This is a genomic window from Oceanicaulis sp., assembly GCF_965284345.1.
Lineage (GTDB): Bacteria > Pseudomonadota > Alphaproteobacteria > Caulobacterales > Maricaulaceae > Oceanicaulis > Oceanicaulis alexandrii_A.
Genome location: NZ_OZ260073.1, coordinates 2295841 through 2518297, shown reverse-complemented (window position 1 = coordinate 2518297; position 222457 = coordinate 2295841). Strand labels below are relative to the sequence as shown.

228 protein-coding genes, 3 tRNA genes and 1 riboswitch (2 of these 232 running past the window's edge) are annotated in these 222457 nt (G+C 63.4%); of the genes, 82 read left to right on the top strand and 149 right to left on the bottom strand.

Features of this window, described 5'->3' with window-relative positions; genetic code table 11:
• The 5 genes from cysE to ACQ66J_RS12190 all read right to left on the bottom strand — a co-directional run.
• Positions 1-321 carry the 5' portion of a serine O-acetyltransferase gene (gene cysE, locus ACQ66J_RS12210; protein WP_375549501.1) on the bottom strand. It extends 507 nt beyond the left edge of the window, so the window shows 321 of its 828 coding nt (coding positions 1-321); it begins with the start codon at positions 319-321; the stop codon falls past the left edge of the window.
• A gap of 34 nt (positions 322-355) precedes the next feature.
• Entirely contained in the window at positions 356-964 is a 609-nt protein-coding gene (locus ACQ66J_RS12205; protein ID WP_430431844.1) for an NUDIX domain-containing protein, read from the bottom strand.
• A complete protein-coding gene (locus ACQ66J_RS12200; RefSeq protein WP_430431843.1) occupies positions 961-4065 on the bottom strand; it encodes an efflux RND transporter permease subunit in 3105 nt (1034 codons plus the stop codon). The genes ACQ66J_RS12205 and ACQ66J_RS12200 overlap by 4 nt, the downstream gene beginning before the upstream one ends.
• Positions 4066-4069: 4 nt before the next feature.
• On the bottom strand, positions 4070-5206 hold the full coding sequence (locus ACQ66J_RS12195) for an efflux RND transporter periplasmic adaptor subunit (protein WP_430431842.1): 1137 nt from the start codon (positions 5204-5206) through the stop codon (positions 4070-4072).
• Positions 5207-5307: 101 nt separating this feature from the next.
• The gene (locus ACQ66J_RS12190; protein ID WP_430431841.1) at positions 5308-6027 is read right to left on the bottom strand and encodes a TetR/AcrR family transcriptional regulator; all 720 of its coding nucleotides are present in this window, start codon (positions 6025-6027) and stop codon (positions 5308-5310) included.
• Between the two features lie 140 nt (positions 6028-6167).
• Here ACQ66J_RS12190 and ACQ66J_RS12185 point away from each other — a divergent pair, with 140 nt between their 5' ends.
• Positions 6168-6794: a nitroreductase family protein gene (locus tag ACQ66J_RS12185; RefSeq protein ID WP_430431840.1), complete on the top strand. Its 627-nt coding sequence runs from the start codon at positions 6168-6170 to the stop codon at positions 6792-6794.
• 4 nt (positions 6795-6798) lie between these two features.
• On the opposite strand, the gene rpiA is transcribed toward ACQ66J_RS12185, so the two are convergent.
• The 3 genes from rpiA to glmU are packed head-to-tail and all read right to left on the bottom strand — an operon-like array spanning position 6799 to position 10339.
• Positions 6799-7506, bottom strand: coding sequence for a ribose-5-phosphate isomerase RpiA (rpiA, locus tag ACQ66J_RS12180; RefSeq protein ID WP_375549507.1), 708 nt, complete (start codon positions 7504-7506; stop codon positions 6799-6801).
• On the bottom strand, positions 7503-8978 hold the full coding sequence (locus ACQ66J_RS12175) for an NAD-dependent succinate-semialdehyde dehydrogenase (protein ID WP_430431839.1): 1476 nt from the start codon (positions 8976-8978) through the stop codon (positions 7503-7505). Before ACQ66J_RS12175 ends, rpiA begins: the two co-directional genes overlap by 4 nt.
• A 2-nt stretch (positions 8979-8980) precedes the next feature.
• Positions 8981-10339 (bottom strand): bifunctional UDP-N-acetylglucosamine diphosphorylase/glucosamine-1-phosphate N-acetyltransferase GlmU, encoded by a 1359-nt coding sequence (gene glmU / locus ACQ66J_RS12170; protein ID WP_430431838.1) that lies wholly within the window; start codon positions 10337-10339, stop codon positions 8981-8983.
• A gap of 146 nt (positions 10340-10485) precedes the next feature.
• On the opposite strand from glmU, the gene ACQ66J_RS12165 reads away from it, so the two are divergent.
• The gene (locus tag ACQ66J_RS12165) at positions 10486-11181 is read left to right on the top strand and encodes an HAD hydrolase-like protein (RefSeq protein ID WP_430431837.1); all 696 of its coding nucleotides are present in this window, start codon (positions 10486-10488) and stop codon (positions 11179-11181) included.
• Here ACQ66J_RS12165 and ACQ66J_RS12160 read toward each other — a convergent pair.
• Positions 11178-11396 (bottom strand): phosphoglycolate phosphatase, encoded by a 219-nt coding sequence (locus tag ACQ66J_RS12160; protein ID WP_022701867.1) that lies wholly within the window; start codon positions 11394-11396, stop codon positions 11178-11180. The two genes, ACQ66J_RS12165 and ACQ66J_RS12160, sit on opposite strands and share 4 nt — an antisense overlap.
• Positions 11397-11689: 293 nt before the next feature.
• Between ACQ66J_RS12160 and ACQ66J_RS12155 the strand changes: the two genes are divergently transcribed.
• The 4 genes from ACQ66J_RS12155 (at position 11690) to ACQ66J_RS12140 (ending at position 15670) form a co-directional block, all read left to right on the top strand.
• A tRNA-Val gene (locus tag ACQ66J_RS12155) sits at positions 11690-11764 on the top strand.
• 179 nt (positions 11765-11943) lie between these two features.
• A complete protein-coding gene (locus ACQ66J_RS12150; protein WP_430431836.1) occupies positions 11944-12993 on the top strand; it encodes an extracellular solute-binding protein in 1050 nt (349 codons plus the stop codon).
• Positions 12990-14579, top strand: coding sequence for an ABC transporter permease (locus tag ACQ66J_RS12145; protein ID WP_430431835.1), 1590 nt, complete (start codon positions 12990-12992; stop codon positions 14577-14579). Before ACQ66J_RS12150 ends, ACQ66J_RS12145 begins: the two co-directional genes overlap by 4 nt.
• A complete protein-coding gene (locus ACQ66J_RS12140; protein WP_430431834.1) occupies positions 14576-15670 on the top strand; it encodes an ABC transporter ATP-binding protein in 1095 nt (364 codons plus the stop codon). Before ACQ66J_RS12145 ends, ACQ66J_RS12140 begins: the two co-directional genes overlap by 4 nt.
• Here ACQ66J_RS12140 and ACQ66J_RS12135 read toward each other — a convergent pair.
• The 4 genes from ACQ66J_RS12135 to ACQ66J_RS12120 form a co-directional block, all read right to left on the bottom strand.
• Positions 15645-17234 (bottom strand): ABC-F family ATP-binding cassette domain-containing protein, encoded by a 1590-nt coding sequence (locus tag ACQ66J_RS12135; RefSeq protein WP_430431833.1) that lies wholly within the window; start codon positions 17232-17234, stop codon positions 15645-15647. The two genes, ACQ66J_RS12140 and ACQ66J_RS12135, sit on opposite strands and share 26 nt — an antisense overlap.
• Positions 17235-17373: 139 nt before the next feature.
• Positions 17374-18441 carry a Leu/Phe/Val dehydrogenase gene (locus ACQ66J_RS12130; RefSeq protein ID WP_375549515.1) on the bottom strand — a complete coding sequence of 356 codons (1068 nt, stop codon included), beginning with the start codon at positions 18439-18441 and terminating at the stop codon, positions 17374-17376.
• Between the two features lie 161 nt (positions 18442-18602).
• Positions 18603-19199, bottom strand: coding sequence for a uracil-DNA glycosylase family protein (locus tag ACQ66J_RS12125; protein ID WP_430431832.1), 597 nt, complete (start codon positions 19197-19199; stop codon positions 18603-18605).
• Positions 19192-19464, bottom strand: coding sequence for a DUF3253 domain-containing protein (locus ACQ66J_RS12120; RefSeq protein ID WP_375549517.1), 273 nt, complete (start codon positions 19462-19464; stop codon positions 19192-19194). The genes ACQ66J_RS12125 and ACQ66J_RS12120 overlap by 8 nt, the downstream gene beginning before the upstream one ends.
• Before the next feature lie 23 nt (positions 19465-19487).
• Between ACQ66J_RS12120 and ACQ66J_RS12115 the strand changes: the two genes are divergently transcribed.
• The gene (locus ACQ66J_RS12115) at positions 19488-20210 is read left to right on the top strand and encodes an acyltransferase (protein WP_430431831.1); all 723 of its coding nucleotides are present in this window, start codon (positions 19488-19490) and stop codon (positions 20208-20210) included.
• 75 nt (positions 20211-20285) lie between these two features.
• Here ACQ66J_RS12115 and ACQ66J_RS12110 read toward each other — a convergent pair whose 3' ends face one another.
• A complete protein-coding gene (locus ACQ66J_RS12110; protein ID WP_430431830.1) occupies positions 20286-21566 on the bottom strand; it encodes a NupC/NupG family nucleoside CNT transporter in 1281 nt (426 codons plus the stop codon).
• 130 nt (positions 21567-21696) lie between these two features.
• Here ACQ66J_RS12110 and ACQ66J_RS12105 point away from each other — a divergent pair, with 130 nt between their 5' ends.
• On the top strand, positions 21697-21894 hold the full coding sequence (locus ACQ66J_RS12105; protein WP_430431829.1) for a DUF1289 domain-containing protein: 198 nt from the start codon (positions 21697-21699) through the stop codon (positions 21892-21894).
• 12 nt (positions 21895-21906) lie between these two features.
• Here ACQ66J_RS12105 and ACQ66J_RS12100 read toward each other — a convergent pair whose 3' ends face one another.
• Both ACQ66J_RS12100 and dusA read right to left on the bottom strand, forming a co-directional pair.
• A complete protein-coding gene (locus ACQ66J_RS12100; protein ID WP_430431828.1) occupies positions 21907-22725 on the bottom strand; it encodes a sulfite exporter TauE/SafE family protein in 819 nt (272 codons plus the stop codon).
• A gap of 85 nt (positions 22726-22810) precedes the next feature.
• Positions 22811-23809: a tRNA dihydrouridine(20/20a) synthase DusA gene (dusA, locus tag ACQ66J_RS12095; RefSeq protein WP_430431827.1), complete on the bottom strand. Its 999-nt coding sequence runs from the start codon at positions 23807-23809 to the stop codon at positions 22811-22813.
• A 152-nt stretch (positions 23810-23961) separates the two neighbouring features.
• Here dusA and ACQ66J_RS12090 point away from each other — a divergent pair, with 152 nt between their 5' ends.
• From ACQ66J_RS12090 to ACQ66J_RS12080, 3 genes are all read left to right on the top strand, one after another.
• Positions 23962-25428: an aldehyde dehydrogenase family protein gene (locus tag ACQ66J_RS12090; protein WP_430431826.1), complete on the top strand. Its 1467-nt coding sequence runs from the start codon at positions 23962-23964 to the stop codon at positions 25426-25428.
• Positions 25429-25551: 123 nt separating this feature from the next.
• Positions 25552-26607 carry an NAD(P)-dependent alcohol dehydrogenase gene (locus tag ACQ66J_RS12085; protein WP_430431825.1) on the top strand — a complete coding sequence of 352 codons (1056 nt, stop codon included), beginning with the start codon at positions 25552-25554 and terminating at the stop codon, positions 26605-26607.
• 123 nt (positions 26608-26730) lie between these two features.
• Entirely contained in the window at positions 26731-27282 is a 552-nt protein-coding gene (locus tag ACQ66J_RS12080; protein WP_430431824.1) for a hypothetical protein, read from the top strand.
• Between the two features lie 3 nt (positions 27283-27285).
• Here the strand turns inward: ACQ66J_RS12080 and pyrC are convergent, their stop codons facing one another.
• Together pyrC and ACQ66J_RS12070 are read right to left on the bottom strand one after the other, a co-directional pair.
• On the bottom strand, positions 27286-28329 hold the full coding sequence (gene pyrC / locus ACQ66J_RS12075; RefSeq protein ID WP_430431822.1) for a dihydroorotase: 1044 nt from the start codon (positions 28327-28329) through the stop codon (positions 27286-27288).
• Between the two features lie 37 nt (positions 28330-28366).
• Positions 28367-30976 (bottom strand): cation-translocating P-type ATPase, encoded by a 2610-nt coding sequence (locus tag ACQ66J_RS12070; protein WP_430431821.1) that lies wholly within the window; start codon positions 30974-30976, stop codon positions 28367-28369.
• A gap of 149 nt (positions 30977-31125) precedes the next feature.
• Here ACQ66J_RS12070 and ACQ66J_RS12065 point away from each other — a divergent pair, with 149 nt between their 5' ends.
• The 3 genes from ACQ66J_RS12065 to ACQ66J_RS12055 all read left to right on the top strand — a co-directional run bounded on the left by ACQ66J_RS12065 (position 31126) and on the right by ACQ66J_RS12055 (position 34910).
• The gene (locus tag ACQ66J_RS12065; protein ID WP_375549528.1) at positions 31126-31674 is read left to right on the top strand and encodes a hypothetical protein; all 549 of its coding nucleotides are present in this window, start codon (positions 31126-31128) and stop codon (positions 31672-31674) included.
• A gap of 73 nt (positions 31675-31747) precedes the next feature.
• Complete coding sequence (locus tag ACQ66J_RS12060) at positions 31748-32320, top strand: response regulator (RefSeq protein ID WP_430431820.1); 573 nt, start codon at positions 31748-31750, stop codon at positions 32318-32320.
• Positions 32321-32396: 76 nt separating this feature from the next.
• Positions 32397-34910, top strand: coding sequence for an ATP-binding protein (locus tag ACQ66J_RS12055; RefSeq protein WP_430431819.1), 2514 nt, complete (start codon positions 32397-32399; stop codon positions 34908-34910).
• Between the two features lie 25 nt (positions 34911-34935).
• Here ACQ66J_RS12055 and ACQ66J_RS12050 read toward each other — a convergent pair whose 3' ends face one another.
• From ACQ66J_RS12050 to ACQ66J_RS12030, 5 genes are all read right to left on the bottom strand, one after another.
• Positions 34936-35517 carry a periplasmic heavy metal sensor gene (locus ACQ66J_RS12050; protein ID WP_430431818.1) on the bottom strand — a complete coding sequence of 194 codons (582 nt, stop codon included), beginning with the start codon at positions 35515-35517 and terminating at the stop codon, positions 34936-34938.
• Positions 35514-35933, bottom strand: a complete 420-nt coding sequence (locus ACQ66J_RS12045; RefSeq protein WP_430431817.1) for a hypothetical protein — start codon at positions 35931-35933, stop codon at positions 35514-35516. Before ACQ66J_RS12045 ends, ACQ66J_RS12050 begins: the two co-directional genes overlap by 4 nt.
• Positions 35930-36583 (bottom strand): RNA polymerase sigma factor, encoded by a 654-nt coding sequence (locus ACQ66J_RS12040; protein WP_430431816.1) that lies wholly within the window; start codon positions 36581-36583, stop codon positions 35930-35932. The genes ACQ66J_RS12045 and ACQ66J_RS12040 overlap by 4 nt, the downstream gene beginning before the upstream one ends.
• 23 nt (positions 36584-36606) lie before the next feature.
• On the bottom strand, positions 36607-37182 hold the full coding sequence (locus tag ACQ66J_RS12035) for an EF-hand domain-containing protein (RefSeq protein ID WP_430431815.1): 576 nt from the start codon (positions 37180-37182) through the stop codon (positions 36607-36609).
• 85 nt (positions 37183-37267) lie between these two features.
• Positions 37268-40150 carry a bifunctional [glutamine synthetase] adenylyltransferase/[glutamine synthetase]-adenylyl-L-tyrosine phosphorylase gene (locus tag ACQ66J_RS12030; protein WP_430431814.1) on the bottom strand — a complete coding sequence of 961 codons (2883 nt, stop codon included), beginning with the start codon at positions 40148-40150 and terminating at the stop codon, positions 37268-37270.
• Between the two features lie 90 nt (positions 40151-40240).
• On the opposite strand from ACQ66J_RS12030, the gene ACQ66J_RS12025 reads away from it, so the two are divergent.
• Positions 40241-40795 carry a hypothetical protein gene (locus ACQ66J_RS12025; protein WP_430431813.1) on the top strand — a complete coding sequence of 185 codons (555 nt, stop codon included), beginning with the start codon at positions 40241-40243 and terminating at the stop codon, positions 40793-40795.
• Position 40796: 1 nt separating this feature from the next.
• Here the strand turns inward: ACQ66J_RS12025 and ACQ66J_RS12020 are convergent, their stop codons facing one another.
• From ACQ66J_RS12020 to ACQ66J_RS11915, 22 genes are all read right to left on the bottom strand, one after another.
• Entirely contained in the window at positions 40797-42083 is a 1287-nt protein-coding gene (locus ACQ66J_RS12020; protein ID WP_375549537.1) for a sensor histidine kinase, read from the bottom strand.
• Between the two features lie 167 nt (positions 42084-42250).
• Positions 42251-42922: a response regulator transcription factor gene (locus tag ACQ66J_RS12015; RefSeq protein ID WP_375549538.1), complete on the bottom strand. Its 672-nt coding sequence runs from the start codon at positions 42920-42922 to the stop codon at positions 42251-42253.
• A 61-nt stretch (positions 42923-42983) separates the two neighbouring features.
• Positions 42984-44462 carry a Do family serine endopeptidase gene (locus ACQ66J_RS12010; protein WP_375549539.1) on the bottom strand — a complete coding sequence of 493 codons (1479 nt, stop codon included), beginning with the start codon at positions 44460-44462 and terminating at the stop codon, positions 42984-42986.
• 135 nt (positions 44463-44597) lie between these two features.
• Positions 44598-45803: a bifunctional alpha/beta hydrolase/OsmC family protein gene (locus ACQ66J_RS12005; protein ID WP_430431812.1), complete on the bottom strand. Its 1206-nt coding sequence runs from the start codon at positions 45801-45803 to the stop codon at positions 44598-44600.
• Between the two features lie 71 nt (positions 45804-45874).
• Complete coding sequence (locus ACQ66J_RS12000) at positions 45875-46246, bottom strand: cytochrome c-type biogenesis protein (protein ID WP_375549541.1); 372 nt, start codon at positions 46244-46246, stop codon at positions 45875-45877.
• On the bottom strand, positions 46246-48213 hold the full coding sequence (locus ACQ66J_RS11995; RefSeq protein ID WP_430431811.1) for a heme lyase CcmF/NrfE family subunit: 1968 nt from the start codon (positions 48211-48213) through the stop codon (positions 46246-46248). The genes ACQ66J_RS12000 and ACQ66J_RS11995 overlap by 1 nt, the downstream gene beginning before the upstream one ends.
• Complete coding sequence (ccmE, locus tag ACQ66J_RS11990) at positions 48210-48710, bottom strand: cytochrome c maturation protein CcmE (RefSeq protein WP_430431810.1); 501 nt, start codon at positions 48708-48710, stop codon at positions 48210-48212. The genes ACQ66J_RS11995 and ccmE overlap by 4 nt, the downstream gene beginning before the upstream one ends.
• A complete protein-coding gene (locus ACQ66J_RS11985) occupies positions 48707-49666 on the bottom strand; it encodes a TPR domain-containing protein (protein WP_430431809.1) in 960 nt (319 codons plus the stop codon). Before ACQ66J_RS11985 ends, ccmE begins: the two co-directional genes overlap by 4 nt.
• Complete coding sequence (locus tag ACQ66J_RS11980) at positions 49663-50313, bottom strand: DUF938 domain-containing protein (protein WP_375549545.1); 651 nt, start codon at positions 50311-50313, stop codon at positions 49663-49665. Before ACQ66J_RS11980 ends, ACQ66J_RS11985 begins: the two co-directional genes overlap by 4 nt.
• Before the next feature lie 42 nt (positions 50314-50355).
• Positions 50356-51636 (bottom strand): hypothetical protein, encoded by a 1281-nt coding sequence (locus tag ACQ66J_RS11975; RefSeq protein WP_430431808.1) that lies wholly within the window; start codon positions 51634-51636, stop codon positions 50356-50358.
• A gap of 107 nt (positions 51637-51743) precedes the next feature.
• Entirely contained in the window at positions 51744-53144 is a 1401-nt protein-coding gene (locus tag ACQ66J_RS11970) for a sensor histidine kinase (protein WP_430431807.1), read from the bottom strand.
• Entirely contained in the window at positions 53141-53827 is a 687-nt protein-coding gene (locus tag ACQ66J_RS11965) for a response regulator transcription factor (protein ID WP_430431806.1), read from the bottom strand. Before ACQ66J_RS11965 ends, ACQ66J_RS11970 begins: the two co-directional genes overlap by 4 nt.
• A gap of 15 nt (positions 53828-53842) precedes the next feature.
• On the bottom strand, positions 53843-54130 hold the full coding sequence (locus ACQ66J_RS11960; RefSeq protein WP_430431805.1) for a PepSY domain-containing protein: 288 nt from the start codon (positions 54128-54130) through the stop codon (positions 53843-53845).
• A 68-nt stretch (positions 54131-54198) separates the two neighbouring features.
• Complete coding sequence (locus ACQ66J_RS11955) at positions 54199-55098, bottom strand: DnaJ C-terminal domain-containing protein (protein ID WP_375549549.1); 900 nt, start codon at positions 55096-55098, stop codon at positions 54199-54201.
• A gap of 79 nt (positions 55099-55177) precedes the next feature.
• A complete protein-coding gene (locus tag ACQ66J_RS11950; RefSeq protein WP_430431804.1) occupies positions 55178-58987 on the bottom strand; it encodes a baseplate multidomain protein megatron in 3810 nt (1269 codons plus the stop codon).
• 12 nt (positions 58988-58999) lie between these two features.
• Positions 59000-59437, bottom strand: a complete 438-nt coding sequence (locus ACQ66J_RS11945) for an NlpC/P60 family protein (protein ID WP_430431803.1) — start codon at positions 59435-59437, stop codon at positions 59000-59002.
• On the bottom strand, positions 59437-60300 hold the full coding sequence (locus ACQ66J_RS11940; protein ID WP_430431802.1) for a DUF2163 domain-containing protein: 864 nt from the start codon (positions 60298-60300) through the stop codon (positions 59437-59439). Before ACQ66J_RS11940 ends, ACQ66J_RS11945 begins: the two co-directional genes overlap by 1 nt.
• 68 nt (positions 60301-60368) lie before the next feature.
• On the bottom strand, positions 60369-60920 hold the full coding sequence (locus tag ACQ66J_RS11935; protein WP_430431801.1) for an SRPBCC domain-containing protein: 552 nt from the start codon (positions 60918-60920) through the stop codon (positions 60369-60371).
• Between the two features lie 58 nt (positions 60921-60978).
• On the bottom strand, positions 60979-61596 hold the full coding sequence (locus ACQ66J_RS11930) for a phage distal tail protein, Rcc01695 family (RefSeq protein ID WP_430431800.1): 618 nt from the start codon (positions 61594-61596) through the stop codon (positions 60979-60981).
• Positions 61593-62138: a phage tail tape measure C-terminal domain-containing protein gene (locus ACQ66J_RS11925; protein ID WP_430431799.1), complete on the bottom strand. Its 546-nt coding sequence runs from the start codon at positions 62136-62138 to the stop codon at positions 61593-61595. Before ACQ66J_RS11925 ends, ACQ66J_RS11930 begins: the two co-directional genes overlap by 4 nt.
• Positions 62135-62329 (bottom strand): phage tail assembly chaperone, encoded by a 195-nt coding sequence (locus tag ACQ66J_RS11920; RefSeq protein ID WP_430431798.1) that lies wholly within the window; start codon positions 62327-62329, stop codon positions 62135-62137. Before ACQ66J_RS11920 ends, ACQ66J_RS11925 begins: the two co-directional genes overlap by 4 nt.
• The gene (locus ACQ66J_RS11915) at positions 62326-62613 is read right to left on the bottom strand and encodes a GTA-gp10 family protein (RefSeq protein WP_430431797.1); all 288 of its coding nucleotides are present in this window, start codon (positions 62611-62613) and stop codon (positions 62326-62328) included. Before ACQ66J_RS11915 ends, ACQ66J_RS11920 begins: the two co-directional genes overlap by 4 nt.
• 57 nt (positions 62614-62670) lie before the next feature.
• Here ACQ66J_RS11915 and ACQ66J_RS11910 point away from each other — a divergent pair, with 57 nt between their 5' ends.
• On the top strand, positions 62671-62874 hold the full coding sequence (locus ACQ66J_RS11910; RefSeq protein WP_375549558.1) for a hypothetical protein: 204 nt from the start codon (positions 62671-62673) through the stop codon (positions 62872-62874).
• Here the strand turns inward: ACQ66J_RS11910 and ACQ66J_RS11905 are convergent.
• From ACQ66J_RS11905 to ACQ66J_RS11850, 12 genes are all read right to left on the bottom strand, one after another.
• Positions 62863-63279 carry a phage major tail protein, TP901-1 family gene (locus tag ACQ66J_RS11905; RefSeq protein ID WP_430431796.1) on the bottom strand — a complete coding sequence of 139 codons (417 nt, stop codon included), beginning with the start codon at positions 63277-63279 and terminating at the stop codon, positions 62863-62865. The two genes, ACQ66J_RS11910 and ACQ66J_RS11905, sit on opposite strands and share 12 nt — an antisense overlap.
• Before the next feature lie 100 nt (positions 63280-63379).
• The gene (locus ACQ66J_RS11900) at positions 63380-63814 is read right to left on the bottom strand and encodes a hypothetical protein (protein ID WP_430431795.1); all 435 of its coding nucleotides are present in this window, start codon (positions 63812-63814) and stop codon (positions 63380-63382) included.
• A 108-nt stretch (positions 63815-63922) separates the two neighbouring features.
• The gene (locus ACQ66J_RS11895; protein ID WP_430431794.1) at positions 63923-64189 is read right to left on the bottom strand and encodes a hypothetical protein; all 267 of its coding nucleotides are present in this window, start codon (positions 64187-64189) and stop codon (positions 63923-63925) included.
• Between the two features lie 283 nt (positions 64190-64472).
• Positions 64473-64877, bottom strand: a complete 405-nt coding sequence (locus tag ACQ66J_RS11890) for a DUF3168 domain-containing protein (RefSeq protein WP_430431793.1) — start codon at positions 64875-64877, stop codon at positions 64473-64475.
• Positions 64874-65461, bottom strand: a complete 588-nt coding sequence (locus ACQ66J_RS11885) for a head-tail connector protein (RefSeq protein WP_430431792.1) — start codon at positions 65459-65461, stop codon at positions 64874-64876. Before ACQ66J_RS11885 ends, ACQ66J_RS11890 begins: the two co-directional genes overlap by 4 nt.
• A gap of 76 nt (positions 65462-65537) precedes the next feature.
• Positions 65538-66725 carry a phage major capsid protein gene (locus ACQ66J_RS11880; protein WP_430431791.1) on the bottom strand — a complete coding sequence of 396 codons (1188 nt, stop codon included), beginning with the start codon at positions 66723-66725 and terminating at the stop codon, positions 65538-65540.
• A 55-nt stretch (positions 66726-66780) separates the two neighbouring features.
• Positions 66781-67248 (bottom strand): HK97 family phage prohead protease, encoded by a 468-nt coding sequence (locus ACQ66J_RS11875; RefSeq protein WP_375549564.1) that lies wholly within the window; start codon positions 67246-67248, stop codon positions 66781-66783.
• Positions 67249-67283: 35 nt separating this feature from the next.
• On the bottom strand, positions 67284-67538 hold the full coding sequence (locus ACQ66J_RS11870) for a hypothetical protein (protein WP_375549565.1): 255 nt from the start codon (positions 67536-67538) through the stop codon (positions 67284-67286).
• Positions 67535-68686, bottom strand: coding sequence for a phage portal protein (locus tag ACQ66J_RS11865; protein ID WP_430431790.1), 1152 nt, complete (start codon positions 68684-68686; stop codon positions 67535-67537). Before ACQ66J_RS11865 ends, ACQ66J_RS11870 begins: the two co-directional genes overlap by 4 nt.
• A gap of 17 nt (positions 68687-68703) precedes the next feature.
• Positions 68704-69966 carry a DNA-packaging protein gene (locus ACQ66J_RS11860; protein WP_430432254.1) on the bottom strand — a complete coding sequence of 421 codons (1263 nt, stop codon included), beginning with the start codon at positions 69964-69966 and terminating at the stop codon, positions 68704-68706.
• The gene (locus ACQ66J_RS11855; RefSeq protein WP_430431789.1) at positions 69893-70408 is read right to left on the bottom strand and encodes a hypothetical protein; all 516 of its coding nucleotides are present in this window, start codon (positions 70406-70408) and stop codon (positions 69893-69895) included. The genes ACQ66J_RS11860 and ACQ66J_RS11855 overlap by 74 nt, the downstream gene beginning before the upstream one ends.
• A gap of 119 nt (positions 70409-70527) precedes the next feature.
• Complete coding sequence (locus ACQ66J_RS11850; protein ID WP_375549568.1) at positions 70528-70989, bottom strand: YcgN family cysteine cluster protein; 462 nt, start codon at positions 70987-70989, stop codon at positions 70528-70530.
• A 115-nt stretch (positions 70990-71104) separates the two neighbouring features.
• Here ACQ66J_RS11850 and ACQ66J_RS11845 point away from each other — a divergent pair, with 115 nt between their 5' ends.
• Positions 71105-73030, top strand: a complete 1926-nt coding sequence (locus tag ACQ66J_RS11845) for a transglycosylase domain-containing protein (RefSeq protein ID WP_430431788.1) — start codon at positions 71105-71107, stop codon at positions 73028-73030.
• Here ACQ66J_RS11845 and ACQ66J_RS11840 read toward each other — a convergent pair.
• Positions 72976-73854, bottom strand: a complete 879-nt coding sequence (locus tag ACQ66J_RS11840) for an ion transporter (RefSeq protein WP_375549570.1) — start codon at positions 73852-73854, stop codon at positions 72976-72978. The genes ACQ66J_RS11845 and ACQ66J_RS11840 overlap by 55 nt on opposite strands.
• Before the next feature lie 95 nt (positions 73855-73949).
• Between ACQ66J_RS11840 and ACQ66J_RS11835 the strand changes: the two genes are divergently transcribed.
• Both ACQ66J_RS11835 and ACQ66J_RS11830 read left to right on the top strand, forming a co-directional pair.
• Positions 73950-74357, top strand: coding sequence for a PAN domain-containing protein (locus ACQ66J_RS11835; RefSeq protein ID WP_430431787.1), 408 nt, complete (start codon positions 73950-73952; stop codon positions 74355-74357).
• 91 nt (positions 74358-74448) lie between these two features.
• Positions 74449-75534, top strand: coding sequence for a DUF2336 domain-containing protein (locus tag ACQ66J_RS11830; RefSeq protein WP_375549572.1), 1086 nt, complete (start codon positions 74449-74451; stop codon positions 75532-75534).
• A 20-nt stretch (positions 75535-75554) separates the two neighbouring features.
• Here ACQ66J_RS11830 and ACQ66J_RS11825 read toward each other — a convergent pair whose 3' ends face one another.
• The 5 genes from ACQ66J_RS11825 to ACQ66J_RS11805 form a co-directional block, all read right to left on the bottom strand.
• Positions 75555-77504 carry a calcineurin-like phosphoesterase C-terminal domain-containing protein gene (locus ACQ66J_RS11825; RefSeq protein WP_430431786.1) on the bottom strand — a complete coding sequence of 650 codons (1950 nt, stop codon included), beginning with the start codon at positions 77502-77504 and terminating at the stop codon, positions 75555-75557.
• 117 nt (positions 77505-77621) lie between these two features.
• Positions 77622-78878, bottom strand: a complete 1257-nt coding sequence (locus ACQ66J_RS11820; protein WP_430431785.1) for a mechanosensitive ion channel family protein — start codon at positions 78876-78878, stop codon at positions 77622-77624.
• Positions 78878-80476 (bottom strand): peptide chain release factor 3, encoded by a 1599-nt coding sequence (locus ACQ66J_RS11815; RefSeq protein WP_430431784.1) that lies wholly within the window; start codon positions 80474-80476, stop codon positions 78878-78880. Before ACQ66J_RS11815 ends, ACQ66J_RS11820 begins: the two co-directional genes overlap by 1 nt.
• Positions 80477-80541: 65 nt before the next feature.
• Positions 80542-80946 carry a hypothetical protein gene (locus ACQ66J_RS11810; protein WP_430431783.1) on the bottom strand — a complete coding sequence of 135 codons (405 nt, stop codon included), beginning with the start codon at positions 80944-80946 and terminating at the stop codon, positions 80542-80544.
• Between the two features lie 64 nt (positions 80947-81010).
• Positions 81011-81349, bottom strand: coding sequence for a DUF1491 family protein (locus tag ACQ66J_RS11805; RefSeq protein ID WP_375549577.1), 339 nt, complete (start codon positions 81347-81349; stop codon positions 81011-81013).
• 136 nt (positions 81350-81485) lie between these two features.
• On the opposite strand from ACQ66J_RS11805, the gene ACQ66J_RS11800 reads away from it, so the two are divergent.
• Positions 81486-82985 (top strand): hypothetical protein, encoded by a 1500-nt coding sequence (locus ACQ66J_RS11800; RefSeq protein ID WP_430431782.1) that lies wholly within the window; start codon positions 81486-81488, stop codon positions 82983-82985.
• A 9-nt stretch (positions 82986-82994) separates the two neighbouring features.
• Positions 82995-83909 carry a hypothetical protein gene (locus ACQ66J_RS11795; RefSeq protein WP_430431781.1) on the top strand — a complete coding sequence of 305 codons (915 nt, stop codon included), beginning with the start codon at positions 82995-82997 and terminating at the stop codon, positions 83907-83909.
• A gap of 36 nt (positions 83910-83945) precedes the next feature.
• On the opposite strand, the gene ACQ66J_RS11790 is transcribed toward ACQ66J_RS11795, so the two are convergent.
• The gene (locus tag ACQ66J_RS11790) at positions 83946-85712 is read right to left on the bottom strand and encodes a sensor histidine kinase (RefSeq protein WP_430431780.1); all 1767 of its coding nucleotides are present in this window, start codon (positions 85710-85712) and stop codon (positions 83946-83948) included.
• A gap of 157 nt (positions 85713-85869) precedes the next feature.
• Here ACQ66J_RS11790 and ACQ66J_RS11785 point away from each other — a divergent pair, with 157 nt between their 5' ends.
• The 3 genes from ACQ66J_RS11785 (at position 85870) to ACQ66J_RS11775 (ending at position 87895) form a co-directional block, all read left to right on the top strand.
• Positions 85870-86868, top strand: coding sequence for a hypothetical protein (locus ACQ66J_RS11785; protein WP_430431779.1), 999 nt, complete (start codon positions 85870-85872; stop codon positions 86866-86868).
• A 155-nt stretch (positions 86869-87023) separates the two neighbouring features.
• Positions 87024-87425, top strand: a complete 402-nt coding sequence (locus tag ACQ66J_RS11780; protein ID WP_430431778.1) for a hypothetical protein — start codon at positions 87024-87026, stop codon at positions 87423-87425.
• A gap of 50 nt (positions 87426-87475) precedes the next feature.
• On the top strand, positions 87476-87895 hold the full coding sequence (locus tag ACQ66J_RS11775; protein WP_430431777.1) for a SufE family protein: 420 nt from the start codon (positions 87476-87478) through the stop codon (positions 87893-87895).
• On the opposite strand, the gene ACQ66J_RS11770 is transcribed toward ACQ66J_RS11775, so the two are convergent.
• The 15 genes from ACQ66J_RS11770 to ACQ66J_RS11700 all read right to left on the bottom strand — a co-directional run bounded on the left by ACQ66J_RS11770 (position 87892) and on the right by ACQ66J_RS11700 (position 99360).
• On the bottom strand, positions 87892-88662 hold the full coding sequence (locus ACQ66J_RS11770; RefSeq protein WP_430431776.1) for a DUF6456 domain-containing protein: 771 nt from the start codon (positions 88660-88662) through the stop codon (positions 87892-87894). The genes ACQ66J_RS11775 and ACQ66J_RS11770 overlap by 4 nt on opposite strands.
• The gene (locus ACQ66J_RS11765) at positions 88659-89009 is read right to left on the bottom strand and encodes a helix-turn-helix domain-containing protein (RefSeq protein WP_375549585.1); all 351 of its coding nucleotides are present in this window, start codon (positions 89007-89009) and stop codon (positions 88659-88661) included. Before ACQ66J_RS11765 ends, ACQ66J_RS11770 begins: the two co-directional genes overlap by 4 nt.
• Positions 89010-89138: 129 nt before the next feature.
• Positions 89139-90863, bottom strand: coding sequence for a Na(+)/H(+) antiporter subunit D (locus tag ACQ66J_RS11760; protein ID WP_430431775.1), 1725 nt, complete (start codon positions 90861-90863; stop codon positions 89139-89141).
• Complete coding sequence (locus tag ACQ66J_RS11755; RefSeq protein WP_430431774.1) at positions 90856-91173, bottom strand: hypothetical protein; 318 nt, start codon at positions 91171-91173, stop codon at positions 90856-90858. The genes ACQ66J_RS11760 and ACQ66J_RS11755 overlap by 8 nt, the downstream gene beginning before the upstream one ends.
• Positions 91170-92639, bottom strand: a complete 1470-nt coding sequence (locus ACQ66J_RS11750) for a proton-conducting transporter membrane subunit (RefSeq protein ID WP_430431773.1) — start codon at positions 92637-92639, stop codon at positions 91170-91172. Before ACQ66J_RS11750 ends, ACQ66J_RS11755 begins: the two co-directional genes overlap by 4 nt.
• Positions 92636-94162 (bottom strand): monovalent cation/H+ antiporter subunit D family protein, encoded by a 1527-nt coding sequence (locus ACQ66J_RS11745; RefSeq protein ID WP_430431772.1) that lies wholly within the window; start codon positions 94160-94162, stop codon positions 92636-92638. The genes ACQ66J_RS11750 and ACQ66J_RS11745 overlap by 4 nt, the downstream gene beginning before the upstream one ends.
• A 3-nt stretch (positions 94163-94165) precedes the next feature.
• A complete protein-coding gene (locus ACQ66J_RS11740) occupies positions 94166-94570 on the bottom strand; it encodes a cation:proton antiporter subunit C (RefSeq protein ID WP_430431771.1) in 405 nt (134 codons plus the stop codon).
• Between the two features lie 3 nt (positions 94571-94573).
• Positions 94574-95020: a Na(+)/H(+) antiporter subunit B gene (locus ACQ66J_RS11735; protein WP_430431770.1), complete on the bottom strand. Its 447-nt coding sequence runs from the start codon at positions 95018-95020 to the stop codon at positions 94574-94576.
• Positions 95021-95024: 4 nt separating this feature from the next.
• Positions 95025-95582 carry a DUF4040 domain-containing protein gene (locus tag ACQ66J_RS11730; RefSeq protein WP_430431769.1) on the bottom strand — a complete coding sequence of 186 codons (558 nt, stop codon included), beginning with the start codon at positions 95580-95582 and terminating at the stop codon, positions 95025-95027.
• Entirely contained in the window at positions 95579-95941 is a 363-nt protein-coding gene (gene mnhG, locus ACQ66J_RS11725) for a monovalent cation/H(+) antiporter subunit G (protein ID WP_375549593.1), read from the bottom strand. Before mnhG ends, ACQ66J_RS11730 begins: the two co-directional genes overlap by 4 nt.
• Positions 95941-96264, bottom strand: a complete 324-nt coding sequence (locus tag ACQ66J_RS11720) for a monovalent cation/H+ antiporter complex subunit F (protein WP_375549594.1) — start codon at positions 96262-96264, stop codon at positions 95941-95943. Before ACQ66J_RS11720 ends, mnhG begins: the two co-directional genes overlap by 1 nt.
• A complete protein-coding gene (locus tag ACQ66J_RS11715; RefSeq protein WP_375549595.1) occupies positions 96261-96788 on the bottom strand; it encodes a Na+/H+ antiporter subunit E in 528 nt (175 codons plus the stop codon). The genes ACQ66J_RS11720 and ACQ66J_RS11715 overlap by 4 nt, the downstream gene beginning before the upstream one ends.
• A gap of 109 nt (positions 96789-96897) precedes the next feature.
• Positions 96898-97206 carry a DUF190 domain-containing protein gene (locus ACQ66J_RS11710; protein WP_028284779.1) on the bottom strand — a complete coding sequence of 103 codons (309 nt, stop codon included), beginning with the start codon at positions 97204-97206 and terminating at the stop codon, positions 96898-96900.
• A gap of 3 nt (positions 97207-97209) precedes the next feature.
• On the bottom strand, positions 97210-98190 hold the full coding sequence (locus ACQ66J_RS11705) for a sodium-dependent bicarbonate transport family permease (RefSeq protein ID WP_375549596.1): 981 nt from the start codon (positions 98188-98190) through the stop codon (positions 97210-97212).
• Between the two features lie 75 nt (positions 98191-98265).
• The gene (locus ACQ66J_RS11700; RefSeq protein ID WP_430431768.1) at positions 98266-99360 is read right to left on the bottom strand and encodes a DUF2336 domain-containing protein; all 1095 of its coding nucleotides are present in this window, start codon (positions 99358-99360) and stop codon (positions 98266-98268) included.
• Between the two features lie 270 nt (positions 99361-99630).
• Between ACQ66J_RS11700 and ACQ66J_RS11695 the strand changes: the two genes are divergently transcribed.
• The gene (locus ACQ66J_RS11695) at positions 99631-100824 is read left to right on the top strand and encodes an MFS transporter (protein WP_430431767.1); all 1194 of its coding nucleotides are present in this window, start codon (positions 99631-99633) and stop codon (positions 100822-100824) included.
• Between the two features lie 117 nt (positions 100825-100941).
• Positions 100942-103251, top strand: a complete 2310-nt coding sequence (locus tag ACQ66J_RS11690) for a S9 family peptidase (protein WP_430431766.1) — start codon at positions 100942-100944, stop codon at positions 103249-103251.
• An 85-nt stretch (positions 103252-103336) separates the two neighbouring features.
• On the opposite strand, the gene ACQ66J_RS11685 is transcribed toward ACQ66J_RS11690, so the two are convergent.
• The 9 genes from ACQ66J_RS11685 to ACQ66J_RS11645 all read right to left on the bottom strand — a co-directional run bounded on the left by ACQ66J_RS11685 (position 103337) and on the right by ACQ66J_RS11645 (position 110627).
• Positions 103337-103996 (bottom strand): TonB family protein, encoded by a 660-nt coding sequence (locus ACQ66J_RS11685; RefSeq protein ID WP_430431765.1) that lies wholly within the window; start codon positions 103994-103996, stop codon positions 103337-103339.
• A 209-nt stretch (positions 103997-104205) separates the two neighbouring features.
• Entirely contained in the window at positions 104206-105735 is a 1530-nt protein-coding gene (locus ACQ66J_RS11680; protein ID WP_430431764.1) for a tetratricopeptide repeat protein, read from the bottom strand.
• A 59-nt stretch (positions 105736-105794) separates the two neighbouring features.
• Positions 105795-106412, bottom strand: a complete 618-nt coding sequence (locus ACQ66J_RS11675) for an energy transducer TonB (protein ID WP_430431763.1) — start codon at positions 106410-106412, stop codon at positions 105795-105797.
• Between the two features lie 9 nt (positions 106413-106421).
• A complete protein-coding gene (locus tag ACQ66J_RS11670) occupies positions 106422-106826 on the bottom strand; it encodes an ExbD/TolR family protein (protein WP_375549603.1) in 405 nt (134 codons plus the stop codon).
• Between the two features lie 24 nt (positions 106827-106850).
• Positions 106851-107261 (bottom strand): ExbD/TolR family protein, encoded by a 411-nt coding sequence (locus ACQ66J_RS11665; protein ID WP_375549604.1) that lies wholly within the window; start codon positions 107259-107261, stop codon positions 106851-106853.
• A gap of 3 nt (positions 107262-107264) precedes the next feature.
• Positions 107265-107786 (bottom strand): MotA/TolQ/ExbB proton channel family protein, encoded by a 522-nt coding sequence (locus ACQ66J_RS11660; protein WP_133723682.1) that lies wholly within the window; start codon positions 107784-107786, stop codon positions 107265-107267.
• 12 nt (positions 107787-107798) lie between these two features.
• Positions 107799-109196, bottom strand: coding sequence for a MotA/TolQ/ExbB proton channel family protein (locus ACQ66J_RS11655; protein WP_375549605.1), 1398 nt, complete (start codon positions 109194-109196; stop codon positions 107799-107801).
• A 22-nt stretch (positions 109197-109218) separates the two neighbouring features.
• Positions 109219-109980 (bottom strand): DUF3450 domain-containing protein, encoded by a 762-nt coding sequence (locus ACQ66J_RS11650; RefSeq protein WP_375549606.1) that lies wholly within the window; start codon positions 109978-109980, stop codon positions 109219-109221.
• Between the two features lie 572 nt (positions 109981-110552).
• A tRNA-Gln gene (locus ACQ66J_RS11645) sits at positions 110553-110627 on the bottom strand.
• Positions 110628-110779: 152 nt separating this feature from the next.
• Between ACQ66J_RS11645 and ACQ66J_RS11640 the strand changes: the two genes are divergently transcribed.
• Together ACQ66J_RS11640 and ACQ66J_RS11635 are read left to right on the top strand one after the other, a co-directional pair.
• Positions 110780-110856, top strand: a tRNA-Pro gene (locus ACQ66J_RS11640).
• Positions 110857-111062: 206 nt separating this feature from the next.
• The gene (locus tag ACQ66J_RS11635) at positions 111063-112853 is read left to right on the top strand and encodes a S49 family peptidase (protein ID WP_430431762.1); all 1791 of its coding nucleotides are present in this window, start codon (positions 111063-111065) and stop codon (positions 112851-112853) included.
• On the opposite strand, the gene ACQ66J_RS11630 is transcribed toward ACQ66J_RS11635, so the two are convergent.
• Complete coding sequence (locus ACQ66J_RS11630; RefSeq protein ID WP_430431761.1) at positions 112850-114247, bottom strand: DUF3667 domain-containing protein; 1398 nt, start codon at positions 114245-114247, stop codon at positions 112850-112852. The two genes, ACQ66J_RS11635 and ACQ66J_RS11630, sit on opposite strands and share 4 nt — an antisense overlap.
• A gap of 22 nt (positions 114248-114269) precedes the next feature.
• Positions 114270-115889: a peptide ABC transporter substrate-binding protein gene (locus tag ACQ66J_RS11625; RefSeq protein WP_430431760.1), complete on the bottom strand. Its 1620-nt coding sequence runs from the start codon at positions 115887-115889 to the stop codon at positions 114270-114272.
• A 198-nt stretch (positions 115890-116087) separates the two neighbouring features.
• Between ACQ66J_RS11625 and ACQ66J_RS11620 the strand changes: the two genes are divergently transcribed.
• Together ACQ66J_RS11620 and ACQ66J_RS11615 are read left to right on the top strand one after the other, a co-directional pair.
• Positions 116088-116705, top strand: coding sequence for a hypothetical protein (locus ACQ66J_RS11620; RefSeq protein WP_375549610.1), 618 nt, complete (start codon positions 116088-116090; stop codon positions 116703-116705).
• Between the two features lie 27 nt (positions 116706-116732).
• Positions 116733-117491 carry a hypothetical protein gene (locus ACQ66J_RS11615; protein WP_430431759.1) on the top strand — a complete coding sequence of 253 codons (759 nt, stop codon included), beginning with the start codon at positions 116733-116735 and terminating at the stop codon, positions 117489-117491.
• A gap of 82 nt (positions 117492-117573) precedes the next feature.
• Here the strand turns inward: ACQ66J_RS11615 and ACQ66J_RS11610 are convergent, their stop codons facing one another.
• Complete coding sequence (locus ACQ66J_RS11610) at positions 117574-118479, bottom strand: ABC transporter permease subunit (protein ID WP_375549612.1); 906 nt, start codon at positions 118477-118479, stop codon at positions 117574-117576.
• Positions 118479-119411: an ABC transporter permease gene (locus tag ACQ66J_RS11605; protein WP_375549613.1), complete on the bottom strand. Its 933-nt coding sequence runs from the start codon at positions 119409-119411 to the stop codon at positions 118479-118481. The genes ACQ66J_RS11610 and ACQ66J_RS11605 overlap by 1 nt, the downstream gene beginning before the upstream one ends.
• Positions 119412-119877: 466 nt before the next feature.
• Here ACQ66J_RS11605 and ACQ66J_RS11600 point away from each other — a divergent pair, with 466 nt between their 5' ends.
• Entirely contained in the window at positions 119878-120813 is a 936-nt protein-coding gene (locus ACQ66J_RS11600; RefSeq protein ID WP_430431758.1) for a hypothetical protein, read from the top strand.
• On the top strand, positions 120810-121709 hold the full coding sequence (locus ACQ66J_RS11595; RefSeq protein WP_430431757.1) for an MBL fold metallo-hydrolase: 900 nt from the start codon (positions 120810-120812) through the stop codon (positions 121707-121709). The genes ACQ66J_RS11600 and ACQ66J_RS11595 overlap by 4 nt, the downstream gene beginning before the upstream one ends.
• 12 nt (positions 121710-121721) lie before the next feature.
• On the opposite strand, the gene ACQ66J_RS11590 is transcribed toward ACQ66J_RS11595, so the two are convergent.
• On the bottom strand, positions 121722-122543 hold the full coding sequence (locus ACQ66J_RS11590; RefSeq protein ID WP_430431756.1) for a DUF1499 domain-containing protein: 822 nt from the start codon (positions 122541-122543) through the stop codon (positions 121722-121724).
• A gap of 62 nt (positions 122544-122605) precedes the next feature.
• Positions 122606-123274, bottom strand: coding sequence for a pyridoxamine 5'-phosphate oxidase (gene pdxH / locus ACQ66J_RS11585; protein ID WP_430431755.1), 669 nt, complete (start codon positions 123272-123274; stop codon positions 122606-122608).
• Positions 123275-123377: 103 nt separating this feature from the next.
• Between pdxH and ACQ66J_RS11580 the strand changes: the two genes are divergently transcribed.
• Both ACQ66J_RS11580 and aroC read left to right on the top strand, forming a co-directional pair.
• A complete protein-coding gene (locus ACQ66J_RS11580) occupies positions 123378-123968 on the top strand; it encodes a J domain-containing protein (protein WP_430431754.1) in 591 nt (196 codons plus the stop codon).
• Positions 123969-124029: 61 nt separating this feature from the next.
• Positions 124030-125118 carry a chorismate synthase gene (gene aroC, locus ACQ66J_RS11575; protein ID WP_430431753.1) on the top strand — a complete coding sequence of 363 codons (1089 nt, stop codon included), beginning with the start codon at positions 124030-124032 and terminating at the stop codon, positions 125116-125118.
• Between the two features lie 450 nt (positions 125119-125568).
• Here aroC and ACQ66J_RS11570 read toward each other — a convergent pair whose 3' ends face one another.
• Positions 125569-126840 carry a class I SAM-dependent RNA methyltransferase gene (locus tag ACQ66J_RS11570; RefSeq protein ID WP_430431752.1) on the bottom strand — a complete coding sequence of 424 codons (1272 nt, stop codon included), beginning with the start codon at positions 126838-126840 and terminating at the stop codon, positions 125569-125571.
• A 164-nt stretch (positions 126841-127004) separates the two neighbouring features.
• On the opposite strand from ACQ66J_RS11570, the gene ACQ66J_RS11565 reads away from it, so the two are divergent.
• Together ACQ66J_RS11565 and ACQ66J_RS11560 are read left to right on the top strand one after the other, a co-directional pair.
• Entirely contained in the window at positions 127005-128201 is a 1197-nt protein-coding gene (locus tag ACQ66J_RS11565; RefSeq protein ID WP_430431751.1) for a hypothetical protein, read from the top strand.
• 286 nt (positions 128202-128487) lie between these two features.
• The gene (locus ACQ66J_RS11560) at positions 128488-129300 is read left to right on the top strand and encodes a hypothetical protein (protein WP_430431750.1); all 813 of its coding nucleotides are present in this window, start codon (positions 128488-128490) and stop codon (positions 129298-129300) included.
• On the opposite strand, the gene ACQ66J_RS11555 is transcribed toward ACQ66J_RS11560, so the two are convergent.
• The gene (locus tag ACQ66J_RS11555; protein ID WP_430431749.1) at positions 129294-130031 is read right to left on the bottom strand and encodes a TlyA family RNA methyltransferase; all 738 of its coding nucleotides are present in this window, start codon (positions 130029-130031) and stop codon (positions 129294-129296) included. The genes ACQ66J_RS11560 and ACQ66J_RS11555 overlap by 7 nt on opposite strands.
• Before the next feature lie 101 nt (positions 130032-130132).
• Here ACQ66J_RS11555 and ACQ66J_RS11550 point away from each other — a divergent pair, with 101 nt between their 5' ends.
• Together ACQ66J_RS11550 and ACQ66J_RS11545 are read left to right on the top strand one after the other, a co-directional pair.
• Complete coding sequence (locus ACQ66J_RS11550; protein ID WP_430431748.1) at positions 130133-130720, top strand: TetR/AcrR family transcriptional regulator; 588 nt, start codon at positions 130133-130135, stop codon at positions 130718-130720.
• A gap of 60 nt (positions 130721-130780) precedes the next feature.
• Positions 130781-132169, top strand: a complete 1389-nt coding sequence (locus tag ACQ66J_RS11545; protein ID WP_430431747.1) for a S41 family peptidase — start codon at positions 130781-130783, stop codon at positions 132167-132169.
• Here the strand turns inward: ACQ66J_RS11545 and dxs are convergent.
• The 8 genes from dxs to ACQ66J_RS11505 all read right to left on the bottom strand — a co-directional run bounded on the left by dxs (position 132166) and on the right by ACQ66J_RS11505 (position 138653).
• Positions 132166-134073, bottom strand: a complete 1908-nt coding sequence (dxs, locus tag ACQ66J_RS11540) for a 1-deoxy-D-xylulose-5-phosphate synthase (protein WP_430431746.1) — start codon at positions 134071-134073, stop codon at positions 132166-132168. The genes ACQ66J_RS11545 and dxs overlap by 4 nt on opposite strands.
• A 36-nt stretch (positions 134074-134109) precedes the next feature.
• Positions 134110-135000 carry a polyprenyl synthetase family protein gene (locus ACQ66J_RS11535; protein ID WP_430431745.1) on the bottom strand — a complete coding sequence of 297 codons (891 nt, stop codon included), beginning with the start codon at positions 134998-135000 and terminating at the stop codon, positions 134110-134112.
• Complete coding sequence (locus ACQ66J_RS11530; RefSeq protein WP_430431744.1) at positions 134997-135353, bottom strand: tRNA-binding protein; 357 nt, start codon at positions 135351-135353, stop codon at positions 134997-134999. The genes ACQ66J_RS11535 and ACQ66J_RS11530 overlap by 4 nt, the downstream gene beginning before the upstream one ends.
• Before the next feature lie 4 nt (positions 135354-135357).
• Entirely contained in the window at positions 135358-135606 is a 249-nt protein-coding gene (locus ACQ66J_RS11525; RefSeq protein ID WP_375549628.1) for an exodeoxyribonuclease VII small subunit, read from the bottom strand.
• A gap of 75 nt (positions 135607-135681) precedes the next feature.
• Entirely contained in the window at positions 135682-136269 is a 588-nt protein-coding gene (locus tag ACQ66J_RS11520; protein ID WP_430431743.1) for a histidine phosphatase family protein, read from the bottom strand.
• 313 nt (positions 136270-136582) lie between these two features.
• The gene (locus ACQ66J_RS11515; protein WP_430431742.1) at positions 136583-137455 is read right to left on the bottom strand and encodes an SDR family oxidoreductase; all 873 of its coding nucleotides are present in this window, start codon (positions 137453-137455) and stop codon (positions 136583-136585) included.
• Between the two features lie 92 nt (positions 137456-137547).
• The gene (gene lepB / locus ACQ66J_RS11510; protein ID WP_430431741.1) at positions 137548-138303 is read right to left on the bottom strand and encodes a signal peptidase I; all 756 of its coding nucleotides are present in this window, start codon (positions 138301-138303) and stop codon (positions 137548-137550) included.
• Positions 138300-138653 carry a YbjQ family protein gene (locus ACQ66J_RS11505; RefSeq protein ID WP_022701742.1) on the bottom strand — a complete coding sequence of 118 codons (354 nt, stop codon included), beginning with the start codon at positions 138651-138653 and terminating at the stop codon, positions 138300-138302. The genes lepB and ACQ66J_RS11505 overlap by 4 nt, the downstream gene beginning before the upstream one ends.
• 217 nt (positions 138654-138870) lie before the next feature.
• Here ACQ66J_RS11505 and ACQ66J_RS11500 point away from each other — a divergent pair, with 217 nt between their 5' ends.
• Entirely contained in the window at positions 138871-139248 is a 378-nt protein-coding gene (locus ACQ66J_RS11500) for a DUF4870 family protein (protein WP_430431740.1), read from the top strand.
• A gap of 3 nt (positions 139249-139251) precedes the next feature.
• Here the strand turns inward: ACQ66J_RS11500 and ACQ66J_RS11495 are convergent, their stop codons facing one another.
• On the bottom strand, positions 139252-141036 hold the full coding sequence (locus tag ACQ66J_RS11495; RefSeq protein ID WP_430431739.1) for an acyl-CoA dehydrogenase: 1785 nt from the start codon (positions 141034-141036) through the stop codon (positions 139252-139254).
• A gap of 144 nt (positions 141037-141180) precedes the next feature.
• Here ACQ66J_RS11495 and ACQ66J_RS11490 point away from each other — a divergent pair, with 144 nt between their 5' ends.
• The 9 genes from ACQ66J_RS11490 to ACQ66J_RS11450 all read left to right on the top strand — a co-directional run bounded on the left by ACQ66J_RS11490 (position 141181) and on the right by ACQ66J_RS11450 (position 148725).
• Complete coding sequence (locus ACQ66J_RS11490; protein ID WP_375549634.1) at positions 141181-141795, top strand: YceI family protein; 615 nt, start codon at positions 141181-141183, stop codon at positions 141793-141795.
• A gap of 3 nt (positions 141796-141798) precedes the next feature.
• Entirely contained in the window at positions 141799-142404 is a 606-nt protein-coding gene (locus ACQ66J_RS11485) for a cytochrome b (RefSeq protein WP_375549635.1), read from the top strand.
• A gap of 106 nt (positions 142405-142510) precedes the next feature.
• Complete coding sequence (locus tag ACQ66J_RS11480) at positions 142511-143062, top strand: YceI family protein (protein ID WP_430431738.1); 552 nt, start codon at positions 142511-142513, stop codon at positions 143060-143062.
• Positions 143063-143102: 40 nt separating this feature from the next.
• Positions 143103-144086 carry an L-threonylcarbamoyladenylate synthase gene (locus tag ACQ66J_RS11475; RefSeq protein WP_430431737.1) on the top strand — a complete coding sequence of 328 codons (984 nt, stop codon included), beginning with the start codon at positions 143103-143105 and terminating at the stop codon, positions 144084-144086.
• A gap of 49 nt (positions 144087-144135) precedes the next feature.
• A complete protein-coding gene (locus ACQ66J_RS11470; RefSeq protein WP_107711242.1) occupies positions 144136-144459 on the top strand; it encodes a GrlR family regulatory protein in 324 nt (107 codons plus the stop codon).
• A gap of 59 nt (positions 144460-144518) precedes the next feature.
• Complete coding sequence (locus ACQ66J_RS11465) at positions 144519-145919, top strand: FAD-binding oxidoreductase (RefSeq protein WP_430431736.1); 1401 nt, start codon at positions 144519-144521, stop codon at positions 145917-145919.
• Positions 145920-146001: 82 nt separating this feature from the next.
• On the top strand, positions 146002-146781 hold the full coding sequence (gene yaaA / locus ACQ66J_RS11460; RefSeq protein WP_430431735.1) for a peroxide stress protein YaaA: 780 nt from the start codon (positions 146002-146004) through the stop codon (positions 146779-146781).
• Between the two features lie 106 nt (positions 146782-146887).
• Positions 146888-147688 (top strand): 3-hydroxybutyrate dehydrogenase, encoded by an 801-nt coding sequence (locus ACQ66J_RS11455; RefSeq protein WP_375549640.1) that lies wholly within the window; start codon positions 146888-146890, stop codon positions 147686-147688.
• A gap of 2 nt (positions 147689-147690) precedes the next feature.
• Positions 147691-148725 carry a patatin-like phospholipase family protein gene (locus ACQ66J_RS11450; RefSeq protein ID WP_430431734.1) on the top strand — a complete coding sequence of 345 codons (1035 nt, stop codon included), beginning with the start codon at positions 147691-147693 and terminating at the stop codon, positions 148723-148725.
• Here the strand turns inward: ACQ66J_RS11450 and ACQ66J_RS11445 are convergent.
• Positions 148722-149384, bottom strand: a complete 663-nt coding sequence (locus ACQ66J_RS11445; protein WP_430431733.1) for an SOS response-associated peptidase — start codon at positions 149382-149384, stop codon at positions 148722-148724. The genes ACQ66J_RS11450 and ACQ66J_RS11445 overlap by 4 nt on opposite strands.
• Positions 149385-149420: 36 nt before the next feature.
• Here ACQ66J_RS11445 and ACQ66J_RS11440 point away from each other — a divergent pair, with 36 nt between their 5' ends.
• Both ACQ66J_RS11440 and ACQ66J_RS11435 read left to right on the top strand, forming a co-directional pair.
• Positions 149421-149828 carry an NUDIX hydrolase gene (locus ACQ66J_RS11440; protein WP_430431732.1) on the top strand — a complete coding sequence of 136 codons (408 nt, stop codon included), beginning with the start codon at positions 149421-149423 and terminating at the stop codon, positions 149826-149828.
• Between the two features lie 31 nt (positions 149829-149859).
• Entirely contained in the window at positions 149860-150252 is a 393-nt protein-coding gene (locus tag ACQ66J_RS11435; RefSeq protein ID WP_430431731.1) for a TIGR02301 family protein, read from the top strand.
• Between the two features lie 6 nt (positions 150253-150258).
• On the opposite strand, the gene ACQ66J_RS11430 is transcribed toward ACQ66J_RS11435, so the two are convergent.
• A complete protein-coding gene (locus tag ACQ66J_RS11430; RefSeq protein WP_430431730.1) occupies positions 150259-151221 on the bottom strand; it encodes a glycosyltransferase family 9 protein in 963 nt (320 codons plus the stop codon).
• Positions 151222-151312: 91 nt separating this feature from the next.
• Between ACQ66J_RS11430 and ACQ66J_RS11425 the strand changes: the two genes are divergently transcribed.
• The 4 genes from ACQ66J_RS11425 (at position 151313) to ACQ66J_RS11410 (ending at position 155046) form a co-directional block, all read left to right on the top strand.
• Positions 151313-152143: a YgfZ/GcvT domain-containing protein gene (locus ACQ66J_RS11425; protein WP_430431729.1), complete on the top strand. Its 831-nt coding sequence runs from the start codon at positions 151313-151315 to the stop codon at positions 152141-152143.
• Between the two features lie 35 nt (positions 152144-152178).
• Positions 152179-152745: a DNA-3-methyladenine glycosylase I gene (locus tag ACQ66J_RS11420; RefSeq protein ID WP_430431728.1), complete on the top strand. Its 567-nt coding sequence runs from the start codon at positions 152179-152181 to the stop codon at positions 152743-152745.
• Positions 152746-152837: 92 nt separating this feature from the next.
• Positions 152838-153983, top strand: coding sequence for a beta-ketoacyl-ACP synthase III (locus ACQ66J_RS11415; RefSeq protein ID WP_430431727.1), 1146 nt, complete (start codon positions 152838-152840; stop codon positions 153981-153983).
• 1 nt (position 153984) lies between these two features.
• Positions 153985-155046 (top strand): hypothetical protein, encoded by a 1062-nt coding sequence (locus tag ACQ66J_RS11410; protein ID WP_430431726.1) that lies wholly within the window; start codon positions 153985-153987, stop codon positions 155044-155046.
• Between the two features lie 102 nt (positions 155047-155148).
• Here ACQ66J_RS11410 and ACQ66J_RS11405 read toward each other — a convergent pair whose 3' ends face one another.
• From ACQ66J_RS11405 to ACQ66J_RS11395, 3 genes are all read right to left on the bottom strand, one after another.
• Positions 155149-156360, bottom strand: coding sequence for an ammonium transporter (locus tag ACQ66J_RS11405; RefSeq protein WP_430431725.1), 1212 nt, complete (start codon positions 156358-156360; stop codon positions 155149-155151).
• Between the two features lie 219 nt (positions 156361-156579).
• Complete coding sequence (locus tag ACQ66J_RS11400) at positions 156580-156960, bottom strand: hypothetical protein (RefSeq protein WP_375549651.1); 381 nt, start codon at positions 156958-156960, stop codon at positions 156580-156582.
• A gap of 33 nt (positions 156961-156993) precedes the next feature.
• The gene (locus ACQ66J_RS11395; protein ID WP_430431724.1) at positions 156994-157827 is read right to left on the bottom strand and encodes a universal stress protein; all 834 of its coding nucleotides are present in this window, start codon (positions 157825-157827) and stop codon (positions 156994-156996) included.
• Between the two features lie 177 nt (positions 157828-158004).
• On the opposite strand from ACQ66J_RS11395, the gene ACQ66J_RS11390 reads away from it, so the two are divergent.
• From ACQ66J_RS11390 to nadC, 5 genes are all read left to right on the top strand, one after another.
• Complete coding sequence (locus tag ACQ66J_RS11390) at positions 158005-158580, top strand: YfbR-like 5'-deoxynucleotidase (protein ID WP_430431723.1); 576 nt, start codon at positions 158005-158007, stop codon at positions 158578-158580.
• On the top strand, positions 158577-159560 hold the full coding sequence (locus ACQ66J_RS11385; RefSeq protein ID WP_430431722.1) for an NUDIX hydrolase: 984 nt from the start codon (positions 158577-158579) through the stop codon (positions 159558-159560). The genes ACQ66J_RS11390 and ACQ66J_RS11385 overlap by 4 nt, the downstream gene beginning before the upstream one ends.
• Before the next feature lie 213 nt (positions 159561-159773).
• A complete protein-coding gene (nadA, locus tag ACQ66J_RS11380; RefSeq protein WP_430431721.1) occupies positions 159774-160907 on the top strand; it encodes a quinolinate synthase NadA in 1134 nt (377 codons plus the stop codon).
• A 48-nt stretch (positions 160908-160955) separates the two neighbouring features.
• Positions 160956-162479, top strand: coding sequence for an L-aspartate oxidase (locus tag ACQ66J_RS11375; protein ID WP_430431720.1), 1524 nt, complete (start codon positions 160956-160958; stop codon positions 162477-162479).
• A 3-nt stretch (positions 162480-162482) separates the two neighbouring features.
• Positions 162483-163328, top strand: a complete 846-nt coding sequence (gene nadC / locus ACQ66J_RS11370; protein WP_430431719.1) for a carboxylating nicotinate-nucleotide diphosphorylase — start codon at positions 162483-162485, stop codon at positions 163326-163328.
• Here nadC and ACQ66J_RS11365 read toward each other — a convergent pair.
• The 6 genes from ACQ66J_RS11365 to ACQ66J_RS11340 form a co-directional block, all read right to left on the bottom strand.
• A complete protein-coding gene (locus tag ACQ66J_RS11365) occupies positions 163325-163888 on the bottom strand; it encodes a hypothetical protein (protein WP_430431718.1) in 564 nt (187 codons plus the stop codon). The two genes, nadC and ACQ66J_RS11365, sit on opposite strands and share 4 nt — an antisense overlap.
• A 63-nt stretch (positions 163889-163951) precedes the next feature.
• On the bottom strand, positions 163952-164731 hold the full coding sequence (locus ACQ66J_RS11360) for a cell wall hydrolase (protein ID WP_430431717.1): 780 nt from the start codon (positions 164729-164731) through the stop codon (positions 163952-163954).
• 190 nt (positions 164732-164921) lie between these two features.
• Positions 164922-167588 carry a pyruvate, phosphate dikinase gene (ppdK, locus tag ACQ66J_RS11355; protein ID WP_375549660.1) on the bottom strand — a complete coding sequence of 889 codons (2667 nt, stop codon included), beginning with the start codon at positions 167586-167588 and terminating at the stop codon, positions 164922-164924.
• Between the two features lie 53 nt (positions 167589-167641).
• Complete coding sequence (gene glyS, locus ACQ66J_RS11350) at positions 167642-169915, bottom strand: glycine--tRNA ligase subunit beta (protein WP_430431716.1); 2274 nt, start codon at positions 169913-169915, stop codon at positions 167642-167644.
• Positions 169916-169944: 29 nt separating this feature from the next.
• A complete protein-coding gene (locus ACQ66J_RS11345) occupies positions 169945-170547 on the bottom strand; it encodes a glutathione S-transferase family protein (protein WP_430431715.1) in 603 nt (200 codons plus the stop codon).
• A complete protein-coding gene (locus ACQ66J_RS11340) occupies positions 170544-171434 on the bottom strand; it encodes a glycine--tRNA ligase subunit alpha (RefSeq protein ID WP_430431714.1) in 891 nt (296 codons plus the stop codon). The genes ACQ66J_RS11345 and ACQ66J_RS11340 overlap by 4 nt, the downstream gene beginning before the upstream one ends.
• A 313-nt stretch (positions 171435-171747) precedes the next feature.
• On the opposite strand from ACQ66J_RS11340, the gene ACQ66J_RS11335 reads away from it, so the two are divergent.
• A complete protein-coding gene (locus ACQ66J_RS11335; RefSeq protein ID WP_430431713.1) occupies positions 171748-172125 on the top strand; it encodes an endonuclease domain-containing protein in 378 nt (125 codons plus the stop codon).
• Positions 172126-172248: 123 nt separating this feature from the next.
• Here ACQ66J_RS11335 and ACQ66J_RS11330 read toward each other — a convergent pair whose 3' ends face one another.
• From ACQ66J_RS11330 to ACQ66J_RS11315, 4 genes are read right to left on the bottom strand one after another with little or no spacing between them, the layout of a single operon-like run.
• Positions 172249-172395 carry a hypothetical protein gene (locus ACQ66J_RS11330; RefSeq protein ID WP_430431712.1) on the bottom strand — a complete coding sequence of 49 codons (147 nt, stop codon included), beginning with the start codon at positions 172393-172395 and terminating at the stop codon, positions 172249-172251.
• 2 nt (positions 172396-172397) lie between these two features.
• Positions 172398-173243, bottom strand: coding sequence for a S49 family peptidase (locus tag ACQ66J_RS11325; protein ID WP_430431711.1), 846 nt, complete (start codon positions 173241-173243; stop codon positions 172398-172400).
• A 39-nt stretch (positions 173244-173282) separates the two neighbouring features.
• Positions 173283-174014, bottom strand: coding sequence for a tRNA1(Val) (adenine(37)-N6)-methyltransferase (locus tag ACQ66J_RS11320; RefSeq protein ID WP_430431710.1), 732 nt, complete (start codon positions 174012-174014; stop codon positions 173283-173285).
• Positions 174011-174232 (bottom strand): DUF2007 domain-containing protein, encoded by a 222-nt coding sequence (locus ACQ66J_RS11315; protein ID WP_375549667.1) that lies wholly within the window; start codon positions 174230-174232, stop codon positions 174011-174013. Before ACQ66J_RS11315 ends, ACQ66J_RS11320 begins: the two co-directional genes overlap by 4 nt.
• Positions 174233-174446: 214 nt before the next feature.
• Here ACQ66J_RS11315 and ACQ66J_RS11310 point away from each other — a divergent pair, with 214 nt between their 5' ends.
• Complete coding sequence (locus ACQ66J_RS11310; protein WP_430432253.1) at positions 174447-175382, top strand: polyprenyl synthetase family protein; 936 nt, start codon at positions 174447-174449, stop codon at positions 175380-175382.
• A gap of 57 nt (positions 175383-175439) precedes the next feature.
• Entirely contained in the window at positions 175440-176564 is a 1125-nt protein-coding gene (locus ACQ66J_RS11305; RefSeq protein ID WP_430431709.1) for a M14 family metallopeptidase, read from the top strand.
• A gap of 145 nt (positions 176565-176709) precedes the next feature.
• Here ACQ66J_RS11305 and ACQ66J_RS11300 read toward each other — a convergent pair whose 3' ends face one another.
• Genes ACQ66J_RS11300 through ACQ66J_RS11285 form a run of 4 tightly spaced genes read right to left on the bottom strand, consistent with a single transcriptional unit; the run spans position 176710 to position 181996 of the window.
• Positions 176710-177720 (bottom strand): hypothetical protein, encoded by a 1011-nt coding sequence (locus ACQ66J_RS11300; protein ID WP_430431708.1) that lies wholly within the window; start codon positions 177718-177720, stop codon positions 176710-176712.
• Positions 177717-178595, bottom strand: a complete 879-nt coding sequence (locus ACQ66J_RS11295; protein WP_430431707.1) for a 4-(cytidine 5'-diphospho)-2-C-methyl-D-erythritol kinase — start codon at positions 178593-178595, stop codon at positions 177717-177719. The genes ACQ66J_RS11300 and ACQ66J_RS11295 overlap by 4 nt, the downstream gene beginning before the upstream one ends.
• Positions 178596-178605: 10 nt before the next feature.
• Entirely contained in the window at positions 178606-180309 is a 1704-nt protein-coding gene (locus tag ACQ66J_RS11290; RefSeq protein ID WP_430431706.1) for a tetratricopeptide repeat protein, read from the bottom strand.
• Between the two features lie 13 nt (positions 180310-180322).
• Positions 180323-181996 carry an electron transfer flavoprotein-ubiquinone oxidoreductase gene (locus ACQ66J_RS11285; RefSeq protein ID WP_375549672.1) on the bottom strand — a complete coding sequence of 558 codons (1674 nt, stop codon included), beginning with the start codon at positions 181994-181996 and terminating at the stop codon, positions 180323-180325.
• Positions 181997-182125: 129 nt separating this feature from the next.
• Between ACQ66J_RS11285 and ACQ66J_RS11280 the strand changes: the two genes are divergently transcribed.
• Positions 182126-182923, top strand: a complete 798-nt coding sequence (locus ACQ66J_RS11280; protein ID WP_375549673.1) for a uracil-DNA glycosylase — start codon at positions 182126-182128, stop codon at positions 182921-182923.
• A 6-nt stretch (positions 182924-182929) separates the two neighbouring features.
• On the opposite strand, the gene ACQ66J_RS11275 is transcribed toward ACQ66J_RS11280, so the two are convergent.
• The 4 genes from ACQ66J_RS11275 to ACQ66J_RS11260 form a co-directional block, all read right to left on the bottom strand.
• Complete coding sequence (locus tag ACQ66J_RS11275) at positions 182930-183319, bottom strand: type II toxin-antitoxin system HicB family antitoxin (RefSeq protein WP_430431705.1); 390 nt, start codon at positions 183317-183319, stop codon at positions 182930-182932.
• 9 nt (positions 183320-183328) lie between these two features.
• The gene (locus ACQ66J_RS11270) at positions 183329-183517 is read right to left on the bottom strand and encodes a type II toxin-antitoxin system HicA family toxin (protein WP_375550159.1); all 189 of its coding nucleotides are present in this window, start codon (positions 183515-183517) and stop codon (positions 183329-183331) included.
• A gap of 99 nt (positions 183518-183616) precedes the next feature.
• Positions 183617-184204: a TIGR04282 family arsenosugar biosynthesis glycosyltransferase gene (locus ACQ66J_RS11265; protein ID WP_430431704.1), complete on the bottom strand. Its 588-nt coding sequence runs from the start codon at positions 184202-184204 to the stop codon at positions 183617-183619.
• On the bottom strand, positions 184201-184902 hold the full coding sequence (locus ACQ66J_RS11260; RefSeq protein WP_430431703.1) for a TIGR04283 family arsenosugar biosynthesis glycosyltransferase: 702 nt from the start codon (positions 184900-184902) through the stop codon (positions 184201-184203). Before ACQ66J_RS11260 ends, ACQ66J_RS11265 begins: the two co-directional genes overlap by 4 nt.
• 113 nt (positions 184903-185015) lie before the next feature.
• Here ACQ66J_RS11260 and ACQ66J_RS11255 point away from each other — a divergent pair, with 113 nt between their 5' ends.
• The 3 genes from ACQ66J_RS11255 to ACQ66J_RS11245 all read left to right on the top strand — a co-directional run bounded on the left by ACQ66J_RS11255 (position 185016) and on the right by ACQ66J_RS11245 (position 187890).
• Positions 185016-186095 (top strand): PA0069 family radical SAM protein, encoded by a 1080-nt coding sequence (locus tag ACQ66J_RS11255; RefSeq protein ID WP_430431702.1) that lies wholly within the window; start codon positions 185016-185018, stop codon positions 186093-186095.
• A gap of 14 nt (positions 186096-186109) precedes the next feature.
• Entirely contained in the window at positions 186110-186712 is a 603-nt protein-coding gene (locus ACQ66J_RS11250; protein WP_430431701.1) for a ribonuclease HII, read from the top strand.
• A 149-nt stretch (positions 186713-186861) separates the two neighbouring features.
• Positions 186862-187890, top strand: a complete 1029-nt coding sequence (locus tag ACQ66J_RS11245; RefSeq protein WP_375549679.1) for a site-specific DNA-methyltransferase — start codon at positions 186862-186864, stop codon at positions 187888-187890.
• A gap of 315 nt (positions 187891-188205) precedes the next feature.
• Here ACQ66J_RS11245 and mutY read toward each other — a convergent pair whose 3' ends face one another.
• Entirely contained in the window at positions 188206-189312 is a 1107-nt protein-coding gene (mutY, locus tag ACQ66J_RS11240; protein ID WP_430431700.1) for an A/G-specific adenine glycosylase, read from the bottom strand.
• Between the two features lie 38 nt (positions 189313-189350).
• Here mutY and ACQ66J_RS11235 point away from each other — a divergent pair, with 38 nt between their 5' ends.
• From ACQ66J_RS11235 to ACQ66J_RS11195, 9 genes are all read left to right on the top strand, one after another.
• Complete coding sequence (locus ACQ66J_RS11235) at positions 189351-189923, top strand: DciA family protein (RefSeq protein WP_375549680.1); 573 nt, start codon at positions 189351-189353, stop codon at positions 189921-189923.
• A gap of 18 nt (positions 189924-189941) precedes the next feature.
• Positions 189942-190658 carry a thioredoxin domain-containing protein gene (locus ACQ66J_RS11230; RefSeq protein WP_430431699.1) on the top strand — a complete coding sequence of 239 codons (717 nt, stop codon included), beginning with the start codon at positions 189942-189944 and terminating at the stop codon, positions 190656-190658.
• 74 nt (positions 190659-190732) lie between these two features.
• Positions 190733-191455 (top strand): DsbA family protein, encoded by a 723-nt coding sequence (locus ACQ66J_RS11225; RefSeq protein ID WP_430431698.1) that lies wholly within the window; start codon positions 190733-190735, stop codon positions 191453-191455.
• A gap of 137 nt (positions 191456-191592) precedes the next feature.
• Positions 191593-195030 carry a chromosome segregation protein SMC gene (gene smc, locus ACQ66J_RS11220; protein WP_430431697.1) on the top strand — a complete coding sequence of 1146 codons (3438 nt, stop codon included), beginning with the start codon at positions 191593-191595 and terminating at the stop codon, positions 195028-195030.
• Between the two features lie 120 nt (positions 195031-195150).
• Positions 195151-195468, top strand: coding sequence for an AtpZ/AtpI family protein (locus tag ACQ66J_RS11215; RefSeq protein WP_022701678.1), 318 nt, complete (start codon positions 195151-195153; stop codon positions 195466-195468).
• A 65-nt stretch (positions 195469-195533) separates the two neighbouring features.
• Positions 195534-196310 (top strand): F0F1 ATP synthase subunit A, encoded by a 777-nt coding sequence (locus ACQ66J_RS11210; RefSeq protein WP_375549684.1) that lies wholly within the window; start codon positions 195534-195536, stop codon positions 196308-196310.
• A 58-nt stretch (positions 196311-196368) separates the two neighbouring features.
• On the top strand, positions 196369-196596 hold the full coding sequence (locus tag ACQ66J_RS11205) for a F0F1 ATP synthase subunit C (protein WP_009803216.1): 228 nt from the start codon (positions 196369-196371) through the stop codon (positions 196594-196596).
• Positions 196597-196734: 138 nt separating this feature from the next.
• A complete protein-coding gene (locus ACQ66J_RS11200; RefSeq protein ID WP_375549685.1) occupies positions 196735-197280 on the top strand; it encodes a F0F1 ATP synthase subunit B' in 546 nt (181 codons plus the stop codon).
• A gap of 3 nt (positions 197281-197283) precedes the next feature.
• Positions 197284-197778, top strand: a complete 495-nt coding sequence (locus tag ACQ66J_RS11195; protein ID WP_375549686.1) for a F0F1 ATP synthase subunit B — start codon at positions 197284-197286, stop codon at positions 197776-197778.
• A gap of 82 nt (positions 197779-197860) precedes the next feature.
• Here ACQ66J_RS11195 and ACQ66J_RS11190 read toward each other — a convergent pair whose 3' ends face one another.
• The 9 genes from ACQ66J_RS11190 to ACQ66J_RS11150 all read right to left on the bottom strand — a co-directional run bounded on the left by ACQ66J_RS11190 (position 197861) and on the right by ACQ66J_RS11150 (position 207294).
• A complete protein-coding gene (locus ACQ66J_RS11190; RefSeq protein ID WP_430431696.1) occupies positions 197861-198931 on the bottom strand; it encodes a serine hydrolase domain-containing protein in 1071 nt (356 codons plus the stop codon).
• A 109-nt stretch (positions 198932-199040) separates the two neighbouring features.
• Positions 199041-199520 carry a GNAT family N-acetyltransferase gene (locus ACQ66J_RS11185; RefSeq protein ID WP_430431695.1) on the bottom strand — a complete coding sequence of 160 codons (480 nt, stop codon included), beginning with the start codon at positions 199518-199520 and terminating at the stop codon, positions 199041-199043.
• Between the two features lie 5 nt (positions 199521-199525).
• A complete protein-coding gene (locus tag ACQ66J_RS11180) occupies positions 199526-199849 on the bottom strand; it encodes a hypothetical protein (protein ID WP_375549689.1) in 324 nt (107 codons plus the stop codon).
• 142 nt (positions 199850-199991) lie between these two features.
• Positions 199992-201572, bottom strand: coding sequence for an aminomethyl-transferring glycine dehydrogenase subunit GcvPB (gene gcvPB, locus ACQ66J_RS11175; RefSeq protein ID WP_430431694.1), 1581 nt, complete (start codon positions 201570-201572; stop codon positions 199992-199994).
• Positions 201573-201574: 2 nt separating this feature from the next.
• Positions 201575-202921 (bottom strand): aminomethyl-transferring glycine dehydrogenase subunit GcvPA, encoded by a 1347-nt coding sequence (gene gcvPA / locus ACQ66J_RS11170; protein ID WP_430431693.1) that lies wholly within the window; start codon positions 202919-202921, stop codon positions 201575-201577.
• Between the two features lie 98 nt (positions 202922-203019).
• Positions 203020-203385, bottom strand: coding sequence for a glycine cleavage system protein GcvH (gene gcvH, locus ACQ66J_RS11165; protein WP_375549692.1), 366 nt, complete (start codon positions 203383-203385; stop codon positions 203020-203022).
• A 33-nt stretch (positions 203386-203418) separates the two neighbouring features.
• Positions 203419-204513, bottom strand: a complete 1095-nt coding sequence (gcvT, locus tag ACQ66J_RS11160; protein WP_375549693.1) for a glycine cleavage system aminomethyltransferase GcvT — start codon at positions 204511-204513, stop codon at positions 203419-203421.
• A 173-nt stretch (positions 204514-204686) separates the two neighbouring features.
• Positions 204687-204777, bottom strand: a riboswitch (glycine riboswitch).
• Positions 204778-204891: 114 nt separating this feature from the next.
• Positions 204892-206655 carry an arginine--tRNA ligase gene (gene argS, locus ACQ66J_RS11155; protein ID WP_430431692.1) on the bottom strand — a complete coding sequence of 588 codons (1764 nt, stop codon included), beginning with the start codon at positions 206653-206655 and terminating at the stop codon, positions 204892-204894.
• 15 nt (positions 206656-206670) lie between these two features.
• On the bottom strand, positions 206671-207294 hold the full coding sequence (locus ACQ66J_RS11150; RefSeq protein ID WP_375549695.1) for a hypothetical protein: 624 nt from the start codon (positions 207292-207294) through the stop codon (positions 206671-206673).
• 99 nt (positions 207295-207393) lie between these two features.
• Between ACQ66J_RS11150 and ispH the strand changes: the two genes are divergently transcribed.
• From ispH to rnhA, 3 genes are read left to right on the top strand one after another with little or no spacing between them, the layout of a single operon-like run.
• Positions 207394-208338 (top strand): 4-hydroxy-3-methylbut-2-enyl diphosphate reductase, encoded by a 945-nt coding sequence (gene ispH, locus ACQ66J_RS11145; RefSeq protein WP_430431691.1) that lies wholly within the window; start codon positions 207394-207396, stop codon positions 208336-208338.
• Positions 208339-208359: 21 nt separating this feature from the next.
• Positions 208360-208788 carry a DUF1801 domain-containing protein gene (locus ACQ66J_RS11140; RefSeq protein ID WP_430431690.1) on the top strand — a complete coding sequence of 143 codons (429 nt, stop codon included), beginning with the start codon at positions 208360-208362 and terminating at the stop codon, positions 208786-208788.
• Between the two features lie 16 nt (positions 208789-208804).
• A complete protein-coding gene (gene rnhA, locus ACQ66J_RS11135) occupies positions 208805-209245 on the top strand; it encodes a ribonuclease HI (protein ID WP_375549698.1) in 441 nt (146 codons plus the stop codon).
• A gap of 65 nt (positions 209246-209310) precedes the next feature.
• Here rnhA and ACQ66J_RS11130 read toward each other — a convergent pair whose 3' ends face one another.
• Positions 209311-209793 carry a peroxiredoxin gene (locus ACQ66J_RS11130; protein WP_375549699.1) on the bottom strand — a complete coding sequence of 161 codons (483 nt, stop codon included), beginning with the start codon at positions 209791-209793 and terminating at the stop codon, positions 209311-209313.
• A gap of 120 nt (positions 209794-209913) precedes the next feature.
• Between ACQ66J_RS11130 and ACQ66J_RS11125 the strand changes: the two genes are divergently transcribed.
• Positions 209914-210498 carry a YqgE/AlgH family protein gene (locus tag ACQ66J_RS11125; protein WP_430431689.1) on the top strand — a complete coding sequence of 195 codons (585 nt, stop codon included), beginning with the start codon at positions 209914-209916 and terminating at the stop codon, positions 210496-210498.
• A 273-nt stretch (positions 210499-210771) separates the two neighbouring features.
• Here the strand turns inward: ACQ66J_RS11125 and ACQ66J_RS11120 are convergent, their stop codons facing one another.
• The 10 genes from ACQ66J_RS11120 to coxB all read right to left on the bottom strand — a co-directional run bounded on the left by ACQ66J_RS11120 (position 210772) and on the right by coxB (position 219028).
• Positions 210772-211932: an EAL domain-containing protein gene (locus ACQ66J_RS11120; protein ID WP_430431688.1), complete on the bottom strand. Its 1161-nt coding sequence runs from the start codon at positions 211930-211932 to the stop codon at positions 210772-210774.
• On the bottom strand, positions 211929-212507 hold the full coding sequence (locus ACQ66J_RS11115) for a GNAT family N-acetyltransferase (RefSeq protein ID WP_375549703.1): 579 nt from the start codon (positions 212505-212507) through the stop codon (positions 211929-211931). The genes ACQ66J_RS11120 and ACQ66J_RS11115 overlap by 4 nt, the downstream gene beginning before the upstream one ends.
• 23 nt (positions 212508-212530) lie before the next feature.
• The gene (locus tag ACQ66J_RS11110) at positions 212531-213241 is read right to left on the bottom strand and encodes an SURF1 family protein (protein WP_430431687.1); all 711 of its coding nucleotides are present in this window, start codon (positions 213239-213241) and stop codon (positions 212531-212533) included.
• A 4-nt stretch (positions 213242-213245) separates the two neighbouring features.
• On the bottom strand, positions 213246-213671 hold the full coding sequence (locus tag ACQ66J_RS11105) for a DUF983 domain-containing protein (RefSeq protein ID WP_375549705.1): 426 nt from the start codon (positions 213669-213671) through the stop codon (positions 213246-213248).
• A complete protein-coding gene (locus ACQ66J_RS11100) occupies positions 213671-214576 on the bottom strand; it encodes a cytochrome c oxidase subunit 3 (protein WP_430431686.1) in 906 nt (301 codons plus the stop codon). Before ACQ66J_RS11100 ends, ACQ66J_RS11105 begins: the two co-directional genes overlap by 1 nt.
• A gap of 91 nt (positions 214577-214667) precedes the next feature.
• Positions 214668-215252, bottom strand: coding sequence for a cytochrome c oxidase assembly protein (locus tag ACQ66J_RS11095; protein WP_430431685.1), 585 nt, complete (start codon positions 215250-215252; stop codon positions 214668-214670).
• A 6-nt stretch (positions 215253-215258) separates the two neighbouring features.
• Positions 215259-215471 carry a hypothetical protein gene (locus ACQ66J_RS11090; protein WP_430431684.1) on the bottom strand — a complete coding sequence of 71 codons (213 nt, stop codon included), beginning with the start codon at positions 215469-215471 and terminating at the stop codon, positions 215259-215261.
• The gene (gene cyoE / locus ACQ66J_RS11085; RefSeq protein ID WP_430432252.1) at positions 215471-216493 is read right to left on the bottom strand and encodes a heme o synthase; all 1023 of its coding nucleotides are present in this window, start codon (positions 216491-216493) and stop codon (positions 215471-215473) included. The genes ACQ66J_RS11090 and cyoE overlap by 1 nt, the downstream gene beginning before the upstream one ends.
• A gap of 40 nt (positions 216494-216533) precedes the next feature.
• On the bottom strand, positions 216534-218150 hold the full coding sequence (ctaD, locus tag ACQ66J_RS11080) for a cytochrome c oxidase subunit I (RefSeq protein WP_430431683.1): 1617 nt from the start codon (positions 218148-218150) through the stop codon (positions 216534-216536).
• A gap of 11 nt (positions 218151-218161) precedes the next feature.
• Positions 218162-219028, bottom strand: coding sequence for a cytochrome c oxidase subunit II (gene coxB, locus ACQ66J_RS11075; RefSeq protein WP_375549710.1), 867 nt, complete (start codon positions 219026-219028; stop codon positions 218162-218164).
• 262 nt (positions 219029-219290) lie between these two features.
• Between coxB and ACQ66J_RS11070 the strand changes: the two genes are divergently transcribed.
• The 3 genes from ACQ66J_RS11070 to ACQ66J_RS11060 form a co-directional block, all read left to right on the top strand.
• Positions 219291-219920 (top strand): tetratricopeptide repeat protein, encoded by a 630-nt coding sequence (locus tag ACQ66J_RS11070; protein ID WP_430431682.1) that lies wholly within the window; start codon positions 219291-219293, stop codon positions 219918-219920.
• An 88-nt stretch (positions 219921-220008) separates the two neighbouring features.
• On the top strand, positions 220009-221421 hold the full coding sequence (gene tldD / locus ACQ66J_RS11065; RefSeq protein WP_430431681.1) for a metalloprotease TldD: 1413 nt from the start codon (positions 220009-220011) through the stop codon (positions 221419-221421).
• 133 nt (positions 221422-221554) lie between these two features.
• Positions 221555-222457, top strand: partial view of a TonB-dependent receptor plug domain-containing protein gene (locus ACQ66J_RS11060; RefSeq protein WP_430431680.1) — the start only. Its footprint extends 1194 nt past the window's final position; only the first 903 of its 2097 coding nucleotides appear in the window; the start codon lies at positions 221555-221557; the stop codon falls past the right edge of the window.

The following is a 222457-nucleotide window of genomic DNA, read 5'->3' as shown; positions in this document are numbered from 1 at the left end:
GAGCGAGCGGCACGCCGGATCGCGCTCATCCACGGCCAGCATGTCGGCGGCGGCCTGCTCGACCAGGTCCTGCTCGGCTTCCAGGGCGGCTTTCGCCACATCATGGACCTGCAAGGCGTCGAGCTGGGAATCGCTCATCTTGGCCGCAACCCGGTGCGCCAGCGCTTCGGTCAGCCCGTCATGGCGCAGGATCGCCGCGTTCAGAAAACTCGCCAGCATCGGCTCTTCCGCCGCAGCCGAAGCCGCTTCCAGACGCAGCCGGTTCCAGACAGAGCCCGCAAGCGGCGTCTCCGCGAAAGTCTGGGTTTGCGCGATGGTCATGGGCGGCTCCTGTGAGGGTCGCGAGGCTGGCGTCTCAGGCTTTCTCAAGCCCGGACAGGATGGACCGGGAAAGGTCAGGGTCAAGAGCGCCAAGACGGGCTTTTTCAACGGCAGTCATCAGCATGATCAGGGTGAACCCGTCCCGAATAGAGCCTGAAGTGGCCATGGACAGCGCCTCGCGCAAGGGCAGACGCCGCATCTGCATGTCCGCTTCACTGCCTTCGCGGGCCGGCGCGCCGGCTTCAAGCCCCCAGGCGATATAGCTATGAGCGCGCTCATTGGTGATCGAATTTGACACATCAAACTCAATCAGTTCGCACCAGTGAGAGGCGCTGAGCCCGGTTTCTTCCGCCAGCTCCCGCTTGGCCGCGTCGAGCGAATCAGCGCCCACCGCTCCGCCCCCTTCGGGCAATTCCCACGAATAGGCGTCCAACGCAAAGCGGTATTGGCCCACCAACACCGTGTCGCCATTCTCAAAGACAGGCAGCACGCCGATAGCGGCGTTCTTTGGCTCAACCACGCCATAAAGCCCTGGCGCGCCATCAGGGCGCAGCACGTCAAACTCTCGCACTTGCATCCAGGGATTCTCATAACCCAGACGTTCCTTGAGGATCGTCCAGGGGCCGCGTTTACGCTGCGTCATGACGCGGGCTCTAACCGTATCTCGGTGTTGGGTTCGGCATGGGTTTCAAACCGGGACAGCAGCACGAACGCCGCTGGCGCGAAGATCAACGCCAGCAGCGCGGACCCGGCCACCCCGCCCGCAACAGCCGCCGCGAACGGCAGCCAGAATGCGTCACCCTGGATCAACAAGGGCGCGAAACCGCCGATCGTAGTCAACGTCGTGGCGATGATGTGCCGGGTGGCGTCCACGACGGTTTCCCGTACGGCGTCAGCGTCTCCTTGGCGAGCCTTGGCGTTGGCCTTCAGCGCCGAGAGCACCACGATGGAGCCGTTGATGGCCAGCCCGACCAACCCCAACGACCCGACAATGGCGTTAAAGCCTAGCGGCGTGCCGAACATCCAGACGCCGAACATGGCCAGCCCCACAGACAGGAAACCAACGCAGAAGATCACCCCCGCATAGCGGAAGGAGTTAAACGCCAGCACCACCGCAGCGACCATCAAGATCAGCAAGGGAATGGCGGTGGACATCAGATTGGCCATCGCCTCGCCCTGGTTTTCCGCTTCACCGCCCACAACAAGTCGGTATCCCGGCGGCAAGGGCTGGCCTTGCGCCTCATAGCGCTCCTGGAAGTCCGCAAGCGTGGACGCGGGCAGGACATACGGAGATAGATAGCCGTAGATCTCATTGACGCGCTCGCCATCTGTGCGCGTGATCACAGAGGTCTCAGGCTCAAGAGACACATCGCCAAACGCGCCCACCGGGGTGGCTCGGCCGGACCCGTCTTCGGTCGGCACCGGCACAGCGGAGATGAAAGATGCTGAGGCGCGCCGATCTCGCGGAGCGATGACCCGAACGGGCAATTCTTCCACGCCCTCCAGCACCGATCCTCCAACCACGCCGTCAATATCGGCCCGGACGCGGTCCGCCAGATCCCCCAGCCGAACGCCGAACAGGCTGGCGGCGGCTTCATCGACATTCAGGCGCACAATGGGCTCGCCCAGCGCCAGCTCCGCCTGGGTGTACGTCACGCCTGGCGTCGAGCCCAGGATACGGCGGATGTCATCGCCCAGCTGATCGAGCACCGCCAGGTCCGGACCGACAACGCCAATGACGATCGGCGCCGGCGCAGGAGGGCCTTGCTCAAACGGCAAGGCGAGGAACTGATCATTGGGAAACTGCTCGCGCACCTGAGCCTGAAGCGTTTGCACCACGCGGCGCGAGGTCCGGGCGTCTGTCGCGCGCACGAAACCCTGGGCGAAATTGGGCCGCCCCTCTTCGGATCCGAACATGTTGTAGTAAACACGGGGGCTGGCTTCGCCGAGCACCCAGACCACATCCTCCACCCCGTCATACGACAGGATGAGATCTGTCGCCTCCATCACACGGTCGCGGGTGATGTCCATGGAGCTTGCCGGCGGCAGCGTCAGGCGCACCTGAAACATGTCGCGCTCGGTCGGCGGAAAGAACTGCCCCGGCAACGTGCTGGCGGCGACGTACCCGGCAATGGGAAAGACCAGCCCCAACGCCACGCCAAGCCAAGGCTGTGCGATCACCGCATCCAGAACGCCGCGATACACTTTTGACAATGGGCGGGCGCGCAGACCGTCGCGCCAGAACGGCGCGTTCTCTTCGCCGGCGCGTCCATCATCAAACCAGGCGGCCATGGCCAGAATCACCGTGAAGGCCAGCACGAAGCTGGCGGCGACGGCGAAAATCACCGAAATGCCGATCATGGAGATGAACTCGCCCGCCGTTCCTGGCATCAGCGCGATGGGGCCGAACGCGAAAATCGTCGTGAGCGTTGACGCCAGAAGCGGCCCGAACAGCGTCTTGACCGCCTTGTCCACCGCCTCCAGCCGCTCCAGCCCCCGCGCGCGGAGCAGGCGATAATCATCCACCACCACGATGGCGTTATCGATCAACAGCCCCAGCGCAACGACCAGCCCTGTCACCGACATCTGGTGCAGCGGCTCGCCGTAGAAATTGATCAGCACCATCACCAGAAGCACGGTGAGCGGCAGGGCTGATCCGACAATAAAGGCGCTGCGCCAGCCCATCATGAAGAACAAGACGACGAACACGATCAAAGCCGAGAAGCCCAGATTACGCGCCAGCCCGGACAGCCGGTCCACCACGTATTCGGACTGAGCCATCAAGATCTCGACTTCAACGCCGGGATTGGCGGCGGCGAACTCGGCCACGACCGCCTGCGCACGCGCATCCCAGGCATCGACCTGAAGCTCGGGCTCCAGATAGCCGGCGACGAGGATGGTCCGACGTCCGTTGAAATAGCTTTCACTGGCGTTGGGGGTGCGCAGCGTGCGTTCCACATTGGCGATGTCGGACAGGCGCAAAAAGCCTTGCGCGCCTTGAGCCACAGGCACGTCTCGCACCCGGTCGAGCGTCTCGAACGCGCCCGCCACATCCACATTCACATCCAGCGCCGGTCCCGCCATGCGGCCTGCCGGCGCTTTTGAATCCGATCGCGCCAAAACGCCGGCGATATCAGCGGCGGTGACGCCCAGCGCCGCCGCCGCTTCAGGATCCAGCGTGACGCGCACTTCTTCTTCGGGAGCGCCAAAAATATCGGTTTCATCGGTGCCGGGCACGCTGCGAATGCGGTCCGCCAGATCCTCCGCCAGGCGCGACAAGACACCGAGCCCGGCTTCCGAGCCTTCGGGCCAGCTCAAGGACACCACCAGCGTCGCGGCGCCCATATACTGGCGTTCCACACGAAGGGGCAGGACACCGTCCGGCAGGCTGGCTTCAACGGCGGAGACCTGGTCACGCACTTTCGTCCAGGCCTGCTCCACCATGGCGGGGCTGAGGTCTTCGCGCACATCCACGCCGATCAGGGCGATATTGGAGCGGATGGTGGAATCCACTTCATCGAGTTCCACCAGCTCCATCAGAGCGGCCTCGATGGGTTCGACGATCAGCGCTTCCATGCGCTCAGCGTCTGCGCCTGGAAAGCTTGCGACCACGACGCCGAAGCGTTCGGTCAGCGACGGGTCTTCCTGGCGCCCCATCACCCCCAGCGCAGCGAGACCTGCCGCGAGGATGAGGAAAAGCGCTAGCAGGGTCAGCCGCGGCAAGCGAAAGAACAAGGTGGCCATATGCTCAACCCTCGCTAACCGGCCGAACAGGCTGGCCCGGCGCAACCCGGTGTACGCCCGCGGTCAGCACGTGCTGGCCGTCTTCGACCGCCCCGCGCAGATAGACCCGGTCTCCCTCTGAATGGAGGATTTCCACCGGCAGCGGCTCGAGGACGAAATAGTCGCCCGAAGGCGCGAGCGCATAAATGGACCACATCCCGCGGCGGCCTTCACTCAGCGCCCCTGCGGACGCCCAGAACCCCCGCTCGGACAGCGTATGGTCCAGCACAAGGCGCGCGACGCTTCCGCTTGAGACGGGTGCGCTGGCCGGCACGTCAAAAACCGCGCTGACCGTGCGCTCTCGCGTCTCGATCACCTGGGTGATGGCGCGCAAGGTGACAGACAGGCGCTCACCTGAATTGAGTTCAACGTCATAGACCTCGCCCACGCTCAGTCGGCTCGCATCGTCAGACGGCAAACCGACGCGCAGCTCCAGTGCAGCGCTCTCTACGAGGGTCAGGACTGGAGCGCCTGCGCCAACTGAAGCGCCTTCATCAAAGCTGCGGTCCGTAATGACGCCAGCGAATGGCGCACTCAGAGTCGCCAGCTCAATTTGAACATCCAGGGTATCGCGAACCGCCTGGGCGGACTGGATGCGCGCCACAGCCGCGTCGTATGAGGCTTGCGCTTCATCCAGAGACTGGCCGGACACATGGCCTCGCTCGACCAGGCTTTGCTGGCGATTCAGCGTCACGTCAGCCAGGTCAGATTGCGCCTGAGCCACACGGATGTCTGCACGGGCCGCCTGCAGCTGAGCGTTTAAGGCGCGTGTATCAAGCCGCGCCAGGGGCTGTCCCATCTCGACGCGATCACCCACATCCACTTGAATTTCAGCGATCTGCCCGCCGGCGGGAAAGCCCAGCGCGCTTTGACGTCGCGCGGTGATCAGGCCGGGAAAATACGCCTGGATCCGGGTCTGGTCTTCATACCGAACCGGCGTGGCGGCGACAGGAATTGTTTCAATCTGCCGCCCGTCCCCATCAGAACTGGCGCCGGCGCCGCGCAAAGCGCTGACGCCGATCACGGCGACAACAACAAACACCGCTATGGCGGCGACGGTTAGCGCGAAATGCCTGCCCGAACTCGATTTCACGCGCGTCATCACCGTTCTTCCTGTATTATGCTCCGAGGCATATAGGTCGCCGAACAACGTTTGAAAAGCAAACGATGTTCACCATCACGGTTTTTTCATAAACTTTTTTCCTAAAAGCGCTCCCCGGCGTCGAGACGGTCCACAAGCCGGGTCGTTCCAAGGCCGCGTAAGATCATTTCGCCGTGGAAACGGATCAAACGGTCCAGCTCGGCGCGTACATACTCTTCCGTCAGCTCGTCAGGCGCACGCTCTTCATCACTGAAGACGGGCAATGAGCACGGAAACTGCGGGATCGCCACCGCAAGCTGGGTCAGACCATGGGCTGACGCCCAGACCGATTTCGCCGCCAGCTTCAGGTCCACTGCTCGGAACCAGCCCTGCTCCATGCCCTGCTTGATCATCTGATCGAGAAATTCCGCCGCCGCATAGGCGAATGTTTCTTCGGGGTGATCGTCGATATCGGGGAAGGACGAGAAGGCCAGCTTGTAATGACCAGGCTGTTCGAGCCCCGTCTCCACATAGGCGCGGATGCAGGCGGTCCCCAGCATGGGGCCGTCATCCACCACTTCGCTCACCGCTTTCATCCGGTCATGCAGACGCTCGAAGAAGCTTTCGCGGATCTCGCGAAACAGGGCTTCCTTGGAATCGAAATACTTGTAGAGCGCCGCAGGCGAGTAATCGATGCGCTCCGCTATGCGGCGCATGGACAGCCCCGCCTCTCCCTCTTCGGTAAAGATCGTTTCGGCGGCATGGATGATCGCATCGCGCACTTTGCGACGGCGGCGTTCCGCCGGGCTGAGCGCGTCTTCACTAACGGCGTTGATTGTCAAATCCCCAACTTTCATCGTTCGCCCGACCGGTCCAAGCCTGCATCGGGCAGGCGCCGACTTGATCCGGACGTGCTAGGTAACAACGTATAGCGGCGTTTCACGTATACGGTCAAAAACCCCTTACGATCCGAAGGCAGATCATGGCGTCTTTCCCCTCCCCCGACTTCCCCAATCCTGGCGACAGCCTGTCGGCCCCCGCTCTGAACGCAGAGATGCTCACCCGTCTGGCGCGACGACGCTCGACCCTGGCCAAGGATATGGGCGAGCCCGGCCCCAGCGCAGAGCAGATCGAGACACTGATCCGGATCGGTGCGCGCACGCCGGATCACGGCAAGCTTTTTCCCTGGCGCTTCATCGTATTTGAAGGCGAAGCGCGAACCATATTCAGTCAAAAACTCGAAGCGCGCTTTCGCGAGATCGAACCCGATGCGCCTGCCGAAAGACTGGAGCTGGAGCGCATGCGCTTTGAACGCGCCCCGCTGGTCATCGCCGTGGTGTCAGACACCGACGAGACTCACAAGATTCCTGAATGGGAGCAGATCCTGTCCGCCGGCGCGGTATGTCAGAACCTGCTCATCGCGGCGGGCGCCATGGGCTTCGGCGCGCAATGGCTGAGCGAATGGTACGCCTATGACAAGCCGATGAAGGCCGCGCTCGGCCTGCAACCCGGCGAGCGCGTGGCGGGCTTCATCTATGTGGGCACGCCCCAGGTCGAGGCCGTCGAGCGCCCTCGCAAAGCCCCGCGCGTCACGCATTGGGAGGGGTGACGCCTTAAAGCTCCAGCACCCGTGCGCCGTCATCCTCACCGACGATGACGGCGCGAGCGAGATTGATGAACAAGCCGTGCTCGACCACGCCGGGAATGGCGTTCAGGCGCGCGGCGACCTGTTCGGGGTCCGCCAGCGCCTTGCAGGCGCAATCGAGAATGTAATGGCCGCCATCGGTGACGAACGGGTCATTGCCATCGCCCCGGCACCGCAGCTTCACGTCCGGGCGCACCACGCCCGCCGCCGTCAGCGCGTCATAGACTTTCTTGGCGGTGATGGTGAAGCCGAACGGATCCACCTCCACCGGCAGGGCGTAGGCGCCCAGAGACTCCACCAGCTTGGTTTCATCCACAACGACCACCATCAGGTCCGAAGCGTGGGCGATGATCTTTTCACGCAGCAGGCAGCCGCCGCCGCCCTTGATCAGCCGGAAGCGGCCATCCACCTCGTCGGCGCCGTCCACTGTGACATCAATCTTATCGGCCTGATCCACCTCGATCAAAGGCACGCCGGCTTCGCGAGCGACCCGAGCGGTGTTTTCAGACGTGGGCACGCCTTTGACATTGTTCAGCGAACCGCTTTCCAGCGCCGCGCCCAGAAGGCGCACAAAAATGTCTGCGGTCGAGCCGGAGCCGAGCCCCAGCGTCATGCCGTCTTCGATGAATTCCAGCGCCGCTTCGGCGGCCCGTGTCTTGTCTTCGACCGCGCTCATTGATCCACTCCTGACAGCAGCACGAATTTCAGCTCGGTGAACTCTTCAACGCCCCATTTGCCGCCCTCGCGGCCAATGCCGGATTCCTTGACCCCGCCGAACGGCGTTGCGGGCGAGCCCACCATGGGCGCGTTGACGCCGATCATGCCAAAGTCCAGCGCTTCGGAGATGCGGTGCACCCGGCCCACATCGCGGGTGTAGAGATAAGCGGCCAAGCCAAAGGGCGTTGAGTTGGCCAGCTCGATCATCTCGTCCTCGGTCTCGACGCGATACACCGCGCAGACCGGGCCGAAGATTTCAAAACACGCCAGCTCCAGCTCGAAATCCGTGCCGCCCTCGATCAACGTCGGGGCGTAGAACGATCCGCCCAGCTCCTCCGCCAGCGACTTGCCGCCGGTATGGATGACCGCGCCGCGTTCGCGTGCGTTCTCGACCAGCTTGTCGACGCGGGCCACCGCTTCATCATGGATCAGCGGGCCGACCGTGACGCCTTCGGTCAGGCCATCGCCCACCTTGATGGCTTCAATGCGGGTTTTCAGCGCCGCGATCAGCTTGTCTGCAATGGGGGCGTGAGCAATGATCCGGTTGGCGGACACGCAGGTCTGACCCGACGCGCGGAATTTCGACGCGATCACGCCGTCCGCCGCTTTCTCAATGTCCGCATCATCCATGATCAGGAAGGGCGCGTTCCCCCCCAGCTCCAGCGCCACACGCTTCACGGTGCTGGACGCTTGCTTCATCAGCAGCTTGCCCACCGGGGTGGAGCCGGTGAAGCCGACCATGCGCACCGTGTCGGACTGGGTGAACACATCGCCGATGGCCGGGGCGTCGCCGGTGATCACGTTAAAGACGCCGTCCGGAATCCCTGCGCGTTTGGCGAGCTCCGCCAGCGCCAGCGCAGACAGCGGCGTTTCCGGCGCGGGTTTCACCACCACGGTACAGCCCGCCGCCAGCGCCGGGGCGCATTTGCGGGTGATCATGGCGGAGGGGAAATTCCACGGCGTGATGCAGGCCACGACGCCGATGGGCTGATGGATCGTCCAGCCGCGCGAACCGGGGAACGGGGTCTGGATGGTCTCGCCATGCGACCGCTTGGCCTCTTCAGCCGACCAGTCCACAAAGCCTGCGCCATAGACCACTTCGCCGCGCGCTTCGGGGAAAGGCTTGCCCATTTCCGCCGTGATCAGATGTCCCAGATCGTCAGCGTGCTCGATGATCAGGTCGTGCCATTTCTTCACCAGCGCCGCCCGCTCGAACACCGAAGTGGTCTTCCAGGTCTTGAACGCTTCGGCGGCGGCGTCGATCGCGTCTTCCGCGCCCTTGGCGCCCACATCGCTCATCTGCGCCAGCACGGCCCGGTTTGACGGGCTGGTCACCTCGATCCAGGGCTTGCCCTCGACCCAGGCGCCATTGATGAAGGACTGGGTCTTGAACAGAGCCTTGTCCTTGAGGCGGTCTAGAAGCTCGGTCATGGCTATCCCTTCTTGATCTTGTCTTTTTTGGCCGACATCGCGCGTCTGAAGCGCGCCGCCCAGCCCTCTTTGTTCATCTGCTTGGCGCGCGACACCGCCAGCGCATCATCGGGCACGCTATCGGTGATCACGCTGCCCGAGCCGGTCATCGCGCCCTCGCCGATGGTGACCGGCGCCACCAGAGACGAGTTGGACCCGATAAAGGCGCCCGCCCCGATCACCGTCTGATGCTTGAGGAAGCCGTCATAATTACAAGTGATCGTGCCTGCGCCGATATTGGCCTTCGCACCGACCGTCGCATCCCCGATATAGGAGAGGTGGTTCGCTTTTGCGCCCTCCCCCAGCACCGCTTTTTTCACTTCGACGAAATTGCCGACCTTGGCGCCGGTTTTCAGCACGGCCCCTGGGCGCAGGCGGGCATAGGGACCGACTTCGCAGCCGCCCTGCACTTCAGCGCCTTCCAGATGGGAATAGGCGCGAATGCGGGCGCCGGATTTCACAACGACGCCCGGCCCGAACACCACATGGGGTTCGATCACCACATCGTTCTCGATCATCGTGTCATGGCTGAAGAAGACGGTCTCGGGCGCGATCAGGGTTACGCCCTCCACCATCGCGTTCTGCCGGGCGCGCGTCTGAAACGCGGCTTCAGCGTCGGCGAGATCCACGCGCGAGTTCACGCCCAGCACTTCATCCGCATCCGCCTTTACAGCCTTCGCAGGCAGGCCTCGGCCGCGTGCCAAGCCCACAAGATCGGTGAGGTAATATTCGCCGCTGGCGTTCTCGTTCGTCACCTCGCCCAACAACTCGAACATCAGCTTTGAGGGCATGGCCAGTACGCCGGAATTGCACAGGCGCACCTTCAGCTCGTCCGCGCTGGCGTCCTTAGCCTCGACGATCGCGTCGAGCCCGCCTGCGGCGTTCTCGATCAGACGGCCATAGCCGCCCGGCGCATCGGGCTCGAACCCCAGAACGGACACCGACGCGCCCGCATCGAGCGCCTCAAACACGCGCTCGACGGTTTCAGGCTGGATCAGCGGCGTATCGGCGTACAGCACGATCACATCGCCCTCAAAGCCGGACAGGGCGTCTTGCGCCTGCTGCACGGCATGACCTGTGCCCTGAGGCGGGTCCTGCAAAGCGGTCTCTGCGCCCGCCGCCTCGGCTTGCGCTTTGACGTCAGGCGCGTGCGCGCCCCAGACCACGACCTTGCGATCCGCCTTCACCGCATCCGCCAGCGCCAGCGACCAGTCGAGCATGGAGCGGCCCGCAACGGCGTGGAGCGGCTTGGCCATGGCCGATTTCATACGCTTGCCATGACCGGCGGCGAGGATGATTGCGGCGCGAGGACGAGAAGACATGAGCCGGGCTCCCAAAACAGAGGTCCGTGAGGTGAGGAATCTGCAGCGTTTTTCACGCCTGAGCGCTATAGCCTATCAAGCTGCAAGACGCGACCGCACAGACGCGTCACATTCGCTGATGTATCTGAAACCCAATGTGAGAGCCTATGCACACCTATCTGAACGGCGCCCGGATCGCCTTTGACCTCGACGGCACGCTGGTGGACACGGCGCCCGATCTGGTGCGGGCGCTCAATGAGAGCGTCATTCCGCTAGGCTTTGACCCGGTGCCGGTCGAAGCCGTCCGCGCCATGGTGGGCCGCGGCGCCCGGGCGCTCATCCGTCGCGCCTTCGTACGCGAGGGACGCGCCGAGCCCCATGAAGACCTGGTGGAAGACCGGCTCGACGTGTTCATGGACGCCTATAGAGCCGACATCGCCCGGCACTCACGCCCGTTTGAGGGGGTCGAAGCAGCGCTTGATTCGCTGGCGGCGGCGGGCGCGCGTTTATCAGTCTGCACCAACAAGCCGACTCAGCTGGCGATTCCCCTGCTGGACGCGTTGAACCTGCGGACCCGATTCGAACGGGTGATCGGGCCGGAAGACGCGCCAGCGAAAAAGCCTGACGCCTCGCACCTGATCGTCGCGGTGGGCGGAGCGCCCATCGACCATGCCTGCATTCTGGTGGGGGATTCAGAACCCGATGCGCTGGCGGCGAAGGCGGCGGGCGCGGGGTCCGTGATTTTCGAAGGTGGTTATAGCGAAAAGCCGGCCCGCACGCTGGGTGCGGACCGGCTTTTTGAAACCTATGGCGTGTTGCCCGACCTGTTGGCCGAGCTGATCGTCACACGCAAAGGCGCTTAGGCGCTGCGGCGCTCGGAAGAGCGGTCGTTCGCCGGGCGCGGCATGCCATTGACCATGTTGGAACGCACATCGGTGCGCGCCGAACGCATGGCCGGCATGAAGCCGGCTTCGGTCAGTTCGATATTCACGTCGTAGCCGCGCTCTTTCCAGTATGCTTCGATACGTTCTTTGAGGCGGAGCGCACCTTCACGGGTGCAGAAGTCGTTGGTGGCCATGGGGGAGAAACCTCCTTCAAACACGCGCAGCAGCTCGCGTGCGTAGGGTTCATTATCATTTGGATTTGTTAGCTACAGACCGAAACGGCCTTGCAGCGAGACGCGGGTCTATAAGTGATATTTCTTCTTGACGAAAGTATGACGGGCCATTTTTTCGAAAAAAAATTATGCAACCGAGGAATTTCTGTCACTTAGCAGAAGCCCCGCTGCGTCCGACCTGCATCGAGTCTGCGTTTCCTGCGCCCGCCCGCTTGACCCTATTGAGCCCCCGGCATAAAACCCGCGCCTCTTGAGGGCGATTAGCTCAGCGGTAGAGCACTTCGTTCACACCGAAGGGGTCACAAGTTCGATCCTTGTATCGCCCACCAATATGCCTGAAGAGGCGCGAACCCCGGCTCCACCGAGCCGGGGTTTTTGCTTTTCGGCGTCATAATATGCACTGCGGCTGGCCGCCGCACTTGCGAGACGTTCTCAAAAATGGCAGTGAGAAGCTTCCCCGGACCTGACAGGCGTCTATATCGCCTGCTCGCAGCACCAAGGACACGCCATGAAACTCGCCTCAGCCTGCTCAAGCCTTCTCGTCGGACTGATGGGTCTGGCGGCCCTGGGCGCTTGCAGCCCGTCCGGATCGTCTGACGGCGAAGTGGTCAACGTTTATACAGCGCGCCATTACGCATCTGACGATCACGTGTATGCCGCTTTCACTGAAGAGACCGGAATTACGGTCAATGTCATTGAAGCGCCGGGTGATTTGCTGATCGAGCGCGTGCGCGCCGATGGCGACCGCTCCCAGGCTGATGTCGTGATCACGGTCGATGCTGGCCGCCTTTGGCGTGCGGATGAAGCGGGCTTGTTCCAGCCCGCCCCGGAACTTGCAGAGACCTTGCAGGCGGTGCCCGCCAATCTGCGCCAGCCTGATGGTGATTGGTTCGGTTTCGCCAGCCGGGTGCGGGTCATCGCTTACGCCAAAGACCGTGTAGACCCGTCCCTGATTACAAACTTCAGCGATCTGACGACGCCGGAATGGGCGGGCCGGATCTGCGTGCGCTCCTCCAACAATGTCTATAACCAGTCGCTCCTGGCGGCCCTGGTCGCCCAGCAAGGCGCAGACGCCGCTGAAGGCTGGGCTGAAGGTGTGGTCAGCAATCTGGCGCGCCCGCCCCAGGGCGGCGACACCGACCAGATCCGCGCCGTCGCCGCGCGCGAGTGCGATGTGGCCATCATCAACCATTACTATCTGGCGCGGATCATGCGTTCTGAGGATCCCGGCGATCAGGAGATCGCGGACCAGATCGGCGTTATCTTCGCTGATCTTGGCGATGGCGGCGCCCATGTGAACGTGTCAGGCGCCGGTCTGGCCGCCAATGCGCCGCATCGTGAGAACGCAATCGCGTTTCTCGAGTACCTATTGTCTGAAGACTCCCAACGCGCGTTCGCCGAGCTGACCAACGAGTATCCGGTGATCGCAGGAATCGCCTATGAAAATGACGTTCTGGACGCCTTCGGGTCTTACAATTCAGATGATGTGAACGTGGACGCGCTGGGTGAAAACGCCGGCGAAGCCCAACGCATCTTCGACCGCGTCGGCTGGCCGTGATCGCACGCCGCGCCCAGTTCAATCCGGTCCGGCCGGCTCTTGTCGCCGCTCTGATCTGCGCCGCACCGCTTCTGGCGGTCGCGGCGCTTGGCGTTTTTGGGCCCTGGACGGATTACATGGCGCATATCGCGCGCACCCGTCTGCCCGCCTATCTGGGCCATACGGCGCTGGTGACCAGCGTCGCCGCGATCAGCGCAGGTCTGATCGGCGTACCTTTGGCTTGGTTGGTGGCGCGGTACCGGTTCTTTGCGCGCTCGGTGTTTGAATGGCTTCTGGCCCTGCCGCTGGCCGCCCCGGCCTATGCCTCGGCCTATGCCTGGTATGACCTGACCCAGCCCGGCGGCCCCGCTGACTGGCTGCCCACGGTGCGCGGGCCAGTCGGGGCCGGACTGATCTTCGGCTTCGCGCTCTACCCCTATGTCTACCTTCTGGCGCGCGAGGCCTTCGCCGGTCAGTCCGCCGACGCCTATGAAGCCGCCCGCACGCTGGGCGCCAAACCCCGCGAGGCGTTTGTACGCGCCGCCATTCCCATGGCGCGTCCCGCCATCGCCGCCGGGCTGGCGCTGGTGGTCATGGAAAGCCTCGCGGACTATGGCGCTGTCGTCCATCTGGGCGCACCCACATTGTCAGTGGGCCTGATCCGCGCCTGGGCCGGCGAAGGCGCTATCGCCGACGCGGCGCGCCTGGCGCTGATTCTGGTGACGATCGCCTTCGTGTTATTCGCGCTGGAGCGCAGCCAGCGCCAGCGCGCTCGCCAGACCAGCGCGTCCGGGCGCCGCCGTCCGCCGCGCCGCATGGATCTCGACCCGGCGCGGTCCGCACTGGCCATACTGGCTTGCCTCAGCCCGGTCCTCATTGGTCTCATCATTCCGCTGGCGCGTCTGGGCTATCGCGCCCTGAACGCCCCTGTGGCACGCGACCTGATCCAGGCGGCGACCCATTCTCTGACCCTGGCGATGCTGTCCGGGCTGGTTGCCGCAGTATTGGGGCTGGCGTGCGCCTACGCCCTGCGCAGCCGCAAACCCGCCGCCGTCGCGGCGGCGCGTCTGGCGGGTCTTGGTTACGCCGTGCCCGGATCCGTCGCAGCGCTTGGCGTGCTGGTGCTGTTGGGCGGGTTGCAAACGGGCCTGGATTCGGGCTGGATAGCGATGACTGGTGCGCAATTTCCAATCCTGATATCGGGCGGAGTCATCGCCCTGATCTTCGCCTATCAGTCGCGCTTCGCCGCGGCCGCCATCGGGCCGTCTGAAAGCGCGCTCCAGCGTGTGACCCCAACGCTGGACATGGCCGCGCGCACCCTGGGCGCGGGTCCAGGCGAGACGGCCTGGCGGGTCCATCGCCCGCTGGTGATGTCAGGCTCCTTGCTGGCGGCGCTTCTGGTGTTCGTCGAAGTACTCAAGGAATTGCCGGCCACCATGATCCTGCGCCCGTTCAATTATGACACGCTGGCGGTGATCGCGAACAATTACGCCTCTGACGAACGACTGGGCGAAGCGGCCCTGCCTGCGCTATTGATCACCTTGATCGCCTTGCCGCCCATGATCTGGATCGCCCGCCGCATCACCCGGCAGGAAGCCGCCCGATGACTGTGAGCCCGCCTGACATGACCGCCGTCAAACTTGATGATCGCCTGCTGGAAGTCTCCGGCGCCCTGGTGCGCTTTGCGCCTGGTCGGCCGGCTGTGGACGGGGTGGAGCTGACCTTGACCTGCGGACGGGTGACGGCGCTGTTGGGGCCGTCAGGCTCCGGAAAATCGACCTTGCTGCGCGCCATCGCCGGTTTGGAGCCGCTGGATTCCGGTGAAATCCGGTTTGAGAACCATCTGTGGAGCGCCCCCGGCCTGCACAAACCGCCTGAAGACCGGCGCTGCGGCGTGGTGTTTCAGGATTATGCGCTGTTCCCGCATCTGACCGCGCTCGACAATGTGGCGTTCGGTCTGCGCGAGGGTACGAAAGCCCAGCGTCGCCAGACCGCCCTCACCCGGCTTGAAGCGGTGGAGCTGGGCCATCGCGCCAAAGCCTATCCGCATGAGCTGTCGGGCGGTGAGCAGCAGCGCGTGGCGCTGGCGCGCGCGCTGGCGATCAAGCCCGATGTGATGTTGCTGGATGAGCCGTTCTCCGGGCTCGACCGCCGTCTGCGCTCTGAACTGCGCGGCGCCACCGCCGATGTCCTGCGACAGTCGGAAGCGGCGACCCTGATCGTCACCCATGACGCGGAAGAAGCGCTGGAGCTGGCGGATTCCATCGCTTTGATGAATGAGGGCCGGATCATCCAGACCGGCGCGCCAGACACCCTCTACATGAAACCCAACTCGCTCACCGCCGCGCGCCTCTTGGGCGATGTGGGCGTGTTTGAAGCGGACATTCGTGACGGCGCCGCGCACACCCTTCTGGGCCAGTATCCGGCGCAAGCCTTCACTGACGGCGACACAGCCCTGCTGCTGGTTCGTCCCGAGGGCGTCAAGCTGGGCCGCGCCGATGCGGAGGGCGCCCTGGCGATGATCACCCAGCGCCGGGTCAGTTCAGGCTTTGCGCGCCTGATTTGCCGGCTCGAAACCGGTCAGATGCTTGAGGCCCGCGCCAGCCTGAAGGAAAACCACCGGGTCGGCGACGCCGTCCGGCTCAGCGTCGAGCCCGCTTTCGCCCATCTGGTCAAGGCCGAGCCCGATCAAGGCTGAGCGTCTGATCGAGATTGATCGCGTTCAGAAACGCCGCGTCATGGCTGACCGCCAGCATCGCGCCCTCAAAGCCGTTCAGCGCATCCTCCAGCGCTTCCACCGCCTCGATATCGAGATGGTTGGTGGGCTCATCGAGCAAGATCAGCTCGGGCGGCTCGCCGCCTAGAACGCCCGCCAGCCCGGCGCGCAACCTCTCGCCGCCGCTCAGAACCGATACAGGCTTGTCGGCCTGGACATTGCGCAGATCAAATTGCGCCAAAGCGGCGTAGGCGGCGTTGAGCGACAGGTTCGGATCACGGGCGCGCAGCGCCTCGACCACACTCAGGCCCGGATCGAGATCACTCACGGTCTGGTCAAGCCGGGCGATCCGCCCCGTCGTCCGCCGGGTCTCGCCAGCGTGCGGCGTCAACAGCCCTTGCGCCAGTTTCAACACGGTGGTCTTGCCCGCCCCGTTGGGGCCTGACAGCGCCAGACGCATCCCGCCTGTCATCGCAAAGCTCAAGCGATCAATCAGCGGCGTCTCGTCATAGCTGAAACTGACGGCGTCAAACGCCAGAATCGTACGGCCTTGCGGACTGTCGGCGCCTTGGGCGCGGATATTGAGTTTCGGTCCGCGGTGACGCTGCTCCTGCGCCGTCTCCAGCGCGCTTTCGGCGGCGGCGATCTGTTTGTCGCGCACCCCACCTAGACGCGCCGCTGTGCCTTCGCTCTGGGCGCGTTTGGCGTTCAGCACCATTTTCGGCTGGCTGCCGTCACGCCCGAGGGCCTTGCCTACCCGGGCCCGGCGCATGCGTCGGGCTTCGGCCTCTTCCGCCGCGCGCCGGGTTTGTTTCAGAGCCGCTTGCGCGCGCTCATGTTCGGCGTCGGCGCGCGCCCGCGCAGCGTCGCGCTGGGCGACATAGTCTGACCAGCCGCCGCCAAACACTGACCAGCCCGGTCCTTCAAGGGCGACAATGCGGTCTACCCGCTCCAGCAGGGCGCGATCATGGCTGACGATCACCAGACCGCCCGGCCAGTCCGCCATCATCTGATGCACGGTTTCCCGGCCTTCGGCGTCGAGATTGTTGGTGGGTTCGTCCATCATCAGAATGTCCGGCGCATCCAGCAGCGCCCGCGCCAACGCCAGGCGCGCGCGTTGGCCGCCTGAGAGCGACGAGAGCGGCGCATCCAGCGGCTTGGCGCCAAGCCCCACTGTGTCCAGCGCCGCCGTCACACGCACGTCCAGCGTCCAGTCTGCATGGGCGAAGTCAGCTTCGCCCCCCTCGCCCGCCAGAATGCGGGACAGACAATCCAGGTCTTCGGTGACGCCAAGGCCTGTCGTCAGATCACCGTCGGCGTCCGGACCTGACTGTTCAAGCCAGCCGACCCGGCCCTGAGCAAGCACCTGACCGCCCACAGGGATCAGCGCGCCAGCAAGCGTCTTGAGCAAGGTTGATTTCCCCGCCCCGTTAGGGCCGACCACGCCGGTGACCTCACAGCCGAAGCTGAGGGTGAAGTCCTCTAAAAGGACGTGATGATCAGGGGTGCGTAGCGTAAGCGAGTTTGCAGATAACAAGGCGGACATGACGGACTCCAGACAAGATTGCGCGAGGGGCGGAACGGGTCTGGAGCTTCATGGGCCTTGATCCTTCAATGCAAAAACGGCGGCCTGAGTACAGGCCGCCGCTTTATAATTCAAGTGTCTTTCAGGACAGAAAGCGCGCTTATTCGGCCGCGAGCGCTTTCTGCTCGGCGGCGTCCGCCAGACGCTGGCGCGCCAGTTCGTCGGCGACAATGTTCGCCGGACGCGCTTCCCGCGCCGCGGTGTCCATGATCTCGCCCAGCGTGGCTTTCAGGGTGACCAGCTTGCCTTCAACCCATTTGGCGTCGAAACGCGCGTCCAGCTCACCCATCACATTGATGATGCCGCCGGCGTTGATGACGTAATCGGGGGCGTAGAAGATGCCGCGCTTTTGCAGCTCGGCGCCCATCTCGCGGGTTTCCAGCTGGTTGTTGGCGGCGCCCGCGACCACTTTGACCTTCAGACGGTCAATGGTCTCAGGGTTGATGATCGCGCCCAGCGCACACGGGGTGAAGATGTCCGCATCCACGTCGTAGATGGCGTTGGGGTCTTCAACCACGGTCGCGCCCAACTCCTTGGCGAGGGCATGCAGTTCGGCGGCGCGAATGTCCGCCAGATGCAGCTCGGCGCCGGCTTCGGCCAGGTGGCGGCACAGATATGCGCCCACATGGCCGGTCGCGCCTTGCACGGCGATCTTCACGCCCTTGAGATCTTCAGAGCCCAGACCGCGCGCTGCGGCGGCCTGAATGCCCATGAACACGCCCTTGGCTGTCACAGGCGACGGGTCGCCCGTGCCGTCGGGCAGGCCCACAACATGGCGGGTGGTGCGGCGCGCAGCGACCATGTCGTCAGGCGACACGCCCACATCTTCAGCGGAGATGTACTGGCCATTGAGGCTTTCGAGCGCCCGGCCGAACGCTTCAAACAAAGCCTGACGATCAAAATCGCCTTCAGGGCGCATGATCACAGATTTGCCGCCGCCAATGGGCAGGTCCGCCATGATGTTCTTGTAGCTCATGCCTTGCGACAGGCGCAGCACGTCGGTCACCGCCTCGGCAGAGGACGGATAGGACCACATGCGGCAACCGCCCACGGCCGGGCCGCGTGCGGTGGAGTGCACCGCCAGGATGGCTTTCAGCCCGGTCGCCGGATCCGTGGCGAACAGAACTTTCTCGTGATTATCAAACGCGGTGTGCTCGAACAGGCTCATGAGCGGGGAGTCCTTCCTGTCGCGATACGAATAAAATCCGCTGGCGGGGCGGCGCCGCTTCGTTGGCGGTCGCAATCAGCCTTTGGCCAGCGTGTGCGCCGCCTCGATACTCTTTGAGACAACCCAGTGCAAGTACCCGTTTTACTTAGGTAAATGTACGGTCAATTTATGCTGTTCAGCATTTTGCGGACGCGAGCTTTTAGCTCAGGCAAAACCTCGTTCTCAAACCATGGGTTACGTTTCAACCACCCGGTGTTTCTCCAGCTGGGATGTGGCAGTGCAACATAATCAGGCAAGTGCAGTCGCCACTGCTTTACGGTTTCAGTCAGGGTTTTCGCCGCGCCCGAGCCCAGATGCCAGCGCTGAGCGTGGGCGCCGACCAGCAAGGTCAGCTTCACGTCGCCAAGCGCCGCGCCCGCCCGATCCTGCCAGAGCGGCGGACATTCACGGCGGGGCGGCTTGTCTGAGCCCTTGGCGTCAAGGCCAGGAAAACAAAAACCCATGGGCGTGATGGCGATGGCGCGCGCGTCATAGAACTCGGCCTCGCTCACCCCCATCCAATCGCGCAGACGATCCCCGCTGGGATCTGTGAAGGGCATGCCGCTCAGCTGAACCCGCGTGCCCGGCGCCTGACCGATGATGCGGATGACCGCGCTCGCCTCGCCGCGCACCACAGGGCGTACGGGATGATCAAGATGGGGCTGACAGACCCGGCAGGCGCGGATCTGCGCTTTCAGCTGCTCGAAATCCTCAGCCATCGCTTTCCGGCGCCGGCGCGTCGGGCGCCTTGGCCAGGCGGTAGACGCCTTTGAAGTTTTCAGGGTCCACCGGTTGGCCCTTGCGCAGGATCACCACCTTGCCCTGACGGGCCAGATGGATCGCCGCATTGCGCACATGACGCATGCGCTTTTGGAAGTCTTCAGGAAAGACTTCACGGGCCGCCTCGGACGGGCAGATGCTCTTTTCCGGCCCTCGCGCCTCGACCAGGGACAGAATCGCGGTTTCGATAACGTCTTCGCTCATTCTTTGCTGGATACTCCAAAACCATGCGTCATGACCACCGCCCTTACTGGATGCACGATCTTTGGGAGCAGTATGAGAACTGGTGGGTGAGGCGCTTTCTGAAGCCCCATTTCGAAAGCCTCGGGACCCACGCCAAGGTGGTGCGACCCTGGAATGTGGAAGTGTTCGGTCCCAACGTTCATGCGGGCCGGGCCATCCATATCGTCAGCCGCAGCGACCAGCCCGTCAGCTTCACCGTCTGGTCGCCTGCCGATGCGCCCGGTGAAATCAGGATCGGCGATTGTTGTTTCTTCGCTGGCAATATCCGCATCCTGGCCGCCCAGAAAATCGAGATCGGCGACGGCGCCTTGCTGGCCAATTCCGTCACCATCACCGACAGCGACTGGCATGGGCTTTACGACCGCATCACCCCGCGCCCGCCCAGCGCCCCCGTAATCATCGGCCGAAATGTCTGGATCGGCGATGGCGCGTTTGTGGGCAAGGGCGTCAGTATTGGCGACAACGCCGTCATCGGCGCCCGCTCTGTGGTCACAAAAGACGTGCCCGCCAACACCGTGGTCGCCGGCGCGCCCGCCAAAGCGCTCAAAACCCTCGACCCCGACGGCCCGTTCAAGACCCGCATGGAGATGCTGGGCGATTCAGATGGCCTCGACCGCTTCATGAAAGCCGCCTATCGCGAACAGCTTTCGGGCAATTCCACACTGGGCTGGCTCAGGAGCAAGCTGTTCCCGCGGCGGGGGGATTGAGGGGGGCATGGCAAAGCCTAAACAAAAACGGCCCCGGTTTTCCGGGGCCGTTTTCGCGTCTACGTGTCCCTGAACCTAGCTGAACAGGCTCATCGGCAGGGCGCCGATCACGGCGCCGGTCATCAGCGTGGCGAGCGTGCCGGAGATGAGCGCGCGCGGGGCGAGCTGCAGGATGTCCTCGCGGCGGCTCGGCGCCACGGCGATCAGGCCGCCCACCAGAATGCCCACGGACGAGAAGTTCGCAAAGCCGCACGCCGCATAGGTCATGATCAGGCGCGAGCGCGGGCTGAGCTGATCGGCGTTCGCAGCCAGCGCGTCATAGGCGAAGATCTCGTTGAGGGCTGTCTTGAAGCCCATCACGGTGCCGCCCGCTTGCGCTTCACTCCACGGCAGCCCGGCGATCCAGACCAGCGGCGAGAAGATGAAGCCCAGAACGCGCTGAACGGTGATCGGCTCGCCCATGAAGTCCGGCAGGCCGCCCAACATGAAGTTCACCAGCGCCACGATGGCGGTGAACACCAAGAGCATGGCGATAATGTTCACAAACAGCTTCACGCCGTCTGAGACGCCCGTGGTCAGCGCGTCCATGGTGGAGTGATAAAGCTGAACCGGGATGCGTTCTTTCTCGGCCTGCTCAGCAGTTTCGTCCTGCGGGTGCATCAGGCGCGCCAGCACGGCGGCGGCGGGCACGGAAATCAGCGAGGCGGTCAGGATGTGACCGGCGGCGTCATCGAGCACGGCGTTCAACTGGCTGACATAGATTGCCATCACCGAGCCCGCGACGGTGGAGAAACCCACCGTCATGATCAAAAACAGGTCAGAGCGCGAGATCGCCGGCAGGCGCGGCCGGATCAGCACCGGGCTTTCGGTCATCCCGAGGAAAATGTTCGCCGCCGCGCCCAAAGAGGCGGCGCCGGACAGGTTGAGGATGCGACGGAACAGGCTGGCGAAGCCGCGCACGGCGAATTCGAGAATGCGCCAGCGCCAGAGCACCGCCGAGATCGCTGACAATACGATCACCATGGGCAGAGCCTGGAAGGCGAAGGTGAAGGTCAGCCCCTCCATCCCTTCGCGGATCTCATAGGGGTTCTCACCGCCGCCCAGATAGCCGAAGACGAAGCTGGTGCCTTGGGTGGTGGCCGCTTGCAGCACCTCAACAACGGTCGTCAGCGAGGACAGGAAAGCGCGCGTGGGCGCAAAGCTGAACAGCAAAATGGCGATGGCGAACTGCACCGCCACCCCGCCAATGATCAGCACCACAGGCGGCGTCTTGCGCGGCCCCAACACCCAGGCGATCGCCAGAAAGACGAACACGCCGATGAGGCTGCGCAGCTGCAGACCCAGATCTTCAATCATATCGGATGATATCCCCTAATGACGGCTCACGCCGCGCCGGGCGTTTGTCACAGGTTCGCCAAAATACCGTTTTCTTAAAGAAACACTAGTGCGCTTGCAGCAGAAGCCTTAACGCGCCAGTTTACGCCCCATGACTGAACCGATCTGGAGCCCCTGCAAGCGCGTCTGCGTGGTCGATCCGAACCAGGCGATCTGCGTGGGGTGTTTTCGCACCCTGGATGAGCTGGGCCGCTGGACTTTGATGAGCCAGGCTGAACGGCTCGCCATCAAACCCGAGCTGAAAAGCCGCGAGGCGGCCTATCGCGAGGCGCGCAGTAGCGCGCGATGATCAGGCCCTGATTCAGCCGACAAAGATCGCTTCACGCAGCATGTTCAGCGCCATCACCAGAAGGCCGATGGCGAAGATTTGCTTGAGGCGCTTGGCGTTCAGGCGATGGGCGAGATTGGCCCCTACCGGCGCCAGGAACACCGCCGAGGCCGCCAGCGTCACAAAGGCGGCCATGTTCACATAACCCAGGGAAAACGGCGCCCGGCCCGGCTCATCCAGCCCCGCCACCATGAACCCGATCGCGCCCGGCAGGCCGATCGCGACGCCAAAGCCCGCGGCGGTCGCCACGGCGGTGTGCATGGATTTGCCGAAAATGGTCATCAGGGTCACGCCGAACACGCCGCCGCCGATTCCCATCAGCGAGGACAACACGCCAATGACACCGCCCAAGATCCCCTTCCACGGGTGGCCGGGCAATTGATCGGCCAGCTTCCAGTCGGGTCGCCCAAAGAAGAATTGCGCCGACAGCAAGAGCGCCACGGCGCCGAACAATCCCGTCAGCGCTCGTCCCGGCGCCAGATCCGCTACGGCGGAGCCGAGCAAGGCGCCGATCACAATGAAGGGCGTCCAGCTTTTGAGGACTTGAAAGTCCACCGCATCTTTCTTGGCGTGGGCGGCGACAGAGCGCAGGGAGGTGGTGACGATCACCATCAGCGAGGTGCCCACCGCCGCGTGCATGGCGTGCGCCTCATACCCCAACGCGGTCAGCACATAATACAGCGCCGGGACCATGACGATGCCGCCGCCAATGCCGAACAGGCCCGCAATCAGGCCCGCGAAGGCGCCCACGGCGAGCAAGGTCAGAATGAAGGGAATCAGCGAGGCGTCCATGGGGCGAGCCTTTCAGGCGGATCAGAGACTTGACCCAGCATGGCCCGGTTTCGTGTCGCGCTGCAACAACGCAGCCGAACCCGCTTTATTCCGCCGCCGCAGGTCGCACCGCGTCGAGCGCGTCTTCAAGCACCTCCCACCCGGCGCCGGGCCGGTTGGCGCGTTCAGACAATACCTGACGCCATTTGCGCGCGCCGGGACGGCCTGCGAACAGGCCCAGCATGTGCCGGGTGATGGCGTGCAGCTTCACGCCCCGCTCGAGCTGCGCTTCCACATAGGGGCGATACGCCTCGACCGCGTCAAACGGCGTCGTGCACGGGTTGCTCGCTTCGCCATAAATGGCGGTGTCGACCTCCGAGAGCGTCCAGGGCGTGTGATAGACCGCCCGGCCCAGCATGATCCCGTCCGTGCCATGCCTCTCGGCGAGCCCGTGCTCGAGGCTTTCAAGCCCGCCATTCAGCAGGATTTCCAGATCGGGTTGCTCGGCCTTCAGGCGCCGCACCAGCTCATAATCAAGCGGCGGCACATCGCGGTTTTCCTTGGGGCTGAGGCCCTTCAACCACGCCTTTCGCGCGTGGACGATAAAGGTCTCGACCCCGCTCTCGCGCACGGTCTCGACAAAGCCGAACAGGGTCTGTTCGGGATCCTGGTCATCCACGCCCAAGCGATGCTTAACCGTGACGGGCACTGACACGGCTTCGCGCATGGCGATCAGGCAGTCGCGCACCAGCTCGGGCTCGCGCATCAGGCAGGCGCCGAACTTGCCCGACTGCACCCGGTCGGACGGGCACCCCACATTGAGGTTGATCTCGAGATAGCCATAGCTTTCAGCGATCTTTGACGCTCTCGCCAAAAGCTCCGGATCAGAACCGCCTAGCTGGATCGCCACCGGATGCTCGGACGCGTCAAACCCGATCAGGCGCGGCACATCTCCATGGATCAGCGCCTGATCCACCGCCATCTCGGTATAGAGCACCGCCCGGCGCGTGAGGACGCGATGGAAGGCGCGGCAATGCCGGTCCGTCCAGTCCATCATCGGCGCCACGGTGAAACGGCGATCCAGAAGTGCTGCGCTGTCTGTCATGGGCGGGGGATGTAAGGCGAGACGGGCAAAATCGCAAATCAGCGTCGCACGCAGCGCATCAAAATTCAGCTCGCATGAAACTCTGAGGCGCTTCGGGCGTTTCTTGACCACACGCTGGCAAAGCGCGCCCTCCCCCATAGCAAGGACTTCCCATGACCGACGCTTATACCGATCTGAACCTTCAATTCATCGCAGGTGAGTGGCGCAAAGGCGGCGCGGGCAAGGTGATGGAAAGCAAAGACCCGTTCACGGGAGACGTTCTGACGAGAATCCATGCCGCCGATGAAGACGATCTCGATGCGGCTTACATCGCTGCGCGAGACGCGCAAAAGGACTGGGCGAACACGACGCCTGCCGAGCGGGTCGCCGTCCTGCGCAAGGCCGTGTCCATCTTTGTGGACCGGCACGAGGAAATCGTTGATTGGCTGGTCAAGGAAAGCGGCTCCACCCGCATCAAGGCCGAAGCGGAATGGTCCAACGCCCGCAACATCACCGAAGAGGCGGCGAGCTTTCCCTTACGCGTTGAAGGCCGCATTCTGGCGTCCAACACGCCCGGCAAGGAAAGCCGCGTCTATCGTAAAGCGCTGGGCGTTGTCGGCGTCATTTCACCGTGGAACTTCCCGCTGCACCTGGCGCAACGCTCTGTCGCGCCCGCATTGGCGCTGGGCAACGCGGTTGTTCTGAAACCTGCGTCCGACACCCCGGTCTCGGGCGGACTTTTGCTCGCCAAGATCTTTGAAGAGGCTGGGCTGCCCAAAGGCCTGTTGAATGTGGTGATCGGCAAGGGCTCTGACATTGGCGACGCCTTTGTCGAACATTCCATCCCGAAACTGATTTCCTTCACAGGCTCCACCCCTGTCGGCAAAGGCATCGCCCAAAAGGTCGCCGCCAGCGACGATCTGAAACGCCTGGCGCTGGAGCTTGGCGGCAACAACGCCTTTGTCGTGCTTGATGACGCTGATCTCGACCGCGCCGTGAACTCGGCGGTGGCGGGCAAATTCCTGCACCAGGGCCAGATCTGCATCGCCGTGAACCGCATCATCGTCGACGAGAATCTCTATGACGCATTCGTGGAGAAGTTCGCGGAGCGTGTCCGGGGGCTGAACTATGGCGATCCGTCAAACCCTGACACAGCGGTCGGCCCGATCATCAATGAGAGCCAGATAGACGGTTTAAAAGACAAGATCGCCCAGGCGAAACAGGCGGGCGCCCGTTTGCTGGTCGAAGGCGAGATCAAAGGTCAGATCGTGCCGCCACACGTATTTGCCGACGTCACCATGGAGATGGAGTTGGCCTATAATGAAATCTTCGGCCCCATAGCCGGGATCCTGAAGGCGCGCGATGAAGAGCATGCGCTCGAACTGGCCAACGCGACTGAATATGGTCTATCCGGCGCCGTTCATTCCGCCAGCACCGAACGCGCCGCCGCCTTTGCGCGCCGGATGGACACCGGCATGACCCACATCAACGACCATTCGGTCAATGATGAGGCCAATGCACCGTTTGGCGGCGAAAAGAATTCCGGGCTCGGCCGCTTCAATGGCGAGTGGGCGATCGAGGAATTCACCACCGACCACTGGATTACGGTCCAGCATGCAGAGCGGCCTTTGCCGTTCTAGGACGGACAGACCCTCTTTTAGACTGCATAGACAGGGCCAAGCGTTACTTTATATCGCTTGCGATATAAGTGCTCGGCCCTACATCTACGGCAGACCCAGTGAAGCCAGTCTCAGGAGACATCCGTGAAAACCACCGGATACGCCGCCTATTCCGCCGACAAGCCGCTCGCGCCCTATGATTTCGAACGCCGCGAGCTGCGCGGCAATGATGTCGCCATCGAGATTTTGTACAGTGGCGTCTGCCATTCGGACCTGCACACCGCTCGTGGCGACTGGGGCCCCTACACCGCCCCGCTGGTTCCCGGCCACGAAATTGTCGGCAAGGTCATTGCGGTGGGTCCCGATGTCGAACACTACGCTGTGGGCGACCCTGTCGGCGTCGGATGCATGGTGGACAGCTGCCAGGACTGCGACCAGTGCGATCATGGCGAGGAGCAGTACTGCCGCAACGGCATGACCGCCACCTATGATTCCAAGGACCGCATCACGGGCGAGCCCACCCAGGGCGGCTATTCCAAGCATATCGTCGTGCGTGAAGAGTTCGTACTGGCCATGCCGGACGGGCTCGACCTGTCGCGCGCGGCGCCGCTTCTGTGCGCCGGCATCACCACCTATTCCCCGCTGCGCACCTGGAATGTGGGCCCGGGCAGCCGGGTGGGCGTCATCGGTATGGGCGGACTTGGCCACATGGCGATCAAGCTCGCCATCGCCCTTGGGGCGCATGTGACGGTGCTCAGCCGCTCTCCGAGCAAGGAGAAAGACGCCTTGGAGCTGGGCGCGGACGCAGTTTTGATCTCCACGGACAAGGACGCCATGAAAGCGGCGCGCAATTCGCTCGACCTCATTATCGACACCGTGCCGGTCAAGCACGATGTGACCCCCTACATGCCGCTTCTGGATGTAGACGGGACGCTCGCCATCGTCGGCCAAGTCGGCCCGATGGAAGAGTTCATGACCCCGCCGGCGATCATGGGACGTCGCCGCATCGCCGGCTCCCTGATCGGCGGGATCGCGGAGACCCAGGAAATGCTCGATTTCTGCGGCCGGATGAACATCCTGCCCGAGTGCGAGATGATCAAGATGGACGAGATCAACACTGCGTTTGACCGCATGGAAAAAGCCGATGTGCGCTATCGTTTTGTCATCGATATGAGCAGCGTGGACGCGCCTGCCGCCTAAACCAAAATCCAGACTGCCAAAGACGACGCCGCTCCGACTTCATCGGGGCGGCGTTTTTCTTGCGACGGACTCGCATTTGGCCGCCCGTATCACAGGCTCCCATCCCCCCAATGGAGCCCCCCTATGAGACTCGCAACAACTGTTATTCTGGCCACCGCGCTGGCGGTCGGCGCCTGCGCCAGCCCGCCCCGGGATCGAGGCCAGGGCGGCCGCGACGCCGGCCCCGGCGTCAATCCGGCCCGCGCAGGCGGGATTGTGACCCCGGCGGGCCTCGTCCTGGCGAGTTTTGATATGGATCATGACGCGGTGGTGACGTCGAGCGAGGTGCGAGACGGCGCAGAGCGCGTGTTCGTCGCCTCCGATCAGGATGCGAACGGCGTGCTGTCCGGGATCGAAATCACCGGGTTTTCCCAACGACATCTGGGCATGGCCTATGGCGTCCCAGGGCGCATCGCCTTTGATCCCGATGGCGATTCAGTCAGCACGCTGGACGAGTTCACCGCTGTCTGGATCAGCGAACTGGTTCGCCATGATCAAAACGCTGACAGCCAGGTGACCCGCGAGGAGCTGATCCGTCAGATCTCTATATCTCAGGGCCGTCCGGGCAGACCCAGCGGCGGTCGAGGCGGACGCGGCGGTCCTAGCGGCGGCCGCGGCCCGGGCGGGCCGGGCTAGCGCCTAACCCTCGACAAGGCGCCAGTTCATCACTTCACCTGCGTGGAAGGGGACGACCTTGATGTCGCCCGCGTCAATCGTCGCAGGGATTTCGGTGGGCTGGCGCTCCAGCGTGATCGTCCCCTCATTGAGCGGCAGACGATAGAAAGCCGGGCCAAATTCGCTGGCGAAGCCTTCAAGCTTGTCCAGCGCCCCCTCTTCCTCAAAGGTCTGCGCATAGCTCTCGATCGCCACCGGGGCGCTGAAAATCCCCGCGCAACCGCAGGCGCTTTCCTTGGCGTGGCGCTCATGGGGGGCCGTGTCGGTCCCGAGGAAGAATTTCGGATCGCCGGACACCGCCGCCTTGCGCAGCGCTTCTTTGTGCAGGCGGCGCTTGGCTACGGGCAGGCAATAGGCGTGCGGACGCATGCCGCCCACCAGCATGTCATTGCGGTCAATGCGCAAATGGTGCGCAGTGATAGTGGCGGCGATGTTGTCCCCGCCCGCCTTCACAAAGTCCACGGACTGCTCGGTGGTGATGTGCTCAAGCACCACGCGCAGGCCCGGCATGTCCTTGATCAGCGGCCCCAGAACCGTCTCCAGGAACACCGCCTCGCGGTCGAAAATGTCGATATCGGGGCTGACCACCTCACCGTGCACCAGAAGCGGCATGCCGATGCGTTCCATCCGCTCGAGCACCGGGCGGATATTGGCGATGTCGCTGACGCCATGAGCGGAATTGGTGGTGGCGTTCTGGGGGTAGAGCTTGGCGGCTGTGAAGGCGCCATCCTTGAAGCCGCGCTCGATCTCGTCCGCCTCGATGGTGTCGGTCAGGTACGCCGTCATCAGCGGCGTGAAGCCGCGATCGGCTGGAACCGCCGCATTGATCCGGTCGCGATAGGCGCGCGCCTGATCCACCGTCGTCACCGGCGGGGTCAGGTTCGGCATCACGATCGCCCGGGCGAATTGGCGGGCGGTGAAATCAGCGACCAGGTCGAGCATCGCGCCATCGCGCAAATGCACATGCCAGTCGTCGGGCTTGCGGAGGGTCAGGGTGCTCTGGGTCATGATCCACGGATTTAGGCCGCCCTCGCGAAAAGCGCAATCATCTGCGCCGGCGCGCCTGCAGGAGATATTTGATCGCTTCGGGAATGATAAGCAGCGCAATCGCTGATCCGGCGATAATCTGCCAGGACAGAGCGCTGGGCGGCGCCAAGTCCATCAAGGCCTGCAAGGGCGGCGCGAACACCAGGGCCAGCTGGGTTGCAACCGCCGCCAGCGCCGCTACAGGCAGCCAGGCATTGCTGCGCCATCCCAGCCGCGCCAGCGGAAGGGTTTGAGAGCGAAAGCTGAAGACGATGCAGGCGCTCAAGATCACCACAGCGCTGAAAGCGGCTGCGTTCGCGGCCTCGTCACCCAACGACATTGAGACCTGGAACGCCGCCAGCGCCGCCGCCGCCGAAGCCGCGCCGAACGCCGCGATCACGCCCAGCGCGGTCCTGTCCACCACCGGCGCTCCGGGGCGGCGCGGAGGGCGCGACATCAGATCAGGCGCTGCGCGTTCCGCGCCCAGGACCAACGCGATCGGGCCGTCCGTCAGAAGATTGACCCACAAGATTTGCAAGGGCGTCAGGATCAGCGGCGCACTGGACGCGATGTTCAGCCCCACCGCCAGCACTTCGCCCAGATTGGTGGCCAGCAGGAAACAGGTGAAGTTGCGGATCGCCGCCTCCTGACGTCGCCCTTCGCGCACCGCGTCCACTATGGTGCTGAAATCATCATCGAGCAGCACCAGATCCGCCGCCGCCTTCGCCGCATCCGAGCCACGGATTCCCATGGCGACCCCGATATCGGCCTGTTTGAGCGCGGGCGCATCGTTGACGCCATCGCCGGTCATGGCCACGACCTCACCCGCGGTCTGCAGGTGACGCACCACCCGCAGCTTGTGTTCGGGCGTGGTGCGGCTGAGCACGTTCGCTGTTTTCAGCGCCTGATCCAGACCCGCATCATCAAGACCGTCAATCTCGGCGCCGCTGAGCACCCGGCCAGGAGCAAAGCCCACCGCCTGGGCGATGGCTTCCGCCGTACCCGCCGCGTCGCCTGTGATCATGATCACCTGAAGCCCGGCGCTGCGGGCTGCATCCAGGGCGGCGCGCGCCCGTGGCCGCGGCGGATCCATCAAGCCCACCAGCCCCTGAAAGGTCAGGTCGTGCTCTACCAGATCTGCATCGCTATGGGCTTTGCGCGCAATGGCGAGCACACGTAGACCGCGGCGCCCCATGGCCTCGGCCTGTTCGGTCCAGTCGCGCCGCGCCGCCTCATCCATTTTCACGGCGCCGGTCTGCGTCGCCAGATGCGCACACAAAGGCAGTACAAAATCAGGCGCGCCCTTTAGATGGGTCATGGCGGCGTCGCCATCGCGCACCTGAACGGACATGCGTTTGCGTTCAGCGCTGAACGGCTGCTCCGCCAGGCGGTCCGGCGGAGCACCGCCGTCCAGCGTGGTGTGCTCCAGCGCGGCAAGCATCAAGGCCCGCTCGGTCGGCTCGCCCTGCACCGCGCCGTCCGGACACAGCTCGGCATTGTTGCAAACCCCGGCGGAATAGAGCGTCGCATGCGCCAGCGTATCAGGCTCTCCGCCCCCGGCCTCCCACCGGCCTTGAGCGGTGAGCGTTTCCACCACCGTCATCTCGCCCGTGGTCAGAGTGCCCGTCTTGTCGGTGCAGATGACCGTGGCCGAGCCTAAAGTCTCCGCCGCTCTCAGCCGCCGGACCAGCGCATTGCGCCGCGCCATGGCGCGCACGCCCAGAGCCAGGGTCAGCGCCACCACAGCCGGCAAGCCTTCGGGCACCGCCGCCACCGCCAGCGAAACGCCGGTGAACACCATTTCCAGCAGCGGACGCCCGGTCGCGACCCCGATCAACATGATGCCGAGCGCCGCCAGGATCGCCAGCCCGCCCAGCTTGGCGCTCAACCGGCCAAGTCTGCGCTGCAAGGGAGTGGCCAGACGCTGGACCGAACCCGCAAGCGCTGCGATGCGCCCAAACTCGGTGCGCACGCCGGTCGCGACCACCAGCCCGGTCGCATGCCCATCCAGCACCAAAGCTCCGGCGAACGCCATGGAGGCGCGATCATGAACCGGCGCCCCTTCAGGGTCCGCGCCCGGCGCCTTATGCACGCCCCGGGATTCACCCGTCAGCGGCGACTCGTCCATCAATAGCGCTTCCGCAGTGATCAATTTCAGATCGGCGGGCGTCCGGTCGCCACGCCGGATCTCGACCAGATCCCCCGGCGCCAGCTCCAGCGCACTGATCTGCTGGCGGCGCCCCGACCGGATCACAGTGCTGTGGGGCGTCATCAGTCCGGCGATCGCCGCGAGCGCGCGCTCAGCGCGCCATTCCTGAAAGAAGCTCAATCCCACATTCAGCGCCACCACGATGCTGATCATCACCGCGTCCAGCACCTCACCCAAGAGCGCCGCCAGGCCCGAAGCAACCGCCAGCAGGATCACCAATGGATCAATGAGTTGATGCAGCAATGCTCTCAGCGGCGAAAACCGTTCCTGAACATCGATGACATTGCCGCCGCCTTCAGCCAGGCGTTTGCAGGCTTCCGCCTCCTCCAGCCCGTCTGAGGCATCGCCGCCAAAACGGCGCACGACCTGGTCGGGCGACTCTGAACTGCAGTGCGAAGGGTCCGTCTGAAGCCAGGTCATGGGGCCAGTGTTTCATTTCGCCAGCGCCCCCGCCACTGGCCGGTGTTGCTCCAATTGTCGCAGGCTCAGACGGCGCAAGGGCGATTAACCAAGGAGTTTAACTCGGCTTTGAGACCAGCATGCCATCCTCACCGCATAGGGAGTATGACATGGCGAAGGCTGAGTTTCACAAACACCAGCGGGTTTACGTCAAACCGGTTGGCACATGGGCGGTGATCGAAAAGGTCAAACCCCATTGGGTGAGAGACGTCGAAGAACCTGTAAAAGTGCTTTATGATTGCGGGCTTGGACGTGATTTCACAACTGATGAACTGAGCGCTGAAGCGGTCGAGGATTCCCAGGTCGGCCATTGGCGGCTGATGCGTGCGCGCAATAAATGGCAAACCGCTGAGGAATGCGCCCACCACCCCCAGCCGGGCAGCTATCCTGTGGTGGTCACCGACGCCCAGAACTGGGGCGGCTGGCGTGTGCCGGGCGCTGAATATGATCGTGATCCGGGCCGGATCGAGCATCAGGCGCGCTTGATCGTGCATGCGCCCAGTCTATTTGCATTGGCCGAACGCCTGGTGCGCTCGGCTCAGGATGATCCGGACGCCTCCAGCCAGACCATCACGCTCGCCAAAACGGCGGCGGAGTTAATTCGGGCCGTGAACGCTCGCCCCGACACAAGCCAGCCGGATGATTTGTCAGTGGATTAACCACACGGCAACAGCATACGCCCTAGGCTGAACAGGATTCAGACAGACGCGCTGAACCAATGGAGCTGCGGCCATGACGCCCCGCATGGGCAATGTGAACACCCTGATCATCGACGACAATGCTCACATGATCAGCATTGTCCGCTCGATGCTGCTTGGTTTCGGCATTTCCCGCACCCACGAGTCGCGCGACGCCGTGGAAGCGTTCGAAATTGCACGTCATGAGCCTATCGACCTGATTATCGTGGATTATCAGATGCCGCTTCTGGACGGACTGGAGTTCATTCAGATGGTCCGCCGCGGCGCTGATATGAAAAACCCTTTCGTGCCGATCATCCTTTTGACCGCGCATACCGAGCGCTCGCGCATCATGGCCGCGCGCGACGCTGGCGTCACCGAGATCTGCGCCAAGCCCGTCACCGCGCGGCAGATGTGGGAAAAGATCGTGGCGGTGGTGAACAATCCCCGCCCGTTTGTGAAAACAGCGAACTATCTGGGCCCGGACCGCCGCCGCAAACACGAGGATTATAACGGTCCCGAGCGCCGGTCTGTCGCCTCAGAAAACCCTGATGCCGGCGACGGGGTTGATGTCTCTGAAACCGGTGATGAAAACGATCAGAGCGCCATTGACCAGCTGATGGCCTGACCGGCCCGGCGCCCCCTCTTAACCTGTCATTTACGGCGCTGGACGAACGCCCGCGGAGCACCTTACTTTGTGAAGGATGATTCGTGTCGGCCAACAGTCCGCGCGCGGCGCTGAACGCGACCGCTCCACCGTTTCGGCTGATGCTGAAGCGAAGGGCTCTTTATGGCCTACGACACTGGCCGTCATCGCCTTCTCCTTGGTGTTCGGCTGCGTCATCCTGGTCAAGCTGCATCAGGAATGGACCGCAGCGCGAGCCGAGGCTGAGGCTTCGCAGGCGCGCACCGCCGCCTTCATCGCCGAACGTGTCTCGGGACGCTTGTCTGAAGTGCGCGGCGCGCTGGCCATGGCCGCCTCCCAGCTCGAAGTGATGAGCCCGGCCAGTCTTGACGCCGGCGCCCAGGCCGGGCTCGACAATCTGATCGAGGCGGCCTGGGTGGACGCCGCCGCTCTTCTCACGCCTGACGGACGCCTGATCGCCGCCGGCGCTGCAGACCCGGACATGTTGCGCGAAGCGGCGAACGCCGCCTTGCAGACGAGCACAGGGCTTGCGGCCAGACCGGGGCGGACTCCGCCGCTCGTGCTCACAGCTCCTGCGCCGCTGTCTGACGGATCGGTGGGGGCTCTGGTCGCCAGCCTGACCCCGCAGGAATTGCTGCCGCGCTGGAACAGCGATGATGTGGCGATGCTGACGGACGCCGAAGGACGTTTGCTGGCTCTGAACCCGGCGACTCCGTTCGCCGGCGCCCCCTTCGCCGCCGAGCGGCTGGGTCTCGATCCCGCCACTGTCTCGGCCATGGCGCGCAATGGCGGGGCCATGCGCGGCGCACAATTGGGCGACGAGGACCGCATTCTGGGCGCCGCCGCCATCACCGGCGCCCCGCTGCAAGCCTTGAGCTTGGGTCCGGACGGCATCAATCGCAGCGCCTGGAACAGCACCTTGCTGTTCCACCTTCTCTTGTTTCTGGCGCCTCTGGGCACAGCGATCGCCTTGTCGATCGTTCTACGCAATCAGATGGGCCGGCTGGGCGACACCCAGGCGAAACTGACCGATTCCGAAGGCCGGCTGCACCTCGCCATCGAAGGTGCGCGCTGCGGTGTCTGGGATTGGGATCTCGATACTGATGAAGTCGTGCTGACGGATTCCTTCGCCCAGCTGATCGGCCGCGCACGCGGCGAGTCCATGTCTGGCCCTGAACTTCTATTGCTGCTGGGCAAAGAAGACCGGCCCAAAGTCCGCGCTGCGCTGCGCGGCGCCGCGAATGCACAAGATGTGGACCTAGAAGTGCGCGCCGCGGGTCTGCCCGTCTGGTTGCAATTGCGCGGGCGTCTACTGCCGCAAACCCGGCGGATCATCGGCGTCGCCATCGACATCACCGAGCGCAAAGGCGCCCAGGCGCGCGTGGCGGCCGCAGAATCGCGTCTGCGCGCCGCGCTGGAATCCATGAGCGAGAGCTTCGTGCTGTGGGATGCGCGCGGACGGCTGGTGCTCTGGAACCGCAAATTTCGCGACTTTTTCGGATTTTCTGAATCCGACCTGCGCATCGGCGCCAGTTATGAACAGGTTGAAGCCGCCGCTGCGCCCGCCATCAAAATGGCGCATGCCTCTGACGACGGCCAAAATGACTATGACCTTGAGCTGAAGGACCGGCGCTGGATCCACTATGCCGAACGGCGCACCGCCGATGGCGGCCTGGTCAGCGTCGGCGCCGACATCACGGCGCTCAAGGCACAGCAAAGCGCGCTCAAGGAAAATGACCGGGAAATGCGCCGCACGGTCGAGAATTTGCGTCGCTCCCAGGAGCGCGTGCAGGAGCTGGCCGCCAATTACGAGCAGGAGAAAATCCGCGCCGAGGAAGCCAACCGTTCCAAGTCCGAATTCCTGGCGAATATGAGCCACGAACTCCGCACGCCGCTCAACGCCATTAACGGCTTTTCCGAGATCATGGCCGGGGAGATGTTCGGTCCGCTGGGCCATGAACGCTATCAGGACTATGTCGGCGACATTCTGAGCTCGGGGCAGCATCTGCTGTCTTTGATCAATGACATTCTGGACATGTCCAAGATCGAAGCGGGCAAGATGCAGCTCCAGCCCGAACCCCTCCTGCCGTCAGAAGTCATTGAGCAATGCGTGCGCATTATGCGCGCCCGCGCTGAAGAGAAATCCATTCAGTTGACCGTTGAAGGCGATGAGTTGCCGGAAATCTCCGCTGACCCGCGCGCCCTCAAACAGGTCCTTCTCAACCTGATGTCCAATGCTGTGAAATTCACCCCGGAAGGCGGCAAGGTGAAACTCCGGGGCTTTCAGGCGGCGGACGGCGTGGTGATGCAAGTGTCAGACACCGGCATCGGCATCGCCGAAGACGATCTGCTACGCGTGGGCCGTCCGTTCGAGCAGATCGAGAGCCAGCACTCCAAAAAGCATCAAGGCTCCGGCCTTGGCCTGGCCTTGTCGAAATCCCTGATCGAATTGCATGGCGGCGCCCTGCGCATCGATTCCAAGCTGGGGGAAGGCACCACGGTCTCCTTCACCCTGCCGGCTCATCCGGTAGAGCAAAGCGGGCTGATCGCCGATGCCACGGCGGAAGCCTGATCGTCTGGATGACTGAGGCCGAAGCTTAGTCGCGATCCGGCCCGTCGCCTGGCGGCGGCCCGTCCGGTCCGCGCCGATCGAGATCTCTGCCGTCCCGATCACCCTCATGACGACGATGACGCCGCCTGTCATGATCCCCGTCTCCGCGCCGGGTCAGAGCCCGTTCGAACGCCTCACGGCGAATATCCGCCGGCAGGGTGGCCGCCGCGTCCAGGATCAGGGCTTCTGTGCGTTGCTCAAGCCGGGCGCGCGCCTCTCGCGCTTCGCGCAGCGCTTGCTGGGCGGCGTCCGGATCAAACGGCTCAGCGGTCAGCACGGCGCGCACAGCGCGACGCTTCTCGCCCAGATCCCGCATCAGGGCGAACACCTCCTCGCGGGAGCCCTCCATTTGTTCAAACACAGGTCTGCGATAGTCTTCGGGAAGCGCGCGGAAGAAACTGCGCGGTTCAAAGCCGCGTACGCTCGCCGCGTCTGCGGCGTCAGCCCGGATAGAGGCGCGTCCAGCGCCGTCATCGCTCAGCCATCGATGCGCGCCAGCACCGATCAGGACGCCGTTCAGGAGAACGGAGACCAATAGCAAGGCGATCCAGAGATTGATCCGACTCATGAGGCGTCCTCAAACAGGGGTTGCGTCTCTGACAGCACAGAGAAAGCGTTGGCGTAAATCACATCGTCTGTCGGCTGAGCGTTCATCTGGGAGCCGACCCATCCTGTGCCCGCGCCAAACATCAGTGCGACCGCGGCTGCGATCCCGGCCCAGCGCGGCGGCGCATAGGCGCGGCGCAAGCCCGAAGCGGTGATGGCTTCATATAGCGCCGGCGCAGGCGGCGCGCTGGCGTCCAGATCAAGCAAATGGTCGAGCGCGGACGCCTCTTCCAGACAGGCCTGCGTAAAAGCGGGCTCGGCATCGCAGAATTTGCGGGCCGCAGCTTGCACGTCACTGGGCCAGCGCTCCAGCGTCCCGCCATAGGCGTCAGCCAGTTCAGAAAACCGGTCCGGGGTCATCATGATGTCTTTGCTCATAGCTCTCTTCCCGATCCATGCAATCCAGCAGCGTCCTTGATCAGCTCGTCGCGATCGCGCGCCAATGTCTTTTTCAGGCTCCGGCGGGCGCGCGCCAGAAGCGATTCCATCGCCTCGACGCTGACGTCCATGATCTGGGCGGCCTCGATATTGGTCCGGTCCTGAAAATGGCACAATTCCAGCGCCAGTTTCTGACGCTCCGGCAAGGCGGCGACAGCCGCCCTCACCCGCGTCAGGGCGTCCTCGCCCGTCAGCCGCGCCTCTGCGCTGACCGCATCATCGGCTTGTTCGGGCGCATCGTCACTGATCTGGCCCTCGCGTTTCTTGCGCAAGCGGTCATAGCACGCGTTCATGGCGATTCGGGTCACCCAGGTCTCAAGCCTTGCGCGTTCGGGATCATAAAGCCCGATCTTGCGCCAGACCTTCAAGAAGGTCTCCTGCGCCACGTCCTCCGCTTCTGACCGGTCGCCCAGCAAGCGCGTCGCCACAGCATGCACTCTGGGCAGGCAGCGTTGGGTCAACGCGCGAATGGCGGCGGCGTCGCCGCGAGCGACGCCAGCCGCCAACGCCGCGTCAGCGGCGCGCGTCTCCTCACCTCCGCCCGTCCGGCGGGGGGAACCTTCAATCACTTTCAGGACGGGGCGGGACACGCGCGCAGCTCTCGCAAGTGGGGCTAGTCGCGCCACCAGCGCGCACGGCGTTCGTCTCGCCGTTCCGCCCGGTCTTGCATATGCGCATCAAGTTCTTCAGGCGTGATGGAGCCGTCGGAATCAGCATCCAGGCGATCAAACATCCCTTGAGGCCGCGCCAGGAATTCGGCGCGCGAGATGCGGCCATCCTCATCGGAGTCAAATCCGTCCATCATGCCCTCGCGATCCTGACCGCGTCCGCCCCTGCGTCGCGGGCGCTCCTCTTCACGCGCTTCACGACGCGCTTCCCGCTGCGCCATCATGCGTTGTTGCATCGGGGAGGCGTCCGCCTGATCCAGGAAGCCGTCGCCATTGCGGTCCCGGTAGGCAAACTCCTCAGTCTGAATCTGTTCCAGTTCTGCGCGCGTGACGGTGTTGTCGCCGTTTAGGTCCGCAGCCTGCAGCATCATCAAGCCGCGCATGCCGCGTCCGCCATGCCCGCGACCGTGCGCCCCGCGCTCATGATGTCCGAAACCGCGGGCGCCCGGCCCGTCCGATCCCACGGGTTGAGCCAGGGCCGCGCCAGATCCCAGAACCAGCACAAGGGCTGCGGCGCTCATCAGTCTCTTCATCGTACCAATCTCCTGTGTCTAAGCGGGGCTTGTTCTCTCCCTCGCTGATACCTGTGGTACGCTTGGCATGGCTTTATTCCGTCGCAGCGAAAGTCACGTCCCCGACATAGCGCTCAAACAGGCTGCGCACGCGCCCTGCATTGACGTTCAGCGCGTCGGCGGCGCACCCCAGATCCTCGCAATGCGCCGCCTGACACAAGCGGCGGGCGAAGGGCTCGCTCGCCTTGTCCGGGTCAAAGGCGGCGCCGTGTGCGGCGCGCAGGATCTGGGTCAGGTCTGCATACAGCTCATGCGCCGATTTGAGCGCCTCGCCATCCGCCTTGTCCAGCCATTGCGCCTCCACCAGCCGGTCCAGCGCGCCCTGGGTGTCCGCGCCCAGGCGTTTGTTCAAAACCAGCTGCCCGATCTGGGCGATGAACTCGATGTCGATCAATCCACCCGGACGCAGCTTCATATCCCAGGGCGAGCGCGCCGGCCTATCGCGTTCAAGGCGCGCGCGCATGTTAGCCGCGTCCGATTTCAGCATGTCCGCAGGACCCGCCGTCTCGATCACGGCGGAGATGGCGCGGTCCAGCCGCGCCGCCAGGCCGCCCTCGACCACGATCCGGCTGCGGGTCAGCGCCATGCGCTCCCAGGTCCAGGCTTCAGACGTCTGATAATAGCCTTCAAAACGCGACAGGCTGACCGCCGCCGGTCCCGCCGAGCCGGAAGGCCGCAAGGCCAGATCCACCTCATACAGCTCGCCTTCCTCGGTCGGGGCTGTCAGCGCCGAGACCAGGCGCTGGGTGAAGCGGATGAAGTACGTTTGTGCGCCCAGCGGACGCGGTCCGTCCGATGCTTCAGCGGTCGGATCAAACACCAGCATGATGTCGAGATCAGACGTCGCCGACAGCTCACGCCCGCCCAGCTTGCCTAACCCCAGCACCGCCCAATCGCCGGGCGGCGGCCCATGACGCTGGGTCATTTCCATAAGCGCCGCCTGCGCCATCGCCCCCAATGACGCGTCCGCCAGATCGGCATAGGCTTGGCCGGCGTCCTGGGCCCGCGCGCGACCCAGCAACAACTGACCGCCGATCCGCAGCTTCTCTTCACGCGCCAACCGTCGGGCCGCGTTCAGCGCCTGCTCATAGTCCAGCGCCTCCAGGCCCGAAAACCGCTCGATCCGATACGCGGGCGGGTCTTCGCTCAGAGGCCGAGTGAAAGCGGGGTCGAGCAAGCTGTCCAGAAGCGCCGGACGGCGCGCCAGCACCTCCGCCAGGCGTGGGGCCAGCCCCAGCATGGCGATCAGCTCCCGGGCAAGCTCGGGCTGGTTCACCAGCAGCGACAAGGGCTGCACGCCGCTGGGCAGGCCTTCAAAGAAGGTCGAGAACCGGGTGAAGGCGGCGTCGGGGTCACCCGTGGCCGCCAGCGCCTCGATCAGACGCGGCGCAAACCGCGAGAACAAACGCCGGGCACGCTCGGTGCGCGCCGCGCGGGCCCGGCCCGCCGCCCAGCCCGCCAAACGCTCCCACACTCGGTCAGGTTGGGAAAAGCCCAGCCGGTCCAGAGTGTTTCGGGTGTCAGGCGTCGGTTCGACCCCGGTCAGGACCAGACTGCCCGCCTCTGTCGCCAGGCTGTCGCCGTCATCAAACTGAGCGGAGAAGGCCGCATGCACGGCGCCGAACAGCGCGGTCATGCGCGCGTCAAACTCTGACAAATCATCCGCGCCCGACAACGCCGCCACCGCCCGCCGCGTCTCCGACTGCAGCGGCAGGGTCTGGGTCTGCTCGTCTTCAAGCATCTGGATGCGGTGCTCCACATCCCGCAAGGCGACGTAATAGGCGATCAGGGCGTCCGCCTCGTCTGAGTCCATCAGGTCATGGGCGGCGAGCGCAGACAAAGCATCCACCGTGGCCGGGGCGCGAACGGCGGGCATGCGGCCGCCGAACACCAGCTGCAGGCACTGGGCGTAAAACTCGATCTCTCGAATGCCGCCGCGTCCCAGCTTCACGTCATGGCCCGCCGCGCGCACTTCGGCGCGCTTGCCCACGGCCTGGATCTGCTTTGCGATGGAGCGAATGTCCTCGACCGCGGCGAAATCCATGGTCCGCCGCCAGATGAAGGGGGTGAGGTCTTTCAAGAACCCCTCGCCCGCCGCCCGGTCGCCGGCGCAGACGCGCGCCTTGGCGTAGGCCGCTCGCTCCCAGTTCTGCCCCAGCGCTTCAAAATAATAGCGCGCCATGTCCGCGCTGACCGCCACCGGCGTCGAGCCCGGATCAGGCCGCAGCCGCAGATCCACGCGGAAGACATATCCGTCCGCGGTGACGTCCTGCATGATCGCGCTGAGCTTTTGTGCGATGCGCGAGAACAGTTTCAGGGGGTCCTTACCCTCCGGCGCCTCGATGATCTCGGGCTCATAGGCGATCACAAGATCAATGTCGGATGAGAAATTCAGGCTGCGCGTGCCGTGCTTGCCCAGGGTCAGCACGAAATAACCCGGCAGCGGGTTGAGCGGATCGCTCACCGCGACGCCATAGCTGCGTGCGGCTGAAGCGAGGCTCGCCTGCACGGCGGCGTCGGCGAACTCCGTGAGCGCCGCCATCACCTGTTTGAGGCTGAACGCGCCCGACAGATCCGCCAGCGCCGTGACCAGATGCAGGTCGAGCTTGGCCCGGCGCAGCACCGCCCTCACCTCTGCATCGTCTTCAAGCCGCGCCGCCTCGCGCGCGGTCTCGCACAAGCGCTCGATCAGGGCTTCAGGGCTGGTTGTCGCCAGCATCGCCAACGTTTCAGGCCGCCTTGCCGCTGTCCGCGCCAGATAGGGCGCGGCGGCGAACACGCTGTCGAGAAACGCCGCCCCTTCCTCGCCCCAGACTTCAAACGCGGCGGCGCCGATACGCTCACGCGCGCGCTGCGACCGGTCCGGCGCGATATTGGGCAAGGTCTTGGTGAGGCGGTGAGTCAGGGGCGCGGTCATAAGCGCAGAGTGCAGAGCGTTGCGGGCGGCCGCAAGATTGCGAGGTGGTTCGGCTTCCCTTACCGTTCAATTCTCCTGGGAGGGGAATCCATGATCAAAAATCTCTGTGTGGCGGCGATCCGCCTGCTCGCTTTGTATCTGGGTACATATGCTGGCTTGCTGTTCCTTACCAATCTGGTGCTGACCATCAGCATGTCCTCATCCTCCGATAGCGATCAGTTTTTCGTGCAAGACTTTCTTTTGGAAGGAGTCACGTTCACGATCGCTGTCGGGCTTTGGGTCTACGCAGAATTGATCGCAGAGCGTATGGCGCCTCACTCTGAATCTGGCGAAACAGTCAATATTGATGCTCAAGACTTTGTTCTGATTGGTTTGTGCTTGCTAGGCGCCGCGACTCTTATCGACAGCATTCCCAACATTTTGAGTAGTCTGGTTGTCGAGGCTGTTAGACCACCGCCTCTCATGGATAACCATCACTCGGCCGTCGGGGTTACAGAAGGCTGGAGCGACCCTTCCTCGCCGAACCTGCTGGAGAGCGCATTGCAGACCATTATCGGCTTTGGATTGCTGCTGTGTGGCTTTCGCCTGAGATCCATTCTGCGCAAGTTTCAGACCTTGCGCACCAGCGGCCACGATGAGGACTAGCCTATTTCCGCTTCGGAAAGGTCAGAGCGATCCTGAGGCCGGGGCCGGACCCGTCCACGGCGCCGGGGCCGTCATCCAGGCTCAGCACCCCGCCATGCACTTCCGCGATGGCGTTCACCAATGACAGACCCAAACCGACGCCGGGCTGATTGCGGGAGCGATCGAGACGCACAAAACGCTCCAGCACCCGCTCGCGGTCTTCCGCCGGGATGCCAGGGCCGGTGTCGGTAACGGAGATTTCGACCCGCCCCTCGCCCGTCTTGCGGCCCCTAAGCGCAATGGCGCCGCCATCGGGGGTGTATTTGATGGCGTTATCGATCAGGTTCGCCATGGACTGGGCGATCAACTCACGGTCGCCCATCACGGTCAGACCGGGCTCGCACTCGCATTTGAAATCGGTGCCCGCATCTTCACACACCGGCTCATAAAGCTCGCACATGTCTTCCATGAGCACGCTGAGATCGACCGGGTCAAAGGCGCGGCGGCGCTCACCGGTCTGAAGACGAGAGAGCGAGAGAACGGCGTTGAAGGTCTTCAGAAGCTCGTCCACATCACTGACCGCCTGGATCAGCGCCGCTTCGCGCGCCTCCACATCGCCTTCCTCCACCAGAGCGGATTCAATGCGGCCGCGCATGCGGGTCAGCGGCAGGCGCAGATCGTGAGCAATGGAATCGCCCGCCGTGCGCATGCGATGCATCAGGTTTTCCACCCGGTCGAGCATGTCGTTGAAATTCTGTGACAGCTCATCGAGCTCATCGCCGGAATAGGTTCGTGGCGCGCGGGTCTCGAGGCGCCCTGTCATCACCGCCCGCGCCGCAGCGTTGATGCCGTCCAGGCGCCGGGCGAACCGCCGACTGACCACGGCGCCGGACACGATGCCAAGCGCCAGCGACAATCCTGACGCAATCAGAACCGAGTTGAGGGTGTTGGCGACGAAGCGGTTTTCTTCCTCCACGTCGAGGCCGACGAAGAGCTGATAGCCATCGCCCAGCTCAACGATCTGGCCACGGGCTTCCCGGCCTTCTTCGGCGCGGTCATTCACCCCTTCCACCGGCTGGCGGTCATAGGTGAAGCGCACCCGCCCCTGCGGATCCGTAGGCGCTTCGGGCAGGCCGTAGATATTGCCCACCAGCTGCTGGCCGTTGGGGTCGAGCAGCATGTAGAAAAACTCGCCGCCGCCCACGGACCGCTGCACCAGATAGCGATAGGCGCCTTGATAGCCGCGTTCTTCATAGAGCTGCTGGATTTCGGCGACCTCGGCGGAGATCGACGCATCCGCCCGGCGCATGGCCGCACTGACGGACGCCGCATAGACCAGCGCCAGGATGACGAAGCTCGACAGCGCAAAAAGCGCCGCAGACAGCAGCGTGAGGCGAAAGGCGGTCGTCCGCAGGAATGCGGGCGCCCGCCAGCCTTTATTCAGCTTGGTAATCAGTGTTCGTCCGCCTGTCTGTCTCAGCTCGACAGACGATAGCCTGCTCCGCGCACAGTGTGCAGCATCGAGGTGTCAAAAGGCTTGTCGATTTTCGACCGCAGGCGAGAAATGTGCACGTCGATGACATTGGTCTGGGGGTCGAAATGATAGTCCCAGACCTTTTCGAGCAGCATGGTGCGGGTCACGACCTGATCGGCGTGGCGCATGAGAAATTCGAGCAGGCGAAACTCGCGCGGCTGCAGCTGGATCGCTTCCTCGCCGCGTTTCACGGTGCGCGCCAGAAGATCCATCTCCAGATCACCCACCGCTAGGCGGGTCTTAAGCGCTTCAGGATCGCGCCGGCGCGCCAGAGCGTCCACACGCGCCTTCAGCTCGGAGGGCGCATAAGGTTTGACCAGATAATCATCGCCGCCCGCCGTCAGGCCGGCCACGCGATCATCCACCTCGCCCATCGCGGACAGGACGAGCGCCGGCGTCTTGTCGCCTTCTTCGCGCAGGATGGAGATCATCGACAGACCGTCGCGGCGCGGCATCATCCGGTCCACGATCAACACATCGAACGCGCCGTCACGCGCCATGGCGAGGCCATCCTCGCCATCATGGGCCGCATCGACCACATGCCCGGATTCGCGCAACATTTTGGCGATGTTGCCCGCGACTTCGCGGTCGTCTTCCACGATCAGAATTCGCATCTCTCACTCTCCCGAACCAGATCAGGCGCCGGGCTTCCCGACCCGGCGCCTGTTGTTGTTATTATTCTTCTTCGGTCTCGTCAGACGGCATCTCGAGGGCGGCGTAACGCCGCTGACCGTTCTGGGAGACCACAAACACCAGCAGCGCCCGACGATCACGCGCACGCGCATCTTCGACAGCCGCTTCAAAATCGGACAGACCGACCAGATCACGGCCGCCGGCTTCCAAGATGACGTCACCGGGACGCAGACCTTTTTCCGCCGCTTCAGAGCCCGGGCGCACGCCCTGAACCAGAAGGCCGCGGCCCTCCAGCTCCAGCTGCTCGACTTCGGCTTCGGTCGGCGCGCTCAGCGCCAGGCCGAACTGCGCCGCGGCGCCCGCTTCGCGTTGTGCGCTCTCTTGCGGAGCGTTGGTTTGCGGGCGCTCGGTCAGCTCGACGCGGATGGTGCGCTCGCGCTCATCGCGCAGGATGCGGAACGCCACCCGCTCGCCCGGCGCGAAAGCGCCGACAACGCGGGTCAGCTCTCGCGGGTCATCCACCGCTTCGCCATTGATCTGCAAAATGATGTCGCCATTCTCGAGACCGGCCGCCTGCGCCGGCGTGTCATCGAGCACCTGATTGATCAGAACACCTTCCAGATCGGCGTCGAGCCCCATGGCGTCCTTGAGATCATCGGTCAGAACCGCCGGAGAGATGCCCAGATAACCGCGGCGCACTTCGCCGTTCTCGATCAGCTGATCAATCACTGTCGCGGCGAGGTCTGAGGGAATGGCGAAGCCGATGCCCACATTGCCGCCGGTCGGGCTGATAATGGCGGAGTTCACGCCCACGACCTGACCATCAAGGTCAAAGGCCGGTCCGCCCGAATTGCCGCGATTGATCGGCGCATCGATCTGCAGGAAATCGGTATAGGCTTGGCGAGCGCCCATCTGACGCCCGGTGGCGGAGATGATGCCCGCGGTCGCGGTGCCGCCCAGACCGAACGGATTGCCCACGGCGACGACCCAATCGCCGACTCGGATATCCAGATCGCGGTCCAGTTCGACAAAGGCGAAGGGTTCGTCTTCTTCCTCAACGCGCAGCAGCGCCAGGTCGGTCGCGACATCGGTTCCCACCACCTCTGCGACCAAAGACCGGCCATCGGTCAGAACCACGCGGATGGTGTCAGCCTCTGCGATCACATGGTTGTTGGTGACCACATAGCCGTCCGCGGAGATGAAAAAGCCCGAACCTTGCGCGCGGCGTTCGCGCGGCTGATCCGGCATGCCGCCGAAACGCTCGAAGAATTCGCGAAATTGTGGCGGCAGCTGGGACATGTCAGGTGCTGCGCCAGTATCCACACTGCCCTCGGCCTCAATGGAGACCACGGCCGGGCTGACCTGTTCGATCAGGCTGGCGAAGCTCATGGGCGCGCCATTGGGCGCACCATAAGCATAGGCGGACGGCGCCTCCTGGGCGCTGACGACCGCCGTCGTGGCGACGCCCAGCGACAAAGCGGCGACAGTGGCGGACAGGATCAAACGTTTGGTGAGTTTCATGGCAGACAATCACAGTCCTTTACGCGTGTCAGAACCGGCATGCGCCGATCCATGGGAACTAGAATTTGATGACAGGGTGCGGCTGACCAGACCATTACGGCAACCTTACGGTTCCGTAATTTTCAAAGATCATTTCTAGGCATCTGTATTATAGTGACTTTTCACCTGAGCGCCGTGCTCCAGCGTGCGGTGCACCGGGCATTTATTGGCGATTTCCAGCAATTTCAGCTGCAGGGACTCATCGTCCAGCCCTTCCACGACGATCTGGCGCTCAAAAAGATCGGAAGGCCCGTCCGACTTCACCTTGCTATGGCGCACCCGTGTCCGGATGCGGCCCAGCTCGAGGTTTTTATGGTTGGCGTACATCCGCAATGTCATGGTGGTGCAAGCCGCCAGCGCCGCGGACAGCATGTCATAGGGCGCCGGCCCGCCGTTCAGCCCGCCCAGCTTATCGGGCTCGTCAACGATGAAGGCGTGCGCGCCCGTCACCGCCCAGCTGTGTAAGCCGCCCAGTCCCGTTTCTTCAACAACCGCCGTGTCATCACCGGCCAGTCGTGGCGGCGGGCCGACCTTGGCGGGCGGCGCGTACCGACTGGCCCATCCAGCGATCATGTCTGCGGCGTAATTGGCGTCCGCCTCGCGGCTGAGCAGATGGTCGGCGTCATCCAGGCTGACAAAGCTTTTGGGATGCCGCGCCGCAAGGAACAGACGAGTCGCGTTTTCTATGCCGACAGTCTCGTCGACCGGAGAATGCGCGATCAAAAGCGCGGCCTTCATCGTCCCGACAATATCTTCGAGCTTGTGTTCGCCGATATCCTCCAGGAATTGCTTCTTGATGGTGAAGGAGCGGCCCGCGAGCGCCACTGTTGCAGAGCCATTGGTCTCGATTTCATCCACATCATCAGCGGTGAAATGGTGACGCACATGATCGGCGTCCGCCGGCGCATTGAGCGTCGCCACGGCTTTGGTTTCAGGAATTTGCGGGGCCGCCGCGATCACGGCCGCGCCGCCAAGCGAATGACCAATCAAAAGGCTCGGCGCTTCATACTGCTGACGCAGGAAGTCCGCCGCCTTCACCAGGTCCGCCACATTCGAGCTGAAATTGGTGTTGGAGAACTCACCTTCGGACTGGCCAAGACCGGTGAAGTCAAAGCGCAAGACCGCATAGCCATGTTGGGTCAGGTGTCGCGCGATACGCTGGGCCGCATGGACATCCTTGGAGCAGGAAAAACAGTGTGCGAACAGCGCGAACGCCCGGATAGGGCCGACAGGCCGCTCCAGGCGAGCGGCCAGCGTGTCGCCATAGGCGCCCTCGAAGGTGACTTTCTCTGATTGCGCCATGCCTGCCTCGTTCTGTGATCTAGGTCACAAAGAGGTGGCGTCTTTCCCTGATCTGATCAAGGCGGCGGCGCTCACGTTTTCGAGGGCCGTTTTCGCATGGATGTGACCAGCAAGCCGCCGCCCAGCACCAATAGCAAGACCGGCGTCGCCCATAGGATCGCGGTGCTGGAATCCACAGGCGGCCGCATCAGCACCGCATATCCGAAACGCTGAACCAGCGCTTCGCGCACCTGATCATCATCGGCGCCCAAGGCGACCTGCTCGCGCACGAAACGACGCATATCCTGCGCCTGTCCGGCGTTGGAATCCAGGATCGACTCGCCCGCGCACACCATGCAACGCACTTCGCGCATCAGGGCCTGGGCGCGGGCTTCTTCATCCGCGGGAAGCCCTGTGGCGGCGGTTTGCGCCGCCAGCGCTGCGGCCAGAATCAGCGCCTTCATCACGACGCCTCAATCGCAGATTGAGCTGCGGGATCAGGTTGAACGCGAAGCGCCGCGCGAGCGCGCAGACGTCCGCCCAGCGCCAATGCACCGCCCAGCACGATGAAGATCGCGCCCAGAGAAAGCGCCCAGACCAGCGGGTGAAAGGCGATGCGGGTCTCAAAAGCGGTCGTCCCGTCTTCGCGCATGCGCGCTTCGCCGACAGAGGCGTAAAGATCGCCCGCAATGGAGGATTTGAGCGCGACTTCCCGCGTGGTCTGGTTCGCGCCGGCGTAAAAGCGCCGTTCGGGCTCCATCACGCCGCCCTCGCCCTCGTCAATCACAAGGCGCGCCCGGTCCGCCATATAGTTCGGCCCGTCCGCCCGGCGGACGCCGTCCAGCGTCAGGGTCCGCCCGGCGATCACGACGCTCTCTCCCGGCGCCAACGCCAGGTTCTGGTCAGGCGGACGCGAAGCGTCGGCCGCCGCGCCCAGCGCAATGAACCCGACCCCGGCATGAGCCAGAACTCGGCCCGTCACCATCAGTTTCTGGCCTCGCGCCATCGCGACCGGCAAGGATTGGCCCAGATCCATCACGGCGCCGGAGATCGCCCAGACGCCGATTGCGCCGCCCACAATCGCCAGCGGGCTGGCGCCCGCCATCAAAAACGCCACGATCACCGCCGCCACCGGGATCAGCATCAACGCCGCCCGCATCTGCGACACCGCGTTTTTCAACCCGCCATTGGCCCAAGGCAGAAAAGGCGCGATGGGCATCAGCAAAGCCGCAATCAGCAAAAGCGGCGTCGCCGCGGCGTTGAAATACGGCGCGCCGACCGAGATCGTGGCGCCGCCCATCATCTCCAGCAGCATCGGATAAAGCGTGCCCACAAGCACCACGCCGGACGTGGCGGCGAGCAGAAGATTGTTCGCGCCGATCAGCGCTTCCTTGCTGGTGGGTTCAAACCCATCGCCTTCACCCAGGGATCCGGCCCGCAGGGCGAACAGCAAGAACCCGGCCACGGACGACACGCCGAGCATGCCCAGAATCCAGACCCCGCGCTCCGGATCAAGCGCAAAGGCGTGCACCGAGGTGATCACGCCCGAACGCACCAGGAATGCGCCCAGAATGGAGAGGATATACGCCAGCAGCGCAAGAAACACGGTCCAGCCCGGAAACGCGCCGCGCTTTTCGGTGGCGATGGAGGAATGGATCAACGCCGCGCCCAGAAGCCAGGGCATGAAGCTGGCGTTCTCAACCGGATCCCAGAACCACCAGCCGCCCCAACCGAGCTCGTAATACGCCCAGAAGGCGCCCAAGGCGATGCCCGCGGTCAACGCCGTCCAGGCACCTAGCGCCCAGGGCCGCAGGGCCGTCGCCAGCACCCGCCCCGGGGTTTTCTGCATCAGCCCCGCCGCTGCGATCGCGAACGCTGTCGAAAGGCCCACATAGCCCACATAGAGCATGGGCGGGTGAATCACGAGCAACGGGTCTTGCAGGATCGGGTTCAGTTCCGCGCCCTGAAGCGGGACCGGGAAAACGCGTTCAAACGGATTTGAGGCAAAGGCGAGAAAAGCGTAAAACAAGGTTTGAAGCAGGCCCTGAAAGCTCACCGCGCGGGCGCGCAATCCCGGCTCCTGAGGCCCCAGTCGCGCGAGGCCATAGCCGAAGATCGACAAGATCAGGCACCAGAGCAGCATTGAGCCCTCATGGCCGCCCCAGCTGGCGGCGATCTTGTAGGCCAGCGGTTTGTCGACCGAGGAATTGGCGGCCACATAGGCGATCGAAAAATCAGACCGCAGGAAGCTCGCGATCAGCAAAACCATCGCTGCGCCCGCCGCCAGCATTCCGATTTCAGAAGCAACGCGCCCGGCTTCAGCGAAGGCTCCGCGCCCGCCCTGATCCGCGCCCCGCCAGGCGGCGAGCATCTGCACAAAGCTCGCCAGCAACGCCAACGCGATGAGATAACGACCGAGTTCGGCGATCATGAAGGCTGCTCCGTCTCTGCTTCGCCATAGCCATTTGCGCCAGTATAGCCGGAATGATCACCGGTCTCTTCGTGCCACATGCCCGATTCACGCAAGGCCGCGGCGACTTCAGGCGGCATGTAGGATTCATCATGTTTGGCGAGCACGGTGTCGGCGGTGAACTGACCTTCAGGACTGAACGCGCCCTCGGCGACAATGCCTTGCCCTTCACGGAACAGATCCGGCAGCGAGCCGCCATAAGCGATGCGAATTTCACCAGCGCCGTCGGTAATGGTGAAGTTCGCGCCGCCGCGCGCGGGCCGTTCCACCGACCCATCGAGCACCAGCCCGCCCACCCGGACGCGCTGGCCAGCTTGGGGAGGATTGTCAGCGACCATGGCGGGGGAATAGAAAAACACCATGGCGTCACGCATAGCGGTCATCGCCAGCGCCGCCGCCCCTACCAGAACTACGCCAGCCGCGAGCGTGATCATCAGTCGTCGCTGGGCTTTTCTCATCCGTCGCTCTCCTCGCCGGAAAATGCGCTTTGCATGGCCGAAATCAGGACCAGCGCGCCAGGATTATTCTCAAACCGGGTGCGGGCGCGATCAAGCGCCGCATGCCCCGCCTCAGGCTCGTCCTGCATCCAGCGCGCCCGCGCCAGCGTCAGCCAGCCTGAAAGATCATCAGGATCGTCTTCAAGCCGCATCTCAAGACGGTCCACCATCATGTTCGCCAGATCCTCAGGCGCTGCGCCGGCGGCTATGGCGTCCGCGAAGGGCGCCGCCCCGTCTGAACCCGGCCCGCCCTGGGGTCGAGACAGAAGATCGGCGGCGCGGGCTGCAATGGCGGCGCGGAACGGGTCGCCGGCATCCAGTCGCGCAATGATGTCAGACCAGACGCGGGCGGCTTCATTAAGGTCCCCACGCGCATAATAGGCCGCGCCCAGAAAAAATGCTGGTTCCGGCAATGTCGGGTCCAGCGCATAGGCCGCGTCAAAGGCGCGTTCGGCTTCGGGAGTGACCTGGCCGTCATTGAGCACCACCAGCGCCTGGCCAAGATCAGAGAGTATCCGGGGATCCTCTTCAATCTGCAGCGCCCGCGTGAAAAACGTCACCGCTTCCAGTTCGCGCTCGGTGCGCGCCAGAAACCGGCCCAGTAGGGTCAAAGCCTGCAAATCATCACGATCTTCGCGCAAGATCGCGCGCAAGCGCGCCTCTTGCTCGTCAGGGGAAAGCTCTTCGGGATTTGTCGCATTCAAACGCGCCGCGACTTCACTGTAGGGCGCGCCGGGCGCGTCGGGCTCGCCATTGACAAAATATAGCCCCAGCGCGCCCAGCAGCACGACCGGGACCGCCGCCAGCGCCAAAATCCGATTCGCCGTTCCACTCGCCGACGCCTTGAAAAACGGCATGGCCAGACGCCAGGCGGCAAGCGCGCCAATCACGGCGCTGATCAGAATGAAGCCGATCATGCGACGCCTCGCTGGAAGGTCAGCAGGAGATTGTTGGAGGGCATGTCAACGCGTTCTGCTCGAACAAACCCATGCTCGCCAGCCAATGCGTCCACATCGGCGAGCGGCCGAACGCCCCAGCGCGGGTCTCGCTGTTTCAAACTGGCGTCAAACGCGAGGTTGGACGGCGCCGTCGCCTCGCCTTCCTGGTAAGGCCCATACAGATGCAGCGCGCCGTTCTGAGACAACAGCTGCGCAGCGCCCGCGAACAGCCCCTGAGCGGCTGCCCAGGGCGCAATATGAATCATGTTGGCGCAGTACATCGCGTCCACCGGCTCCACCGTTTTCCACCAGATCTGCGCGCAGACATCCAGGTCCAGCGCAGGCTGCATCCGGCCTTGTGCGTCTTCGGCCCAGGCATCCGCGCTGGCGCGTGATTGCGGGTCGGGATCACTCGGCGTCCAGCTCAGATCGGGACGGTGGGTCACCAGGGCCAGAGCGTGTTCGCCCGTGCCGCTGGCGATCTCGAGAACACGCGCGCCTTCAGGCAAGCGTGCGCTGAGCGCCGTCATGATCGGGCCGCGATTGCGCGCCGCGCTCGGCGAGCTCAGACGCGCGCCATGCCGGTCACGGTCTTCCAAAGCGATGGGAGCAGTTTTATCGGTCATGCAGGGGTAGATAGACTGTCCCCCGCCCGCTTTGAAGGCGCATTAGGCCGCTTGGGCTGCGGCGGCTCGGCGCAGGAGGACCTCTCCGGTCGATCTCATGCCCAGAATATCCAGAATACGCGTGACTTCGCGCAATCGGACCAGATCAGCCTCTTCATCATCAGAGACATTGCGCCGCAGTCTGGCGAGAATATTTTCCCCCAGTTTTTCAGTGGCGTCCTTGAACTCTTCCAACAATAGGGCGTGCGCATTGCCGACCGCGGCGCGGGCGGCGTCATCTTTCACGCTATAAAGGAAGTTGCATACGATCTCGGCTTGGTCGAACGCGGGCTCGCCAGAGTGCGGAATGTCACGCGACCGCCGTCTGGGTCCGGTTTCAGGCAAAGCCAGTTCAAACATACGCCGCGCCTCTTCATGGATACGCTCCATCTGCTGGCTGGCGGCGTTTCGCAGTTCGAACAGTCTCTGCCCCCAGGCGCCGTCCTTTCGAATGCCGATCTCACGCGTCATTCCGACGGTCACAGCCGCGAACTGGGTGACGGCGCGAACGGCGGCCTCCATCTCGGTTTCGGTCCGGGGCGCTGATTGAAACCCTTGGAGATAAAATTCCGCATCACTAAGAAGCGCATCGCCAATGCTCGACATGTCGGTATGGGTCAGCAGGAAGTCATCTTCGCGCCGGGCGATCCGTTCAAAGATGCGTAGCATGCGCCAGGGCTTGTGAACCTTGGCCATGATCATCAAGAGCACCCAGACGCCCGATTCCGGAGTTTCTTCGATCGCCTGCTCGTATCGGTCACGCAATTCCGCGCAGACCTCTTCGCCCATCTCCTCGATCTCGTCCGGCAATCCGTCGAGCGCTTCACGCAGCGCAGGGACGCTGTTGAGCATGCCGGCGATGCTGCGCACGTCATCAAACCGGGTCACGCCCAGTTGCTGGCGCAGGCGTTTGCTCTCCTTGGGCTCGTGTTCGAGCTCATCGAGCGCTTTGACGATGCTCGCCGCGACACGCACACGCGTTTCATCCAGCGGTTCATCCACGGGTTTGTCCGTAAAGGATGACGCGGCGTCCATTGCTTCCTGCGCTGCTTCAGGATCAAGATCACTGATCCAGTTCCATAACGGCACCAGCAGACTTTCTGGAATGAGCGCCTTAGACGGCTCGATACGCGTTGAGTCGCCAATCACGTCCTGAAGGGGAAAAAAGAATAGGCGACTGGCCGCACCGTCCGCGCCATAGCGACAATATTCGAGCATCCGGGCCATGCCCGGATCAAGCTCCAGCGCAAGGTCGACAAGACCGTCCACTCGCTCCGCAGACATGTGAGCAAGCAGAACAGACAGTTTTTCAACTTTTCCCGCGGAGAGCGGCCCCATGTCATCACCAAGGCAAGCACATTGGATTCGAAAATAACTAAACGCAGTTAATGTCAGCTTTCCAGAAGTGCTGGCAACCATAAACAGGCTTTGAGACCGCCAAGTTCGGAGCGTTCAATCTCCAACGCGCCGTCATAGGCGCGCGCCAGATCCACAACGATGGCAAGGCCAAGCCCGGTTCCTGGCGCCTGTTCATCAAGGCGCACGCCCCGCGCCAGCACGGCCTGGCTTTGTTCAGGCGTCAGCCCCGGACCATCATCCTCGACGCAAAGATAGAGCTGACCATCACGAAGGCTGGCGATGATGCTGACCTGGCTGGCCGCCCATTTGCAGGCGTTATCGATCAGATTGCCGAGCAATTCCTCGAGATCCTGCTTCTCTCCGCGAAAGACGATTCGGCCCTCGCAGCGCCAGTCCAGATTGATCCCCTGGCGGCCATAGATTTTCTGCAAGGTGCGGCCCAGATCATCAAGCGTGCGCTCCACCGGCGCCCGGGCGCCGATTGTGCGGGCATGCGCCGCGGCGCGCGCCCGGCGCAAATGGTGCTCGACCTGTTCAGACATAAGACGCGTCTGACGGTCCACCTGGCGGGCCAGCGCCCCGTCCTGATCCCGCGCTTCATTGGACAGGACAGTCAAAGGCGTCTTCAAGGCATGGGCCAGATTGCCCACATGGGTGCGCGCGCGCTCCACCACTTCCTGGGAATGATCGAGCAGTTTGTTCAGCTCGCCGCCCAGAGCGATTAGTTCTGCCGGATACACGCCGCTGACGCGTTCGCTGCGCCCGTCGCGCACATCGGCCACCGCGCGCCCCATGCGCAACACCGGCGCGAGGCCTACACGCACCTGCACGAAAACACCCACGCCCAACGCGACCGTGAACAGCAAAAACAATCCCGCCGAAGCCAGACCAAAGCGCATGATGCGGGCGTTCGCCGGCCTTTGGTCCTCAGCCGCGATCACTAAAAGCGGAGTCTCTACGTCGTTGACCAGAATGGCGCGGATGACCAGACGCAAAGGTTCGCCATCGGGGCCTTTGCTCATGGCGCTGACAGGGCGACCGGGATTGTCGAGCGCTTCAGCGCGGGCCTTGTCCGGCGCCATCAGCAGCGCGTCGGCCAGCGATTGAGAACGCAAGGGTTCAACATCCGCCGCAGCGTCCAGCGACACCTGCCAATAACGGCCTGAAAACGTCTGGGAAAATCGCGGATCGATCAGGTCCTCGTCCAGACGCAGGCTCAGCGAATCGCTCACTTCCACATGGGCGATCAGGGCGTCAGCGACCCCTGACAAGCGGTCCTCAAGATCACTGAGAACCGTCTGGCGGAACAGCGCCGTCAGAGACATCGCCCCCAGAACCAGCAGCACAAGCGCCCAACCCAGCGCCGTCAGAACCAGACGGCGCACCATGGAGCCTTGCGTCACAAGGCGCTGTGCTGAGGCGTCTTCGCTCACTCAGCCGCCGAGCTCTTGGCTTCGCCTGGATCCACCAGCCGGTAACCCAGGCCCCGGACCGTCTCGATGCGGCTGGAGCCGATCTTCTTGCGCAGGCGACCGACGAACACTTCGATTGTGTTGGAGTCGCGGTCAAAATCCTGATCGTAGATATGCTCCACCAGCTCGGTGCGTGAGATCACGCGGTCGCGGTGATGCATGAGATAGCTCAGCATCCGGAACTCATGAGAAGTCAGCTTGATAAGCTGATCGCTCAGGAAGACCCGTGAACCGCGGGTGTCCAGGCTCAGATCGCCGCACATCAGGGTGGAGGTGGCGTGACCCGCCGCCCGGCGGGTCAGGGCGCGCAGACGCGCCAGCAATTCTTCGGGATGGAAGGGCTTGGTGAGATAATCATCCGCCCCGGCGTCAAATCCGGCGACTTTCTCGCTCCATCGGTCGCGCGCCGTCAGGATCAGCACGGGAGACGCCATGCCCGCCTCGCGCCAGCGCTCCAGCACCGTCACGCCGTCAAGCTTTGGCAGGCCCAGATCGAGCACAATGGCGTCATAGGGCTCGGTCTCGCCCAGAAACAGGCCGTCCTCGCCATCCGCTGCGGTGTCCACCGCATAGCCGGAATGGGTCAGCACATCAGCCAGTTGCCGACGCAGATCAGGGTCGTCTTCGACGATAAGCGCTCGCATGTCAGCCTCCTCCCGTTATCGGCGCACTCGGCCTGATCGCGCATCCACGCGCACATCAAGCCGCCTGCCCTCACGGGTCAGTATCCGGATCATGTAATAGGGATTCTCACCATTCACGAGCCGGCCGGACAAGACCTCTGCGCCCGGGTAAGCCTGACGCACGGCGGAGACCGCCACCGACATGGGCACGATGGATTGCGCCGCGTTGTAGCTCTCGCCCTTGTGAGCCAGAGCATGGGCGGGCGCCCCCATCAGGGAGGCGGCGCAAACAGCCGTCAGGAGAAGTGTGAGAATTCGTGTCATGACATGCTTAATGACGGATCCGGGCTGAACGCACGCTGAACGGCATTCAGAAACGTGGCTGAGGGGCATCATGACATGAAACGCTTACGCGGATGATAATCCGTCGGCGGCGTCCAATCTTCGATAAAGGCTTCAAGCTCAGGATCGTTGAGCGGCACGTCGATCACCAGACGGATGATCTGGTCGCCGCGTTCGCCCTCTCCCTTGGGCGCGCCCTTGCCGCGCAACCGCAGCTGGGCGCCTGAATTGGCGCCCGCCGGGACGCGCACCTCGACCATGCCGTCAATTGTGGGCGCGCGCACGGCGCCGCCGAACAGCGCTTCTTTCAGTGAAATCGGCAGGTCGAGCCGGATATTGTCGCCCTCGCGCCGGAACCAGGGATGCTCCTGGATCACGATCTCGATCAACGCATCCCCGGCCGGGCCGCCATCTCGACCGGGATGGCCCTGCCCGCGCAAGCGCAGCACCTTGCCGCTCTCAACGCCCGCCGGAACGCCGACCTCCAGAGATTTGCCGTTGGACAGGCTCACGCGCTTTTTCGCGCCGCGCATCGCGTCTTCAAAACTGACATTCAGGCGCGCTTTGATCTCGGCGCCGCGCATGGGCTGGCCGCGCGACCGGGAGGCGCCAAAGTCGGTGAACAGATCCGAGAACATGTCACCCAGATCCTCAAAGCGTCCGCTGGGACCACGCTCGCCGGGCGCGCCGCCGGGACGAGACCGGAAATGATAGGCCGGACGCTCCTGCCCCGTCGCGTCAATCTCGCCCTGATCGAACCGGGCGCGTTGTTCGGGGTCGGACAACAGCTTGAAGGCTTGGGTGACCTGCTTGAACTTGTCTTCTGACACCTTGTCATTCGGGCGTGCGTCAGGGTGCAAGGCTTTCGCCAGCTTGCGGTAGGCGCGCCGGATCTCGTCGGCGCTGGCAGTGCGGGACACGCCCAGAATCGCATAGGGGTCAGTCATCATGGCCGTTGTGATAGCAGTCTCTTGCAGGTCGGGCGAGCACCGGGCCGCACCCGTACGGGTCACATCTGTGCGTTCCGCCTCAGACCTGCAAGACCGACGCCAGACCCGCGCCATATCGCTCTGACACTTGCCGGACGCTGAAGCTGTGCCCGCTCAGATCAGTCGGCAACTCTGACAGAGGCAGGACAAGCTGCGGCGAAGCCGCCGACCAACGCGCGATGACGGCGCCGTTCGGGTCATGCAACGCCACGTCATAAGCTTCCAGCGCCTCACCCAGCGGCACGTCCAGCCCTTGCCAGCGGTCCCCGCCGATCCGGGTTCGGCGAATCCAGTCCAGAGTCAGACCTTGCGCGGTCCGTGTCACTTTGAGGTGCACCGGTGAGAGCGGGCGCAGATCGCACGCGTGATACACCGCCTGCAGCTGGCGGGCGCGACCATCGCTGCGCCGGGCGCCTTGGGGAACGGCGATGACAGACAGCGCCGCATCGCGTTCCGCATCGGTCACCGGCAGCACGCCCATCGCGCCATCAAGGGTCACCGCGCTCGCGCCTGCGGAGGCACCGGGCGCGGGCGAGCCGCCCAGACCGCGCAAGAGCCCCGTCAGGCGCCAGGCGCCGTCCGGTTCGAGCGCTGCGTGTTCAAACGCCAGCACTTCCCAGCCCTCTGGCGTTTCAACCGCGATCTGGTTGGCGCCCGCCAGGACTGACAGACGCGAGCGGCTTTCAAAGGCGCCGTCATAGAGCCGGATCCGCAAGCGCGCATCCTGACGCCAGCGTCCCTCGGGGCCCGCGGCCAGCTCGTCCAGCAAAACGCCCACTTGCGCCGGTGCGTTCACGCGTGACCGGGCCTGTGCGCTTTGCGCATCCGCGCCGGCGTAAAGCTGCACAGCGCCCGCCCAGGGCTGGCTCCACACGGCCGCCAGCAGCCCGTTGCGGGGCGCCTCTTCCTCTGCGCCGAGCGGCAAGTCCAGCAAGCGCACCAAGGGGCGCCCCGCCGCGCGCGGCTCCGTAGCCGTTTGCGGCTCCGGCCCTGACACGGTCGCCAGACCGCCCAGAACCGGTCCCAGCTGAGCGGTGCGCGAAGCGATCCCGTTCAAAGCGTCCAGCCGCCAGAGCGGGCTGTCGCCTTCATGCATCTGGATGGGGTCGCCCGCTTCCAGTCGCGCCAAGGAGGGCGGCAGCGCCGCGCTCAGACTTTCACCGTCCACGCGGGCGCGCGCCAGAAGATCGCGCGCCCAATTCTGCGCCTGGGCGCGATCGGCCAGGATCGGCGCCTGAACTGAAATCAGTCCGTCGGTCACATGATCCAGCCCGCGCGCACTGACGGCGGCGGGGGCGTAGTCGCCTTCATCGCCAATGATGACGAGCTGCGCATCAGCGGGCGCGTCTTCCAGCGGCGCGCGGGTGTAAACGGCGCCATCCGCGCCTTCAGGCAGCTGATCCGCGTCCAGCATGACCGGCGCGCTGACCGGAGACAGCGGCAGGCATGCGGCGCCGCGGCTTTGGTCCACCAGCGTAAAGCCGAACACCGCGCCCAGGCTGGCGATCGCATCGCGGGCGCGTTGGGGTCGGTTGATCACATAGCCGGCCAGCACGCCGTCCAGCTGACGCGCATCCAGCGCGTCCAACCCGGCGCGGCGAGCGATATCGGTCACCACGGCGCTCAATGAAGACTGCCCCGCTCGCCCCGTCAGCCAATGCCCGCGCCGCCAATTGCCGCCATCGCTCCAGATATCGGTACGGGCGGGAAATTCAGGGAAAGGCCGCGCGTCCCAGCACCAGACATGACTGCGCGCCAGATCTAGCATGGGGCCGCCATAAATGGGTGAGACCGGATTGCGGCCCTGCTCGGGCGCCCAATAGTCAAGCACGGTTTCAATCGCCCGACGCTGGATCAGGTCATCCCGCGCGCCGGTGGAAAAATGCGGCGCCCGGCTTTCCGCGCTTTTGGGATCGAGGAAGACATTGGGCTGGTTTGAGCCCTTGTCCACCGCCGGGCAGCCCAGCTCCACAAAGCGGATCGGCTTGCCGCCCGGCGCCCAGTCCGTTGGCGCCAGAGCGCGTACGCCGCCCACCCGGTCATGGTGCGGGTTGGACCACCAGTCCGCGAGGCGTTTGTACGCCCAGATCCAGTCTTCGCCATGGGCCGTGTCGACAATGAAAGTGCGGGTCTGGCTCAGCCGGTCGGCGTCCGATGCGTAATACCAATCCCCGCCTTCGCCGCCCTCGACATTGGCGCCCAGATAGGCGCGATCATGGATCGAGCCAGCGCCTGCATCGGCATGGCTCTCGCCGTCCCGCCAGTCTGACAAGGGCGCATACCAGTCGAGCCCCACATAATCCACGATGGGATCCGACCAGAGCGGATCGAGATGAAACAGGCGGTCTCCGCTGCCATCGTCTGGCGCATGCCCGGAATATTCAGACCAGTCCGCCGCGTAGGAGAGCTTCACGGACGCCCCCAATAGCGCCCGAGCTTCGCCCGCCAGCGCTTTCAGACGCGTGACGGCGGGATACTCCGTGCGGCTGGAGCGCACCTGATTGAGCGCCACCATTTCAGACCCGATCAGAAAGCTCTCCACACCGCCCGCCGCCTTGGCCAGCGCGGCATGGTGCAGGATGAAGCGGTCAAAGCCCCAATCTCCGGCCGGACCGTCATAACGCACCGTATCGCCGGAAACAGAGAAGTCCGTCGCGCGCGTGTCGCCGAAAAACTCATCCACCTGCACGCGCGCTTGCGCACTTTGATCCGGCGAACCCGGCAGCCCCGGCGCGGGCGCACAGCTGATCCGCCCCCGCCAGGGATAGGCGGCCTGATAGGGGGCGCCATAAGGGTCGTCGCCGCGCGTGTTCTCAGGGATATCCATCAAGATGAAGGGGTAAAGCGTGACCTGATAGCCGCGCTGTTTGAGCGCCCGGATGGCGCTGATCACGGTCTCATCAGACGGCGTGCCGCCATAGACCGGCGCGTCGTCACGCCGGGACACCAGATGCGCGTCCGCTCTGGACTGCCCTGCAACCGACCAGTCCAGCGGTCGTGTGGTTTTCTCGCGCGTTTCCACGCCGGGCCGGATCTGGCAGGCGCCGCAGCGCAGATCATCACCGAACCAGCTGGTGACCAGCGCGACCGATCTCACCTGCGGCAGGCGCGCGGCCAGGTCATCAAGCGCCGCCTCAAGATTGGTGAAAGCGCGGCTTGTGTGCACATTTTCGGCCAGCTCCTCGCCTTCGCGCAGCTGGCGATAAACCGGCTCAGTGGCGTAAACGAACTCGCCCGAGGCCGGGATCAGGCACACGCCCTGAACCAGGCGCTCCAGCTGCGGCTCTTCGCTCTGATCTTCGCCAGCGCCCAGAACCTCAAAGCTCAAATTGGGCAGACGCGCGCCATAGGCGTCGAGCGGAAAGTCCTCAAACACCATATAGGCGAGGCCGCGATAGGCGGGCGCCGCGCCCTCCACCGCTTCGATCAGCGGGTCCGGCGCCTGTTCAGGCGCGCCGGTATGAAGCCGCATCACCGCCGCGTCATGAGCGAGCAAATCGCCATTCGCCCAGATGCGTCCGACGCCGGACACCGGCCCCTCGCACAGAGCGACCGCAAAGCTCGCGGCATACTCATACTCAGTGATTTCAGGCCCGCCCTTGCCGCCGCCCGCGCTGCGCGTGCGGGCGGTTTCGGTGACCGGCCCCAGCCAGACCACCTGCCCGGCGAGGCGCATCCGGCCATAGACGATCGGCACGAAGGCCCCCTCGGTCGAGGTCTGCACGCTGACGGCATCAAGGCGCGGGCCTTGTTGATCTGACGCAAACAGCCCGTCAATGAGAGACCCCGCGCCCGCTTGCAAAACGGATGCGCCGACCTGCTGGGCGGCGGACAGAAGAAGCTGACCCATGAGATCCTCGCTCTAGCAAAGGGGAAAGGCGTAGGCGCCTGCGATCCGCCGGCGCCACCAGGGGCCCAGCGCGGTCTCGCACACGCGCTGACCTCGCCAGGCGTGCAGGATGCGATCCGGCGCGCTCAAGATCGCGCAATGGCGCGCCGGGCCGTTTGGGGAATAGTGAAACAGCACGACGTCGCCGGGCGCCGCCGAGGCGATCTCGACAGGAGATAACCAGCGCGCCGCCGCCTCGCTCAGCAGATCGCGCGCGCTACGCTCGGCCCAGTCGGGTATATAGGGCGGCAGGGGCTCGGGTTCGGGACCGTAAAGCGCACGCCAGACGCCGCGCACCAGGCCCAGGCAATCACACCCCGCCCCTTTCACGCTCATCTGGTGATGATAGGGCGTGCCGGTCCAACCTCGCGCTTCGCGAAGGATGCGCGACCGGTGTTCCAGCTCACGCATCAGCGCGCGCTCACCGGGCGGATCAGGGCGTCATTGCCGGGCATGTGCGGACAGCCGCGAAAGTTCGCGGCGTTGGAAAAGCGCGCCTTGCAGGTCTCAAAGCGCTTGTCGCAACCGACTGTCAGCCTGAGCGCCTCGCCAGCCGCTGCGCGTTCCGGCGCCGCGCTATCAAGTTCAACGATCAGCCCCGCCCCGTCACCGCGCGCCGTGACAATGCGCTGGTCCGGCCAGGACGGCTGCCCCGTCCAAGACAGCACTCCCTCAGAGAAGAGGCTGGCGTCAACCGGCGCCGGGTCAAGCCCGCTGACACGCCATGCGCGCCGTGTGATCTGCCCCGCCAGCACCCCGCTCATCCGCCGCCCCGTCGCAGTCAGATCCACCTGACAGCGCGCATCGCCCAGCTCGGCGTCGCACTGACGTGAGAACACCCGGCCGATGGTGCGGTTCAGACGTGCGGTGAGGCCTGAGACTTCCGCCTCAAAGCCCTGATCACCATAGCGAATCTCGCCCAGCTCTCCGGTGAAGACACGATAGTAAAGCGCCGGGTCTGACCAATCGACCCGGTAAAGCGACAAAGCGGCGCCGTCCCAGACGCCGGCCTTGATGGCGTCCTTGGTGATAACCCCGCTGTCGAGCTGACCAAACACGGCGCCGCGTGCGGGCGATGAACCAGTCTCGCTGCGCAAATCTCCGGCGCTGAAACCTGAGGCAGGCTCGCAGCTTACGCCCTCCACTTCCAGCCTCCGGTCATGATCGGTGAAGCCAAAGCGGGCGCCGTCGCGGCGGTTGAGGATCCAGGCCCAGCTCAGCGTGGTCACCCCAGCGTCCAGCCGCGCCTGCAAAGCGGGCGGAATCTCGATCATGGCGAGCCTCCAAAAAAAAGCCCCGGCTCAAAAGCCGGGGCGATGCGTAGACAGATGTGGCGGAAAGGTCAGTCGCTCTCAAACGCCGCGCAGACCGCCTCGGGTTCAAGATAACAGTCTGCTTCCATGAACGGCTTGAGCCGCCCTTCGATGAAATGCACCCAGACCGAGCGCACGATGCCGGCGAGCTCTTCATCCACTTCGCCGCTCATGGCGAGGTCGACAGTGAAGACGGTTTCGTTCGGGCTGGCGCCCTCTTCCAGCGTCCAGCTCGAGACCAGATGCACCGCGCGGCCGCTGAGGCCCAGCGGACCGTCGAGGCGCAATTGTTCGGGCCTGCGCGCAAAGATCACCCGCGCATGGACCACGCCGTCCGGCGCCCCCGCCTCAAAGCGTTCGTAGAACAGGCCGCCGACTTCCGGCTCAATAACCAGCTCGGCAGGTCCGGACCAGAAGGTGTGGTCCCACCAAGGCGAGACATCGCCCGTGGCCGTGTCAAACACGTCTTCACGCGGCGCTGCGATCTCCACCACGATCTGCGTGCGAAAGCCTTGCGCCTCAAACGGCGTCAATTCTGGTGAAGTCTGCGCCAGAAGGGCGGCGGCAAGCATGGCGATCATTGGATCCTCCCCGATTGAATGCGCTTATCAGGGCTCGCCCGGCGTCGCGTGTCCAGTTCTAAAGCCGAACCTCGATCAGCGGCACGGAGCTGATCATCGCGGCGCCGGACTCAAGGCTCGCCTCTAGCTGATCCGCGTCAAACCGCGCGGGCACGTCAAAGCGGAACCCCGCCGTGACGAGCGCGCCCTCGGGCGGCGGCGCGTCAAAGACGATCCCGCCGCTTGGCTCGATGCTGACCGGCGTTTCAACGCCGTCCACCGCTGCGCGAACGCTCTCGGTCTGGGGCAAAGTTATGGGGCGGTCCCACCGCCCGGCGCCGTCGCCATAGGCTTTGTGAAGCGAAAAGCGATCCGTCGCGCTATCCCCTGTCCCGATCACCTGATCAAACGGCCCCGGCGCCGCGCCGGGCCCCGCCGAGCCATGATCAAACGGGTCGGTGAACCGGAAGGCGTGCAATCGCCCCAGTCGGGCTTCAAAGAACGCGACCAGCCGCGCCAGATCCGCCCGGGACCGGACGCCGGGCGCCGCATCCCAGCGCCGCCGCGAGTCGCGCCAGACGGCGTTGCGCTCTTCCCGGCCAGAAGTGAGCGTCACGATCTCGGTGCGCCGTTCCGGGCCCCCGCGCGCCGCCAGCCCGATCGAGAGCGGGAAGCGCACATCATGAAATGCGGTCACAGCCGGCGCCCTCCGCGTTGCACCGCGCGCGCCACCGCAGCAGCGATCTGGCTTTCAGAGCGTTTGACGCCCTCTAGCGTTTGCCCTTGGGCGATGATGGTGATGTTGACCGGCGCTACGCCCATCGGCGACACCGCGCCGGATTGTCCGGGCGTGAACACTTCCGGACCTCGCTCACCCACCAGATAACGCTCACCCCCCATCACCGGCCCGCCCTCGGCGCGTTGGCCCAGAACCCCGCCCAGAAGCGAGCCCAATTGCCCCGCAGCGCTGTCTAAAAGCCCCGGCAGGGGCTGCAGGATGAAACGCTCCAGCGCCAGCTCGGCGAAGGTGCGGGCGATCTTTTCCGCCATGTCTGAAAAGCTCAGCTCGCCCGAGCGCGCCGCGCCTTCCAAGCTTGAGGCGATATCACGGCCCGCGCTTTCAAACGCGTCTGACAAGGCGCGCGCGGCGCTCTGGCCCTCGCGCGCCGTCTCGCTGAGTTCACGCCGCGCCGCGCCGGCGTCTGCGGCGAGGTCGGATAGATCAAAGGTGTCAGTCATTGCCCCCCTCCATCGGGAAATTGCATGATCAGGGCGTCGAGCGCCTGACGGTCGGGCGGCGCCGGAGCAACCGGCTCCAGCGCCGCACACAGCGCGCGCCATTCCGCCAGCGACAACGCCCAGAACGCGTCCGGGGTCAGCCCAAACCGCAAAACGCCCAGCGCGAACCAGCCCGGCCAGCGCCCGGTCACGACAAGTTCGCTTCAAAACAGCTCAGCACGGCCCGAGCGGCGTCCGCGGGTGGAGCCGCGTCTGCCAGCGCCTGCGCGTCCTCATGCCCGCCCGCGGTCAGCAAAGCGGTCAGAACTTCGCAGAGATCGGAGGCTGACAGGGCGCGAAATCGCGTCGAGAGCGCTTCAAGGCCTGAGACCTCCAGCGCCTGTTCGATCTGCATCAGAGCCGCAAGGCTGAGACGCAGAGTGACCGGCGCATCGCCCAAATGGGCGCGCACCTGTCCAGATTGAGAAATTGTCATGAGCACAATCTTTCTGCGCCGTTAGACTGAGCGCGGACCAATGTGAAGGGATCCCCCATGCGCCGCCTACTCGCCTGTTTCGCCCTCGCCTCCCCGCTGGTTTTGTGCGGGTGTGAAAGCCTGTTTCAGGACGTTTATGACGAGCGCTATGAGGAAGAGTGCGAGACGCTGCGCAATCCGGACGCCTACCGCGCCTGCCTCAACGAGCTTGAGGACATTCAGCGCCAGCGCCGGATCGATGAACGCAACTCAGAGGGCTGAAAAATTCAGCGCGCCTGCGGACGCGAGCGACAGCGAATAGCTCGCCTCGCCGTCATGACGGCCTGAATATTCAAGCGCCGTCACCAGGAACGGGCCTTCGATGACGCCAAAATCCGGCACGATGACGCGCCAGGTACGCCTGGCCTGATCAAAGAACACGCCGCGAACGGTTTCGTCCGCGGCGCTGTCGACGAAGATGCCCGCGCCTGAAATCGCCGCATTGCGCACCCCGGCGCCGTCCAGCAATTCGCGCCAGCGCCCCGGACTGTCGGCATGCGTCACCTCCACCGCGCGGGCGTTCAGCGACAGGGTTTTCGCCCTTAGCCCCGCAAGGGTGGTGAAACTCTCCGGCGCGCCTCCGTCGCCGATTTTCAGCAAGACATCCTTGCCCGCTTGCGCCGTCATGGCGTGTCTCCTTGGGTTCTATGGTCAGAGTTCAGGCATGAAAAAAGCCGCCCTTGGGGCGGCTAGTCATTTTGAGCTTATGAAGTGAGTTGAAGCGCAGTTATTCTTGCATGTTTCCCATGCTCGCCTCATCCACTTTTAAAGTCGCATCCGGTGACTGAGTATATTCATGTCGATCGGAAGCTAGGTTTCCGCGTGGTGCCACCCAAGCTCCAACAGCCGCCAGCGCGGCGATGGCTGTAAAGAAAACACCTATCCAAACTGGGGCTGAGGAATGACCAAAAGTTCGAATAAAAAATCCCCTCACTCCCTTCGGCGGTGTGAGCTCCGGCATTTCAACCATTATCACTATCTGACTTATGGTCTCAGACAACGCCGCGATTTGTTGATTCGTGAATGGAGGAGGCTTGTATTCAGAGCATTTTTCGCTAATTGCTTCGCTTACAATTTTCGCAATTGAATCTGCCCTAATGCCTAAGTTCTTAATATCACCATACCCATCGATGTGCTCTCGAAGGTCTTGCACAGCTTTCAATCGCTGGTGATTTCTAGGTTTCTGGGCACTCATAACAAAGAAGGGAGCATACGCTCCCTCCTCCACAACCTCATGGGGTCAACACCCTCGCCAGAATCGCCAGAGGCGTCAACCAGCTAATGCTGTAGCAATATCATGGGCTTCGGCTTGAGAAAATGTACTGGCATGCAAACGCTTATAGACAAAGCTTTCTTGGATCTCACCAAACTGACGTAAGGAATCGATAGTTGCGTCCAAGATTGCTTCAATCTCGGCAGACCCGAAAGCCTTGGCCGCGCGCAACTGCGAACGCAAATCACGGCGTATGACGTCCAGAATGTCGTCAGAAACTTGATTCACAGAGTTCGGGAGCACTGCGCTATCATCATGAGCCATACAGTCCACCATAGACTTGCCTCTCGCCTCCCCTTTTAGGCCATTTCCGCTTTCACAAGCGTAAACGACCAGCGCCCCATTCAATTTAGAGATAAGCGTCCTACAGAAACTTATCGAGTCACAAAACGCTTATCATCAGTCAATTTCTTAACGCCCGGATTTGCCAGAAGTTCCCCAAGAACGCAACCTTTGAGGGATTTTTAGCTCAACCCGAATCCCAAAAGAATTGTTTCACATTGCTACGCAGCTGAACAAACGCTGATGTTTTAGGTAGTAAGCCCCCTCACCCGTTTTGTACCAACGCCCTCACCCGCACCAGCCCCTGCATCACGCGGCTGTCCGTCGTTGAGAACAGATCGGCGTAGACGACCCGTGCATGGATCGCCTGATGAGGCGGCTCCAAACCCAGGGGCGCCGTCTCAAGCGCCAGCCGGATCGCGCCCAGCGCCTGTTTGATGGCCTCGGCGTCATCGCGTCGCCCCCGGATCAGAAGCGTCTGGCGCAGCTCAACCAGCGCAGTTTCGCTGGCGTCAGCGGCCTCGCTTACCACGCGTCCCAGATAGAGGAAGGGGTAGCGCACGCCGGATCGCGGCTGGTCGAACACCCGCTCGCCCAGCACGGCAGCCACGCCCGCATCGGCCCGCAAATGCACCAGAAGTCCGCTCTGGAAAGCGGCTTCCGCGCTCATAACCGCACCTGGGTATAGGGGGCTAACAACCGGTCCACGATCTCAGGCGTTTGCGGTGTGTCGCCTCCCTCGCCCCGGTCGGAGCCATATCGCGCCGCGACCAGATGCAGGATCGCTGCGCGCAAAGGCGCGGGCACATCGTCGGGCGTCTCGCCAAACCCGGCGGTAAACTCAATCTCGATCCCGCCCGCCTTGACCACAGGGCGCGGCAGGGAAAATGGCAGGATCGCCACCAGACGCCCCGGCTCGCCGGTCTCAACCCGGTATTCCGCCGGATCCCAGACCGAGAGCGTCCCGTCGCGCTCGCGTCCCCGCACCGCCTCCACGCTGATCAGCGGCGCCTTGGCGAGGCTGACCGCCAGACCCGACGCGCTGAGCCGTCGCCGCGGCCAGTCATCGAGCCGCTCACGCCAGCTCTGGGTGATCAGGGCGAGGCCCGTGCGGGCTTCGACATGCTCGCGGGCCGAGACGATCACGTCTGTGATCAGCGCATCATCGTCTTCATGGCTGACGCGCAACCAGGCTTTCGCCGCCTCCAAACTGACGGGTTCCGCCCCGGGCGGACTTAAGAGAGTGAGAGACATCGCGCCGCCTCCTTTTCAAAAAAACAAAGCCCCGGCGCTTTGGCCGGGGCTTTGAGGTGGGGGAGAGAGGCTCGGATCAGGCGGCGAATTTGAGGCACTTGATGGCGTCGAAATCCTGCACGCCGCCGCCGACGCGGCGGGTGGTGTAAAACAGGACATAGGGTTTCGCCGAATAGGGATCGCGCAGCACCTGAACGCCCTGGCGGTCGACCACCAGATAGCCGCGCTCGAAATCGCCGAACGCAATCGAGAAGCTGCCAGCGCCGATATCGGGCATGTCCTCGGCCTCGGTGACGGGATAGCCCATCAGGCTGGCCGATTGCCCCGCGCTCTGGGCGGGCTGCCAGATATATTGACCGTCCGCATCCTTGAACTTGCGCACCGCGGACACCGTAGAGCGGTTCATCACGAAGCGGCCATTGGCGCGATAGGCGGTCTTGGGCGCATAGATCAGATCAATCAGCGCATCGGCGGGATCGGTGACGGAAAACCCGCCCGACACCCCGGTCGAGACAAACCCCATTTCGCCCCAGCTTTCCGTGCCAACTTCAGCCATGGTGTAGCTCAGGAACCCGCGCGGTTTGTTCACGCCATCGCCAGAGACAAAGGCCTTGCCCTCGGCCTCGGCGAACACGTCGCGCACTTCTTCGGCCAGCCATTGCTCGAGATCGACCAGCGCATCATCGAGGATCGCTGGCGTCGCGGCGGGCATGGCGTACAGCTCGGCGGTCGGAAACTCCAACAGCTCCAGCGAGGACGCGTCGGTTTCAGGCCGGCTCGCGGTCTCCGCCGCCCAGGCGCCCGCCGCGCCGCCCGCGCTGACGGGCTTCTTGAAGGTATGGCTGCGCGTCTGTTTGACCGTTGCGATGGACCGGATCGGGCTGACCTCGCGGATCAGGCGTTCGATGCGGGTCTCCAGCTCCGCCGGCGCCACATGACCGCCCGTCGCGCCGGTCTGGCCCGACAGCGCTTTTTGATCGAGCGCCGGCGTTTCGCCCGTGCGCAGAAAGCCCGACCAGCCCGCCGATTTCACATCGGCGCCAGAGAGGTCTGGCCGGGTCGCTTCCCGGCTGAGACGGTCGAGGCGGGATTGGGCGTTATTCAGCGCGGCGTCGATGCGGTTCACCTTGTCGGTGATCAGCGGATCAGCGCCGGTCTTGGATTCCAGCGCCTCCAGGCGGTCGTCATTGGCTTGTTTGAAGTGCTCAAACGCGGCCAGCATATCCGCCATGGCCACGCGCGTGTCAGCGGTAGGCACCGCCATCTTGGTTTCCCGGCTCATGAAAATCCTTTCTGTTCATGATGCGAAGTCAAAGCGGTCAGGCCGCCGACGCGGCGAGCCGCGCCTCAGAAGCCCCAAGGACGCGAAGCCGCGCCTGGGCCAGCATGGGAAAGGTGACGATGGACACCTCCCACAGATCGAGTTGCAGCAGATCGCGCCCTCCCCCCGGTCGAGGGGCGGAGCGCTTTGTGCGAAAGCCGATGGAGAGGCCATCCACCGCCCCCTCGCGCACCAGCCCCAAAGCGGCGCGCCCGCGCGGCGCGGTGGAGAGAATGCGGCCGCGCACATAAAGCCCGCGGCCGTCCTCGGCGATCTCGTCCCAGACGCCCACAGGTTCCGCTGCATCATGCTGGAACAGCATGCGCACTCCTGTGGGGCCTCGCGCTTTGAGCCCCTCTGCAAAGGCTCCCGCGCGGACGAGATCGCCCCCCTGATCCTCGATATCAAACAGGCTGGCATAGCCAGCCACCTCCAGCGTCTCGCCAGAGCCGTTCAGCGCCTGCATGCGCGCCTCCCCTGAAAATGTGAAAAGCGGACCGGTCAGTCCTGTTCGAGGCGACGCTCGATGCGTTCCAGCGCGGCGCGCGAATACGCCGCGTGCGCTTCCAGCCGCGCCAGACGTTCAGCCACCGGCGCGGTGGCGTCGGCGCGGGTTTCCAGCTGATCGAGGCGCTCATTGGCGGCGCCGGTCCACATCAAGGCGCCCGCGGTCTGCAGCGTCAGCGCCAGAATGACGCCGAGGGTGATCGAGCGATCCAGCCGCCAGGGGCTGATCGTATGAGACGCATCACTCATGACATCCCTCCTTGCGGGGCGAGGCCCAGAAGGGCGCGCTTCTCATCCGGCGAGAGGAAGTCCGCGCCGGAGATCTGCGCCCAGCGCGCGGCGCGCTCTTCGGTGAAGGCAGGCAGCCCGTCTTCATCCACGCAGAGCTTTGGGTCAGATCCGAACCAGGGCGCCAGAAAGCGATTGAGCGCAGCGGCGGTTTTCTTCGCCAGCGGCAACACCGTCTGGCGATAGAACGCCTGATTGGCTTCGCGATAATTGGAATAGGTGTTGTCACCGGGCAGCCCCAGCAGCATGGGCGGCACCCCGAAGGCCAGCGCGATCTCGCGCGCCGCCTCGCGCCGCGCCTGGATAAAATCCATCTCGGCGGGGGAATGCCCCATGGGCTTCCAGTCGAGCCCGCCTTCCAGCAGCAAGGGACGCCCGGCATTGTCGGGGCCGGTGTAGAGACTTTCGAGTTCGGATTTCAGCCGGTCAAACTGATCCGGCGTCAATCGCCCCTGCCCCTCTGATCCGGTCTTCATCACCAGGGCGCCGGACGGCCTGGCCGCGTTATCCAGCAGCGCCTTCGCCCAGGCGCCGCCCGAGGCGTGCACATCCACCGCCCGCGCCGCCGCCTCCATGGGCGACAGGCCGTATTGATCGTCGGTGGGGTTGAAGAGCTTGAGATGCAGGACAGGCGAGCGGCCCGACGCACGGTCACGCTGAAACACCTGCGCGCCGGACGCCGTACGATACTCCCACCCCTCCGCCCAGCCCTTGGGGCCGGTCATCACCCGCACCCGGTCAGGCCGCAGCGCGTACAGCCCCGGCGTTCCGGCCTCAAAGCCCGACAGATGCAGATAGGAATCGCCCGCGACCTGAAGATGGCTCTGCACGCTGTCCATCAACTCGGCCCCGGACTGGTCGGGATTGGGCGCGTTGATCAGCGATAGCGCGGCCTGGCTGGCGCGATCCTCGCCAGAGGTCTTCAAAGGCGTTGCAGAGACCGCTTCCGCGATCAGCCGCACGCAGCGATGGGCCACCGCGTTTCGGGCATAGCCTTCGATGGCGAAAGCGGCATAGCCGCGCGGGCTCCAGCTCGCCCCCGTCCCGAATCCGAGCGCAAGGGTTCGCCCGGCCGCCTTGCGACCGAGACCCAGCCAATGCTTGAGCATGGCGTTCTCCTGTTGAGTTAGAGCCGTCGCAGCCGGGGGCTGGCGGCGGTGGGCGTAAGGGCGGCGACCGCCCAGACCAGGGCGTCCACCCGGTCCGGGCTGCCGGTCTGATCGGGGGCGCCAAAGCTGCACATCTGGTCTTCCAGCGCTGGCATCCGCACCGCATGTCGAACGCGTCCGCGGGCGTAAAGCGCGGCGACCGGTTCGGCCCGCGCCCGCTTGCCGCGGCTGGCGTGAACCAGCCGCACCGGCAGATCCGGCGCTGCGGCCTGCAAGACGGCGCGGACCATGTCCCCGCCCTGATTGGCCTCGGCGATCACAGCGTCTGCGTCCAAGGCGTCAAAGGTTTCAGCCACCCGCGCCGCCCAGACCTCTGGCCGGGCCTGCAGGCTGGCGTCTTTCAAGATCACCAGCCGCGCCTCCCGGCCCTGACCTGAGGCGCCGGCGGCGATGATGCCGCATTCATCCCCGGTCGCGCTGGCGGGCGGGTCCACCGCCACCACCACGCGTTCGGGTTCGAAGTCTGTTTGTCCCAAAGCCTGATCGATCAGGCTGCGCGTCCATAGCGCCCCTTCAGGATCATCGATCAGCACACCGTCCAGCTCCTGCCGGGCGAGACGCGACGCGCCATAGCGTTCCGTCATCGCCGCGACGAAACCCGGCGCCAGATTGGGCGCATTAGCCTCGGTCGCGGCATGGCTGATCACCACGCCCGCCTGCTTCAGAAGCGCTTTCAGCGCCGGCAGAGGCCGCGGCGTGGTGGTGATCATCAATTGCGGATGCTCGCCCAGTCGCAGCCCCAGCCCCAACATGTCCAGCGTCTCCTGCGGGCGGGTCCAGGCGGCGAACTCATCCGCCCAGGCGCACTCAAATTGCGGCCCGCGCAATCCATCCGGGTCTTCAGACGAAAACCCGTACGCCATCGCCCCGTCCGGCCAGACCAGCCGGTGCCGGCTCGCCTCATAGCGAGGACGCTCGGCTTCCTCGCCGATATTGAGAAAGCCCGACGGGCCGGACACCATCACCTCGCGCACATCAGAAAAGGTCGGCGCCACCAGCGCGATGCGCCGTCTGCCCGCCTTCACCTGCGCCCTCACCCATTCCGCCCCGGCGCGAGTCTTGCCCGCCCCGCGCCCGCCCAGAAACAGCCAGGTGCGCCAGTCGCCGTCGGGCGGCAACTGATCGGTGCGCGCCCAGAACCGCCAGCTAGTCGCGAGGCGTTTCACCTCCTGAGGGGTCTGATTGCGCACCCACGCCCTTCGCTCTGAGATGTTCTGCAAGGCGATCGAGCCGGCGATCGAGTTCGGCGTAATAGTCTCGTCCGTCACCGGCCGGCTCCTCGGGCTCTACGGCTTGAGCGCCGCTCTTATCGTTAGGGGTCATGGCTTCACTCCAGTGTTTGAGATCGCGGCCCGCCTTGATCAGCGCGGCGATGGTCTTCGCCTGACGCTCCGCTTTTGCGGCGTCGCCCGCGTCGAGCGCCGCCAGCGCGCCTTCCAGGCGCCGGTTCAGCTCCGCGATCATCCGGGCGGGCGCCGGGGGCGGGAAATGCTGGTCAATCCAGCCGCATCTATCGGTGATTGTCTTCGGCTTCAGCCCGAAAGCCTCCGCCAGGTGTTCGGCGCCCTGCCCGGCCCGCCAGCCTTCATGAATGGCGATCCAGTCAAAGCGCCGCCCTGCTCCCGTCCGGTCCGGCGCCGGGAAGGGCGTCTTCGTGTTCATTTCGACCATGCCTGAACACTAGCCGATAACTGTCCCGGTCGGATTGAAGACGCACGGTTTCGTCCAACGCCTTGCGGCGTCAGGGAAGGACGGATCAATGATGAGGGATAGGCGGAGCTTTATCCCCGCTTTGTGTCCTGACGGCTGACGATATGCGCTTCGAGATCGCCCTCTTCGACGTCATTTTCGCTGATGAGCTTGCCTTTGACCGAGTGCCCGGCGCGCACGACGCTTTCGGGATCGCCGGTTTTCAGCGGATGCCAGTCGGGCAGGCTCTGGCCTTCATTCAGCAAGCGATAGGCGCAGGTGTCGGGCATCCATTTGAGCTGATCGATATTCTTCGCGCTCAACCGCACGCAGCCCGGCACACGGGTCTGGCGATTGGCGTAATCGGTGCAGCGCACCGCTTTCAGGTCCAGCAGCTTACAGCCCACATTGGTGCGCCAGAACGTGTCAGGGTCATCCTCATCGCCTAGAATGACGACGCAGCACTTGCCGCAGCCATCGCACAGCGACTCCCATTCGCTGTCGCTCATTTCAGAAAGCGACTTGCGTTCGTAAAAGGGACGATTATCGCTCATGGCCTAAGTTTAGCCGTGATCGGCTGATTTTGAGACATGTCCCAAAGCCCGCATGGGCTGCGAAACCCTATTGAGGTCCGCCATCACATTCCGCGCCGATCAATCGCCCTCCCTTATGACCCGGCTGAAAGCCCGCTGGCGCCTGATCGCGCTCGTCACCATGCAACTGGTGCTGCTGGCGGGGCTAGCCTGTGGGGTTGTAATCTGGCGTTGGGCCTACCACGACTTGCCGCCGGTTCCAACAAACGCACAGGATTTGTGGAGCGTCAGGCGCGAGGCGGCGGTGACGGTGCTGGCGGAAAACGGCGCCATTCTGGGCCAGCGCGGGCCGCTCTATGCGCGACCTGTGCAGCTCGAAGACCTGCCCGATCACGTGCCCCAGGCCTTCCTCGCCATCGAGGATCGGCGCTTTTACGATCATGACGGCTTTGACGAGCGCGGCTTCGCCCGCGCCATGTGGGCCAATCTGCGCGCGGGATCGCTGGTTCAGGGCGGCTCGACCCTGACCATGCAGCTGGTGAAGAATTTGATCCTCAGCCCTGAGCGCACCGCAAGGCGCAAGCTGCAGGAAATCCGTATCGCCACCGAGCTTGAGCGCCATCTCACCAAGCAGGAAATCCTCGAGCTGTATCTCAACCGGGTCTATCTGGGCGATCAGGCCTATGGCGTACAAGCTGCCGCCCAGCGTTATTTCAACAAGCCCGCCAGCGCCCTGACGGTCGCTGAAGCCGCGTTGCTGGCGGCGCTGCCCAAAGCGCCCTCGCGCCTGGCGCCCACTTCGAACCTGCCCGCCGCCCGCGCCCGCGCCGAGGCTGTGCTCTTTAGCATGCTCGACGCCGGTTTTATTGATCAGGCCACCTATGAGAGCGCGCTGGAAAACCCCGCCGAGCTGGCCGCCGGCGATGAAAGTTTTGAACCGGGCGCCTATGGCTATGTCTTTGATCAAGCCGTGGCGGAAGCCCGAGAGCGCTTGGGCGACGCCGCAGACACGCCCGATCTGGTGATCCGCACCAGCTTGAACGTCGACGCCCAGCGCGCCGCCGAACGCGCCGTCGCGGCGGTGATGGATCTGCAGGCTGAAGCGCGCAACGCCGACGAAGCGGCTTTGGTCGCAATGGATCCTCAAGGCCGGGTGCGCGCCATTGTGGGCGGACGCGATTACACCGCCAGCCAGTTCAACCGCGCGGTTCAGGCCCGCCGCCAGCCCGGCTCGGCCTTCAAGCCCGTGGTCTTCGCCGCCGCGTTTGAAGCCGGCATGGAGCCCGCCACCGCCTTTAACGACGAACCCATCGAGATCGAGGGCTGGAGCCCGGAAAATTATGGCGGCGATTATCGCGGCCGCATCACTATCGCCGACGCCTTGAAACGCTCAATCAACACCGTCGCCGCCCAAGCGGGCGCGGCGGTGGGCGCGGACGCGGTTGCGGAGATGGGGCAACGCCTGGGGATCACCACGCCGCTGAACGCCGTGCCGTCTCTGTCGCTGGGCGCCTCCGGGGTCAGCCTGATCGACATGACGCGGGTCTACGCCGTGTTCGCCAATGACGGCCGCCGCCCGGAACCGGTTCTGGTGCTGGAGGTGCGCAATTCACGCGGGGATCTGCTCTATCAGGCGCCCGAAGCGACCGAAGGCCGTCAGGTGATCGAGCGCGAGCAGGCGCAATGGATGTCGACGCTCTTGCAAGGCGTGGTCATGGAAGGCACGGGCCAGCGCGCCCAGATCAATGGCCGCCGCGCCGCAGGCAAGACCGGCACCAGCCAGATGAGCCGCGACGCCTGGTTTGTGGGCTATACCGGCCAGCTGGTCACCGGCGTCTGGGTGGGCAATGATGACGACACGCCCACAAGCGGCGTCACCGGCGGTCAGTTGCCCGCCGAGATCTGGCGCCGTTTCATGAGTGAAGCGCATGAGGGCCTGCCCGCCGCCCCGCTGTCCGCCCCGGCGCCGCAACGACGCGGCGCGCGCGAAGAACGGCTGGCGGCGTATTATTCGGCTTTGTCGGCGCGGTTTGAATCGCTCAAGGACGGCATTGACGGCTGATCCGCCCCGCCTTCTTTCGCCAGAAGTTCTCGAATATCAGCGAGTTCAGAGCGCAGGGCGCGCACTTCATGGATCAGCACTTCGCGCTCATCATGGGCTTCGGCCTGGCGTTCGGTCTCGGCGTCAAAATGCTTGGACTGCATGGAATCCACGATCACTGCGATAAACAGGTTCAGCACCGCAAAGCTGGTGACGATCACAAAGCCGACGAAAAAGATCCAGGCGAACGGATGCTCGGCGATCACCGGGCGGGCGATGCCCATGGACCAGCTCTCCAGCGTCATCACCTGGAACAGGGTGTAGGCCGAGCCGCCCAGATCGCCGAAGAATTGCGGATGGGTGCCCGAAAACAGCTTTGCGCCCATCACTGACGCCACATAGAAAATCACGCCCAGCACCAGCATGATCGCGCCCATGCCGGGGATCGCCTTGCCCAGCGCCTCGACCACCGACCGCATTTCGGGAATGACCGAAAACAAGCGGAACAGACGCAAGACCCGCAGCGCTCGCAGCACGGTGAACGCGCCCGCCGCCGGCACCAGCGAGATCGCCACCACCAGAAAATCAAACCAGTTCCAGCCCGATTTGAAGAAGTTGAGACGGTGCACGAAGACCTTCAGCACGATCTCGACCACAAAAGCGGCGATAATCGCATGGTCCGCATAGGTCAGCACCTGCACCGCCAGGTCTGGCAGCGGATAGGTCAGAAGGCCCAGGATCGCAGCGTTCACCAGGATCAGCGTCGTGATGGTGTTGCGAAACGCCGCGCTGTCGAGCAGCCGCGCCACCGGATTCTTGGTCGCCTCAGGGGTCACGTCGCTCATCTCGGGCCTCAAAGCAGGATATCAGCCGCTTTGGTTAGCGGCGCCACAGGATTGGCGCAACGGTTTGTCAAACTCCAGACAGCATATTCGCAGCCATGATGATCGCTCTGCTGATGCTGGTGCAAAGCGCCAGCCCCGCCCCGTCCGCCCTGCCGTCAGGCGCGATCCTGGAGGCGCAGGCCCGACGCGGCGTGTTGATGCGGCTGGACGGCGCCGCCGCGCAAAGCGTGGAAGCGTGCATCAGCGCCTGTAATCTGACGCCAAATTGCCAGGCCTGGACGTATCACCAGCCTGAAACGGCGCGCGCGGCGCGCTGTGACCTGCATCCGATTGCAGGGCCCAGTCATTTTGATCCCGGCGCGATCACCGGCCTGTCGCCGGCGCTGGCCGCGCGGATCGAAGCCGGCGCGGAGCGTGCGCCCAGCCTGCGCGAACGCCGCGCGCTCTCGCCAGAAGACGTCCCCGAAGCGCCGCCTCGGACCGAAGAGCTGGCGGGCGGTTAGAAAATACAACTGAACCGGGTGTTAACCACGGTGCGGCACGGTTTCTTTACTCGATTGCAAGCAAAATAGAGCGCTCATTGCGGAGGCCTCGATGTCGGTTACGTCCAAGCTGCACAAGCTGACCGAACTTGCGAAAGAAAAATCATCCGATCGCCGGCGCGATTTGCTGCGCGAGGTGACGGATCTGTTTTTTGACGCGCCGCCCGCAGGCGATTCTCAGGCGCAGGGCCAGTTCGAAGACATCCTGCGCACCCTCGCCAATGAGACCGCCCAGGACGCCCGCGCCGAGCTGGCGGACCGCTTCGCCGACACACCCTTCGCCCCCAAGGGCCTGATCCGGCAATTGGCCGCGGACGCCATTGAAGTGGCCGCGCCGATCCTGTCACGCTCGTCTGTGCTGACCGAAGAAGATCTGGTCACCATCGTGCATGAAACCGGTCAGGCCCATATCCAGGCCATCGCCAAGCGCGACACGGTGTCTGAACGTCTGTCGCACGCCATCGTGGAAAAGGGCGATGACGACACCGTCGCCACTCTGATCCGCAATGACGGCGCCCAGCTGTCTCGCACCACCTATGAAGAAGTGGCCCGCCGCGCCGAAGACAGCGAAGCCCTGCAAGGCCCGCTGGTGGAGCGCGCGGACGCCCCCGCAGACCTGCTGAATGATCTGATGGTGGTGGTCAGCCGCACCCTGCGCGACAAGATTTCCCAGCGCTTTGACAAGCTTGAACCCGGTGTTCTGGAAGCGGCGCTCGCCGCCTCTCAGGCCCGGCTTGAAAAGCGCATGTCCGAAGACAAGGCGCTCAATGAAGCGCGGCGCTATCTCGCCTCCAAACAGGTCCGAAAGGAACTCGACGGCTCCCTTCTGGTCAGCCTGTTGCGCGAAAAGAAACCCGTGCATTGCGCCCTGGGCCTCGCTGAACTGACAGGGGTGGATTATTTCACCGCCAAGCGCGCGCTGGAGCACAAAAGCCCTGACGGGCTGGCGCTGATCTGCAAGGCGTCAGGTATAGAAAAAGCGCTGTTCGTCACCCTCGCCGTGCTACGCAGCCAGGCCGCGGACAACGCTTTCAACGATGCGCGCGAAATCGGCGCCATCTATGAACAGCTGGAGCCTGAACAGGCCGAACGCGCCCTGCGGTTCTGGAAGCTGCGCAAACAGGCCGCCGCCGCCTGACGACGACGGCCTGCGAGCGATTAATTCGCCCAGAGCTCTGTGCGGAAGGTCGGCTGCGGGCGCGCCTCGCGCACTTCCACAATGATCGTGTCTTCAAACTCAAGACCATTGCGGTCCGTGCTGGTCACGGTGATGGCGTGCACGCCCAGGCCCAGATCGGCCGGCAGCATGGCGCGCCACAAATGCATGTTGCGATCCGCGACAGAGTTTTGCGGTTGCGGGGCGGCCGGGCCGGTCTGACGGCCCTGCCACTGGAACACGCCCTGGGCGCGTTCATCACCGGACCGGCTCTGCATCGCATAGCGCGCGACCGAGAGCTGACGCTGCACGGCGAACGGATCCGCCCAATCCGCTCCGATGCGGGGGGCTTCGCCCGCGCCCGACTGGGTGCGCTCAAAGCTCAGTGCCGGACCATTGGCGATCTGTCCGCTGAGCTGGGTTTCAGACGAGCCCATCCACACATTGGCGGTGACCCACACCCCGTCCGCCAGTTCTTCGAGCGTCAGGATGTTGGGATCAGGCAGATCATTGATCGACAGCGGCGGCACCGGATCGCGCGCGTCGCGGTCCTCGGCGCGCCAGGCCATGATCGCGTCATACCAGGCCCGCAGCGACGGGGTGGACACCCCCACCCACTGGCCGCGGGTTTCATCAATGCGGGCGCCCACATAGCGTTCGGCGTAGTCCACGCCGTCAAAGTCCAGCATCACCACGCCATTGGGCGCGCCCATACGCTGCAGGCTCATCGGATTGCCGTCCACGTTAAGATCGCCGGCATACCAGGCGCCCGACGCCGCGCCCGCAACAATGTGGCGGAAGGGCAGCGGTCCGGTTCCGGTGTTCTCGGTCCAGCCGTCAAACACCTGACCGGGCGCATGGTTTTCGGTGGAATGCGTATGCCCGGACAGCGACAAGGCCTGATGACCGGAGACCAGATCATGGATCCGGTCCAGATTATCGGTCTGGTGTTTGTCGGACGTTGAATCAACAAAGGAGACGAATGGAATGTGGTGGCTGAGCACAATCAGCATGTCGCTGGGCGTGCTCTCGATCAGCCCTTCCAGCCACACCAGCTGATCCTGGGTCACCCGGCCGTTATAGGTGGGGCGGGCGTCCGGGGCGCAGAAATCATGGCCGCTGGCATAGTCTTCCGGGCCGCACGGATAGACCACGTTATCGAGCGCAACGAACAACACATCGCCCATTTCAAAGGCGAAATAATTGGGGCCGTAAATCCGGCGCCAGCTATCAGCGGAATCCGCGTCTGATTGCGCGTCGAAATCAAAATCATGATTGCCATGAACCAGCCATTGAGGCGCGCCCACGACTGATCCCACCTCAAGAAGGCGGTCGAGCAAGCCCAGATCATCGCCCACCACATCGCCCACATAGAGCGCGCAATCCTGATCGGTCAGATCCATTTCAGCGAGGTCCTGAACCACGCCGTCGCGAAACCAGGAAACCTCCTGATTGGAATAGGTCTGGCTATCGCCCACCACGGCACACGAAAACGCACGTGTCTCGGCGGGACGGCGAATAATCGGGAAGTTCACAGCCTCCGGCGCTGGGCCTGTATCCGGCAGGCCGCCGAAACGCATCGAATAGCCCGTGCCGCCAGGCTTATGGATATAGGAGAACTGGGGAACATTGCGGTGATCGACGGGCGCCTGCCAGCCTGAAGGCTGAACAAAGGTCAGGTTCATATCCGGGCGCACTGCAATCTCATACTGACCGGCGGCGTTGGTGATCACCCAGTCGCGACCATTGGAGACGCGCACGCCCTCAACGCCTGGCTCACTGCGGTCATGCCGGCCATTGCGGTCGAGATCTTCAAACACAACGCCGGAAATCGTCTCGCCGCCCGCGGCTCCGATTACTTCCGGCGCAGCCATATAAGGCTGCGCCAGAGCCGGTGTGTGCAGGCCGGCCCACAAGGCGACCATAGAGACAGACAGGGCGAAACGGGACATGACGCATTCCTCATTCAATCAGGTTGAGGTCTGCAATATCAGCCCAGCTTGACGGCCCCATGACAATTCCCCCAGTCAGACTAGGCCTTTGCCTCAGGTGTCCGTCATCGCTTCGGACTAACGCCCTTCGCCTTCCCCGGCTCCGCCACTGCCCTCGCCACGGGCGATAAACCGGCTCTGCTTGTCCGGGTCGTCGTGGGGCTCGTGCTTTTTCACCTCGGGCGGCACGAACAGCTCCGCCCCGTCATCCATGTAGATGGTGGTGGACGGGAAGGCGAAGCCGGTTCCGGCCTCTTCCACGATGCGCTTGATGGCGAAGGCCAGCTCTTCCTTGATGCGCAGCCACTCGCCCCAGTTCGTGGTGGTGGTGAAGCAATAGAGGAAGAAATCGATCGAGGACGGGCCGAACTTGTCCACATGCATGAAGGTGGAGACTTCCGGCGGCTTGGCGAATTCAGGATGGTTCAGCACCCAGTCGAGCACATTGTCTCGGATATAGGCGAGCTGATCGGTGGTGGTCTTGTACTCCACCCCGATCACCCATTTGATCCGGCGATGGGTCATGCGCGAGAAGTTGGTCACCGCCTGATCTGACAGGAAGGCGTTGGGCACATAGACCGGGCCCTTGTCGAACCGGCGAATGAGCGTCGAGCGGAAATTGATCTGCTCGACCGTGCCTTCGACAACACCATCCACCTTGACCCACTCGCCCGGCACGAAGCGCTTTTCGGTGAGAATCAGAATGCCGGCGATCAGGTTCTTGAACAAATCCTGCGCGCCCAGACCCACCGCAACGCCCAGCAGGCCCAGGCCGCCGATGACGCCCGCAACCGGGATTTCCCACAGCGACAGCACCGTCGCCACGCCGATAATCAGGAACAAGATGCGCAGCGCTTTCGCCATCCAGTCGATCATCACCGGATTGAGCGCGCGGCGCAGCGGCGCAAACAACAGCGCCACCGGCGTCACCGCGTTATGAAGCCCCCAGAACAGGGCGATCACCATGACGGTCTGGACCACGCGATCACCATTGATCGGCGCCCCTTCTGCGTTCAGGCCCAAAATCGTCATGGCGATGAACAGGCCGATGATCACCGGGATCAGCTTGATCGGGCCGTACAGCGCTTCCAGCAGCTTGTCGTCGAGCTGGGTTTCAGTCTTGGTGGCCGCCTTGCGCACCCGGGCGACGATCACCGAGGAAAACAGGCCGCGGAACACGATCGAAATCGCCAGCACACCGATCGCGCTCAGCCCCTGCCCCACCGAAAAGCCCAGAAAGCTCTGCTCCCAGACCTGAGCGGCCAGAGCGAAAAACTCGGCCATGGAATCACGGACCGGTTCGGGCAATTGTTCGGTGACGGCCTGCACGCTCATCAGCTGCGCTCCTTGGTGGCGCTAAAGGTGATGTTGGGGAATTTCTCCTGAGAGTAATTCACTTCCCAGGCTGATTTCGCCATGAAAACCGGGTCGCCGTCGATATCTTCAGCCACCGCCGTCTTATGGCGGTCGATGAAGGCTTCAAGATCCGCGTCCGATCCCGAAATCCAGCGCGCCGTATCATAGGGGCTGGCTTCAAACACCACGTCGATGCCGTATTCGTCGGCCACGCGCTGGGCCATCACTTCGATCTGCAGCGCGCCCACGGCGCCGATAATGAACTCACCGCCCACTTGCAGGCGGAACAGCTGGGTGACGCCCTCTTCAGCGAGGGATTCCAGCGCTTTCTTGAGGTGCTTGGCCTTGAGCGGGTCTTTCAGCCGCGCCCGGCGCAGCATTTCCGGCGCAAAGTTCGGAATACCCGAGACTCGCCATTTTCCGCTTTCAGACAGGGTGTCGCCCACCCGCAGCACGCCATGGTTCGGCACGCCCATCACATCGCCGGCGAACGCTTCGTCCGCGATCTCGCGATCGGATGCGAAAAACAGGATCGGGTTATGGACCGACAGGGTCTTGCCGCCCTCGGTCTTCAGCTTCATCCCGCGCTTGAACTGGCCCGAGCTGAGACGCACGAAGGCCACCCGGTCGCGGTGATTGGGATCCATATTGGCCTGCACCTTGAAGACAAAGCCGGCGACTTCCTTGTCGCCGGGCTCCAGCACCTCGCGTGGGCCTTTGGCGGCGGCTTGCGGCTGCGGGCCCGGCGCGTGATCGGCCAGGGCGTCCAGCAGCTCATGCACGCCGAACCGGCGCAGGGCCGAGCCGAAATAGACCGGGCTGAGATGGCCCTCTTCAAAGCTTTTGCGGTCAAAGGCCGGGAGCAGCTCGCGCGCCATGTCGACGCCTTCGCTCACCTCGGTCAGCTCGTCTTCGCTCAAGACCTGATGGATCGCCTCTCCGTCCAGCGGCACGCGTTCGGAGCGGCTGACCTCACTGTCGTCGGGACGCTTGTAGAGCACGAACTCATGGGTCTTGAAGTCGGCGACGCCCTTGAAGCGGTTGCCAGACCCGCACGGCCATTGCATCGGGCTGACATCGAGGGCCAGCTTGTCCTGGATATCGTCGAGCAGCTCGAACGGCTCCATCGCCTCGCGGTCGAACTTGTTGATGAAGGTGATGATGGGGATGTCGCGCAGGCGGCACACCTCCACCAGCTTCAGCGTGCGCGGCTCGACGCCCTTGGCGGCGTCCAGCACCATGATGGCGCAATCAGCGGCCGTGAGCGTGCGATAGGTGTCTTCGGAAAAGTCTTCGTGGCCCGGCGTATCGAGCAGGTTGAAGATCAGATCGCGATACTCATAGGTCATCACCGAGGCGGAGACCGAAATCCCGCGCTCACGCTCGATCTTCATCCAGTCTGACTGGGTGCGGCGGTTCTCGCCCCGTGCGCGCACCTGACCGGCCAGGCGGATGGCGCCGGCCTCTAAAAGCAGCGTCTCGGTGAGCGTGGTCTTACCCGCATCCGGGTGAGAAATGATGGCGTATGTGCGCCGGCGCGCCCATTGCGCGCCGTCAGCGGCGGAGGTCATCGGCATATCCTGCTTAAGTCTTCTGACCCGCGAGGTAGCCGAGGCGCAAGGCGCACGCAAGCGCCGAGGCGTCAGGCCTGCATGCGCGCGGGAACCTGAGACCAGACCGCCATGTTCGCCATCTGACCTGAAAGACGATTTTCCGCCTGCAGATCCAGGAGCTGTTTCATCGTCACCAGCGACACCGAGGCCAGTCTCACCTGGACATCTGCGGACGTCTTGCCGCCCTGAGGCGAAACGGCCAAAAGCGCATTGGCTTCATCGGTCTTCAAGGCGATGAGGCTTGAGAGGAAGATCGCGCTCTCAGGATCGGTCTTGGCCAGGCCCGGGCGCTCATGCACCCATTCACGCACCATTCTGATGACCTGCCCGATCCGCATATTACGCAGCGTCAGCGCATTGATTCCCAAGGCCTCGCCGCGCTCTCGCGCAGTCTGATTGGCGTCACCCAGATCATAAAGGGCATCGTTGAACAAGAAGAGCATTGTGCATTAACCCGTCGGCGTTTTTCCAACTGTCTCAGAGTATGCCTGAACGATCTTAAGATTTATCAATCGCCTCATTAAGGAAGTGTCGACCATGCGGGTCGTCCACCTCCACCAGCCACAGATCCGGGTCATCCTCGAGACGCCGCCTGGCATAGGCGTCCGCGTCCTGTTCCGGGACGGGGTCTGAGCCCAGCGGCGTCATCCAGACCCGCTCGCCCTCGACATTCCGCATCGGCGCATACAGCTGCGCCATGCGATCGGGCAACAAAGTTTTCAACAGGATAACGCCCGCATCGGGATCCCCTTTATGGGCCACGTAAATGCTGGCCCCGGCGCTTTCTGCGCGCCAGCGCAAGGCGTCCACCCAAAACCGCGCTCTCAGATCCGTCATCGTCAATTCACTTGCTGGCAGGGCAATTGCTTAATAGTCTGTTAATTGAGGGGAACGTTTCATGCTGACACAAATTCGTCCACTAGGGCTTATTGTTATAGGTCTCATTGGTCTTGTCGCCGTTCAAGCGCAGGCTATGGCTCAGGATTTCCGGGCCGCGCGCTCTGAAGAAGTGTTGCTGACCGAACTGACGAGCGCCAGCGCTGATCTCCGGCTTGACGCGGACCACCGCGAAATCCGCATCCCCTTCACCATCGCCCCCAACGCCGACCCGTCCGGGATCGAACTGTTGATGAACGCCATCCCCGACAGCGCCCGCTCCGGCGGACGGATCGAGGCGTTTGTGAACCGCTCCCGCGCGGTGGTTCTGCAACCGCGGGCGGAATCCTTTGAAGCGCGCTTCGCCTTGTATTCCGACGATCTGCGCGCTGGTGAGAATACGCTGGTCCTGCGCATCGTCGAGCCGGGCGAAGACGGCTGGACCGTATCCGCCCTGGCCAGCCGTCTGCGCATCTCCGCTGCGCCGCCCCTGGGCTATTCCGCCCTGTCAGAAGTGGAAGCCGCGCTGAACGCAGACTTCGCCGCGCCGCGCCGGGTGCATGTGGATGCGCAAGCCGCCGGCGATGACGAGCTGGCTGTCGCCGCCCTAATCGCCCAGGGCCTCGCCCTGCGCATGGGAGAAGCGCCAATCCTGGTCAGCGACGCCGACGTCGCCGAGCTGGTGGTCACCGCGTTCGTGCGCGGCTCCGGCGCACCGGCCATTGATCTGACCGGTCCGTCCGAAGTGCGCCTGTCCGCCGCCTCCCCGGCGGCGTTGATCGCCTCGGCGCGCCTGTTCGCCGCCCGCTCCATGCAGGCGCACACCGTACGCTTTGACATGGCCGCAGCCCTCAACGCGCCGCGCCTGGAAGTGACCCCGACGCCGGTCAGCGCCGATCGCGACGCTCTGGCGGGTCTCGCCAATCTGGGCGCGCCTTTTGGTCTCGATCAGGGGGGCCGCGCCGCCGTGGTCATCGCCGCCTCTAATGAAGACCAGCGCAACGCCGCTCTGTCGGTGATCGCGCGCGCCGGTCTCGCCTCGGGCTCAGCCTGGCTGTACGCCTGGTTCGGCGATGATATCGACGCGGCGCCAGAGCGCTATGACCTGATGGTTCTGGGGCCGCAGGCCTCGCTGGACCCGCGCCTTCTCGCTGCTGCCCCCGGTGAAGTGCGCGCCGCCGCTAACGCCGCCGCCAATCGCACCCCGCAACGCCGGCGTTATTACGGCTCCACCGCTTACGCCGCCGACCCCAGTGAGCGCGATGCGCGCATCACCGGCGTGGCCGCCCTGTTCGCCACGCCAGAAGGCCGCCAGGTCGCCCTGTTCACCGCCCCGGACGGCGCTGATTTCGCCCGCGCCGCCAAGCGTCTGGCCCGGTCGGAAATGTGGACCGAGCTTGATGGCCGCGCCGCCCTGTGGGACGCCAGCAATGTGACCCATTTCGGCCCGTCCGCCGCGCCACGTTTCTCGGCGGAATGGATCAGCGGCGAGCTGCGCGCCCATGACGAATGGCTGGCGCTCGGCGCGTTCTCGCTGGCTGTGCTTCTTTTGCTTGGCAGCATCAATGTAAACCGGACGTCAAGACGCGCCTCGTAAGATGGCGGGATGTGGCTCGCATCCCTCACCCTTCTGACCGCGCAATCCGCCATGGATATCGACGCCTCGTTTGACGCGTATGAATTGCGCCTCGAAGCGCGGTCGGCGGACCAGGAATGCGCCGTCTTCACTGCGGTGGAGCGCGACCTTCTGAACGCCGCCATCAAGCGCAGCCGGGACGACGCGGTGCTGCAAGGCGCCAGCCCCGCCCAGCTCAACCAGTTCGAAACCCGCCAGAGCGATGCGTTTGAAACCTCATGCCGGGCTGCGTTCGACCTGCCCGGCGTGGAGCGTCATCGCACTGAAGTGTTGCGGCTGACGGGCTTTGATCAGGCGCGCTTTGAGGGCCGCGAACAGGGCTGGACCGCACAACGCGGCGGCGTCTCTGACGATTACGCCCAATGGAGCATCGTGCAGAGCCTGGGTCAGGGCGACGCCAATTTCGGGGTTTTCCAGCAAGGCGACGAGACCGGGCTGGCGCTGAGCCTGCGCACGTCCCTGCGCCCCGCCTATGCGGTAGCCTTTCTGCGCGACACCAGCCGGGAGCCTTATCCTGTAGACATGACGGCGGGCGGCTTGCTGCCTCCGCCCGACAATGATCCGGTCAGCGCCTGGAGCGCCCCCTCAGACCGGCTGGTCCGCGTCTTCGCCACTGAAGCGCTCAGCGTCCAGCGCGCCGGCGAGCTTGCGCCCGCCGCGGGCGCGCCCGCTGTGGGGTTTCAATTCCCCGACACGCTGGTGGCGCAGCTGGCGAGCCTGGCGCCGCGCGAAGGCGCCCGCATTGATCTTTATGACGCCACAGGCGTGGTGATTGACCGTTATTGGGTGGAGATCGGGGCGCTGGATGCGGCCATGGGCTTCATGCGCCTGCCGCGCATGGCGCCGCAAAGCACGGCCGCAACGGACCCGACCACGTCCAACTAGCTCATCAAGACTTGAAAGCCGAACGCCCAGGCCAGCTTAGGCCGCGCCGTCCTTGGCCTGGATGATCACCTCACCCGCCTGCTGCGCGGCGGCGATGCGCTGATGCACTTCCAGCGGTACGAAATCACTGACTTCGCCCTTGGCCTGCCCCATCACCGGCAAGCGCACAGTGACCGTGGTGCCCTGGCCCGGCGCGCTTTGCAGGCGGACTTCGCCGTTCTGCATGTCCGCCAGCGCCTGAACCAGCGACAGGCCCAGGCCGGTGCCCCGCTCTGAGGTTTCCTTGCCAGAGCGGGTCTGATGATAGGGCGTGCCCAGCTCATCAAGCTCATCTGCGGCGATGCCGACGCCGCTATCGCCGACCGCCAGCACCAGATCCGCCCCGTCCTGACGCGCCATCACGACGACAGCGCCGCCCTCAGGGGTGAATTTCACGGCGTTCGACAGAAGGTTCAAAAGGATCTGGCGCATCGCCTTGCGATCTGCATTCACCGCCAGATCTGAATCGCCCGGCTCGCAATAAAGCGCAATGCCACGATCCTTGGCGCGCGGACCGATCATCTTGGCGCAGATCGACACCACGTCGCGGGCGTCAAACTCTTCGGGGCTGAGCTCATACTTGTCCGCTTCGATCTTGGACATGTCCAGAACGTCGCCGATCAGCTCCAGCAAATGCTCGCCGCTTTCATGGATCAGGTCGCCATATTCGGCGTAGCGCGCCGGCAGCGGGCCGAACAGGCGCTGCTTGATGATGTCGGAGAAGCCGATAATAGCGTTCAGCGGCGTGCGCAGCTCATGGCTGACGGCGGCGAGGAATTCAGACTTGGACCGGCTGGCCGCCAGCGCCGCATCGCGTTCAGCTTGCAGACGCGCGCTCTCTTGCGTGCTCAGCGTATCCGCCTCCGCGACTTCAGCGCGCGGCGGATCAAGCCGGATCACAAAGCCCGTGTCCGTCGCCAAGGCGTGCGCGTCCAGTTCATGGCGGGCGCCACGGGCAGAGCGCACGGGGAAGGTGAAAGCGCTTTCCAGGCCCTTTGCGTCATGAAGCGCGGTTTGAAGCCCTTTATCAATCTGGGCGCGACCCGCATCGTCAAACGCCAGGCCTTTCACGCACAAACCGCCCAGATCGCGCGGCGCGCCGGGCGCATACCCCCGCATGCGCTGAGACACTGCTGCGATGCGGCCCGTCCGATCCAGCGCCAGCAAAGCGGCGGGCGCGTTCTCAAAGCCCTGCGCCGCCGGCTCGAGCGCCGCCAGCTGAGTCTGGGTTCGCTCCAGCTGCCCCACCAGCTGAACCCGCGCCGCAAAGCCGCAAATGGCGAAGAACACCGCCAAGACAAGCCCGGTCAGCGGGCTCGCGGTCAGGACCTGGGATCCTGACGCGAGCGGCCCCCACAGGCTCGCCAGTGCAACCATGAGGAAGGCGAGCGTGTTCATGGTCGCGCTCAGGCGCACATCTTTATGCAGTCCGGATGCAGACAGAGCCGCCGGACCGATCAGAAACGCCAAAGCCGCCGGCGACAGGGCCGACCCGACAGCCAGCGCCGCAGCGAATCCGGGAAGCGTCCAAGCCAGCGCCAGAATGAAGCGCACCGTATCCAGGCGCGCCTTGCGCTTTCCGCCCAGCATCAGGCCCAGCAGACCCGGCGCGGCGGCCACAGACACCAGCGCCCAATCTGACTGCGCCAGCGGGCTTTGCGCGCCCAAACCGATCAAGGCGACCAGCCCCAGCCAGCCGCCATGAATCAGGCGCGGAGCCTGTTGATCCATAAACCGGGCGATGGGGGCGATGGCTGGGCGCATGAAAGCGAATCTCGACTCAAAAATGAGAATAGAACCGCACGCTCGTCTGGGGCCGTTAACAATTACTGAATTCGCGCCAAAGAGTGCGAGCCCCCTTGGCGCGACCGCTGCACTAGGTCATGATCAAACGCAGGTTTTTCGCCGGGATCACATAAACATGATTTTTGCCGCCCTCAGCTTCGCCCTGTTGTCTGCGACTCAGGAGCCTGCGCCGCAGGAGCCGTCCGGCCCCGTGCTGTCGCTGCCGGCGCCCCAGGCTGCGCAAACCACGCCCGACACCACTGAACCCGAAGTGCTGCTGAACGCGCAGACCTACGCCGCCTATCGCTCCGACGTGACGCTGGCTGGCGAGCGCGAACTGCTCTCCGGCGCCGACCTCGACACCACCATGGATGCGCTGTCGCGTTATTATGACGGCGACCGTCTGGTGAACGCGCAAATCGCCTATGCCGCGCTCGTCGCGGCGCGCAATCCTGAATTCATCGACGCCGTGCGCGCCGTCGCCGATTATTACGGCACTGAAACCGCCGCCGCCGCCCTGACCCATGACCCCATGTATGTCACAGGCTTCATGGGGGCGGACACGGCCGGGCAAGATGTCGCCCAGGCGATTGACGGCGATGTCACGGACATCCGCGAAGTCGGCGCCCGCTATCGTCAGGCCGCCTACGATCTTCAGCACGAGCGCTGGGCGCAGACCCGCGCCCGCGACCGTCAGGAGCGCTTGTCCTCGCTGGAAAGCGCCTCTGAGCGCCTCGACGTGCACTTTCGCGCGCCCGAGACGTCCGCCGCAGCCCCCATGGGCTCAGCCACCACCTTGTTCGCCCAACCTGAAACCGTGGATCTGAACCTGCCGGAGCTAAGCGTTGAAGTGGGCCAGAGCCAGCTCCAGCCCGATGAGCGCCGTGTGGGCCGGATGCTGTCGCTGGCGGCGCTGGACGCCATTGAAGACGGCGACATGACCTTCATGGACCGCCTGCTCGACGATCCGGCGGTCGAGCGCTGCATGCAATGGGTGCGTCTGGACCTCGCCCAATGCGTCGCCGCAGGCCATTTCAAATATGAAGACAGCTTCTGCATCGCCGAGCATGCGCTCAATGACGTGGCTGATTGCCTGACCGCGACTCGGGCGCCGGATGAAGCCGTGTCAAATTGAGACAGTTTTATCAGTAACGTAAGCCGAAGTTAAGGGTAAGTGTTCAGCGTTAACACACACTTTACCCTTAATTGCACATCGGCTGGTGTTTCCGAGAACTATTTTCTAGCCTCAAAATTGCTTCAAGACCTGAAGTGAGTTGAAAAGAGGCTGGCATGCTCCGCACCGTGCTACGCGCCATTTTCTGGACCGCCGTGACGGCGGCGTTTGTTCCTGCCGGCTTCAGCGCCGCGCCGGACGGCGCATTTGCACGTGAAACTCGTGATCTGATCATCGCGACGGATGCTCTGGACACTTCTCGGGGTCTGACCCGCCAGGCGGGTCAACAGACGCGTGAGTTCTGCAACGAACAGTCTGAAGCCTGCGCCGTCGGCCAGCAACTCGCCAGCTTCTCCTCCCTTGTGATGGGCGTCGTCTCTGACCGCGCCCAGAACTGGGCTGAAGATCAACGCGCCCAAGCGCCCCTCGCACCCGCCGCCCTGCCTCAGGACGCTCCGGCGCAAAGCCTGGACGCGCTTCTGGCGGACGTGACGCGCGAGACCTCTGATCTGCGCTAGGCGCGACGCCCCTCTTGCCCTGCCCGGACGCGCGCTATACCTCAGCGCACATGACCGATCTTACAGCTGACATCGACGCCCTCGTGGACGAATTCGACTTTCTGGGCGACTGGGAAGAACGCTATCGCTATCTGATCGAGATGGGCCAGGCCCTGCCCGGCCTGCCCGAGGCCGAGCGCACTGACGACACCCGCGTCAAAGGCTGCGTCAGCCAGGTCTGGATGGTGATTGATGACGGCCCGGACCATGCGCTGGAGCTGCGCGGGGATTCCGACGCCCATATCGTCAAAGGCCTGGTGGCGCTGCTGAGCCGCCTTTATGACGGCCGCAAACCCGCTGAAGCGCTGTCCATTGATCCCAAAGAGGTTCTGGGTCGCATCGGCCTCGCCGAACATCTCTCTCCCCAACGCTCCAACGGTCTGGCCTCGATGATCAAACGCATCCAGGCCGAGGCGGAAAGCCGGGCCTAACCGCCGAAGGGGTCAGCTCCCGCCCCCATCGGCTTCAACCGATAGTGAACCGCCAGACGGTCCAGCGCCAGTTTCAGCGCTTGCGCACCGGAGCGGGATGGCCAGTTCAGGCGGCGTTCGGCGTCGGTCATGGCGCTTTGGCGGATCAGGATTTCCACCAGCCAGTGATCAAGGCCCGGCCCGACCGCCGCCAGCGCGTCCATTACGCGTTCTTGCGCGTTCAGGCGCTGTATCGGCGCCTCGCTGCGATCCCTTGGCGCAGAGCGCGTCCCGCCGCCGGGCAGGCCGCTCCAGCTCTGGGTGACGCGGCTTGAGAGGGTGGAGCGTTCATAATCACGCATCAGGCTGTCGGCTGCGCTGAGATGCACAAGCTCCAGCAAGGCGGGGCGTCCGTTCTGCGGCCGGGCATAGCGCGCCAGCGGGCCGTCGAGCGTTGTCGGGTTCACCGTCTGCAGTCTGAGCCCGCCCTCAGGATCAGGCAGCGTCTTGCGAGCAAGGGTTAAAGCGGGTCGGGCGCCCGACCCGTCGCTTTCTGTGAGATATCGCCGCCCCGCTTCAGTCAGCACGAATTCATCCGTTTGCGCCTGAGCCAGCCAGCCGTGTGACTGGGCGCTTTGCAGAGCGGCGTCGCTGACACTCGCCAGCGGCCTGCGGCGGCGGTCGGCATTGGCGTAGACGCCATAGCCCGACCGCCCGCCCTTGCGTGGCGCCAGACGGGCGCCGGGCCGGGCCAGACGCCGCAGCCAGCCTGGAACAGCGCCGCTCATTGGGTCATCCCGAAGGGAATGAGGTCGGGGCCTGGCGCGGAGCGCAAGCAGGCTTCGAGATCCTCCATCGCGGCATCAAAGGCGGGATCGTCGCGGGCGTCCTCGATCTTGTGACAGGCATGGGCGGCGGTGGAGCGGTCGCGGCCAAACGCGTCCGCCACCCGGTTCAAACTCAGCTCGAACGCGATGTGAGTGAGATAGATGGCGGCCTGCCGCGCCAGCGCAGCGCGCGCCCGCCCCCGAGTGGGGCTGCTGATCTCCTCCACCGGCACGCCAAAGGCGTAAGCGGCGGCCTGTTGCGCCAGACGGGCGCGGGCCTGGTCCAGAACAAGCGTGTTCGTACGCATCGGGTTATCCCCTCCCTTATCGGTCCTTCGGTGAAGTATAGGATCGAGCTGAAGGGTGAGGATAACATTCCTATCAGGGGCGCGTGAATTCCCTTATTACGCTAGTTGTGGGTAACTGCGTTCAACACCCTAACTGGGGGAAAAGTACGCCACCAGAACCACCCCTGCGAGCATGATCGCCGTCCAAAGCGCCATCAGACCGGATGGAAATTCCTTGGACAGAGCGCCCGCCGGGCTGAACAGGTTGAACAATCGCCCGCGAATGCGCGTGATCGCGGCGCCCACCCCCTTGCCGATGGCGTCAAAGAGAAGCTGTCCCATGGCCGCGCTCCAGCGTGCGAAACCATTGCCGAAGCGGCGATAGAGCCAGTCCACATCCAGAATGGTGCGGTCGCCCTTGAGCGGAAACAGCCTGAAATAGAGCGCCAGCGCAAACACCAGAAGCCCGCCCAGAAGCAGCTGAACCTGCCCGAACACGCTTGAAAGCTTGTAGGGCGAATACTCCATGTCGAACGGCAAGATGCCGTACAGCGCCTGGTAGTTCACACCCAGGAAGACGCACAGGAAGGCCGCCAGCGCCATGCCCAGATGCATGGTCTGCGGCGCTTCCTTCACCCTTATGCTGCGATCGGTCCCGAAGAAGGTGAAGTAGACGACTTTCAGGACGCTCAGCTCCATCACCCCCGCCGACGCGTAGACCAGGATCGTATAGGCCCAGTCATGGTGCGCGTAATGGGTCGCGGACAGGATCAAGGTCTTGGCGACGAAGCCGGAAAACAGCGGCGCGCCGACAACCGACAGAGCGCCGATGATCGCAAAGAGCGCGGTGACGGGCATGGATTTGTAAAGCCCGCCCAGCGCGCTGACTTTCAACGTTCCCGTGCGCAGCAGCACTGCGCCCAGCACCATGAACATCAACGCCATGTAGATCACGCCCACAAAAGCGTTCGCCGCGGCCCCGTTCAGCCCCAGATCCCCGCCGACGCCCACCGCCACGACCATGAAGCCGAGCTGGTTGATCAGGGCATAGGCCAGGGTCTGGCGCAGATCATTGCTGGTCATCGCGAAAAAGATCGGGAAGACCGCCATCACGAGGCCGATGGTGATCAGCACCTCTTCACCGGCAAAACCGCGCGCCAACGCGTAGATCGCCAGCTTGGTGGTGAAGGCGGACAAGACGACCGAGCCCACCCCGGTGGCTTTGGGATAAGCGTCTGGCAGCCACATATGCAAGAGCGGGAAGCCTGCTTTGAGGCCAAAGGCCAGCAGCATGACGATCCCGGCCCAGCTGTCCGTGCCGAGCGCGTCAAACGCCCAGGAGCCGGTCTGGCTGGCCCAGATCGCCGCACCGCCCAAGAGCACCACGCCCGACAACACCTGGATCGCCAGATAGCGCAGGCCCGCACGTTGCGCTTCGGGCGTGCCGACCGCAAAGATCAGCGGCGCAGACGCCAGCGCCGTCAGCTCCCAGAAGAAGAACAAGGTCAGCAGGTCGCCCGCAAACACCGCGCCCACCGCAGCGCCGGCATAGATCAGCGCGGCGCCGTCGGTCATGCGGTTGCGGTCATGCAGGGCGTACACGCCGTTGATGAAGCTGATCAGGATGAAGACCAGCGCCCAGACCCGCGACAGATTATCGAGACGGAAGGTCTCCAGCACCACAGGGCCAAGATCGATGACGCCATAAACGCCGGTCTCACCGGTGGCGAACCAGGCGCACAGGGCGCCGATCGGCCCCAGCAGCATCAAGGCTTTGCGCAGCTCGGACCGCGGCGAGGCCCAGGTCAGCAAGCCTGCGAGGATCAAGAACCAGGCCGGCGAAACGCCGTTCAGAATGGACAAGGCGTCAGTCATCCTCGCCCTCCTTCACATCGCCAGCGGCGCGCGCATAAAAATCACCCGGACGGCTGAGCAGCCAGACCAGACCCCAGCCCGCCAGAATCGCGACGGCGCCCGCCGCCAGCGGCAGCAGCTCGTACGCGCCATACACTTCGGGGTATTTGGACAGGCCGTCTTCAGACAAGACGGTCTCAAGGCCAAAGCCCGCCGCCACCAGAACCGCCAGAACGATCACGGTGATCAGACCCGCCCGCGGGCTGGTCAGCCCGGTGATCGGACGCACCAGCGGATGGATATCGGATTTGGCGTCGCGGGGCGCGGTCATGGCGTCATCTCCGTGGTGAAGACAGGCGACAGGAAGTCGATCAGCGGGCCGATGGCGAAGAACAGCACGATGGTGCCGCCCGCGGTGATCAGCGGCGCGATCCAGGCGAGCGCCGGCGGCTGGCCGGGGCGCATCGGGCTGGGCTCAGGCTTGGGCTTGAAGAAGCCGCGAATGACGATGGGCAAGAGATAGCCGATATTGAGCAAGGTCGAGCCGATCAGCATCACGATCAGCCAGGGCTGACCGCCCTCAGCCGCGCCTTCCATCAAGAAGACTTTCGGCCACACCCCGCCAAAAGGCGGCACGCCGATGATCGACAAAGCGCCGATGGTGAAGGCGGCGAAGGTCACCGGCATATACCGGCCCAGACCGTCGAGCTGTGAGATTTCAGACTTTTTCGCGCCGGTATAGATCCCGCCCGCCGTCATGAAGAGGGTGATCTTGCCATAGGCGTGCATGACGATCTGAAGCGCCGCGCCTAAGAGCGCCAGCGGGCTGGCGAGCATGGCCCCCAGCGTGATGTAGCTGAGCTGGGAGACGGTGGAATAGGCCAGCCGGGCCTTGAGATTATCCTTGGTGAAGGCGAAGACCGAAGCGACGACGATGGAGCCGCCCGCCACCCAGGCCAGCACGTCGGCGGCCGGTAGGGTCTGCATGTAATCGGCGCCGAAAATATAAACGACCACTTTCAGGATCGAGAACACGCCCGCTTTCACCACGGCCACGGCGTGCAAGAGCGCGGAGACCGGCGTCGGCGCGACCATGGCGTTCGGAAGCCAGGGATGAACCGGCATCAGGGCCGCCTTGCCGATCCCGAAGGCGAACAGCACCAACAGCACCGAACCGGCCATGGGCCCGACGCCCGACAGAATGCCGCCGACGGTGAAATCGGTGGTGCCTGTGAAGGCGTAGACCGCGAACACGCCGGGCAGGAACAGGCCGATGGAGGTGGCCAGCAGAATGCCCAGATAGATCGAGGCGCCGCGCTTGGCCTTGGCGTCGCCCTTGTGCGCCACCAGCGGATAGGTGGCGAGGCTCAACGCTTCATAAAAGAAGAACAGCGTCAGCAGATTGCCCGACAGCGCGATGCCCATGGCCGCGGCGATGGAAATCGTGAAGCAGAAATAGAAGCGGGTCTGATCCTTCTCGTTGTTTCCGCGCATATAGGCGATGGAATACAGCGAGTTGATGATCCACAGACTGCTCGCCACCATGGCGAACATGGCGCCCAGGGGTTCGAGCTTGAATTTCAGCTCCAGCCCCGGCGCGAGCTCAAACAAGACCAGCTCGGGCCGCGATCCGGACGCTTCAACCAGATAGGCGACCACCACGGCCAGCGCGACGGCGGTGATCAGGGTCGCCGCTTCGCGCAGATTGGGCTTGGCGCCCAGGCCGAGAACGGCGGCGCCGCCAATCAAAGGCAAGATCAGAGCGAGCGCGAGGGCGAGTTCAGGGGTCCAACTCACGGCGCGACTCCGGCGTTGAAGGCTGCGGCGGCGGCCGCCTCAGCCATGTTCACGATCGGCTCGGCGTAAACGCCGAACACTAGGTTCATCAGCGCCAGAACCAGAAGCGGCGCCATGATCATCATCGGCACGCGCTGGACGGAATGACTGGCGCCGTCCGGACGCGGCGCGACCCAGAGATTGACCAGCACCCGGTAGCAGTAAAACACCGCCAGCACCGACGCGATCAGGATAGCCACGACCGCGAAGGTCCAGCCTTTCTGCAAGGCCGCCTGGATGAGATAGAATTTCGAGATGAAGCCCACCGTGAACGGCACGCCGATCAGCGACAGCGCACCGGCGGTGAAGGCCGCCGAGGTCACCGGCAGGGCCTGGCCCAGACCTTTGAAATTCTCGATCCGGCGCACGCCGTAACTGATGGCGAACGCGCCGAGCGCCATAAACAGCGCGCCCTTGATCATGGCGTGATTGATCAGGTGCAGCACGCCCGCCGACACCCCGGCCTGAGTGCCGATGCCAAGGCCCAGCATCATATAGCCCACCTGGGCCACGGACGAGTAGGCGAGCAGGCGTCGCACATCGCTTTGAAACAAAGCCTGCGCCGACGCGATGATCATGCCGGCGATGGCCAGCGGCGCGATCACATAGGTGAAGCTGTTCAGCACGAAGCCATTGCCCACCGAGAACACGTCAAAGCTGAAGCGGATGATGGCGTAGAACGCGACCTTGGTGGCTGTCGCCGCCAGGAAGGTGGTCACAAAGCTCGGCGCGTAAGCATAGGCGCCGGGCAGCCACAGATGCAGCGGGAAGAGCGCCGCTTTCAGGCCCAGCCCCACCAGGATGAAGGCGAAACCGATCTCCACCACCCGGTTTCCGCGCAGCTCAGGCAAGGCCATGGCGATGTCGGCCATATTGAGCGTGCCCGTCGCCATGTAGAGAAAGCCGACGCCGATGACGAAGAAGGTCGCCCCGATCGTGCCCATGACCAGATAGTTGAACGAGCTGGTGAGCGCGCGGCGATCATGGTTCGCCCCCATGGCGATCAGCGCATAGGTGGGGATGGAGGAAATCTCCAGGAACACGAACATGTTGAAGGCGTCGCCCGTAGTCGCAACCCCGGCGAGGCCGGACAGCACCACCAGAAACGCCGAATAGAACAGCGCGCGCTTGTTCTTGTCGATTTCGTCCTCAACGCTCGGCAGCGCAAAGATCAGCGCCAGAACGGCGCTGGCCGTCAGCAGCAGCAAAAGCGCCGCGTTCAGCGCATCGACGCGAAACTCGATGCCCACCGGCGGTTGCCAGGCGCCCAGCGCATAGCTGATCACGGCGCCCTCGCCGCGGGTGGCGAGAAACAGCTCGATGGCGAACAACAACGCCGCCACGGCGCCGGCGAAGGCGATGCCCCAGGCCGCACGGCCCGATTTCAACGCCGCCGCAGGCGCGGACAGGATGAGCGGGATCGCCACCAGCAAAACCGGGGCATGGGCCGCAAGCGCGGCCGGGAGGAATTGACCAACCGTCACAGCTTAAACGCCCTTTTCCAGTTCCAGAGAATAATCGGCTTCGGCGATCGTATCGTCCTCGATCGAGCCATAGGCCTCGCGAATGCGCACCACCAGGGCCAGGCCGACTGACAAGGTCGCCACGCCCACCACAATGGCGGTCAGGATCAGCACATGCGGCAGCGGATTGGAGTAGACCGCGTTCGGATCAAGCCGGTCATAGACCAAGTCCTTATAGTCAAAGATCGGCGGCGCGCCGCCAAACACCTTGCTGATGCTGATATAGAGCAAAAAGACCGAGGTCTGGAAAATCGACAGCCCCACCAGACGCTTGACCAGGTTCCCTGTCGCGATCACGGCGTACAGCCCGATCATCATCAAGAGGATGATCACCGCATAGTTGAAGCGTTCCGCTACCATCTCGACCATGACTTACCAATCCTCGTCTGAGATTTCAGGCGTGCGCCCGGCGAAGGCGTAGAAGATCGCAATCATCACGCAGGTCACCGTGGTCAGGACGCCGATTTCCACCGCGATGATGCCGATATGCTGGCCCGTCCCGTGAGAGATGTCGGGGTGGAAGACGGTGTATTCGAGAAACTGCCCGCCCATGATCAGGGAGGCGAAGCCCACAGATGCATAGACGAACCCGCCCAGCGCCATGCCGACCCGCGCCCATGAGGGCGGGAAGACCTTGCGAGCCGCGTCCAGACCGAAAATCAGCGCATACAGGATGATCGCCGAGGCGAGCACGACGCCCGCCTGGAACCCGCCGCCGGGCGAGTACTCGCCATGAAAGTGCACGTAAAAGCCGTACACGATGATCATGGGGATCAGAACTTTTGCGACGACGCGCAGAATAACGTGAGGCGACATCATGCGCTTAGCCCTTCTTCCGCTTGGCTTCGCCCAGACCGAGCAGCAGGGCGACGCCCAGGCCCGCGGCGAACACCACGAAGACCTCGCCCATGGTGTCAAAGCTTCGATAGCTGGCCAGAACGGCGGTCACGACATTGGGAATGACGACCTGTTCGGCGGTCAGCTGGACATAATCCATGCCCACGCCGGTATTGGCCGGGCTGTTTGCGTCGCCATAAACCGGCATGTCGCCCAGCGCGTAAAACAGCGCCACGCCCGCCGCCACCGTCACCGCCAGCGCCGCCAGATGGCGCACCAGCGGGGTCTCGTCCGCCTCGCGTGAGGTCAGAAGCATCGCGCCCAGCAGCAGCACGGTGGAAATCCCGGCGCCCACAGCGGCTTCAGTGAAGCCCACATCCACCGCGTCCAGCGACACGAACCAGGCGGCCGAGATCAGCGAATAGGCGCCGGTCAGCATCACCACCGCGAACAGATTGCGCAGGCGGATGACGGCGATGCCGATGCACAGGAGCATCGCCATGAAGATGTAGTCAAAATACTGGGTGATGTCAGACGCGCTCATGCCGCCCCTCCATCGTCAGAACCGGCATGGGGGCGATAGCGCGTCAGAAGCGGCTTCAGCCCTGATTTATAGGCGGCGTTGGCCACGGCGTGGGTGGCGGTGGGGCTCGTCAGGAAGACGAACACGCCCAGAAGCGCCAGCTTCGCGGTGATCAGGGTGAAACCGCCCTGCACCATCAAGCCAATGACGATCAGCTCGGCGCCCAGCGTGTCGGTGACGCCGGCGGCATGCATGCGGGTGTAGAAATCCGGCAGGCGGATCACGCCGATGGCGCCCGCCAGCACGAACACCGCGCCAGTGATGACGAAGGCGGCCGAAACGATGTCGAGCGCCAACTCAATCCAGAACGCATAATCCATTACTGGTCCTCCTCGCCGTCCAGCGCACGTCGAAGCGCCATTTGCGACAGGGCCACATCCAGCGAGCGATAGCGGAAGAATTTCAGGATCGCGATGGTGGCGATGAAGTTGATCAGCGCATACAGAAGCGCAATGTCGAGGCCGTCGCCGCGCCCCACCATCAGCGAGAACACCGCCAGGAACAGCACGGTCTTGGTGCCGAACGAGTTCACCGCCAGCACCCGGTCATACAGGGTCGGGCCGATGAACAGGCGGCTGATCATCAAGACCATGGAAATGGCCAGAACGATCGCAATGCCAAAGTCGAGAATAGGGGTGATCATGATCCGGCCTCTCCCCGCGGTTTCGCCAGCGCCTTGCGGCCTTCAACGGCTTCAATGGTGCGGCGCTCCATGTCCCGGAACGCGTCCTGGTCGGCGAATTCTTCAGTCAGGGCGTGAACCAGAAAGCCGGTTTCCTCGACTTCAATGGTCACCGTGCCCGGGGTCAGCGTGATGGAATTGGCGTAGGTCGCGCGCGCCATGTCGGACTTGGCGCTGACCGCGACGCGGGTCATGACCGGCTTGATGTTCAGATCGGGCGCCATGGCGATTCGCACCACAGCGATATTCGCCTTGAAGATCTCAGCGCCCAGCCAGCTCCAGTATTTGAAATATTGCGGCAAGCGGGCGAAGGGAACGGATTCCCCGTCCAGCAAACCCATGCGCGCGGTCGTGACCAGCGCGACCGTGACCGCCAGTACGCCGAAGCCCACCAGAAGCGGTTTGAACCAATAGCCTGACAGTAACAGCCAGAGCACGCTCAATATGAGTGCGAGCAAGACGCCGTAGAACAGCCTTGAGGCCACCGATCACCCTCCCTCTTCTCGCCGCCTGCAACGGGCGGCGTTGAGGGGGGTTCTAGACCACCCCTCACCGCGTTTTCCAGCGAAACCGGACACAAATGCTGGAGTTTCTTCAGAAGCGCTCGCCGCGGACCACTTCAACGTCGTGCGCATAGATGATGCCGGGATAGCGCGCAAAGAAGGGTTCGGCCTGCTCAAACACTTTCTCGGCGGTCTCCGGCTTCATCACCGAGAGCACGATTTTCATCTCGGTGGCGTCCAGAACATCCTCACGGGTCCAGTCCCCGCCCAGACCGCTGCCTTCGCGCCCTTCAATGACGGTGAACCCGGTCACGCCGCACTGGCGCAGCAGGTCTATCAGCCGTTTGAGATGGGGCGTCTCGACGATGGCGATGAGCTTTTTTCGAACTGTGCGGGCCATGGGTCAGCCTCCGATAAGCGCTTGAGCGATCGCCGTGTAGAGCGGAATGCCGATCGTTAGGTTGAACGGGAAGGTGATGGCCAGAGACAAGGTCAGATAGACAGACGGGTCCGCATCCGGCAGCGCGATGCGCATGGCCGCAGGCACGGCGATATAGCTGGCCGAGCCCCCCAGGATCATCAAAGCCGCCGCATCCCCGGCGCCCATGCCCGCCAGCAGAGCGAGCCCCAGGGCCGCCGCCGCGCCAATGGGGGGCATGACAATGCCGAACAGCGCGCCGGGGACGCCCAGCTTGCGGGCGCCCGACAGGCGCCGCGCCGCGACGATCCCCATATCCAGCAAGAACAGGCACAAAATGCCCTGGAACAAATCGACCACGAAGGGCTCGAGCCGCACCATGCCCGGCTCGCCTGATATCCACCCGATGAAGAAGGCGCCCATGAGCAGCACCACAGACCCGTTCAGCGCTACTTCGCGGATCAACTCGCCGCGGGCGCTGGGATCGGGTCCCTTGCTCGACGCGCCCGCCAGCAGCAGGCCGGTCAGGATCGCCGGGGTTTCCATCAGCGCCAGCACGGCGACCATATGGCCTGAATAAACCAGGCCCGAGAGCTGCAGGAATTCTGATCCCGCCACGAACGTCACCACCGAGATCGACCCATAGTGCGCGGCGCTGGCCGCAGCCGTGGTGCGATCAAGCTGGGTGAAGGCGCGCAGCAGGGCGTAGGCGACCAGCGGCATCAGAAAGCTGAGCAGTACGCCCGCCCCTGCCGCCAGCAAAAGTTCGGTCGTCAGCCCCGCCTTGGAGACTTCCACCCCACCCTTGAAGCCGATCGCCATCATCAGATAAAGCGCCAGCCCCTTGGCCACGGCCTGGGGAATGTTCAGATCAGACCGCACCACTCCGGCGAGCACGCCCAGAGCGAAAAACAACACGGCCGGCGAAGTCAGGTTCGCGAGAGCGAGGGAAATAACATCCAGCATGGTTGCGACAGCTAGCCGCACTCCGACGCGGGTTCAAGGTTTATCGCGGCAAATGGCGGCGCGTGATTCAGGCGTTCAATCGCCGCGGGCGCTGCGGGCGATGACCCAGTTCCAGTAGCGCAAGACGGTTTGCGCCTTGTCCACGCTCATCGTGTCAAAGACCAAGATCGCCTGCTGGACCCGATTGAACGCATCCGTGCGCCCCGAGCCTTCGATCAGCCCGGACAGGTGTTTACGCGACAACCCCGTCGCCTTGGCCAGAATCGCCAGCGGTTCGCCGCCGAAATCATCGATCATGCGATTGAGCAGGTCGCGCTGAATATTGGCGAGCACGGCCGCCTCGGCGCGCAATTCCTCGGTAAAACCAATCTGCGAGGCGCGCTCGATCAGCCCTTCCAAAGAGCCGTACGGGGTGACTTCAGCCGCTCTGCGGTCGCGCTGACGGCGATCAATATAAGCCAGCGCTTCCTGAACCGCAGTATCCGGTTCGGCTTCGCGCGCCGCCAGGGGAAACACATCCTCGGCCGCATCTTGCAGGATCTGACGCGATGCGGCGAAGCGGTCGAGAATCATGCGCCGCAGATCATGCGACACCGACCAGAACAGCGCGAGCGCCTGGGCCGGCCGCAATTCAGGACGCCGTATCAACAAGCGCGCGATGGCGTCGTGTTCCGCCGCAACCCGCACCATGACCTCCACGGTCTGACTGGCGAGCCGGGCGCCGTCATTGCGCAACAGCGCTGTGATGACGTCCATATCCCCGCCGGCGGCCAGGGCTGCGGCGACGGTTTCAGACACGCTTTCGCGGCGCGCCAGCTCCAGCCGGTGCAGCGCGCTCGAGCCCTGGGCGATGTCCATCATGTCAAAATCGGACAGCGCCTGGGAGCGTCGCAGCAAGGGCTCGGCCACTTCAAACTCGTCATGGGCCAGACGCCGCAACAAGGCGCGCGGCGCTTCGCCTTGCTGGGCCAGACGCTTGGAGACTTTCGCCCGCAAGCCCACATCCGCCGCCCGCAGCAATTCATCCAGCACGTCCGCGACCATCCAGCGCTCTTGCGGCGCGATCTGGCTGGAGGGCAGGCAGACGATGTCCGCCAGACGCCGGGTCAACAGATCACGCGCCCGCGGGGTGGCGGGGCGCGGCGGTGCGGGGCTCAGATCTTCCGCCATGGTCGAAGTCACATCCTGCTCTGTCTGATCTCAAGATGACCCCGAGGGCGTTAAGGAAGCGTCGAGATTGGCGGCTTGCAGCTCCTATAGAAGTCGCGCAAGGTGCTTAAGACCTTATCAAGCATCTGTCACACATCTTTGGCTTGATCCGCCCAAGGGCCTGATTGCATTTGCCGGGGTGTCCCCGCTCAACCGACAGGTATGCCCGTGGCGCTGAAAACCCTTCGCAAATTCCGGCGCTTTCAGCGTTCCCCCCCCTTCACTGTATACATGATCGCCGTCGCAGGCTGGTTCTTCAGCTTCGGCCTTCAGACAACGTTGTTTCCCGGCGTGATCAACTACACGCTGAATGAAAGCCCTTATCGGCTTGGCCTGGCGCAGGCGGCGCTGACCGCGCCCATGCTGTTCTTGCTGCCCATGGCGGGCGTGGTGGCCGAGCGCCTGGACCGGCGCTGGGTGATGGGCGGGTTTCACCTTCTGGCCTGTGTCTGCGCCGGATTGATGTCGCTCTTATTGTTTCAAAACCTGCTCAGCTATTGGGTGATGATCGTTTACGCCTTGCTGGTGGGCGTCGCGGGCGCCTTCGTCATGCCCGCCCGAGACAGCGCCGTGAACGCCGTGACCCGTGTCGCCCAACGACTGGGGCGCCGCGACTTCACCTTGCAAAACGCGGTGATCCTGGCCTCGCTGGTGCAGTTCGCCGCCCAGATTTTCGGCATGGGCGCGGGCGTGCTGGCGGGCCGGCTGGGGCCGGCGCCCCTGTTTGTCGTTCAGGCGGGCGGGCTGGCGATCGGCGCGGGCGCCGCCCTGCTCATGCCGCGCCTGCCGCGGCAGAATACTGGCGGCGAAAGCCTGTGGACCAGTCTGCGCTCCGGCGTTCTGGAAGTGGTGCGCTCGCCCATCCTGGCGCCGATGACGCTGATCATGCTGGCGCTGGGCCTGCTGGTGGTGGGCGGCGGCTTCTTCGTCATCATTCCGGTTCTGGTGCGCGATGTGTATGACGGCGGCTACGGCCTGCTCTCCCTTCTGCTCGTCGCCTTCTGGATCGGCGCCTTCATCGCCAATGTGCTGCTCTCACAAGCCGGTGATATCGAGCGCCCCGGGCGCATGTTGATGCTGGCGCAATTGGTGACGGTCGTCTCGATGGGGCTGCTGGCCCTGCCCTTGCCGCTTTATGCGCTCTTCATCCTGGTGTTCAGCTGGGGGCTGGGGGGCGGTGTCGGCATTTCCCTGTCGCGCGCTGTCGTGCAGGAGAACGCCCCGCCGCGCATGATCGCGCGGGTGATGAGCGTCTATCAGCTGGGCATGTTCGGCGGCATGCCGCTGGGCGCGTTCGTGATGGGCTATGTGGTGCATGAGATCGGGCCGCGCCTGTCCTCGCTCATCCCCATGGCGGGACTGCTTCTGGTGCTGATCGTGATCGCTTTGACCTCGCCGATCCTCAAACTGCGCCGGGTGCGCTGAGTTATCTTTTCAAGCTGAACCGTTCGAAACGCTGGACAGCGCTGCAGGTGCGAGAAACACTGCCCCATCACTTCAATTGGGGAGCCAGACGCAGTTCGCCTCTGGTGCAGGACCATCATGACCTTATCTCATTACGGATCGAAAGCCGCCCTGCTTGCAGGCGCGGCTCTTATTGCGCTTTCAGCGTGCAGCCAGCCCGCTGCCGACAGCGCCGCCACGACGACGGAAAACAGTATGAATGACACCTCCGCCCCCGCTCAGGACCTGATCGCGCGCGCCCAGGAGATCGCAGCGCCGACGCCGGAACAGCGGCCAGTCGAGATCGAGCAGCTGGGCCGGACCCGCACGGACGAGTTCGCCTGGCTTCGCGATGACAACTGGCAGGAAGTGATGCGCGAGCCCGGCGTTCTGGACGCGGACATTCGCGCGCATCTGGAAGCGGAAAACGCCTATTACACCGAGGTGATGGCGCCGCTGACAGGGCTGGAAGAGCGCCTGTACGGCGAGATGCGCGGCCGCATCAAGGAAGACGATGAATCCCCCGCCTCCCGCGATGGCGACTGGTATTACTACGCGCGCTACCGCGAAGGCGGCCAGTACCCGGTCTATGCCCGCAAGGCGGCTGGCGAGACCGGCGAGATGGCCGGCGAGGAAGTCATCATCTTTGACGGCGACGCGGAAGCGGAAGGCATCGACTATTTCGACCTGGGCGCCGTCCAGCATTCGCCCGATCACCGTTATCTGGCCTATGCCGTGGATACCGCCGGGTCTGAATTCTACGAGGTCAAGATCCGCGACCTTGAAACCGGCGAAGACATCGCCACCCTGACCGATGAGGGCTATGGCTCCATGGTCTGGGGCAATGACAGCCAGACGATCTACTGGGTGTGGCGCGACGAGAACAACCGGCCGCGCCGGGTCTATCGCCAGGCGTTTGATTCCACCGAAGCCGAGCTGATCTACGAAGAAACCGATCCAGGCTATTTCCTCAGCGTCAGCAAGACCGACGGCGATCGCTGGATCGTGCTGGGCGCCGGCGACCACACCACCTCCGAAGCGCGCGTGTTTGACGCCAATGACCCGGCCGCCGAGCCGATCCTGGTGTCCGAGCGTGAACCGGGCGTGGAATACTCGCTGACCGAAGCGGGCGGCCGCCTGTTCGTGCGCACCAACCAAGGCGGTGCCGTTGACTTCCAGATCATGGAAGCCCCGCTGGATGATCCACGCCGCGAGAACTGGACCCCGCTGATCGAGCACCGCCCCGGCGTGCTGGTGAACGGCCTTATGGGCTTTGAGAACTGGCTGGTCCGGTCCGAGCGCTCAGACGCCCTGCCCCGCATCATCGTACGCGATCTGCGCTCGGGCGAAGAGCATGAGATCGCCTTTGACGAAGAGGCTTATGCCCTGGGCATGGATGGCGGCTATGAATACGCCACCGACATGATGCGCTTTTCCTATGAAAGCCCGTCCACGCCTGAAGAGACCTATGATTACGACATGGACGCGCGCGAGCGCACCTTGATCAAGCGTCAGGAAGTCCCCTCGGGCCATAATGCGGATGATTATGTGGTGCGCCGTATCCACGCCACGGCCCGTGACGGCGCCAGCGTGCCGGTGACGATCCTGTATCATCGCGACACTCCGATCGACGGCACGGCGCCGCTGCTGCTGTACGGCTATGGCTCATATGGCATCACCATTCCCGCCAGCTTCTCTACTTCGCGTCTCAGCCTGGTGGATCGCGGCATGGTCTACGCCATCGCCCATATCCGCGGCGGCATGTCCAAGGGCTATCAATGGTATCTGGACGGCAAGCTCGACCAGAAAATCAACACCTTCAACGATTTCGTCGATTCCGGCCGCGCGCTGGTCGAGGCGGGCTACACCTCTGAAGGTCAGATGGTCGCCATGGGCGGCTCCGCCGGCGGCCTCTTGGTCGGCGCCACGATCAACCAGGCGCCGGAGCTGTTCGCCGGCGCCATCGGCGCGGTGCCCTTCGTGGACGTTCTGACCACGATGTCTGATGAAAGCCTGCCGCTGACCCCGCCGGAATGGCCCGAATGGGGCAACCCGATCACCGATGAAGCGGCGTATGACTATATCCTGTCCTACAGCCCCTATGATCAGGTCAGCGCACAAGACTACCCGCACGTGCTGGCCACCGCAGGTCTGACCGATCCGCGCGTGACCTATTGGGAGCCAGCGAAATGGGCGGCGCGTCTGCGCACCCGCCGCACCGATGACGGCCTGACCCTGATGCGCACCAATATGGGCGCGGGCCATGGCGGCGCCTCGGGCCGGTTTGATTCCCTGCGTGAACGCGCCGAGGAATACGCCTTCGCCCTGATGACGGTGGGCCTGGCCGATCAGGAGGCCGCTGAGGCCGCCTCTGAGGCCTCTGACAGCCATGAGGACGGCGAGCACTAGGCTTGCCGCTCCAAGCAATCAGAACGGCGCGGGAGCAGCTCCCGCGCCGTTTTTTTGTGCTCACGCCAATGGCCTGTATCTCCGGCTAGTCCTCCAACTCGAACACCAGCGTCGTTTCCACGCCGCGATTGACGAGCCGGTTCGGGTCTTCATTGGGGATCGAGCGATGCCGCCAGCGTTCGACCGCGGCAAGGCTCGCTCGCGCAAACCCGGCGCTGTCGCACTGGATCGCCTGGGCGTTGACCGTCCGGCCAGACGCCAGAATGTCATAGCGAATGGTGCAGGTTCCGGTGATCCCGCGTTCCTGCTCACGCGCCGGGTAGGCGGGCGGCACGCGCACGGTGATGGGCGACGGCGCGATGATCATGCCGTCAAGCGACGCGGTGATATCAGGCTGCGTCGTGGGCGGAGCCGTCTGGAAGGAAGGCCCGGAGTCTGACGGCAGGTCAGAGCTTTGAGTATCGAGCGTCGGGATAGGCGGAGGCGGACTGACCACCTCCGGCTCCGGAGGGCTCCGCGGGGTCAGCCTCTCATCCGGCACGTATTCGGAAATGCTGATCTCCTCAACCGGACGTGGCTCCGGCAGTGAAATGACATCCACCCGGATCAGGATCTGCATCACCATGAACAAGGCGAAGGTGATCAGAACAGCAAGGCTGCCTGCCGTGGTCCATCGCGCCAGTCCGGATATGAAAGCACCCGCGCTCGGCGGCGGCGCCTCAGGCCGCAAAAGAGCTTCAGACATATAAACCTCCCCGTTTGATGCGGAGGTCAGTTTTGCCGCTGTGGCCTCCGCCAACATGGACAGGCTGAAAGCTGATTAGGGCGAAAACCGGACATTTTCTCGCCAGAAGAGAGGCTTTGAGACTGACATGCGTCGAAAGAGAGCCCCGCAAACAAAGAAAAAGCCCCGGCGCACAACGCCGGGGCTTTCAATCAGTGTCCCGTAAGCGCCTAGCCTTCAGCGGTGGCCGCTTGGGCTTCGCGCTCGGCCTGAGCCGCTGCGGCTTCAGCATCGGACATGCCGGCTTCACGGATCTGCTCACCGTACACATTGTAGTACGCTTCACAGCGCTCCGGGATGGATTCAAACCGCACGCGGCCTTCATCATCCACAGAACCGGTCAGAACGATCTGACGGCGTTCGGCGTCCAGGGTCAGGCGGCATTCGTCGATGACGATCTGCTCCTGTTGCACCCGGCGACGCTCTTCACCATCAATTTGAGCGGTGATCCAGCGGATCCAGCCATTGGAGGCCGTCCGGCTGGTCGGATACCGTGCGCCTTCGCGGAAGGCCTGGATGGCGCCCTGGCGTTCACCCTGACGGAACCGCGCGGTGCCCAGCAACTCCCAGGCTTTGCCCGTATCGCTCAGGCCGCCCCGATCCAACGCCGTAACCAGCGCGGCTTCAGCAGCTGCGAAGTCATTGAGCTGGAAGTTCGCTTCGGCCAGACGCAGAGCGGTTTCACCATCGCCCTGAAGCTGGGACAAACGTTCAAGCACCGGAATAGCCCGGTCAAACTCGGACGCCTGACGCCACATATTGGCCAGCAGCTCGAGATGGTTCTGCGTGACCTCCACACGACCCGCATTCATCTCACGCTCGAGAATCGACGCGCCGCGGAACGGGTTTTCCAGGAAGCTGTAATACTGAACCAGACGGATCAGCTCGTTCTCTTCTTCATAGAGACCGTTCAGATACATCAGCTTGTTGGTTTCAAACGCATTGCTGGCGTCATCTTGCTGCGCGTAAAGCGCAATCAGATTTTGCCAAGCCTGACGTGCGCCCGGGAAAGCAGACAGATACTCCCGAATAACCCGCAACTGATCATTCGTGCGATCAAGTTGCTGATAGAAGTAGAACATCAGGTTGAAGTCCTGCTCGTTCTTCTGGGGTGTATTGTTGTAATAGATTTCCGCATAGCGAACGCCATCGGAAATCCGCTCTGCTTGCAGATACGCTTGGGCCACAGTCTTGGCGAAGCTGGGAGACAGCTCGGCGCCGGCTGCGATGGCCAGCTCGAACTGACGGATCGCCTCGCCCACATTTTCCTGAACCAGGTGAAGCTGGCCCAGCGCCGTGCGGATGGAGATTTCTTCGTCCGTCGTGGTGGCGCCGGTGTCCAGCGCCGCGCCGAAGTCGCGGATCGCCAGGTCCAGGCGGTCCTCGGTGAAGTACGCCCGGGCGCGCAGCTGCAACACCACAAACCGTTCGTACGGGCTGAGGTTATCGCGAGCCGCAAGCTCGTTCATGATCCGCAGAACACAAGCGTTGTCTTCCACTTCCTGACACTCTTGGGAAGCAAGCACTTGCTCGCCGACCGCAGAGGTCAGAACGCGGCCTTCAGCCTGTTGCTCATCATTGTCTCGCCGGCGCTGCGCTTCAGACGGCGCGGCGATCGCGAGGGCCAGAAGGCCGGAAATGGCGGCGACGCCCAGTGTCCGGACCAAGCTGGCGGGGTTGAAAGTCTCGTTCAGAGTCATTGTCACTCTCCCGGTGTCGGCGCACCGCGCTCTGGTATGAGCGAGGTGCGCCGCACTGCTTAGTCAGACAACTGGTAGTCGAGAGACGTTTGCACGCCCCGACGCCAGACCGCATTGCCGTTTTCAATTCTGGGTTCGTACCGCCAGCGTTCCACGGCCCGGATGCTGGAGCGTTCAAACAGCGAGCTGGAGCAATCCAGCGCCACAATGTTTGTCGGCGTCCCATCCGGCGTCACGTCAAACTGCATCAGGCAGTTGCCTTCCACGCCACGCTCAGCCGCCCGAGGCGGGTATTGCGGCGGGATGCGCACCATCGGCTGGGCGTCACGGTCGGAGACGTCAAAGCTGACATCGCCGCTGCCCAGATCCGGTGCGTCGAACTCAGGAATTTCACCAGCGATGGTGTTCATGTCCTCAGCCGGAGCCTCAGCCACTTGCCGCTCGATTTGAGGCGGCGGGGGCGGAGGTTCGACGTCGTTCACGTCATCCATGGTGACTTCACGCTGACGGACTGAGAGATCCTCGATTTCTTCCGAAATGGAGATCGACAGTTCATCACGCGCCTCTTCCAGCTCGACTTCATCGGTCAGGATGAGACGCATCATCAGCATGAACAGCAGGAAGGTGATCACGGCGGCGATCGGTACGCCGACGAGAAGACGGATTATACTAGCCATCGCGTCCCCCTATCCTTCCTCAACTGAGATTTTAACGGGAATGCTCATGTCCATCAGCAATTCCTGGACATCGAGAACGGTCCCGGCCGGTGCGCCAAGATCACCCTGGATCATGGCTTCGGCGCGGGGGTTCTCCTCCCGGAGTTGCTCGAACGCGTTACGAAGCTGCGCGAGCTCGTAAACATTTCCGTCCACATAAATTTCGTCATTGGCCGTTACGGCCACGAGCAGGGTCGGTTTTTCACTTTCCTGAAGTTGGGATTCAGGACGGAAAATATCGACGCCTGGCTCTTTAACGAACACAGCTGTCACGATGAAAAAGATGAGCAGGATGAACACGACGTCGAGCATCGGCGTCATGTCCAGCTGGACTTCTTCGTCATCTTGCAGCACGCGGCTTTGTCGGCGAGCCATTGGCTTGTCTCCTCTCCCGGTCCGTTATCCCTCGCCGCCTTCGGCGCGAGTGATTGAAACGGGAATGCTGTTCGCCTTCATTTCATCCCAGATCAGGACGATCGTGCCGTGCAGCGCTTCGTCGGCCACTTCGATCAGCACCGCAGAGTCAGGCTGTTCAGCCCGGATCCGCGACACCGCCGCCAGCACACGAAGTTCACTGGTGGGGTCCTGGTTGACGAAGACCTGATTGCGGTCGTTCACCTGGACCAGGATCACCGGGTTCGGCTCGGTCGGCTCATTTTCAGACGGGGGCGGGGGACGCATATCAATCCCCTGCTCCTGCAGGAAGGTCGCCGTGACGATGAAGAAGATGAGCAAGATGAAGACGATGTCCAACATCGGCGTCATATCGACGTCGGCGTTATCGCTTCCGCGTTTGACTTTTCTACGCATGGCCTAGTCCACCTCCAGCTCGTCTGCGAGTTGATGGACCTTGGTTTTGGCCATCCGCTCGATCTGGTTGGAGAAAAGCAGTCCGGACAAGGATGCGACCATGCCCGCCATGGTCGGGATGGTGGCGCGAGCCACCCCCGCCGACATGGCGCGAGCATCGGATGAACCGGAGATCGACATGACGTCGAACACCGAGATCATCCCGGTCACCGTGCCCAGCAGACCAAAGAGAGGAGCGACCGCGACAAGCGTCTTGATCAATTCCACATTCTGGTCGGCCTTGGCCTTCACTTCGCTAATGAGCTGATCCCGGATGGCGTAAGCGTTCCAGGAATGGTGGTCGCTACGTGCGCCCCATTCCTTTCGCGCCCGGTCCGCCGCACCTTTGTGCGCGAAACCGAAATACGCCATGCGTTCCAGGATGAACGCCCACATCACGAAGGTCAGGGCCATGATCCAGGTCAGGATCGGACCACCGCGTTCCAGGAATTCCTGGAGACCTGTGAGGGCGCCTGAGATATCCATAGGTCTGTTTCCTTAACCTGCGGATTTCTCTTCGGCGTGACGGGCGATAATGCCTGCCGCTTGTTCTTCCAGTGCGCTCTGGGCGCCGCGAGCAAAGCTTGCAGCGAACGAGTGGATGAACAAGAGCGGGATCGCCGCGATCAGACCGGACACCGTCGTCACCAGGGCTTCGGAAATACCGCCTGCCATGATGGTGGGGTCGCCGGTGCCGAAGAGCGTGATTTGGGTGAAGGTCCGGATCATGCCGGTCACGGTGCCCAGCAGGCCGAGCAGCGGCGCGACGCCAGCCGCCAGCTTGAGGAAGTTCAGGCCGAACTCGAACTTCGGAGTCTCGCGAAGAATGGCTTCGTCGATCTTCAGTTCGATGGTTTCGGTCGGACGATCTTTCACTTCCTCATAGGCCAGCATGACGCGGCCCAGCGGGTTGGAGCTGGACGCGGTCGAACGACGCTTCTGAGCGTTGATCGCCGAGTTTACCAGCAGCAGGCTCACCAGGCGGAACAGACCAAAGGCCGCCGAGAAGATCAGCAGAGCTGCGATGATCTTGGCGACGATGCCGCCTTGCTCAAAGCGCTCGGACAGGCTCGGCACGTCGCGATAGATGCGCAGCAGGCCGCCACGGGACGGATCGACCGGACCGGAGACGATCTCGCCCGGCTCGGCGTTGATCAGGTTGGAGGCTGCGCTCAGCAGACGGGCCGGAGGCTGACGCTCCAGGTTCGCCAGACGATAGCCGGCTGCCGCGTTGTTCTCGTCAGAGGTCCACTGCACGAAGAGCGGGCCGCCGTCATTCGCCATGGCGATGAACGGACCGACGCGGGTCACGGGGACCGGGTTGCCTTCGTTCAGACCCAGCACGCGAGCGTTGAAGGTCGTGACTTCCGCCTGGCCTTCCATCTCGTTGATCATGGTCTGCCAGATGGCGTCCAGCTCGAAACGCTCCGGCAGGGTGCGGCTCTGGGCCAGTTCCTGCAGAGGTTCGGCGCGGCCCGGATACTGGGCGGACACCATGGAGGATTCGATGATCGAACCGAATTCGCCAGCCGTTTGACGCGCAGCGCCGAACAGCTCGCCGAAAGCGCCTTGAGCTTCGCGAAGCTCGGCGTCGAGCTCGGCGATTTGCTGGTCGTTGGCGTCGAACTGGGCCTGCAGACGCTCGGACTGGGCTTCCAGGGACGCCAGTTCGTTGCGGGCCTGGCTCAGCAGAGACGCCTGACGGTCACGCTCGGAGCGGAACTCTTGCAGACGGCGCTGGTTTTCCGCAGCGGCGTCGCGGCTGTCCTGACGGACCCGCTCGAGCAGCTGGGAAATGGATGTGACCGGTTCGCGGTCGGCTTGTGCGAAGGCCGGAGCCGACGCCGCACCGGCGATCAGCGAGACGGCCGCAATCGATGTAAGAATGCGTTTCATTGGTTTGCTCTCCCGTCTCACATTAACCCGCGGTCGGGCCCGGCAGCGGGGCCTCGAACACTTCCGGGGTGGTCACTTCGTTCGCGATCCGGAAGGCGCGCTGAACATTGGACGACATGGACGACGGAACCGGACGCCAGGTCTGGTTGTCGTGGGTCATGATGGCCAGATCGCCGCCAATCTGACGGATCAGGGCCACACGGCCGATCTGAAGGATGTTGGCTTCCTGGGGAACGCCGTCGACCACGACTTCTTCCGAATAGGCGTTCAGGGAACGGCCATAGGAAGATTCAATCTCGAAAGCGTTCAGCAGCAGACGATATTTCTCAGCCGGAGAGACAGCCGCCTCGCCCAGAACTTCACGAATATTGTCCAGACGCTGGGTGCGCTGGTCGATACGGAAGGGCATGTCGGACGCGATGAAGTCTTCCAGCGCGTTGAACATTTCCAGCATCATCGGCGCGAGATCGCGTTCGATGTTGCCCACGCGCTCGAGTTGGCTTTGCAGACCGGCCAGCTCGTTTTCCTGCGAGCGCAGGAACACGTTCTGTTGCGCGATGAAGACGCGCTGGGATTCGATCTGTTCGCGAACCGCCAGATATTCGCGTTCCGCGTTGTCGGCGGCGTCCGCCAGACGGTTGATCTGCTCTTGGGCCTGAGCGCCGTCCTGAGTGGACTGACGCGCCACTTCAAGCGCCCGGTCGAGCTGCGCATGCGCAGCGCCCGCGACGACGAGCGCGGCGGCGCTCGCCGCAAGCGTCGTGCGGATTCCTTTGAACGTCATGGACATATTTTGCCTCACAGTAGCCGGCGCGATCACAATGACTGCGCGCTCCGTTTCCCTCGCTTTATCGGTGCACCGATCGTCTCCGCGACGGTATCGGCCCCCCAAAAACACAAATACCGCGGCGCACCGCGCGATGACCCTGGATTACCAAGGGCCAATAATAAGTAAACGAGACCGACATCAGCGATGTCGCCCTCATCTTGCAACGCGGCGTGGTCCGCCGTCTCTATAGTTTGGACGAACGCTAGCACCGGCTGAGTTGGCCGATCAACCGCTCAAACACGAGACGCGCCGTATCCGACTGGTCCGGTCCTCTGTTCTAACGCTCAAGCATCATCGTTTTACGACGACGCCAGACATTACCGCATCTTCAGAAATAGCCTGTGAATCAAGGGCGATTTAGCGTCCGCACCGGACATCCGCGCCAATTTGAAGACGCGTCTGAAAAGCTTTCGCCATTAACTGCAATTGACCGCGTCGCAGACGTTAAGAGCCCGCGCGTGGCGCCCAGGCCACGCCGTTTCACGCTGAAATAGCGTGTTATACTTACATATCTGATGTGAAGAGTATGGCTGGGGCGCCAGGATTCGAACCTGGGAATGGCGGTACCAAAAACCGCTGCCTTACCACTTGGCGACGCCCCAACCGGGTGACCACTCGGGTCACGGGCCGCGGTAATTAGCCCGGCCCGACGCAGGATGCAACGCCCTGTGCTGCACTTTCGACAGCTGTATTCCAGCTGTGAAGATGTCATTGCCTTTTTCAGGCCCTTCGGTCTATAAGCCCGCCCTCGGTTCGGAGTATAGCTCAGCCTGGTAGAGCACTGTCTTCGGGAGGCAGGGGTCGCAGGTTCAAATCCTGCTACTCCGACCAGTTATTCCCGCCCTGTTTACAGGACATGCGCGCCCTCCTCCCGGAAGGCGCGTTTTTGTTGGCGTCAGGCCCTGTTGAGTCGCTTCCACGCCACACTCACGCGCGAACCGGCCGCTCTCATACACCCAGATATCGACCTGCCCCGCGACGCCCCTTAAGACATTGTTAGGGTTCAAGGGGGTGCGCGGCGAGGCCGTGCGAAGCATATGAAACAATTCTGGCTGACATTTTTCGGGTCCATCGCCGGCGTGATCGCCGGTGCGATTCTGTGTGTGGTGTTTTTGATCTTTCTGATCGGCGGCCTGATCGGCGCGGCTCTGGAGTCCGCAGCCACGTCAGACGCCCCTGTCCTGCCGGGGCGCGCGATGGTGCTTGAGCTTGATCTCAGAACGCCGCGCCTGGACCAACCCTCGTCCTCTCCGTTCGCCTTCGCCGAACCGCTGTCCATCGTAGAGCTGTCCCAAGCGCTGGAGCGCGCGCGCACGGATTCGCGCGTGGCCGCCGTTTTCGTACGGGCCAACACAGTCAGCCTGCCCGCAGCCCAGGCCGAACAGATTCACGCCCTGCTGGCCCGCGTCTCCGCAGCCGGCAAACCCGTCATCGCCCATGCCCAGGGGTTTGAGGGCGGTTCGGTGCTGCCCTACTTCGCCGTGGGCGGCGCAGACGAGATCTGGATGCAGGACAGCGCCAGCTTCACCGCCGTGGGCCTCAGCGTTGAAACCCTGTTTCTGGGGGGGATGTTTGAACGCTTCGGCGTGCAGCCGCAATTCGTCCAGTTTCATGAATTCAAGAACGCCGCCGATACTCTGACCCAGACCGGCTATACCGAGGCCCACCGTGAAGCCACGTTAAGCTGGCTGGGCTCGATCCATGACACGGCGCTCGCCGCCATCGCCCGCTCACGCGGCGCTGATCCCGCGCGCTTGCGCGAGCTTGTGGAGGCGGGTCCCTATTCCGCTGAGCAGGCGCTCGATCTGGGCCTGGTGGACCGTTTGGGGCATGTGGCCGCCGCCCGCCAGAGCGTGCTTGATCGCGCCGGCCCCAATGCGCGGCTTGTCGACATCGCCCTCTATCACAGACAACCCGCCAGCCCGGCCCCCGCGCAAGCGCCCGTCATCGCCCTGGTTGAAGCGCAGGGCGGCATCGTCACCGGCGCATCCGACAGCGGGCTGGGCGGGCCGGTCATCGGCGGCGACACCCTGGCCGACGCCATCGACGCCGCCGCGCGCGACAGCGCCGTTCGCGCCATCATCCTGCGCATTGATTCGCCCGGCGGATCCGCTATTGCGTCTGATCAGATCTGGGATGCGGTAATGCGAGCCCGCCAGGCGGGCAAGCCTGTCATCGCCTCGATGGGGGCGACGGCGGCGTCGGGCGGCTATTACATCGCCGCCCCCGCTGACCGGATCATCGCCCAGGCCACAACCCTGACCGGCTCGATCGGCATGTATGGCGGCAAGCTGGTGGCCGATGAGGCCCTGAGCCGGCTGGGGCTCAATCTTGATCCGCTTTATGTGGGCGGCGAATTCACGCTGGCCCAATCACCCGCCCAATCCTGGTCCGAAACACAAGCCGCCGATTACGCCCGGCTGGCCGAAGACGTGTATGAGGACTTCACCCTCAAAGTGTCCGAAGGCCGCGACATGCCGCTGGCGCGCATCCAGCAGATCGCCCGCGGTCGGGTCTGGACAGGCGCGCAAGCGCTGGAGCTGGGCCTGGTGGACGAGCTGGGCGGGTTTGACGCCGCCCTTGCCTCGGCACGCGCACTGGCCGGGCTGAGCGAGACCCAGCGCATCCGCCTGCAGCGTTTCCCGGCGCGGCCTGAGGGTCTTGAAGCCTTGCAGGCATTGTTCGGGGTCAGCCTGGACACGGTGCAGAGCGCGCAGGCGCTCAACCAGCTGCTGCAAACGCCCCAAGCTCAGGCGCTCTTGCGTCAGCAGGCCCGGTTACGCGCTCAGGGGGCGGATCTGACAGCACCCGCCGAACAACCGCACTAACCGATAATCGCGCCCAGCATGAAGACCGCAAACACGCCTAGAAGCAGAACGAAGCCGTATAGAACCGAGAGCGTCAGTGTGCGCACGACGGACTGGAACCGGCCCCGCTCATAGACGTTGCGATGCAGCTTGTAGAGATACAGGTTGGAATACACGATCATCGCCAGGGTCGCCCAGCCCGCGCCGATCAGCAGACCCGCCTTGCTCAGGATCGCCATGGACAGAAACAGCGCCGCGTGAAAATGCAGCGAGACGATCATATGATCGTAGAGATAAAAGCCCCGCCGCCACACATAGACCAGGCCCAGCAGCAAGGCGTAGACCGGCACCATGGCGAACATGACCCGGGGGACCCAGTCCGCCGCCGAGTCCAGCCAGTCGCCCGGATCTTCAGCGACGTTCGCGAAACGCTCGCCCAGATAGCGGCGCATTTCCAGCGGCCAGATGGTTTGCGGCGCAGGCTCGCCGAAATCCTCAGGCGCAAAGAACTGACGGATATTGTTGCCCGAGACATTGCTTTGATAGGGATCAAAGTCCGAGGTCTCGCCATCCGGCGTCGCCATAATTCCAGTGATAAAGGGGGTGGCGGCGCTTGTCTCAGCAAGTGGCGCCTCCAGCTTGTCGGCCACGCCCGTCGCCGGCGCCTCGACCGCAGGCAAGCTAAAGTCTGCAGCGGCGATCTTGTCAGGATTGGTCGGCGTCTCTGAGCCCTGAAGCCTCTTCGGCCCCAGCGGCGTCAGGTGAAAAACCGCGCCGGAATCAGTATCTGTGACCAGCGCATCTTGCGCCTCGGGGTCACGTCCTGTTGAGAAGCCGATGCGTTCCAGAGCCTGCAGCGCGTACTCGGCCTCCTCTTCGGTCATGGCCCCGGCTGCGACCTGCTCCTCGATTTCAAGCCGGGCGGCTGACAAGTCCACACCGTTCGGCTCATAATTATTCCACCCTTCCTGCATGCCGTCCGCCATATCCCCCAGATTTCCGCTCAGCGGAACCAGCAAGAAGAACAAAAGCGACGCGATGATGTAGAGGCGGAAGGGCGGCATGTACCGCATCCGCTTGCCTTTCAGGAAAGCGCGCGTGACGCGTCCCGGAAACAGCAAAAGAGCCGGAAGGGTGCGGGCGACCCGCCCGTCCAGCGCCAACAACCCCTCGATGACTTCTGAAAACAAGCCATGGACCGGCCGGTGATATTCATCATCGACCTGCCCGCACATATGGCAGACCGGACCTTCGAGCTTGGTCTCGCAATTGGCGCACACGCCCTCTGGCGTATCCGCGCGAAGAACCGCCGGGCGCGAAGGCTTGCGACGTGTTGATCCCCGGCCCGCCGCCACGCCCATCGCAATGGCGTGATCAGTGACGGCCTGCGCCGCGGGATCAAAATTATCGCTCACCCTCGCCCCCGTCAGGTCTCGATCAGTCGGTCTCGGCCATGCACAGATAGCGCGTACGGTGGATGTGGGTGAGATTGTCTTCCCATCCGGTCACAGCCGGGTTCACCAGCGCTTTGTTCACGTAATAGACCAGCGGCATGTACGGGCTGTCATCGAGCAGGATCTGCTCGGCGTCAGACAACAGATCCCCGCGTTCTTCCGCATCCAGCGTCCGGTTCGCCTGTTCCACCAGCGCGTCGTATTCAGGGTTGGACCAGCGCGAATAGTTCATGGGCACGGAGTCAGTCTCGCCCAGGAAGAGGAAGTTGTAGGCGTCATTATAATCGCCGATCCAGCCGCCATCGCCGAGGCTAAAATCGCCTGCACGCAAATTGGCGTAATGGATCTGGGTCTCGATGCCGACGATCTCAGGCTGCACCCAGTCTGCGATCAGCGACCAGTCTTGCTGCACCACCGGCGCCACGCGCGGATTATCGCCCGTAGTGCGGTGCGAATATTCAAACCGCAGCGGATTGTCAGGGCCATAGCCGGCCTCGATCAGCATCTCGCGCGCCATTTCGCGGCGCTCTTCCACTGACACATCTTCCCAGGTGACGCGCGCATCGCTGGGATAGGCGTTCACGCCCGGCGGAACAAAGCTATAGGCCGGAATCTGACCGGCGCGCAGAATGTCTGTGGCGATGAACTCACGATCCACAGCCATGGAGAGCGCATTGCGCACGCGCGGATCGTCAAACGGCGCTTCGGTGGTGTTGAACGCGAAATACACAATGCCGAGATAGGGGTGCACCCGCACATAGTCGGGAATTTCACGGCGCAGGAAGTCGAGATTCTGACCCGCGAAATCAACGTTCAGGTCCAGCTCGCCATTCCGCACACGGCGCTCGGCGGCGGGGTTGTCCACGGTGGGGTAATAGAACACTTCGTCCACGCAGACATTTTCATTGTCCCAGAACAATTCATTGCGTTCAGACAGGACGAAATCGTTCGCGCGCCAGTTCACCAGCTTGTACGGGCCGTTCGTCACAATGTTCTGCGGCTGGACCCAAGCGTCGCCATACTGCTCCACCACGTGCTGGGGCACGGGGAAGGTGGTGTAGTGCGTCAGAAGGCCGGGCAGATACGGGGCGGGGAATTCCAGATCAATGCGCAAGGTTTGTGCGTCGATCGCGGTGACGCCCAGCTCTTCAGGCGGCAGCTCGCCCGCATTGACCTGACGCGCATTGCGGATCGGATAGAGCAGCGAGGCGTAGTTCGCCAGAGTCGCCGGATCCAGAATGCGGCGAAAGGCGTATTCGAAATCTTCCGCCGTCACCGGTTCCCCATCGCTCCACACCGCTTCGCGCAAGGTGAAGGTCCAGCTCATCCCGTCTTCGGTGACGCTCCAATCGGTCGCCATGCCCGGAATGGGCTCGGCCTCAGCGTTCTCGGTGAACAGACCGATGAACATGTCGCCGATGATATTGTTTTCCCATGTGCCCGAGGCTTTGTGCGGATCAAGCGTCAGCGGCTCTGCGCCGTTGCCGCGATGCAAGACCACGCCGTCACTATCGGCGCTGTCGCCGCCCCCTCCGCATGCTGTCAGCGCCAGCGCCGATGCGCCAGCCATGAGAAGAAGGCTCAGTCGTCGAGTGATGGTCATTATGATCAGGCTCCCCAGTGATCGGTTATCGCTTCTGCGTGCTAGTTATGGCGTCTCTCAGCATCATCTCTCATAAATGATGGTGAGCCTACCTGCCTTACCCGGATAATTCACCGGGTGATGAAAGCGTTATGGTTGACGTGATCTTAATTTCCTAGGGAAATGGGTGAGAATTCAAGTGAAAATCGGACATATGACATGCAACTGAGATCCCTTGCCGCTGTGATAGCAGTGTTGGGGGCGAGCGCGCCCTCCCTGGCGCAGGACGCGCAAAGCGAGCCTGAAACGCTGAATCGCTTGCTCGCCTGCCGCGCATTGAGCGACGACGCCGCCCGCCTGGCCTGTCAGGACGAACACCTGGCCGTTCTGGCCCAGGCTACCGAATCAGGACGGATCGTCGTCGTCGAACGCCGCGCCCTGCGCGAAGTGGAGCGCGCGAGCTTCGGGCTGAACCTGCCGAGCGTCGGACGGCTGGGGGGCATCTTGCGCCGCAATGAAGCTGACGAGGCGGCGGCCGTCGCCGAGGTCGAGACGCTCGAGGACGGCTCCACCGCCACCTATGACGCCAGCGGGGCGCTTGAAAGCCTGGTCGGCGTGCCAGTGTCAGATGTGTCTTTGCGCAATGGCATGCTGCGGGTGACGCTCAGCAATGGGCAGGTCTGGGATCAGACTGACTCCACACGCTTGCCTCGCATTTCGAGCCGCGCCCTGCGCGATGGCGTGAGAGCAGATATCGAAACGGGTGTTCTGGGCGCGCATTTTCTGCGTCTGAGCAATCATCCCAGCCGCCGATTCCGCGCCGAGCGCGTCCAATAAGTCTGACTCGAAACTGGAGTACATTCGATGTTCATGCCCAAATCCAAAACCGCACTCGCCCATTTGGGCGCGTGCGCGTTCTTTATCGCTCCGGCGTTTGGCCAGACCACCAATGCCGAAGCCCCTCTGCGGGCCGTCGTGGAATGCCGGGCTCTGGAAAATAGCGCAGACCGCCTGGCCTGTTTTGACAGAACCTCGGCTGTTCTCGAAAGCAGTCTGGATACCGGTGCGGTTCTGGCGGTCACCCGCGAAGATGTCGACACCGCGGAACGGGACTCATTCGGGCTGTCACTGCCCAATATCGGCGCACTCGCCCGCTCGCTGACCTCGCCTGGACAGAATGAGGCGCTGGCGGATCTGAGCCCCGAAACAGCTGACGCTGCAGTCGCCGCAGACAACACAGAAACGGCAGACACAGTTGAGACCGCCGACGCTCAGAGCACACAGACAGCTCAGGCTTCTGCAGAGCCGCAAACGCGCGAAGAGGTGCTGGCGCGAGCAGACACCCTCGCCGCCTCCCGGTCTGGCGTCGAGGTCCAGGAACGCGGACGGGATGGACGTGCGATCAAGGTCATCATGGAAATCGAGCGCTATCAGGAGTTCAACTACCAGCAGGGGCGCTTTTACATGACAAACGGGCAGGTCTGGGAGCAGACCCGGGCCCAGAGCCACCGGATGCCGTCGCGCGGCGTGGCCCATGCCCATATTCGCCGTACATCGACCGGCATTCACCTGCTGCGGATCAATGATCGCGGCACTGCGATCCAGGTCCGGCGGACGCGATAACCCGCGATTAGCCCGAACAGAACCCTGAAATGAAAGATGGCGCTGAAATCAGCGCCATCTTTTTTTGGGGGGGCGACTGCGGTTAGCGATCCTTTGGATCGATGGCGTCCCGCAAGCCGTCGCCAATGAAGTTGAAGCAGAACAAGGTCAGCATCATGGTCAGCGCCGGGAAGATCAGCGTCCAGGGCGCGATCTCCATATCGCGCGCGCCATTGGAGATCAGATTGCCCAGCGAAGTCAGCGGCTCCTGCACCCCGAGCCCCAGGAAGCTGAGGAAGCTTTCCGCCAGGATCACAACTGGAATGGTCAGCGTCACATAGACCACCACCGGACCCAGCACATTGGGCACGATATGGCGGCGGATGATCGACAGTTGCGACACGCCGGCGGCGTGAGCGGCCTCAACGAACTCCATATTCTTCAGCGAGATCGTCTGACCGCGCACGATGCGCGCCATGGTCAGCCATTCCACCGCCCCGATGGCGACGAAGATCAAGATGATGTTCCGACCGAACACCACCATCAAGATGATGACGAAGAAGATGAAGGGCAGCGAGTACAGAACATCCACGACCCGCATCATCAGCTGGTCGATCCGTCCGCCCAGAAAGCCGGCCACAGCGCCCCAGGTCACCCCGATGATCAGGGAGACGAAGGTCGCCACCACGCCCACCATCAAGGACATGCGCAAGCCCACCAGCACCCGCGCGAACAGGTCGCGCCCCTGAGCGTCGGTGCCAAAGATATGCAGATCGGTGAAGGTCGGCCCGATCTGGACCTTGTCACGATAGATGAACGTGCTGTCGTGCACCCACAGGAGCGGGCCGATCAGGGCCAGGAAGACCAGAAGCCCCAGCACAATCAAGCTGGCCACGGCGGCCTTGTTGCGCAGAAGGCGCGTGCGCGCATCATCCCAGAGCGAGCGACCCTTGACGGCGCTCTGCTCCATGAGCTCGGCTTTTTCTTGCGGCGTGGAGGTCAGAACCATCAGTCGAACTTCACTTTAGGATTGAGCACGGCGTACAGCAGATCCGCGACCAGATTGAGCGCGATGATCAGGCCGGCGTACAGGATCACCACGCCCATCACGACGGTATAGTCGCGCTGGAGCGCCGCAAACACGAACTGTCGTCCGACGCCCGGAAGCGAGAAGACCTGCTCGATCACGATGGACCCCGTCAGCAGAGCGGCGGTGGCCGGCCCCAGATAGCTGACCAGCGGCAGGATCGCGGCGCGCAGGGCGTGCCGGCTGATCACAGCGAACGGGCTCAGCCCCTTGGCGCGCGCCGTGCGGATGAAGTTGGAGCGGATCACCTCGATCATGCTCGCCCGCATCAGGCGCGAAATGATGGCGATCTGCGGCAGAGCCAGGGTGATCACCGGCAGGATCATGCGCTCGACGGTCATGCCGTGTCGCGGATCGAGCCCGCCTGACGGCAGCCAGCCCAGATAGATCCCGATCACCAGCGCCAGTATCGGCCCCACCACAAAGGGCGGGATGACGATCCCCACTGTGGCGAACCCGACCACCCCGTAATCGACGGCCGTATTTTGCCTGAGCGCGGCAATCGATCCCAATATCGTCCCGATAAACACCGCCAGCCCCATGGACAACAGGCCCACAGTGGCGGAGACCGGAAAGCCTTCAGCGATGATCTGGGAGACAGACTTGTCGCGGAATTTCAGCGATGGGCCGAGATCAAATTGCGCCAGGTCGACCAGATAGTCGAGATATTGCTTGGCCACCGGCTGGTCCATGCCATAGCTCGCCAGCAGGTTCTGGCGGGTTTGTTCAGGCATGGGGCGTTCAAGATCGAACGGTCCGCCCGGCGCGAAACGCATCATGAAAAACGCCAGCGTGATGATCACCAGCAGTGTGGGGATCGCGACGAGTATGCGGCGGGCGATATAACCGATCATGGGGCGCTTTTTGACATCTGTATGAAGTCCGCTTTGTGAGGGTTACACAGTACAGGATCAAGGACGACCCGCAGTGAGCCCCAAATCGGACGTGAATTCAACAAGTTCTAGGTGCGTTGTCTCAAAATGGGTCAATCTTTGTCCGGACTTTGAGCGCGTTCAGCGTGCATCCCAGAAGAGATATCCACACCCGCATGAATAGGAACTGAGCGCTGGCTGACCGTCTGCGGCTGTGTTTGCGCACCGCTCAGGCCCGCTTTCAGACAGCCGATCAGGACCGCCGCCATCAGCAGTAATCTGACACGTCGGCTGACAAAGACGCTGGCCGCGTTCAATCGAGTCATAACGCTCCCCATGCTGGCGTACACGAATGTGTGACGCAAAAAGCGCGCCGCTGTGATCGAGCGTGAATTGCGCCAGACCGAAGGGCGGGTATCGTGTAACCGTATCAAGGATGGGCAGAGCAATGACGACGACCGCGTGGTGGCGCGATTTCCAGCTTGAGGGCAATGTGGTGCAAGTTCGCAAGACCGGCGCCCGCATCCCCCTTGATTTCGGGATCGTGACCGAAACCCTGTCCTGGATGGGCTATCATGCGCGTATCGAACTGGAACGGCGTCGCATCAGGGCGGACGGTCCGCGTATCTGGTTCACGCCTGATCGGCCGCGGCCCTGGTATCTGATCTGGCCGGTGGTCCAGCTCGCGGGTCTGCGAATCGCGGACCAGCCTGAAGACGCCGACCTGCAGTTCCATTTTGAAGACCTGACGACGGTCACGCCTGCCCGCGAGAGCAGCAGCCTGGACATCAACGCCGCCTGCGCCGACACGTCCAAATCCGAAGTCGCACGCGTCTTTGAACAGGTCAGCGGCCGGGCGCTGGCGGTCAATTCAGAGGAATGGAGCGGCGAGATGGTCGCCAAGTCCGAGTTGAACGGCGCCCATGACGGCCGGATTCTGACCGGCCCGGTCCGCCCTGAGCCCGGCATCGCCTATCAACGCCTGATCGATAACAGCGCTGATGACGGCTGTGTCGAGGATTTGCGCTGCCCCACGGTGAATGGCGAACTCAGCGTGGTGTTCTTGAAGCGCCGCCCCCTCCCCGACCGGTTCGCCAATCACAACAGCGAAGTGCGTTTGCTCGATCCCGATACGGTGTTCAGCGCAGAGGAGCGCGCGCTGATCCGCACCTTCTGCCGCGCCATGGCGCTCGACTGGGGCGGGCTGGACGTGCTGCGCGACCGCCGGACGGGTGAGATCTGGATCGTGGATGTGAACAAGACCGATATGGGGCCGCCGATCGCCCTGCCCCTGAAAGACCAAATGACTGCGACCCGCAAACTGGCCCATGCCTTGCGCGCCAATGTGGACGCCCGCCTGACCCCTGTGGAGACTTCGTCATGAGCGCCATCCCTTTCGTTCGAGAGTTCGACTTCGACTATGGGCGTTGCGATCAGATGAGCCCGCGTATCCGCCGGGTGATCGCGCCCAATCCGGGCAGTTTCACCTTCACAGGCACCGGCGTGTTCATCATCGGCACAGGCGAGGTGGCGGTCCTGGATCCCGGCCCCGCCCTGCCCGAACATGAAGCGGCGCTCGACGCCGCGCTCGACGGTGAGCGGGTCAGTCATGTCTTCGTCACCCATCACCATCTCGACCATTCCCCCCTCGCCCATACGCTGGCGCAAAAACATGGCTGCCAGGTCTATGGCCGCATGCCGCGCGTGACCGAGCCTGAAGGCGGCGAAGTGCGCATGGAGGCGGGCGATGATCTGGGCTTCCAGCCCGATGTGCAGATCGAGGACGGCGCCCAGTTCACCGGGCCGGACTGGACGCTGACCGCGCTTCATACGCCGGGGCACACCTCCAACCATGTGTGCTATGCGCTCAAGGAGGAGAACGCCCTGTTCTCAGGCGATCATGTGATGGGCTGGTCCACCTCGGTGGTCAGCCCGCCAGACGGATCGATGCGGGATTATCTGGCGCAGCTCAAACGCGTTCAGGCGCTAAACTTTGAAACCATCTGGCCCACCCACGGCCCCCAGATCACTGAGCCCCAGCCTTTTCTGGACGCCTATATCGCCCATCGTGAAAACCGCGAGGCGCAAGTGCTGGCCCAGCTTCAGGATGGTCAGGACACGATCAAGGCGATGGTCGCGGTGATGTATGCCGACGTGGACAAGCGCTTGCATCCCGCCGCCGCGCATTCCGTGCTGGCGCACATGATCCATCTGGTGGAGCAGGGCAAGGCCGTGTGCGAGGGCGCGCCCGGGCTCGACACCCGCTACGCCCTCGCTTGAGGGGCCTGACGCTTAGGCGCCTTCGCCCAGCGAAGCGCGCAAACGCTCTTCAAACCGGCTGATCCGCGCTGCATTGGCGCCCAGATCAGACACGCCGACCCGGCTGACAGAGCGTGCGTCAATGCGCGAACCGCCCTCCTCCAGCGCAGTCACACGCACCACCACATCATCTTTGAACCCGTACCAGAATGTGGTGTCGGTCGCTTCGAACATGCCCGCGCTTTCGGACTCGGTGCCGATTTTCCAGCCAAGATCGCGCGCTGTATTGAGCGCCGCCTGATAAGCGAGCTCTGGCTCGACACCGACGATGATCGGCTGGATGTCGGGATAGGCTTCGGCCTGAACTTCCGGCAGCGGGCGCTCAGAGCGCGGATCAATCTTGGAGGCGTAATCCACTGAATTGGCGTCCGGACCGCGACGGTCGATCAGTGCGTCGGAGAATTGCGGCGGGTTCTGAGTGTCCGTGCTGATGTCATGGATCGGCGGGATCTGACCGGCCATTTCACGCACCGACGCCGCATAGCCCAATCCGCCCGCCCCGACGGCGATCGCCAGCACCGCTGCGATCCAGCCGCCTGCGCCCGGCGCATTGGCTTTGCCGAACGCAATACGATAGGCGATCAGCAAGATCAGGCTGATGACGCCCGCGCCCAGCGCCGCAAACAGAAGATTGGGGCCCCAGCCAAACGTCATCTGGAGCAGACCAAACGAGTAACCCCAAAACCCGAACCGGGTCCCCAGACCCGCCGCAGCGAACCAGAGCGGCGTGATGATGGCCAGCGCCGCCGTGAGGCCGATCACAATATGCCGAAGTGTGCGGAATGCCGAAATCATGACCAAGCCCCGATCGCCCTGAGAAAAACGCCCTTCCAGTGTAGTCCGGGCGCGTTGCAGTTTTAAGGATAGAGTCGGCTCACTGACCAGCTTTCATTCGCCTGTGGCCGTTCGAACACCATTCGGTCATGCAGACGAAACGCTCGATCGCGCCAGAATTCAATACGATGGGGCTCAAGCCGGAAGCCGGTCCAGTTCTCGGGCCGCGGAATCTCGCCGATATTGAATTTGGCGGCATATTTCGCCACAGACTTTTCAAGCGCGAACCGGCTTTCAAGCTTATGGGATTGTTTGGACGCCCAGGCGCCGATGCGGCTGTCGCGGGCGCGGGAGTTGAAATACGCGTCCGCCTCTTCCACGCTGACCTGACTGATCGGCCCGCGCACGCGCACCTGCCGACGCAGGCTTTTCCAGTGAAAACACATGGCCGCATTCGGATTGGCGCCAAGCTGCAAGCCCTTGATGCTGTCGGTGTTGGTGTAAAACACGAAGCCACGCGCATCGAAGCCTTTCAGAAGCACCATTCGCACGTCCGGCGCGCCATCCGCATCCGCCGTGGCCAACGCGACGGCGTTGGGATCGTTGGGTTCTTTCTTCTTCGCGTCTTCAAGCCAGTGCTCGAACAGAGCGAAGGGGTCCTCACGCGCGAAGATGTCTTCGGGCGGGTTGGCTTCGGACTTTTCATAGTCTTGCTGGCTGGGGCTGGGCGGAATGACTGACTTGTCGCTCATAAGACGTCTCCTGACGGCCCCGACGGGCATTGAGACCTCTCACCTAGTCAGCTTCGCGAGCAGGTCAACGATTCGACAATAAAACCCGTGTAATATGATGATTATGAGTGAACCGCATGAAGCGATAGTCAAGGCGTACAAGGTTTTCGGCCTTGATGGCGACGAGGATTTCTCCGTCGTCCGTGACCGCTTTCGCGCGCTGATCAAGGATGTTCACCCTGATACGGCCGAGGGCGGCGATCCCCAGACCGTCGCCAAGCTCCAGCGCATGCTGAAGGCCTATGAGGTGCTGCGCCGCTTTGCGCCGCGCCGTCATGACATCACCATTACGCCTGAAGAAGCGCGCAAAGGCGGCATTCGCACCATCAAGATCCATGACCGCGAAGCGATGATCCGCATTCCGGTCGCGGTGAAGAATGGTACGGTCGTGGTGCCGATCGGTGACCCGCTCTGGCGCGTTCACATCAAGGTTCAGGACGTGATGGTCAACGCCGACCTCAACCAGCAAGGCGAAGCCGAACTCAAGCGCCTGGCGGCGATGAAGAAAAAGTTCGACGATACCAAGGTCGAGGATGCTCAGGCCGATGCGGACGCACACACCAATCTTCTGAAAGCGTTCTGCGATCGCTTCGTCAAAGCCTCACCCGCCGCCCGTTTCGCCAAATGGGTCCGCGGCGGCAGCAACGCCGCGTGACGCCAGCTTAAAGCGCGCCTAGAGTGCTGCGCTTGTAACGGTTTCTGCCTGGCGTCTATCCATGTCTCACAATTCCTTCGGTCATCTGTTCCGCTTCACCAGCTGGGGCGAAAGCCACGGCCTCGCGCTTGGCTGCGTCATTGACGGCTGCCCCGCCGGAATCACGCTGACGGAACGCGATATCCAGCCTTGGCTGGACCTTCGAAAGCCCGGCACCTCGCGTCATGTGACCCAGCGGCGCGAAGCCGATGAAGTGAAGATCCTGTCGGGCGTGTTTGAGGATGAGCGCACGGAGGGTCAGGTCACCACCGGCGCGCCGATCTCGCTGATGATCGAGAACACCGACCAGCGCTCGAAGGATTATTCCGACATTCGCGATACATGGCGGCCCGGCCACGCCGATTTCACCTATGACGCCAAATATGGCGTGCGCGATTATCGCGGCGGCGGGCGCTCCTCAGCACGCGAAACCGCCGCCCGCGTCGCCGCCGGCGCGGTGGCGCGCAAGGTGCTGGGCGATGACATCACCATTCGCGCCGCCCTGGTCCAGATCGGAGAGCGCAAGATCGACCGATCGCGCTGGGACTGGGATCAGGTGCGCGAAAACGATTTCTTCTGCCCGGACGCTGAAACCGCCAAACTCTGGGAATCCGATATGGACCAGATCCGCAAGGACGGCAGCTCGGTCGGCGCGCTGATTGAAGTGGTGTGCTCAAACGTGCCCGCCGGCTGGGGCGCACCCGTCTATGGCAAGCTCGATGCGGACATGGCCAGCGCGATGATGTCGATCAACGCCGCCAAAGCCGTCGAAATTGGATCCGGGCTCGAAGCCGCCGCCATGCGCGGCGAAGACGCGGCGGATCAGATGCGCCAGGGCCCCGACGGTCAGCCGGAATTTCTGAGCAATAATAATGGCGGAGTTCTGGGCGGCATCTCCACCGGTCAGGATGTGGTGGTGCGCGTGGCGATCAAGCCCACCTCCTCGATCCGGATTCCGCGCCAGACGCTCAACAAGGACCTTCAGGAAACCGAAGTCGTCACAAAGGGCCGCCACGACCCGTGCGTCGGCATTCGCGGCGTGCCCGTGGCCGAAGCCATGGCCGCTCTTGTGCTTGCCGATCACAAGCTGCGCGCGGCGGCGTATGGGTAGGGCTTAGAGCACCTTCTTCCCCCCCCCCTCTTCCCCGGCGTAGGCGGGGACCCAGAGGTCATCAAGCGCTACGCATCCGGCTCTGGGTCCCCGCCTACGCGGGGAAAGAGAAGAGAGTGCTCAAACCTTTCTCCTCTCATCCCCCGCTTCATGCGGGGGATCCATTCCGGTTGATCTGATCATCGGTTACGGCATGGGTTCGCCGGATAAACCGTCGAATGACAAAGAGTTAGCGAAATAACCCATGGTCATCCCGGACGCAAAGCGATCCGGGATCCACCGGACACACTCTGTTCTGATCACAGAAACGAAACGGGTAGATCCCGGCTCAAGGCCGGGATGACGGTATGGTTCAAAGTGAAGGAAGGGCCTCCGGATCAAGTCCGAAGGCCGAGAGGCTAGAGCTCAACATCTCGGTCCTCGGGCTTGACCCGGGGACCCAGATTGCCCCTACCGCCTTCTAAACACCGCAACCGACTCCACATGGCCGGTCCATTTGAACTGATCCACCGGGGTGACGGGGCCCATCCGGTAGCCGCCTTCGATCAGGATCGCCGCATCGCGCGCGAAGGTTGAGGGGTTGCAGCTGATCGAGACGATCACGGGCACCTGACTGTCTGACAGGCGCTCGGCCTGGGCTTTGGCGCCCGCACGCGGCGGATCCATCACCACCAGCGAAAAGCCTTCCAGCTCTTTGGGGGTGATCGGCTCCAGCGCCAGATCGCGCACCCGCGCGTCCACGGGTTTCAGCCCTGGCGTGCGCTGGGCGGCGCGTTGCAGGGCGCGCAGCAATCCACTGTCCCCCTCAACCGCCAGCACCGGCATCGTCCGCGCCAGACGCAAGGCGAAGGCGCCGGCGCCCGCAAACAGATCCGCCGCCTTGAACGGGCCTTTGCCCTCAAGGCTTTTGACCGCTTCATCGACCAATCCCGCCAGGATCGCCTCGCCCTCGGCCGTGGCTTGCAAGAAGCCGCCGGCAGATGGGGTGACTTTTGTATCGCCGAACTTGATGACCGGGGCCGCGAACTCGATCAGCGGATCATCGCCAATGGTGACGCGGGTCCAGTTATACTGGCCCGCCAGCTCTGCACCCGCTTCGCGCAGCGCCAGGCTGATGTCTTTGACGCCATGCACCGAAATGTCGAGACCGGGCTGGCAATCAAGCGCGTGAATATCGATGCGGCCCTTTTTGGGCGTCGCCACATCCGCCAGCTTGCGCAAGCCGGGGATCGAGGCGCGCAGCGCCGGCGTCGCCACCGGACAGTCCGTGATGTCAGCGATCTTGTCGCCCGCACGTTCGGCGAACCCCACCACCAGCTTGGCGCCGAACCGTTGCGCATGCAGCGTCAGACGGCGTCGCCCTTCGCCATGCGCATCCACCAGCGTGCGCACCTCGGCCTGAACATCGGCTTTATGGAGCGCGTCCACCACAAGATGGCGTTTCCAGCTGCGATAGGCGCTCTCCTCAAAATGCTGCAAGGAGCACCCGCCGCAGCGTTCGGCCACCGGACAGAAGGGCTCGACCCGGTCCGGGCTGTGCGTCAGGCGTTCGAGCACACGGCCGCGCTGGCCCTGCACCTCCACCTTCGCCGCCTCGCCCGGTAGCAATCCGGGGGTGAAGACGGGGCCGTCCATGACGGCGTCTCCGCGCGCGCCGAGGCTCTCCGCGATCAGGGTTTCAACGTGGACGGGTTTGGGGGCGGTGGTGCGACGTCTGTTCATAACCCAGCCAATGCCGGGCGCAGGCTGCGCGGTCAAGCGCGCAGAGCAAGACAGACGCTGACGACTTTTCTGACAACCCTGTTCATGTCCCGCTCAGCTTGGGTTTTTTAAGGTTTGTTTACAGATCGGGGAAACCCGCCGCCGCACAGGAAAGGGCCCAGCTCATGCGCCTGAAAACCCTCGCCGCTTCATGCCTGTTGTCGACCGCCATCGTGGCGCCGGGCCTGCTTCTCGCGCCCTCCGCCTATGCCGCGGACGCCGTTGTCACCAGTTTTGAGCAAGAACGCCAGGAACGCCGAGAGGCGCGCCAGGAACGCCGCCGCGAAGCACGCGGTGATCAACAACGTGAGCGCCGCCGTGAAGGCCGCGGTGATCGGGGTGAGCGCCGCGAAGGCGCCCGCGGAGGGCGCGGCGGCAATCGCGAAGAAGGCCGTCAGGAACGCCGTCGCGAGGCGCGTGGCGACCGAGGCGAGCGCCGGGAGGGTCGTCGGGACGCGCGCCGCGAGGATCGACGCGAAGACCGGCGCGACGCGCGCCGTGAGAACCGTCGTGACGACCGCCGGGACGCCCGGCGCGAAGATCGCCGAGAGGGTCGCCGCGAGGCGCGGCGTGAAGACCGACGTGAGGTTCGCCGCGAAGTCCGGCGCGAGATCCGCCAGGACGCTCGCCGTGACGCCCGTCGCGAATACCGCCGGGATGTGCGCCGCGAGGCGCGCCGGGAGTATCGCCGGGATGTGCGCCGCGAGGCGCGCCGGGAGTATCGCCGGGACGTGCGCCGCGATGCGCGTCGTGATTATCGGCGCGACCAGCGCCGGTATTACAATCATGACCGCCGCGGCCACCACCGCTACAATCCGCCGCCGCGCCGGGTCGTGCACTATTCGGTCAATCACCGCCCGTCCTATGGCCGCAACTGGCGCTATCATGACCGCTATCGTCATTATAACAGCCACCAATTCTATTATACCGACCAGTTCTGCCGCACCGACGGCGACGCCCTGATCGCGGGCGCCCTGATCGGCGCGCTGTTCGGCGGCGCGCTGGGCGACGGCGATGGCGGCGCCTATCTGGCGGGCGGTCTGATCGGAGCGGGACTTGGCGCATCGCTGAATGATTGCGACCGCGGCCAGTATCGCTATGGCCTGCATTCCGCCTTCGTCACCGACCAGCCCTATTACTGGGCCAACCCGTATTCAGGCGTGCGCGGCGTGGTTCGCGCCGGCGATTACCATAGCTGGGGCCCACGTCAGTGCCGCTGGGGGGATGCGGAAATCTTCCTGCCCAATGGACAGATTTCATACGACCGCGTCCGTATGTGCCAGGACAGCTATGGCCGGTGGGAGGTGGCGCGCCGCCAGTAACCACACCTCTGATTTCGTGTTCAGGCGCACACTCTCTCGCGCCTGAACGCTGTTCCGACCGGTCGCTCTAACCGGGGCGGGACGCCTGGATCCTGTGGGGACGGGATCCGGGGACAGGAACGGGCCCGCCATGGCTTTATGGCGGGCCCGTTTTGTCATCCAGAGCCTGTTTTTCCCTTTAGAGACAATAAACCATGCCCGTTCATCTAGCGCTCATGGCGGAGCGTGTAGGGTGCTGGCAACGTAACAAACCGGCGCTGCGGCGTCTGAGCTGGAGGGTTTCCTCATGATCCGTTCGCGTTTTGCAGTCTCCGCCCTGACGGGCGCCGCCCTGCTTCTGCCGCTGGCCGCTACCGGCGCCCAGGCGCAGACCTATCGCAACAATTCAGCCGCCTCGGCCCCGCAAAGCTATGAGGCCTGCGTGGCGTCCCAGCGCAACCGCCAGGTGGCGGGCGCGGTGATCGGCGGCGTTCTGGGCGCGGTGATCGGCGCTGAAGTGCATGATGACCGCCAGGACCGGGACCGCGAGCGCAATTATCGCGGCCGCGATCGCCATCGCGACTATTACGGGCGCGGCCATCGTCGCGGCGACCGCTTTGACCGCCGTCATGGACGCGGCTACAAGGAAGAGGGCAATGACGGCGCAGTTCTGGCTGGCGCTGGTCTGGGCGCCCTCGCCGGCGCCGCCATCTCCGGCCGCGGCAATGGGTGCGAACATCTACGCAACGCCGGTTATGGCGGCTATGGTCAAGGCGGTTACGCCTATCCTGATCAAGGCTACCAGAATGGCGGCTATCAGGGCGGTGGTTACGATCAGGGCTATGACCAGCGCACCTATTCCAGCTCATCCGCGTCGCAAGGCGAACTTCTGGGCGGACAAAGCTATGGCTATGACGAGCCGGCCCAGCCCTATCTCGATCAGCCCTATCAGCCGCAATCCCAGCCCGCCCCTCAGGCGCGCAGCTATACCGCCAGCTCCGGCGCTCAACCCAACGCCCAATCGGGCGGCGCCTGCCGGAATATGAGCTCAAGCAATGGTTCGGTGACCTGGATGTGCCAGGGCGCGGACGGCGTCTGGCGCCCGGCTTCGACCTACTGATCCAAGCCGGTCTTATGACCGTATAAAAGGTATTCGCAGTTCCCGTCCCCTCCCCGGATCGGACTGCCAGTCTCCCGCTCGACCGGGACACTCGCCCGCGCCAAAAAGGCGCGGGCGTTTTCTTTGGCGCGATCCACAGCCGTCTCATCCTTCACGACGCCGCCCTTGCCCACATGCTTGGGGCCGACCTCGAACTGGGGCTTGAACAACGCGATCAGCTCCGCACCTGGCGCCGCCAACTCCAGCGCACGGGCGAGCACTTTCTCAAGACTGATGAAGCTGGCGTCACACACCACAAGGCCGGGCGCAACGCCGCCAATCTGATCAAGCGTCAGGGTGCGCGCGTCCGTCGCCTCAAGGCTCAGCACGCGGGGATCGCTTTTCAGCGCCGCATCCAGCTGGTCGCGCCCCACATCCACGGCGATCACTTGGGCCGCGCCGCGCTCGAGCAAAACCTGGGTGAACCCGCCCGTGCTGGCGCCCACATCCAGACAGATACGGCCTGCCGGATCAACGCCGAACACATCCAGCCCTTCCACCAGCTTCAGCGCTGCCCGGCTGACATAGGGGTGCGCGGCCTCGGCCTGCACCTGGGCGCCCTCAGGCACGGTCTGGGAGGCTTTGCGCAGGGCGTCGCCATTGACGATCACCTTGCCCGCCGCAATCGCGGCCTGCGCCTTGGCGCGGGTGTCGAAATAGCCGTGCTCGACCAGAAATTTGTCTGCGCGCATGAAACCCTCATGATCAGGCGGCTGGTTGTATCCAAGTGCGACGCAAAACCCAAATCAACAGGCTGGGTGACCGCAGTCATGATTTGCGGCATATCTGCGCCATGACCGGATTACGAGACACAAAGAAAGCCAAGGTGCGTCAGGCGCTCTATGAGGCCGCTCTGACCCAGTTCCGCACGGCAGGCTATGAAGACGCGTCTGTCGCCGCCATCTGCAAGGCGGCGGGCGTGGCCAAGGGCACTTTCTTCAACCACTTCCCTACCAAGGCGCATGTACTGGCCGCCTGGTATGATGACGCGATGCAGACCGCTGAGCTGCAATCCAGCGCAGGCGCGGACCGGCCGCTCCTGGAACGCTTACTAACCATGGCGGAAAACGCCATCTCGCTCGCGCGGTCCGAACCCGTTCTCTGGCGCGCCAAACATGCCTACGCCCCGCAATCAGACGATATCCAGCGCACCGAACGCGACGCGGATCTTCGCGTGCTGGATCAGGCGACCGCTTGGGTTAAAGCCGCACAGAACCGTCAGGAGATCAGATCTGACATCGAGGCCAAGGCGCTGTCAGCCTTGTATATCGCTGCGGTGACAGGCGTGATCCGGCAATGGCTGAGCACGGGCGAAAGCTTTGATCTTCACCAGGCGCTCAAGGACCGCATCCGCACCTTGATCTTGCTGGCGTCCGTCTGATCGCTTGACAAAGGACGCTCGCCATCCCAAAAACTGACCACGGTCACCTTTAGGGCTCCCATGATGTTTCTTTTGATCAGTCTTGCTGTCGCGCTTCTGAGCAGCGCCCAGAGCGCTCAACCCATCTTCGCAGAAGACGGAGCGCTCGATGACCGCGCGGAAGGGGTCTGGTACAGCCTGGAAAAGGGCTGGATCCTCGACATCAGTGAGAGCGGGATCACGCGCTGGCAGGACACGCCTGCAGGCTGTTACGCCAGCCCGGCGCCCGATGAGAGCACGCCGATGATGGGCCAGGTGGAATACCGCCTCTTCCGCCCATCGCGTGACGGCCAATCCATCCGCCTCAATTACCTGCCGGGCGACGCCTCGGCTTCTTTCGAGCGGTTGGACGCCCTGCCTCCATCTTGCGGCTCGGAAGAGCTGACCTCGGAAACTGCGGTCTTTGACGTTTTCGCGAGCGTGATGAGGCGGCATTACAGCTTCTTTGATGCGCGCGGCGTGGACTGGGATGCACAAATCGCGGCGGCTCATCCTCATGTGCAGGACGGCATGGGCGAAGCGGCTCTGTGGGAGGTGCTGGCGGGCCTTCTGGACCCGCTGGGCGATTCCCACACCAAGCTGATCGGGATGGTGGACGGTGAACCGCGCCGCGCTCAGGCAGGCCTTGGGACCACCCTGCCGATGATCCGCGAGAGTATTGGGGAAGGCGCCTGGCTGAATGGTCTTGTCGATCAGCTTTTCAACGAAGTGCTCGACCCCGGCGCCGAGCTGATTGCGGGCCGGGTGATCGTCGGTGAGATCACGCCCGAAAGCGGCGCCCCGGTCGGCTACATCCAGATCTTCACCATGGGCGGCTTCACCACTGACCACATGCCCGGCAGCATCGAATGGTCACAAGCCGAGCTCGCCGCGCTGTCTGATATTCTTGATGACGCTCTCACCCGATTTTCCGGCCATCAGGCGATCATTCTGGACCTGTCCAATAATCGCGGCGGCTATGACGCCGTGACCCGCGCCATTGCGGCGCGCTTCACGGATCACGCGTTTCTGGGCTATCGCGTACGCGTTCCAGGCGCGTCCGAAGCGACAGAAGACTATGAGATCACGCCCCATGACGGCGTGCGCTATTCAGGCCCGGTCTATGTGATGACAAGCGATGTGACCGTGTCGGGCGGTGAGATCACCACGATGATGCTGCGTCAGCTGTCCAATGTCATTCAGGTCGGCGGGACCACGCGCGGCGCGTTCAGCACCCCGCTCGCCAAACCCTTGCCCAATGGCTGGTATCTGGAGCTGTCCAACGAAGTCTTCGAAGACGGCTCAGGCGCCGTGTTTGAAGGCCGCGGCATTCCGCCCGCCATGATGGTCGACATGTATCCCGAAGCCGCGCCCGTCGCAGGCCATAGAGCCGCGATCGAGCATGTGGTCGGGTTGATCGAGGGCGGTTAGGCCAGCGCCGCCGCCGCTTCGGCCTGACGGCCCAGCGCATCGAGCACTTTTGCGGTGATGTGCTTGGCGTTCAGCCCCGCCGTTTCGTACATGGCGTACGGGCTGTCCTGGTCCTGGAACACGTCGGGCAAGGTCATGGTACGGATTTTCACGCCGGCGTCGAGCGCGCCGTCTTCGGCGAGGAAATGCAGCACGAAGGCGCCGAAACCGCCCACAGCGCCCTCTTCAATGGTGATCAGCACTTCGTGCTCGCGCACGAGGCTGCGGATCAGATCATGATCGAGCGGTTTGGCGAAGCGGGCGTCCGCCACGGTGGGCGAGAGGCCATAGGCGGCGAGTTCCTCGGCGCTTTTAAGCACTTCCCCGAGGCGCGCGCCGAAGGACAAGATGGCGACGCCAGAGCCTTCGCGCACAATGCGGCCCTTGCCGATCTCAAGCGGGATTAGCTCGTTGGGGATTTCAACGCCCAGACCCTCGCCGCGCGGATAGCGGAAGGCGCTCGGCCGGTCGTCGATTTCATTGGCGGTGGCGACCATGCGCGCCAGCTCGGCTTCATCAGCCGCGGCCATCACCACCATGCCCGGCAGGGCGCCCATATAGCCCACATCAAACGCGCCGGCATGGGTGGCGCCGTCCGCGCCCACAAGGCCTGCCCGGTCAATGGCGAAGCGCACGGGCAGCGACTGGATCGCCACATCATGGACCACCTGGTCATAGCCGCGCTGCAGGAAGGTGGAATAGATCGCGGCGTAGGGCTTCATGCCTTCAGCCGCGAGACCGGCGGCGAAGGTCACCGCATGCTGTTCTGCGATGCCGACGTCAAACGCCCGGTCAGGGAAGCGCGCGGCGAATTTGTCGACGCCCGTCCCGCCCGGCATGGCGCCGGTGACGGCGCAAATCTTGTCGTCGGATTCGGCCAGCTGGATCAGCGCATTGGCGAAGACGCCGGTATAGCTGGGCGATGCCGCCTTTTTCTTCTGCTGCTCGCCGGTGACCACATTGAACTTGGCGACGCCGTGATATTTGTCGTCGGCGGCCTCGGCGGGGGCGTAGCCCTTGCCTTTCTGGGTCACCGCATGGATCAGGATGGGGCCTTCACCCGCATCGCGCACATTGCGCAGCACGGCGACCAACTGATCCATGTCATGACCGTCGATCGGGCCCACATAGCGAAAGCCCATTTCCTCAAACAGGGTGCCGCCCATGGCCATGCCGCGCAGATATTCCTCGGCCCGGCGCGCATGCTCCTTCACGCCCAGCGCTTCAGCGACGCCTTTGCCCAGCTTGCGGATGGAGTTGTAGCTTTTCGAGCTGACCTGGCGCGCGAAATAATGGCTCATCGCGCCCACGGGCGGAGCGATGGACATGTCATTATCGTTGAGGATGACGATGAGGTCTTTTTTCATATCCCCGGCGTTGTTCATGGCCTCATAGGCCATACCCGCAGACATGGAGCCGTCGCCGATCACCGCGACGACCTTGCGACCCTCCTCATGCTTGAGGTCACGGCCCACGGCGAAGCCCAGACCCGCCGAGATCGAGGTCGAAGCGTGCGCGGCGCCGAACGGGTCGTAGTCGCTTTCAGAGCGCTTGGTGAAGCCCGACAGGCCGCCGCCCTGACGCAAGGTGCGGATGCGGTCGCGGCGACCGGTCAGGATTTTGTGCGGATAGCATTGATGGCCCACATCCCAGATCAGGATGTCGCTGGGCGTATCAAACACATGATGCAAGGCGACCGTCATCTCGACCACGCCAAGCCCCGCGCCCAGATGCCCGCCCGTCACAGACACCGCATCAATCGTCTCAGCCCGCAATTCGTCCGCCACGGCCTTGAGAAAGTCGAGATTGCGGTTCTTCAGATCATCGGGAGAGGCGATCTGGTCCAGATGCGGAGTGTCAGGCATGCGCCGTGTCCTTATTGTCTTCTTCTAATCTAGGCGTCAGGACTGCCGGGCCAACACATAATCCATCAGCTCACGCAGCATATCGGCGTCCTTGCCGAACGGATCGAGATGGGCCTTGGCCTGATCGGCCAGCCGCGCCGCCCGGTCCCGGGCGTCCGCGACGCCCAGTATGGAGACGAAATTGGCTTTTCCTTGACCAGCATCCTTGCCGGTGCGTTTGCCGGTCAGGCTTTCATCCCCTTCCGCGTCCAGAAGGTCGTCGACGATCTGGTAACATAATCCCAGGTCATGCGCGAAGCCTTCTAGCGCAAGCCGGTGCGCGCGGTCGGCATGAGCGATCAGCCCGCCCGCCTCCGCGCAAAAGCTGATCAAGGCGCCGGTCTTCATGCGCTGGCACCGGGTGATGATCCCGATATCGGTCTCCTCGCCCGCCTCCACCGCCATGTCGATCATCTGACCGCCCACCATGCCGCGCGGCCCGGCGGCCTTCGCCAGCCGCATCACCAGCTCGGCGCGCACTGCAGCATGCTCATGGGTTTCGGGATCGGCCAGCAGCTCATAGGCCTGGCTTTGCAAGGCGTCCCCCGCCAACACGGCGGTCGCTTCGTCATATTCACGATGCACCGTGGGACGGCCCCGGCGCAGATCATCATCATCCATGCACGGCAGATCATCATGGATCAGCGAATAGGCGTGCACGCATTCCACCGCGCAGGCCGCGCGCAGCAAGGCGCGCTCATCCCCGCCCACGAGATTGCCCGCCTCGATCAGCAAAAAGGGCCGCAAGCGCTTGCCCGGCCCCAAGGCCGCATAGCGCATAGCCGAGATGACGCGTTGTTCCGGCCCGTCCGGACGCTCCAGCAGCGCATCAAGCGCCACGGTCACGCGATCAGCCGTTTCGGTGAGATGGTCGAGAAATGCGCTCATGACACCCGCGCCCCGTTCGGCGCGTCGCCGTCTGCGTTCAGAAGCAGGATCGCGCCGTCCGCATCCGTCACCCCCAGCACCAGCACTTCAGAGCGGACCGGGCCGATCTGACGCGGCGGGAAGTTCACCACCCCCAGCACCCGGCGGCCCACCAGCGTCTCTGGCGTGTAATGATCAGTGATCTGGGCGGAGCTTTTACGCTCGCCGACCTCAGGACCGAAATCGACCCACAGCTTGATCGCGGGCTTGCGCGCTTCAGGAAACGGCTCGGCGCGCACGATCGTGCCCAGGCGGATATCCGTCCTGAAAAAGTCCTCGGGCGCGGTTTCGGGCTGGGCGGGGCCTGCGCTCATAAGATCAGCCCAGATCCGCCGGCTCGGCGGAGATCGCGCCGTCGGCGTCCACCACGATCTTCTCGACCTTGAGCTGGGCCTCTTTCAGACGCGCTTCGCAATGCGCTTTCAGCGCGGCGCCGCGTTCATACATGGCGATGGACTTTTCCAGCTCCACCTCGCCGCGCTCAAGCTGAGCCACAATGGTCTCGAGCTCTTTGAGCGCGGTTTCAAAGCTCATCCGGGCGATTTCGGCGGTGGGGGCGTCAGTCATCGCTATTGCCTTCTCAAAGGGGAGGTCACGCCCCCACAATCGCGAAAGATCGCGCCGGATCAAGCCGCCAATGCGCTAGCGTTTCAGCTCATAGCGGCGCCAGGACCAGTAACCGTCCCCGCCATCGCGCACGCAGGTCCAGCCCTGACGCTTGAGTTCAGGGCGCAGCATGCGGTTAAACCAGCCATGCGCGAACAGCGCGACCGCGCCGTCCTGAGAGGCGTCTACCAGCTTTTCCGCCGCCGCCGCCGCACGCACTTCGGCTTGCGGGCGGCTTTCCCCGTCAGCAGAGAAGCCCAGCCACCAAGAACAGCGCGCATACACGCCCCAGGTCCGCGCCTGCAGCTTCAGCGGCAAGGCGGGCGGCGGCAAGGGCGCTTCCACAAACAGGGCGTCATGCTCGATCGGGCGGTCGCCCACAGCCGCACGCGCCGTCTCGATGGCGCGGGGCAATGTTGAGGAGTAAAGCGTTTTCGCCAGCGCCGCCTGTTCAACAAGGCCTTCAGGCGCGCTTTGACCCGGTTTCAATCCGGCGCGGTCATAGGCCGCCCACCAGTCCACATAGCCGCGCCAGTCCATGCGCGCCCGACGGTCAGCGTCTGGCTCGCCATGTCTCGCGATGATGATGGGGCCCGGCTTGGCTGGGCTGTCGGCTTTGGTCATGAACGGTCTTGAGCGATCTTGATGAAAACGCGCCGTCATCCCTGCCTCGCCCAGGCATGGTGACGTCAGCTTCACGCCCCCCGTCGTGCGAGCGTCAGCCCCCATGAGTCAAGCGTGAGGGGAGTGGTACCCGCCCTCCCCCACAGAGACAAGCCGGGAAGACGCGTGTGTGTGCTAACAGGCCGCTGCGCCTGTAAAAGACAACACCTTGTTCAACTGGAAGCTCAAATCCATCTCGGCGACACAGACCCTGAGCCGGATATGATTCGGCCCCTCGGCGCCCCGGCGATGGTGATCGCCGGGGCTTTTTTGCCTAATGGCTGGGGTCGATGCTCATGATCTTGACGCCTTCAGGGGCTTTCGGCTCTTCGGGCACGAAGAAGTCCGGCAGCAGCTCCTGAGACGGGTCGACGGCGAACTGATCAAGATCGGTGACGCCTTCGCTGACCAGGAAACTGTCATCGATCAGGAAATTACCCGTGAACTCGGGGGCCGGCTTGGTGAGCACGCGATAGGCGGTCTCGGCCAGGATGTCGGGCTTGCGGCAATTTTTGAACGCCTCTTCGCCCGCCAGGACATTGGCGATGGCGGCGGTGGCGACGGCGGTGCGCGGCCAGATGGCGTTCGCGGCGATCTTGCCTTTGAACTCGCCCGCCCAACCCAGAATGCACAAGCTCATGCCGTATTTCGCCGAAGTATAGGCCACATGCGGCGCGAACCATTGCTCACGCATGTCGAGCGGCGGCGACAAAGCCAGAATGTGCGGGTTCTCGGATTTTTGCAAGTAAGGCAAGCATTTCTGGGTGACCAGGAAGGTGCCTCGCGCATTGACCTGATGCATCAGGTCCCAGCGCTTGATCGGCGTGTCCTTGGTGGGCATCGGGAAAATGGCCGAGGCGTTGTTGACCACGATGTCGATGCCGCCAAACGTCTCGACCGTCTTGGCGACGGCGGCGTCCACGCTCGCTTCGTCGCGGATGTCGCACACCAGCGGCAACGCCTTGCCGCCCGCTTTCTCTACCGCTTCTGCGGCGGTGTAGATGGTGCCCGCCAATTTGGGATGGGGTTGGTCGGTTTTGGCGGCGATGACGATGTTGGCGCCGTCGCGTGCGCAGCGCTCAGCAATGGCCTGGCCAATGCCGCGGCTAGCGCCGGTGATGAAAAGGGTCTTTCCCTTCAAGCTCATATGAATTCTCCCGCTCCTGGATGAAGCGGGAGAATAACAGTGTTATGCTTGTAAGAACAGGCCTTAAACTTCAGCGCTGCGCAGCGGTCCGCCTAGATCGGGCGCCAGACACGCCAGCCCGGACAGGTCATGCCGTCTTCGCGGCGGCACGAAGCGAAGGTGAACAGCACGGTCCAAGCCCGGCCGACCACCAGATCGCGATGCACATAACCGATCCCGCGCGAGGCGCGGCTGTCGAGCGAGGCGTCACGATTGTCGCCCATCAAGAAGAGATGGTTCTCCGGCACGTTAAACGGACCCACATTATCAAGCGCGGCGGAATCGGACCGCTCATAGATCTCGTGGACATCGCCGCCCGGCAGTGTCTCGATATAGACAGCGGCCTCGACCGTATCGCCTTCACGGTCGCGGTATTGAACCACGCCTTCAGGATCGCGCGGCACCAGCTCGTCATTGATGTAAAGGCGTCCCGCTCGCATCTCGATCCGGTCTCCCGGAAGCCCGATGACGCGTTTGATCAGATTGATGTCCTGTGCGGGATCACGGACCACGACCACATCGCCGCGCTTGGGAGTCGAGCCGAGCACCCGGCCCGACCAGCTGTCCGGCAGCAGATAGCCCAAGCCCAGCGGCAAGGAATGGCGTGAATACCCGTACGCAAATTTCGACACCAGAACACGATCGCCCACCTGGATGGCGGGCTGCATGCTTTCTGACGGAATGTGGAACGCGGCGAACACGAACGTGACCAACACGAACCAGACCGCGACAACGCCCCCTAGAAAGCGGATCGTCTCCCCCACTTCCGTAACCGCCTTGCCGCCGAAACGGCGCACTTTTTCATTCATTTCAGCTTTACCGCCGTTCCGTAGGCGAGCACTTCCGCCGTGCCTTCCATGACCGCTGCGGTGGAAAAACGGAAGGTGACGACCGCATCCGCTCCCATCTCTTCGGCATGGCTGACCAACCGGCCCAGCGCTTGTTCCCGCGCCTCGGCCATCAGCTTGGTGTACTCGCTGACTTCGCCCCCAACCAGATTGCGTAATCCGGCCACAAAATCACGTCCAAAAAAACGTGCGCGAACCACGCTGCCGCGCGCAATCCCGATGACGGCTTCGACTTCATGGCCGGGAATATCATCGGCCATGGTCACAAGCACGGGGGCGCGCGTCGCGGGATGTTCAGGGGTGTTGCTCATGGAAAGCCCTTCAAAACAAACCTGTTAACCCAGCAAATTGCTCGCACCACAATCACACAGAGAAAGTTAAAGATTAACTCGCACCGATCAGTTCACAATGCTTATTGGCGCCTGACAAGGCAGTGGGTGACACGCTCTTCACTTGACGCGACAGGAGCGTCTGAGCTGAGCTATATAGGTCACAGCATGACCAGCATACAGTTTGCGGAGAACAGACATGGCCCCCACCGACACCCCGGATGACGCTCCGACCAGCGCGCGCGATCAGAACGGGGACCGCATTCTGGCGGTGATCAACTATGCTCTGCTGCTCGTGGGGATCAGCAATGGCCTGACCGTGCTGATCGCCGCCATCCTCGCCTATGTGCGAAAGGATAACGCCGATCCGCTGGTGCAAAACCACTTCCAGTTTCAGATCCGGACCTTCTGGTACTGGCTGGCCATGGTGATCGTGGGCGCGCTGACCTGGATCTTCCTGATCGGCATCCTGATCCTTCTGATCGCTAATATCTGGCTGGCCATCCGGTCGGTGGTGGGGCTGATCCGTCTGGTGGACGGCCGCCCGCACTCTGACCCGACCGGGTTCTGGATCTAGCGCCTAGGCGCTCGCCAGAACCGCCTCGCCCGGCGCGAACACCGGGTCATAGCCCAGCTTGATTTCGCCCAGAAGGCCCGCCGCACCTGTCAGCGCGGTCTGGGCAAAGATGTTGGCGATGGCGATGCGCGCCTGCGCATAGCTCTCCTCGCCATCGTCTTCCTTAAGCTTGCGCTGGGCCGCGACGGCGCCCACGCAGAGCAGCCAGCCGCCGGTGACGTCGCCCGCCAGTTTAAGATAGGCGGTGGCGCCGGCGAGACGGTCGGCGTCGCTGGCGTCCAGCATCCATTTGGTGGCGTCTTCCAGCGCGTCGCAGGCCGGTTTCAGCGCATCGGCCAGGATCGGCAATTCCGGATTCGAACTGGTGATGCAGTCTTCGATGGTCTGACGCACATCCTCGATCAGCTCACCCATGGCGGTCCCGCCATCGCGCGCCAGCTTGCGGCCCACAAGGTCGATCGCCTGAATGCCGTTGGTGCCTTCATAGATCGGGGCGATGCGCGAATCGCGCAGATGCTGGGCGGCGCCGGTTTCTTCAATGAAACCCATGCCGCCATGCACCTGAACGCCCATGGAGGCGACATCCACGCCCATATCGGTGCACCAGGCCTTGGCGATCGGGATCATCAGGTCTTCACGGCGCTTGGACCAGGCCTTCTCGTCGGCGTCGTCCATATGCTCGCCCAGATCCGCCTCGACCGCGGCGTGATAGCAAATGGCCCGACCGGCCTCGATTTTCGCCTTCATCACCGCCAGCGTGCGGCGTATATCGGGATGATGGATGATCTCGTGCGGGCCGTGATCATCCATATTGATCGCGCGGCCCTGCTTACGGTCCTGAGCATAGGCGAGCGCTTGCTGATAGGCGCGCTCGGCGATGCCGACGCCCTGCACCCCAACATTCAGGCGCGCCGAGTTCATCATGATGAACATCGCCGCCATGCCCTTGAACTCATCGCCCAAGAGCCAGCCTTTGGCGCCGTCATATTCCATGGTGCAGGTGGGCGAGCCGTGAATGCCCATCTTGTGCTCAAGCCCGATGGCCTGAAGCGTGTTGCGCTCGCCGGGTTCGCCGTTCGCATCGGGGAGGAATTTCGGCACGATGAAGAGCGAGATGCCCTTGGTGCCCGCCGCCCCGTCCGGCGTGCGCGCCAGGACCAGATGGATGATGTTGTCGGCGCAGTCGTGCTCGCCCCAAGTGATGTAGATCTTCTGACCCGAAATCGCCCAGGAGCCGTCGCCATTCGGCTCGGCCTTGGTGCGCAGCGCGCCCACATCCGAGCCCGCGCCCGGCTCGGTCAAATTCATCGTGGCGGTCCACTCGCCCGACATGATCTTTGCGAGATACAGATCGCGTTGTTCGTCAGTACCCACGGCGATCAGGGATTCAATCGCGCCAAACGACAGCATCGGCCCCAGGCCAAACGCCATGTTGGACGATTGCAGCATCTCCATCAGCGCACAGCCCAGCGCCTTGGGCAGGCCCATGCCGCCCATATCGGTTGGGAATTGCAGGCCCTGCCAGCCGCCTTCCACATATTGTGCATAGGCGTCCTTGAAACCATCGGGCGTGGTCACGACGCCGTCTTTCAGGCTGCAACCTTGCTGATCGCCCGCCCAGTTGAGCGGCGCCAGCACGTCATTGGCGAGCTTGGCCGCCTCGTCCAGAATGGCCGGCGTCAGGTCGGAGGAAAACTCAGGGAACACTCCCGTCGCCTTCACACTGTCCAACGCAGCAATTTCTTCCAGGGCGAAGCGGATATCGCGAACCGGGGCGCGGTAGCTCATGGTGACACTTCCCTTCCAGCAGGATCATTTGGTCCGAACATAGCGCGTTTGCTGCAAAGCGGGAGTCGCCCATATGGGATTTGATCAGAGCGCTCGCATCACGCGCCTTTCCAGCCTAGTCTGACAGGCAGAGGAGACTCGTCCATGACAGTGCTGCGCTCGCTCACCCTTGTGCTGATCGCCACCCTGCTCAGCGCCTGCGTCTCAGCCCCTACGCTGGAGCCGGCGCGTCTGCCGCCCGGCGAGTGGCGACTGGATCCCGCCCACGCCAGCGCGCTCTGGCGCATCCGGCATATGGGCCTGTCTTGGTATACGGGGCGCTTTGACGCCATCGATGCACAGCTCAACTTTGACGCCGCCCGCCCGGAAGACGCCCAGCTGACCGCTATTATCGAGTCGGCCTCGATCTCCACTGGCGACCCTGAGTTTGACCAGACCCTGTGCCGCGCCAGCTGGTTTGACTGCGCCGCCCATCCGCAGATCGTCTTTCGCTCCGAGGACATAGAAGTGACCGGCCCGGATACCGGCCTCATTCACGGCCAGCTGACCGTGAAAGGCGTCACCCGTCCCGCCGTTCTGGAAACACAGTTTTACGGCGGCGTGTTCAACCCCCTCGAAGCCCGTCAGGCCTTGGGATTTGGCGCGGACATGACAATTAACCGCACTGAATTTGGGGTCGGACGGCTTCCCGGAAATCTGATCGGCGATACAGTGGTGATCCGTATCGAAGCGGAATTCCTTCGCGACCGAGGAGACTAAGCCATGTCCGCCGCCACCACGTCCCAACGCTATACGATTGTCGCCATCATCCTGCACTGGCTGATCGCGGCCATGCTGGTGTCCATGGTGTTTGTGGGCTGGTGGATGGAGGATTTGCGCCACGCCCTGCTTGAGGGCACGGGATCGCTGACGCTGACCCAGGCGGTCTATAACTGGCACAAGACGGCGGGTCTGATCATTCTCCTGCTGTCGCTGGCGCGGCTGGCCTGGCGCTTGACCCATACAGCGCCGCCTTTGCCCGAAGGCATGAAACCCTGGGAACGCTTCGCCGCGCAATTCACCCATATCGCTTTTTACGGCGTCATGATCGGCGCCCCGATCATGGGCTGGATCACGGCGTCAGCCTCAAGCTTCCCCTCAAAGCTGTTTAATCTGGACGGCTTCCTGCTGCCTCATCTGCCGGTGCCGCAAACCGAAAGCTTTGCCTCGCTGGCCGGGTCGGTCCACGGCGCAGCGGGCTGGGTGATCCTGATCTTGCTGGCGCTGCATGCCGGCGCCGCGCTCAAGCACCACATCCTGGACCGGGACGGCGTTCTGACCCGCATGATCCCGGGGCTGAACATTCCGCCGCAAACCGGTCGCGACTGACCCTTTCCAGTTTGGAAGCGGAGCTGTGCCTCGTCGCCGACTTGTGGCGCGGTCGGATCAACGTATCTGTAGGGGCCTGAAGTTGATCGCGCCCAGGAGCATCGCCATGCGCCCGTTTCTCGCCCTCGCCCCGCTCGCCTTGCTGATGAGCGCCCCCGCCTTGGCCCAGACTGACGCTTGGGTGGTGGATTACGACGCCAGCACGGTCGGCCTGCAAACTGAGGTCTTCGGAACCACGATCCAGGGCGATTTCCCGCAATTCACCGCGGATATTCGCCTGGACCCCGAAGACCTGTCCGACGCCCGCATCGAAGCGGTCGTACAAGCAGGCTCCGGTCAGCTTGATACGCCGGACCGCCAGTCCGACATGGAAGGCGTGGCCGGTCTGAACCCGTCTGAGCACCCCGAGATGCGCTTTGTGTCTGAAACCATCAGCCGAGAAGGCGACACGTATACAGCGCTTGGCACCCTCACCATCAAGGGCGTCTCCCAAGAGCAAGCGCTCACCTTTACCCTCGACATTACTGACGGTCGCGGCGTCGCCGATGGCGGCTTCACGCTCGCGCGCAGTGATTTTGACGTCGGGGCGGGTGATTGGGGCGCAGCCGCCGCGCAGATTGACGTGCGGGTGCATATCGTGGCTGTGCGCGCCGACTAGTGCGATTGCGCCGCCTCCTGACGAACGCTACCTAACCGTCATGACACGCCCCAGCCCGCCCCCTGAAACTCCAATCCTGCCGGCTGACGACCCAGACGCGCTGGATCAGGCCGTCGGGATACTGAAGGCGGGGGGCTGCGTGGCGGTCCCGACCGAGACCGTTTACGGGCTGGCGTGCGACGCCACAAATCCGCAAGCGGTGGCGGGCGTCTACGAGGCCAAGGGGCGTCCCAGCTTCAACCCCTTGATCTGTCATGTGGATACGCTTGAGCGCGCCGGCAGCCTCATTCAACTCGAGGATCTGGGCCTGGCGCTGGCGGCGCAGTTCTGGCCTGGACCGCTGACGCTGGTCGGCCCCAAGCGCACGCCGTCTCCGGTGAGCGATCTGGCGGCGGCGGGTCTGGACTCTCTGGCCGTGCGAGTACCACGCTCAGACACGTTGCGCACTCTGGTTCAGCGACTTGACGCGCCGCTGGCCGCGCCCAGCGCCAATGCGTCGGGCGCGATCAGCCCCACCAAAGCCGAACATGTGAAAGACAGCCTGAACGGGCGCATCCATCTGATCCTGGACGGTGGCGCCTGCCCGGTGGGTGTGGAGAGCACGATCGTCTCCGTGCTGGATCAGACTCACCCCGAGATTTTACGCCCGGGCGGAGTGGCCAGAGACGCTCTGGAAGCGGTGAGCGGCGTGATGCGGCGCCCAGCGCAAACGAATCACAGCGCCCCGACAGCGCCGGGTCAGCTGACCTCTCACTACGCGCCAAGCGCGAGTGTGCGCCTGAACGCAACCCAACCGGAAGCCGGTGAGGCCTATTTGGGGTTTGGCGCGCAACCCAAAAGAGAAGACATTGTATTTTTTGATCTTTCCCCAAGCGGTGACCTAGTCGAAGCGGCCGCGAACCTGTTTACTGGCTTGCGCTGGCTGGACAGAGTCAGCGATCGCATCGCCGTCGCCCCGATCCCGGAAACCGGATTGGGCGAGGCGATAAACGACCGCCTCAGACGCGCAGCTGCAGAGCGTTAGAACAACTGCTCAAGGTTGTGTTCAGACTCTGGATGATAAGACGCAAGCTATGCAAAACGGTCTCTATATCGCCTCATTTCGCACCCCGCTTGATGACGCCAAGGGCATCATCATCGTCCAGGACAGCCGCGTTCTGGGCGGAGATTCGGGAATGTATTACGTCGGCAGCGTCTCCGGTCCTGAAAGCGAGCTTCAGGTGAAGATGGTGGTCACAAATCACGACCCCTCCCGTCTTTCGGTCTTTGGTGAGTTTGATAAATTCGCCCTGACCCTGACCGGAAAACGCGAAGGCGACGCCTATGTCTTCCAGGGCCGGGCCGACGCTGCGCCCTCCATGCGCTTTGAAGCGGTGCTGGAAAAAGCCGCCGATTAACCGCTGCAGGCGTCTTTGGGCTCTTGTTCTATCCAATGCGGCGGTTGCACACTGCCGTTATGAGCACAAAGACCCTGACCGCCCTGAAAGCTGCACTCGATCCCAAAGCGTGGAGCGAGGATCCTGATGAACTCGCCCCCCATGTGCGCGACTGGCGCGGGCGGTATCAAGGCGCGTCACCGCTTCTACTCAAACCCTCCACCACCCAAGAGGTGAGCCGCATCCTGTCGATGTGCAACGAGGCGGGCGTGGCGGTGCTTCCACAAAGCGGCAATACGGGACTGGTCGGCGGGTCGACGCCCCAGGGCGAAGTGGTGCTGTCCTTGAAGCGCATGAACGCCATACGCGCCATCGACGCGGACAATGACTCGCTCACCTGCGAGGCGGGCGCGATCCTGGAAAGCGTGCAAGGCGCCGCGAAAGACGCCGGCAAACTGTTCCCGCTCTCGCTGGGCGCGCAAGGCTCGGCGATGATCGGCGGGCTGATCTCCACAAACGCCGGCGGCGTGCATGTGCTGCGCTATGGCATGATGCGCGAGCTAGTGCTGGGCCTTGAAGCCGTGCTGCCCGATGGCCGCGTCCTGTCTGACCTGTCGGGCCTGCGCAAAGACAATACCGGGTACGATCTCAAACAGCTCTTCATTGGCGCAGAGGGCACGCTGGGCGTGGTCACCGCCGCCACATTGAAACTGTTCGCGCGCCCCGCCTCGACCGCCGTCGCCATCGCCGCCGTGGACAGCCCCGCACAAGCGGTCGAACTGCTGGGCCATATGAAAGACGCCACCGGCTCGGTCGCAGCCTTCGAGCTGATGCCGAAAATCGGTCTTGACCTCGCCGTGCATCATTTGCCCGGCGCGCGCCATCCGCTGGACTCAGATCCCGCCTGGACGGTGTTGATCGAACTGATCAGCCCCGAAATCGACCGCGCCCAGACCCTGATGGAAAGCGCGCTCGAAAGCGCCTTTGAAAAGGGTCTCGTCTCGGACGCCGCCCTGGCGCAGACCGAAGCGCAGATGGCCGAATTCTGGGCGCTGCGCGAAGGCATTCCCGAAGCGGAGAAAGCCCATGGCAAGGCCGCCAAGCATGATGTCTCGGTGCCCGTCTCGCGCATGCCCGCCTTTATGGAAGAGGCGACCGCCAAGGCCGAAGCCATGCTGGACGACGCCCTGATCATCGCCTTCGGCCATGTGGGCGACGGCAATGTGCACTTCAACGTGGCGCGCAAAACGCCGGGCTCGGGCGATGATTTCGTCGCCGCCTGCGCCCCGGTCACAGACGCGATCTATGACCTGGTGGACAAGCATGGCGGCTCGATTAGCGCCGAGCATGGCGTCGGCGTGCTCAAACGCGCTGAGCTGGCGCGGCGCAAACCCGTCGAAGTGGCCGTGATGCGCGCGATCAAGCAAACCCTCGACCCCAACGCCATCATGAATCCGCGGGTGATGCTGGATATAGACTGAGCCTATAGATCCGGCTGGTGAAATTTATTGGCGCCGCAAGGGTCCCGCCCCTATCTCTGCCTCATAATCGACGGAGACGCCCATGCTGATTCTGCTTTCGCCCGCCAAGAAGCTCGACTTTACAAAGCGTGGTCACGCCCCGACCGCAACGCGCCCGGCCCTGATGGAGCGGACGACAGAGCTGTCCAAGACCACGGCGAAACTCTCGGCATCTGAGATCAAATCCCTGATGCATCTCAGCGATGATCTGGCCGATCTCAACCGTGAACGCTTCAAGGCGTTTGATCCTGAGAGTACGGACGGCCGTCCGGCTGCGATGGCGTTTAACGGTGAAGTCTATACCGGTCTGGATGCGCCCTCCCTGTCCGCGGAAGACCTGCAATGGGCGCAGCAACGCCTGCGCATCCTGTCGGGCCTTTACGGCGCCTTGCGCCCGCTCGATACGATCCAGCCCTATCGTCTGGAAATGGGCACGCGCCTGAAAACGCCCAAGGGCGGCAATCTCTATGATTTTTGGGGCGAGGATATCGCCGATCTGCTCAAATCCGATCTGGAAGGCCATCCATCTCAAACCGTGATCAATCTGGCGTCCAACGAGTATTCCAAGGCGGCGAAGCTGAAATCCCTAGGCGTCCCGGTGATCAGCGTCGATTTCAAGGAAGAAAAAGACGGCCAGCTGCGCGCCCTGATGGTCTACGCCAAGAAAGCCCGCGGCCTGATGGCGCGCTGGATCATCGAAAACCGAATCGAAGACCCCAAAAAACTGCCCGAATTCAGCGTGGACGGCTATCGCTTTGACGCGAACGGCTCGACGGAGTCGACCTTGCTGTTCACGCGCCCGCAGCCGCCGAAAAAAAGCTGAGGCAAAGCACGGGCGAGCCTGATATCAGGAGCTTTGCAGACTTGACGCGGGTGCGAAATTCATCACCTGTTGAAGCGCTAGAGTATTGCCTGTTCGGAGACCTTGCATGAGCTCGATCCGCCTAGACCTGTCCGGTCATGTCGCCGTCATCACCGGCTCCACATCCGGCATCGGTCTGCACATGGCCGAAGGGTTGGCGGCGAACGGCGCCGATATCGTGCTCAACGGTCTGGGCGATGCGGACGTCATCGAGACAGAGCGCCAGCGCATCGCCGAAACCCATGGCGTCAAAGTGCTCTATCACGGCGCCAACATGCTCAAGCCCGACGAGATCGCGGATCTGATCGGCTTTACAGCGCGTGAATTGGGTCGGCTTGATATTCTGGTCAATTGCGCCGGCATCCAGCATGTGGCGCCAATCGAGGACTTCCCCACCGACAAATGGGACGCCATCATCGGCATCAACCTCACCAGCGCCTTTCACACGATGAAGCACGCCGTGCCGATCATGCGCAAACAGGGACGGGGCCGCATCGTCAACATCGCCTCCGCCCATGCCCTGCGCGCCAGCCCGTTCAAGGCGGCCTATGTGTCAGCCAAGCACGGCCTGATGGGATTGACCAAGACCGTGGCGCTGGAAACAGCGGAAGACGGCGTCACCGTCAACTGCATCAATCCTGGCTATGTGAAGACGCCGCTGGTGGAGAACCAGATCGCCGACACCGCCAAAGCGCGCGGCATCTCCGAAGACGAGGTGGTGCGCGATGTCATGCTGTCCGCCCAGCCCACCAAGAAATTCGTCACCTATTCAGAGCTGGTTGGCGCGCTTCTCTACCTTGTCAGTGATGACGGAGCGAATGTGAACGGTAACGCCATCACCATTGATGGCGGCTGGACGGCGAAATAGCGATGACAGGGTCGACCTCCTCACCGTCGACCCGCAAGCGGTCAGCCCCGCCCCGGCCGGTCTCGCTGGCGTTACAGGGCGGCGGCGCGCACGGCGCTTTCACCTGGGGCGTTCTGGACGCCCTGCTCGAAGACGGGCGCCTGTCCACCAAAGCCATCAGCGCCACGAGCGCCGGCGCCATGAACGCCTGCGCCCTGGCCATGGGTCAGATGCGCGGCGGGCCTGAGGGCGCACGCGAGGCGCTGGATGATTTCTGGCGCGCCGTGTCCCGGGCGGGCGGCGGCTTCATGCGCGCGCCGGGGCTGTTCAAGTTCGCGCCCTGGCTGGACGCCCTGACCCGGCTGACCAGCCCTTATGACACCAACCCGTTCGGCTATGACCCGCTGAGCCATATCCTTGACCGGCAAATCGATTTTGACGCCGTTCACGCCTGCCAGGATATCGAGCTGTTCATCGCGGCGACCTGCGTGACCACAGGGCGCAGCCGCGTGTTCAACGGGGCGGAAGTGACTCTCGACGCTGTCCGAGCCTCAGCGACGTTGCCCTTCCTGCATCAGGCGGTCGAGATTGAGGGCGAGCCGTTCTGGGATGGCGGGTTCACCGGCAATCCCGCGCTCTGGCCGCTATTTTACGCCGATGCGCCCCATGACGTGCTGATCGTGCACATCAATCCCATGGAGCGCGCCGGCACGCCCAAAACGGCGGAAGACATCCTCAACCGGGTCAATGAGATCACCTTCAACGCCAGCCTGCTGGCGGAATTGCGCGCCATCGCCTTCGTCAAGCGCCTGATCCAGGATGATCTGCTCAAGGACCCGCGCAAGGCCCGGCTGAGCGATATCCGCCTGCATTCAGTGCGCGCCGATGATGCGCTGTCCCAGTTTCCCGCCTCCAGCAAATACGACGCCAGCTGGGGCTTTCTCACCGATCTGCGCGACCGGGGCCGCGAGGCCGCGAACACCTGGCTGGAGACGTGCGCCGATAAGGTGGGGCATGAATCAAGCGTGGATGTGCGCAAGGAGTTTCTGGGCGATTAGCCGGATTCTGGCTCGATCAGGCTGGCATCATTTTCGCGCACCGCATTGACCCGCACCGACACCTTTTGCAGGGTCAGCGCACCTTCTGGCGGCGCCTTGATAAAGGGCTGCGGGTCGGTCTCCGGGTTCAGCCAATCGGCGAAGCGTCCCTCGGGGATGAAGACCGGGCTGCGATGGTGGATATGAGCGATGTCTTCACTGGCCGCCGTGGTGAGAATGGCGAAGCTGTCGACCCGGTCCGCGCCCTCGCCCCAGCGCTCCCACACGCCCGCCATCACCAGGGGCTGGCCGTCCGTGCGGGTGATGTACCAGGGCTGTTTGGCGCCGGTCTCATCCTTGGACCATTCATAAAATCCGTCCGCCGGGATCAGCGCCCGGCGACGTTGCAAGGCCTGCCGGAAACTGGGCTTGTCGGCGGCGGTTTCAGACCGGGCGTTGATCAGGGGTTTGGAGCCATCCGGGCCTGTCTTTGACCAGTGCGGCACCAGCCCCCAGCGCACGTTTGTCAAACGAAAATCAGCCTGCCGCCCCAGACGGATGATCGGCAACGACTGGGTCGGCGCCGCATTCCAGCTGGGCGGATAGTTCAATCGATCCAGCTTGCCGAACAGGGCTTCGAGCTGGACCAGGCTCAAACTCATGACATAACGACCGCACATACCCTTTCCTCCCGTCTGAATGCAGCGAGGTCAAGCATGAAGGATCTGCCCCGTATCAGCGTCGGCCTGGTGGTCTGGCGCGCCGACGAGGTGCTGCTGATCCGGCGCGCCAATCCGCCCTATCAGGGCTGCTGGTCCATCCCCGGCGGAAAGGTGGAGTTCGGAGAAACCCTGCACGAAGCCGCCCTGCGCGAGCTGAGGGAGGAGACCGGGATCGAGGCTGCGATCGAAGGCCTGATCGACGTCTTTGAATCCATCACCGAGCATGGCCATTACGTCATGGCCGATTACAGCGCACGCTGGCGGTCAGACGAGCCGCAAGCCGGTGATGACGCGCTGGAGGCGGCCTTCTTTCCCTTCGCCAAAGCCAGCGAGAAAGTCTCCTGGGACATCACCCGCACCGCGCTGCAACAAAGCGCCGGACGCCGGACGCAAAAGCCTTGAATTCGCCCTGTTCCGCGTTCAGGAACAGGGCATGGTGATTAGAACCCTTATCCTTGTGCTCGGCCTGTGCGCCGCGCTGGCGCCTGTGGCGGACGCCCAGACGATCCGCCGGCCGCCGAGTTATGTGGATCCCTATCCGGTAGAGTCCCTCGCTCGGGTGATGGGGGAGATGCACTATCTCGACTTCGCTTGCAAAGGCCGCGACTCCCAGGACTGGCGCGAAGCCATGCTGGAGCTTCTGGAGCACGAAGCGCCGACGCGCGGCTCATACCGTCAAAGACTGGTGGACCGCTTCAACGAAGGCTTTCGCATTCAGGAACGCCGAACGCCCCGCTGCGGCGCGGAAGAAGAAATGGTGCGTCAGGCTTTGGCCGCCGAAGGCGAGACGCTGAGCGAACAATTGCGGCGCACCTATCTTCAATAATGCCGCTCAGGCGCGCTCGGTCTGCGCCAGCAAGTCAAGCGCCGCCCGCTCCACCTGATCCACCGACAAAGCGCCCATCAGCGACTGTGTGCTTGTATCAGCCAGCGCCCGCCGCTCGCGCTCGTCAAACCGGTCGCCCGCCCGGACAATTCGGGCGCGCGAGCCCCAGGGCGCATAGAGCCGCTCGTCAGTGGGGCCGAACAAACCCAGTGTCGGCGTTCCGGCCGCCGCCGCCATATGCATCAGCCCGCTATCATTGCCCACAAACAGCTGCGCGCGCTTCAGGCACGCCGCCGCTTCGACCAGATCAAGCTTTCCGGTCAGATCAATCACGGTCCGCTCGCCTAAACCCTCCGCCACCGCCTTTGCGCGCGCTTCGTCACCCGGACCGCCAAAAAGCGCGATCGCCGCGCCCGGCAACACCCCGTCTGGCGCGGTCAGGCGCAGCGCCAACTCAGAGAAGCGCTCGGTCGGCCATTCCTTGAACACCGCTGACGCGGCGGGCGAGAGCGCCAAGACGGCGCGATCAGCGGGCAGCTCTGCGTCGGCGCGGGCCTGACCGGCGTCATCCAGCCAGATCCGTGTGTCCGGCGCCGCGTCGAGCCTGAGCACGTCTGCCGCTTCTTCAACCCGATGGCGCACGCCGGCTTTGGGATTGGGGCGTTTGACATAGCGCTGACCGGCCCAGAGGAACCAGCTCGTCAAAGACCCGCGCATGTCCACAACAATGTCCCAGCGCTGCCCGACGCTTTGCCGCCAGAGCGACAGCCAGTGACCGCCGCCCTTTTGCTTTGTCATCACGATCACCCGCTCTACCCCCGGCGTCGCGCGAAACAACGGCGCAGCCAAGGGCCCGCACGCGACGCTGATGCGCGCATCGGCATGGGTGTCGATGAGATGCTGCAGCACGCCCGAATTGAGAATGGCGTCGCCGATGCGGGTGGCGGTAATGAAAAGAATACGTGTCATGACGCTCCGCACTTAGCCTGACACGAGGACCGGCGCCAGTCTCAAGCGCGCCCTCTTGATTGCGGGGCCGCTTCAGCCCCATCTAGCGCCTATGACCCAAAACTATCTCACCGCCCTGCCCCATCGCGCCGTCCTCGCCATCACCGGTCCGGACGCGCGCAGCTTCCTGCAGCGCGTCATCACCCATGGCCCGGAAGGCGTGACGCCTGAGCGCGCCATGCTGTCCGCGCTTTTGACCCCGCAAGGCAAGCTGCTGGCCGACCTGATCATTTTTGATGACGGCGAGGGCGAGCTCTATTTTGACCTGCCCGCCAGCGAAGCGCAGGCTTTGCTCAAACGCTTCACCCTGTACCGCTTGCGCTCGGACGCTGCGCTCGACCTGCGTGACGATCTGTCGGTGATCGCCGCCTCCGGGATGGGCGAAGCGGAATTGCGCACGGTGGCGCTGGCCGCCAGCCCCGACCCCAGAAACCCCGCAATTGGCTGGCGCGCCATCGCGCCGGCGGGCGGACCCGCCAGCGATCTGAACGCCTATCACGCCGCCCGCATCAAGGCGGGCGCGCCCGAGATGAGCGCCGATTTCGGCCCCGCCGAAGTCTTCTCCACCGATGTGAACCATGATCTGATGGGCGGCATTGATTACAAGAAGGGCTGTTTTGTCGGTCAGGAAGTCGCCAGCCGCATGCATCGCAAGGGCGGCGTGCGCAAACGCAGTCTGCGCCTGACCACACACTCACACGCCCAGCCCGGCGATCCGGTTCAGGCGGGGGATATCGCGCTTGGCGCGGTCAGCTCGGCGGCGCCGACATGCGCGCTGGCCCGCGTTCGGGTGGACCGGCTCAAGGACGCCTTGTCGAACGGCGAAACCCTGACACTGGGTGGCGCGCCGGCGCAGGTGATCGACGATCTCGACGCGCTCTGACACGCCGCCCTGGCCCTGATCCTGAAGGACGACCCATGACCGAGCGTTGCCCCTGGTGCGGAAACGATCCGCTGTACACGCACTATCACGACACGGAATGGGGCGTGCCGGAATGGGATTCGCGGGCGCTGTGGGAGAAACTCATCCTGGACGGTTTCCAGGCCGGGCTTGCCTGGATCACCATTCTGCGCAAGCGCGACACCTTGCGCGAAGCGTTTCATGGCTTCGATCCCGAACGCATCGCCCGCTATGACGACGCGGATATGGAGCGCCTGCTCGGCAATCCCGGAATCATCCGTTCACGCTCGAAAATCAACGCCGCCATCGGCAATGCTCAGGCCTATCTGGAGATGGCGGAACGGGGTGAAGCTTTTTCCGATTATCTGTGGGGCTATATGGACGGCGCCCCGCAACTCAACCGATTCAGGACCCAGACCGAGGTTCCGACCCAGACCGAGTTGAGCCAGACCATCTCGAAAGATCTGAAAAAGCGGGGCTTTAAGTTTGTCGGACCGGTGATCGTCTACGCCTTCATGGAAGCGGTGGGCATGGTCAACGACCATCTGGTGACCTGTCACCGTCACCCGCCAGTTACAAAATAGCGTAACGGCTGCGTGGAAGCAGTTGGCGCTAAGCCGTTCGTGCGGCTAAGTTGCGCACCTTCTGAGTTAAGAATCTTGCGTCGGAGCACTTCATGACCGCGGCCGTAATTCGTTCCACTGGCTTGTGGACGCCAGACAACTCCATCTCGAATGAAGAGCTGGTGAAGAGCTTCAACGCTTACGTCGCGCAATACAATGAAGAGCATGCGTCCGATATCGAAGCGGGCCTGACCGAACCCCTCTCGCCATCCTCTGCCGGGTTTGTGGAAAAAGCGTCGGGCATCAAGTCGCGCTTTGTCATCGACAAGGAGGGCGTGCTGGACACCCGCCGGATGAAGCCCTTCATTCCTGCGCGCGCCAACACCGAAATCTCCATCCTGGCTGAGATCGGCGTCAAGGCCTGCCAGAACGCGCTGGAGCGGGCCGGCAAATCCGCCGCTGATGTGGATGGGGTGATCGTCGCCGCCTCCAACCTGCAGCGCGGCTATCCCGCCGTCGCCGTTGAGATCCAGGACGCGCTGGGCATTGAAGACGGCTTCGGCTTTGACATGAATGTCGCTTGTTCGTCGGCCACCTTCGGCATCCAGACCGCCGCCGACCAGATCGCAGCGGGCCATGCGCGCGCCATTCTGGTGGTGAACCCGGAAATCTGCTCTGCGCACCTGAACTGGTGTGATCGCGACAGCCATTTCATTTTCGGCGATGTGGCGACCGCAATTCTGCTGGAGCGGGAAGACCTCGGGAACGGCGGCTGGCGCATTCTGGGTACCAAGCTGAAGACCAAGTTCTCCAACAATATCCGCAATAATTTCGGCTTCCTGAACCGCACGGAACGCGCCACAGGCGACGCGGCCCGCGAAGACCTGCTGGCCCCCAAAGACGATAAGCTCTTCATTCAGGAAGGCCGCAAGGTCTTCAAGGAAGTCGTGCCGATGGTCTCGGACATGATCCGCACCCATATGGGCGAGCTGGGCTTGGAAGCGGATGATATGCGCCGGGTCTGGCTGCACCAGGCCAATATCAACATGAATTTGATGATAGCCAAGAAGGTGTTCGGCCGCGAAGCAGGCGGCGAAGACGCGCCCACTATTCTCGACGAATACGCCAACACCTCCTCGGCGGGCTCCATCATCGCCTTCCACAAGCATTCTGGCGATTTCGACGCGGGTCAGAAGGGCGTGATCTGTTCGTTCGGCGCCGGGTATTCCGCCGGCACGGTCTTTGTGGAGCGGCTCTGAAGTGAACCTTCCCGCCGATACTACGCTGTTCGCCCGCGTTCTCGCGAAGACACACGAATATCTCGACTTCCCTTCGGTCGTTGGGCACGAAACGCCGTTTCTCGATCATCTGGCGCGTGATTTCACCGCCCTGGGCTGCACGGTCGAGCGACCGCAAAATCTGTGCGTGATCAAGCTGGGCGAGCCCGGCCCCGCCTATCTGGCGCATGCGGACCGTCATGGCGCTGTGATCGCCGAAGACGGCGCGGCGATCTACGCCGCCCACGCCGTGAAAAACACCAAATATTCTGATGGCGCCAAAGCCAGCGAAAGCTTCACGGACATCGTCTCCAAGCGCTATGAGGGCGAGGAGGTCTTCGCCTATGACCGCAAGACCGGCGGTCGCCTGGCCTATGGCGTGATCACGGGCGCGCACCTGGACACGCAGGAGCGCCTGGTGCTGGACATCATCGGCCTGCCGCCCCTGCCCGGCGGCACGCCCGTCGCATTGGCGCGGGACGTGACGCCCAACAAGTCCGGTTTTGTGGCCGGGCAACTTGATAATCCCGTCTCCCTCGCCGCCCTGCGCATCGCCGCAGAGTTCGGTCTCAACGGGACGATCATCGTCACCGCCGAGGAAGAGATCGGCCGTTCCGCCACCCATTTCCTGGACTGGGCCAGCGCGGGCGGTTTGCCGCCCACCAAAGACCTGATCGTCTGCGACACCTCGCCGTTTGATGACGGCGCCGCTGCGATGGCGGGCGCGATCATTCTGCGCCGCCGCGACGCCACGGCGAGCTTTCATGACGCGACGATCTCACGGCTTGAAAACGCCGCCAGCCGGGCCGGCGCGCCGATGATCTTCAAGGACAGCTTCATCACGCGCGAAAACGACGCCCGCGCCCGGCGCGAGCTGCCGCTCAAATCCATGGGCCTGACCGAGCTGGGCAAGATCACGGCTGACAGCCAGGGCGTCTATGCCGGCGCCACCTTGCAGCTGCCCACCTATAACTATCATTCCAATGAAGAAACGACCTCGGTGAAGGCGCTGACCGCCTTTGTCCGCACGCTTTTGATGATCTGACAAAAAAAGTCCCGCTTTGGCGCAAGGCTGAAGCGGGACCAGTCAGGGAGGATAGTCGGATCAGTCTGCGAGCGCTATCGCGCGTACAGGCTGAAATTCGTGTCAGGCGCTCTCCCCATGCAGCGCCACATCAAGGCCGGTCACCTCGTCTTCTTCCTCAACGCGCAGCTTCATCACCCGTTCCATCAGCCACAGGATGACGAAAGTGGCGATGCCGCACCAGGCGGCCGCGGCCAGCGCCCCCCAGGTCTGGGTGAAGACCAGCATGACATTGCCTTCCACCGCGCCCGGCGTGCCCCCGATCGCGGAGCTGGCGAAGACGCCGGTCAGGATGGCTCCCGCAAGCCCGCCCACGCCATGCAGCCCGAAGGCGTCCAGGCTGTCGTCATACTTGCCGAGTTTCTTCAGCCCGGTGACGCCCCAATAGGCGACGCCCGCTGTCAGAACTCCGATCAGGAAAGCCGCGTAAGGTTCGACAAACCCAGCGGCGGGCGTGATGCCCACAAGGCCGGCGATCGCGCCTGACGCCGCGCCCAGAACCGAGGGTTTGCCGCGCAGGATCCATTCCATCAGCGCCCAGGTCAACGCCGCGGCCGCGGCGGCGATCTGGGTCACCAGAGCGGCATGAGCGGCGAGAGCGTTCGCGCCCAGCGCGGAGCCGCCGTTAAAGCCGAACCAGCCCACCCACAAAAGGCCGGCGCCGATCACCGTCAGCACCAGATTATGGGGCGGCTGACCCTCTTTGGGCCAGCCGCGCCGCGGGCCCAGCTTAAGCGCCAGCACCAGACCCGCTACACCGGCGTTGATATGGACCACGGCCCCTCCCGCGAAATCCAGAACGCCTGCGTCATACAAAAACCCCTCGCCCCAAACCCAATGCGCGATCGGCGCATAGACCACCAGCAGCCAGATCGGCGCGAACACCATCCACGCCTTGAACGTCAGACGTTCCGCAGCGCCGCCGGCGATAATCGCCACGGTGATGATCGCAAAGGTCATCTGGAACAGGATGAAGACCGCTTCGGGCAGGCCCGCCGCTTCGCTGTCGAGGGTCAGCCCGTTCAGGAACACCTTGTCGAAGCCGCCAAACAGGGCGCCGTCGCCGGAGAACGCGAAGGAATAGCCCGCAATCACCCAGACGAGCGAGACCACCATCGCCGCGCCCAGCGACTGCATCAGGGTGGAGAGCACGTTCTGTCGGCGCACCATGCCGCCATAAAACAGCGCCAGCCCCGGCAAGGTCATCATCAGCACCAGCGCGCACGCGGTGAGAATCCACGCCACATCGCCGCCTGAGAACTCAACCTGGTCCATACTCGCGCTCCTCTTCGCCCGATTGCACGGACAAAGCCTGCGCCGGAGTGCGCGCCGCTGTCAGCGCCTCAACCTGTTTTTGCGGTGCAGCAGATTATGTGCGCTCAATTTGTGAGCGCTCTTGCCCCAATTTCGAGCAGCAGCCCTCGACGTCACACGCCCATGAAAAACCCCGGCGTCTGCAGCGCCGGGGTTTGCTCTCAGCAGGTGGAGAACGGGCTAGCCGTTCACCTGCGTCGCTTCAGTGATCTTGTGGACCAGATCGTCGCCATCCGCTTCGTGGATGGTGACATAATCACCCAGTCGCAAAGTGTGATCGCCCAGCTTGTAGACAGGCTCATCGGGGCCTTCATGGTCTTCATCATAATGGAAGAACCAGTTTGAGCCGCGATGGGTCAGCCAGCCATCCGCCTTGTCCGCGTCATCGGGAGAGAAGCGGATCACCGTGCAGGCTTTCTTGTGAGCACGCCACAGATCGGCGTCGAGCTTGCCGTCCTTGTTCAGCGGGGCGGTGATCACATAACCTTGTGAATCATCGCCTTCGGGAAATCCGGCGTCCGGGTTGCGGCTCAGCCGCAGGGTCAGACGGGTTAAAGCCATCACAGTCTCCAGTTTCGTCTTTTTCTGAGAAGGTCAGTGCGCCATCAGCAAGGACGGACCGTCCTCCGCCGTCAGCAATTGCCGGGTGACGCCGCCAAACATGAATTGTGCGATCCGCGAATGCCCATAGGCGCCCGCCACCAGCAAGTCGGCTTTGGCCGCCGCTTCCAGCAAGCCGTCCCCGAGGCCGCTCTTGCCGTCGATCTCTCGCGATTCAGCCTCAACGCCGCGCGCCGTCAGCCAATGGGACAGACGGTTGGGCGCGGATGCGGCGCGGTCATGATAGTCCAGATTGCGCGCACTATGCAGGATGGTCACCTCCATCCCTTCCTTGAACAGGGGCGCCGCCGCGAACGCAGCGCGCGCCGCTTCCTTGGAGCCGTCCCAGGCGATGCAAATGGATTTGGGCGGGATCGCGCCGCCGCGCGGCACGTAGATCGGGCAGCCTTCTTCAACCAGGCAGGCAGCGGTGAAGTCCGCCAGCGATCCCTTTCCCGCCGCCGCGCGCGGGCAGGTCACCAGCAAACGCACCAGGCGCGCCTGTTCGGCGGCTTCGGACGGGCTGTCGATGATACGCTTGAAGCTGGCGTCTTTCAGTTCGTGGGCGGTGATCGCCTCATCAAACTGGCGTTGCGCTTCCACAGAGGCCTTGGCGGCTTCTTCGCGCACAGTGTCGATGGCGGAGGAGACGACAGAGGCGCCCGCAGCGCCCGGGCCGGTCCACAGCATGTAGGCGGCGGGATCAGGCTCGACGAACAGGCCGCGAATGTCGGCGTCGAACAAGGGCGCAAGCTCGCAAGCGGCCTTCAGCGAAGTCGCGTCGCTGTCAGAGCCTTGAAGGGCGACCAGAATACGTTCGGGCTTCATATAATCCTCCCACATCGTCATGACGCCGCCCGTGTTCAGCAGCTTAGCTTGAACTTACGCTGTTTCACGCTAGGACGGAAACCAGTTGCAAGCGGTAAGGAGCGGGACAAAGTGGCGCGGTCAGGACACTCAAGCAGCACACCCGCAGCCGACAAGCCCGTCAGAGCCTGGCAGCGCATGCTGTCGGGGCGGCGGCTGGACCTTCTGGACCCCTCGCCTTTTGACGTGGAGATCGACGATATCGCTCAGGGCCTCGCCCGTGTGGCGCGCTGGAACGGCCAGACCATGGGCGATCACGCGTTTTCCGTGGCTGAGCATTCGGTTGTCGTCGAGCATTTATGCGGCGTGCTGGAGCCGGACTGGCCGGCGAAATGGCGCCTCGCCGCCCTGCTGCACGACGCGGCGGAGTATGTGATCGGCGATATGATCTCGCCCTTTAAGGCCGCTTTGGGCTATGACTACAAGGCGTTTGAAGCCCGGCTGGAAGGGGCGATCCACATGCGTTACGGCCTGCCGCCTGAGCTGCCCAAATCCATCAAGACCACGATCAAACGCGCGGACCGGATCTGCGCCTATCACGAAGCGGTCCAGATCGCGGGCTTCTCTGTGGAAGAAGGCCGCAAACTGTTTGGCCGCCCGCCCGCAGGCTCCAAAATCGAGATTGATCCCCTGCCGGTGAAACAGGCGCAAATCCTGTTCCTTGAGCGCTTCGCCGCGCTGCACGCTGCGACCGAGCAGGAGCTGGGGCGATGAAACCCGACCTCAACACCGCCATCCAGCCGCTGGTCGTGGGCCTGAACGCAGTGATTTTCGCGGCGTCGGAAGGCGAGCTGAAAGTGCTGGTCACCGAAAGCCTGGAGGGGGGCGAGCCCGCTTTGCCCTTCGGTCCGTTCGATCCCAGCGCCCACCGCACGTTTGAAATCGGCCTGCGTGAATGGGTGCGTGGCCAGACCGGGTTCGAGCTGGGTTATGTGGAACAGCTCTATACGTTCGGAGATCGCGGCCGCGAGGCGCCGCTGGCGGCTTTGGCCGGGGCGCAGGATGCGCGGGTTCTGTCGGTGGGGTATCTCGGCCTGACGCCCGACGCTCGGCCCCTTAACAACACCGATGCGCATTGGGACAGCTGGACGCGGTTTTTCCCTTGGGAAGATCATCGCTGCGGTCGCCCAACCATCCTCACGCAAGTGATCGAGCCCGCCCTGCGCTCCTGGTGCGATGAAGCCGCCGCGCCGGGCCGCCGCGCCGCGCGGTTTGACCGGGTGCGCGTCACCTTTGGCCTTGATGGCGCCTTATGGAACGAAGAACGGGCGCTCGATCGCTATGAGCTTTTATATGAAGCCGGGCTGGTCGCCGAGGCCGGGCGCGATCGCGGCGAGGCGAACACCGCGCCGGACGGCATGGGCGTCGCCATGGCGTCCGACCATCGCCGCATCCTCGCCACCGCGCTGAGCCGCCTGCGCGGCAAGATCAAATATCGACCCGTGGTGTTCGAGTTGATGAGCGACAGCTTCACCCTGTCTGATCTGCAGCGTGTGGTGGAATCGGTCTCCGGCTTTCCGCTGCACAAACAAAATTTCCGCCGCGCGCTTGATCGTGCGGGGTTTGTCGCCGGTACAGGCCGGGTGGAAAGCCAGACCGGCGGCCGCCCCGCCGAGCTTTATCGGTTCGCGCGTGAAAACATGACCGCCGGCGCTGCGCTCGGCCTGAGCATTCCGCGGGCGAAAGAGAGCTAAGGCTTATCTGAGCGTTCACCATACGGTGATCAGCGGCCCCGTCAGAGAAGTTTCAACTTGCTCCCCCCTTTCATCGGCGTATATAAGGTCCCACTTAGGCTCATAGAGAGCAAAAGGTCGGCGACACTCACCGTGATCGCCGTCGTTTAAGGCCCCGGAAATGCTCATATCGAGCATAAGTCTGCACATAAGCGGGGCTCAAGGGAGATGACCATGGACGGAATGAGCTGGACCGAGACCGGGACTGACGCATCCGAACGCATTTGGCCCGAGGCGAGCGCGCTGGTCTATGACGACGTCGTCAAGGCGCGCACCGATCATCTGTACGCCCGCGTGAAAGACGTGGTCACTCCGATGGAATGGCCGGCTTTCGCGCCGCTGATTGACGCCATCAACCAGCTCAAAGTGCTGCGCGGCGCGACCATCCTGGCGCACAACTACATGACGCCGGAAATCTTCAACTGCGTGGGCGACATCACCGGCGATTCCCTGAAACTCGCTCAGGTCGCCGCCGAAGCGGAAGAAGACGTGATCTTGCAGGCCGGCGTCCATTTCATGGCCGAGACCGCCAAGATCCTGTCGCCCAACAAGACTGTGCTGATCCCCGACATGGAAGCGGGCTGCTCGCTCGCCAGCTCCATCACCGGCGCGGACGTGCAGGCGATCAAGAGCGCTTACCCTGACTATCCGATCGTCACCTATGTGAACACGTCGGCTGAGGTGAAGGCGTATTCAGACATTTGCTGCACCAGCTCGAACGCCGTTCAGGTGGTCGAAGCGGTGGCCCAGCAATGGAACACCGATACGGTCATCATGATCCCCGACCAGTATCTGGCCAAAAATGTCGCCGCCCAGACCGGCATCAAGATCCTCACCTGGCAGGGCGAGTGTGAAGTGCACGAGCAGTTCACGCCGGAAGACATTCAGGATCTGCGCGACGCGCACCCCGATGCGGTGATCATCACCCATCCCGAATGCCCGCCCGAAGTGATGGCCGCCGCCGATTTCGCCGGCTCCACCGGGGCGATGGCCAATTATGTGAAAGAGAAATCGCCGAAAAAGGCGATCCTGATCACCGAGTGTTCGATGAGCGACAATGTCTCTGTCGAGAACCCCGGCGTTCAGTTCATCAAGCCGTGCAATCTGTGCCCGCACATGAAGCGCATCAGCCTGACAAACATCTATGAAGCGCTGCGCGACATGAAGCACGAGGTCGAGGTGGACCCGCTGATCGCGGAGAAAGCCAAGGCCAGCCTGCAAGCCATGCTGGACCTGCCCAAAGCCGAAAACCCGCCGAGCTTTGACACCGGCAAAGCCGCGGTCGCCGTGCCTTACGTGGCGATCTGATCCTGACAAGCGCCCGCTCCGGCGGGCGTTTTCTTCTGTGGTGATGCTTTGACCCACCCCCTCCTCATAGTCGGTGCCGGGATCGCCGGGTTGTGGACGGCTTTGAAGGCCGCGCCCCAGCCTGTGGTGCTGCTGACCGGTGCGCCGCTGGGGCACGGCTCTTCAACCGGCTGGGCGCAGGGCGGGGTGGCGGCGGCGCTGGGGCCGGACGATAGCGCAGCGCTCCACGCCCAGGACACCGTTCTGGCAGGCGCCGGGCTGGTGGATGACGCCGCCGCCATGGTGCTGGCGAGCGCGGGCGCCAGCGAAGTGCGCGCGCTTTATGAGCTGGGCGCGGGATTCGAAAGGACTGAAGACGGCGGCTGGGCGCTGTCGCGCGAAGCCGCGCACAGCGTGGCGCGGGTCGCCCGGATGAAAGGCGATCAGGCGGGGGCGGGCATCCTTCAAACCCTGATCGAGGCCGTGCGCGCGGCCGACCATATCGAGATCAAGGACGGTTGGCGCGCTGAAGGCTTGCTGCCCGACCTCAAGGATGGCTGCGCCGGCGTGCTGGCGCGTGATCCGGACGGCGCGCTTCACCGGCTTGAAGCTCAGCACACCGTCCTCGCCACCGGCTCCATTGGCGGGCTCTATGCGGTCACCACCACGCCCTGGACCAGCCAGGGTCAGGCCATGGTGATGGCGGCGGAGCTGGGCGCAGTGATCCGCGATCCCGAATTTGTCCAGTTTCACCCCACCGCCATTGATATTGGTCGCGATCCCGCGCCCCTCGCCACCGAAGCCTTGCGCGGCGACGGCGCCATTCTGGTCGACCGATCCGGCCATCGCTTCATGCCGGACGTGCATGAGCTGGCGGAGCTGGCGCCGCGCGACGTGGTCGCCCGCGCCGTTCACGCGCAGAATCTGTCCGGCAAGGGCGCGTTCCTTGATGCGCGCGAGGCGATCGGCGCCGCCTTCCCCGACCATTTCCCGGCTGTGTTCAAAGCCTGCATGAGTGGCGGCATAGATCCGCGCACAGACCCGATCCCCGTCGCCCCGGCCGCGCACTATCATATGGGCGGGATCGAGACCGATCTGGACGGTTCTACCGGCGTTCCCGGCCTGTGGGCGGTGGGCGAATGCGCCTGCACCGGCGTTCACGGCGCAAACCGTCTGGCGTCCAACTCGCTTCTGGACGGGCTGGTGTTCGGCCATCGCGCCGCGAGAGCCATCACGCGCGCGCCAGCACGAGCGATGTCAGCGGGTGTCGCTGAAGCCCCGCCTGAACTGCCCAATGACGCGCTGCAGACCCTGCGCGCCGCTATCAGCGCCCAAGCGGGCGTGATCCGCACCGGCGCGGGGCTGAACCAGCTTCTCAGCCTGATTGACGCGCTGCAGGCTGAACACGGACCTGCGCCCGCCCTGATCGCGGCGCGGTTTCTGGCCGTGGGCGCGCTCCAACGCGAAGAAAGCCGCGGCGGGCATTCCCGCACGGACTTCCCCGCGCGCCATGGCCTCGCCCAACCCACGCGCCTGCGCGTAGATGATATATCCAATGCGAGCCTGAAACCCTGCAAAGCCGGAGCCGCCTGAGCCATGATCCCTCGCCTGCCGCGCCATTTGATCCACGCGCTTGTCACCCGCGCGCTCGATGAAGATCTGGGCGGGCGCGGCGATATCACTTCGCTCGCGACCATTCCAGCCGACAAGAACGCCAATTTCGTCATCAAGAGCCGCGCCCAGGGCGTGCTGGCCGGCCAGCAACCCGCCGACGCCAGTTTTGATCTGGTGGACCCGGAGGTTTCGGTCACCTGGCGCAAGCATGATGGCGACGCGCTGGAACCCGGTGATGTGGTCGCCATTGTAGACGGCCCGGCCTTAGGCATTCTGACCGCAGAGCGCCCGGCGCTGAATTTTCTGGGCCGGATGAGCGGCATCGCCACCCTCACCCATCACTATGTCGCCGCCATCGCCGGCGCCGGCGCGGTGATCGCCCACACCCGCAAAACCACGCCGGGCCTGCGCGCGGTCGAGCTGCAGGCGGTCCGCGCGGGCGGCGGCGCCTCTCATCGCTATGGGCTCGACGACGCCATCTTGATCAAGGACAACCATGTGGCCGTGTGCGGCGGCGTGGAAGAAGCGGTCAAGCGCGCCCGCGCCTTCGCCGGGCACATGACCCGCGTCGCGGTCGAAGTGGATCGGCTCGATCAGCTGGAAGAGGCGCTCTCAGCGGGCGCGGAAAGCGTGCTGCTGGATAATTTCAGCCTCGAAGATCTGCGCGCCGCGGTGCTGCTCACCGATGGCCGCGCCATTTTGGAAGCGTCCGGCGGCGTCACTCTCGACACGGTTCACGCCATCGCCGACACGGGCGTGGATGTGATCAGCGTGGGCGCCCTCACCCATTCCGCCCCCAATTTTGATCTGGGGCTGGACGAGGGTTAAGCCGCGAGCCAACGCCGCATCTTCGGAAACGGCGCAAGCTCAGACGGATCGCCAAAGGGCGGCGGGGCGGCGCAGAACCCTGACTGCGCCAATCCCAGAACCCCCGGAAACAGGCCTTGCGCCACCTGCATCATGACCAGCTGCGGCGATCCGCCATGCTGGCCGCCATAACCTTGTTCCCAGAACACGCACTCCGGCGACACGCCCGCTTCAAGCGCAGCGGCATAGGACCAGGCGATGGCCAAAGCTTCCGTGCGGCGGAGAATATTGGCCTCCACCTCAGACACTTTAAGGTCGGGATCGTCGATCAACGCTGCAGCGCAGGCGTCGATATCGCCGTCCACCCGGCCGCGAAGCCGGGCTGGCGTCACCGCAAGATGCCCCGCCTCATGCAGGATATCGCCTGGAGAGCCGAGCTGATCGGGGTCAATCTCAAGCGCGCCCTGACGCACCGCCACGCCGGGCAGGAAGCTGTCTGAGGCAAGCTGAGCGCGTGTGAGCGGCAAGCCGATCTGACCGAGAAAGCGCTCTATCGGCGCCAGAGATTCGGGATGCCGCATACTCGCCCCACACGACTTAATCGGAGCGACTTTAGGACGTAGCGCGAGCAGGCGCCAGCGCGCTTACGCTTCGCGTTCCGCCAGCAAGCGGCGCTCAGACCGGTTGGGGAAGCGATAGAAGATGTGCGAGCCGATCCGCCGGGTGCGCACCAGGGAATCATTCCAGTGCGGGTCCACGGCGGTGGTGTGATAATGGGTGGCGCGGTTGGTGACCGGACGGGCGAAGCCCATCAGCGCGTGGTCCGCCACATTCTGCGCGCGATCCCAACCCCGACCATAGGGCGCTGACCCCATCGAGCCATCGCAGGTGAAGGTGAACTGGCAGCCGGTCCGGCGCTCAGCGCCTTGATAAACCACGCCGCAAATCGTGTTGGGGTAAGCGCGGTGGCGACTGCGATTGATCACCACTTCGGCCACGGCCATCTGCCCGGCCAGGGTTTCACTGCGCGCTTCGTAATAGATCGCCTCGGCCAGGCAGCGGCGCTCACGCGCTGCGTTGCGGGCGGCGTCCAGATCATTGAGATCAAAGGCGCTGACGCGTTCAATCGCACGCTGGACCAGCACGGCGCCCTGCTCATCGTCGGTACCAATTTCAAACGACGCAAAGCTGAACGGGACATCATCCAGTTGCGGCGCGCGCGATTGCTCAAAGTCGAGGAACTCAAGCGCCAGTTCGCGCAATTCGCCCGCTTGATCCTGCTGCTGGGCGCGCTCGGGCGCCAAGCTGACACCAGCCGCGATCACGACGAAGGCCGCAATCATGCCGATCCCGGCCAGAGCGCTTTTCGCGCGAAGCAGAAGTGTCGAAAGCGTCAAACTGTCATACTCCAGGGCCGGCGCCATCTATCAAGCGTCTCGTCCCCCGCAAGAACAAGACCATCGCATCGGACTTGGTTGCCCACATGCTAAGAGTGGTGGGCCTGGACGAAGCCGGGGTCAATACAGATCGGCCATGTCTGAAATAAGGCAAGGGTCCGCCCCTTCAAGAGAAAAGACGGACCCGGCATTATTCGGCAATGACTTAAGCGCCGGTTCAGGCCTGGGCTTTCAGCGCCGCCTGCGCCGCCGCCAGACGCGCGATCGGCACGCGATAGGGCGAGCAGGACACATAATCGAGCCCAGCTGATTCGCAGAAATGGATCGAAGCGGGATCGCCGCCATGCTCGCCGCAAATCCCCAGTTTCAAACCGGGACGGGCGGCGCGGCCGCGGTCTACGGCGATCTTGACCAGATCGCCCACCCCGTCCTGATCAAGCGAAACGAACGGGTCTTTCTCGAAAATGCCCGCTTCCAGATAATCGCCCAGGAACTTGCCGGCGTCGTCGCGCGACAGGCCGAATGTGGTCTGGGTGAGATCATTGGTGCCAAAAGAGAAGAACTCGGCGTGGGCGGCGATATCGCCGGCGCGCAAAGCGGCGCGCGGCAGTTCGATCATGGTGCCGATCAGGTATTTCGGCTTCACGCCGGTTTCGCGATCCACGTCATCCGCGACGGCTTCGACGCGCACTTTGAGGATTTCGAGCTCTTTCGCGGTGGCGACGAGCGGGATCATCACTTCAGCGACCGGTTTGACGCCGGTTTCCTTCTCCACCAGAGCCTGCGCTTCGAAGATCGCGCGCGCCTGCATCTCGTAGATCTCAGGGAAGGTGATGCCCAGACGGCAGCCGCGATGGCCCAGCATGGGGTTGGATTCTGACAAATCCTTGGCGCGCTGCCACAGCCCTTCCACCGGCAGGCCGGTGGCTTCAGCGACCGCATGCACATCCTCTTCGGTGTGCGGCAGGAATTCATGGAGCGGCGGATCCAGCAGGCGGATTGTGCACGGGCGATCTTCCATGATGCGGAAGATCTCTGCGAAGTCGTCGCGCTGCATGGGCAGGATTTTCGCCAGTGCGGCCACCCGGCCCATCTGGTCTTCCGCCAGGATCATCTCACGCACGGCGGCGATGCGATCCGCATCAAAGAACATGTGCTCGGTGCGGCACAGGCCGATGCCTTCAGCGCCGAATTCCTTGGCGGTCTGAACATCGGCGGGGGTTTCGGCGTTGGTGCGCACTGTCATGCGGCGCGCCTTGTCCGCCCATTCCATCAACGCCGCGAAATCGCCGGTCATTTCCGGCTTGATCATCGGGGCTTCGCCCATCAGCACTTCACCGGTGGCGCCGTCCACGGTGACGATATCGCCATCCTTGATCACCCGGCCGCGGGTGGTGAAGGTCAACGCTTCGGTGTCGATGCGGATTTCGCCCGCGCCGGACACGCAAGGCCGGCCCATGCCGCGCGCCACAACAGCCGCGTGACTGGTCATGCCGCCACGCGCCGTGACGATGGCTTGCGCCGCATGCATGCCGTGAATGTCTTCAGGGCTGGTCTCCACGCGCACCAGGATGACTTTTTCGCCCTGGGCGGCGCGGGTTTCCGCTTCGTCTGCGTCAAACACCACAGCGCCGGACGCCGCGCCCGGGCTGGCGGGCAGGCCCTTGGCCAGCACGTCGCGGGTATAGCTCTCATCGATGGTGGGGTGCAGCAGCTGGTCAAGCTGGGTCGGGTCGACGCGTAGCACGGCCTCGTCTTCGGTGATCAGCTTTTCAGCCACCATGTCCACAGCGATTTTCAGCGCGGCCTTGGTGGTGCGCTTGCCGTTGCGGGTCTGCAGCATCCACAGACGGCCCTGCTCGACGGTGAACTCGATGTCCTGCATGTCGCGGTAATGGTTTTCGAGATTGTCGAAGACCTCGGTCAGCTGGGCGAACACGTCCGGCATGGCCGTTTCCATGGACGGCAGATGATCATTCATCTTGATGCGCATGGATTCGGTCAAGCATTGCGGGGTGCGGATGCCCGCCACCACGTCCTCGCCCTGCGCATTGATCAGAAACTCGCCGTAATAGCCTTTTTCGCCCGTCGACGGATCGCGGGTGAAGGCCACGCCGGTGGCCGACGTATCGCCCATATTGCCGAACACCATGGCCTGGATATTGACCGCCGTGCCCCAGCTGGAGGGGATGTCGTACATGCGGCGATAGGTGTTGGCGCGGTCATTCATCCACGAGCCGAACACCGCCCCGATCGCGCCCCAGAGCTGGTCGCGCGGATCGGTGGGGAATGGAAAATCAAGCGCGCGCTTCACGGCGGCCTTGTACTCGACGATCACCTCTTCCCACTCTTCAGCGGAAATTTCGGTGTCCAGCGAATAGTCGCGCTCTTCCTTGAAGGTCTCAAGGATCTCTTCAAAGGTCGCGTGCGGCACGCCCAGCACCACATCGGAATACATGGTGATGAAGCGGCGATAGCTGTCGAGCGCAAAGCGGCGATCGCCCGAAAGCTTGGCGAGGCCCTCAGCCGTCTCGTCATTGAGGCCGAGGTTCAAAACCGTATCCATCATGCCCGGCATGGAGGCGCGGGCGCCCGAGCGCACAGACACCAACAGCGGGTTGGACGGATCGCCAAAGGTCTTGCCGACCTTGGTTTCCAGCGCCGCCAGCGCGTCCTCCACCTGGTCATTGAGATCAGACGGATAGCTGCGGTCGTTCTCATAGAAGGCGGTGCAGACCGCCGTCGTGAGCGTAAAGCCCGGAGGCACCGGCAGGCCGAGCTTGGCCATTTCCGCCAGGTTCGCGCCCTTGCCGCCCAGAAGATTGCGATCCTCGCGGTCGCCATCTGCAGAACCGCCGCCGAATGCATAGACCCACTTGGTCATGGGGCTCACCTTCCTGATCGTCAAAACGGAGAAAAGAGCAGACGCCCCCGCGCCTACCCTTCCAACCGTGAGAAATCCGCCACTTGATCGGCCGCCGCGCGAATCCGCGACAACAGCAACAATCTATTGCGACGCACCATATCGTCTTTGTCATTTACGACAACCGCCTCGAAGAAGGCGTCGACCGGTTCGCGCAGCTGCGACAGCGCCGACATGGCGCCTTCAAAGTCTTCCGCATCCAGAGCAACCGAGGCCACTTCGTCCGCGCCTTCAATGGCCGCGATCAAAGCGCGCTCTTCAGCCGCCTCTGCCGTCTTGGCGATGGCGATCATCAGGGCGGCGTCATTATCCACGTCTGACGCCGCAACGGCTTCAGCGCGAGCCGAGGCCAGATCGAAGCCCTTCTTCTCTTCCGCCGCCAGAATGTTCGCCGCCCGGCGATAGCCCTGCAGCAGCGCCTGACCATCGTCTGAATTCATGAAGGCCTGCAGCGCGCGGGCTTTCTTGGTGACGCGCATCAGATCGTCATCACCCAGCGCGAACACGGCGTCTATGACGTCATATTTCACGCCCTCATCCTTGAGGTGGACTTTCAAACGGTCGGCGAAAAAGGCGAGGATATCGAGAGATAGGTCAAATGCCGCTTGTAGAGCTTCCGGCGAAACCGCACTCTCAATAGCTTCATCCCAATTGCTCACGTTCAGCGACAATAAAGAATTTGCTTCTTTTTCAGACAGCACAAGTTTTTCATGCTGATCTATAGCGAGTTCTTGAACCTTTAGACGCTGCACCAAGGCAATCGCGACACGAACTCTAGGCAAAGCCTTTACCGTGATGGAATGAATTCCATGACGAGCATCCAGCGCCTGCAAAATCCGGATCACCCCCAGCGCGGCGCGGCGCAAGGCGAACGGGTCTTTGGAGCCGGTCGGTTTTTCATCAATCGCCCAGAAGCCCACCAGCGTATCGAGCTTGTCCGCCAATGCGACAGCGGCGCTTACCGGCGCGGTCGGCACGGCGTCTGACGGGCCTTGCGGCTTGTAATGGTCCTTGATGGCGTCGGCGATCTGGGGATCAAGGCCGGCGTCGAGCGCGTAATAGCGGCCCATCGCGCCCTGAAGCTCGGGAAATTCATAGACCATCTGGCTGACAAGATCGGCTTTCGCCAGACGCGCGGCCTTTTCGGCCATGTCCGCATTGGCGCCCACCACCGGCGCCAGCTCGCGCGCCAGCTTGGCGACGCGTTCGACCTTGTCCGCCACCGTCCCGAGCTTTTCGTGGAAAGTGACCTTGGACAGCTCAGGCGCCATCGCCTCAAGCCCGGTCTTGCGATCAAGATCCCAGAAATGGCGGGCGTCTGACAGGCGGGCGGACAGCACGCGGGCATTGCCCGCCGCGATGGCTTTACCGCCATCGGGCGCGTCCTGATTGGCTAGCACCACGAATTTAGAGGTCAGTTCACCGGTCTTGGGGTCGCGCACCGCGAAATATTTCTGGTGCGTCTTCATGGTCAAGGCGATGACTTCAGGCGGCAGGTCCAGGAAGTCCGGGTCCATATCCCCAAGGATCGGCGCGGGATGCTCCACGAGCCCCGTCACTTCTTCCAAGAGCCCCTGATCCTCCATCAGCTCGAGCCCCGCGTCTTCACAGACGCGGCGGGCGCCCTCGAGCACCAATTGCTTGCGTTCTTCGCGGCGCAGGATCACGCCGTTTGCGAGCAGCTTGGACTCGTAATCGGCAAAGTCAGACACGTCGAACGGGCCTGAGCCGTGCACGCGGTGGCCGTCTGTGGTCTTGCCCGATTGGATGCCGAACACTTCCGTGTCGATCACCTCACCGTCCAGAAGACAGATCAGAGAGCGCAGCGGACGCACCCAGCGTTGCGCCTTGTCGCCTTCGCCAAACTTCATGGATTTGGGCCAGGGGAAAGACTTGATGATCTCCGGCACGGCGTCTGAAATCACTTGGGCGGTTTCGCGTCCCGGTTTTTCGATGACGGCGATATAGAAGCTGCCCTTCTTGCCCTCTTCGATCTTGCATTGATCAAGGCTCGTGATCCCGGCGCCGCGCATGAAGCCTTCAAGCGCTTTTTCCGGCGCATCGGTGCGCGGGCCCTTACGCTCTTCGCGCACGTCAGCGGTTTTGAGCGGCAGGCCTTCGATCACCAGACCCAGACGGCGCGGACCGGAGAAAGCCTCAAGGCTGTCCCAATCGAGGCCCACCTCTTTCAGGCGCTCAGACATCAGGCGTTTAAGGTCGTCCTCGGCACGCGCCTGCATGCGCGCGGGGATTTCCTCGCAGAAAATTTCAAACAGAAACTGGGCCATGGGGAGATGCGGTACTCGAAAAATCTAAATCAGGACGGCATGTCAGCGAAGGCGCGCTGGAAGGCGGGCCGTTCGGTGATCCGCTGTGCGTAGGCGGTCAGCGCCGGGGTCTTCGGGAACATGTCGAACTGGATCGCCCAGTTCACCGCCCCACCTACGATCAGGTCGGCGGCCGTGAACCAGTCGCCGAACAGATACGGGTTCGCCAGCGACAGGCGATCTTCGAGCACTTTCGCCACCAGCTGGACATTGCCCCAACCCGCCGAGCGTTGATTGGTTTCAAACTTCATGCCCGCCTGATACATGGCCGGCTCGATGGAGGCCGCCTGAAACACGATCCAGCGCAGATATTCGCCGCGGCGCGGGTCATCAATTCCCGGCGCCAGATCGGCGTTGTCCTTGTACTTGTCCGCCAGATAGAGCGCGATGGCGACGGTTTCGGTGACCACGGTCTCGTCATCGACGATCACCGGGATCTTGCCCATCGGATTGAGCGCCATGAAGGCGTCCGACCGCATGGAGCCGTCCTCGTAATCGACCATTTTCAGATCATAGGAGACGCCCAGCTCTTCCAGGAGCCAGCGGGTCATCACGGCCCGCGATTGCGGGTTGTAGTACAGATGCACGGTCATGCCGCGGCCTCCTCGCGTAGTTTCTCAAGCTGGACCCAGGCATTGGCGCAGCCTTTGGCCAGTTCGCGCACCCGCGCGATCCAGCTGGCGCGCTCAGCCACCGAAATCGCCCCGCGCGCATCCACCAGATTGAACAGATGCGACGCCTTCAGGCACCAGTCATAGGCGGGCAGCGGCAGCGGGGTGTCCAGCGCCAGCAGGGCCTGACACTGGGTTTCTGCGTCGCCGAACCATTTGATCAGCATGTCCACATCGGCATGCTCGAAATTGAAGGCCGATTGCTGGCGCTCGTTCTCCAGAAACACGTCGCCATAGCTCATGCCGGCGCCGTTGAAATCGAGGTCGTAGACGTTTTCGACGCCCTGCACATACATGGCGAGGCGTTCGAGCCCATAGGTGAGCTCGCCGGAGACCAGCTCCACATCCATGCCGCCGACCTGCTGGAAATAGGTGAACTGGCTGACTTCCATGCCGTCGCACCAGACTTCCCAGCCCAGCCCCCAGGCGCCCACGGTGGGGTTCTCCCAGTCATCTTCCACAAAGCGCACATCATGCAGCTTGCGGTCGATGCCGATGGCGTCGAGCGAGCCCAGATACAATTCTTGCAGATTGGCCGGGCTCGGCTTCAAGAGGACCTGAAACTGGTAATAATGCTGCAAGCGGTTGGGGTTCTCGCCATAGCGGCCATCCGCCGGACGGCGCGAAGGCTGCACATAGGCCGCGCGCCAGGGCTTGGCGCCCAAGGATCGCAGCGTCGTCGCCGGGTGCAGCGTGCCCGCGCCCACTTCACTGTCATAGGGCTGCAAAATGGCGCAGCCCTGATCCGCCCAATAGCGTTGAAGGGTCAGGATCAGATCCTGAAAACTGGGGGCTTTGGAAGCGGTCATCGCGCAGCGGGTCCGGTCGTCAAAAGGTCAGGGACAGGGGCGCAAGCCCCCAGACTTGAAATCGCGCGCGACACTAGGCCCGCCAGCGCCCCCGATCAAGCAAGAGGGGCGGTTGGGACGAGACGCCGCAACGCTACCCCTCTCCCCCTTGATCAAGGGGGAGAGGCCGGGTGAGGGGGTGCGGTTCAATCTGTGAGGCCTGAGCCGGATGAAACGCCGCTCACCCCTCACCTAACCTCTCCCCTCAAAAAGGGGAGAGGGATTGGGTTGGCGCGGCTTCCAGGTTGTCCTCTTTTCCCGATAAAGTGCGCACATGGCTGGCAAGAAACCCATTGCGACTGCACGTCGATTGCGCCGCGACATGACAATAGCAGAGCGCACGCTCTGGTCCCTCCTCAGGCAACGGCCAGAGGGACTAAAGTTTCGCCGCCAACATCCGGTCGGCCCATATGTGGCCGATTTCGCCTGCCCCGAAATTGGTCTGATCATCGAGCTCGATGGCGGCCAGCATAATCGTCCCGCTCATCAGCTGCGTGACCAAAGCAGAACGGATTGGCTGGAAAGCCAGGGCTGGCATGTCCTGCGGTTCTGGAACACGCAGATCTTTGAAGCGCCGGACATGCTGGGCGATCAAATCCTAGGGACCGCCATCGCTCTCAAACGCGCCAAACGCTTCCCCTCTCCCCCTTGACCAAGGGGGAGAGGCCGGGTGAGGGGGTGCATCTCAATCTATGAGACATGAGAGGGATGAAACGCCGCTCACCCCTCACCTAACCTCTCCCCTCAAAAAGGGGAGAGGGATTGGGCTATGGCCCTACTCCCGCCCGTCGCGTTCCAGCTTGCGGCGCACCGCTTCCGCCGCCGCGTCCGCGGTCTTGTCGCGGCGGGTTTTGGCGGGTTTGGTGAGGAAGATGAAGGCCACCACCGCGCCCGCCGCCAGTAGAAGCGTAATCTCCATCATGGCTAGAGCCCGAAGCGCGCCCAGGCGGCGCGCAGTTCCACGCCGTCGAGCGCCACGCCGAACAGGCGACTGAGCGGGCCCTGGCTGGCGGGGGTGAAGACTTTTGTGCGCGTCTCCTTGCCATAGCGCAATTTCAGCACGCTGCGCAGATCGCCGATCTCATCGGCGATGCCGTTTTCGATCGCCTCGGTTCCGGTAAAGACCGAGCCGTCAAACAGCTCTTCGCCCTTTTTCGGTTTCAGCGTCTCGCCGCGGCGCGCTTTCACCAGCGCGATGAACTGGCCATGCACGGTTTCAAGCAGGCGCTCCATGCGCTGTGTCTGCTGCTCGGTTTCAGGCGAGAACGGATCGGCCATCAGCTTGCTTTTGCCGGCGGTCTTCACCCGGCGCTCGACGCCCAGCTTTTCCATGGCTTCCGTGAAACCGAAACTGGCGTTGATCACCCCGATCGAGCCGATGATGGTGGCGGGATCCACAAAGATCTCATCGCCCGCCACCGCCAGGAAATACCCGCCCGACGCCGCCACATCTTCACAGAAGGCGAGGACCGGCTTGTCCTTCTCCACCGCCAGCGCACGGATGCGCTCATGGATCAGGCGCGACTGGACCGGGCTGCCGCCGGGCGAATTGATCAGCAAGGCGACCGCGGGCGCGTCCTTGATCGAGAAGGCGCGCTCGATCTGCTTTTCCACCCGCTGCAGGTTCAGGGCGTTGGCGTTACGCCCGCCTGACAGGATCATGCCTTCCAACCGGATCACCGGCACCAGCGGCGTGTCCTGTCCCAGAAGTTGGCGGATGGTCTTTTGCGCCTTCGCCCAGGCCGTCATCAGGGTGTCTTTTGCTGACATTCTTTGTCTCTCCAACCAGATGGAGAACAGTTGGGGGCTTTAGCGGCGCAAGGCAAGGCGGCGCTCACCTCGGAAGATCGCGTCAGCCTCAGGCGTGAAGCTCGATCCGCCCGCCTCATGCAGGGTCAAAGGCGGTCGAAGCTCAAGCGGCCCCTTGCCGGTCTTGATCGCCTGCACCAGCACGCGCTTGGCGGGCTCGCCGGCTCGCGGTTGAATAGGCAGGATGACGACCGCGCCCGCCCGCCCTTTCAGTGCGAGAAGCAGGTCATCGAGCCGGTCAGCGCGCTGGATCACGGTGATCACCCCGCCCGATTTGAGGCGTTTGAGCCCCGCCTCCATCCAGGCCTCAAGCCCGGCGTCCGACATCCAGGCGGGCGCTTTGCCGCTCTTGGGCGCCCGCAAAGCGGTGGGGTCATCAAAGAAGGGCGGATTGAAGAACACCGCGTCCAGCTCCCGCGCGGCCTTGACGCTCAAGGCATCGCCCTCGGTCACCGCGACCCGGTCTTCAAATCCGTTCAGCACGATATTGCTCTGCGCCAGAGCGGCCGCTTCAGGATCCCGCTCGATCCCGGTCAGGTGCGCCTCTGGATAAAGCGAAGCCGCGCTCAACAGCGCTGCGCCCGCGCCGCATCCAAATTCCAGCGCGCGCTGGCCCGGCTTCAGCCCCAGCGCCGCCGCCAGCACCGCTGCGTCCATGCCGGCGCGATAGCCGTCTTCAAGCTGGTGCAGGTTGATCTTGCCGCCCAGAAAGGCGTCCGGCGCTCGGGTCACTGTTCCGCATCGTCCTTGAGCGCATCAATCAGCATGGACTTGGCGCGATCCGCGTCCTGCTCACGGACCAGAATCCGCCGCTTGATCCAGGGCAGCGCCCCGCCAAAGGTCGAGGAGGTCTGCTCATCCAGCGTCACCGCCTCGATCCCCGCCTCTTTGAGAATCGCCTGGGCGAAGCTCAGTTTCACAGGATCGTTTGTCGCCAGCACTTCGATCATTTAGGTCTCCGCCCTATATGGTGTTGAGGCATAATGAACCATCCAATGCGTTCGCACAGCGTCATGTGCTTGCCGCGTCATGGGGCGCCACCTATTGTGCGGCGCGCTGAACGAGAACATCAAGGGGCTCGGGGTGAACGGACTCCCTCAGGCAGATATTCCGGCAGAACCGGTCAATCCGGTGATCCGGCTGGCGACGCTCGCCAGCGATGACATGGCCGCTGTTGAGGCCGTGATCGAAGAACGTATGGCCAGCGCCACCCATTCGATCCCGCAAACCGCCGACTATCTGGTCGCCGCGGGCGGCAAGCGCATCCGGCCGCTGATCACCGTCACCGCAGCCCGCATGCTGGGCTATGAGGGCGCGGGCCATGTGTCGCTGGCGGCGGCGGTGGAATACATCCACTCTGCGACGCTGCTGCATGACGACGTGGTGGATGAAAGTGAGCTTCGCCGCGGCAAGGCGCCCGCCAACGCCGTCTGGGGCAACGCCCATTCGGTTCTGGTCGGAGATTTCCTGTTCGCACGCTCCTTCATGATGATGGTGGATGCGGGCTCGATGGATGCGCTTCATGTGCTGAGCCGCGCCGCGTCCGTGATCGCCGAAGGCGAGGTGCGCCAATTGGCCGCCGTGCGCAATATCGACATCACCCGCGCTGAATATATGAGCATTATCGACGCCAAGACCGCGGCGCTGTTCTCGGCCGCCGCCCAGGTGGCGCCGATCCTTCACGGTTCTGACAAGGCGGTTGAGGACGGGCTGGAGACCTATGGCCGCGAGCTGGGCCTGGCGTTTCAGCTGGTGGACGACGCGCTTGATTATGGCGGCATGGCCGCAGAGCTGGGCAAAAACACCGGCGATGATTTCCGCGAAGGCAAGATCACCCTGCCCGTGGCGCTGGCGCTGGAAGCGGCGGACGACACCGAACGCGCCTTCTGGAAACGGGTGATCAGCGATGGCGACCAGTCAGATGCTGATTTTGATCAAGCGCTCGCCATTCTGACAAAGCATGGCGCGCTTGACGCCACGCTGGAGGCCGCCCGCGCTCACGCTGCGAACGCGGTCAACGCGCTGAACGTCGCGCCTCGCAATGAGTGGACAGAGGCGCTGGCCGCCCTGCCCGAGTTCGTTGTGGAACGCGCATACTGATCCTTGAGGGCGGCGCAGAGCCGCCCTTTTCACATCTTCCCCAGAAAGAGGTTCGCCATGCGCATCTCCAGCCAGTTTGATTCGGGCAATATCATTGTGAAGTCCGCTTCCGATCTCAAGGACATTCGCCTTGAGATCCGAAAGGACCAGGGCTCGGACTTCTATCAATGGTTCCATTTCCGCCTGTCCGGCGCGAAGGGCCAGACCTGCCGCATGGTGATCGAGAATGCTGGCGGCGCAGCGTATCTCGACGGCTGGGACGGGTATCAGGCGGTGGCGTCCGAAGACCGCGAGCATTGGGAGCGGATCGAGACATCTTATGCCGACGGCGCGCTGACCCTCTCCCTCACCCCCGATGCGGACGCCGTCTGGATCGCGTATTTCGCGCCCTATTCCATGGCCCGTCATGACGCCCTGATCGCCGCCTGCCAGGCCGATCCACGGGTAACGCTCGACGTGATCGGCGAAACGCTGGACGGTCGCGACATTGACCGCCTGATCGTGGGCGAGCCGGGCGACGGCAAGAAGACGCTGTGGATCACCGCGCGCCAGCACCCCGGCGAAAGCATGGCGGAATGGGCGGCGGAAGGGCTTCTCGAGCGCCTGCTCGATGACAATGACCCGGTGGCGCGCGATCTTTTCTCAAGGGCTGTCTTCCACATCGTGCCGAACATGAACCCGGACGGCTCGTTCCGCGGTCATCTACGCACGAACGCCAAGGGCGTGAACCTTAACCGCGAATGGGACAAGGCGAGCGCCGAGAACTCCCCTGAAGTCAAATGCGTGCTCGACGCCATGGAGCAGTCCGGCGTCGATTTCTTCCTCGACATGCATGGCGATGAGGGCCTGCCCTATAACTTCATCGCGGGCGCTGAAGGCGTTCCAGGCTGGACGCAGAGCGATCAGACAAAGCTCGACGGCTACAAATCAGAGCTCGAGCGCTTCAACCCCGATTTCCAGACCGAATTCGGCTATGACGTGGATGCGCCGGGCGAAGCGGACCTGTCGATCGCCACGCACTGGATGCGCCATCATTTCAACTGCCTCGCCATGACGCTGGAAATGCCCTTCAAGGACAGCGCGATCACGCCCGACGAGATCTATGGCTGGTCGGCGGAGCGCTCGATGAAGCTCGGCGCCAGCCAGCTCGACGCCATCCGCGCGATGCTGGACCGGCTTTAGGCCCTATCACGCTGAGGAATCAGCTTCACAATTGTTATCCCGGCCTTGAGCCGGGATCTACTGCAGGCGTGTCTGTGATCAGAACAGAGCGAATCCGGTAGATCCCGGATCGCTTCGCGTCCGGGATGACGAAGCGGTGAGCGATCTACCGCCCCACAGCCCGCCCCACCGACACGTGAAGCGCGGTCAGGATCACCACCCAGAGCGCGAACACCATCGGCACGGCGCCATCCGTCATCTGGGCGGCGATCAGGCCTGTGAGCCCGATCAACGCGGTCAAGCCGCCATAAACAAGCGCGATCGCCTGATGGCTCCAGCCGCTATCGATCAGGCGCTGATAAGCGTGCTCACGGTGGGCTGAGAGCGAAAACCGGCCATGCCGCGCCCGGCGGAGCAGCGTCAGCAATACATCCGCCAGGAACACCAGCACGAACAAAGGCGCGAGCCAGAGCGTGCCGGAAAAACCGTGATTGACCAGCGCCAGCGCCCCGCCCGCATAAAGCGCCCCGGCCCCCAGCGCGCCCACATCGCCCGCGAACAGTTTCGCCGGCGGCCAGTTCAGCATCACGAAGCCAACAAGGCTCGCCGCCAGCACCACGCCTGCGATGACGCTGGTCATCACGCCTGCAGCCAGCCCGGCGACGCCCAAGGCGATCCCGGCGGGGATCATCACCGCAGCAAGGATGCCGTCCGAGCCATCCATGAAGTTCGCAGCGTTCACGACCACGAATACAAATAACGCCGAGCCGATCCAGCCAATGAGCGTCGGCAGCGCAAAACCCAGCTCATAGGTCAGGCCAATACGGGTGACAGGTCCGGCCGCGGAAACCATTGCGGCACAGAAGACGATGAAGGAGACGAGCTTGAGCCGTTCATCGAGGACAAACAAATCATCGAGAAACCCCAGAAGACCGAACAGCGCCGTCACGATCAGAACGCCCCCCAGCGCCGATGCGCCCAGGGGAAAAGCGCTGGCGACCAGCGCTCCGGCGCCCACGCCCGCCAGAACGCCCACCCCCCCGCCACGCGGCGTCGGGGTTTTATGACTGGAGCGGGCGTTCGGCAGATCGAGCACGCCGCCCTTTAAGACCAGCACAGACACGATGAAGCTGATCAAAGCGGCGCTCAGCGCCATGGCGATCAGAGCGCCGCTCACGCTGCGCCTCCAAACACGACGGCGCGACTGGTCCAGCCCGGATGATCGCTTGCGATCAAACGGGCGGCCCTGTCTGCTGACTCCGGCGTTTCAAAGAACGCAAAACAGCTCGCGCCGGAGCCGGACATGCGCACAAGACGCGCGCCAGGCTGGCGTTTCAGCGCAGCCAGCGCGCTCTCGATCACCGGACAGTGCGCAATCGCGGGCGCTTGAAGGTCATTGCCGTCCAGCGCCAGACGGTTGAGCGCCGCCTCCAGATCGCCCGCCAGCATGGGCGCCCCGGCTGACAGGGGCTGCGGCGATGTTGCGTCATAAGCTTTGAACACCGGGCCGGTCGGGACCGGCGCGCCGGGATGCACGATCACGCCATGAAGCGCCGGCCAGGCGATCAGCGGCGTCACGCGTTCGCCGACCCCCTGCATCCGCAAGGGACGAGCATGCACGCAGGCGGGCACGTCCGCGCCAACCACCGTGCCGATCTCGGCGAGCTGTTTGATGGAAAACCCCAGATCCCAGACCCGGTTCAAGACCCGGAGCGCCGCCGCCGCGTCCGATGATCCGCCGCCAAGCCCCGCCGCAACCGGTAAATGCTTGTCCAGCGTCAGATGCGCGCCCAGCTCAGGCTGGTCCGCAGCCGCGCGCAAGGCGTAAGCGGCTTTCAGCACCAGGTTTTGCGGATCAGACTGCAGCCCCTCCGCCCCCGGCCCGGTCAGGGAAAGCGTCAGGGTGTCTGCAGGATATGCGCTCAGCGTATCGCCCCAGTCCGCGAACACCACAAGGGAGTCGAGCGGATGGTAGCCGTCAGCGCGCGGCGGGCCGACGCGCAGGCTGAGATTGACTTTGGCGGGGGCGAAATCTGTAGCTGCGTCTGTCATGACGCCGCTCTCATGGCAGATCGGGCGGCCCGGCGTCCAGTCCCAGCTCCAGCCGTCGCTCGATCAGAACGCGCTCATCGTCATCCAGGTCCAGCTCCAGCGCGCGGCGCCATTGGAACTCCGCCTCCAGCTGACGCCCGGCGGCGGCGTAGGCGTCGCCCAAATGCCAGTTATTGGTGGCGCTGTCAGGGCTGAGGGTCACCGCACGTTCCAGCCAGTAGATCGCATCGGTGAGATTGCCGAGCTTGTAATGCCCCCAGCCCAGCGAATCCACAATCGCGCCGTTGGACGGATCCAGCGATACGGCCCGCTGGACCATGTTCAGTCCCCGCTCGAGCTGCTCGCCCTTCACGATCAGATTATAGCCCAAATGGTTGAGCACCAGCGGTTCGTCCGGCGCGCGTTCCAGAGTGTGCTCGAACAAAGGTTCTGCCACATCCCATCCCTCGACGATTTCGGTGCAGGCCGCCTGATAGAACAGATACCGCCAATCCGCTTCGCCGCGGTCTTCGCGCGCCTGCTCAATCACATTGGCGTAGATGGGTATGGCGTCGCTGCAGCGATCCGTCACCCGGAGCATGTCCGCCAGCAAGAGCTGGTGCGGGATTGTCGGGTTCTGCTCGACGAGCGCGCGCGCCTCATCCACCAGGCTCTCGTCCTCCTGCATCCGGAATTGCAGCCAGATGCGGTTCATCTGAACGCCTTCAGACAACGGGCCGTCTTCGATTTTGGCGTATTCAGCCAGCGCCGCCTCTTGCAAGTCGAGGCTGTCGAGCATTTGCGCGATGGTCAGGGTGTTATAGTGAAACTCGGGATCCAGACGCTGAATCACGCGTAGGAACATCACGGTAAATTCGCCGCCCGCCCGATTGCTGACGATTGAGGCGGGCGGGAAAAGCGCCCGTGCGGCCGCTTCACGCGGGCGCAGCAAACGGGGCGGACGGCCGCCGCGATCCACACGCGCCAGCGCCGCTTCAACATCAGGGCGCTCGACAGACCGGATCTCCATGGCGCTTTCATACAGCGCGCGCGCCTCAGCCGAACGCCCCTGCCGCTCCAGAAACGCGCCATACATCAAAGTATTGAATGAGATCAGACCGGGCATGCCAGCGCGGGCGTTCTGATAGGCGGCGTCCGCCGCATACGCCTGGCCCAGATGCTCCAGAACCAGAGCGCGGTGCAGCCAGTGCTCGGCAGAGGGCATTTGCGACGCGTTCAAACGCATCTCACTGCGCGCCCAAGACACTTCCTCGCCTCGCGCGATAGCGTCCCAGTCTTGCAAAATCGTCGTGACGAGGTTTGAAAACACGCCGACGACATTGGTCTCCGGCTCAACCGCTTCGCGGCCGCGCCCCAAGGTCAGCGCGCGCCAGTAGAGGTCGGCGATCTGAGCGGTCTCGGGGTCATTGGCGGCCTGTTCAGCCACTTGATCGGCGCGCTCGAAATCTCCCGCCACCAAAGCGGCGAAAAAGGCACGCTGCGAGATCAGGGAGGAGTCCGGCGCCTTGTTCAGCGCCTGGGCGTACAGCTCCGAGGACGATTCAAGATCGCGAGCCGCCCCCGCATAACGCGCCGCCAGATAAGAGCCGTAAACCGAGCGCTCTTCCTGACCAAAGCCGGCATCGGGCAGGCTGGCGCACGCGCTCACGCTCAATCCCAGGCCGAGGGCCAGGAATGAGGTCAGCGCGGCGCGAAAGCCGGTGATGGGGCGCATCCTCGCCCCGCCCTTACATATTCGGATAATTGGGACCGCCGCCGCCTTCAGGCGTGGTCCAATTGATGTTCTGGTTGGGATCCTTGATGTCGCAGGTTTTGCAGTGGACGCAGTTCTGCGCATTGATCACGAATTTCGGCTCTCCGCCTTCGTCCGGCGTGACCCATTCATAGACCGCCGCCGGGCAATACCGCGCGGACGGGCCGCCATAAACATCATACTCGGACGACTTTTGCAGCGCCGGATCCTTGAGCTTGAGGTGGATCGGCTGGTCTTCCTCATGGTTAGTGTTTGAGATGAACACCGAGGACAGACGGTCAAAGGTCAGAACGCCATCAGGCTTGGGATAGTCGATCTGCTTGCACTTGTCGGCGGGCTTTGTCGCTTCCGCGTCGGTGCCGCCATGACTGAGCGTGCCGAAGATCGAGAAACCGAACAGATAATTGGTCCACATGTCCAGGCCGCCCAGCGCCACGCCCAGAACCGTGCCGAACTTCGTCCAGAGCGGTTTGGCGTTGCGGACGGTCTTGAGTTCTTTCTTCACCCAGGACGCGTCATACGCCTCGGCATAGGCGCTCAGCTCATCGCCCTGACGGCCTTCAGCCAACGCATCAAACGCGGCTTCGGCGGCCATCATGCCGGTCTTCATGGCGTTATGGCTGCCCTTGATGCGCGGCACGTTCACAAAACCGGCTGAACAGCCGATCAGCGCGCCGCCCGGGAAGGTCAGCTTGGGCACGGACTGATAGCCGCCTTCAGTGATGGCCCGCGCGCCATAAGACAGACGCTCGGCGCCTTCAAAGATCGGCGCGATGTCGGGATGGGTCTTGAAGCGCTGGAATTCGCCAAACGGGAACAGATGCGGGTTCTTGTAGTTGAGGTGAACCACAAAGCCGACCGACACCAGATTGTCGCCGAAATGATAGAGGAAGGAGCCGCCGCCCGTGGAATTGTCCAGCGGCCAGCCCATGGTGTGCTGCACCCGGCCCTTCTTGAAATTCTCCGGCTTGACGCGCCAGAGCTCTTTCATGCCGATGCCGAATTTCTGCGGGTCGCGACCTTCGCTGAGACCGTATTTGTCGATCAGCTGCTTGGACAGCGAGCCGCGCGCACCTTCGCCGATCAAGGTGTACTTGCCGCGCAGCTCCATGCCGGGCTGATACATGTCCTTGTGACCGCCATCGCGCGCCACGCCCATATCACCGGTGATCACGCCTTTGACGACGCCGTCTTCCTCGATGAACTGGTCGGCGGGGAAGCCGGGATAGACTTCGACGCCCATGGCTTCGGCTTTTTCAGCCAGCCAGCGGCACATATTCGCCAACGAGCCGACATAACAGCCATGATTGTGCATGAAAGGCGGCATGCCGAAGCCCGGAATCGTCGCCGATCCCGCTTCGCCCAGCGCCATGAAGATGTCTTCGGTGACTTCCGTGTCGAAGGGTTGGCTTGGGTCGTCGCGCCAGTCCGGCAGCAACTCATCAAGCGCCTTGGGGTCAAACACAACGCCTGAGAGGATGTGTGCGCCGACTTCCGATCCTTTTTCAAGGACGGCGATGGACAGATCCTGTCCGGTTTCTTCGCAGCGTTGTTTCAAACGAATCGCCGCCGCAAGACCGGCTGGGCCAGCCCCTGCGATGACCACATCGTATTCCATGGATTCGCGCTCAATCGACCCGTCGGCCATGTCGTCTCCTCAAGTCTCAGCCCCTGCAACGCTCATTCGCTGGCGCCGCATTCTCTTTCGTATTAACCCAGGCTTGCGTTATGAGCTAGGGTGAAGCCTCACACAGTCCATATCGGAAAATCACGTTCAATGACCGCGCCCCTCTCCCCCGAAGACATCCGTGCTCTGAAGAGCCTGATCGGATGGTGGGAGCAATCGGGCGTCGAGGCTTTACCGCCTCTGCCCGCCCCCAAAACCGCTTCCGCAGCCCCCGTCGCCCCCTCCGCCGCCGCTCCCGAAGCGCGCGCCACCGGCGCCCAGGCGCGTCAGGCTGGCTTCGGCGCCGCGCCGACCCAGGACGGCCGCGCCCTGGCGCAGGCGGCTCAGTCCGTGGACGAGCTCAAACAAGCGCTCGACGCTTTTGACGGCTGCCCTTTGAAAGCCACCGCCACCCAGCTGGTGTTCGCCCGGGGCAATCCCCAAGGCGACGTCATGGTGATCGGCGAAGCGCCGGGGCGGGAAGAAGATCGCGACGGCGTTCCCTTCACGGGGCCAGCCGGGCATTTGCTCGACAAGATGTTCAAGGCCATCGACCTTGATGAAACCCACGCCTGCATCACCAATGTGGTGTACTGGCGACCGCCGGGCAATCGCAAACCCACAGACGCCGAGATCGAGGTCTGCCGCCCCTTCGCCGAGCGCCATATCGAACTGGTGAAGCCCAAAGCCCTGGTCTTCGCAGGCGGCATCGCCGCGCAAAGCCTGTTGCGGTCCAAAGACGGCATCATGACGCTGCGCGGACGCTGGCATGATTACACGCTCAGCGATGGCACGGTGATACCGGCCCTGCCCATGTATCACCCCGCCTTCCTGCTGCGCCGCCCGCAGGAGAAAGCCAAAAGCTGGCAGGATCTGCTGAGCCTGAAAGCGAAGCTTGCGTCGCTTTAGATCGCGCTAAACCAGCTCACGCCGCAAGGCGTCCGCGATAAGAGCCGACCGGGTCACACGGCGTCTCTTAGCGACCGCGTCAATGGCTTTCAAAAGCCCTGCATCCAGGGTCACATTCGCCTTCACCGTGCGCCCCGTCATCGCAATCAGCGGCACCGCCAGCAAGAACGCTCCAGACGCCATGGCTTGAACTACGTCTGGGTCTTGCCGCACGGCATCCAGATCGCGCGGTTCGACCATGGGAGCGTCCTCGAACCACAAAGCCAGCGCTTCGCTGGCATTGCCCGGCAAGTCGTCAAGTGTGTCCGCAGCAGAGAAACAGCCCGGCGCATCGGGAAACTCGATTCCATATGCGCTATCAGGGTCTTTATGCACGACGCCAATGAAGTAACGCATCACAGCCTCCTATAGCCACCCGGCCTGTCGGTAGATCGAGCGAACAGTTCCAAGCGGAAGATCTTTTTTCGGGTGCGGAATAATCACGGTGCGGTCGCCTTTGCGATACTTGGCATGCGATCCCTTGGCGCCGACTCGCTCAAAACCGTCTTGTTCCAGAAGTTTGATGAGCTTTCGGCTGTCCCGCTCCAGATCCATCCCAGCTTCAGGCGCATAATAATGCGCCCGCTCCTGTTTCGTCAATGTGGGAGGCGCATTATTATGCGCCCAAAAAATGACTTCGCCTGACCGCCAGTCTTAGGCTTTCTGTAAATCCGACGCCTCGTCCACATCGCGCAAGGCGCGCAGCCTCTTCACCCGCTCCAGCCCATGGAGCTGAAGCTGCCGCACCAGATCGCTGCGCGTCTCTTCATGGGACCAGCGCATGCCGTCAAACAAACCATCCGGCGCCGGGCCGTTGAGCGCCAGCAGCCAATAGCCGCCATCTTCCGCCGGGCCGATCACCACATCATGACGTTTCAGACCCGCAAAAGCGGCGGCGATGTCTGCGCGAGTAATTTGCGGCGCATCCGACCCGATCACGCAGACCGGCGCCCGGCGGGCGAAGACGCGCGCCTGACGCGCACCCAGATCGCCGCCGCCCTGCACAGCGCGCGGCAGATGATCCGGCCAGACATTGGGAAAGCGGCGATGGAGCGCCCGGTCCGGGCTGAGCGTGATGACGGTTTCCCAACGCGGGTCCTGCAGACGGCGCAGCACAGCCGCGCTCATCGCGCGATGCCGACGCCAGGCCTCAACCTTGCCAATGCCCTTGGCGAGGCGGGTCTTGGCGCCGCCGATCACCGGCGCCTTGACGAAAACCACCAGAACAGGGCGCGGCGTCATCGATAGGCTTTCGCAAGGTCAGAGGGCTTGGCGCCCAGAAAATAGCGCGCCAGCAGAACGAGATTTTTCATGGAGCGGCGGCGATAGCCTTCGGTGAGGAATTTCTCGGCGCTGGTCTCCGCCCGCGCCGTGAGGGGCCAGAGCCGATGTTTCCCGATGCGCCGCACCAGATCCACGTCCTCAAACAGGGGCCAGGGCTTGTATCCGCCGAGGCGATCATAAAAATCAGCACGGATAAGCAAACCCTGATCGCCATAAGGCAGGCCGAACGTCCGGCACCGCCAGGCGACCGCGCGTTCCAGCCGTCGGGCGCGATGAGACATGTCATCGAGCGTAAAGCGAAAATACGCCGCCCGGTCGCGATGCGCATTGGCCGCCATGAACGCCTCGACCTCGTTAGACCAGCCCGGCGACAGGCGGGTGTCGGCATGCAGGAACAAGAGCCAGTCTGACGCTCCGATCTGACGCCGCGCGAACGCTGCACCTTGCGCCAGCTGGGCGCCGCGCCCCTTGGCGCCTGTGACGACCTGGCATCCGGCACGGCGGGCGATCTGCACGGCGCCATCCGTTGATCCGCCATCAGCCAGAATCCAGCCCGCCGACAGTCCCGTGCGCTCGGCCTCAGTCAGGCTCTGCAAGGTGCGCTCAAGATGGGCGGCGGCGTTCAAGGTGGGGAGAATTGTGATGATCTGACTCATGAGGGTGAGAAACTCCGGCGGGCGGTGTGAGTCAATATGAAAATGTTCTTGCTATGTTCCGCTTGGTGAGTCACCGTCAGTCCATGACCGCACGCTTTGTTCCCGCACGGGGCATGAGCCCCCTTCCCGAGCCGCTGCAACCGCGCGGACGCGCCGCCACCTCCAATGCGGCGGGGCGGTTCGAGCGCGACACCCGCGAACCCTTTGACGATGGCTGGAGCGAGACCGACCCCGCGCCCAAGCAGATCCGCACCACGCTGATCAAGGATGCAAGCCGCACCATTATCTCCACCAATGACAGCCCCGACATCTCGTTCAACCGGTCGATCAATCCGTACAGAGGGTGCGAACATGGCTGCATCTATTGCTATGCGCGGCCCAGCCACGCCTATTGGGGGTATTCTGCGGGCGTCGACTTTGAAAGCGTCCTGTTTTTCAAGGCGGGCGCCGCGCGCCTGTTAGACCAGCAATTTCGCAAGCCCGGCTACCAGGTTGAACCCATTGTGATCGGCGCGAACACCGACGCTTACCAGCCGATCGAGCGGCAATTGCGGCTGACGCGCTCGATTCTTGAGGTTTGCCTGCGCTTCAAGCATCCGGTCAGCCTGATCACCAAATCCGCCGCCATCACCCGCGATCTCGACATCCTGTCCGAGCTGGCGGAACTGGGGCTGGTCAAAGCCGCGATCTCTCTCACCACCCTCGATCACAAGCTCGCCCGCGCCATGGAGCCCAGGGCCGCCACCCCGAAACGGCGCCTCGAAGCGATGGAGGCGCTGTCAAAGGCCGGGGTGCCGATGACTGTGATGACCGCCCCCGTCATTCCCGGCCTCACAGATCATGAGATCGAAGCGCTGTTAAAAGCGTCGGCCAACGCCGGCGCGCAGACCGCAGGCTATGTGCTGTTGCGCCTGCCGCTGGAGGTGCGCGATCTGTTTTATGACTGGCTCAAGAAAGTCAAACCCGACGCCGCCGACAAGGTGATCAACATGGTGCGCGATACGCGTGGCGGCGCCGATTACAGCTCTGATTTTCATATCCGCGGGCGCGGCGAAGGCCCGATCGCGGACATGATCTCCAAACGCTTCCGCGCCGGGGTGCGCCGCTACGGCCTTGAAAAAGACCGGGTGAAACTGCGCTGCGACCTGTTCGAGCGCCCGCTCGACACCGAAGATCAGCTCAGCCTGTTTTGATGGACTGACACAATATGACGTATTCCCATCCCCTCATCGCCGGCGTGGATGAAGCCGGGCGCGGCCCGCTGGCGGGGCCGGTGGTGTGCGCAGCGGTAATCCTGCCCGATGATTTCTCTGCGCTTGATCAGCTCGACGATTCAAAAAAGCTCTCAGAGAAGCGCCGCACCGCTTTGGCACGGATTATCCGGGCTGAAGCGCGGGTGGGGGTGGGGATCGCTGAACCGGTCGAAATTGACCGATTGAACGTGCTGCACGCCACCCTGGCGGCCATGGTCCGCGCGGTGGACAGCCTCGGCGTGCGGCCCGATGAGATCCTGATCGACGGCAATCGCGTGCCGGACGGATTAAAATCTTCGGGGCGGGCGGTTGTGGGCGGCGACGGGCTGGAGCCAGCCATCGGCGCGGCCTCGATCATTGCCAAAACCCTGCGCGACCAGATCCTGATCGAATCAGAAAACCGCTTTCCCGGCTTTGGCTTGGCCGGACACAAGGGCTATCCCAGTCCGAGCCATAAAGCCGCGCTCGAAAATCTGGGACCCACGCCCATCCATCGGTTAAGCTATGCCCCGGTACAGTCGGCCAGACAGGCGCACGGCGTTTGGCGCAGCACATAATGAATCGGCCTTAACCATCGGGTAAGCCGAAACGATTCACCCCTCAGGGAATCAGCGCTGTTGCGAACAGAAGGGCGATTGAGGTGTCAGTCATTCCAAATAACAAAATTCCTGTCGATACCATCCTGGAAGGCGATTGCGCCGAAGTGATGAAAACGCTCCCCGACGAGAGCGTGGATCTCATCTTCGCCGATCCGCCCTACAATCTGCAGCTGGGCGGCGATCTGCACCGGCCAGATAATTCCAAAGTGGATGCGGTCGACAATGACTGGGACCAGATCGGCGATTTCGACGCCTATGATCTATTCTCCTGCGCCTGGCTGGAAGAGGCCCGCCGGGTCCTCAAACCCAATGGCGCCATGTGGACCATCGGCAGCTATCACAATATTTTTCGGGTCGGCTCCTTCTTGCAGGATATGGGCTTCTGGATCCGCAATGACGTGATCTGGCGCAAATCCAACCCGATGCCGAACTTCAAGGGCACGCGTTTCACCAACGCCCATGAAACCCTGATCTGGGCGTCCAAGACCAAGGACGCCAAGCCGACCTTCAACTACGCCGCCATGAAGGCGCTCAATGACGGCGTGCAGATGCGCTCGGACTGGACCTTGCCGATCTGCGCCGGCGGGGAACGCCTGAAAAACAAGGAGGGCAAGAAAGCCCACCCGACCCAGAAGCCTGAAAGCCTTCTGCACCGGGTGCTTCTGGCCACCTCCAATCCCGGCGATCTGGTGCTCGATCCGTTTTTCGGCACTGGCACAACGGGGGCGGTCGCAAAGAAACTCGGCCGTCATTATATCGGCATTGAAGCGGACCCGACCTATGCCGACGTGGCGCGCAAGCGCATCGCCGCGATCAATCCCACCAGCGAAGACCTGTTGCAGGTCACCCAGTCCAAGCGCGCCCTGCCGCGTATTGCGTTTGGCTCCCTGGTCGAGGCCGGCCTTCTGAAGCCTGGCGATACACTCTACTGCTCCCAAGGCCGACGCACCGCGCAAGTGCGCGCGGACGGCACGGTGATCGCGGGCGGCCAGGCTGGCTCGATCCACCAGATGGGCGCCCATGTGCAAGGCGCGCCGTCGTGCAATGGCTGGACCTTCTGGCATGTGCGCCAGGGCGGCGCCCTCGCCCCGATCGACGTGCTGCGCGCCCGCATCCGCGCGGAACTGCAGGTTTAGGGCTTCGCCATCAGGGCTGAACACGCCCATCTCAACCTGTCATTCGCCGGTTTATCCGGCGAACCCATGCCGTGACCTGTAATCAAATCAACCGGAATGGATCCCCCGCATGAAGCGGGGGATGACATGTGTGAGACGATAGCATCCATTAGCCTGACGAACGTCAGGACCCAGTTGATGACAGACCGCCATGGTCCATATGTGTTGATTATCTTCTCTTTCCCCGCGAAGGCGGGGATCCAGAGCCGGTAATGCAGCGCTTCATGATCTCTGGGTCCCGGCCTGCGCCGGGAAAGAGCTTCTGAGAGATACCGACTACAACAACCGCGCCTCAAGCCCCAGCTTCGCCGCCTTCATCATCACGCTGGGCAGCCCCGCCTCTTTCAGATCACGCACCGGCGCCCAGACGCCCTCGTCCGGCGTCCAGTCTGCAGGCGCCGTCGCGCACAGCACATCCAGCTCCAGCGCAAAATGCGTGAACACATGGCGCACCTGTCCGGCTTCGCGCCAGTCCGCCTTGAAGGGCGCCGCGGTCTCAAGCTCCGCGTCTGACGGCGCGTTGTCGCTCCACTCCGTCCCCGGCACTTCCATCATGGCGCCCAATAGCCCCGTCTCCGGCCGACGGCGCAGCCAGATCGCGCCCTGTCGCACCACATGAAAACAGGCGCCGCGACGCACGGGCTTGGGCTTTTTCTTCTCTTTGAGGGGATAGCGGGTCTGATCGCCTTCGGCGCGCGCGGCGCACCAGTCCGACCATGGACAGGCCGTGCACTCCGGTGATTTCGGCGCACACAGTGTCGCGCCGAGATCCATGATCGCCTGGGCGTAATCGCCGGAACGGTCGGGCGAGGCCAGATTCGCCGCGATCGCCTTGATCTGCGGTTTGGCTTTCGGCAGCGGCGTCGGCATCCGTACGAGACGCGTGAGCACGCGCTCCACATTGCCGTCCACCACGCTGGCGGGCTGATCAAAGGCGGCGGCGCGAATGGCGTTGGCGGTATAATCCCCCACCCCCGGCAGCGCGAGCAGCGCCTTGAGGTCGGAGGGGAAAGCGCCGCCCAACTCAAACGCCACGACCTGGGCGCAGGCGTGAAGATTGCGGGCGCGAGCGTAATAGCCAAGCCCCGCCCAGGCCGCCAGCACCTCCTCGCGCGGGGCCGCCGCCAGATCCTTTACTTGCGGCCAACGCGCCAGGAACCGCTCCCAATAGGGCGTAGCGTGAGGCACGGTGGTTTGCTGCAGCATTATCTCCGACAACCAGATCGCATAAGGATCGGCGACAGCGCCCGCCGCCCGGTCTTCAGGCCGGATGCGCCAGGGCAGGCTGCGGCCTTCGCGGTCATACCAATCCAGCAAGGCGGCTCGCATGGGCGCTGCGGGCAGGTCCGGGATTTCAAACTCGGGCACGGCGTGTTCTCTCATGCTTGCCAGCGGCGGCTGCGGGCGCGATGGTGCGCACCATGAAGCGACCGCCCCGCACGTCAACGCCTAACCGGCATCTCATCGCCCGTCGTGACGGCAATCCGCGCGACGAAGCGGAAGCGGCGGAGTGGATGAAAGCCCATCGCGGTCGCGCGGCCATCAAGCCGCCGCCCACCGCCGGGCGCGCCGTCAATGCGCTGATCAAACCCTTGGCGAAACAGTTTTCCGGCCCCACCCGGCATGAGCTGGACGCCCAATGGAGCGAGATCGTCGGCCCGCAACTGGCCCAGTTCACCCGGCCCGAGAAATATCAAGGCGGCGCCCTGGTGATCCGCGCGCGCGGTCCGGCGGCCGCGCTGGTGGAGGCGCAATCGGCGCAAATCCTGGCGCGGGTAGCGACGTATTCGGGAAAAAAGCCGCAAAAGCTCAAGATCATTCAGGGTCCGCTCAATCCCGAACCGAAAAAGCCCAAAGCCCGAGCTGACCGCATTGTGAAGGTCAAAGCTGAGTCAAAACGGGCGCTGACCCTTGATGAAACGCTGGAAAACTGGCGCAAAGAGATTGAACGCCGTGAAGGCGTGCGCTTGCCGCCTACATCCTCTAGCGACTGACGCGAACTGGAGACGCCTGTGCTTTCATTCACCCGCCGCAGCCTGACTGCGCTCGCCGCCGCCCTGTTGCTCTCCGGTGGCGCTCTGGGCCAGAACGCCACCTCCCTCACCGAAGCTCAGGTCGGACAGGTGCGAGACACCGACCGCGTGATGGGCGCAGCCGACGCCCCCGTCACCTTTATCGAGTACGGCTCGGTGGCGTGCAGTCATTGCGCGCATTTTCAGGAAACCGGCTTCCCCGCCGTAAGCGAGGCGATCGAGGCGGGCGATGTCCGCTTTGTGTTTCGTGAAGTGATCACCGGCCAGCCCAATATCGCGATCGCGGGCTTTGCGCTGGCCCATTGCGCCCCGGACGAGCAGTACTTCGACGTGATCGACGCCCTGTTCGTCAATATGCGGTCCATCTTCGCCGCCCTGCAGCAGGGAACGGCTCAGACCCGCTATGAAGAAATCGCCGCCGACTTTGGCTTCAGCGCTGACGATGTCACCGCGTGTTTCTCCAGTGAAGAGGCGATCGCAGCGGTGCAAACGTCAAACCGCATCGCTGTGGAAGACGGCGTACGCTCCACCCCCTATTTCATCGTCAATGGCGACCGGTTGCTCGCGGAGCCCGGCGAAGACGGGCGGGTCTATACGGTCAACGGCGCTCCGCTGACCGATGCCGAGGGCGAAATTCCCGCCGATCACCAGCCTGACACCATGAGACGCATCATCGCCCTGTATAAGGGCGGCTGAGACCGCTAACCTGCCGCAAACGCAGACCCCGGCGCCCGTGGGCCCGGCCAGACACACCGATTGGAGTTGAACCCGTGACGACTTTCACCCGCCGCGCCCTCACCCTTGCCGCCGCCACCGTCAGCGCCATGATGCTGACCGCCTGCTCGGGCGGCGACGCCCCGGATGGACGCTCCGCCTATGAACGCGCCGGCGATCGCGCCGAGGGCCAGGTCGATGCGCCGGTCACGATCATCGAATACGCCTCCACCTCTTGCGGCGGCTGCGGCGCATTTCATGAACAGGGCAAGGCCGCCATTGACGACGGGGTGGAGCGCGGCGATGTGCGCTTTGTCTTCCGCGAAATGATCACCGGTCAGCCCAATCTGGCGCGCGCCGGCTTCATGCTGGCCCGGTGCGCCCCCGAAGATCAGTATCTGGATGTGATCGATTTGTTGTTTGAACAGCAACGCGCCCTGTTCAGCGCCATGCAGCAAGGCAATGCCCAAGGCCAGTTCCAGACCATCGCCCGCACTGCAGGCTTTTCCGACGAGGAATTCCGCGCCTGCATGACCAATCAGGACGTGCTGGAAGCGGTGGAAGAGGCCAATATGCAGGCCGTGCGCGACGGCGTGGGCGGCACGCCCCATTTCATCATCAATGGTCAGGATCTTGATCAGATGTCCGGCGCCAATGGCCAAGTCTACGCCGTCGACGGCGAAATCCTGACCGACGATCAGGGCGAAATCCCCGCCCAGATTGACCGAGACACTTGGGACCGAATCATCGCCCTATTCAAAGCGCGTGCGGAGGGCTAGCCTTCCCGCGCAGACCTTTTGCAGGCGGTCTCCCCTCAGATCGCCTGCGAAGGGTTTGAGCCGAAACACGTTTCGGCAGGGATGGCGGCGACTGACAGACCGGAAAACCGGCGTTCAGCGCCAGTGGAGGTCTGAGGTTGAAGTTCACCCAGCTGCGCCTGGCCGGCTTCAAATCGTTTGTTGACCCGACCGAGCTGCGGATCGACGCCGGGCTGACCGGCATTATCGGTCCCAATGGCTGCGGTAAATCCAACCTGCTTGAAGCCCTGCGATGGGTGATGGGCGCCACCTCCGCCAAATCCCTGCGCGGCGGCGGCATGGAAGACGTGATCTTCTCCGGCACCGACAGCCGCCCTGCCCGCAACCACGCCGAAGTCACCCTGGTCGTGGATAATTCCGACCGGCGCGCGCCCGCCCGTTTCAACGAGCATGACACGCTGGAAGTCGTCCGCCGCATCTCGCGCGGCAAGGGCTCGGGCTATACGATCAATGACGAGGATGTCCGCGCCAAGGATGTCCAGCTTCTGTTCGCTGACGCGGGTACGGGCGCCAATTCGCCCGCCCTGGTGCGTCAGGGCCAGATCAGCGAGCTGATCAACGCCAAACCGGAAAACCGCCGTCGCGTGCTCGAAGAAGCCGCAGGCGTTGCGGGGCTGCGCGCGCGCCGCCGCGAGGCCCAGCTCAAGCTCAACGCCGCCGAAACCAATCTCGATCGACTGCTGGAAATCGTCGAGGATCTCGACAGCCGCCATAGCGCGCTGCAGCGTCAGGCCAAGCAGGCGGGACGCTATCGCGACCTGTCCCAGACCATCCGCAATTTTGAAGCCCTGCTCTGGATGCGGCGATGGAAAGAGGCGGGCGAAGCGGTCGAAACCGCGCGGGCGAAGCTCAAGGAGACCGACGCCGAGGCGGAGCTGGCGCTGCGCGCATCTGCGGGCGCCATGGTCGAAGCGGAAAAAGCGCAAAGCGCGGTCCAGCCCCTGCGCGAGGCTGAGGCCGAAGCCGCAGCCGCCTTGCGTCATACCGAACGCGCCCGAGACCAGCTGGATCGCGATATCGAGGCCGCTCGCGCCGCCATCGAACGCAATCAGGCGCGCCTTGTGGAACTGAAACAGACCCAAAGCCGCGAAACCGAGCTGCTGGATGAAGCGCGCACCGCCCGCGAACGCCTGCACGGCCAGCTCAAACAGGCCCGAGATCAGGCGGCCCATGACGCTGACGGGCAAAGCCGCGCCGAAGCCGTGCTGGATGATGCGGATAAAGACCGCGCCAAAGCGGAACACGCGCTCGACGCCGCCGCCAACGCCGTCGCCCAGATCAAGGCGAAACGCGACGGCGCTCAGCGGGAGCTGGATCAGGCCGAACGACAGGTCCGCACGCTGGAAGCGGAAGCGGACAACGCGAAAGCGACGCTTGACCGGTTTGATGATGTGGTCGGCCCCGACCTTGACGGGCTTCAAGGCGCTGTGGATGACGCGGCCGGCAACGCTGAAGTGCTCGCCGGCCAGATCACAGAGCTTGAATCGCAGGCGGATGCGGCGCGCGAAAGCGCCCAGACCGCGCGTGAAGAGGTGCAGCTGGCCCAGGCCGATGCGCGCGCGCTGGAGCGTGAAATCGCCGGGCTTGAGCGCCTTCTGGACACGTCTGACGCCGAAGACCGGGCGCTCGATCAGGTGCGCGCGCAGGCGGGGTATGAGCAAGCGCTGGCCGCCGCACTCGGCGACGATCTGGAGGCGGGCCTGAGCGCCGGCGCCGCCCGCCGCTGGCAAGGCGCAGATATCGACACGCCCGCCCTGCCTGAGGGCGCGTCGCGCTTGCTTGATCATGTTGAGGCCCCCGCCGCGCTGCAGGCGCGTCTCAAAGCGGTGGGCGTGGTCGCCCCCGAAACGCTGGACGCGTTGGCGGTCCGGCTCTCGCCGGGTCAACGCCTGGTGACGCTGGACGGCGCCCTGCGCCGCTGGGACGGCTTCGCCAGCGAGGCTGGCGCGCCGTCCGCGGCGGCTGTGCGGCTGGAAACCCGCAACCGGCTCTCTGAACTGACGCCCCAGCTTGAAACCGCGCGCCGAGGCGCTGAGCGCGCCCAGACCGCCGCCGAGGAGTCGCAGCAGGCCCGCCTGAACGCTGACGCCGCCTTGAGCCAGGCGCGAGGCGTGCTCAAACAGGCTGAAAACCAGCGCCGGGACGCCGAACAGGCCCTGTCTGCGGCCCGCGCCCAGGCGGCCCGCGCCGAGGCCCGGCGCGCCGGTCTGATGGAATCAGTCGGACGGGCCCAGAGCCGGCTTGAAACCGCCCGCAAGCTGCACCTCGCAGCTGAGCAGGCCCAGGCCGAGATTGCGCAAGATGATGACGGGCAGGATGCACTGACCGCCGCCCGTGCGCGCGCTGATCGCGCCCGAGGCAAGGCCGCCGACGCCCGCGCGGCGCTGGAATCGGTGAAACGCGAAGCCCAGGGGCGCCGTCACCGGATCGCCTCGCTGGAACGCGAAGCCGCCGACTGGGACCGCCGCCACACCCGGTCGTCCGATCAGGTCGAGGCGCTGAAAACCCAGATCGCCGACACTGAAGCGGCGCTTGAAGCCGCCTCCACCCAGCCTGAAACGCTGGAAGGCCAGCGCGACGCGCTTCTGGATGCGCTGACCGAAGCCGAATCAAAAGCCGCAACCGCGCGCGAAGCGGTTCTGAACGCCGAATCACAGCAGCGCGAAGCCGACGCAGCCCTGCGTGAAGCGGAAAAGATCAGCGCCACCGCCCGCGAAGCGCGCGCCGCAGCCGCCGCCCGTCTGACGGCGGCGGAAGAACGGCTGACCGAAACCGTTGAGCGTCTTGAAGACGCCACAGGTGAAGAGCCCAAAGTTCTGGAGCGCCGCGCAGCGGGCAGTGAGTTTGCAGAGCTGTCATCCGATGAGCTGGAGCGGCGCCTGGACGAGGCCCGACTGACGCGCGAGCGCTTGGGGGCGGTTAATCTGCGCGCCGATGAAGAAGCGCGCGAGCTTGATGCTGAACGCACCCGGCTGTCCAAGGAGCGCGACGATTTGCTGGAAGCGGTCGCACGCCTGAGAAAGGCTGTGGATACCCTCTCACGGGAAGGCCGGGCGCGGCTTCTGGACGCTTTTGAAGTGGTCGACGGCCATTTCCGCACCCTGTTTGAAACCCTGTTCGGCGGCGGCGCGGCGGAGCTGCGCCTGACTGAAAACGATGATCCGCTGGAAGCGGGGCTCGAAATCTTCGCCTGCCCGCCGGGCAAGAAGATGGAGACGATGAGCCTGATGAGCGGCGGCGAACAGGCGCTGACCGCCACCGCGCTGATCTTCGCGGTTTTCCTGGTGAGCCCGGCGCCCGTCTGCGTGCTCGACGAGGTCGATGCGCCGCTCGACGACGCCAATGTGGATCGCTATTGCGCCATGCTCGAACAGATGCGGACCATGACCGAAACGCGCTTTCTGGTCATCACGCACAACGCCGTGACCATGAGCCGGATGAACCGTCTGTTCGGCGTCACCATGGGTGAAAGGGGCGTCTCGCAGCTCGTCTCGGTCAATCTGAGCTCGGCTGAAGAGATGCTGGCTGCGGAATAATAGTGAAGCCCCTTAAAAATCAGCGCGTTAACTTGTCCGCAACCTTGCTTGACAGGGTCTGGGACCGCTTATAGGGTGCGCGCGCCTACCGGGACTACCTCCTGGTAGCCGTCTGTCATCATGGCTCATCGAGACGAACTGAACCAGAACGCACCCGATCCCAACGACTTCGAGCGGCGTTTGAACGCCAAGCTTGAGGCGCGTCGGGTGAAGGAAGCTGAGACCAAAGCCTCGGGCTGGGGTCAGGGCGTTCGCTACGGAACGGAGTTCGCTGGAGGGGTTCTCGTGGGGGCTGGTCTGGGTTATTTGACCGATCAGTTCTTCAACTGGACCCCGTGGGGCCTGCTGACAGGTGTATTATTGGGTTTCGCAGCGGGCACTTTAAATGTAGTTCGCGCTGCGCAGAGCATGAACCAGAGCGACGACGCCTCGTCCTGAGGCATCCGGCGCACGGGTTTGAAGTTAGAAACGCGGCGCGCGCGCCGTAGCACAAGGGGCCGGGTGTGGCTGACGCGACGAACCCGATCAAACAGTTCGAGATCCATTCGATCGCCGATTTTTCCATCGGCGGCTGGAATCTCTCATTCACGAACTCCAGCTATTTCATGGTTGTGTCGGTGGTGATGGTGGCCGGGCTTTTGTCTCTGGCCATGTCCAAGCGCGCGCTGGTGCCGGGCCGGTCTCAATCAGTCGCTGAGCTTCTTTATGAATTCGTCGCCGGCATGATCCGCTCCACCGCGGGCGACGCAGGCCTCAAATTCTTCCCCTTCGTGTTCACGCTGTTCGCCTTCATCTTGATGGGCAACATGCTGGGCATGCTGCCGTATTTCCCGGCTCCCGGGTTCCACGGCTTCACCTTCACCTCCCACATCATCGTCACCTTCGCGTTGGCGCTTGTGGTGATGGCGATCGTGATCGGTTATGGCGTCTTCAAGCACGGCCTGAAATTCTTCTCGCTGTTCTTCCCGTCCGGCGTGCCGTGGCCGCTTTATGTTCTTCTGACCCCGATCGAGATCATCTCGTTCCTGTCACGTCCGGTGACTTTGGGGGTTCGTCTGTTCGCCAACATGCTGGCGGGGCACATTCTGCTGAAAGTGTTCGCCGGCTTTATCATCATGCTGGGATCTGTGGGTGCGCTGGGCATTCTTGGCGCTGTCGCTCCGCTGATCATGGTTGTGGCGTTGACCGCGTTGGAATTCCTGGTGGCGTTCCTCCAGGCCTACGTGTTCGCCGTTCTGACCTGCATCTACCTTTCGGACGCATTGCACCCTGGTCACTAGGGCGTTCGACAAGACCTTACCTATCCATCCGCACCGACCACCTACGAGGAGTATCAACATGGAAGCGGAAGCCGCGAAATACATTGGCGCTGGCCTGGCCACCTTCGGCATGCTGGGCGCCGCTCTGGGCGTGGGCAACATCTTCTCCAGCTTCCTGGCTGGCGCCCTGCGCAACCCGTCCGCCGCGCAAGGCCAGTTCGGTAACCTGATCTTTGGCTTCGCCGTGACTGAAGCGCTGGGCATCTTCTCGCTGCTCATCGCGCTGCTGCTGCTGTTCGTGGTCTAAGACCACCGACCAAGCAGTCCTCGTTCCGGCCGGAAGGCGCACGATCCGTCGTTGCGTCATTCCGGCTTGGAGCGTTTTACAGGCTACGAGCTTACGGTAAGCTCGGGCTAATTCAGCCTTTGCGCAAGGGAGGCCGCCGTGCTGGCGCCGGAGTCCCAATCTGAATACGCCGAAGGCGCCGGAGCCGCAGCGGAAGCCGCGTTCCCGCCCTTCGACCCGACCTATTTCGCATCGCAGCTGTTCTGGCTGGCGATCAGCTTTTTCGTTCTGTACGTCCTGCTGAGCCGCTTTGTCCTGCCCCGTATCGGCGGGGCCATTGAAGAACGCCGCGATCGCATCGCTGACGATCTCGACACCGCCGCGCAACTCAAAGCGCAGGCTGACGAGACCGTTCGCGTCTATGAAAAATCCCTGGCGGACGCCCGCGCCAAGGCGCATTCGGTAGCGGCCGAGGCGAAAGCTTCAGCCGACGCCGAAGTGGCCGACGCCATCCGCAAGGCGGACGCCGAGCTGGACGCCAAGCTGGACGAGTCAGAGACTCGCATTCGCGCCTCTCGCGACGCGGCTCTTGGCGAAGTGCGCTCCATTGCGGCCGGCGCCGCCCTGGTCGCCGTCGAGCATCTGGCCGGCCTTGAGGTGTCTGAAGACGACGCCGCCAAAGCCGTTGCAGCGGTGAAGGAGTAAGTCATGAACTACCTCCTGTCTGACACCAGCTTCTGGGCGTTTGTCGGCCTGATCCTGTTCTTCGTCGTGATCATCTTTGTGGGCGCGCCGAAAATGATCGGCAAAGCGCTTGATGACCGCGCGGATCTGATCCGCAAGGAACTCGATGAAGCCCGCCGCCTGCGCGAAGAAGCGCAGGAGCTGATGGCCACCTATGAGCGCAAGCAGACTGAAGCTGCGGCTGAAGCTGAAGCGATCATCAAGCAGGCCAAGGCCGAAGCTGAATATCTGCGCGAGAACGCCAAGAGCGAAATCGCCCAGCGCGTCGAGCGTCGCACCGCCATGGCGGAACAGCGCATTGCTCAGGCCGAGGCCCAGGCCGCCAAGGAAGTCAAAGCCCTGGCCGCCGATCTGGCGATCGAGGCCGCCCAGCACTTGCTGTCCAAGAAGCTGAGCAAGACCCAGCGCAACGCTCTCCTGAAAGCCGACACCTCGGCCCTGAAGGACCAGCTGAACTAACAGTTCTACAAAGCAATCTAAAAAAAGCCCGCGAGACGCTCGCGGGCTTTTTTGTGTCTTCACGTCATGGAGCGACCGTCCCTTAATCGGTGCAGATCGATTGGGCCGCCAGTACTTGGATGGAGATATCGAACATCTCGCCCTGGCTTTCATCCACATTGGTCAGCATCGCCACACCCGCCTTCAGCCCCGGCACGTAGAGGGCTGTGATGTTGGTGGCGCCGTTTGAGCCGGACTGGGCTGACGCGGTCCATACCGCATCGCAAAGCTCGACCTCGCGATACCGACCGCCATAGGCGTAGTTTTGATCCGGGACCTGTATTGTGCGGAACTCCCTGAGGGCTACGTCAGACAACACCTCTCCCGCCTCCAGCGCCTGTTCCAGAACGATCAGGTCTTGAGCGGTTGTGTAGCTGCCCTTGAAGAATCGCGGCGTCCAGTAATCGCCCTGACCGGCGGGATCGGATGGATCATAGCCGATGGCGATGTTGCTGACGGCAGGGTCGGCTTCTGAGAGGTCATGCACATAGCCGCCAGACTGGGTCATGCCCGCCCGGTCAAAGACATAGCGCTGGCGCACCTGCGGATAGGGCAAGCCTGTGACCTCTTCCAGAAGGTGCTGGACCAACAGCCAGTTTGACAGCGCATAATCAAAGTGCGCACCCGGTTCGAACGCCAGATCCCCGCTGGCGTAGTCCGCCACCGCCTCCGCGACGCTTTGCGCATCCACCACATCCTGTTCGCCATTGGCGATTCGACTAAAGGCGTTTCGCAGATCATTCGGCAATCCGGACGTATTACTCAGGAGCGTGCGCAAGGTCAGCTGATCGCCTGTATCGACGCGGTAGTCAGGCAGATAACTGCTGATGGGGGCATCCAGGCTCAATACGCCCTCATCCATCAGGGCGAAGACGGCGATGGACGCGAAATATTTCTCAACAGATCCGGTTTGAAACCGGCTGTCCGGCGTCAGCGGCCGCCCCGATTGAGGGTCCGCCAAACCCCAGCTCCAGGCCTGTCCCTCGCCCTCGCCCGTCTCGATTCGAATAACGCCATTGAACGCCGTCTCCTCAACCCAGCTCTGGATGAGGTCCGGTGTCTGAGATGAAGGCAACACGGCCATGCCGAGAACGAGGGGGATCAGGACAGTCATTACGGGCTCCACTGAGACTCTGCTCGAGACGGTACAATGCCCATCTTAAATTCACTCTTTGGGAAGCCCACCGCCGCTTGCCGATCCGGAGGCGCCGTCGACCGAATGCTCAGCCCTCGACGCCATCACGATCAAACCCCAGGGCTTCATAGAACGCGATCGCGCCCAGATTGCCCGGCACGACCTTGAGGCTGATCTCTTCAAGCCCCCTTGCCCGCAATCGCACGCCAATCTCGGCCACCAGCGCCAGACCAACGCCCTGCGTGCGCCAGGCGTCGTGCACAGCCAGATCCTTGATGAAGCCGGTGGTCCACGCCTGTATGACGCCTGCAAGCGTTTCAGAGCGCGCATCATACGCCACAAGGCATAGATCAGGATCAAACTCTGCGTCGTTCTGAATCGATTGGCGCCAGTCTTCAGCCTCGAGCCGCTCCCCCTCGCCGCCGCGATAGGCGTGGTTGAGCAAGGCCCGGGCGGCGCCGGTTTCCGTATCAAAATCGAGAGAGCGTACGAGAAGGCCAGGCGAAGCCTTCGAGGCGGTTGGAAAAGCGTCAAGCGACCTCACCAGCCGCAAGCCGGTAAAGCCCATAGATCCTAGTCCTTATGGAACCGGTCAAAGATGTGTTTGACCCGCTCCCACACGCCCGGATGACGTTTCAGCCAGTCGGTGATGAAGGTGTGGGCGCGCTTGGACGTCATCGCCAGCAGGATCAGACCAATGATCGCTAGCGGCAGACCGAGCGGAATGGGCAGGAAAAACAGCGGGATGGAAATCGCCAACAAGAATATCGCCAAGGCCACGGCAATCGCACGCAACACCACCAGCAAGACGCTGGTCACGCCATTGACGCCATTGCGCGCCCAGCCATTCGGTGTGTCGTTCATCGCCACCTTGGGTTTTACCTTGTCGTTTTCCACGCTCGATCCATACCTCGTACGCTAATGTCGAGGCGGCCGCCATCCGGTTCAACCCGTACCGGATGGCGACTCTCACATTCTTGCAGCTGGACATGTCGATTTCAGGGCAGTGTGGCGCAATGCCCTCATATCGACGCAGGCCTTACTCCGCCGCTTGCGCGTCCGTAGAAGGCGGCGTCCAGCGCAGGACCGGCTGACGGGCGGCCCGGGTTTCATCCAGACGCTTGGCCGGCGCAAACCGCGGCGCGGCGGTGAAACGCTCGGTTTCCCCGGCCTTGGCGGCCCCCGCCAGTGCTTCCAGCGTGTCGCACAACCGGTCCACGCTGGCTTTAGATTCAGACTCGGTGGGCTCGATCAGCATGGCGCCATGCACGACCAGCGGGAAATACATGGTCATGGGGTGGTAGCCCTCATCGATCATGGCTTTCGCAAAGTCGAGCGTGGTGACGCCGGTGTCTTTCAGGAAACGATCGTCAAACAGCGCTTCGTGCATGCACAAACCGTCAAAAGACGGCGTCATGACGTTTTTGAGGCGCGCGAGCACATAGTTTGCATTCAGCACGGCGTCTTCACTGGCCATTTTCAGGCCGTCTGCGCCATGGCTGAGCATATAGCTCATGGCGCGGGTGAACATGCCCATCTGGCCGTGGAAGGCGACCATGCGGCCAAACGGGTCAGCGCCCTGGGCCTTGGCGTCCGCCTCATCCTCGACCATGCGCCAGCTGTCGCCATCCTTGATGACAAACGGCAGCGGCGCAAATTTCGCCAGCGCTTCAGACAAGACCGTCGGCCCCGAGCCGGGCCCGCCGCCGCCATGGGGCGTGGAATAGGTCTTGTGCAGGTTGAAGTGCATAGCGTCCACGCCCAGATCGCCCGGGCGCACCCGGCCGGAAATGGCGTTGAAGTTCGCACCGTCGCAATAGAAATAACCGCCCGCCTCGTGCATCAGATCGGCGATCTCGCGGATATCGCTTTCAAACAGGCCGCACGTGTTGGGGTTGGTCAGCATGATCGCCGCCACATCGTCCCCAAGCTTGGCCTTGAACGCCTCCATGTCCACACGGCCTATGGCGTTCGCCGGGATCTCGTCCACATGGAAGCCGCACTGAACCGCCGTGGCCGGATTGGTGCCGTGTGCGCTTTCAGGCACCAGCACGCGCCGGCGATGGCTTTCCCCGCGGGCGTCGAGCGCCGCGCGGATCGCCATCATGCCGCACAGCTCGCCATGGGCGCCGGCTTTCGGGCTCATCGCCACGGTGGGCATATTGGTCAGCGTCATCAGCCAATGGGCCAGATCCCCGATCAGCTCAAACGCGCCCTGAACGGTGGATTGCGGCTGCAGCGGGTGAATGTCGGAAAAGCCCGGCAGACGCGCCAGCTTCTCGTTCAAACGCGGATTGTGCTTCATCGTGCACGAGCCCAGCGGATAGAGCCCGATATCGATGGCGTAATTCTTCCGGCTCAGGCGCACATAATGGCGCATGGCTTCAGGCTCGCTAAGCCCCGGAAGCCCCAGATCGTCGGTCCGCTCCAGCGCGCCCAGACGCAAGGGCTTGCCCTTTGGCGCTTCAAAATCGACGCCGGTCTTGTCATAAGTCTGCCGCTCAAAGATCAGCGGTTCGGCCTGATCAAGCCCTTTGGAGCCTGAGAAGGTGTCGTCATACGCGCCAGGATCGGGCGTGTGCAGCGGACGGGAGGGACGGCCTTGAGTATTCATCGCCATGATTACAGCACCTCTTTCAGAGCCGCTTCGAACGCGTCGAGATCGCTTTCGGAGTTGGTTTCAGTGGCCGCGACGATCAGCAGATCGTCATAGCCCTTGCCCGGATATAGCCGGCTGGCGGGCACGCCGCCCAGAACGCCCTTGTCCGCGAGCGCTTCCACCACGTCCGCCGCGTTTTTCGGCAGACGCAGGGTGAACTCGTTGAAGAAGGCGCCCGTGACCAGCTCCACGCCGGAAAGCGCGCTCAGACGGTCCGCCAGATCACACGCTTTCTCATGGCTCAGCTGGGCCATTGTGCGCAGTCCCGTATCGCCCAGAAGCGACATATGGATCGTCCAGGCCAAGGTCATCAGGCCGGAGTTCGTACAGATGTTCGAGGTCGCCTTGTCGCGGCGGATATGCTGTTCGCGGGTCGACAGCGTCAGCACAAAGCCCCGGCGGCCGTCCGCATCCACGGTCTCCCCCGCCAGGCGGCCGGGCAGGTTGCGGATGAAATTGCGATCGCCGCGGCAGGCGAACAGACCCACATGCGGGCCGCCGAATTGCAGGCCGACGCCGATGGACTGGCCTTCGCCGACCACGATGTCCGCGCCCATAGCGCCAGGCGTTTTCATCAGGCCCAGCGAGACAGCCTCGGTGAAGACCGCGATCAGCAGCGCGCCTTTTTCATGGGCGGCCTTGGCGATGGGCTCAAGATCATGGACCTGACCGAACACGTCAGGGTTCTGCACCACCACGCAGGCCACATCATCGGGAATGTCCGCCGCGATATCGTCCAGCCCGCCGGGCTTGGCGGCATCATCGCGGATCTCGATATCCATGTATTTGGCCAGCGTATGGGTCGCCGCCGCATAGTGAGGATGCAGATTGCCGCTGAGGATCGCCTTGGAGCGCTTGGTGATCCGGCACGCCATCAGCACCGCTTCGCCGCACGCGGTCGAGCCGTCATACATGGAGGCGTTCGCCACTTCCATGCCGGTCAGAAGCGCGACCTGGGTCTGGAACTCAAACAGGGTCTGCAGCGTGCCCTGGCTGATTTCTGGCTGATAAGGCGTGTAGCTGGTGAGGTATTCCGAGCGCTGGATCAGGTGATCGACGCTGGCGGGAATGTGGTGCTTGTACGCGCCCGCCCCCACGAAGAACGGCGCTTCAGACGCGGCGATGTTCTTGCGCGACATCTTCGTCAGAAGGCGCTCGACCTCCATCTCGCTCTTATGGAGCGGCAAATCCACCGGCCCGTCCAGGCGCACCTTCTGGGGCACGTCCTCAAACAGGGCGTCGACAGAATCCACACCGATCGTATCGAGCATCTCGGCCCGGTCAGCGTCGGTCAGCGGGAGATAGCGCATGGCGATCCACCTTCTTTCATAAAGCAGGTCGGACGGCTCTGAAGTCGAGCCGCCGGTCTAGTCGCTGCATGTAGATCGACGCCGTCCGGCGTCGAGGCTTAACTGATGTGTTCGGCGTAGGCCGCGTCATCCATCATGGCGTCGAGCTGGCTCTTGTCAGACAGCTTGATCTTGACGAACCAGCCTTCGCCGTCCGGCGCTTCATTGACCTTGGCGGGCTCGCCTTCCAGCACGTCGTTGACGGCGATCACTTCGCCAGACACCGGCGCATAAACTTCAGACGCGGCTTTTACGCTTTCCACCACGGCCAGCTCATCGCCGGCGGACACGGTCTTTCCCACTTCGGGAAGCTCGACAAACACCACATCGCCCAGCTGTTCGGCGGCGTAGGCGGTGATGCCCACAACGCCCTCTTCGCCGTCAACACGGATCCATTCATGGTCTTTGGTAAATCGGGTGCTCATCAGACGTCTCCTCCAGAGCGAAATCGTGCGGGATCAACCGCGATAAAAACGATGCGGCGCGAAGGGCGTTTTCACCACTTCAGCCGGGCGCGCCTTGCCGCGCACCATCAAATCAACCTGCGTGCCGGGCGCCGACAGATCGGTGCGCACAAAGCCCATGGCGATCGGCGCGCCGACGGTCGGGCCGAACCCGCCCGACGTCACCACGCCGACAATCTCGCCATTGACGGCGATCTCGGTGCCCTCGCGCGCCGGGGCGCGGTCTTTCAGCGCCAGGCCCACGCGCTTTTTCGCGGGCTTGTCGGCGATGTCTTTGAGGATGCGCGCGGCGCCGGGGAAATCGGCGCGCTCGCGGCGCGATTTCGCCACCGCCCAGATCAGCCCCGCCTCGATGGGCGAGGTGGTCTCGTCCATGTCATGGCCATACAGGCACAGACCGGCTTCAAGGCGCAGGGAATCGCGCGCGCCCAGCCCGATCGGCTTTACGCGCTCATCAGACAGCAGCTTGCGCGCGAAATCGCTGGCGTGTTCGTTGGCGACGGAGATTTCAAACCCGTCCTCGCCGGTATAACCCGAGCGCGAAATCATCAGGCGCAGGCCGTCGATTTCAAACCAGCCCGCCTGCATGAACACCATCTTGGCCGCGTCCGGGCAGAGATCCGCCATCACGGCGCCAGCCTGCGGCCCCTGCAGCGCCAGAAGCGCGCGGCCGTCCAGCTCGACCAGCTCGGCGACGCCTTTGGTCGCTTCAATGATGTAGTCAAAGTCAGAGCGCTTGCAGGCGGCGTTCACCACCAGGAACAGCCCCTCATCGTCGGGGCGGGAAACCATCAAATCGTCCTTGACCCCACCTTCAGGGTTCAGCAGCAGCGTGTATTTCTGTTCACCCGGCTGCAGCGCAGCAAGGTCAGCGGTGATCAGCGCTTCGAGCGCCGCCTCGTCGCCGATCAGGCGCGCCTGGCCCATATGGGAGACGTCAAACAGGCCCGCCGCCGCGCGCGTATGATTATGCTCGGCCATGACGCCGTCATACTGGACGGGCATGTCATACCCGGCGAACGGCACCATTTTGGCGCCCAGTTCAACGTGAAGATCATAAAGCGGCGTGCGGTTGAGCGTGTCGGTCATGTCTGGCCTCAAGCATGCGGGTTGCGGGCGTAGCGCGGCTCATGCCGGCTCCGAATCGCCCCCGCTGTCTTGAAGACCTGAGAGATTCCCGCGTCGCGCCTTGAAAGACAGGCGCGCGCATTGCTCCTTCGGTGGGGCGTCTGAAACTCAGCGCCCGCTTTCCAGCGTTAGGTCTTAGGCTTGCGGTCCGTTAGCCTGAGCGTTTCCGGGGCGGTTGCGCCTTCGGCGCCGGCGTCTTCGGCCGGTCTCTCCCGCAAGTGACCTCATGTATCCCCGCTGCAGCGCGCCTCCCGGCGGGTCTGCACCGACGCGCAAACCTAGCGTTTGACGGATATGAGTCAATCGCGATTGGGCGCTGCAGCATGGCGAAAAAGCCGCCTACATCCGCTCGGGTACGTCGATGCCGATCAGGCCCAGCACGATCTCGAGCTGTTTGAGCGTGGTTCCAGCGAGCGCCAGGCGCGACGCGCGGATCGCCTCGTCCTTTTCCGGCAGGATCGGACAGGCGGCGTAAAAACCCGAAAACGCCTGCGCCAGTCCAAAAGCGTGCTCGCACAGAACGTTCGGCGCCCGGTCCCGCTCGGCGCGGCCGAGCGCGCTGTCAAACGCGTCCAGACGCCGGATCAGCGCCGCCTCAGCCTTGTCGGACATCGTCACCGCGCCGGGCTCGATCCCCTGCTCGCCGGCTTTTTTCAGCAGCGATTTGATGCGCACGGCCTGATACTGAAGATACGGTCCGGTCTTGCCTTCAAAGCTGACAAAGCGATCCAGATCAAAGATGTAGTTGGTGGTGCGGACATTTTGCAGATCAGAGAACTTGATCGCGGCGTTGCCTACGGCCCGCGCCACAGTCTCAAACTCGTCTTCGGTCAGCTGCGAACCCAGTCCCGCTTCGTTCAGACGCGCCCGCGCCCGCTCGCGGGCTTCGCTGATGAGATCCGCCAGACGGAAGGTGCCGCCCGCGCGGGTGCGCAAGCGCTTGCCGTCAGTCCCGTTCACCGTGCCGAACTTCACATGCTCCAGCGCGCCCTCGTCGGCGAGACCGGCCTTGTAGGCGGCGCGGAACACTTGTTCGAAGTGATCCGACTGGCCCAGATCAACCACATACAGGGTCAGCTGAGGGTTTTGCTGCTGCTTGCGGTCCAGAATGGTCGCCAGATCGGTGGTCGCATACAGCGCCGAGCCCTGGCTTGAGACCAGGATCAGCGGCGCCAGATCCTTCTTGTCGTCCTCACGGGCCACGCGCACAATCCAGGCGCCGTCGCTCTCTTCAGCCACGCCGCGCGCCTTGAAGTCCTCGACCAGGCCCGCGATCAGATCATTGACGTCGCTTTCGCCCTTCCACAGGTCGAAATGCACGCCCAGCGCGCCGAAATCATCTTTCAGCGCCGCAATCGACACATTGATGAAATGGCGCAGCAGCGCGCGATAGCCCGGACGTCCAGCTTGCAATTCGGCCGTGGCCTTGCGCGAGCGGGCATTGCGGTCAGGATCGTCCTTGGCCTTGGCGGAGGCTTGGGGATAGAGCCGCGCCAGATCGTCAATCGTCACCGGCGGCTCATCTGGATACGGCCCGGTGAAATCAGCGTCGTAATAGACAAGGTCCGGCTGCTCGTCCTGCAGCTCGGTGACCAGATGGCCCATTTGCAGGCCCCAATCCCCGAGGTGGATGTCGGAGGTGACGTCATGGCCGCGAAAGCGCATCAGGCGCTGCAGGCTGTCGCCGATCACTGATGAGCGCAAATGGCCCACATGCATGGGCTTGGCCACATTGGGACCGCCGAAATCAATCATCACCCGCTTGGGGGCTGCGCTCTGACGACCGCCGACGCGGTCATCCTCGGCCAGTCCATTGGCGCGGATCGCGTAGACCGGGCTCGCCGGCGTGATGTTGAGAAAGCCGGGTCCGGCGATCTCAATCTCCAGCTCCGGATGCTGCGCGTTGAGCTCCGCCTTCACGTCTTCAGCGACGGCGCGCGGCGCTTTCTTGGCCTGCTTGGCCGCCGCCATCGCGCCATTGCACTGATAGGGCGCAAGATCGGGGCGGTCGGATTCAAACACCGCGCCCAGATCGGCGGAAAGGCCAACGGCCTCGAACGCAGCGCCGACGGCGCTGGTCAGTTGTTCGACAATCGAAGTCATGACGTCCTGAATGTTTTAATCGTCTTGTCCGGCCCGGACGCGGAAGCGCAGGCCGCCGCGATTGAAGTCCAGCTGTTCATCGGTCAGCTCGAACCCCACCAGAACTTCGAAGTTGGAGCCCGACGTGGTCGGCGACGCGCGCGGAATGGAGATGGAGTTGAACTCCTCGATCACTTCCACCCGGTCTTCGCCCGGCTCGAACGTGACCGTGATAGGATAGACCTGACGATCGATCACCACGCGGTCGGTCCGGGTGACGGCGACGAACATCTCATAGGTTTTCGTCATGCCCTGCGCCGCAGGGCCACGACCGAAGGCCAGCCGAACCGCCATTTCCATTTCAAGCGGATCGGCGTTGCGGTCGGTGTAGCGGCAATTGCTGGCGACATTGAGAACTTCGCCCGTGAACCCCACATTCTCATACACAGGGTTTTCGCCATTGATCTCCACCAGGCGGTGGGCGTCATACAGCGCCAGCGCGTTCGGGCAAGGTCCTGGATTGGGATCCGGCTCCGAGATGGTGTTACGCAGGGTGGAGCACCCGGACAGGACCAAAGCAGCGACGGACAGGCTCAGAACGGACAGGCGCATGAATAACCTCAAGGCGTTCGGATGGCGAACCATCTCAGAGGACGGCATGCCCCCCTTCGCGGGGCGCACGGTGTCTGCTAGAGCAGTCTGTACGACGCGCGCGCGGACAGGGCAACGCCCCGCCGCCTTTCCCCGCAGAGGAAATCCATGACCGACAAACCCGTTTTGACCGTCCAGCTGGCCTCTCCCCGCGGTTTTTGCGCCGGTGTGGACCGGGCGATTCAGATTGTGGAGAAAGCGCTCGAGCGCTATGGCGCGCCGGTATTCGTACGCCATGAGATTGTTCACAACAAACATGTGGTCAATCGTCTGGAGGCCATGGGCGCCGTGTTCGTCAAGGAGCTCGACGAATGTCCGGATGATCGCCCGGTGGTGTTTTCAGCCCATGGCGTGCCGCAGCGCGTCCCTGCCGAGGCCGCTCGCCGCGACATGCTGTATGTGGACGCCACCTGCCCGCTGGTCAGCAAGGTGCATGTGGAGGCGCAGCGTCATCACAAATCCGGTCAGGAAATCCTGCTGATCGGTCATGCCGGCCACCCTGAGGTGATCGGCACAATGGGCCAGCTGCCCGACGGCGTGATGCATCTGATCGAAACGGTGGAAGACGCCGAACGCTTCGAGCCGAAAGACCCTGACAATATCGCCTTCGTCACCCAGACCACTTTGTCAGTCGACGATACCGCCGACATTGTCGCGGCTCTGCAAAAGCGCTTCCCGAAGATCGCCGCCCCGCACAAGGAAGACATTTGCTACGCCACCACCAACCGGCAGGCGGCGGTGAAAGCCATCGGCGAAGGCGCCGATCTGGTGCTGGTTGTCGGCGCGCCGAACTCATCCAACTCGGTGCGGTTGGTGGAGGTGGCCGAACGCGCGGGCGCCAAGACTGCGCATCTGGTGCAGAAAGCCGAAGAGATTGACTGGTCCTGGCTTGATGGCGTGGAACGTCTGGGCGTCTCTGCCGGCGCCAGCGCACCTGAAGAGCTGGTGGAGGGTTTGCTGTCCGCCCTCGCCCGCCGCTACACCCTGCATATCCGCGAAGTGCGGGTGGCTGAGGAAAACGTGGTCTTCAAACTGCCCAAGGAAGTGGCGTAAGCTCTCCGTCAGGAGGCGCGCATGGCCCAGAACAAGACCCAGCCCACCCCAGTGGACGTCGACACGTTTCTCGGCGCTGTCGAACCTGAACGCCGACGAGAAGACGGGCAAGCGCTCAACGCCCTGTTCCAGCGCGTCACGGGTTGGTCGCCCAAGATGTGGGGACCGAGCATGATTGGCTATGGATCCTACCATTATCGCTATGACAGCGGCCGCGAAGGCGATTTTCTCGCCACCGGCTTCAGCCCGCGCAAATCGAACCTCTCCGTCTACATCATGCCCGGCTATGCCGATTACTCCGAAATCCTGAACCGGCTGGGCAAGCACAAGACAGGCAAGAGCTGCTTGTATGTGTCAAAGCTCGCAGATGTTGATATGGACGTTCTGAGCGAACTCATTCAAGCCGGACTTGATGATCTGGGCCGCAAATGGCCCGTCACGCCCAGCTAGAATTCTCGAGGACGCCTTGGCCGACAACACCATTCTCATCCACACCGACGGCGCCTGTTCAGGCAATCCCGGCCCCGGCGGCTGGGGCGCGATCCTGCACTGGAACGGCCATGAGAAGGAATTGTCCGGCGCGGAGGCGGACACCACCAATAACCGCATGGAGCTGATGGCGGCGATCGCGTCGCTCGAGGCGCTCAAGAAAGCCCCGTCCAAAGTGCGGCTGGTCACAGACAGCACCTATGTGCGCGACGGGGTGACCAAATGGATTCATGGCTGGAAGCGCAATGGCTGGAAAACCGCCGCCAAGAAACCGGTCAAGAATGATGATTTGTGGAAACGGCTCGACGCCATCGCCTCAAAGCACGATGTGCAATGGGAATGGGTGAAGGGTCATGCCGGCCACCCCGAAAACGAACGCGCCGATCAGCTGGCGCGCGACGCGATCTCGACGCTTTAAAACCGAAAACCCCGGCCCGGCGAAGCGCCGGGCCGGGGTCTGTTTCAGGTCAGGCGCTCTGGAGCTTAAAGCGCCTTGAGCACATGCTCGGCGGAAGACACTTCAAAATTGCCCGGCTCATCCAGGAAGAAGTGCTCAATCACCTTGTCGTTGACCACCAGCGCATAGCGTTGGGACCGTTTTCCCATGCCGAACGCCGACCCGTCCATTTCAAGCCCGAGCGCCGAGGCGAAATCGCCATTGCCGTCCGCCAGCATCAGGACAGTGTCGCCCACGCCCTGATCCTTGCCCCAGGCGCCCATGACGAACACATCATTGACTGAGGTGCAGGCGATCCGGTCCACGCCTTTGGCCTGAAGCTCGGACGTTTTCTCGATGAAGCCCGGCAGGTGCTTGGCCGAACAGGTCGGGGTGTAGGCGCCGGGCACGGCGAACAGCGCCACGCGCTTGCCCGCGAACACGTCATCCGTGCTCATCGGCTGCGGGCCGTCTGCGGTCATGGTCATGAAGGTGACGTCAGGCAGGGTGTCGCCGACTGAGAGGGTCATGGGGGGCTCCGATGGAATAATGAACTCCGCCCAGACTTAAGACGCCCCCCGCCCCGCGACAAGACAGCGCGAGCGCGGGCAGGGCTGGACAATCGCCTCGCTTAAGGAAAAGCTGTGTGTATGGACGCGCCACAGCCTCATACCCAATCTGGATATCTGGGCGGAAAGCTGTTGATCGCCAGTCCTTTGATCGGCGATCCCAGGTTTGACCGCACAGTGATCTATATGTGCGCGCATGATTCTGAGACCGCCATGGGAATTATCCTCAATCGCCCGATGACCGGTTTCCGCCTGCCCGATCTTCTCGACCAGCTGGACGTGGCGGGCGGCGCGCAGACGGCGGACGCGCCCGTTCTGGAAGGCGGCCCTGTAGATCGCGATCGCGGTTTCGTTCTGCATACGCTGGATGTGGCCTGCGGCCCCGCGACCGAGCGGGTCGGCGAGGATCTGGGGCTGACCGCCACCCAAGAGATCCTCAACGCCCTGGCCTCAGACGCGGCGCCGGCGCGCGCGCTGATGGCGCTCGGCTATGCGGGATGGGCCGCGGGGCAGCTTGAAGACGAAATCAGCCTGAACGCCTGGCTGGTGGCGGATGCAGACCACAGCCTGATCTTCGACGACAAACCCGAAGACAAATGGGCGCGTGCGCTCAGCAAGCTTGGCGTGACGCCGGAATTTCTGACCGCGTCCAGCGGCAACGCCTAATATTTCCGCATCGCCACATTCACCGTTGACTTGACGCCGGATTTGCGTTCAATGAATGAGGAATTCCCCTCTGACGTGTTTTGGTGATCGCATGTCCCTGCAAAGACACCGCAAGCGATTTGTTCGCTTCACTCGGGCTCGCAATACTGTTGCGAAAGCCTTTGTGCTGGGTGTTCTGGGCTTGGCTGTCGTGCTCTTTCCGCTCGCCCTGACGTCAGGCTCCGTCAACGCCCTGTGGTATTTCTAGCTGTTCGGGCCGGAGGTTGAGCGAGCTCAGGCTTGCGTTCTCCGGGCGGGATGAAAGCGGGTTTTCAGCCCCGCGGTGACAGCCTGAGCCGCATCTTGCGGGGCGAGCGCCTGAGCATACAAAAACCCCTGACCGTAATCACAGCCCAGATCCAGACACAGCGTCTGGGCCGCTTCGGTCTCCACGCCTTCCGCGACCACCTGCATGCCATAGCTTTCCGCAATCCGGACCACCGATGAAATGATGGACCGGGCGGAGCCGTCCGTCAGCGCGGCGCGGATGAAATACTGGTCGAGCTTGACCACGTCAAAAGCGAACCGGTCGAGACGCGCCAGCGAGGAATACCCGGTCCCGAAATCATCCAGAACGATCGGCACGCCCTGATCGCGCACCGCGTTCAGCGTGCGTTCGGCGGCGTCCGGGTCCAACATCACATCGGTTTCATTGACTTCCAGCTTGAAGCCGCCCGCCGGCAATCGCGCCGCGCTCACCGCCTCCAACAGACGATCCGCGAAATCAGGCGCGCTGACCTCTGTCGCTGTTGCGTTGGCGGTGACGAACAAGTCCAGGGCGCCGCTATAGGCGGCCTGCCAGGCGGAGAGATCCAGCACCGCCATGGCGCGCACGCTCTCCCCCACCGCTTCGATATAGCCATGCGACTGCGCCAACGGCATGAACTCTTCCGCGCCCAATATGCCCACACCGGGACGGTCCCAGCGGGCGAGCGCTTCAAATCCCGCCAAGGTGCGTGTTTTAAGGTCGACCACAGGCTGGTAAAAGGCGCAGACATCCCCCGCCTGCAACGCCTCCGCCAGCGCGGTCTCCATATCCATGTCGGCGCGAACACCCGCCGAGCCGCCTGCGGGCAGCATCAGACCGCGCCAGTTCAGCCCGTCGCCCTGCCCGATCAGACGCACATAGCGCACCTGATGGTCATCCCCGAGCAATCGCAGGCGCACATCGCACGGTCCGACGCGCCGCAGCACGTCCAGACGTGGCTGGTCCGCCGGCGCCAGTCTGTTGCGAAGCTGGTTGAAGCCGCCTTCAGCGCTTAGCGCGCCCAACCCTAAAGACAGGGCCTCCCCTCCAAGATGCAGGGAGTCATCGAGAAACCCGATTTCCACCGCCAACGCTCCGGCCGCCGCCACCGCATCTTGATAGGGTCCAAGCGCGGCGGGATCGGTCATCGGATGGGGTCCGTCGTCAGAATTGCGAATTTCAAATGGTCGCGCCATTCACCGTAGATTTTCAGATACCCGCGCGCCACCCCTTCCGGGGTGAACCCCACCGATGTCAGCAACAGGCGTGACGCATCATTATCGAGCCGCGTCGCAGCCTCCACACGGTGCAGGCGCAAGGTGGAGAACGCATGGCCCAGAACCCGCCGCACGGCTGCGCGCGCATAACCCTTGCGCACATAGGGCGAGCCGATCCAGTAGCCAATATCGGCGGCCTGCAGCACGCCGCGCCGCACATTGTTGAGATTGCAGGCGCCGACCAGCACATCATCTGACGCCCGGAAAATGAAAAACGGATAGCCCGTCCCGTTCTCGATATCGGTCTGATAGCGACGCAGTCGGCGCTTGAAGGCGGACTTGCTCAGTTCGTCTTCCGCCCAGGCCGGTTCAAACGGTTCGGTATGCGCCCGGCTGGCGGAGCGCAGCTTGGCCCACGCCTCGTAATCCTCCAGCTGAGGATGGCGCAGTCTGAGTCCCTCAGACCACAGAATCGTCTCTTGCATGTCTTCTCGCCAGAGCGCCATCTGGGGTGTCCTTCGCCGTCAACTTACCTGCCACGCCACTGAAGGCGGCCGGCCTGTATATGATACGCGAAGTAAACAGCCAGCAAAGCCAGCGTCATGGCGAACCAGGTAATTGCATACGCCAGATGCCGTTCAGGCGGGGTCTGGGTCAGATAGGCCGGCGGCTCGCCCGTGCTTTTCGCCAGCCAGAACTGTGTATTCAGCATCTCAGGCTCGATCTCGAGCACACGGCTCATGCCAGCGAGATCAAACGCGTAGAACATGTTCGCCTCGACATCTGAGGGCGGGGTGAAAACCCCCGTGCCCAAAGGCGTTTCAAAGCGCAATGCATCAGCTTGAGCCAATACGACCGGCGCGCCGTCATCGGCGCGTGTGGCGGTTTGAAGCCCTTCAAACCCGGTCTCAACCAGAACCCGCTCTTGGCGGTCACACACCCGAACGGCGGTGAACAAACGCCAGCCTGGCGCGCCCTGCGCATTGCGTCCGGACACGCGAACAAGCGTCGCCGCTTCGTCTACATTCGGCTCAATCACCCGGCGGCCGGTCTCCGCCAAGCCCTGACACAAGCCTTCAGACAGGGTGATGGGCGGCGCGTCCGCCGTCGCCGCGTACTGGGCCAGCAGCTCCACTTTCCAGGCGCGGCGATCCAGCTGCCAGCTACCCAGCCATAACAGCAAGGCCAGCGCTGGCAGCATCAGAAGGGTCAGGACGGGATAGGGGCGAAACCTCGCCATGACATTACGCCGCGTCGGAATCGGTACGGGAAGGATCCGTCCCCTCGCCCACACGCTCAGTCTCGACCGGGTCGAGATCAAGTTGGGCTTCATGGGCGTTATGCGTCCACTGCAGAGCGAACAAGGTCGCCTTGAAGGGCGGCAGAATCAGCAAGGTCAAAAGGGTCGCCAGCGGCAGCCAGACCAGCATGTGAACCCAGACGGGAGGCGAGGCCGCCAGTTCCATCGCCAGGGCGGCGGGAACGACGATGAACCCAACGATGGACATCACGAAAACGGCGGGGCCGTCCCCTGAGTCCTCGCTAGAGAAATCAAGGCCGCAGACGCCGCAGGCGTCCGCGACCTTGAGATAGCTGCGAAACAGAGCCCCCTTGCCACAGCGCGGGCAGCGCCCGAGCAGGCCGGCGAGAAAGGGGCTCGTTTCAGTCATTAATGGCCAGCCCCGTGCACGGTGCCGAGACCTGCGAACGCCACATAGACGAAGGCGAACAGGAACAGCCAGACCACGTCCACGAAGTGCCAGTACCAGGCGGCGGCCTCGTAGCCGAAATGCTTTTCTTTGGTCCAGTGACCCATCATCAGACGGATCAGGCAGACCGCCAGGAAGATGGTGCCGATGATCACGTGCGCGCCGTGGAAGCCAGTGGCCATGTAGAAGGTCGCGCCATACAAGCTGCCCGAAATGCCGAAGGCGGCGTGCGTGTATTCATACACTTGCAGCGCAGTGAAGCAGACGCCGAGGATGACGGTGAGCAGCGTGCCCAGCGTCGCGCCCTTGCGGTCGCCATGCTGCAGGGCGTGGTGCGCCCAGGTCACCGTGGTGCCCGAAAGCAGCAGAACCAGCGTGTTGATCAGCGGCAGGTGGAAGGGGTCAAAGGTCTGGATGCCCGGAACGCCGGCTTCCCAACCGGAATAATCAATGCCCAGAGCTTCGCCCGTCCAGCCCGCACCAGCCCGGTCGGCATGGAACAGCGCCATGTCGAAGAACATCCAGAACCAGGCCGCAAAGAACATCACCTCTGAGACGATGAACAGGATCATGCCGTAACGCAGACCGATGTCGACGACCGGCGTGTGGTCACCCTTCTGACCTTCCTTGATGATGTCGCCCCACCAACCGAACATCACATAGATGATGATCGCGAAGCCCAGCATCATCAGGACCGGAGAGCCCTGCTGGAGGAAGAAGTAGAAGATCGACTCTTCGTTGGTCGACAGCCCCTTCATGAAGACGACCGCGCCAAACGTCAGCACGAACGCGCCAAGAGAGGCGACGAACGGCCACGGGCTGGGATCAACGAGGTGATAATCGTGTTTAACGGCTGCGCCGGCCATGAGAGTCTCCCGCCAGAAAGTTCCGGGTCAATTTCCAAGCGCTTCTATAAGGGCGCCCGTCCCGGTATTCAATTCATCACACGCTTGCGCGCTACTGGGCTTCAGCGTCCGAACCAGACGCGTCTGCAGTTTCATAGACCCGCTCGTCGCCGCTTTCCCAGAACGTGTAGGACAGCGTCATCGTGCGGATATCATCCAACCGGTCATCTTCGTCCATAAGGGGATCTACGAAGAAGATCACAGGCATATCCATGGACTGCCCCGGATCGAGCGTCTGCTCGGTGAAGCAGAAGCATTCCAGCTTGGAAAAATACGGCCCCATCTTGAACGGGGTCACATTATAGCTGGCGATGCCCGTCACAGGGCGGTCAGAGGTGTTGGTCGCGCGGTAAAACGCCAAGGCCGTCTCGCCTGCGCGCACCGTCATTTCATTTTGAAGCGGCTCGAACTCCCAAGGGAAGTCGCGCGAGCGCGAGGCGTCGAATCGCACCGTCACTTCGCGATCAAGCACCTGGCCCGGATCGTATTGGACGACCTGGGTCGTGCCGCCATAGCCGGTCACCCGGCAGAACAGGTCATAAATCGGCACCGCTGCGTACGCCATGCCGACCATGCCCAGAATGATCCCGCCGCACAGGGCGAAGACCTTGGTATTCTTATTGAGCCTGGAAAACATGAGCGGTCAGCCTCCCGTATTATAATTGGTCGCCAGACGGACCATCGTGGTCACGAAGATCAATCCCACAAACGCGAACAGGCCCAAAGCGATGGCGCGATTGCGATTCTTGCGCGCCGCTTTCTGCTCATCGGTGAGAACCACTGTCTCCGCGTCTGGCTTAGGCTCCGCCTTCGTAGCGGGCTGTGGAGATTGCAGCGTCGTTTCGGGGTCGCTCATCATGCGCCTCCCAAGAGGGACAGAACCGGCTTGTAGCCACCCGCGCCATGCTCGACGAGCAAGGCGGCGAACAGCAAGGTGAGATGGGCGATGGAATAAGCGAACAGATCCCGTGCGGCCTTGTCGCCGGCGCGCACCGCATAAAGCTCGTCTTCAGCGGCGTTGGCGTCACCCGCGCGCGACAGGAAGACCCTCACGGCCAGCAGCGCGAATAGCGCCCCGCCCAGCACGACGGCCCCGGTGTAAGCCCAGCCGCCCAGACCGGTTACGATCGGTCCAGCCGTCGCCGCCAGATAGAGCGCGGTGTAGATGAGGATCTGGATGCGAGTTGATTTCGCGCCCTTGGCGACCGGCATCATCGGCACCCCGGCGGCGGAGTAATCGCCCGATTTGTAAAGCGCCAGCGCCCAGGAATGGGGCGGCGTCCACAGGAAGATGATCATAAAGAGCAGCACCGCATTGAGGCTGACATCGCCCGTGGCGGCGGCCCAGCCGATCATCGGCGGAAAGGCGCCTGCAGCGCCACCGATAACGATATTCTGCGGCGTCGAGCGCTTCAGCCACATGGTGTAGATCACCGTGTAGAAGAAGATCGAGAACGCCAGAAGCCCTGCGGCGACATAATTGGTCGCCAGCGCCATCAACAAGACAGACGCCAGCGCCATGACGCCGGAATACACGTAAGCCTCGCTGGCGGGCACGCGCCCTGTGGGCACCGGACGGCGCCGGGTGCGCTTCATGATCGCGTCGATATCGGCGTCATAGGCCATGTTGAACGCGCCCGCCGCGCCTGCGCCGACGGCGATGCACAGCATGGCGATGGCGGCGGTCAGAAAATTCACGCTCACAGGCGCAGCCGCGAACCCCGCCAGACCGGTGAACACCACCAGGGTCATGACGCGCGGCTTCATCAGCGAGACATAGTCTCGCCAGGACGCCAGCTTTGCGGCGTCCGAAGGATCGCTGGGCGGCGCTGCATCAGCAGCGCCGCCCTTGCGAAGATCAGCGGAGAGGTCGGTCACGGTGTTCGTTTCCGGTTCCGTCAAATCGATCAACCAACCGCTACTTGATGCGCGGCAGTTCGTTGAACTGGTGGAAGGGCGGCGGAGAAGACAGCGTCCACTCCAGCGTGGTTGCGCCTTCGCCCCACGGATTGGCCTCGGCCGGGCGGCGACGCATGATCGACTCGATCAGCACCAGGAAGAATGCGGCCATACCGACCAGCATCACCACATAACCCAGAGACGAGACCATGTTCCACATCGCATAGCCATCGGCATAATCCACATACCGGCGCGGCATGCCCTGCAGACCCAGGAAGTGCTGCGGGAAGAAGATCAGATTGGCGCCCACGAAGAAGAAGAAGAACTGGATGTTCGCCAGCGTCTCGTTGAACTTGATGCCGAAAATCTTCTCATACCAGTAGTAGAAACCGGCGAAGATCGAGAACACAGCGCCCAGCGACAAGACGTAGTGGAAGTGCGCCACCACGTAATAGGTGTCGTGCAGCGACTGGTCGATGCCGGCGTTTGACAGCATCACGCCGGTCACGCCGCCCACGGTGAACAGGAAGATGAAGCCGATCGCCCAGATCATCGGGGTGCGGAACTGGATGGAGCCGCCCCACATGGTGGCGATCCACGAGAAGATCTTGATGCCGGTCGGCACCGCAATGATCATCGTGGCGGCCACGAAATAGGCTTTCAGGTTCACGTTCAGGCCCACGGTGTACATGTGGTGCGCCCACACGATGAAGCCGATGAAGCCGATGGCGACCATGGCGTAAGCCATGCCCAGATAGCCAAAGACCGGCTTGCGCGAGAAGGTGGACACGATGTGGCTGATCATGCCGAAGCCGGGCAGGATCAGGATGTACACTTCGGGGTGACCGAAGAACCAGAACAGGTGCTGGTACATGATCGGGTCGCCGCCGCCGGCGGGATCAAAGAAGGTCGTGCCGAAGTTACGATCCGTCAGCAGCATGGTCAGGGCGCCGGCCAGAACCGGAACCGACAGCAGCAGCAAGAACGCCGTCACCAGCATCGACCACACGAACAGCGGCATCTTGTGCAGGGTCATGCCCGGCGCACGCATGTTGAAGATCGTGGTGATGAAGTTGATCGAGCCCAGAAGCGAGCTGACGCCGGCGATGTGCAGCGAGAAGATCACCATGTCGAAGGCCGGGCCGTTATGCCCGGATGTCGACAAGGGCGGATACATCACCCAGCCGCCGCCAAAGCCGTCATCCCCGCCTGCGCCTGGCACGAACATCGAGCCGATCAGCATCAGGAAGGAGAAGGGCAGCAGCCAGAACGAGATGTTGTTCATCCGCGGAAAGGCCATGTCCGGCGCACCGATCATCAGCGGCACGAACCAGTTGCCGAAACCGCCGATCATGGCGGGCATGACCATGAAGAAGATCATGATCAGACCGTGCATGGTCGTGATGACGTTGTAGTTATGCTCATTGCCCCAGAAGCCGTTGTTGAAGACCTGAAGGCCCGGCTCTGCGAGCTCCCAACGGATGAGGCCGGACATGGCGCCGCCGATGACCCCCGCGAAGATCGCGAAGATCAGGTACATCGTGCCGATGTCCTTGTGGTTGGTGGAATACACCCAGCGCTTCCAGTCCCAGATGCTGGGGGTGTGATCGTCGTGATGCGCAGCAGCGTCTGACATCTGATCTCTCCTTACTGGACGGAAGCGAGGCGAGCCCCGCCACGCACGTCGTTATAATAGGCCACCAGAACGTCCGGCGCCGTGTAGGGGTCTTCATTGGCCGCGTCGACCCAGGCGTTGAACACCTCTTCGGGCACCACATGCACTTCGATCGGCATGAAGGCGTGACGCAGGCCGCACAGCTCGGAGCACTGGCCGTAATAGATGCCCGGCTCGTCAACCGTGAACCAGGTTTCGTTCAGGCGGCCCGGAATGGCGTCCATCTTGATGCCGAAGGCCGGCATCGCCCAGTTGTGGATCACGTCAGAGGCCGTGACTTCGACGCGCACAGTCGCGCCGGTCGGCACCACAACCGGAAGATCCGTGCTCAGATTACGCAGCGCTGCATACGGATGCGCAGCGATATCTTCGTCGGCGATCATGTTGGCGACGTAATCAAACCCGCCATGGTCCGGATACGTATACGTCCAGTTCCACTGATTGCCCGTTGTTTTGATCGTGAAGTCAGCCTCGGGGATGACGTCTTGCAGGTAAAGCAGCTTGAAGGACGGCACGGCGATGACGACCAGGATGAGGATGGGAATACCCGTCCAGATCACTTCAACCAGCGTATTATGGCTGAACTTCTTGGCTTCCGGATTGGATTTGCGGTTGTAGCGCACCATCACCCAGACCAGCAGGCCGAGAACGACCAGCGTGATGGCGGTGATGATCCACAGCACCATCGTATGGAAGACGTCGATGTTTTCTTTCACCGGGGTGACAGCTTCCTGCAGCCCCAGATTTCCGTCGATCGGCGCGCCGATCACGGTCGCCGAGGCGCCGGCGGTCGTTAAACAAAGGGCGGCGAAGGCGCCCAGCATGGCCGAGAATCGCATAATTTCCCCAAAGTCCTGGTTCTATCGTCCAATTGGCGACGTCTTGCGAGATACGCTCAAACGCCAGATGCGGCGACTCGTCGCCACAGTGCTCGTTGCGCACGATATAGACTGCAATGACAGGCGAGCCAATCGAGCTTAAGCGCCTTTTTGTCGCAGTTGGCGCCCTTTTTCCACCTCCTTGTGCGTATGAATGTCTGGCCCGTTGATTTAGGCTTTGCTAACCTCATTGTTCATTATCAAGTCTGAGGGGGCCAGATTGATGTCGACACACAGTTTTCAAACCCGCCAGAGCAAGCCGCTCGTCCAGGCGATCACCGGCGGCGTTTTGGGTCTGGCCATGGCGGCCATTCTGGCGTTTGCGATCTCTTTCGCCTTTTCCGGCCGCGCCTTGGGGCAAGCCTCTGAAACGTCTCCATACGGCGCTGACGCCCGTTATGAGTGTGAAGCTGGCGCGCGCGAGTCCGGCGCCACAGGACGCGCTCTGGGCGCTTGCGATCTTCTGCTTCGCGATGGATCTGTCAGCGGAGAGACGCGCGCACGCGTGCTGACCAATCGCGCTGTGATGCTTTTGGCCCGCGGCCAGAACGTTCAGGCGCGCTCAGACCTTGAAGAAGCGGTCGAGCTGGCGCCCGAGCTGGCGGAAGCCTGGTTGAACCTCTCCGCAGCGCAAATCTCGACCGGCTCCGCACAGCAGGCGATCGAGACGGCGCGCCAGGCCGGAGAACTGGGCGCCAGCCCGGCGCTCGCCGCTTTCAACACAGCGATCGCGCTGGAGACCCTGGGCCGATTTGAAGACGCCTACGCCGCCTATAATCAGGCCGCTCAGCAAGATCCTGAAAACATGACCTTGGCCGCCCAACCGGGTCGGTTCATCTGGCATCAGGGCTGACAGGAGCGGAGCAACCTGCCCGCGCCCCTCGCACTCGCAATGGTGAGGGGCTATGTATGACGGCGTACCGCCACGCGCAGGAGCTGTCATGACCACCGATCCGTTTTCCGCTTTCGAATTTGACGCCGATGATGCGGGCCGCGTGCTCGATGAGGCGCTGATAGGCGCGGACGACGGCGAGTTGTTTCTGGAAACCTCCGCGTCAGAGAGCCTCGCCTTTGATGATGGCCGCCTGAAAGTCGCCAATTTTGACGCCGAGCGCGGCTTTGGCCTGCGCGGCGTGTTTGGCGAAGCGTCCGGCTTCGCGCATTCCTCTGATCCAACCCTGGCTGCGCTCAAGCGCGCCGGTGAAACCGCCAGCGCCGCCCGTCAGGGCCGCGATGCGGTCATGGCGCCCTCTCCGTCCCGCGCCAATCAGACCCTTTATAAAGATGTGGACGTGATCGCGCAGCCGGGCTTTGAAGCCAAGTCAGCGCTGTTGGCCGAGATCGACGCCTATTGCCGCGCCAGCGATCCTGAAGTGGTCCAGGTGTCCGCCTCGGTCTCCGCCTCGCGCCGGGTGATCGGCATTGTGCGGACGGGCGGCGATGTGCGCACCGAAGTGCGCCCGCTGGTGCGTGTGAACGTCTCTGTCACTTGCGAGCGCAATGGTCGCCGCGAAACCGGCTCCGCCGGCGCGGGCGGCCGCGCCGCGTTTGATCAATGGATCGCGCCCGGCGCTTGGAAAAATCTGGCGGACGAAGCGCTGCGGGTGGCCAAGGTCAATCTTGAAGCCGTCGACGCGCCGGCCGGCGAATGGCAGGTTGTGCTTGGGCCGGGCTGGCCGGCGATCTTGTTGCATGAAGCGGTGGGCCACGGTCTGGAAGGCGATTTCAACCGCAAGGGCAGCTCCGCCTTCTCCGGCAAGGTCGGCCAGCAAGTGGCGTCCAAGGGGGTCACGGTCGTTGATGACGGCACGATCCCCGATCGTCGCGGCTCGCTGAGCTTTGACGATGAAGGCACCCCCACAGGACGCACGGTTCTGATCGAGGACGGCGTGCTGAAAGGCTATATGCAGGACCGCCAGAACGCCCGCCTGATGGGCGTCGAGCCCACCGGCAATGGCCGCCGCGAAAGCTACGCCCACCCGCCCATGCCGCGCATGACCAACACCATCATGGAAGCGGGCGACGCTGATCCGGGTGAGATCCTGGAAAGCCTGAAAGACGGCGTCTACGCCAAGAATTTCGGCGGCGGCCAGGTGGACATCACCTCGGGCAAGTTCGTGTTCCGCTGCACCGAGGCCTATCGGGTGCGCGACGGCAAGATCTGTGAGCCGATCAAGGGCGCGACCCTGATCGGGGACGGTCCGACGGCGCTAACCAAGATCTCCATGATCGGCAAAGACCTTGAGCTTGATCCCGGCGTCGGCACCTGCGGCAAGGCCGGACAGGGCGTGCCCGTGGGTGTCGGACAACCCACCCTGCGCATTGACGGTCTGACGGTCGGCGGCGCGGGTTAAGTCCCGCCGCTCTGGCCAGTAATCCGTACTAATCATCCTCTTATTACAATGCATCCACTTACCGCATTGTAATACATAATTCCAAACCAGCCGTCCTAGCTTGCACTCGATTTTGATTTGCAAGGCTGGACTCATGATGATTGCCCGGACGACCTCGCTCGCCCTTCTTCTTACTGTGACCGCGCCTGCGCTTGGCGATGATGCGCCAGAGCCTGTGGTCGCTGAAGGGGAGGCGGACGGCGCCATTCTCGCCTACCCGGCCAACTTCTTCACCGAGTTCAGCCCGGTGACCGCGCGCGACATGGTCAATCGCCTGCCCGGCTTCTCCCTGTCTGACGGCGACACCAGCCGCCGCGGCCTGGCGGATGCGTTCGGCAATTTGCTGATCAATGGCGTGCGCCCCTCGGACAAGACGCTGGGTCTGGGTACGGTCCTGCAACGCATTCCCTCCGCTCAGGTGGTGCGCATCGAACTGATCCGCGAGCCTTTGCCCGAGTATGAGATGCGCGGCTTCAGCCAACTCGCCAACGTCATCCTGGTCGAAGGCGCCGGAACGCGCGCCAGCTTTGATCACACCTTGACCTTGAATAACTCCTCCAGACTGGTGTCGAACTTCCAAAGCGCCGTCACACGCCCTGTGGGATCGGGTGAGCTGACACTGGGGCTGAACTGGGAGAGCTGGGGTCCGGCCAATGACCGCTCGGTTGAAACGAGCAGTCCTGACGGCGTGCGGCTGTCACGCGAGCATTACAATGACCAAAGGCGCTATCGCGAGATTGAACCTTCAATCAGCTATGCGGGGCCTTTGGGCGAGAACACTCAGGTGCGCGTCAACGCCAACGCCGAGTTTGTCGCCTGGCGCCGGATCATTTCCGGCTTCGCCTTTGACTACGAGAACGATGCGCCAGTTCCGGCGGCCTATGTTGAACAGAAAAATGACGAACGCAGCTGGCAGGCGGGTCTGTCATCCACGCTCGAGCATCGCTGGTCGGATGGGCTGAACTCGACCACGACCTTGCTTCTGACCCGCTTTGAC

Bases quoted from the DNA above. Each gene is read 5' to 3' on its own strand.
- ACQ66J_RS12205 (WP_430431844.1), bottom strand. From the start codon at position 964: ATGACGCAGCGTAAACGCGGCCCCTGGACGATCCTCAAGGAACGTCTG.
- ACQ66J_RS12200 (WP_430431843.1), bottom strand. From the start codon at position 4,065: ATGGCCACCTTGTTCTTTCGCTTGCCGCGGCTGACCCTGCTAGCGCTT.
- ACQ66J_RS12195 (WP_430431842.1), bottom strand. From the start codon at position 5,206: ATGACGCGCGTGAAATCGAGTTCGGGCAGGCATTTCGCGCTAACCGTC.
- ACQ66J_RS12185 (WP_430431840.1), top strand. From the start codon at position 6,168: ATGGCGTCTTTCCCCTCCCCCGACTTCCCCAATCCTGGCGACAGCCTG.
- rpiA (WP_375549507.1), bottom strand. From the start codon at position 7,506: ATGAGCGCGGTCGAAGACAAGACACGGGCCGCCGAAGCGGCGCTGGAA.
- ACQ66J_RS12175 (WP_430431839.1), bottom strand. From the start codon at position 8,978: ATGACCGAGCTTCTAGACCGCCTCAAGGACAAGGCTCTGTTCAAGACC.
- glmU (WP_430431838.1), bottom strand. From the start codon at position 10,339: ATGTCTTCTCGTCCTCGCGCCGCAATCATCCTCGCCGCCGGTCATGGC.
- ACQ66J_RS12165 (WP_430431837.1), top strand. From the start codon at position 10,486: ATGCACACCTATCTGAACGGCGCCCGGATCGCCTTTGACCTCGACGGC.
- ACQ66J_RS12160 (WP_022701867.1), bottom strand. From the start codon at position 11,396: ATGGCCACCAACGACTTCTGCACCCGTGAAGGTGCGCTCCGCCTCAAA.
- ACQ66J_RS12150 (WP_430431836.1), top strand. From the start codon at position 11,944: ATGAAACTCGCCTCAGCCTGCTCAAGCCTTCTCGTCGGACTGATGGGT.
- ACQ66J_RS12140 (WP_430431834.1), top strand. From the start codon at position 14,576: ATGACTGTGAGCCCGCCTGACATGACCGCCGTCAAACTTGATGATCGC.
- ACQ66J_RS12135 (WP_430431833.1), bottom strand. From the start codon at position 17,234: ATGTCCGCCTTGTTATCTGCAAACTCGCTTACGCTACGCACCCCTGAT.
- ACQ66J_RS12130 (WP_375549515.1), bottom strand. From the start codon at position 18,441: ATGAGCCTGTTCGAGCACACCGCGTTTGATAATCACGAGAAAGTTCTG.
- ACQ66J_RS12125 (WP_430431832.1), bottom strand. From the start codon at position 19,199: ATGGCTGAGGATTTCGAGCAGCTGAAAGCGCAGATCCGCGCCTGCCGG.
- ACQ66J_RS12120 (WP_375549517.1), bottom strand. From the start codon at position 19,464: ATGAGCGAAGACGTTATCGAAACCGCGATTCTGTCCCTGGTCGAGGCG.
- ACQ66J_RS12115 (WP_430431831.1), top strand. From the start codon at position 19,488: ATGCGTCATGACCACCGCCCTTACTGGATGCACGATCTTTGGGAGCAG.
- ACQ66J_RS12110 (WP_430431830.1), bottom strand. From the start codon at position 21,566: ATGATTGAAGATCTGGGTCTGCAGCTGCGCAGCCTCATCGGCGTGTTC.
- ACQ66J_RS12105 (WP_430431829.1), top strand. From the start codon at position 21,697: ATGACTGAACCGATCTGGAGCCCCTGCAAGCGCGTCTGCGTGGTCGAT.
- ACQ66J_RS12100 (WP_430431828.1), bottom strand. From the start codon at position 22,725: ATGGACGCCTCGCTGATTCCCTTCATTCTGACCTTGCTCGCCGTGGGC.
- dusA (WP_430431827.1), bottom strand. From the start codon at position 23,809: ATGACAGACAGCGCAGCACTTCTGGATCGCCGTTTCACCGTGGCGCCG.
- ACQ66J_RS12090 (WP_430431826.1), top strand. From the start codon at position 23,962: ATGACCGACGCTTATACCGATCTGAACCTTCAATTCATCGCAGGTGAG.
- ACQ66J_RS12080 (WP_430431824.1), top strand. From the start codon at position 26,731: ATGAGACTCGCAACAACTGTTATTCTGGCCACCGCGCTGGCGGTCGGC.
- pyrC (WP_430431822.1), bottom strand. From the start codon at position 28,329: ATGACCCAGAGCACCCTGACCCTCCGCAAGCCCGACGACTGGCATGTG.
- ACQ66J_RS12070 (WP_430431821.1), bottom strand. From the start codon at position 30,976: ATGACCTGGCTTCAGACGGACCCTTCGCACTGCAGTTCAGAGTCGCCC.
- ACQ66J_RS12065 (WP_375549528.1), top strand. From the start codon at position 31,126: ATGGCGAAGGCTGAGTTTCACAAACACCAGCGGGTTTACGTCAAACCG.
- ACQ66J_RS12060 (WP_430431820.1), top strand. From the start codon at position 31,748: ATGACGCCCCGCATGGGCAATGTGAACACCCTGATCATCGACGACAAT.
- ACQ66J_RS12055 (WP_430431819.1), top strand. From the start codon at position 32,397: ATGATTCGTGTCGGCCAACAGTCCGCGCGCGGCGCTGAACGCGACCGC.
- ACQ66J_RS12050 (WP_430431818.1), bottom strand. From the start codon at position 35,517: ATGAGTCGGATCAATCTCTGGATCGCCTTGCTATTGGTCTCCGTTCTC.
- ACQ66J_RS12045 (WP_430431817.1), bottom strand. From the start codon at position 35,933: ATGAGCAAAGACATCATGATGACCCCGGACCGGTTTTCTGAACTGGCT.
- ACQ66J_RS12035 (WP_430431815.1), bottom strand. From the start codon at position 37,182: ATGAGCGCCGCAGCCCTTGTGCTGGTTCTGGGATCTGGCGCGGCCCTG.
- ACQ66J_RS12030 (WP_430431814.1), bottom strand. From the start codon at position 40,150: ATGACCGCGCCCCTGACTCACCGCCTCACCAAGACCTTGCCCAATATC.
- ACQ66J_RS12025 (WP_430431813.1), top strand. From the start codon at position 40,241: ATGATCAAAAATCTCTGTGTGGCGGCGATCCGCCTGCTCGCTTTGTAT.
- ACQ66J_RS12020 (WP_375549537.1), bottom strand. From the start codon at position 42,083: ATGCGCCGGGCGGATGCGTCGATCTCCGCCGAGGTCGCCGAAATCCAG.
- ACQ66J_RS12015 (WP_375549538.1), bottom strand. From the start codon at position 42,922: ATGCGAATTCTGATCGTGGAAGACGACCGCGAAGTCGCGGGCAACATC.
- ACQ66J_RS12010 (WP_375549539.1), bottom strand. From the start codon at position 44,462: ATGAAACTCACCAAACGTTTGATCCTGTCCGCCACTGTCGCCGCTTTG.
- ACQ66J_RS12005 (WP_430431812.1), bottom strand. From the start codon at position 45,803: ATGGCGCAATCAGAGAAAGTCACCTTCGAGGGCGCCTATGGCGACACG.
- ACQ66J_RS12000 (WP_375549541.1), bottom strand. From the start codon at position 46,246: ATGAAGGCGCTGATTCTGGCCGCAGCGCTGGCGGCGCAAACCGCCGCC.
- ACQ66J_RS11995 (WP_430431811.1), bottom strand. From the start codon at position 48,213: ATGATCGCCGAACTCGGTCGTTATCTCATCGCGTTGGCGTTGCTGGCG.
- ccmE (WP_430431810.1), bottom strand. From the start codon at position 48,710: ATGAGAAAAGCCCAGCGACGACTGATGATCACGCTCGCGGCTGGCGTA.
- ACQ66J_RS11985 (WP_430431809.1), bottom strand. From the start codon at position 49,666: ATGATCGGCTTCATTCTGATCAGCGCCGTGATTGGCGCGCTTGCCGCC.
- ACQ66J_RS11980 (WP_375549545.1), bottom strand. From the start codon at position 50,313: ATGACCGATAAAACTGCTCCCATCGCTTTGGAAGACCGTGACCGGCAT.
- ACQ66J_RS11975 (WP_430431808.1), bottom strand. From the start codon at position 51,636: ATGTCTGCGGAGCGAGTGGACGGTCTTGTCGACCTTGCGCTGGAGCTT.
- ACQ66J_RS11965 (WP_430431806.1), bottom strand. From the start codon at position 53,827: ATGCGAGCGCTTATCGTCGAAGACGACCCTGATCTGCGTCGGCAACTG.
- ACQ66J_RS11960 (WP_430431805.1), bottom strand. From the start codon at position 54,130: ATGACACGAATTCTCACACTTCTCCTGACGGCTGTTTGCGCCGCCTCC.
- ACQ66J_RS11955 (WP_375549549.1), bottom strand. From the start codon at position 55,098: ATGATGACTGACCCCTATGCGATTCTGGGCGTGTCCCGCACTGCCAGC.
- ACQ66J_RS11950 (WP_430431804.1), bottom strand. From the start codon at position 58,987: ATGGGTCAGCTTCTTCTGTCCGCCGCCCAGCAGGTCGGCGCATCCGTT.
- ACQ66J_RS11945 (WP_430431803.1), bottom strand. From the start codon at position 59,437: ATGCGTGAGCTGGAACACCGGTCGCGCATCCTTCGCGAAGCGCGAGGT.
- ACQ66J_RS11940 (WP_430431802.1), bottom strand. From the start codon at position 60,300: ATGATCGAGATTCCGCCCGCTTTGCAGGCGCGGCTGGACGCTGGGGTG.
- ACQ66J_RS11935 (WP_430431801.1), bottom strand. From the start codon at position 60,920: ATGATCGCCATGCTTGCCGCCGCCCTTCTGGCGCAGACTTCACCAGAA.
- ACQ66J_RS11925 (WP_430431799.1), bottom strand. From the start codon at position 62,138: ATGACTGACACCTTTGATCTATCCGACCTCGCCGCAGACGCCGGCGCG.
- ACQ66J_RS11915 (WP_430431797.1), bottom strand. From the start codon at position 62,613: ATGACAATTTCTCAATCTGGACAGGTGCGCGCCCATTTGGGCGATGCG.
- ACQ66J_RS11910 (WP_375549558.1), top strand. From the start codon at position 62,671: ATGCGCCGCCTACTCGCCTGTTTCGCCCTCGCCTCCCCGCTGGTTTTG.
- ACQ66J_RS11905 (WP_430431796.1), bottom strand. From the start codon at position 63,279: ATGACGGCGCAAGCGGGCAAGGATGTCTTGCTGAAAATCGGCGACGGA.
- ACQ66J_RS11895 (WP_430431794.1), bottom strand. From the start codon at position 64,189: ATGGCTCATGATGATAGCGCAGTGCTCCCGAACTCTGTGAATCAAGTT.
- ACQ66J_RS11890 (WP_430431793.1), bottom strand. From the start codon at position 64,877: ATGAGCGCGGAAGCCGCTTTCCAGAGCGGACTTCTGGTGCATTTGCGG.
- ACQ66J_RS11885 (WP_430431792.1), bottom strand. From the start codon at position 65,461: ATGTCTCTCACTCTCTTAAGTCCGCCCGGGGCGGAACCCGTCAGTTTG.
- ACQ66J_RS11880 (WP_430431791.1), bottom strand. From the start codon at position 66,725: ATGGCGGTGCCTACCGCTGACACGCGCGTGGCCATGGCGGATATGCTG.
- ACQ66J_RS11875 (WP_375549564.1), bottom strand. From the start codon at position 67,248: ATGCAGGCGCTGAACGGCTCTGGCGAGACGCTGGAGGTGGCTGGCTAT.
- ACQ66J_RS11870 (WP_375549565.1), bottom strand. From the start codon at position 67,538: ATGAGTGATGCGTCTCATACGATCAGCCCCTGGCGGCTGGATCGCTCG.
- ACQ66J_RS11865 (WP_430431790.1), bottom strand. From the start codon at position 68,686: ATGCTCAAGCATTGGCTGGGTCTCGGTCGCAAGGCGGCCGGGCGAACC.
- ACQ66J_RS11855 (WP_430431789.1), bottom strand. From the start codon at position 70,408: ATGAACACGAAGACGCCCTTCCCGGCGCCGGACCGGACGGGAGCAGGG.
- ACQ66J_RS11850 (WP_375549568.1), bottom strand. From the start codon at position 70,989: ATGAGCGATAATCGTCCCTTTTACGAACGCAAGTCGCTTTCTGAAATG.
- ACQ66J_RS11845 (WP_430431788.1), top strand. From the start codon at position 71,105: ATGACCCGGCTGAAAGCCCGCTGGCGCCTGATCGCGCTCGTCACCATG.
- ACQ66J_RS11840 (WP_375549570.1), bottom strand. From the start codon at position 73,854: ATGAGCGACGTGACCCCTGAGGCGACCAAGAATCCGGTGGCGCGGCTG.
- ACQ66J_RS11835 (WP_430431787.1), top strand. From the start codon at position 73,950: ATGATGATCGCTCTGCTGATGCTGGTGCAAAGCGCCAGCCCCGCCCCG.
- ACQ66J_RS11830 (WP_375549572.1), top strand. From the start codon at position 74,449: ATGTCGGTTACGTCCAAGCTGCACAAGCTGACCGAACTTGCGAAAGAA.
- ACQ66J_RS11825 (WP_430431786.1), bottom strand. From the start codon at position 77,504: ATGTCCCGTTTCGCCCTGTCTGTCTCTATGGTCGCCTTGTGGGCCGGC.
- ACQ66J_RS11820 (WP_430431785.1), bottom strand. From the start codon at position 78,878: ATGAGCGTGCAGGCCGTCACCGAACAATTGCCCGAACCGGTCCGTGAT.
- ACQ66J_RS11815 (WP_430431784.1), bottom strand. From the start codon at position 80,476: ATGCCGATGACCTCCGCCGCTGACGGCGCGCAATGGGCGCGCCGGCGC.
- ACQ66J_RS11805 (WP_375549577.1), bottom strand. From the start codon at position 81,349: ATGACGGATCTGAGAGCGCGGTTTTGGGTGGACGCCTTGCGCTGGCGC.
- ACQ66J_RS11800 (WP_430431782.1), top strand. From the start codon at position 81,486: ATGGCTCAGGATTTCCGGGCCGCGCGCTCTGAAGAAGTGTTGCTGACC.
- ACQ66J_RS11795 (WP_430431781.1), top strand. From the start codon at position 82,995: ATGTGGCTCGCATCCCTCACCCTTCTGACCGCGCAATCCGCCATGGAT.
- ACQ66J_RS11790 (WP_430431780.1), bottom strand. From the start codon at position 85,712: ATGCGCCCAGCCATCGCCCCCATCGCCCGGTTTATGGATCAACAGGCT.
- ACQ66J_RS11785 (WP_430431779.1), top strand. From the start codon at position 85,870: ATGATTTTTGCCGCCCTCAGCTTCGCCCTGTTGTCTGCGACTCAGGAG.
- ACQ66J_RS11780 (WP_430431778.1), top strand. From the start codon at position 87,024: ATGCTCCGCACCGTGCTACGCGCCATTTTCTGGACCGCCGTGACGGCG.
- ACQ66J_RS11775 (WP_430431777.1), top strand. From the start codon at position 87,476: ATGACCGATCTTACAGCTGACATCGACGCCCTCGTGGACGAATTCGAC.
- ACQ66J_RS11770 (WP_430431776.1), bottom strand. From the start codon at position 88,662: ATGAGCGGCGCTGTTCCAGGCTGGCTGCGGCGTCTGGCCCGGCCCGGC.
- ACQ66J_RS11765 (WP_375549585.1), bottom strand. From the start codon at position 89,009: ATGCGTACGAACACGCTTGTTCTGGACCAGGCCCGCGCCCGTCTGGCG.
- ACQ66J_RS11760 (WP_430431775.1), bottom strand. From the start codon at position 90,863: ATGACTGACGCCTTGTCCATTCTGAACGGCGTTTCGCCGGCCTGGTTC.
- ACQ66J_RS11755 (WP_430431774.1), bottom strand. From the start codon at position 91,173: ATGACCGCGCCCCGCGACGCCAAATCCGATATCCATCCGCTGGTGCGT.
- ACQ66J_RS11740 (WP_430431771.1), bottom strand. From the start codon at position 94,570: ATGGTCGAGATGGTAGCGGAACGCTTCAACTATGCGGTGATCATCCTC.
- ACQ66J_RS11735 (WP_430431770.1), bottom strand. From the start codon at position 95,020: ATGATGTCGCCTCACGTTATTCTGCGCGTCGTCGCAAAAGTTCTGATC.
- ACQ66J_RS11730 (WP_430431769.1), bottom strand. From the start codon at position 95,582: ATGAGCGCGTCTGACATCACCCAGTATTTTGACTACATCTTCATGGCG.
- mnhG (WP_375549593.1), bottom strand. From the start codon at position 95,941: ATGGATTATGCGTTCTGGATTGAGTTGGCGCTCGACATCGTTTCGGCC.
- ACQ66J_RS11720 (WP_375549594.1), bottom strand. From the start codon at position 96,264: ATGATCACCCCTATTCTCGACTTTGGCATTGCGATCGTTCTGGCCATT.
- ACQ66J_RS11710 (WP_028284779.1), bottom strand. From the start codon at position 97,206: ATGGCCCGCACAGTTCGAAAAAAGCTCATCGCCATCGTCGAGACGCCC.
- ACQ66J_RS11705 (WP_375549596.1), bottom strand. From the start codon at position 98,190: ATGCTGGATGTTATTTCCCTCGCTCTCGCGAACCTGACTTCGCCGGCC.
- ACQ66J_RS11700 (WP_430431768.1), bottom strand. From the start codon at position 99,360: ATGGCGGAAGATCTGAGCCCCGCACCGCCGCGCCCCGCCACCCCGCGG.
- ACQ66J_RS11695 (WP_430431767.1), top strand. From the start codon at position 99,631: ATGATCGCCGTCGCAGGCTGGTTCTTCAGCTTCGGCCTTCAGACAACG.
- ACQ66J_RS11690 (WP_430431766.1), top strand. From the start codon at position 100,942: ATGACCTTATCTCATTACGGATCGAAAGCCGCCCTGCTTGCAGGCGCG.
- ACQ66J_RS11685 (WP_430431765.1), bottom strand. From the start codon at position 103,996: ATGTCTGAAGCTCTTTTGCGGCCTGAGGCGCCGCCGCCGAGCGCGGGT.
- ACQ66J_RS11680 (WP_430431764.1), bottom strand. From the start codon at position 105,735: ATGACTCTGAACGAGACTTTCAACCCCGCCAGCTTGGTCCGGACACTG.
- ACQ66J_RS11675 (WP_430431763.1), bottom strand. From the start codon at position 106,412: ATGGCTAGTATAATCCGTCTTCTCGTCGGCGTACCGATCGCCGCCGTG.
- ACQ66J_RS11670 (WP_375549603.1), bottom strand. From the start codon at position 106,826: ATGGCTCGCCGACAAAGCCGCGTGCTGCAAGATGACGAAGAAGTCCAG.
- ACQ66J_RS11665 (WP_375549604.1), bottom strand. From the start codon at position 107,261: ATGCGTAGAAAAGTCAAACGCGGAAGCGATAACGCCGACGTCGATATG.
- ACQ66J_RS11660 (WP_133723682.1), bottom strand. From the start codon at position 107,786: ATGGATATCTCAGGCGCCCTCACAGGTCTCCAGGAATTCCTGGAACGC.
- ACQ66J_RS11655 (WP_375549605.1), bottom strand. From the start codon at position 109,196: ATGAAACGCATTCTTACATCGATTGCGGCCGTCTCGCTGATCGCCGGT.
- ACQ66J_RS11650 (WP_375549606.1), bottom strand. From the start codon at position 109,980: ATGACGTTCAAAGGAATCCGCACGACGCTTGCGGCGAGCGCCGCCGCG.
- ACQ66J_RS11635 (WP_430431762.1), top strand. From the start codon at position 111,063: ATGAAACAATTCTGGCTGACATTTTTCGGGTCCATCGCCGGCGTGATC.
- ACQ66J_RS11625 (WP_430431760.1), bottom strand. From the start codon at position 115,889: ATGACCATCACTCGACGACTGAGCCTTCTTCTCATGGCTGGCGCATCG.
- ACQ66J_RS11620 (WP_375549610.1), top strand. From the start codon at position 116,088: ATGCAACTGAGATCCCTTGCCGCTGTGATAGCAGTGTTGGGGGCGAGC.
- ACQ66J_RS11615 (WP_430431759.1), top strand. From the start codon at position 116,733: ATGTTCATGCCCAAATCCAAAACCGCACTCGCCCATTTGGGCGCGTGC.
- ACQ66J_RS11610 (WP_375549612.1), bottom strand. From the start codon at position 118,479: ATGGTTCTGACCTCCACGCCGCAAGAAAAAGCCGAGCTCATGGAGCAG.
- ACQ66J_RS11605 (WP_375549613.1), bottom strand. From the start codon at position 119,411: ATGATCGGTTATATCGCCCGCCGCATACTCGTCGCGATCCCCACACTG.
- ACQ66J_RS11600 (WP_430431758.1), top strand. From the start codon at position 119,878: ATGACGACGACCGCGTGGTGGCGCGATTTCCAGCTTGAGGGCAATGTG.
- ACQ66J_RS11595 (WP_430431757.1), top strand. From the start codon at position 120,810: ATGAGCGCCATCCCTTTCGTTCGAGAGTTCGACTTCGACTATGGGCGT.
- ACQ66J_RS11590 (WP_430431756.1), bottom strand. From the start codon at position 122,543: ATGATTTCGGCATTCCGCACACTTCGGCATATTGTGATCGGCCTCACG.
- pdxH (WP_430431755.1), bottom strand. From the start codon at position 123,274: ATGAGCGACAAGTCAGTCATTCCGCCCAGCCCCAGCCAGCAAGACTAT.
- ACQ66J_RS11580 (WP_430431754.1), top strand. From the start codon at position 123,378: ATGAGTGAACCGCATGAAGCGATAGTCAAGGCGTACAAGGTTTTCGGC.
- aroC (WP_430431753.1), top strand. From the start codon at position 124,030: ATGTCTCACAATTCCTTCGGTCATCTGTTCCGCTTCACCAGCTGGGGC.
- ACQ66J_RS11570 (WP_430431752.1), bottom strand. From the start codon at position 126,840: ATGAACAGACGTCGCACCACCGCCCCCAAACCCGTCCACGTTGAAACC.
- ACQ66J_RS11565 (WP_430431751.1), top strand. From the start codon at position 127,005: ATGCGCCTGAAAACCCTCGCCGCTTCATGCCTGTTGTCGACCGCCATC.
- ACQ66J_RS11560 (WP_430431750.1), top strand. From the start codon at position 128,488: ATGATCCGTTCGCGTTTTGCAGTCTCCGCCCTGACGGGCGCCGCCCTG.
- ACQ66J_RS11555 (WP_430431749.1), bottom strand. From the start codon at position 130,031: ATGCGCGCAGACAAATTTCTGGTCGAGCACGGCTATTTCGACACCCGC.
- ACQ66J_RS11550 (WP_430431748.1), top strand. From the start codon at position 130,133: ATGACCGGATTACGAGACACAAAGAAAGCCAAGGTGCGTCAGGCGCTC.
- ACQ66J_RS11545 (WP_430431747.1), top strand. From the start codon at position 130,781: ATGATGTTTCTTTTGATCAGTCTTGCTGTCGCGCTTCTGAGCAGCGCC.
- dxs (WP_430431746.1), bottom strand. From the start codon at position 134,073: ATGCCTGACACTCCGCATCTGGACCAGATCGCCTCTCCCGATGATCTG.
- ACQ66J_RS11535 (WP_430431745.1), bottom strand. From the start codon at position 135,000: ATGAGCGCATTTCTCGACCATCTCACCGAAACGGCTGATCGCGTGACC.
- ACQ66J_RS11530 (WP_430431744.1), bottom strand. From the start codon at position 135,353: ATGAGCGCAGGCCCCGCCCAGCCCGAAACCGCGCCCGAGGACTTTTTC.
- ACQ66J_RS11525 (WP_375549628.1), bottom strand. From the start codon at position 135,606: ATGACTGACGCCCCCACCGCCGAAATCGCCCGGATGAGCTTTGAAACC.
- ACQ66J_RS11520 (WP_430431743.1), bottom strand. From the start codon at position 136,269: ATGACCAAAGCCGACAGCCCAGCCAAGCCGGGCCCCATCATCATCGCG.
- ACQ66J_RS11515 (WP_430431742.1), bottom strand. From the start codon at position 137,455: ATGAGCTTGAAGGGAAAGACCCTTTTCATCACCGGCGCTAGCCGCGGC.
- lepB (WP_430431741.1), bottom strand. From the start codon at position 138,303: ATGAATGAAAAAGTGCGCCGTTTCGGCGGCAAGGCGGTTACGGAAGTG.
- ACQ66J_RS11505 (WP_022701742.1), bottom strand. From the start codon at position 138,653: ATGAGCAACACCCCTGAACATCCCGCGACGCGCGCCCCCGTGCTTGTG.
- ACQ66J_RS11500 (WP_430431740.1), top strand. From the start codon at position 138,871: ATGGCCCCCACCGACACCCCGGATGACGCTCCGACCAGCGCGCGCGAT.
- ACQ66J_RS11495 (WP_430431739.1), bottom strand. From the start codon at position 141,036: ATGAGCTACCGCGCCCCGGTTCGCGATATCCGCTTCGCCCTGGAAGAA.
- ACQ66J_RS11490 (WP_375549634.1), top strand. From the start codon at position 141,181: ATGACAGTGCTGCGCTCGCTCACCCTTGTGCTGATCGCCACCCTGCTC.
- ACQ66J_RS11485 (WP_375549635.1), top strand. From the start codon at position 141,799: ATGTCCGCCGCCACCACGTCCCAACGCTATACGATTGTCGCCATCATC.
- ACQ66J_RS11480 (WP_430431738.1), top strand. From the start codon at position 142,511: ATGCGCCCGTTTCTCGCCCTCGCCCCGCTCGCCTTGCTGATGAGCGCC.
- ACQ66J_RS11475 (WP_430431737.1), top strand. From the start codon at position 143,103: ATGACACGCCCCAGCCCGCCCCCTGAAACTCCAATCCTGCCGGCTGAC.
- ACQ66J_RS11470 (WP_107711242.1), top strand. From the start codon at position 144,136: ATGCAAAACGGTCTCTATATCGCCTCATTTCGCACCCCGCTTGATGAC.
- ACQ66J_RS11465 (WP_430431736.1), top strand. From the start codon at position 144,519: ATGAGCACAAAGACCCTGACCGCCCTGAAAGCTGCACTCGATCCCAAA.
- yaaA (WP_430431735.1), top strand. From the start codon at position 146,002: ATGCTGATTCTGCTTTCGCCCGCCAAGAAGCTCGACTTTACAAAGCGT.
- ACQ66J_RS11455 (WP_375549640.1), top strand. From the start codon at position 146,888: ATGAGCTCGATCCGCCTAGACCTGTCCGGTCATGTCGCCGTCATCACC.
- ACQ66J_RS11450 (WP_430431734.1), top strand. From the start codon at position 147,691: ATGACAGGGTCGACCTCCTCACCGTCGACCCGCAAGCGGTCAGCCCCG.
- ACQ66J_RS11445 (WP_430431733.1), bottom strand. From the start codon at position 149,384: ATGTGCGGTCGTTATGTCATGAGTTTGAGCCTGGTCCAGCTCGAAGCC.
- ACQ66J_RS11440 (WP_430431732.1), top strand. From the start codon at position 149,421: ATGAAGGATCTGCCCCGTATCAGCGTCGGCCTGGTGGTCTGGCGCGCC.
- ACQ66J_RS11435 (WP_430431731.1), top strand. From the start codon at position 149,860: ATGGTGATTAGAACCCTTATCCTTGTGCTCGGCCTGTGCGCCGCGCTG.
- ACQ66J_RS11430 (WP_430431730.1), bottom strand. From the start codon at position 151,221: ATGACACGTATTCTTTTCATTACCGCCACCCGCATCGGCGACGCCATT.
- ACQ66J_RS11425 (WP_430431729.1), top strand. From the start codon at position 151,313: ATGACCCAAAACTATCTCACCGCCCTGCCCCATCGCGCCGTCCTCGCC.
- ACQ66J_RS11420 (WP_430431728.1), top strand. From the start codon at position 152,179: ATGACCGAGCGTTGCCCCTGGTGCGGAAACGATCCGCTGTACACGCAC.
- ACQ66J_RS11415 (WP_430431727.1), top strand. From the start codon at position 152,838: ATGACCGCGGCCGTAATTCGTTCCACTGGCTTGTGGACGCCAGACAAC.
- ACQ66J_RS11405 (WP_430431725.1), bottom strand. From the start codon at position 156,360: ATGGACCAGGTTGAGTTCTCAGGCGGCGATGTGGCGTGGATTCTCACC.
- ACQ66J_RS11400 (WP_375549651.1), bottom strand. From the start codon at position 156,960: ATGGCTTTAACCCGTCTGACCCTGCGGCTGAGCCGCAACCCGGACGCC.
- ACQ66J_RS11395 (WP_430431724.1), bottom strand. From the start codon at position 157,827: ATGAAGCCCGAACGTATTCTGGTCGCCCTTCAAGGCTCTGACAGCGAC.
- ACQ66J_RS11390 (WP_430431723.1), top strand. From the start codon at position 158,005: ATGCTGTCGGGGCGGCGGCTGGACCTTCTGGACCCCTCGCCTTTTGAC.
- ACQ66J_RS11385 (WP_430431722.1), top strand. From the start codon at position 158,577: ATGAAACCCGACCTCAACACCGCCATCCAGCCGCTGGTCGTGGGCCTG.
- nadA (WP_430431721.1), top strand. From the start codon at position 159,774: ATGGACGGAATGAGCTGGACCGAGACCGGGACTGACGCATCCGAACGC.
- nadC (WP_430431719.1), top strand. From the start codon at position 162,483: ATGATCCCTCGCCTGCCGCGCCATTTGATCCACGCGCTTGTCACCCGC.
- ACQ66J_RS11365 (WP_430431718.1), bottom strand. From the start codon at position 163,888: ATGCGGCATCCCGAATCTCTGGCGCCGATAGAGCGCTTTCTCGGTCAG.
- ACQ66J_RS11360 (WP_430431717.1), bottom strand. From the start codon at position 164,731: ATGGCGCCGGCCCTGGAGTATGACAGTTTGACGCTTTCGACACTTCTG.
- ppdK (WP_375549660.1), bottom strand. From the start codon at position 167,588: ATGACCAAGTGGGTCTATGCATTCGGCGGCGGTTCTGCAGATGGCGAC.
- glyS (WP_430431716.1), bottom strand. From the start codon at position 169,915: ATGGCCCAGTTTCTGTTTGAAATTTTCTGCGAGGAAATCCCCGCGCGC.
- ACQ66J_RS11345 (WP_430431715.1), bottom strand. From the start codon at position 170,547: ATGACCGTGCATCTGTACTACAACCCGCAATCGCGGGCCGTGATGACC.
- ACQ66J_RS11340 (WP_430431714.1), bottom strand. From the start codon at position 171,434: ATGACCGCTTCCAAAGCCCCCAGTTTTCAGGATCTGATCCTGACCCTT.
- ACQ66J_RS11335 (WP_430431713.1), top strand. From the start codon at position 171,748: ATGGCTGGCAAGAAACCCATTGCGACTGCACGTCGATTGCGCCGCGAC.
- ACQ66J_RS11330 (WP_430431712.1), bottom strand. From the start codon at position 172,395: ATGATGGAGATTACGCTTCTACTGGCGGCGGGCGCGGTGGTGGCCTTC.
- ACQ66J_RS11325 (WP_430431711.1), bottom strand. From the start codon at position 173,243: ATGTCAGCAAAAGACACCCTGATGACGGCCTGGGCGAAGGCGCAAAAG.
- ACQ66J_RS11315 (WP_375549667.1), bottom strand. From the start codon at position 174,232: ATGATCGAAGTGCTGGCGACAAACGATCCTGTGAAACTGAGCTTCGCC.
- ACQ66J_RS11310 (WP_430432253.1), top strand. From the start codon at position 174,447: ATGGCCGCTGTTGAGGCCGTGATCGAAGAACGTATGGCCAGCGCCACC.
- ACQ66J_RS11305 (WP_430431709.1), top strand. From the start codon at position 175,440: ATGCGCATCTCCAGCCAGTTTGATTCGGGCAATATCATTGTGAAGTCC.
- ACQ66J_RS11295 (WP_430431707.1), bottom strand. From the start codon at position 178,595: ATGACAGACGCAGCTACAGATTTCGCCCCCGCCAAAGTCAATCTCAGC.
- ACQ66J_RS11290 (WP_430431706.1), bottom strand. From the start codon at position 180,309: ATGCGCCCCATCACCGGCTTTCGCGCCGCGCTGACCTCATTCCTGGCC.
- ACQ66J_RS11285 (WP_375549672.1), bottom strand. From the start codon at position 181,996: ATGGCCGACGGGTCGATTGAGCGCGAATCCATGGAATACGATGTGGTC.
- ACQ66J_RS11280 (WP_375549673.1), top strand. From the start codon at position 182,126: ATGACCGCGCCCCTCTCCCCCGAAGACATCCGTGCTCTGAAGAGCCTG.
- ACQ66J_RS11275 (WP_430431705.1), bottom strand. From the start codon at position 183,319: ATGCGTTACTTCATTGGCGTCGTGCATAAAGACCCTGATAGCGCATAT.
- ACQ66J_RS11270 (WP_375550159.1), bottom strand. From the start codon at position 183,517: ATGGATCTGGAGCGGGACAGCCGAAAGCTCATCAAACTTCTGGAACAA.
- ACQ66J_RS11265 (WP_430431704.1), bottom strand. From the start codon at position 184,204: ATGACGCCGCGCCCTGTTCTGGTGGTTTTCGTCAAGGCGCCGGTGATC.
- ACQ66J_RS11260 (WP_430431703.1), bottom strand. From the start codon at position 184,902: ATGAGTCAGATCATCACAATTCTCCCCACCTTGAACGCCGCCGCCCAT.
- ACQ66J_RS11255 (WP_430431702.1), top strand. From the start codon at position 185,016: ATGAGCCCCCTTCCCGAGCCGCTGCAACCGCGCGGACGCGCCGCCACC.
- ACQ66J_RS11250 (WP_430431701.1), top strand. From the start codon at position 186,110: ATGACGTATTCCCATCCCCTCATCGCCGGCGTGGATGAAGCCGGGCGC.
- ACQ66J_RS11245 (WP_375549679.1), top strand. From the start codon at position 186,862: ATGAAAACGCTCCCCGACGAGAGCGTGGATCTCATCTTCGCCGATCCG.
- mutY (WP_430431700.1), bottom strand. From the start codon at position 189,312: ATGAGAGAACACGCCGTGCCCGAGTTTGAAATCCCGGACCTGCCCGCA.
- ACQ66J_RS11235 (WP_375549680.1), top strand. From the start codon at position 189,351: ATGAAGCGACCGCCCCGCACGTCAACGCCTAACCGGCATCTCATCGCC.
- ACQ66J_RS11215 (WP_022701678.1), top strand. From the start codon at position 195,151: ATGGCTCATCGAGACGAACTGAACCAGAACGCACCCGATCCCAACGAC.
- ACQ66J_RS11205 (WP_009803216.1), top strand. From the start codon at position 196,369: ATGGAAGCGGAAGCCGCGAAATACATTGGCGCTGGCCTGGCCACCTTC.
- ACQ66J_RS11195 (WP_375549686.1), top strand. From the start codon at position 197,284: ATGAACTACCTCCTGTCTGACACCAGCTTCTGGGCGTTTGTCGGCCTG.
- ACQ66J_RS11190 (WP_430431696.1), bottom strand. From the start codon at position 198,931: ATGACTGTCCTGATCCCCCTCGTTCTCGGCATGGCCGTGTTGCCTTCA.
- ACQ66J_RS11185 (WP_430431695.1), bottom strand. From the start codon at position 199,520: ATGGGCTTTACCGGCTTGCGGCTGGTGAGGTCGCTTGACGCTTTTCCA.
- gcvPB (WP_430431694.1), bottom strand. From the start codon at position 201,572: ATGGCGATGAATACTCAAGGCCGTCCCTCCCGTCCGCTGCACACGCCC.
- gcvPA (WP_430431693.1), bottom strand. From the start codon at position 202,921: ATGCGCTATCTCCCGCTGACCGACGCTGACCGGGCCGAGATGCTCGAT.
- gcvH (WP_375549692.1), bottom strand. From the start codon at position 203,385: ATGAGCACCCGATTTACCAAAGACCATGAATGGATCCGTGTTGACGGC.
- gcvT (WP_375549693.1), bottom strand. From the start codon at position 204,513: ATGACCGACACGCTCAACCGCACGCCGCTTTATGATCTTCACGTTGAA.
- argS (WP_430431692.1), bottom strand. From the start codon at position 206,655: ATGACTTCGATTGTCGAACAACTGACCAGCGCCGTCGGCGCTGCGTTC.
- ACQ66J_RS11150 (WP_375549695.1), bottom strand. From the start codon at position 207,294: ATGCCGTCCTCTGAGATGGTTCGCCATCCGAACGCCTTGAGGTTATTC.
- ispH (WP_430431691.1), top strand. From the start codon at position 207,394: ATGACCGACAAACCCGTTTTGACCGTCCAGCTGGCCTCTCCCCGCGGT.
- ACQ66J_RS11140 (WP_430431690.1), top strand. From the start codon at position 208,360: ATGGCCCAGAACAAGACCCAGCCCACCCCAGTGGACGTCGACACGTTT.
- ACQ66J_RS11130 (WP_375549699.1), bottom strand. From the start codon at position 209,793: ATGACCCTCTCAGTCGGCGACACCCTGCCTGACGTCACCTTCATGACC.
- ACQ66J_RS11125 (WP_430431689.1), top strand. From the start codon at position 209,914: ATGGACGCGCCACAGCCTCATACCCAATCTGGATATCTGGGCGGAAAG.
- ACQ66J_RS11120 (WP_430431688.1), bottom strand. From the start codon at position 211,932: ATGACCGATCCCGCCGCGCTTGGACCCTATCAAGATGCGGTGGCGGCG.
- ACQ66J_RS11115 (WP_375549703.1), bottom strand. From the start codon at position 212,507: ATGGCGCTCTGGCGAGAAGACATGCAAGAGACGATTCTGTGGTCTGAG.
- ACQ66J_RS11110 (WP_430431687.1), bottom strand. From the start codon at position 213,241: ATGGCGAGGTTTCGCCCCTATCCCGTCCTGACCCTTCTGATGCTGCCA.
- ACQ66J_RS11105 (WP_375549705.1), bottom strand. From the start codon at position 213,671: ATGACTGAAACGAGCCCCTTTCTCGCCGGCCTGCTCGGGCGCTGCCCG.
- ACQ66J_RS11100 (WP_430431686.1), bottom strand. From the start codon at position 214,576: ATGGCCGGCGCAGCCGTTAAACACGATTATCACCTCGTTGATCCCAGC.
- ACQ66J_RS11095 (WP_430431685.1), bottom strand. From the start codon at position 215,252: ATGTTTTCCAGGCTCAATAAGAATACCAAGGTCTTCGCCCTGTGCGGC.
- ACQ66J_RS11090 (WP_430431684.1), bottom strand. From the start codon at position 215,471: ATGAGCGACCCCGAAACGACGCTGCAATCTCCACAGCCCGCTACGAAG.
- ctaD (WP_430431683.1), bottom strand. From the start codon at position 218,150: ATGTCAGACGCTGCTGCGCATCACGACGATCACACCCCCAGCATCTGG.
- coxB (WP_375549710.1), bottom strand. From the start codon at position 219,028: ATGCGATTCTCGGCCATGCTGGGCGCCTTCGCCGCCCTTTGTTTAACG.
- ACQ66J_RS11070 (WP_430431682.1), top strand. From the start codon at position 219,291: ATGTCGACACACAGTTTTCAAACCCGCCAGAGCAAGCCGCTCGTCCAG.
- tldD (WP_430431681.1), top strand. From the start codon at position 220,009: ATGACCACCGATCCGTTTTCCGCTTTCGAATTTGACGCCGATGATGCG.